202 protein-coding genes, 5 tRNA genes, 1 other RNA gene, 1 pseudogene and 1 riboswitch (2 of these 210 running past the window's edge) are annotated in these 228,843 nt (G+C 70.0%); of the genes and pseudogenes, 89 read left to right on the forward strand and 120 right to left on the reverse strand.

Annotated elements, in window-relative coordinates; translation table 11 throughout:
- From ACZ5K7_RS04825 to ACZ5K7_RS04835, 3 genes are all read right to left on the reverse strand, one after another.
- Positions 1–883 carry the 5' portion of an LLM class flavin-dependent oxidoreductase gene (locus ACZ5K7_RS04825; RefSeq protein ID WP_468910434.1) on the reverse strand. Its footprint begins 242 nt before the window's first position, so the window shows 883 of its 1,125 coding nt (coding positions 1–883); its start codon is at positions 881–883; the stop codon falls past the left edge of the window.
- A gap of 187 nt (positions 884–1,070) precedes the next feature.
- Positions 1,071–1,802, reverse strand: a complete 732-nt coding sequence (locus ACZ5K7_RS04830) for a maleate cis-trans isomerase family protein (RefSeq protein WP_468910437.1) — start codon at positions 1,800–1,802, stop codon at positions 1,071–1,073.
- The gene (locus ACZ5K7_RS04835; protein ID WP_351700917.1) at positions 1,799–2,596 is read right to left on the reverse strand and encodes a maleate cis-trans isomerase family protein; all 798 of its coding nucleotides are present in this window, start codon (positions 2,594–2,596) and stop codon (positions 1,799–1,801) included. Before ACZ5K7_RS04835 ends, ACZ5K7_RS04830 begins: the two co-directional genes overlap by 4 nt.
- Positions 2,597–2,756: 160 nt before the next feature.
- Here ACZ5K7_RS04835 and ACZ5K7_RS04840 point away from each other — a divergent pair, with 160 nt between their 5' ends.
- Both ACZ5K7_RS04840 and ACZ5K7_RS04845 read left to right on the forward strand, forming a co-directional pair.
- Positions 2,757–3,710: a D-2-hydroxyacid dehydrogenase gene (locus ACZ5K7_RS04840; RefSeq protein WP_351700920.1), complete on the forward strand. Its 954-nt coding sequence runs from the start codon at positions 2,757–2,759 to the stop codon at positions 3,708–3,710.
- Between the two features lie 20 nt (positions 3,711–3,730).
- Positions 3,731–5,146 carry an amidase gene (locus ACZ5K7_RS04845; RefSeq protein WP_468910441.1) on the forward strand — a complete coding sequence of 472 codons (1,416 nt, stop codon included), beginning with the start codon at positions 3,731–3,733 and terminating at the stop codon, positions 5,144–5,146.
- Positions 5,147–5,174: 28 nt separating this feature from the next.
- Here ACZ5K7_RS04845 and ACZ5K7_RS04850 read toward each other — a convergent pair whose 3' ends face one another.
- Complete coding sequence (locus tag ACZ5K7_RS04850; protein WP_468910444.1) at positions 5,175–7,133, reverse strand: carbohydrate-binding protein; 1,959 nt, start codon at positions 7,131–7,133, stop codon at positions 5,175–5,177.
- A 200-nt stretch (positions 7,134–7,333) separates the two neighbouring features.
- On the opposite strand from ACZ5K7_RS04850, the gene ACZ5K7_RS04855 reads away from it, so the two are divergent.
- Positions 7,334–8,344, forward strand: a complete 1,011-nt coding sequence (locus ACZ5K7_RS04855; RefSeq protein ID WP_468910447.1) for a LacI family DNA-binding transcriptional regulator — start codon at positions 7,334–7,336, stop codon at positions 8,342–8,344.
- A gap of 116 nt (positions 8,345–8,460) precedes the next feature.
- The gene (locus ACZ5K7_RS04860; protein WP_468910449.1) at positions 8,461–10,314 is read left to right on the forward strand and encodes a right-handed parallel beta-helix repeat-containing protein; all 1,854 of its coding nucleotides are present in this window, start codon (positions 8,461–8,463) and stop codon (positions 10,312–10,314) included.
- A gap of 19 nt (positions 10,315–10,333) precedes the next feature.
- On the opposite strand, the gene ACZ5K7_RS04865 is transcribed toward ACZ5K7_RS04860, so the two are convergent.
- Positions 10,334–10,828, reverse strand: coding sequence for a DUF3830 family protein (locus ACZ5K7_RS04865; RefSeq protein WP_351700935.1), 495 nt, complete (start codon positions 10,826–10,828; stop codon positions 10,334–10,336).
- 47 nt (positions 10,829–10,875) lie between these two features.
- On the opposite strand from ACZ5K7_RS04865, the gene ehuB reads away from it, so the two are divergent.
- From ehuB to ACZ5K7_RS04895, 6 genes are all read left to right on the forward strand, one after another.
- Complete coding sequence (ehuB, locus tag ACZ5K7_RS04870) at positions 10,876–11,805, forward strand: ectoine/hydroxyectoine ABC transporter substrate-binding protein EhuB (RefSeq protein WP_468910452.1); 930 nt, start codon at positions 10,876–10,878, stop codon at positions 11,803–11,805.
- Positions 11,802–12,518 carry an ectoine/hydroxyectoine ABC transporter permease subunit EhuC gene (gene ehuC / locus ACZ5K7_RS04875; RefSeq protein ID WP_450972510.1) on the forward strand — a complete coding sequence of 239 codons (717 nt, stop codon included), beginning with the start codon at positions 11,802–11,804 and terminating at the stop codon, positions 12,516–12,518. The genes ehuB and ehuC overlap by 4 nt, the downstream gene beginning before the upstream one ends.
- A complete protein-coding gene (gene ehuD / locus ACZ5K7_RS04880; protein ID WP_351700944.1) occupies positions 12,515–13,165 on the forward strand; it encodes an ectoine/hydroxyectoine ABC transporter permease subunit EhuD in 651 nt (216 codons plus the stop codon). The genes ehuC and ehuD overlap by 4 nt, the downstream gene beginning before the upstream one ends.
- Positions 13,155–13,937: an ectoine/hydroxyectoine ABC transporter ATP-binding protein EhuA gene (gene ehuA, locus ACZ5K7_RS04885; RefSeq protein ID WP_351700947.1), complete on the forward strand. Its 783-nt coding sequence runs from the start codon at positions 13,155–13,157 to the stop codon at positions 13,935–13,937. The genes ehuD and ehuA overlap by 11 nt, the downstream gene beginning before the upstream one ends.
- Positions 13,938–14,207: 270 nt before the next feature.
- Positions 14,208–14,966 carry an IclR family transcriptional regulator gene (locus tag ACZ5K7_RS04890; protein WP_351700950.1) on the forward strand — a complete coding sequence of 253 codons (759 nt, stop codon included), beginning with the start codon at positions 14,208–14,210 and terminating at the stop codon, positions 14,964–14,966.
- A 107-nt stretch (positions 14,967–15,073) separates the two neighbouring features.
- A tRNA-Lys gene (locus ACZ5K7_RS04895) sits at positions 15,074–15,147 on the forward strand.
- A gap of 59 nt (positions 15,148–15,206) precedes the next feature.
- Here ACZ5K7_RS04895 and ACZ5K7_RS04900 read toward each other — a convergent pair.
- From ACZ5K7_RS04900 to ACZ5K7_RS04920, 5 genes are all read right to left on the reverse strand, one after another.
- The gene (locus tag ACZ5K7_RS04900; protein WP_468910458.1) at positions 15,207–16,874 is read right to left on the reverse strand and encodes a long-chain-fatty-acid--CoA ligase; all 1,668 of its coding nucleotides are present in this window, start codon (positions 16,872–16,874) and stop codon (positions 15,207–15,209) included.
- Between the two features lie 42 nt (positions 16,875–16,916).
- Positions 16,917–17,420 (reverse strand): DUF3592 domain-containing protein, encoded by a 504-nt coding sequence (locus ACZ5K7_RS04905; RefSeq protein ID WP_468910461.1) that lies wholly within the window; start codon positions 17,418–17,420, stop codon positions 16,917–16,919.
- A gap of 129 nt (positions 17,421–17,549) precedes the next feature.
- Complete coding sequence (locus ACZ5K7_RS04910; RefSeq protein ID WP_351700959.1) at positions 17,550–18,155, reverse strand: lytic polysaccharide monooxygenase auxiliary activity family 9 protein; 606 nt, start codon at positions 18,153–18,155, stop codon at positions 17,550–17,552.
- Positions 18,156–18,269: 114 nt separating this feature from the next.
- Positions 18,270–19,400 carry an SPFH domain-containing protein gene (locus ACZ5K7_RS04915; protein ID WP_351700962.1) on the reverse strand — a complete coding sequence of 377 codons (1,131 nt, stop codon included), beginning with the start codon at positions 19,398–19,400 and terminating at the stop codon, positions 18,270–18,272.
- A gap of 48 nt (positions 19,401–19,448) precedes the next feature.
- Complete coding sequence (locus tag ACZ5K7_RS04920; RefSeq protein WP_468910465.1) at positions 19,449–20,750, reverse strand: peptidoglycan-binding protein; 1,302 nt, start codon at positions 20,748–20,750, stop codon at positions 19,449–19,451.
- Positions 20,751–20,936: 186 nt separating this feature from the next.
- Here ACZ5K7_RS04920 and ACZ5K7_RS04925 point away from each other — a divergent pair.
- From ACZ5K7_RS04925 to glxA, 3 genes are all read left to right on the forward strand, one after another.
- Positions 20,937–21,010: transfer RNA gene (locus ACZ5K7_RS04925), tRNA-Lys, on the forward strand.
- A gap of 461 nt (positions 21,011–21,471) precedes the next feature.
- The gene (locus ACZ5K7_RS04930) at positions 21,472–23,451 is read left to right on the forward strand and encodes a glycosyltransferase family 2 protein (protein ID WP_468910468.1); all 1,980 of its coding nucleotides are present in this window, start codon (positions 21,472–21,474) and stop codon (positions 23,449–23,451) included.
- On the forward strand, positions 23,448–25,385 hold the full coding sequence (gene glxA, locus ACZ5K7_RS04935; protein WP_468910471.1) for a radical copper oxidase GlxA: 1,938 nt from the start codon (positions 23,448–23,450) through the stop codon (positions 25,383–25,385). The genes ACZ5K7_RS04930 and glxA overlap by 4 nt, the downstream gene beginning before the upstream one ends.
- Before the next feature lie 146 nt (positions 25,386–25,531).
- Here the strand turns inward: glxA and ACZ5K7_RS04940 are convergent, their stop codons facing one another.
- The 13 genes from ACZ5K7_RS04940 to ACZ5K7_RS05000 form a co-directional block, all read right to left on the reverse strand.
- Positions 25,532–26,557, reverse strand: coding sequence for a glycoside hydrolase family 6 protein (locus ACZ5K7_RS04940; RefSeq protein ID WP_468910473.1), 1,026 nt, complete (start codon positions 26,555–26,557; stop codon positions 25,532–25,534).
- 327 nt (positions 26,558–26,884) lie between these two features.
- A complete protein-coding gene (locus ACZ5K7_RS04945) occupies positions 26,885–27,556 on the reverse strand; it encodes a class F sortase (protein ID WP_468910475.1) in 672 nt (223 codons plus the stop codon).
- Positions 27,557–27,571: 15 nt separating this feature from the next.
- Positions 27,572–28,138, reverse strand: a complete 567-nt coding sequence (locus tag ACZ5K7_RS04950) for a hypothetical protein (protein ID WP_468910478.1) — start codon at positions 28,136–28,138, stop codon at positions 27,572–27,574.
- Between the two features lie 128 nt (positions 28,139–28,266).
- Entirely contained in the window at positions 28,267–29,046 is a 780-nt protein-coding gene (locus tag ACZ5K7_RS04955; protein ID WP_351700981.1) for an HAD-IIA family hydrolase, read from the reverse strand.
- Between the two features lie 123 nt (positions 29,047–29,169).
- The gene (locus ACZ5K7_RS04960; RefSeq protein WP_468910482.1) at positions 29,170–30,225 is read right to left on the reverse strand and encodes a 2-aminoethylphosphonate ABC transporter substrate-binding protein; all 1,056 of its coding nucleotides are present in this window, start codon (positions 30,223–30,225) and stop codon (positions 29,170–29,172) included.
- A gap of 46 nt (positions 30,226–30,271) precedes the next feature.
- Positions 30,272–31,069 (reverse strand): ABC transporter permease, encoded by a 798-nt coding sequence (locus ACZ5K7_RS04965; protein ID WP_351700987.1) that lies wholly within the window; start codon positions 31,067–31,069, stop codon positions 30,272–30,274.
- Complete coding sequence (locus ACZ5K7_RS04970; protein ID WP_468910485.1) at positions 31,056–31,949, reverse strand: 2-aminoethylphosphonate ABC transporter permease subunit; 894 nt, start codon at positions 31,947–31,949, stop codon at positions 31,056–31,058. Before ACZ5K7_RS04970 ends, ACZ5K7_RS04965 begins: the two co-directional genes overlap by 14 nt.
- Positions 31,912–32,973 (reverse strand): ABC transporter ATP-binding protein, encoded by a 1,062-nt coding sequence (locus ACZ5K7_RS04975; protein WP_468910488.1) that lies wholly within the window; start codon positions 32,971–32,973, stop codon positions 31,912–31,914. Before ACZ5K7_RS04975 ends, ACZ5K7_RS04970 begins: the two co-directional genes overlap by 38 nt.
- Complete coding sequence (locus tag ACZ5K7_RS04980; RefSeq protein WP_468910491.1) at positions 32,970–33,653, reverse strand: phosphonatase-like hydrolase; 684 nt, start codon at positions 33,651–33,653, stop codon at positions 32,970–32,972. The genes ACZ5K7_RS04975 and ACZ5K7_RS04980 overlap by 4 nt, the downstream gene beginning before the upstream one ends.
- Positions 33,654–33,658: 5 nt before the next feature.
- Positions 33,659–34,783, reverse strand: coding sequence for a TIGR03364 family FAD-dependent oxidoreductase (locus ACZ5K7_RS04985; protein WP_468910494.1), 1,125 nt, complete (start codon positions 34,781–34,783; stop codon positions 33,659–33,661).
- Positions 34,784–34,914: 131 nt separating this feature from the next.
- Complete coding sequence (locus tag ACZ5K7_RS04990) at positions 34,915–35,670, reverse strand: GntR family transcriptional regulator (protein WP_468910497.1); 756 nt, start codon at positions 35,668–35,670, stop codon at positions 34,915–34,917.
- 95 nt (positions 35,671–35,765) lie between these two features.
- Complete coding sequence (locus ACZ5K7_RS04995) at positions 35,766–36,698, reverse strand: hypothetical protein (RefSeq protein ID WP_468910500.1); 933 nt, start codon at positions 36,696–36,698, stop codon at positions 35,766–35,768.
- A 106-nt stretch (positions 36,699–36,804) separates the two neighbouring features.
- A complete protein-coding gene (locus ACZ5K7_RS05000; RefSeq protein ID WP_468910503.1) occupies positions 36,805–37,923 on the reverse strand; it encodes an ROK family transcriptional regulator in 1,119 nt (372 codons plus the stop codon).
- A gap of 48 nt (positions 37,924–37,971) precedes the next feature.
- On the opposite strand from ACZ5K7_RS05000, the gene ACZ5K7_RS05005 reads away from it, so the two are divergent.
- Both ACZ5K7_RS05005 and ACZ5K7_RS05010 read left to right on the forward strand, forming a co-directional pair.
- Positions 37,972–39,042, forward strand: a complete 1,071-nt coding sequence (locus tag ACZ5K7_RS05005; RefSeq protein ID WP_468910506.1) for a Gfo/Idh/MocA family protein — start codon at positions 37,972–37,974, stop codon at positions 39,040–39,042.
- Positions 39,042–39,542, forward strand: coding sequence for a heme-degrading domain-containing protein (locus ACZ5K7_RS05010; RefSeq protein ID WP_468910510.1), 501 nt, complete (start codon positions 39,042–39,044; stop codon positions 39,540–39,542). Before ACZ5K7_RS05005 ends, ACZ5K7_RS05010 begins: the two co-directional genes overlap by 1 nt.
- 136 nt (positions 39,543–39,678) lie before the next feature.
- Here the strand turns inward: ACZ5K7_RS05010 and ACZ5K7_RS05015 are convergent, their stop codons facing one another.
- The 4 genes from ACZ5K7_RS05015 to ACZ5K7_RS05030 all read right to left on the reverse strand — a co-directional run bounded on the left by ACZ5K7_RS05015 (position 39,679) and on the right by ACZ5K7_RS05030 (position 42,353).
- Positions 39,679–40,536: a fumarylacetoacetate hydrolase family protein gene (locus ACZ5K7_RS05015; RefSeq protein WP_468910513.1), complete on the reverse strand. Its 858-nt coding sequence runs from the start codon at positions 40,534–40,536 to the stop codon at positions 39,679–39,681.
- A gap of 129 nt (positions 40,537–40,665) precedes the next feature.
- Entirely contained in the window at positions 40,666–41,370 is a 705-nt protein-coding gene (locus ACZ5K7_RS05020; protein ID WP_351701023.1) for a YidC/Oxa1 family membrane protein insertase, read from the reverse strand.
- A gap of 98 nt (positions 41,371–41,468) precedes the next feature.
- The gene (locus ACZ5K7_RS05025) at positions 41,469–41,783 is read right to left on the reverse strand and encodes a DUF6412 domain-containing protein (protein WP_351701026.1); all 315 of its coding nucleotides are present in this window, start codon (positions 41,781–41,783) and stop codon (positions 41,469–41,471) included.
- A gap of 42 nt (positions 41,784–41,825) precedes the next feature.
- Positions 41,826–42,353: a winged helix-turn-helix transcriptional regulator gene (locus ACZ5K7_RS05030; RefSeq protein WP_351701029.1), complete on the reverse strand. Its 528-nt coding sequence runs from the start codon at positions 42,351–42,353 to the stop codon at positions 41,826–41,828.
- A gap of 67 nt (positions 42,354–42,420) precedes the next feature.
- Here ACZ5K7_RS05030 and ACZ5K7_RS05035 point away from each other — a divergent pair, with 67 nt between their 5' ends.
- Positions 42,421–43,839 carry an MFS transporter gene (locus ACZ5K7_RS05035; RefSeq protein WP_468910518.1) on the forward strand — a complete coding sequence of 473 codons (1,419 nt, stop codon included), beginning with the start codon at positions 42,421–42,423 and terminating at the stop codon, positions 43,837–43,839.
- Here ACZ5K7_RS05035 and ACZ5K7_RS05040 read toward each other — a convergent pair.
- From ACZ5K7_RS05040 to ACZ5K7_RS05070, 7 genes are all read right to left on the reverse strand, one after another.
- Positions 43,836–44,036, reverse strand: a complete 201-nt coding sequence (locus tag ACZ5K7_RS05040; protein WP_468910520.1) for a hypothetical protein — start codon at positions 44,034–44,036, stop codon at positions 43,836–43,838. The two genes, ACZ5K7_RS05035 and ACZ5K7_RS05040, sit on opposite strands and share 4 nt — an antisense overlap.
- A 76-nt stretch (positions 44,037–44,112) precedes the next feature.
- On the reverse strand, positions 44,113–44,814 hold the full coding sequence (locus ACZ5K7_RS05045; protein WP_468910523.1) for a hypothetical protein: 702 nt from the start codon (positions 44,812–44,814) through the stop codon (positions 44,113–44,115).
- A 134-nt stretch (positions 44,815–44,948) separates the two neighbouring features.
- Complete coding sequence (locus ACZ5K7_RS05050; RefSeq protein WP_468910526.1) at positions 44,949–45,833, reverse strand: hypothetical protein; 885 nt, start codon at positions 45,831–45,833, stop codon at positions 44,949–44,951.
- 132 nt (positions 45,834–45,965) lie between these two features.
- On the reverse strand, positions 45,966–46,772 hold the full coding sequence (locus ACZ5K7_RS05055; RefSeq protein WP_468910943.1) for a colicin immunity domain-containing protein: 807 nt from the start codon (positions 46,770–46,772) through the stop codon (positions 45,966–45,968).
- Between the two features lie 17 nt (positions 46,773–46,789).
- Positions 46,790–46,972 carry a hypothetical protein gene (locus tag ACZ5K7_RS05060; RefSeq protein WP_468910528.1) on the reverse strand — a complete coding sequence of 61 codons (183 nt, stop codon included), beginning with the start codon at positions 46,970–46,972 and terminating at the stop codon, positions 46,790–46,792.
- Positions 46,973–46,998: 26 nt separating this feature from the next.
- On the reverse strand, positions 46,999–47,310 hold the full coding sequence (locus ACZ5K7_RS05065) for a hypothetical protein (protein WP_468910531.1): 312 nt from the start codon (positions 47,308–47,310) through the stop codon (positions 46,999–47,001).
- Positions 47,311–47,502: 192 nt separating this feature from the next.
- On the reverse strand, positions 47,503–48,273 hold the full coding sequence (locus ACZ5K7_RS05070; RefSeq protein ID WP_468910534.1) for a class E sortase: 771 nt from the start codon (positions 48,271–48,273) through the stop codon (positions 47,503–47,505).
- Positions 48,274–48,535: 262 nt separating this feature from the next.
- Between ACZ5K7_RS05070 and ACZ5K7_RS05075 the strand changes: the two genes are divergently transcribed.
- Together ACZ5K7_RS05075 and ACZ5K7_RS05080 are read left to right on the forward strand one after the other, a co-directional pair.
- Positions 48,536–49,102 (forward strand): dihydrofolate reductase family protein, encoded by a 567-nt coding sequence (locus ACZ5K7_RS05075; protein ID WP_468910537.1) that lies wholly within the window; start codon positions 48,536–48,538, stop codon positions 49,100–49,102.
- A 268-nt stretch (positions 49,103–49,370) separates the two neighbouring features.
- The gene (locus ACZ5K7_RS05080; protein WP_468910540.1) at positions 49,371–50,843 is read left to right on the forward strand and encodes a glycoside hydrolase; all 1,473 of its coding nucleotides are present in this window, start codon (positions 49,371–49,373) and stop codon (positions 50,841–50,843) included.
- A 50-nt stretch (positions 50,844–50,893) separates the two neighbouring features.
- On the opposite strand, the gene ACZ5K7_RS05085 is transcribed toward ACZ5K7_RS05080, so the two are convergent.
- On the reverse strand, positions 50,894–51,184 hold the full coding sequence (locus ACZ5K7_RS05085) for a DUF1905 domain-containing protein (protein WP_468910543.1): 291 nt from the start codon (positions 51,182–51,184) through the stop codon (positions 50,894–50,896).
- Positions 51,185–51,261: 77 nt separating this feature from the next.
- Between ACZ5K7_RS05085 and ACZ5K7_RS05090 the strand changes: the two genes are divergently transcribed.
- The gene (locus tag ACZ5K7_RS05090; protein WP_468910546.1) at positions 51,262–52,281 is read left to right on the forward strand and encodes a hypothetical protein; all 1,020 of its coding nucleotides are present in this window, start codon (positions 51,262–51,264) and stop codon (positions 52,279–52,281) included.
- A gap of 22 nt (positions 52,282–52,303) precedes the next feature.
- On the opposite strand, the gene ACZ5K7_RS05095 is transcribed toward ACZ5K7_RS05090, so the two are convergent.
- Entirely contained in the window at positions 52,304–52,786 is a 483-nt protein-coding gene (locus ACZ5K7_RS05095) for a hypothetical protein (RefSeq protein WP_468910548.1), read from the reverse strand.
- Positions 52,787–52,790: 4 nt separating this feature from the next.
- Complete coding sequence (locus ACZ5K7_RS05100; protein ID WP_468910551.1) at positions 52,791–53,438, reverse strand: hypothetical protein; 648 nt, start codon at positions 53,436–53,438, stop codon at positions 52,791–52,793.
- Between the two features lie 668 nt (positions 53,439–54,106).
- Here ACZ5K7_RS05100 and ACZ5K7_RS05105 point away from each other — a divergent pair.
- The 10 genes from ACZ5K7_RS05105 (at position 54,107) to drmB (ending at position 71,377) form a co-directional block, all read left to right on the forward strand.
- Positions 54,107–55,687 (forward strand): ATP-binding protein, encoded by a 1,581-nt coding sequence (locus ACZ5K7_RS05105; protein WP_468910553.1) that lies wholly within the window; start codon positions 54,107–54,109, stop codon positions 55,685–55,687.
- 77 nt (positions 55,688–55,764) lie between these two features.
- A complete protein-coding gene (locus ACZ5K7_RS05110) occupies positions 55,765–58,752 on the forward strand; it encodes a Z1 domain-containing protein (RefSeq protein WP_468910556.1) in 2,988 nt (995 codons plus the stop codon).
- A gap of 48 nt (positions 58,753–58,800) precedes the next feature.
- Positions 58,801–59,781, forward strand: coding sequence for a NaeI family type II restriction endonuclease (locus tag ACZ5K7_RS05115; protein ID WP_468910559.1), 981 nt, complete (start codon positions 58,801–58,803; stop codon positions 59,779–59,781).
- 2 nt (positions 59,782–59,783) lie between these two features.
- Positions 59,784–60,542, forward strand: a complete 759-nt coding sequence (locus tag ACZ5K7_RS05120) for an NgoMIV family type II restriction endonuclease (protein WP_468910562.1) — start codon at positions 59,784–59,786, stop codon at positions 60,540–60,542.
- 10 nt (positions 60,543–60,552) lie between these two features.
- Positions 60,553–61,071 carry a very short patch repair endonuclease gene (locus ACZ5K7_RS05125; RefSeq protein WP_468910565.1) on the forward strand — a complete coding sequence of 173 codons (519 nt, stop codon included), beginning with the start codon at positions 60,553–60,555 and terminating at the stop codon, positions 61,069–61,071.
- 752 nt (positions 61,072–61,823) lie between these two features.
- Positions 61,824–62,699, forward strand: a complete 876-nt coding sequence (locus tag ACZ5K7_RS05130) for a hypothetical protein (protein WP_468910568.1) — start codon at positions 61,824–61,826, stop codon at positions 62,697–62,699.
- Positions 62,672–64,270: a hypothetical protein gene (locus ACZ5K7_RS05135; RefSeq protein ID WP_468910571.1), complete on the forward strand. Its 1,599-nt coding sequence runs from the start codon at positions 62,672–62,674 to the stop codon at positions 64,268–64,270. The genes ACZ5K7_RS05130 and ACZ5K7_RS05135 overlap by 28 nt, the downstream gene beginning before the upstream one ends.
- A complete protein-coding gene (locus tag ACZ5K7_RS05140; protein ID WP_468910575.1) occupies positions 64,267–65,991 on the forward strand; it encodes a nuclease-related domain-containing DEAD/DEAH box helicase in 1,725 nt (574 codons plus the stop codon). Before ACZ5K7_RS05135 ends, ACZ5K7_RS05140 begins: the two co-directional genes overlap by 4 nt.
- Positions 65,992–65,993: 2 nt before the next feature.
- Positions 65,994–69,452 carry a helicase-related protein gene (locus ACZ5K7_RS05145; protein ID WP_468910578.1) on the forward strand — a complete coding sequence of 1,153 codons (3,459 nt, stop codon included), beginning with the start codon at positions 65,994–65,996 and terminating at the stop codon, positions 69,450–69,452.
- On the forward strand, positions 69,449–71,377 hold the full coding sequence (gene drmB / locus ACZ5K7_RS05150) for a DrmB family protein (protein WP_468910581.1): 1,929 nt from the start codon (positions 69,449–69,451) through the stop codon (positions 71,375–71,377). The genes ACZ5K7_RS05145 and drmB overlap by 4 nt, the downstream gene beginning before the upstream one ends.
- Before the next feature lie 57 nt (positions 71,378–71,434).
- Here the strand turns inward: drmB and ACZ5K7_RS05155 are convergent, their stop codons facing one another.
- Positions 71,435–72,565 (reverse strand): DNA cytosine methyltransferase, encoded by a 1,131-nt coding sequence (locus tag ACZ5K7_RS05155; RefSeq protein WP_468910584.1) that lies wholly within the window; start codon positions 72,563–72,565, stop codon positions 71,435–71,437.
- Positions 72,566–72,739: 174 nt separating this feature from the next.
- Here ACZ5K7_RS05155 and ACZ5K7_RS05160 point away from each other — a divergent pair, with 174 nt between their 5' ends.
- Complete coding sequence (locus tag ACZ5K7_RS05160; RefSeq protein ID WP_468910587.1) at positions 72,740–73,459, forward strand: HNH endonuclease; 720 nt, start codon at positions 72,740–72,742, stop codon at positions 73,457–73,459.
- Between the two features lie 10 nt (positions 73,460–73,469).
- On the opposite strand, the gene ACZ5K7_RS05165 is transcribed toward ACZ5K7_RS05160, so the two are convergent.
- Positions 73,470–74,102 carry an ATP-binding protein gene (locus tag ACZ5K7_RS05165; RefSeq protein ID WP_468910590.1) on the reverse strand — a complete coding sequence of 211 codons (633 nt, stop codon included), beginning with the start codon at positions 74,100–74,102 and terminating at the stop codon, positions 73,470–73,472.
- Positions 74,103–74,306: 204 nt separating this feature from the next.
- Here ACZ5K7_RS05165 and ACZ5K7_RS05170 point away from each other — a divergent pair, with 204 nt between their 5' ends.
- The 5 genes from ACZ5K7_RS05170 to ACZ5K7_RS05190 all read left to right on the forward strand — a co-directional run bounded on the left by ACZ5K7_RS05170 (position 74,307) and on the right by ACZ5K7_RS05190 (position 78,265).
- Complete coding sequence (locus ACZ5K7_RS05170; protein WP_468910593.1) at positions 74,307–75,152, forward strand: helix-turn-helix domain-containing protein; 846 nt, start codon at positions 74,307–74,309, stop codon at positions 75,150–75,152.
- Positions 75,153–75,350, forward strand: a complete 198-nt coding sequence (locus ACZ5K7_RS05175; RefSeq protein WP_468910596.1) for a DUF397 domain-containing protein — start codon at positions 75,153–75,155, stop codon at positions 75,348–75,350.
- 108 nt (positions 75,351–75,458) lie between these two features.
- Positions 75,459–77,171 carry a hypothetical protein gene (locus ACZ5K7_RS05180; protein ID WP_468910599.1) on the forward strand — a complete coding sequence of 571 codons (1,713 nt, stop codon included), beginning with the start codon at positions 75,459–75,461 and terminating at the stop codon, positions 77,169–77,171.
- Positions 77,168–77,713 carry a hypothetical protein gene (locus tag ACZ5K7_RS05185; protein ID WP_468910602.1) on the forward strand — a complete coding sequence of 182 codons (546 nt, stop codon included), beginning with the start codon at positions 77,168–77,170 and terminating at the stop codon, positions 77,711–77,713. Before ACZ5K7_RS05180 ends, ACZ5K7_RS05185 begins: the two co-directional genes overlap by 4 nt.
- 39 nt (positions 77,714–77,752) lie before the next feature.
- Entirely contained in the window at positions 77,753–78,265 is a 513-nt protein-coding gene (locus tag ACZ5K7_RS05190; protein ID WP_468910605.1) for a nucleoside deaminase, read from the forward strand.
- A gap of 131 nt (positions 78,266–78,396) precedes the next feature.
- Here ACZ5K7_RS05190 and ACZ5K7_RS05195 read toward each other — a convergent pair whose 3' ends face one another.
- A complete protein-coding gene (locus ACZ5K7_RS05195; RefSeq protein WP_468910608.1) occupies positions 78,397–81,156 on the reverse strand; it encodes a DUF8189 domain-containing protein in 2,760 nt (919 codons plus the stop codon).
- A gap of 417 nt (positions 81,157–81,573) precedes the next feature.
- Positions 81,574–82,068, reverse strand: a complete 495-nt coding sequence (locus ACZ5K7_RS05200) for a hypothetical protein (protein WP_468910611.1) — start codon at positions 82,066–82,068, stop codon at positions 81,574–81,576.
- A gap of 309 nt (positions 82,069–82,377) precedes the next feature.
- Between ACZ5K7_RS05200 and ACZ5K7_RS05205 the strand changes: the two genes are divergently transcribed.
- The 5 genes from ACZ5K7_RS05205 to ACZ5K7_RS05225 all read left to right on the forward strand — a co-directional run bounded on the left by ACZ5K7_RS05205 (position 82,378) and on the right by ACZ5K7_RS05225 (position 87,988).
- Complete coding sequence (locus ACZ5K7_RS05205) at positions 82,378–84,306, forward strand: N-acetylmuramoyl-L-alanine amidase (RefSeq protein ID WP_468910613.1); 1,929 nt, start codon at positions 82,378–82,380, stop codon at positions 84,304–84,306.
- A gap of 118 nt (positions 84,307–84,424) precedes the next feature.
- Complete coding sequence (locus ACZ5K7_RS05210; RefSeq protein WP_468910616.1) at positions 84,425–85,600, forward strand: serine hydrolase domain-containing protein; 1,176 nt, start codon at positions 84,425–84,427, stop codon at positions 85,598–85,600.
- A gap of 125 nt (positions 85,601–85,725) precedes the next feature.
- A complete protein-coding gene (locus tag ACZ5K7_RS05215) occupies positions 85,726–86,232 on the forward strand; it encodes a SigE family RNA polymerase sigma factor (RefSeq protein WP_450972482.1) in 507 nt (168 codons plus the stop codon).
- Between the two features lie 29 nt (positions 86,233–86,261).
- Positions 86,262–87,554: a hypothetical protein gene (locus tag ACZ5K7_RS05220; protein WP_468910620.1), complete on the forward strand. Its 1,293-nt coding sequence runs from the start codon at positions 86,262–86,264 to the stop codon at positions 87,552–87,554.
- Positions 87,555–87,685: 131 nt separating this feature from the next.
- Entirely contained in the window at positions 87,686–87,988 is a 303-nt protein-coding gene (locus ACZ5K7_RS05225; RefSeq protein ID WP_450972480.1) for a hypothetical protein, read from the forward strand.
- A gap of 278 nt (positions 87,989–88,266) precedes the next feature.
- Here ACZ5K7_RS05225 and ACZ5K7_RS05230 read toward each other — a convergent pair whose 3' ends face one another.
- The gene (locus ACZ5K7_RS05230; protein WP_468910623.1) at positions 88,267–89,226 is read right to left on the reverse strand and encodes a GlxA family transcriptional regulator; all 960 of its coding nucleotides are present in this window, start codon (positions 89,224–89,226) and stop codon (positions 88,267–88,269) included.
- A gap of 144 nt (positions 89,227–89,370) precedes the next feature.
- Between ACZ5K7_RS05230 and ACZ5K7_RS05235 the strand changes: the two genes are divergently transcribed.
- The 4 genes from ACZ5K7_RS05235 to ACZ5K7_RS05250 all read left to right on the forward strand — a co-directional run bounded on the left by ACZ5K7_RS05235 (position 89,371) and on the right by ACZ5K7_RS05250 (position 93,623).
- On the forward strand, positions 89,371–89,841 hold the full coding sequence (locus ACZ5K7_RS05235; RefSeq protein ID WP_351701151.1) for a DUF2269 family protein: 471 nt from the start codon (positions 89,371–89,373) through the stop codon (positions 89,839–89,841).
- 60 nt (positions 89,842–89,901) lie between these two features.
- On the forward strand, positions 89,902–91,389 hold the full coding sequence (locus tag ACZ5K7_RS05240) for an alginate lyase family protein (RefSeq protein WP_468910627.1): 1,488 nt from the start codon (positions 89,902–89,904) through the stop codon (positions 91,387–91,389).
- 174 nt (positions 91,390–91,563) lie between these two features.
- Positions 91,564–93,258: an aa3-type cytochrome oxidase subunit I gene (ctaD, locus tag ACZ5K7_RS05245; RefSeq protein ID WP_351701154.1), complete on the forward strand. Its 1,695-nt coding sequence runs from the start codon at positions 91,564–91,566 to the stop codon at positions 93,256–93,258.
- Positions 93,255–93,623 carry a cytochrome C oxidase subunit I gene (locus ACZ5K7_RS05250; RefSeq protein WP_468910630.1) on the forward strand — a complete coding sequence of 123 codons (369 nt, stop codon included), beginning with the start codon at positions 93,255–93,257 and terminating at the stop codon, positions 93,621–93,623. Before ctaD ends, ACZ5K7_RS05250 begins: the two co-directional genes overlap by 4 nt.
- 96 nt (positions 93,624–93,719) lie before the next feature.
- On the opposite strand, the gene ACZ5K7_RS05255 is transcribed toward ACZ5K7_RS05250, so the two are convergent.
- Both ACZ5K7_RS05255 and ACZ5K7_RS05260 read right to left on the reverse strand, forming a co-directional pair.
- On the reverse strand, positions 93,720–95,225 hold the full coding sequence (locus ACZ5K7_RS05255) for an MFS transporter (RefSeq protein WP_468910633.1): 1,506 nt from the start codon (positions 95,223–95,225) through the stop codon (positions 93,720–93,722).
- 81 nt (positions 95,226–95,306) lie between these two features.
- A complete protein-coding gene (locus ACZ5K7_RS05260; protein WP_468910636.1) occupies positions 95,307–96,662 on the reverse strand; it encodes a DUF445 domain-containing protein in 1,356 nt (451 codons plus the stop codon).
- A 171-nt stretch (positions 96,663–96,833) separates the two neighbouring features.
- Here ACZ5K7_RS05260 and ACZ5K7_RS05265 point away from each other — a divergent pair, with 171 nt between their 5' ends.
- Positions 96,834–98,174 (forward strand): SGNH/GDSL hydrolase family protein, encoded by a 1,341-nt coding sequence (locus ACZ5K7_RS05265; RefSeq protein WP_468910639.1) that lies wholly within the window; start codon positions 96,834–96,836, stop codon positions 98,172–98,174.
- A 308-nt stretch (positions 98,175–98,482) separates the two neighbouring features.
- On the opposite strand, the gene ACZ5K7_RS05270 is transcribed toward ACZ5K7_RS05265, so the two are convergent.
- Genes ACZ5K7_RS05270 through ACZ5K7_RS05285 form a run of 4 tightly spaced genes read right to left on the reverse strand, consistent with a single transcriptional unit; the run spans position 98,483 to position 101,990 of the window.
- A complete protein-coding gene (locus ACZ5K7_RS05270; RefSeq protein ID WP_468910642.1) occupies positions 98,483–99,262 on the reverse strand; it encodes a DUF1707 SHOCT-like domain-containing protein in 780 nt (259 codons plus the stop codon).
- A 32-nt stretch (positions 99,263–99,294) separates the two neighbouring features.
- The gene (locus ACZ5K7_RS05275) at positions 99,295–100,350 is read right to left on the reverse strand and encodes an ABC transporter ATP-binding protein (RefSeq protein ID WP_468910645.1); all 1,056 of its coding nucleotides are present in this window, start codon (positions 100,348–100,350) and stop codon (positions 99,295–99,297) included.
- 31 nt (positions 100,351–100,381) lie between these two features.
- On the reverse strand, positions 100,382–101,146 hold the full coding sequence (locus ACZ5K7_RS05280) for an ABC transporter permease (protein ID WP_468910946.1): 765 nt from the start codon (positions 101,144–101,146) through the stop codon (positions 100,382–100,384).
- A gap of 43 nt (positions 101,147–101,189) precedes the next feature.
- Positions 101,190–101,990, reverse strand: coding sequence for an ABC transporter permease (locus ACZ5K7_RS05285; protein WP_351701176.1), 801 nt, complete (start codon positions 101,988–101,990; stop codon positions 101,190–101,192).
- A gap of 701 nt (positions 101,991–102,691) precedes the next feature.
- Between ACZ5K7_RS05285 and ACZ5K7_RS05290 the strand changes: the two genes are divergently transcribed.
- A complete protein-coding gene (locus ACZ5K7_RS05290; RefSeq protein ID WP_351701563.1) occupies positions 102,692–105,019 on the forward strand; it encodes a transglycosylase domain-containing protein in 2,328 nt (775 codons plus the stop codon).
- 20 nt (positions 105,020–105,039) lie between these two features.
- Here ACZ5K7_RS05290 and sugE read toward each other — a convergent pair whose 3' ends face one another.
- From sugE to ACZ5K7_RS05305, 3 genes are all read right to left on the reverse strand, one after another.
- The gene (sugE, locus tag ACZ5K7_RS05295; RefSeq protein WP_468910649.1) at positions 105,040–105,360 is read right to left on the reverse strand and encodes a quaternary ammonium compound efflux SMR transporter SugE; all 321 of its coding nucleotides are present in this window, start codon (positions 105,358–105,360) and stop codon (positions 105,040–105,042) included.
- Positions 105,361–105,392: 32 nt separating this feature from the next.
- A riboswitch (guanidine-III (ykkC-III) riboswitch) is annotated at positions 105,393–105,466 on the reverse strand.
- Positions 105,467–105,519: 53 nt separating this feature from the next.
- Positions 105,520–105,822, reverse strand: a complete 303-nt coding sequence (locus ACZ5K7_RS05300; protein WP_076089203.1) for a GroES family chaperonin — start codon at positions 105,820–105,822, stop codon at positions 105,520–105,522.
- Between the two features lie 72 nt (positions 105,823–105,894).
- Positions 105,895–106,224 carry a DUF3618 domain-containing protein gene (locus ACZ5K7_RS05305; RefSeq protein WP_351701182.1) on the reverse strand — a complete coding sequence of 110 codons (330 nt, stop codon included), beginning with the start codon at positions 106,222–106,224 and terminating at the stop codon, positions 105,895–105,897.
- 96 nt (positions 106,225–106,320) lie between these two features.
- On the opposite strand from ACZ5K7_RS05305, the gene bcp reads away from it, so the two are divergent.
- The 4 genes from bcp to ACZ5K7_RS05325 all read left to right on the forward strand — a co-directional run bounded on the left by bcp (position 106,321) and on the right by ACZ5K7_RS05325 (position 108,324).
- Positions 106,321–106,788, forward strand: coding sequence for a thioredoxin-dependent thiol peroxidase (gene bcp, locus ACZ5K7_RS05310; protein ID WP_468910652.1), 468 nt, complete (start codon positions 106,321–106,323; stop codon positions 106,786–106,788).
- Between the two features lie 138 nt (positions 106,789–106,926).
- Positions 106,927–107,577, forward strand: a complete 651-nt coding sequence (locus tag ACZ5K7_RS05315; RefSeq protein ID WP_468910655.1) for an HNH endonuclease signature motif containing protein — start codon at positions 106,927–106,929, stop codon at positions 107,575–107,577.
- Positions 107,574–108,233 (forward strand): HNH endonuclease, encoded by a 660-nt coding sequence (locus ACZ5K7_RS05320; protein WP_468910658.1) that lies wholly within the window; start codon positions 107,574–107,576, stop codon positions 108,231–108,233. The genes ACZ5K7_RS05315 and ACZ5K7_RS05320 overlap by 4 nt, the downstream gene beginning before the upstream one ends.
- 16 nt (positions 108,234–108,249) lie before the next feature.
- Positions 108,250–108,324, forward strand: a tRNA-Leu gene (locus ACZ5K7_RS05325).
- A gap of 56 nt (positions 108,325–108,380) precedes the next feature.
- Here the strand turns inward: ACZ5K7_RS05325 and rdgB are convergent.
- The 4 genes from rdgB to ACZ5K7_RS05345 form a co-directional block, all read right to left on the reverse strand.
- Positions 108,381–108,986, reverse strand: coding sequence for an RdgB/HAM1 family non-canonical purine NTP pyrophosphatase (gene rdgB, locus ACZ5K7_RS05330; RefSeq protein ID WP_351701191.1), 606 nt, complete (start codon positions 108,984–108,986; stop codon positions 108,381–108,383).
- Positions 108,987–109,019: 33 nt separating this feature from the next.
- On the reverse strand, positions 109,020–109,421 hold the full coding sequence (locus tag ACZ5K7_RS05335) for a hypothetical protein (RefSeq protein WP_393838553.1): 402 nt from the start codon (positions 109,419–109,421) through the stop codon (positions 109,020–109,022).
- Positions 109,422–109,551: 130 nt separating this feature from the next.
- Positions 109,552–110,292, reverse strand: a complete 741-nt coding sequence (gene rph, locus ACZ5K7_RS05340; RefSeq protein WP_351701197.1) for a ribonuclease PH — start codon at positions 110,290–110,292, stop codon at positions 109,552–109,554.
- Between the two features lie 77 nt (positions 110,293–110,369).
- Entirely contained in the window at positions 110,370–110,603 is a 234-nt protein-coding gene (locus ACZ5K7_RS05345; protein ID WP_234544142.1) for a PTS sugar transporter subunit IIB, read from the reverse strand.
- 189 nt (positions 110,604–110,792) lie between these two features.
- Here ACZ5K7_RS05345 and ACZ5K7_RS05350 point away from each other — a divergent pair, with 189 nt between their 5' ends.
- Together ACZ5K7_RS05350 and ACZ5K7_RS05355 are read left to right on the forward strand one after the other, a co-directional pair.
- Positions 110,793–112,091, forward strand: coding sequence for a PTS transporter subunit EIIC (locus ACZ5K7_RS05350; protein WP_351701200.1), 1,299 nt, complete (start codon positions 110,793–110,795; stop codon positions 112,089–112,091).
- Positions 112,092–112,222: 131 nt separating this feature from the next.
- A complete protein-coding gene (locus ACZ5K7_RS05355) occupies positions 112,223–113,470 on the forward strand; it encodes a PTS transporter subunit EIIC (protein ID WP_450972473.1) in 1,248 nt (415 codons plus the stop codon).
- Between the two features lie 101 nt (positions 113,471–113,571).
- Here the strand turns inward: ACZ5K7_RS05355 and ACZ5K7_RS05360 are convergent, their stop codons facing one another.
- Positions 113,572–114,324 carry an MBL fold metallo-hydrolase gene (locus ACZ5K7_RS05360; protein ID WP_351701206.1) on the reverse strand — a complete coding sequence of 251 codons (753 nt, stop codon included), beginning with the start codon at positions 114,322–114,324 and terminating at the stop codon, positions 113,572–113,574.
- A gap of 240 nt (positions 114,325–114,564) precedes the next feature.
- Here ACZ5K7_RS05360 and ACZ5K7_RS05365 point away from each other — a divergent pair, with 240 nt between their 5' ends.
- Positions 114,565–115,023: a type II toxin-antitoxin system PemK/MazF family toxin gene (locus ACZ5K7_RS05365; protein ID WP_351701209.1), complete on the forward strand. Its 459-nt coding sequence runs from the start codon at positions 114,565–114,567 to the stop codon at positions 115,021–115,023.
- Positions 115,024–115,026: 3 nt separating this feature from the next.
- On the opposite strand, the gene ACZ5K7_RS05370 is transcribed toward ACZ5K7_RS05365, so the two are convergent.
- The 9 genes from ACZ5K7_RS05370 to clpS form a co-directional block, all read right to left on the reverse strand.
- Positions 115,027–115,530 carry a hypothetical protein gene (locus tag ACZ5K7_RS05370; RefSeq protein ID WP_468910665.1) on the reverse strand — a complete coding sequence of 168 codons (504 nt, stop codon included), beginning with the start codon at positions 115,528–115,530 and terminating at the stop codon, positions 115,027–115,029.
- A gap of 123 nt (positions 115,531–115,653) precedes the next feature.
- The gene (locus tag ACZ5K7_RS05375; protein ID WP_468910668.1) at positions 115,654–117,717 is read right to left on the reverse strand and encodes a putative Ig domain-containing protein; all 2,064 of its coding nucleotides are present in this window, start codon (positions 117,715–117,717) and stop codon (positions 115,654–115,656) included.
- 247 nt (positions 117,718–117,964) lie between these two features.
- Entirely contained in the window at positions 117,965–118,915 is a 951-nt protein-coding gene (locus ACZ5K7_RS05380; RefSeq protein WP_351701218.1) for a PLP-dependent cysteine synthase family protein, read from the reverse strand.
- A 7-nt stretch (positions 118,916–118,922) separates the two neighbouring features.
- Entirely contained in the window at positions 118,923–119,201 is a 279-nt protein-coding gene (locus ACZ5K7_RS05385; RefSeq protein WP_351701220.1) for a MoaD/ThiS family protein, read from the reverse strand.
- A gap of 87 nt (positions 119,202–119,288) precedes the next feature.
- A complete protein-coding gene (locus ACZ5K7_RS05390; protein WP_362576941.1) occupies positions 119,289–119,384 on the reverse strand; it encodes a putative leader peptide in 96 nt (31 codons plus the stop codon).
- A gap of 306 nt (positions 119,385–119,690) precedes the next feature.
- A complete protein-coding gene (locus tag ACZ5K7_RS05395; protein ID WP_450972472.1) occupies positions 119,691–120,113 on the reverse strand; it encodes a M67 family metallopeptidase in 423 nt (140 codons plus the stop codon).
- A gap of 132 nt (positions 120,114–120,245) precedes the next feature.
- A complete protein-coding gene (locus ACZ5K7_RS05400) occupies positions 120,246–121,685 on the reverse strand; it encodes an amino acid permease (RefSeq protein WP_468910674.1) in 1,440 nt (479 codons plus the stop codon).
- 331 nt (positions 121,686–122,016) lie between these two features.
- Positions 122,017–122,622, reverse strand: a complete 606-nt coding sequence (locus tag ACZ5K7_RS05405) for a DUF2017 domain-containing protein (protein WP_351701231.1) — start codon at positions 122,620–122,622, stop codon at positions 122,017–122,019.
- A gap of 67 nt (positions 122,623–122,689) precedes the next feature.
- Positions 122,690–123,007 (reverse strand): ATP-dependent Clp protease adapter ClpS, encoded by a 318-nt coding sequence (clpS, locus tag ACZ5K7_RS05410; RefSeq protein WP_089106662.1) that lies wholly within the window; start codon positions 123,005–123,007, stop codon positions 122,690–122,692.
- Between the two features lie 57 nt (positions 123,008–123,064).
- Between clpS and ACZ5K7_RS05415 the strand changes: the two genes are divergently transcribed.
- Positions 123,065–124,411 (forward strand): nicotinate phosphoribosyltransferase, encoded by a 1,347-nt coding sequence (locus ACZ5K7_RS05415; RefSeq protein WP_351701237.1) that lies wholly within the window; start codon positions 123,065–123,067, stop codon positions 124,409–124,411.
- A 148-nt stretch (positions 124,412–124,559) separates the two neighbouring features.
- Positions 124,560–125,144, forward strand: a complete 585-nt coding sequence (locus ACZ5K7_RS05420) for an isochorismatase family protein (RefSeq protein ID WP_351701240.1) — start codon at positions 124,560–124,562, stop codon at positions 125,142–125,144.
- A gap of 28 nt (positions 125,145–125,172) precedes the next feature.
- Here ACZ5K7_RS05420 and ACZ5K7_RS05425 read toward each other — a convergent pair whose 3' ends face one another.
- Both ACZ5K7_RS05425 and ACZ5K7_RS05430 read right to left on the reverse strand, forming a co-directional pair.
- A complete protein-coding gene (locus ACZ5K7_RS05425) occupies positions 125,173–125,505 on the reverse strand; it encodes a hypothetical protein (RefSeq protein WP_351701243.1) in 333 nt (110 codons plus the stop codon).
- Between the two features lie 121 nt (positions 125,506–125,626).
- Positions 125,627–127,975 carry an immune inhibitor A domain-containing protein gene (locus ACZ5K7_RS05430; protein WP_351701246.1) on the reverse strand — a complete coding sequence of 783 codons (2,349 nt, stop codon included), beginning with the start codon at positions 127,973–127,975 and terminating at the stop codon, positions 125,627–125,629.
- 422 nt (positions 127,976–128,397) lie between these two features.
- Between ACZ5K7_RS05430 and ACZ5K7_RS05435 the strand changes: the two genes are divergently transcribed.
- The gene (locus ACZ5K7_RS05435; RefSeq protein ID WP_351701249.1) at positions 128,398–128,691 is read left to right on the forward strand and encodes a hypothetical protein; all 294 of its coding nucleotides are present in this window, start codon (positions 128,398–128,400) and stop codon (positions 128,689–128,691) included.
- Positions 128,692–128,764: 73 nt separating this feature from the next.
- Here the strand turns inward: ACZ5K7_RS05435 and ACZ5K7_RS05440 are convergent, their stop codons facing one another.
- The gene (locus ACZ5K7_RS05440; protein WP_468910681.1) at positions 128,765–129,466 is read right to left on the reverse strand and encodes an RDD family protein; all 702 of its coding nucleotides are present in this window, start codon (positions 129,464–129,466) and stop codon (positions 128,765–128,767) included.
- Between the two features lie 68 nt (positions 129,467–129,534).
- Positions 129,535–131,031 carry an RDD family protein gene (locus ACZ5K7_RS05445; RefSeq protein WP_468910684.1) on the reverse strand — a complete coding sequence of 499 codons (1,497 nt, stop codon included), beginning with the start codon at positions 131,029–131,031 and terminating at the stop codon, positions 129,535–129,537.
- Between the two features lie 239 nt (positions 131,032–131,270).
- On the opposite strand from ACZ5K7_RS05445, the gene ACZ5K7_RS05450 reads away from it, so the two are divergent.
- Positions 131,271–131,684, forward strand: a complete 414-nt coding sequence (locus ACZ5K7_RS05450) for an SsgA family sporulation/cell division regulator (protein WP_351701257.1) — start codon at positions 131,271–131,273, stop codon at positions 131,682–131,684.
- A gap of 15 nt (positions 131,685–131,699) precedes the next feature.
- Here ACZ5K7_RS05450 and ACZ5K7_RS05455 read toward each other — a convergent pair whose 3' ends face one another.
- Positions 131,700–133,106 carry an FAD-binding oxidoreductase gene (locus ACZ5K7_RS05455; RefSeq protein WP_468910686.1) on the reverse strand — a complete coding sequence of 469 codons (1,407 nt, stop codon included), beginning with the start codon at positions 133,104–133,106 and terminating at the stop codon, positions 131,700–131,702.
- A 91-nt stretch (positions 133,107–133,197) separates the two neighbouring features.
- Here ACZ5K7_RS05455 and ACZ5K7_RS05460 point away from each other — a divergent pair, with 91 nt between their 5' ends.
- The gene (locus ACZ5K7_RS05460) at positions 133,198–134,709 is read left to right on the forward strand and encodes a tetratricopeptide repeat protein (protein ID WP_351701263.1); all 1,512 of its coding nucleotides are present in this window, start codon (positions 133,198–133,200) and stop codon (positions 134,707–134,709) included.
- A gap of 117 nt (positions 134,710–134,826) precedes the next feature.
- Here the strand turns inward: ACZ5K7_RS05460 and hppD are convergent, their stop codons facing one another.
- Positions 134,827–135,975, reverse strand: a complete 1,149-nt coding sequence (gene hppD, locus ACZ5K7_RS05465) for a 4-hydroxyphenylpyruvate dioxygenase (RefSeq protein ID WP_351701266.1) — start codon at positions 135,973–135,975, stop codon at positions 134,827–134,829.
- Positions 135,976–136,096: 121 nt separating this feature from the next.
- Between hppD and ACZ5K7_RS05470 the strand changes: the two genes are divergently transcribed.
- The 7 genes from ACZ5K7_RS05470 to ACZ5K7_RS05500 all read left to right on the forward strand — a co-directional run bounded on the left by ACZ5K7_RS05470 (position 136,097) and on the right by ACZ5K7_RS05500 (position 141,169).
- Positions 136,097–136,579: an Lrp/AsnC family transcriptional regulator gene (locus ACZ5K7_RS05470; protein WP_351701269.1), complete on the forward strand. Its 483-nt coding sequence runs from the start codon at positions 136,097–136,099 to the stop codon at positions 136,577–136,579.
- Between the two features lie 27 nt (positions 136,580–136,606).
- Positions 136,607–137,254, forward strand: a complete 648-nt coding sequence (locus tag ACZ5K7_RS05475; RefSeq protein ID WP_351701272.1) for an ABC transporter permease — start codon at positions 136,607–136,609, stop codon at positions 137,252–137,254.
- On the forward strand, positions 137,247–138,479 hold the full coding sequence (locus ACZ5K7_RS05480; RefSeq protein WP_351701274.1) for a betaine/proline/choline family ABC transporter ATP-binding protein: 1,233 nt from the start codon (positions 137,247–137,249) through the stop codon (positions 138,477–138,479). Before ACZ5K7_RS05475 ends, ACZ5K7_RS05480 begins: the two co-directional genes overlap by 8 nt.
- Positions 138,476–139,330, forward strand: a complete 855-nt coding sequence (locus tag ACZ5K7_RS05485; protein WP_468910693.1) for an ABC transporter permease — start codon at positions 138,476–138,478, stop codon at positions 139,328–139,330. The genes ACZ5K7_RS05480 and ACZ5K7_RS05485 overlap by 4 nt, the downstream gene beginning before the upstream one ends.
- A gap of 89 nt (positions 139,331–139,419) precedes the next feature.
- Complete coding sequence (locus ACZ5K7_RS05490) at positions 139,420–140,301, forward strand: glycine betaine ABC transporter substrate-binding protein (protein ID WP_468910971.1); 882 nt, start codon at positions 139,420–139,422, stop codon at positions 140,299–140,301.
- Positions 140,302–140,382: 81 nt separating this feature from the next.
- On the forward strand, positions 140,383–140,967 hold the full coding sequence (locus ACZ5K7_RS05495; protein ID WP_351701280.1) for an ArsR/SmtB family transcription factor: 585 nt from the start codon (positions 140,383–140,385) through the stop codon (positions 140,965–140,967).
- Positions 140,968–140,983: 16 nt separating this feature from the next.
- Positions 140,984–141,169, forward strand: a complete 186-nt coding sequence (locus ACZ5K7_RS05500; protein ID WP_351701568.1) for a hypothetical protein — start codon at positions 140,984–140,986, stop codon at positions 141,167–141,169.
- Between the two features lie 72 nt (positions 141,170–141,241).
- On the opposite strand, the gene ACZ5K7_RS05505 is transcribed toward ACZ5K7_RS05500, so the two are convergent.
- The 4 genes from ACZ5K7_RS05505 to ACZ5K7_RS05520 all read right to left on the reverse strand — a co-directional run bounded on the left by ACZ5K7_RS05505 (position 141,242) and on the right by ACZ5K7_RS05520 (position 146,481).
- Positions 141,242–142,030 carry a S16 family serine protease gene (locus ACZ5K7_RS05505; protein ID WP_468910697.1) on the reverse strand — a complete coding sequence of 263 codons (789 nt, stop codon included), beginning with the start codon at positions 142,028–142,030 and terminating at the stop codon, positions 141,242–141,244.
- A 78-nt stretch (positions 142,031–142,108) separates the two neighbouring features.
- Entirely contained in the window at positions 142,109–142,750 is a 642-nt protein-coding gene (locus tag ACZ5K7_RS05510; protein ID WP_351701286.1) for an IclR family transcriptional regulator, read from the reverse strand.
- A 365-nt stretch (positions 142,751–143,115) separates the two neighbouring features.
- On the reverse strand, positions 143,116–144,927 hold the full coding sequence (locus tag ACZ5K7_RS05515; protein ID WP_351701289.1) for a DEAD/DEAH box helicase: 1,812 nt from the start codon (positions 144,925–144,927) through the stop codon (positions 143,116–143,118).
- A 120-nt stretch (positions 144,928–145,047) separates the two neighbouring features.
- Entirely contained in the window at positions 145,048–146,481 is a 1,434-nt protein-coding gene (locus tag ACZ5K7_RS05520) for an MFS transporter (RefSeq protein WP_468910700.1), read from the reverse strand.
- 185 nt (positions 146,482–146,666) lie between these two features.
- Between ACZ5K7_RS05520 and ACZ5K7_RS05525 the strand changes: the two genes are divergently transcribed.
- Positions 146,667–146,763, forward strand: a tRNA-OTHER gene (locus ACZ5K7_RS05525).
- 20 nt (positions 146,764–146,783) lie between these two features.
- A tRNA-Cys gene (locus ACZ5K7_RS05530) sits at positions 146,784–146,858 on the forward strand.
- A 139-nt stretch (positions 146,859–146,997) separates the two neighbouring features.
- Here the strand turns inward: ACZ5K7_RS05530 and ACZ5K7_RS05535 are convergent.
- From ACZ5K7_RS05535 to ACZ5K7_RS05585, 11 genes are all read right to left on the reverse strand, one after another.
- On the reverse strand, positions 146,998–148,176 hold the full coding sequence (locus ACZ5K7_RS05535; protein ID WP_351701295.1) for an SUKH-4 family immunity protein: 1,179 nt from the start codon (positions 148,174–148,176) through the stop codon (positions 146,998–147,000).
- 171 nt (positions 148,177–148,347) lie between these two features.
- The gene (locus tag ACZ5K7_RS05540; RefSeq protein ID WP_351701571.1) at positions 148,348–148,878 is read right to left on the reverse strand and encodes an AAA family ATPase; all 531 of its coding nucleotides are present in this window, start codon (positions 148,876–148,878) and stop codon (positions 148,348–148,350) included.
- Between the two features lie 2 nt (positions 148,879–148,880).
- Positions 148,881–151,193, reverse strand: a complete 2,313-nt coding sequence (locus tag ACZ5K7_RS05545; RefSeq protein WP_351701298.1) for a xanthine dehydrogenase family protein molybdopterin-binding subunit — start codon at positions 151,191–151,193, stop codon at positions 148,881–148,883.
- Positions 151,190–153,025 (reverse strand): (2Fe-2S)-binding protein, encoded by a 1,836-nt coding sequence (locus ACZ5K7_RS05550; RefSeq protein WP_468910705.1) that lies wholly within the window; start codon positions 153,023–153,025, stop codon positions 151,190–151,192. Before ACZ5K7_RS05550 ends, ACZ5K7_RS05545 begins: the two co-directional genes overlap by 4 nt.
- Positions 153,022–153,915 carry an FAD binding domain-containing protein gene (locus ACZ5K7_RS05555; RefSeq protein ID WP_351701304.1) on the reverse strand — a complete coding sequence of 298 codons (894 nt, stop codon included), beginning with the start codon at positions 153,913–153,915 and terminating at the stop codon, positions 153,022–153,024. Before ACZ5K7_RS05555 ends, ACZ5K7_RS05550 begins: the two co-directional genes overlap by 4 nt.
- A gap of 309 nt (positions 153,916–154,224) precedes the next feature.
- The gene (locus ACZ5K7_RS05560; RefSeq protein WP_468910708.1) at positions 154,225–155,874 is read right to left on the reverse strand and encodes a beta-N-acetylhexosaminidase; all 1,650 of its coding nucleotides are present in this window, start codon (positions 155,872–155,874) and stop codon (positions 154,225–154,227) included.
- 1 nt (position 155,875) lies between these two features.
- Positions 155,876–156,721, reverse strand: coding sequence for a carbohydrate ABC transporter permease (locus ACZ5K7_RS05565; RefSeq protein ID WP_468910711.1), 846 nt, complete (start codon positions 156,719–156,721; stop codon positions 155,876–155,878).
- A 5-nt stretch (positions 156,722–156,726) separates the two neighbouring features.
- On the reverse strand, positions 156,727–157,644 hold the full coding sequence (locus ACZ5K7_RS05570; RefSeq protein WP_351701313.1) for a carbohydrate ABC transporter permease: 918 nt from the start codon (positions 157,642–157,644) through the stop codon (positions 156,727–156,729).
- 35 nt (positions 157,645–157,679) lie between these two features.
- Positions 157,680–158,969: an extracellular solute-binding protein gene (locus tag ACZ5K7_RS05575; protein ID WP_468910715.1), complete on the reverse strand. Its 1,290-nt coding sequence runs from the start codon at positions 158,967–158,969 to the stop codon at positions 157,680–157,682.
- A 247-nt stretch (positions 158,970–159,216) separates the two neighbouring features.
- The gene (locus ACZ5K7_RS05580) at positions 159,217–159,498 is read right to left on the reverse strand and encodes a DUF3039 domain-containing protein (RefSeq protein WP_351701319.1); all 282 of its coding nucleotides are present in this window, start codon (positions 159,496–159,498) and stop codon (positions 159,217–159,219) included.
- Between the two features lie 52 nt (positions 159,499–159,550).
- Positions 159,551–160,123 (reverse strand): YqgE/AlgH family protein, encoded by a 573-nt coding sequence (locus tag ACZ5K7_RS05585; protein ID WP_351701322.1) that lies wholly within the window; start codon positions 160,121–160,123, stop codon positions 159,551–159,553.
- A 251-nt stretch (positions 160,124–160,374) separates the two neighbouring features.
- On the opposite strand from ACZ5K7_RS05585, the gene murA reads away from it, so the two are divergent.
- Positions 160,375–161,715, forward strand: coding sequence for a UDP-N-acetylglucosamine 1-carboxyvinyltransferase (gene murA, locus ACZ5K7_RS05590; protein ID WP_351701325.1), 1,341 nt, complete (start codon positions 160,375–160,377; stop codon positions 161,713–161,715).
- 300 nt (positions 161,716–162,015) lie between these two features.
- On the opposite strand, the gene ACZ5K7_RS05595 is transcribed toward murA, so the two are convergent.
- The 6 genes from ACZ5K7_RS05595 to ACZ5K7_RS05620 form a co-directional block, all read right to left on the reverse strand.
- Positions 162,016–162,297 carry an HU family DNA-binding protein gene (locus ACZ5K7_RS05595; protein ID WP_189268239.1) on the reverse strand — a complete coding sequence of 94 codons (282 nt, stop codon included), beginning with the start codon at positions 162,295–162,297 and terminating at the stop codon, positions 162,016–162,018.
- A gap of 343 nt (positions 162,298–162,640) precedes the next feature.
- Complete coding sequence (locus tag ACZ5K7_RS05600) at positions 162,641–164,044, reverse strand: NAD-dependent malic enzyme (RefSeq protein ID WP_351701328.1); 1,404 nt, start codon at positions 164,042–164,044, stop codon at positions 162,641–162,643.
- A gap of 325 nt (positions 164,045–164,369) precedes the next feature.
- Positions 164,370–166,709 (reverse strand): HelD family protein, encoded by a 2,340-nt coding sequence (locus tag ACZ5K7_RS05605; RefSeq protein ID WP_468910721.1) that lies wholly within the window; start codon positions 166,707–166,709, stop codon positions 164,370–164,372.
- A gap of 60 nt (positions 166,710–166,769) precedes the next feature.
- Positions 166,770–167,534 (reverse strand): anti-sigma factor family protein, encoded by a 765-nt coding sequence (locus ACZ5K7_RS05610; protein WP_468910723.1) that lies wholly within the window; start codon positions 167,532–167,534, stop codon positions 166,770–166,772.
- 59 nt (positions 167,535–167,593) lie between these two features.
- The gene (locus ACZ5K7_RS05615; RefSeq protein WP_010039908.1) at positions 167,594–168,115 is read right to left on the reverse strand and encodes a sigma-70 family RNA polymerase sigma factor; all 522 of its coding nucleotides are present in this window, start codon (positions 168,113–168,115) and stop codon (positions 167,594–167,596) included.
- Positions 168,116–168,674: 559 nt separating this feature from the next.
- A complete protein-coding gene (locus tag ACZ5K7_RS05620; protein ID WP_351701337.1) occupies positions 168,675–169,307 on the reverse strand; it encodes a CGNR zinc finger domain-containing protein in 633 nt (210 codons plus the stop codon).
- Positions 169,308–169,583: 276 nt separating this feature from the next.
- On the opposite strand from ACZ5K7_RS05620, the gene ACZ5K7_RS05625 reads away from it, so the two are divergent.
- The gene (locus ACZ5K7_RS05625; RefSeq protein WP_468910727.1) at positions 169,584–170,120 is read left to right on the forward strand and encodes a peptidoglycan-binding domain-containing protein; all 537 of its coding nucleotides are present in this window, start codon (positions 169,584–169,586) and stop codon (positions 170,118–170,120) included.
- Here ACZ5K7_RS05625 and ACZ5K7_RS05630 read toward each other — a convergent pair.
- The 6 genes from ACZ5K7_RS05630 to ACZ5K7_RS05655 all read right to left on the reverse strand — a co-directional run bounded on the left by ACZ5K7_RS05630 (position 170,071) and on the right by ACZ5K7_RS05655 (position 175,309).
- Positions 170,071–170,580: a helix-turn-helix domain-containing protein gene (locus ACZ5K7_RS05630; RefSeq protein ID WP_468910730.1), complete on the reverse strand. Its 510-nt coding sequence runs from the start codon at positions 170,578–170,580 to the stop codon at positions 170,071–170,073. The genes ACZ5K7_RS05625 and ACZ5K7_RS05630 overlap by 50 nt on opposite strands.
- Before the next feature lie 234 nt (positions 170,581–170,814).
- A complete protein-coding gene (locus ACZ5K7_RS05635) occupies positions 170,815–171,066 on the reverse strand; it encodes a hypothetical protein (protein WP_351701346.1) in 252 nt (83 codons plus the stop codon).
- Positions 171,067–171,175: 109 nt separating this feature from the next.
- Positions 171,176–172,336 (reverse strand): uroporphyrinogen-III synthase, encoded by a 1,161-nt coding sequence (locus tag ACZ5K7_RS05640; RefSeq protein ID WP_351701349.1) that lies wholly within the window; start codon positions 172,334–172,336, stop codon positions 171,176–171,178.
- An 88-nt stretch (positions 172,337–172,424) separates the two neighbouring features.
- Positions 172,425–173,792, reverse strand: a complete 1,368-nt coding sequence (locus ACZ5K7_RS05645) for a nitrate/nitrite transporter (protein WP_468910734.1) — start codon at positions 173,790–173,792, stop codon at positions 172,425–172,427.
- Between the two features lie 176 nt (positions 173,793–173,968).
- Positions 173,969–174,895, reverse strand: a complete 927-nt coding sequence (locus tag ACZ5K7_RS05650; RefSeq protein ID WP_468910739.1) for a hypothetical protein — start codon at positions 174,893–174,895, stop codon at positions 173,969–173,971.
- A gap of 84 nt (positions 174,896–174,979) precedes the next feature.
- Positions 174,980–175,309: an ATP-binding protein gene (locus tag ACZ5K7_RS05655; protein ID WP_468910742.1), complete on the reverse strand. Its 330-nt coding sequence runs from the start codon at positions 175,307–175,309 to the stop codon at positions 174,980–174,982.
- A 16-nt stretch (positions 175,310–175,325) separates the two neighbouring features.
- On the opposite strand from ACZ5K7_RS05655, the gene ACZ5K7_RS05660 reads away from it, so the two are divergent.
- The 3 genes from ACZ5K7_RS05660 (at position 175,326) to ACZ5K7_RS05670 (ending at position 176,838) form a co-directional block, all read left to right on the forward strand.
- Positions 175,326–176,072 carry a helix-turn-helix domain-containing protein gene (locus ACZ5K7_RS05660; RefSeq protein WP_468910976.1) on the forward strand — a complete coding sequence of 249 codons (747 nt, stop codon included), beginning with the start codon at positions 175,326–175,328 and terminating at the stop codon, positions 176,070–176,072.
- A 7-nt stretch (positions 176,073–176,079) separates the two neighbouring features.
- On the forward strand, positions 176,080–176,277 hold the full coding sequence (locus ACZ5K7_RS05665) for a DUF397 domain-containing protein (protein WP_468910745.1): 198 nt from the start codon (positions 176,080–176,082) through the stop codon (positions 176,275–176,277).
- A gap of 222 nt (positions 176,278–176,499) precedes the next feature.
- Positions 176,500–176,838, forward strand: coding sequence for a hypothetical protein (locus ACZ5K7_RS05670; protein WP_468910747.1), 339 nt, complete (start codon positions 176,500–176,502; stop codon positions 176,836–176,838).
- Positions 176,839–177,010: 172 nt separating this feature from the next.
- On the opposite strand, the gene ACZ5K7_RS05675 is transcribed toward ACZ5K7_RS05670, so the two are convergent.
- The 7 genes from ACZ5K7_RS05675 to ACZ5K7_RS05705 all read right to left on the reverse strand — a co-directional run bounded on the left by ACZ5K7_RS05675 (position 177,011) and on the right by ACZ5K7_RS05705 (position 182,520).
- Positions 177,011–177,475, reverse strand: coding sequence for a hypothetical protein (locus ACZ5K7_RS05675; protein ID WP_468910750.1), 465 nt, complete (start codon positions 177,473–177,475; stop codon positions 177,011–177,013).
- A 336-nt stretch (positions 177,476–177,811) separates the two neighbouring features.
- Positions 177,812–178,405 (reverse strand): hypothetical protein, encoded by a 594-nt coding sequence (locus tag ACZ5K7_RS05680; RefSeq protein WP_450972459.1) that lies wholly within the window; start codon positions 178,403–178,405, stop codon positions 177,812–177,814.
- Between the two features lie 3 nt (positions 178,406–178,408).
- Positions 178,409–179,011, reverse strand: a complete 603-nt coding sequence (locus tag ACZ5K7_RS05685; RefSeq protein ID WP_450972458.1) for a hypothetical protein — start codon at positions 179,009–179,011, stop codon at positions 178,409–178,411.
- A gap of 19 nt (positions 179,012–179,030) precedes the next feature.
- A complete protein-coding gene (locus ACZ5K7_RS05690; RefSeq protein ID WP_450972457.1) occupies positions 179,031–180,464 on the reverse strand; it encodes a putative T7SS-secreted protein in 1,434 nt (477 codons plus the stop codon).
- A 14-nt stretch (positions 180,465–180,478) separates the two neighbouring features.
- Positions 180,479–180,787 carry a hypothetical protein gene (locus ACZ5K7_RS05695; protein WP_382541494.1) on the reverse strand — a complete coding sequence of 103 codons (309 nt, stop codon included), beginning with the start codon at positions 180,785–180,787 and terminating at the stop codon, positions 180,479–180,481.
- A gap of 39 nt (positions 180,788–180,826) precedes the next feature.
- On the reverse strand, positions 180,827–181,864 hold the full coding sequence (locus ACZ5K7_RS05700) for a hypothetical protein (RefSeq protein WP_468910756.1): 1,038 nt from the start codon (positions 181,862–181,864) through the stop codon (positions 180,827–180,829).
- A complete protein-coding gene (locus tag ACZ5K7_RS05705) occupies positions 181,852–182,520 on the reverse strand; it encodes a hypothetical protein (RefSeq protein WP_468910758.1) in 669 nt (222 codons plus the stop codon). Before ACZ5K7_RS05705 ends, ACZ5K7_RS05700 begins: the two co-directional genes overlap by 13 nt.
- A 351-nt stretch (positions 182,521–182,871) precedes the next feature.
- Here ACZ5K7_RS05705 and ACZ5K7_RS05710 point away from each other — a divergent pair, with 351 nt between their 5' ends.
- The 3 genes from ACZ5K7_RS05710 to ACZ5K7_RS05720 all read left to right on the forward strand — a co-directional run bounded on the left by ACZ5K7_RS05710 (position 182,872) and on the right by ACZ5K7_RS05720 (position 188,638).
- Positions 182,872–187,476 (forward strand): RHS repeat-associated core domain-containing protein, encoded by a 4,605-nt coding sequence (locus tag ACZ5K7_RS05710; RefSeq protein ID WP_468910761.1) that lies wholly within the window; start codon positions 182,872–182,874, stop codon positions 187,474–187,476.
- Positions 187,477–187,526: 50 nt separating this feature from the next.
- The gene (locus ACZ5K7_RS05715; RefSeq protein WP_468910765.1) at positions 187,527–188,090 is read left to right on the forward strand and encodes a hypothetical protein; all 564 of its coding nucleotides are present in this window, start codon (positions 187,527–187,529) and stop codon (positions 188,088–188,090) included.
- Positions 188,091–188,167: 77 nt separating this feature from the next.
- A complete protein-coding gene (locus ACZ5K7_RS05720; RefSeq protein ID WP_468910768.1) occupies positions 188,168–188,638 on the forward strand; it encodes a hypothetical protein in 471 nt (156 codons plus the stop codon).
- 337 nt (positions 188,639–188,975) lie between these two features.
- Here the strand turns inward: ACZ5K7_RS05720 and ACZ5K7_RS05725 are convergent, their stop codons facing one another.
- The 4 genes from ACZ5K7_RS05725 to ACZ5K7_RS05740 form a co-directional block, all read right to left on the reverse strand.
- Entirely contained in the window at positions 188,976–190,169 is a 1,194-nt protein-coding gene (locus ACZ5K7_RS05725; protein ID WP_468910770.1) for an acyltransferase family protein, read from the reverse strand.
- Entirely contained in the window at positions 190,166–192,280 is a 2,115-nt protein-coding gene (locus ACZ5K7_RS05730) for a polysaccharide deacetylase family protein (RefSeq protein ID WP_468910773.1), read from the reverse strand. The genes ACZ5K7_RS05725 and ACZ5K7_RS05730 overlap by 4 nt, the downstream gene beginning before the upstream one ends.
- Before the next feature lie 140 nt (positions 192,281–192,420).
- On the reverse strand, positions 192,421–193,341 hold the full coding sequence (locus ACZ5K7_RS05735; RefSeq protein WP_468910775.1) for a hypothetical protein: 921 nt from the start codon (positions 193,339–193,341) through the stop codon (positions 192,421–192,423).
- 201 nt (positions 193,342–193,542) lie between these two features.
- On the reverse strand, positions 193,543–194,514 hold the full coding sequence (locus ACZ5K7_RS05740; RefSeq protein WP_468910778.1) for a LysR family transcriptional regulator: 972 nt from the start codon (positions 194,512–194,514) through the stop codon (positions 193,543–193,545).
- Between the two features lie 84 nt (positions 194,515–194,598).
- Here ACZ5K7_RS05740 and ACZ5K7_RS05745 point away from each other — a divergent pair, with 84 nt between their 5' ends.
- The 7 genes and pseudogenes from ACZ5K7_RS05745 (at position 194,599) to ACZ5K7_RS05775 (ending at position 200,495) form a co-directional block, all read left to right on the forward strand.
- Complete coding sequence (locus ACZ5K7_RS05745) at positions 194,599–195,981, forward strand: MFS transporter (RefSeq protein WP_468910781.1); 1,383 nt, start codon at positions 194,599–194,601, stop codon at positions 195,979–195,981.
- Positions 195,982–196,092: 111 nt separating this feature from the next.
- The gene (locus ACZ5K7_RS05750; protein ID WP_468910783.1) at positions 196,093–197,379 is read left to right on the forward strand and encodes an ABC transporter substrate-binding protein; all 1,287 of its coding nucleotides are present in this window, start codon (positions 196,093–196,095) and stop codon (positions 197,377–197,379) included.
- A complete protein-coding gene (locus ACZ5K7_RS05755; RefSeq protein ID WP_468910786.1) occupies positions 197,376–198,308 on the forward strand; it encodes a carbohydrate ABC transporter permease in 933 nt (310 codons plus the stop codon). Before ACZ5K7_RS05750 ends, ACZ5K7_RS05755 begins: the two co-directional genes overlap by 4 nt.
- Positions 198,309–199,130, forward strand: a complete 822-nt coding sequence (locus tag ACZ5K7_RS05760; RefSeq protein WP_468910789.1) for a carbohydrate ABC transporter permease — start codon at positions 198,309–198,311, stop codon at positions 199,128–199,130.
- An 11-nt stretch (positions 199,131–199,141) separates the two neighbouring features.
- The gene (locus tag ACZ5K7_RS05765) at positions 199,142–199,264 is read left to right on the forward strand and encodes a hypothetical protein (protein ID WP_468910994.1); all 123 of its coding nucleotides are present in this window, start codon (positions 199,142–199,144) and stop codon (positions 199,262–199,264) included.
- Positions 199,258–199,815: pseudogene (locus tag ACZ5K7_RS05770) on the forward strand (TIM-barrel domain-containing protein); the annotation flags it as partial. The gene ACZ5K7_RS05765 and the pseudogene ACZ5K7_RS05770, both read left to right, overlap by 7 nt.
- Positions 199,725–200,495 (forward strand): substrate-binding domain-containing protein, encoded by a 771-nt coding sequence (locus ACZ5K7_RS05775; RefSeq protein ID WP_468910979.1) that lies wholly within the window; start codon positions 199,725–199,727, stop codon positions 200,493–200,495. The pseudogene ACZ5K7_RS05770 and the gene ACZ5K7_RS05775, both read left to right, overlap by 91 nt.
- A 78-nt stretch (positions 200,496–200,573) precedes the next feature.
- Here ACZ5K7_RS05775 and ACZ5K7_RS05780 read toward each other — a convergent pair whose 3' ends face one another.
- From ACZ5K7_RS05780 to ftsE, 7 genes are all read right to left on the reverse strand, one after another.
- Positions 200,574–201,182: a hypothetical protein gene (locus tag ACZ5K7_RS05780; protein WP_468910791.1), complete on the reverse strand. Its 609-nt coding sequence runs from the start codon at positions 201,180–201,182 to the stop codon at positions 200,574–200,576.
- A 14-nt stretch (positions 201,183–201,196) separates the two neighbouring features.
- Positions 201,197–206,080 (reverse strand): ricin-type beta-trefoil lectin domain protein, encoded by a 4,884-nt coding sequence (locus ACZ5K7_RS05785; protein ID WP_468910794.1) that lies wholly within the window; start codon positions 206,078–206,080, stop codon positions 201,197–201,199.
- Between the two features lie 378 nt (positions 206,081–206,458).
- Positions 206,459–206,846: a transfer-messenger RNA gene (ssrA, locus tag ACZ5K7_RS05790) on the reverse strand.
- A 101-nt stretch (positions 206,847–206,947) separates the two neighbouring features.
- Complete coding sequence (gene smpB / locus ACZ5K7_RS05795) at positions 206,948–207,490, reverse strand: SsrA-binding protein SmpB (RefSeq protein WP_351701596.1); 543 nt, start codon at positions 207,488–207,490, stop codon at positions 206,948–206,950.
- A gap of 93 nt (positions 207,491–207,583) precedes the next feature.
- Positions 207,584–208,753, reverse strand: coding sequence for a S41 family peptidase (locus ACZ5K7_RS05800; protein WP_351701416.1), 1,170 nt, complete (start codon positions 208,751–208,753; stop codon positions 207,584–207,586).
- Between the two features lie 68 nt (positions 208,754–208,821).
- Positions 208,822–209,739 (reverse strand): permease-like cell division protein FtsX, encoded by a 918-nt coding sequence (gene ftsX / locus ACZ5K7_RS05805; RefSeq protein WP_351701419.1) that lies wholly within the window; start codon positions 209,737–209,739, stop codon positions 208,822–208,824.
- A gap of 62 nt (positions 209,740–209,801) precedes the next feature.
- The gene (gene ftsE, locus ACZ5K7_RS05810) at positions 209,802–210,491 is read right to left on the reverse strand and encodes a cell division ATP-binding protein FtsE (RefSeq protein ID WP_059203505.1); all 690 of its coding nucleotides are present in this window, start codon (positions 210,489–210,491) and stop codon (positions 209,802–209,804) included.
- Positions 210,492–210,738: 247 nt separating this feature from the next.
- Here ftsE and ACZ5K7_RS05815 point away from each other — a divergent pair, with 247 nt between their 5' ends.
- Complete coding sequence (locus ACZ5K7_RS05815) at positions 210,739–210,930, forward strand: hypothetical protein (RefSeq protein WP_351701422.1); 192 nt, start codon at positions 210,739–210,741, stop codon at positions 210,928–210,930.
- Between the two features lie 99 nt (positions 210,931–211,029).
- On the opposite strand, the gene ACZ5K7_RS05820 is transcribed toward ACZ5K7_RS05815, so the two are convergent.
- The 4 genes from ACZ5K7_RS05820 to ACZ5K7_RS05835 all read right to left on the reverse strand — a co-directional run bounded on the left by ACZ5K7_RS05820 (position 211,030) and on the right by ACZ5K7_RS05835 (position 216,272).
- Entirely contained in the window at positions 211,030–211,665 is a 636-nt protein-coding gene (locus ACZ5K7_RS05820) for a hypothetical protein (RefSeq protein ID WP_450972445.1), read from the reverse strand.
- A gap of 323 nt (positions 211,666–211,988) precedes the next feature.
- Positions 211,989–213,095 carry a peptide chain release factor 2 gene (prfB, locus tag ACZ5K7_RS05825; protein ID WP_351701428.1) on the reverse strand — a complete coding sequence of 369 codons (1,107 nt, stop codon included), beginning with the start codon at positions 213,093–213,095 and terminating at the stop codon, positions 211,989–211,991.
- 123 nt (positions 213,096–213,218) lie between these two features.
- Complete coding sequence (locus ACZ5K7_RS05830) at positions 213,219–214,448, reverse strand: serine/threonine-protein kinase (RefSeq protein WP_468910802.1); 1,230 nt, start codon at positions 214,446–214,448, stop codon at positions 213,219–213,221.
- Between the two features lie 111 nt (positions 214,449–214,559).
- Complete coding sequence (locus ACZ5K7_RS05835; protein ID WP_468910805.1) at positions 214,560–216,272, reverse strand: serine/threonine-protein kinase; 1,713 nt, start codon at positions 216,270–216,272, stop codon at positions 214,560–214,562.
- Between the two features lie 417 nt (positions 216,273–216,689).
- Here ACZ5K7_RS05835 and ACZ5K7_RS05840 point away from each other — a divergent pair, with 417 nt between their 5' ends.
- The 6 genes from ACZ5K7_RS05840 to ACZ5K7_RS05865 form a co-directional block, all read left to right on the forward strand.
- Positions 216,690–220,670, forward strand: coding sequence for an FHA domain-containing protein (locus tag ACZ5K7_RS05840; protein ID WP_468910807.1), 3,981 nt, complete (start codon positions 216,690–216,692; stop codon positions 220,668–220,670).
- A gap of 151 nt (positions 220,671–220,821) precedes the next feature.
- Entirely contained in the window at positions 220,822–222,204 is a 1,383-nt protein-coding gene (locus tag ACZ5K7_RS05845) for an ABC transporter substrate-binding protein (RefSeq protein ID WP_468910811.1), read from the forward strand.
- A 7-nt stretch (positions 222,205–222,211) separates the two neighbouring features.
- Positions 222,212–223,543: a carbohydrate ABC transporter permease gene (locus ACZ5K7_RS05850; RefSeq protein WP_351701443.1), complete on the forward strand. Its 1,332-nt coding sequence runs from the start codon at positions 222,212–222,214 to the stop codon at positions 223,541–223,543.
- Positions 223,540–224,379, forward strand: a complete 840-nt coding sequence (locus ACZ5K7_RS05855) for a carbohydrate ABC transporter permease (RefSeq protein WP_351701445.1) — start codon at positions 223,540–223,542, stop codon at positions 224,377–224,379. The genes ACZ5K7_RS05850 and ACZ5K7_RS05855 overlap by 4 nt, the downstream gene beginning before the upstream one ends.
- 184 nt (positions 224,380–224,563) lie before the next feature.
- Complete coding sequence (locus ACZ5K7_RS05860) at positions 224,564–226,825, forward strand: bifunctional glycosyltransferase/CDP-glycerol:glycerophosphate glycerophosphotransferase (protein WP_468910816.1); 2,262 nt, start codon at positions 224,564–224,566, stop codon at positions 226,823–226,825.
- A gap of 124 nt (positions 226,826–226,949) precedes the next feature.
- Positions 226,950–228,843, forward strand: partial view of a bifunctional glycosyltransferase family 2 protein/CDP-glycerol:glycerophosphate glycerophosphotransferase gene (locus ACZ5K7_RS05865; protein ID WP_468910819.1) — the 5' portion only. 308 nt of this gene lie beyond the right edge of the window; 1,894 of the gene's 2,202 nt are visible here — the first part of the coding sequence; it begins with the start codon at positions 226,950–226,952; its stop codon lies beyond the right edge, outside the window.

Raw genomic sequence — 228,843 nt, forward strand, 5'->3', positions numbered from 1 at the left:
CCGGGAACAGACCGGGCCGTCCGGTGCGCAGCCGCAGCATGTTCACCGCGCCGGCCCGCACCTGGCGCCGGGCCTCGCGCTCCTCGTCCACGGCGAGCGCGGAGACGCCGATGAGGGCGTACGGCTCGTCGAGGACGGCGGACGGGGTGAAGGACTCGCGGTAGAGGTCGAGGGCCGGGACGGTGTTCTGCGCGGAGAAGTGGTGCGCGAAGGCGAACGGCAGCCCGAGCATGCCGGCGAGCCGGGCGCTGAAGCCGGAGGAGCCGAGCAGCCAGACGACCGGCCGGTGCGGGGACTGGACACCACCGGGGCTGGTGCTCTGGACGGGGCCCGGGATCGCGTGGATACGGCGGTAGGGGTGGCCGTCCGGGAAGTCGTCGTCCAGGAACCGGGTGAGCTCGGCGAGCTGCTGCGGGAAGTCGTCGGCGCCCTCGTTGAGGGTCTGGGTACGGCGCAGGGCGGCCGCGGTGGCCCCGTCCGTGCCCGGCGCCCTGCCGAGGCCCAGGTCGACCCGCCCCGGGGCCATGGCCTCCAGCGTGCCGAACTGCTCCGCGATGACGAGCGGCGCGTGGTTGGGCAGCATGACACCGCCCGAACCCAGCCGGATGCGCTCCGTGTGGGCGGCGAGGTGGGCGAGGATCACGGCCGGCGACGAGGAGGCCACACCCGGCATGGAGTGGTGCTCGGCGACCCAGAACCGCTGGAAACCACGGGCCTCGGTGAGCCGCGCGAGCTCCACGCTGGTGCGCAGGGCGTCGGAGGCGGTACTGCCGGTGCCGACGGTCACCAGGTCCAGTACGGAGAGGGGGACGGGGGCGGTCCCGTGTGCGATGCCCCGGATCTCGTCTGCCGACACGGTGAGAGCCTCCTGTTTTGCGACCATGAGCTGTACTGGAGGGCGATAACAGGAGGATGGCTCCGCTTATTCCTGACCCCAGCAAAAAGCCGTCGGGCCCCTTCGGCACCGACCGAGTCGGCCGTCCCCCGCCCAAGACGGCTTCTTCATGCCGACCGAGTCGGGTGGTGGGTGGGCGGGGGCCAGGGGGCGGAGCCCCCTGGTGCGGGGGGCGTCAGGCCTGGATGATTGGTTGGCGGGTGAACAGGGTGCCCAGTGCCGGCTCGTTCACCCGGCGGTCGGCCAGCCGCAGGCCCTCCCACACGGTCACCTGGTTCGCCGTGAGCACCGGCTTGGACAGCGCCTTCTCCAGGAGTGGAAGATGCGCCGCCGTGTGCAGCGCCGTGTCCGGGAGGAGTACCGCCTCCGCGCCGGAGGCGTCCGCGGTCCGCGCCAGGGTGAGTACCTCCTCCTCCCCCCACGTCCCCACCTCCGCCGCCGTGACGATCCCCGACGAGCGGACCCCGGTGACCTCCAGGCCCCCGACCCGCAGGAAGTCCGCGAAGAGCTGCGCCACGTCGTCCGGGTAGGTCGCGCCGACCGCCACCCGCCGTACCCCGAGCTCCCGCACCGCGTGCACGAACGCGAAGGACGTGGACGACGCCGGCAGCCCGGCCGCCTGCGCGAGGTCCCGGATCTGCTGGTGGGCGCCCTCCCAGCCGTACACGAAGCTGCCGCTGGTGCACGCCCACACCACCGCGTCCGCGCCCGCGAGCCGTAGTTCGTCCACCCCGGCCGCCAGCCGCGGGGCCGATCCCATCTCCCGCAGCGCGTCCACCCGGTGCGCGTCCTCGCCGATGTCGGTGTGGACGACGTCCACCCGGATGTCGCTGCCGAGGAGCTGTTCCATGCGCGGGTAGTCGTCCTCCGCGGAGTGCCCCGGATAGAGGATTCCGAGCGCTGTCATGTCCACCCTTCCTGCTGTTCTTCCGGCAGTACGGGCCACTCCCGCGGCGCCGATCCGTCCGGATGACCGATCAGCGTCTGATAGGGCCCAACGGCTCGGGTACCCAGCCTGCGCAGCGCCGCCCACATCGTGACCTGGTTGGCCGACAGGACGGGGACGCGCAGCTCGGCCTCCAGCTGGGGGATGACGTCGTAGGTGGGCAGGTTGGTGCAGGAGATGAACAGGGCGTCGGCGGCTCCGGGCCGTACCGCCTGCCGGGCCATGGCGACCACGTCCCGGTACGGCACCTGCCAGATGTGCCGGGTCAGTCCCATGAACGCGACCCCGGCGACCTGGACGCCCGCCTCCGCGACGTACTCCTCCAGGACCCGCGTCACCGAGACCGTGTACGGCGTGACCAGCGCGAGCCGCCGTACGCCCAGCTCGGTCAGCGCGTCGAGCAGCGCACCGGAGGTGGTGAGCGCGGGCAGCGCGCCGGACCGGGTCATCGCCTCGCACATCGCGCGCTCCCCGGCGATGCCGCCGACGAAGCTGCCGGAGGTGCAGGCGTAGGCGACCACCTCGGGTGCGACGGCGGTCAGCGCGCGCACCGCCTCGGCGAGCGTCTCGTGCTCGCTGACCAGCCGGGCCAGGTCGAGGCTGACCTCGACCGGCACGAACGGCGTCCTGGTCAGGTGCAGGGACACGTCGTCGGGCACCCAGCGCCACAGTTCGCGGTCCAAAGCGAAGTCGAAGGGCGCCACGACTCCGACACCGCGCTGGGGACGAGGTCCGCCCAGAAAGGAGACGTCCATGGGGAGTCACCGGCCTCACGCTGGAAGTCGAGGGGCAACGGTCGATGGTCACGCCCGTGTTGACGAAGGTAGGTTCGGGTGCGAGCGTGGTCAATCCGCGCATCTCAGACGCTCGATCCGCCCATGTCAGACGCTGCCGGACGCCGGGAGACCGCCCCGAATGACGCCGCCCGTCCCCACCCTGCTGGTCCTCGACGCCGACCCGCCCCCGCGGCTCGGCCGGCTCACCGGCCGCGCCCGGATCGTGCACACGGACGCGGCGGGTCTGGCGGCCCGGCTGCCTGCGGCCGATGCCCTCCTGGTGTGGGACTTCGCCTCGCACGCCGTCCGCGAGGCGTGGCCGGGCGAGGGGCCGCGGCCGCGCTGGGTGCACACGGCGAGCGCGGGCGTCGACCATCTGATGTGCCCCGAACTGGCCGCGTCCGACACGGTCGTCACCAACGCGCGCGGGGTCTTCGACCGGCCCATCGCCGAGTACGTGGCCGCGCTGGTCCTGGCGATCGCCAAGGACCTCCCCCAGACCCTCGGCCTCCAGCGGGAGCGGACCTGGCGGCACCGCGAGGCGCGCCGGGTCGGCGGCACCCGCGCGTGCGTGGTGGGCTCCGGCCCGATCGGCCGGGCCGTCGTCCGCACCCTCAAGGCGCTCGACATCACCACCGCGCTGGTCGGCCGTGTTCCGCGCACCGGCATCCACGGCCCCGACGACCTGGACCGGCTGATGTCCCGCGCGGACTGGGTGATCGCGGCCGCGCCGCTGACCGAGCAGACGCGGGGCATGTTCGACGCGCGGCGCTTCGGCGTGATGCAGCCGTCGGCCTGCTTCATCAACGTCGGCCGGGGCCAGCTGGTCGACGAGGACGCGCTCGTACGGGCGCTGACCCGGCGCTGGATCGCCGCCGCGGCCCTGGACGTCTTCACCACCGAGCCGTTGCCCGCCGACAGTCCGCTGTGGGACGTACCGGGCCTCATCGTGTCGCCGCACATGAGCGGGGACACGATCGGCTGGCGGGACGAACTGGGCACTCAGTTCGTGGAGTTGTACGAGCGGTGGGCGGCGGGCAGGTCACTGCTGAACGTGGTCGACAAGAAACGCGGTTACGTGCCCGGTCACTGACCCTCGGGAGGGTGCCCCTCATGCAGCTCACCGACCTCACCGGCCTCACCGCCCGACAGCTCCTCGACGGCTACCGCACGGGCGGGTTCGGCCCGGTGGAGGCCACCCGGGCGGTCCTGGAACGGGCGGCCCGGATCCAGCCGGAGGTCAACGCCTTCGTCCGCCTCACCGAGGAGGACGCCCTGGCCCAGGCACGGGAGTCGGCGGAACGGTGGCGGCGGGGCGAGCCGAAAGGCCTGGTCGACGGCGTCCCTGTGACGGTGAAGGACATCCTGCTGATGCGCGGTCATCCGACCCTGCGCGGCTCCAGGACCATTTCCGCCGACGGGAGTTGGGACGAGGACGCGCCCTCCGTCGCCCGGCTCCGCGAGCACGGCGCCGTGTTCATCGGCAAGACCACCACCCCCGAGTACGGCTGGAAGGGCGTGACCGACTCCCCGCTCTCCGGGATCACCCGCAACCCGTACGACCCGTCCCGCACCGCCGGCGGTTCGAGCGGCGGCAGCGCGGCGGCCGTCGCCCTGGGTGCCGGGCCCCTGTCCCTGGGCACGGACGGCGGTGGCAGCGTGCGCATCCCGGCGGCCTTCTGCGGCGTCTTCGCCCTGAAACCGACGTACGGCAGGGTGCCGTTGTACCCGGCGAGCGCGTTCGGCACGCTGTCGCACGTGGGCCCGATGACCCGGGACGCGGCCGACGCGGCACTGCTGCTGGACGTGATCGGCACCCCGGACGCCCGGGACTGGTCGGCGCTGGGTCCCGCCCCGGGGCCTTTCACGGCTGGCCTCTCCGGGGGCGTGCGCGGACTGCGGGTGGCGTTCTCACCGACGCTGGGCGGCCAGGTGGCGGTCCGTCCGGGGGTCGCGGCGGCGGTACGGCGGGCGGTGGCCGAGCTGGCCGGACTGGGCGCGTACGTCGAGGAGACCGACCCGGACTTCAGCGACCCGGTGGAGGCGTTCCACGCGCTGTGGTTCGCGGGGGCGGCCCGGGTGACCCAGCGTTTCTCCTCCGAGCAGCGGGAGTTGCTGGACCCCGGGCTGCGGGAGATCTGCGGGCAGGGGGCCGGGCTGAGCGCGCTGGAGTATCTGGCGGCGGTGGACGTCCGGATGGATCTGGGGCGTCGCATGGGCCTCTTCCACGAGCGGTACGACCTGCTGGTCACGCCGACGCTGCCGCTCACCGCGTTCGAGGCGGGGGCGGAGGTGCCGAGGAACTCGGGTCTCCGGCGCTGGACGGGATGGACGCCGTTCACGTACCCCTTCAACCTGACCCAGCAGCCGGCCGCGACCGTACCGGTGGGAGTGGACGGGGACGGGCTGCCGGTGGGGTTGCAGCTCGTGGCCGCCCGCCACCGGGACGATCTGGTGCTGCGGGCGGCCCATGCGCTGTACGAGGCCGGGGCGGCTTCGGTACCGCCGGTCGGCGCCGTCGTGGGCTGACGGAGCGCGCCGGGGAGCGGCCCGCGGGTCAGCCGGTCACCTGGACCACCGCCGTCCGTCCCGCCCGTACCGTCGGGGTCGCGTACGTGTACGTCACGCCGTCGACCTTCTTGGTGCGGACCCGCTGGGGGACGCCGTCGACCTCGATCCGCTTGTGTACGCCGGGGAAGCGGGCCTCCCAACGGTAGGAGTCCTTGCGGGAGTTGTTCGTCAGCGTGGTCCTCGTCGCGCCGTCGTGGCGGACGGTGACGGTGCCCGTGCCGATGGGGACGTCCGCCGCCTGGAGCCACTTCATGCCGGACGGCAGCCGAGACTGGGTGGTCACCTTGTGGTCCGGGGCGTCCGGCGTGATGCCCATCAGGCCCTGAACGGTCTGGCTGACCAGGGTGAACGACACCTCGGGGTAGTCGCCGTCGGGGCCCTGGCTGGAGTTGACGTGCTGGGTCTCCCGCTCGCCGTAGATCTTCCGCATCCACTGCCAGGCGGTGTCGTTGCGGTTGTTCTTGAAGAACATGTCGGGCAGGTAGGTCGTCGACTCGATGTTGGGCGACCCCTCCGGCCCCAGCTCCTGCTTCTCGATGTAGTCGAGGTAGGCGTCGTTGCGCGGGCCGGGGTCGATGATCTGCTTCATCGGCATGAAGACGCTGTTCTCCTTGCCCCAGCCGGTGACCGGGGTGCCGGAGAGGGTGTAGGCGCGGACCATGTCGGCGCCGCTGCCGGTGCCGCTCCAGTCGTCGTTGAAGTACGTCTTCAGGTCGGCGGCACGCTTGTCGTAGGTCCTGGCCAGCTTGGTGTCGCCCTTGCCGCGGGCGAGGACCGCCATCGCCAGATACGCCTGGTACTCGGAGGCGATGCCGTCCCCGGCCTCGGCGAGGCCGTCGCCGTCCTGCTCGTTGTAGCTGGCGGCGCCGGCGAAGATGCCGTTGCCGGTGCCCTCGGCGACCTTGACCTTCCCGTTGTCCTTGGCGGAGTTGTGCAGGTCGATGAACTGCTCGGTGGCGTGCCGGTAGAAGTCCCACAGCACCGGGTCGTCGACGTATCTGCGGTCGCCGGTCCAGAGGTAGGCCTGGGCCGCCTTCTCGACGAGTTCGAAGGTGGCCGGCACCTCGCGCACGAAGTTGTCCGGGCTCTTGTAGTCGATGCTCAGGTACGTCTTGGCGTCGAAGTTGAGGGACCACACCGGGAAGTACTTGTGCTCGGCGGTGGCCGACGCCGCGTAGGAGCGGAGCATGGTCTCGTTCTCGGCGTCGAGGCCGATGAGGTGGGCGCCGGCGAGCTGGTGGGTCATGTCGCGGGAGTAGTAGGCGCTGCGGTTGGCGTATCCGGCCCAGTAGGTGGGCTCGTACGACGCGGTGCCGGTGCCGCCGGTCTGGTACTCGTCGACGTTGACGGGGCCTGTCGTACCGGGCAGTTGGACCCAGCTGTTGGCCTTCTTCCGGGCCCAGGCGAACATCTCGGCGACCTCGGGGTCGGACGAGGTGACCTTCGGGTCGGCGGGTGCGGCGGGAGAGATCATCAGGTCGTCGGCGTTGACCCAGGCGGTGCCGGAGCCGAAGGCGATCCCCAGCCGGTCTCCGGTCCTCAACGTGACGTCGCTGATGGTGTACCGGGCGTATCCGGGGTGCTGCGGCAGAGTGATCGTTTCGACGGTCTCGCCGTTGCGCCGGACCGTGTACGTGCCGCCGGTGCCGGCGCTGCCGATCCACGCGGAGAAGTCGTAACTGCCGTTGCGGGGCGCGACGATGGTGAGCTCCGCGCTCTTGCCGGCTCCGGCGTCGAGGTAGAGGAAGCGCTCGCCGCCGTGCCTGTTGCCGGTGCCCACGCCGGCGCCCGAGGTGAAGGTCCAGCCCGTGCCGCCGTTCTCGAAGCCGGGGTCGGGGATGGCGAGTTGGGGGCGGGAGCCCGGTGCCGCCTCGGCCGACACGGCGGGGGCCATCGGTGCGAGCAGGGCAACGGCGGTGAGCAGCATGAGCCTTGAGGGCTTCATCGGGTCTCCGGTCTCGATCACTGCGGTCGGGCGGGTGGGGCGGCCGAGCGGTGGCCGCAAGCTAACAGGGCCCGGAGAGGCGCTTCAATGGTCATGCAGAAGAAACATGCAAGACACGCAGACCCACTGCCATTTTCCATGGCATGATGCGCTGAAAGTTTTCATCGTTTTCGTGCAAGCGAGGCAGGGCGGGAACCGTTATGAAGGTCGGCATCACCGAGGTCGCGGAGCGGGCGCAGGTGAGCGAGGCCACCGTCAGCCGGGTCATCAACCGGCGGCAGGGTGTGGCGCGCAAGACCCGCGAGGCGGTCGAGCAGGCGATGGCCGACCTCGGGTACGAGCGGCAGACCCGGGGGCAGCTGATCGCGGTCATCACCGAGTTCGTCTCCAACCCGTTCTTCGCCGACGTCTGCGAACGGATCGAGTCCACGCTCGCCCCGCACGGCCTGAAGACGGTCCTGTGCCCGTGCTTCCCCGGCGGGGTGCAGGAGCTGGACTTCGTGACCTCCCTCGCCGACCGGGGCGTCGCCGCCGTGGTCTTCCTGTCGGCCAGCAACACGATCGAGGGCGCGGACCCGGCGGCGTACGAACTGCTGCGCTCCCGCCGGATCCCGTTCGTCGGGGTCAACGGCGAGTTCGAGGGCGTGGGCGATGTGCCGGTCTTCTCCACCGACGACCTGCTGGCCGCCGAACTCGCCGTGGACCACCTGCACCGCCTCGGCCACCGCCGGATCGGGATGGCGTCGGGCCCGGTCGGCAACCGCCCGGCGGACCGCCGGGTCAGCGGCTTCGTCGCCTCGCTCGCCCGGCGCGGGGTCGAGGATCCGGAGCAGTGGGTGGTCCGGCAGTCCTACACCGTCGAGGGCGGCCAGTCCGCCGCGATCTCGTTGCTCGGCCGGGGCGCCACGGCCATCGTCGCCGCCAGCGACTACATGGCCCTGGGCGCGATCCGCGGCGCGCGCCGCCAGGGGTACGACGTCCCGGGCGACGTGTCGGTCGTCGGCTACGACGGCGCCATGATCATGGATTTCGTCGACCCGCCGCTCACCACGGTCCGCCAGCCGGCCGACCGCCTGGCCGCGGAGGTGGCCCGCAGCGTCCTCGCCCTGGTGGGCAACCGCGAGGTGCCCGTCGGTGAGCTCCTCTTCGACCCCGAGCTGGTGATCCGCGCCAGCACGGCCGCGGTGGCACCTGTTCGTCCGGACCATTGACCCAGACATCGGATCTATGCAGACTCTGCACGGAGATCCGGCCGGATCATCGGCGGTAACTCCCGCAATTCATCGGGTATTTCATCGCTCATGCATGCTCCGGAGGGACTATGCCCATGTCTCGGTTCGCGTTTCTCGGGGTGGCGCTCGCGCTGCTCGGCGGCGGGGCGGCCGCTCCTGTCGCCGCGGCGCCGAAGGCGGCACCGGTGGTGGTCGACGTGGACGACTACGGCGCCGACCCCACCGGCCGGACGGACTCGGCGCCCGCCGTCACCGCGGCGCTGCGGCACGCCAGGAGCCTCGACCGGCCGGTCAGGATCGTCTTCTCGAAGGGGACCTACCAGCTCTATCCCGAGCGGGCCGAGACACGTGAGCTGTATGTGTCCAACACCGTGGGCGCCGACCAGCGTTACCGGGACAAGAAGATCGGACTGCTCGTCGAGGACATGCACGACGTCACCGTCGACGGCGGCGGGGCCAAGCTCGAATACCACGGTCTCCAGACGGCGTTCGCGTCGATCCGCTCGACGAACGTGACCTTCACGAACTTCTCCTTCGACTACGCGGCCCCCGAGGTCATCGACGCGACCGTCGCCGAGACCGGTGTGCGCGACGGCCACGCCTACCGTGTCCTGTCGATCCCGGCCGGCAGCCCGTACGAGGTGAACGGCACGCACATCACCTGGCTCGGCGAGACCAGTCCGGCCACCGGGCAGCCGTACTGGTCGGGGGTCGACGGACTCCAGTACACCCAGATCCACGACCCCGAGGCGCAGAAGACCTGGCGCGCGGACAACCCGCTCTTCAACGACGTCGCCGCCGTCACCGACCTGGGCGGCCGCCGGATCCGGATCGACTACACCACCGCGTCGAGCCCGGCGGACGCCGGGCTCGTCTACCAGATGCGGCTCATCGAGCGGACGGAGCCGGGCGCCTTCATCTGGGAGTCCAAGAACGTCACGATGCGCTCGATGAACGCGTACTACCTGCAGTCCTTCGGTGTGGTGGGGCAGTTCAGCGAGAACATCTCCATCGACAAGGTGAACTTCGCGCCCGATCCGAAGTCCGGCCGCTCCACGGCCTCGTTCGCGGACTTCGTGCAGATGTCCGGCGTCAAGGGGAAGGTCTCGATCACCCGGAGCCTCTTCGACGGCCCGCACGACGACCCGATCAACATCCACGGCACCTATCTGGAAGTCGTCGGGCAACCCGGGCCTAACACCCTCACCCTCGCCTACGAGCACCCGCAGACCGCCGGATTCCCGCAGTTCGCCCCGGGCGACGAGGTCGAGTTCACCGCCAAGCGGACGATGGCCCAGCTCTCACCGGCGCACGCGAAGGTCACCGCGGTCGACGGGCCGAGCGGGATGGACCACGACAAGCCACTGACCACGATGACGGTCAGCTTCGACCGGCCGGTCCCGGCCGGGACCGAGATCGGCGGCACGGTGGTCGAGAACATCACGGCCACCCCGTCGGTCGTCATCTCCGGCAACGTGTTCCGCAACGTGCCGACCCGCGGCATCCTGGTCACCACCCGCAAGCCCGTCCTGATCACCGGCAACCGGTTCGACGCGATGTCCATGGCCAGCATCTACGTCTCCGCGGACGCCTACCAGTGGTACGAGTCCGGGCCGGTCTCCCACCTCACGATCCGCGACAACTCGTTCACGCGTCCCAGCGGCCCGGTCATCTTCGTGGAGCCGACCAACCAGGTCGTCGACCCGGCGAACCCGGTGCATCACCACATCTCGGTCGAGCACAACTCGTTCGACATCGGTGATGTGACCGTGGTCAACGCCAAGAGCGTCGGCGGGTTCGCCTTCACCGGCAACACCGTCCGCCGGCTGGCCGGGCCGGACCAACCGCCTTACACCTCACCGCTGTTCGTCTTCCACGGCAGTTCGGGTATCCGGATCGCGCACAACCACTACGCCAAGGGCCTCAACACGTCCGTGGTCGCCGACTGAGACGGGGCGGGCGGGGTGGCTAGGCCCTGCGGAAAGCCAGGGTCTCCCCGGCCGCTCCCGTCCGCCACAGGTCGTTGCAGGCCTCGGCCAGATCCGGCAGGCCCGCCACCACCTCGCCCCACACGATCCCCGGCACCCAGCCCACATCGCCGTTGAGCAGCAGGTTGTTGCGTTCGTAGAAGAGGGCCAGGTCGACGACCGTGGTGCCGGGGCGTACCTCGCGGTCGTAGCCGTAGGCCTTCGTGCCCAACTCGGCGCCGGCGAAGGAGAAGTAGCAGAGGTCGCCGGGGATGGGCGTGACGGTCGGGTTCTCCAGGGGCGGTTCCGTCGCCGCGAATGGCGGAAAAAGAGCGTAGATCTCGTTGCGGGCGTACTTCGCGTGGTAGACGTCGCCGGCGAGCGGCAGGGCGTCCCAGACGGCGGCACAGGTCACCGGGGCCCGGTCGTCCAACAGCCGGGCCGTGGCAGTGACCCCGCGGGTGACCAGCGAGACTTCGATGAATCGATCGGCCATGTCATCCATGATGCATAAGTCGATTGGCCCCGGGTAGCCGCGCCGCCATGGCTCCACCACTTGGGAACAGGACAGACACATCTGGGTATGAATCCAGACAAACTCGGCGCGCGGTGCTCGCGGGTGCCGCCGCCATCGGCGCACTCGCCGCCGCCGGCTGCACCCGCGTGGCCACCGCGGCCGGCACCGACGGCGGTGACCTGCTGCAACGGCTGCGCGCCCAGGGTGTCGTACGGCTCGGGATCGCCGGTGAGATCCCCTTCGGGTACATCGACAAGGACGGTCAGCTCACCGGTGAGGCACCGGAGCTGGCGAAGGCGATCTTCAAGCGGCTCGGGGTCGACAAGGTGCAGCCGGTGCCGACCGAGTTCGGTTCGCTGATCCCGGGGCTGAACTCGCAGCAGTTCGACGTCGTGGCCGCCGGGATGTACGTCAACCCCGAGCGCTGCGAGCAGGTGATCTTCGCCGATCCCGACTACCAGATGCTCGACTCGTTCGTCGTGCGCAAGGGGAACCCCAAGGGGCTGCACGACTACAAGGACGTCGTCGCCAAGAAGGCGAAGTTCGCCACCGGGACCGGGTACGCGGAGATCCAGTACGCGGTCGAGGCGGGATACAAGGAGAGCGACATCCTGATCGTGCCGGACCAGGTCGCCGGGCTGAACGCCGTGGAGGCCGGGCGCGTGGACGTCTTCGCCGGGACCGCGGTCACCGTCCGCGAGGTGGTCAAGAAGTCCGCCAAGGCCGAGGCGACCAAGCCGTTCGCGCCGCTCGTCGACGGCAAACCGCACGTGGACGGGGGCGCGTTCGCGTTCCGGTCGGCCGAGACGAAGCTGCGGGACGCCTTCAACGTGGAGCTGCACAAGCTCAGGAAGAGCGGCGAACTGCTCCGGATCCTGCGGCCGTTCGGCTTCACCCAGGCCGAGATGACCGACCTGACGGCCAAGGAGCTGTGCGGGGGAGGCAAGAGCGGATGACCTCGGGACTGTGGGACCTCGTACTCAAGGGCGTCTGGACCACCGTCCAGCTCCTCGTGCTGAGCGGGCTGCTGATGACCGCGGTGGCCTTCGTGGTGGGCGTGGCGCGGACGAGCCGGCACTGGTTCGTCCGGTTCCTCGCCGGCTTCTACACCGAGGTGTTCCGTGGCACCTCCGCACTGGTGATGATCTTCTGGGTGTTCTTCGTGCTGCCGGTCGCCTTCGGCTGGCAGCTGGTGCCGCTGTGGGCGGGCACCCTCGCACTCGGGCTGACCTACGGCGCGTACGGCACGGAGATCGTGCGCGGGGCGCTGAACGCGGTCGACCCGGCACAGAAGGAGGGCGGGATCGCGCTCAGCTTCACGCCCTGGCAGCGGCTGCGGCTGATCCTGCTGCCGCAGGCGGTGCCGGAGATGATCCCCTCCTACTGCAACCTGCTCGTCGAACTGCTCAAGGGCACCGCGCTGGTGTCGATCACCGGCATGGGCGACCTGGCGTTCAGCGGGAACCTGGTGCGCCTGGCGCTGCAGGAGAGCGCGCACATCTACACGTATCTGCTGCTGATCTACTTCGTGATCGCGTTCGTCATCACCCGGCTCATGCGCGGCCTGGAGAAGCGGCTGAAGGCCGGGATCGGCAAGGACCCGGGCAACGAACAGACGGCACGTGAGGCCAAGCGTGCGCAGACGACCGGGGTCGGTGGTGTCGCGTGAAGTGGGACTGGAGCGCCGTCAGCGAGTTCATGCCGCACTTCTGGGACGGCCTGCTGGTCACCCTCGAGGCGCTGGTCCTCGGCTCGCTGATCTCGTTCTCGCTGGGGCTGGTGTGGACGCTGCTGATGCGGACGCCGACCAGGTGGGTGCGCTGGCCGGTCGGCGTGGTGACCGAGTTCGTCCGCAACACCCCGCTGCTGGTGCAGCTGTTCTTCCTGTTCTACGTGCTGCCCGAGTGGGGGCTGACGTTCTCCGCGCTGACCACCGGTGTCCTCGCGATCGGCCTGCACTACTCGACATACACCATGCAGGTCTACCGGGCCGGTATCGAGGCCGTGCCGGTCGGCCAGTGGGAGGCGGCGACGGCGCTGAACCTGCCGGCGCGGCGGACCTGGACGGTGGTGATCCTGCCGCAGGCGCTGCGCCGGGTCGTGCCGCCGCTCGGCAACTACGTGATCTCGATGCTCAAGGACACGCCGATCCTGATGTCGATCACCGTGCTGGAGATGCTCGGGCAGGCGCGGCTCTTCTCCCAGCAGCACTTCCAGTTCACCGAGCCGGTGACGGTGATCGGCGTCGCCTTCATCGTCATCTCCTACCTCGCCTCCCTTCTTCTGCGCACCCTGGAGCGTCGCCTTGTCCGTTGAGACCAGCAAGCAGCCGAGTACCGCCGATACGACGTCCACCGAGCTGATCCGCATCGAGGGGGTGACCAAGCGGTTCGGGGAGAACACCGTCCTGGACGGGCTCGACCTCACCGTGCAGGCGGGCCGGCACGTCACCCTGATCGGGCCTTCCGGCTCCGGCAAGACCACGATCCTGCGGATGCTGATGACCCTGACCAAGCCGGACGCGGGCACCATCACCGTCGACGGGCAGCGGCTCTTCCCGGCGTCGGAGAAGGAGCTGCGGGAGGTCCGCAAGCAGATCGGGATGGTGTTCCAGCAGTTCAACCTCTTCCCGAACATGACCGTGCTGCGCAACCTCACCGAGGCCCCGGTGACCGTGCTCGGCCTCTCGAAGGACGAGGCGGAGGCGCGCGCCCGGGAGCTGCTCGACCTGGTGGGCCTCGCCGACAAGGCCGACGAGCGGCCGACCAGGCTCTCCGGCGGACAGCAGCAGCGGGTGGCGATCGCCCGGGCGCTGGCCATGCGGCCGAAGGTGCTGCTCCTCGACGAGGTGACCTCGGCGCTCGACCCCGAGCTGGTCGCGGGCGCCCTCGACCTGCTCAGGGACATCGCCCGCACCACCGACATCACCATGCTCTGTGTGACCCACGAGATGAACTTCGCCCGGGACATCTCCGACCAGGTCCTGATGTTCGACTCGGGCCGGATCATCGAGGCGGGCCCGCCGGAGCGGATCTTCAGCGAGCCCGAGCACGAGCGGACCCGGGAGTTCCTCAGCGCGGTGCTGTAAGCGTCTCCGCGCAAACCGTCGTAAAAGATTCCCCGCGCGATGTCATGATTACATGAAGTGAACGCTCGATCACCCGAGGTCCGGCGGCCAGCTCATTCCGCTGACATATGCCAACGGGTCTTCGTCGCAGCTGGGAGGGCCGGAATCTCGCCAACACCCCCTCCGTTTCCGGCTGCTGCCCGTTATCGTGGAGAGGATCCGTCGACCGGATCACGGCCCAAGCAGTGCTGCCGAAGGCAGCGTCGCCGAGCGAGCGCAGGGGGATTCACCGTGGCGCTGAAGCACGAGCCGACCGCCCCGTACCACTCCGCCCAGGACGCGCTGCGCGTCCTGGAGACGGTGGCGGGGCACGCCGACGGCGTCACCGACACCGAACTGGCCCGCCGGACCGGCCTCGAACCCGAGCGGCTGACCACGCTGCTGCGCATGCTGCGCCGCGAGGGCTATGTCGAGCAGGTCACCGACGGCGCCTACGTCACCGGCGAGACCCTGCGCCGCCTCGGCTCCGCGCACGACCGGGAGCGCGCCCTCGGCGAGCAGCTCCAGCTGGTCCTCGACCGGCTGCGCGACTCGGTCGGCGCGGCGGTCTACCTCAGCCGGTACGTCGACGGCGAGGTGCGGATCGGCCCGTACGCGGCCGGCCCGGGCACCCCCGCGGTCAACGAGTGGGTGGACTTCCGGTCCTCCGCGCACGCCACCGCGATCGGCAAGAGCCTGCTCACCCAGCTCGACCACAACGGCCGCCGCGACCATCTCTCCCGGCACAAGATGGCCCGCCTCACCTCGCGCACCATCACCAGCGACAAGCTGCTGCTCTCCCGCCTTGAGGCGCAGCCGCCGACGGTGCCGGTCCTGGACCTCCAGGAGTACGCGATCGGCACGGTGTGCGCGGCGGTGCCGATCACCGCCGGCTCGTCGGTGGGCTGCCTGGCCCTGTCCCTGCCGGTCGAGCACGCGCACCGGCTCCGCCAGGCCGCCGACGCCCTGAACCGCAGCGCGGCCCCACTGCTGCTCTCCCTCGCCATCTGAGCCGGCGGCTTCCCTCCGGGGCCGGTCGGAAGCACCCCCGCGGACCAGGTAGTATTTTCTTCGTCGCCAGCCGCGAGACAGAGATCGGACGGTTCGGCGGGAGTCATGCGCCGCTAGCTCAGTTGGTTAGAGCAGCTGACTCTTAATCAGCGGGTCCGGGGTTCGAGTCCCTGGCGGCGCACGATGACGAGGGCGAGCCTTGTCCGCGGAAAGCGCGGACGTTGCTCGCCCTCTCTGTCTTTATTGCGCGGCTGCGCCGCGCGCGGTGGGGGCTCCGCCACCCACACCCCCCGAAGGGCCCCTCGTGGACACGAGGGGCCCTTCGGCGTCCTCGGCGGTCAGTCTGCGGTAGGTCTGCTCGCCCGGCGGCCGCCACCACACCGGGTCGGCGCATCGCACCCCTTCCCTGCGCAGCGCGGCCCGCTGGATCTTGTTGGTCGCCGTCACCGGCATCCGCTCCACCACCCGCACGAACCGGGGCGCCATCTTCGTCCCCAGGTCGGGCTGGGCCAGCAGGAACTCGGCGAAGTCCAACGGCTCGAACCGCCCGGCGACGGTCGCCATCACCTGGTCCCCGGTCACCGGGTCCGGCACCCCGTACACGGCGACGGCGTCCGCGCCCTCGTACCGCGCCACGATGTTCTCGATCACCGCGGCGGCCAGGTTCTCCCCGTCCACCCGGATCCGGTCGTCGGTACGGCCCGCGAAGTACAGATAGCCGTCCCCGTCCCGGTAGAAGAGATCCCCGGTCCAGTACCAGCCCGCCCGGCGCCGCTCGGCCTCCGCCTCCGGGTTGCGCCAGTACCCCTCGAAGGGGTTCGGCGCCCGGTTCACCAGCTCCCCTATCGCCTGCTCACCGTTGAGCAGCCGGCCCCCCGAGTCGAAGACCGCGGCCGGGCACTCCGCCCCCGTCTCCTGGTCGAGTACGACGAGACCGGGCGCCGCCCGCCCCACCGCCCCGTCGGGCGTCCCCGGCGACCACTGGATCGCGGCCCCGCCCTCCGACGACCCGTACCCCTCGACCAGCCGCACCCCGAACCGCTCCTCGAAGGCGGCCGCGTCCACCGCGCCGGCCTCCGTGCCGAAGCCGAGGCGCAGTGGATGGTCACGGTCGTGGGCGCACGGCTCGGTGGCGAGGATGTACTGCACCGCACGGCCGACGTAGGTGAAGTAGGTCGCCCGGTAGCGCCGGACGTCCGCCAGGAACCCCGACGCCGAGAACCGCCGCCGCAGTGCCACCCCGGCCCCCGCCGTCAGCGCGGGTGCCCAGTCGGCGATCACCGCGTTGCCGTGGAACATCGGCATGCAGATGTAGTGCACGTCGTCGGGCCCGACCCCGAACTGTCCGGCGAGCGACCGGCCGGCCGCCGCGAGTCTGCCCTGGGAGCAGAGGGCGGCCTTGGGGGCGCCGGTGGAACCGGAGGTGAAGTAGAGCAGGATCCGGTCGCCGGGGACGGCGCGCGAGGCGTCCGGGAAGGCGCCGAGATAGGGCGCGAGCAGCGCGCCGTAGGCCGGATCGTCGGTGACGAGCAGCTGTACTCCGGGCAGGTCGAGCCCGGCGAGGAGAGGCAGGTGAGCCCGCTCGGTGACGAGGACCGGGCACTCGGTGTGCCGGATGTCCCGCGCGAGCTCGGCCCCACGCCGGGTCGGATTGACCCCGGCGACGGCCGCCCCGGCGAGCGCGGCGGCCCCCAGCCAGAGCGGGAACTCGGGGGTGTTGTCGAGCAGCACGCCCACGTGGGGCACGGCACCGGGCGGCAGCAGATCCCTCAGCAGCGCCGCACGGGCGGCGGCACCGCCGGCCACCTCGTGATGCGTCAGCACCTGCTCCTCGAACCACAGTCCCGGCCGGTGGTCACCCCATCGGGCGGCGACGGCTTCAGCGATCGTGCTCCTGCCGGAGTCCATGGAGATGCAGCGTAATTGACGCTCCGTCAGATATCGAGGTGTTCACGGAGTCCAGTCCACGCCCCCCGGCACCGGGTCCGGGTCCGTCCCGCCCACCGTGAAGGCGAAGTGCGCCCCGATCATGAAGGCCACCGCGAACCCGATGAACACCAGGAGGAACACCAGGAGACACCCGGTCTCCACGGTCAGCTTCCCCTGCGCGGGCGGCCGCGCCGTGGCCCCCTCCGGGTTCCCCGGCAGGTAGTACACCGTGACGAAGTCACCCTCGACGACGGTGGACCGCCCGCTGCTCTCGTTGATGCGGACGGTCCGCCCCTCGGGCGTCGTGAACTCGTACACATGGTGCAGCGTCGTCGTCACGGCCGTGTCCCCCATGCCGCCGCTGGTCGTCGTGTACGACCGCAGACAGCGCGCCTCGGCCGTACGGCCGTGCCGCCACGTCCGGCTGATCTGGCGTGACCGCCTCACCGTTCTGATCACCCCGTACACCCCGCCGACGACGAAGATGCCGGGAATGACATAGAAGAACGCTTGCAGCAGGTCCATGGCAGTCCCCCGGTTCCGAACACCGGTCCGACTGACCGATGTGGCGGGAACGTACCCCTGCGACCTGCCGCAGGTCCTCAAGCGAAGCTCAGATCAGCCGGATGTTACCCAGTCGTCGAACGACGCCGGTCAGAACGTGACGTCTGAGCAGGCGTAGAACGCGTTGGCCGTGTCGGCGATCGTCCAGACCGCCACGATCACGTGGTGACCGCTCAGCCCCGTCGGCAGGGTGCCGCTGTGACTGAGGGTGGCCGGCGGGCGCTGGCCGTTGTAGGGGACGGTGAGGAAGGGGGTGGTGTTGAGGTCCGAACGGGCGAGGGCGTGGTTCTGGTTCCAGCCCTGCTTGGTGACGTAGTACTTGAAGTCGGTCGTGGCGTGCATCGCCGTGAACTGCCAGCGGAAGGTGTACGACTGACCGCCGGTCACCTTGGTCGTCGGCCAGGCGCCGCCCGACGGTTTGGTCGGCGAACTGAGCTGGGCGAACCGGCTCACCCCGCCGTTGCAGATCTGGCCGTCGGCGGGACCGGCCGCCGGGAAGCCCTTGGGGCCCTCGACGCTCTGCGGCTCGTACTGGATGTCGCCGCAGTTGGTCACGGTGCCGTTGGCGCAGAGCTTCTGCCTGCTGATGGGGAGGTCGGTGTAGCCGTGCCCGCTGGCGCCGCCGGTGGAGAGCGCGAAGGCTCCGGCGGTCGCCACACCGAGCACGACGGCCGAGATCTTGGTCCGTTTACGCATGCTGCCGCTCCTGGAGAACGTGGGGGAGGTTCTGTGAGCCGTGCAGGTCTAGACCAAGTCCCAGATTATTGCCATCAGTTGACTGTGTCCATATCAACGACCCATCACCTCCCGTCAGGGTGCGGAGTCGGAGCGCCCCGAGCAGAACGCCACCGTCAGGTCCCGTACCAGTACCTTGCGCTCGTAGTCGTCGAGTTCGACCAGGCCGCGCACGGTCAGCCGGGTCACCGTGTCCTCGACGGAGTCCACGACGGAGGCGAGCATCCCGGCCCGCTGCTGGGCGTCGAGCGCGGCGATCCGGCGGCGGTGCATGGCCGCGGCGACCTCCGGGGCGTACTCCACCCGGACCGGTTGCACGGAGAACACCTCCAGGCCGATCCCGGCCGCGTCCGTCGCCACCAGCCGGGTCAGCGCGTCGGTGGCCATCTCCACCGAGCCCCGCATCCGGCCCGGCACCTCCACCGGCACCCGGGCCAGCGCGGCCTCCACGCACTCGCGCAGATACGTCTCGTGGTCGTCGACACCGAGCACCGCCCGCGCGGTGTCCCGCATCCGCCACACCACCAGGACGACGACCCGCAGCGCCACCCCGTTGCCGTCCGCCGCCGGCATCTCCTCGCTGCGCCAGTGCCGCAGCCGGACGTCGACGCGGCGGCGCAGCAGCAGCGGGTTGACCCAGAGCAGGCCGGTGCGCCGTACCGTCCCCCGGTAGCGCCCGAACAGGCCGAGCACCCAGGCCCGTCCGGTCGCCCCGCGCGCGAGCCCGGCGAAGCCGAACAGGCCGAGCGCGCCGGCTCCGGCGTACGCGGCCCACTGCGCCGGGCCGAGCCCCGCGCCCGCGTACGCCGGAAGGCGCAGCGCGTGCACCGCGAGCGGGGGCAGCACGCCGGCCCACCAGGAGGTGGCGAGCCCCCCGGCCATCCCGCCCAGCCCGGCGGCCACCCCGGCCGCGCCGGGCAGCACCCGGGCGGGGCGCTCCACCAGGTCGGGGTCGACGGCGGCGACGGGACGGGGCTTGGCCGGGACCGGGCGGCGCAGCCGGGGCTGTTCGCCGGTGCCCTGCCGGCGGCCGACCACCGCGGGCCGCAGCGGGACCGACACCGGGTCGGGGTCGTCGCGGAACAGCAGATGGACGGGGATCTCGGTGGTGGCCTCGTTCTGGATCAGCCGGGGGACCGGACGGGTGGGCGGCCCGCCGTCCAGGGGGTCGTCCGATTCAGGGGTGTGTGCGGTCGTCGTACTCATGCCTGCCTCCAGCCTCCGCGCCAGATGCGTCACGTGATCGTCGGGTCGTTACAGGAACAGGCGGCGCCAGGTCTCCGGCCCCGGGTAGCCGTCGGCCGCGCCGCCGCGCCAGCCCTGGGTGCGCTGGAACGCCTCGACGGCCCTGCGGTCGGCCTCGCCCCAGGCCGGGTCCGGGCCGTCGGTGTAGAAGCGGCCGAAGCCCCTCTTGACCAGTTGCCTGCCGAGCTGGGCGACGTAGTCGTTGGTGGCGCCCGGACGGAAGTAGTTCTTGCCGGGGTAGCCCGGGACCCCGTGCGAGGCGGGGACGGGCGTGGCCGTGGTGGCGGGCTTGATGTTCCTGCCCTTGCCGGTGGCGAGGAGTTCCCAGGTGCGCGGGCCGGGCAGGCCGTCGGCGGCGGCGCCGGTCCAGCCCTGGGCGAGCTGGAAGGCCCGGGTGGCCCGCTGGTCCGAGGCGCCCCAGACCGGGCCCGCGCCCTTCGGGTAGTGACCGGCGCCGCCCCGGGCGATCAGCAGCCGGCCTAGCAGGGTGACGTACTTGTTGTCGGCGCCGGGACCGAAGTAGGCCGCGCCGGGGAACGGCACCGCCGTCCTCCCGGCCTGGGCGCCGGCCGCGCCCGGGTCGGCGATCAGGCCCTTGTAGCGGTAAGGGACGTACTTGGCGGAGTTGCTCCAGTAGGCGTAGGGCGTGGACTGGCGGCGGGCGTGCGGGGGTGTCTGCTCGTACGCCGTGTACGCGGTCTGCGTGTAGTCCGTCCAGCCGCCGAAGATCACGACGTGCGAGCCCTTCTCGGGGTTGTCCGGGTTGTGGAAGAGCAGGATGTCGCCGGGCTGGAGCTCCGCCTTGGTGATCTTCGTGCCGAACTGGTCGAGGCTGCCCGTCCACTCGTTCCCGGTCAGGCCCCAGGCCATCGAGACATAGCCGGAGCAGTCCTGCCGGTATCCGTCGGTCCAGTAGAGGGACATGCTGTACGGCACCTTGGCGGCGACCCAGATCTTCGCCCGGTTGATGATCTCCGTACGGGTGATGGGGGGCGTGGTGACCGGGCCGTGGACGGGCTTGCCGCCGGGGCCGTGCAGGGGGGACTTGGCGCCCTGCGGGGTGTCGGGCTCGCCGTCCGCGGGGACTGCGGGCCGGTGAGGGGCGGGCGGGGTGCTGTGGGCGGCGGCCGTCGGGGCGCTCGCGGCGAGGGCGGCGGACGCGGCGGCGGCCACGACCAGGACGCCCCGGGCGGCCGGGTGCCCGCCGAAACGCCCGGGCAGCGGGTACGGGCCGACCCGCCGCCAATGGAGGCAGCCGGGGCATTCGCAGTCGTTCGCGGGGTCGAATTCCTCGAATACCGGGGCCGGCATGCGATTCCCCTCACACTTCGGGTGGATATGTCCGGGACTGTGCACATTGATCAGTTTCCCAACTGTCATCCCGGTGCGCATGCTGACGGTCCGAATGATGTACAGCAGGGGTTGGCCAGGGGTCCCCCTGATGGCCGCCGGTCGGGAGCACCGCCCTCCGTCGGGTAGAGTTCTCGCTGTCAGCACGCGCCGCTAGCTCAGTTGGTTAGAGCAGCTGACTCTTAATCAGCGGGTCCGGGGTTCGAGTCCCTGGCGGCGCACAGACACCCAGAAGGCCCCCCGCAGCAGCGGGGGGCCTTCTGGCGTACGCCCCACCGGCCGCATGAGGGCACTTCGACATCATGCGCCCCTTTATGTCAAATACCGACACGGTCGATCCACACAATCACCACAGGTTCCACAATGAACACCTATGACCGGTAAACACCGTGTTTCGCTCTTGCGATCATGCTCGGCACCGTAGAACCCTGGATGTCCAAAGTGCCGATGATTCGGGGCACTTGGGGGGTAGGTAACCGGTTGCCAGATCTGCGGGGTGAGGGGCCCCGGTCATGAATCGGTGCCGAGGGGGGCATCATGCAACCGGACGGTCACGGTCCGTGTCCATATCTGTGGAACGACCGTGCCCCGCCATTGACGCGCCCGGCCTGATCGAGGGGGATCCGACCGGGCGGTGGGACCGACAGACACGCGCCGATCTGCGCGTGTGGGGGGATGACTCATGACGTCGACGCCGACGGGCGCCCGGCAGGAGCAGGAACACGACCCGTCACAGACATACGACCCGTCACAGACCACACAGCTCCGCGTACCCGCACACCGAAGCACCACCGGCGCCCTGCGCCGGATCAAGAAGACACTGCCGAGATACGACTACGAGCACTACAGCAGGCTCGCGGGCCCCCTCACCCAGCCCGATCCGAGCACACCGTACAAGGTGCAGTACCGCTCACTGCTCTCCCAGGAACCGCACCGGCTGCGCGCCGCCCTGATGCTGGGCGCGGCCCCGCTGCTCTCGCTGGTGCTGCTGACCTGGCTGCTGCAGCCCGAGCACTGGACCCAACGCGACTACCCGGCCTACGACTTCCTGCCGGCCCTCGACATCGTGATGCTGGTGTCGATCGGCCTGATCGAGTTCTTCCGCTGCATGAACGTGCTGTCCAACGCGCACGCCACCCTGGTGGCCCGCGACCCGGTCCCGGTGGTCCCGGAGACCGGCACCCGGGTCGCGTTCATCACCACGTTCGTGCCCGGCAAGGAACCCCTCGACATGGTCACCCGGACCCTGGAGGCGGCGGTCCGGCTGCGCCATCGCGGCCTGCTGCACATCTGGCTGCTCGACGAGGGCGACGATCCCGAGGTGAAGCAGGTCTGCGCGCGCCTGGGCGTGCACCACTTCACCCGCAAGGGCGTCACGAAGTGGAACCAGCCCAAGGGCCCGCACCGCGCCAAGACCAAACACGGCAACTACAACGCCTGGCTGGAGGCGCACGGCGACGAGTACGACTTCTTCGCCTCCGTCGACACCGACCACGTCCCGCTGCCCAACTACCTGGAGCGGATGCTGGGTTACTTCCGTGACCCGGACGTCGGCTTCGTCATCGGCCCGCAGGTGTACGGCAACTACGACAACCCCATCACCAAGGCCGCCGAGTCCCAGCAGTTCCTCTTCCACGCCCTGATCCAGCGCGCCGGCAACCGCTACGGCGCCCCGATGTTCGTCGGCACCTCCAACGCCGTACGCATCAGGGCGATCCAGCAGATCGGCGGCCTGTACGACTCGATCACCGAGGACATGGCCACCGGCTTCGAGATCCACCGCACCAGGAACCCGGCGACGGGGAAGAAGTGGCGCTCGGTGTACACCCCGGACGTGCTCGCGGTCGGCGAGGGCCCGAACGCCTGGACCGACTTCTTCACCCAGCAGCTGCGCTGGTCCCGGGGGACCTACGAGACGATCCTCAAGCAGTACTGGCGGGGCCTGTTCACGCTGTCGCCGGGCAGGTTCTTCAACTACACGATGATGATCATCTTCTACCCGATGTCCGCCCTCAACTGGATCCTCGCGGCGCTGAGCTGCGCGCTGTTCCTGGGCCTGGGCGCCTCGGGTGTGAACATCGACCCCACCGTGTGGCTGATGCTCTACGGCAACGCCTCCGCGCTCCAGATCGGCCTGTACATCTGGAACCGGCGGCACAACGTCTCCCCGCACGAACCGGAGGGCTCCGGCGGGGTGGCCGGGATGGTGATGTCGGCGCTGTCCGCGCCGATCTACGCCCGCTCGCTGATGGACGCCGTGCTGCGCCGCAAGAGCAGGTTCGTGGTCACGCCCAAGGGCGAGTCGGCCAGCCCGGACACGCTGTTCGGCACCTTCCGGATCCACTGGTTCTTCATCCTGGTCTTCGGCGGCTCGCTCGCCGCCGGCTTCGTCGGCGGCCACTCGCACCCGGCGATGCTCACCTGGGCGACGCTGGCGCTGCTCATCACAGCGGCCCCGATCTTCGCCTGGCAGTACCAGCTGCGCAAGGAGAGCAGGACGCCCGCGGCCGCCGCCGAGCCGGAGGACGCGGTGCCGCCCGGATACACCCGCGCGGCGCACGCCCCGCAGCAGCGGCCCAGCTGGGCGCCCGCGGGCAGCGGCGGGAACCCGGAGGAGACCATGCGGATCGCGCTCGGCGGGCTGGGGGGACGTAAGGAATGAACGACAGTGCCGGCGGCCGCCGGGCTCGTCGTCTCGCGATCGGCACGGCGGTGGTTCTCGTCCTGGCCGGGATGAACGGGCCGTGGGTGTACCGCTTCGGGACCGAGGAATACCACCAGTACAAGATCAACAGACCCGAGTACAAGGCCGAGAACGGCCACTGGGACGTCATCGAGTTCCCGAAGGAGTACCGCCAGGACACCATCCACGCGGTACTCCTGCACACCGGAAAGGTGCTGCTGGTCGCGGGCTCGGGCAACAACCAGGACAACTTCGACGCCAAGATCTACGACAGCCGGATCTGGGACCCGGTCAAGGGCACCGTCAAGAAGGTGCCCACCCCGGCCGACCTGTTCTGCACCGGGCACACCCAGCTCGCCGACGGCAACATCCTGATCGCCGGCGGCACCAAGCAGTACGAGAAGCTCAAGGGTGACGTCAAGAAGGCCGGCGGCGTCATGATCCTCTACAACGAGAACCCCGACAAGCCGATGACCCTGCCCAAGGGCACCCGGTTCACCGGCAAGGGGAACGGCAGGACGTTCCTCTCCGACGACTCGGTGCTGATCCCGCGCGCGACCAAGGTCTTCGACAAGAAGACCGGCACGTTCCTGCGGAACAACCCCGGTTACGCGCGGGTCGTCGTCGAGGCCCCGAAGGAGGGCACCCGGTACGAGACCGGCACCCAGGACAACTACAGCATCGAGGGACTGACCGGCGCCGACGCCCGCAACACCTACGGCATCGCCAACAAACTCGGCATGGACAAGCGCGACTTCGAAGGCATCAAGAACGCCTACGAATTCGATCCGGTCGCCGAGAAGTACATCAAGGTCGACCCGATGAACGAGGCCCGCTGGTATCCGACGCTCACCACGCTGTCGGACGGCAAGGTCCTCAGCGTCTCCGGGCTCGACGACATCGGGCAGCTGGTGCCGGGCAAGAACGAGGTCTTCGACCCGGCGACGAAGAAATGGACGTACACCAAGTACAAGCGCCAGTTCCCGACCTATCCGGCGCTGTTCCTCCTGCAGAACGGCAAGCTCTTCTACTCGGGCTCCAACGCCGGGTACGGGCCGGACGACGTGGGCCGCGACCCCGGGATCTGGGACGTCGACACCAACCGGTTCACCAAGCTGCCCGGCCTCAGCGACCCGAACGTACTGGAGACGTCCGGGACCGTGCTGCTGCCTCCGGCGCAGGACGAGAAGTACATGGTGGTCGGGGGCGGCGGGGTCGGCGAGTCCAAGCTGTCGACGAACAAGACCCGGCTCATCGACCTGAAGGACACCGAGCCGAAGTTCGTGGACGGGCCCACGCTGGAGAAGGGGACGCGCTATCCGCAGATCTCGGTACTGCCGGACGACTCCGTACTGGTGTCGGGCGGCTCCGAGGACTACCGGGGGCGCGGCGACTCCGACATCCGGCAGGCGCGGATCTACGACACCGCCACGAACTCCTTCAAGAGGGTGGCCGATCCGCTGGTGGGGCGGAACTACCACTCCGGCTCCATCCTGTTGCCGGACGGCCGGGTCATGTTCTTCGGGTCCAACCCGCTGTACGCGGACAAGGCCAACACCAAGCCGGGGGTCTTCGAGCAGCGGATCGAGATCTACACACCGCCGTATCTCTACCGGGACTCACGGCCGTCCCTGAGCGGCGGGCCGGGGACCATCGCCCGGGGCGGGTCGGGGACGTTCACGTCCCAGCACGCCTCGACCATCAAGAAGGTGCGGTTGATCCGGCCGAGTGCGACCACGCATGTCACGGACGTGGACCAGCGTTCGGTCGCGCTGGACTTCAGGACGTCCGGGAACCGGATCACGGTGACGGTACCGAAGAACCGGAACCTGGTGCCGTCGGGGTGGTACATGGTGTTCGTGGACGACGATCAGGGGACGCCGAGTGAGGCTCGGTGGGTGAAAGTGCCGTGATCGGTCCGTCGTCAAGTGCGGGAGCGTGGGGGCTGGTCGCGCAGTTCCCCGCGCCCCTTGCTCTTTTGCCGCCTCCCCCTCTCTGACGGTGCCGGCCCCCGACGCTTGCGTCGGGGGCCGGCACCGTCATGGCGAAGACCGGCAGGTCATTTGGAGGCGGCAGCAAGACCGAGGGCGTAGGTCGGCCACCAATTCCCAGCCTGGGGGCCGCCCTTGCAGGTGCCGTCCGATTCGCCCGGGCGCTTGACCCACAGGTAGGCGTCCACCAGGGCGTCCGCCGTCTTCTTCGTCGGCGTCTCCCCCAGGGCCCGGCCCGGCGGGTTGCACCATCGCTCCTGCGGATCCCCGCCCTCGTACGGGCCGTTGCCGTTTCTGCTGGTGTCGATGACGAAGTGTTTGTCGCCCACCTTCTCCGAGAGCTGCTTGCCGTAGGTGATGGAGTCCTGGGTGGAGTAGAAGTTGGAGACGTTGACCGCGAAGCCGTCCGCCTCGGTGACGCCCGCCTCTCGGAGGGGCTGGTAGATCTGGTCGGGGTGGCCCCAGCCGGCGTTCCCGGCGTCCAGGTAGACCTTCGTGTTCTTCAGGGACCTGAGCTTGGTGATCGCGTCGCGCAGCAGGTCGTAGCGTTCCTCGGCGAACCGGGCCTGGGTGCAGCCGTCGACGAGGTGCAGTACGGCGTCCGGTTCCAGGATCACCGTGGCGGGGCGGTCCTGGATGCCCCGGGCGACCCCGTCGATCCATGCCCGGTACGCGTCGCCGTCGGCCGCGCCGCCCTGGCTGTACTGGCCGCAGTCGCGGTGCGGGATGTTGTAGAGGACCAGCAGGGCCGTACGGTCGGACTTCCGCGCGGCCTCGGTGAAACCGCGCGCCTCCTGCTCCGGGTTCTCCGGGCCGATCCACTCACCGGTCGGCTGCTGCGCTATCTTGCGGATCTGCTCGGCGTCGGTGTCCTTGCCGGCCTTCGCGTAGGCCTTCACCTGGCGGGCCGCGTTGGAGTCGGGGTTCACCCAGAACGGGTCCGTCCGTCCGGGCTGTTGGGTGATCGCGGCGCCCGGATCCGCGGTGTCCGGCCGGTCGTCGCCGCCCCCACCCGAGGAGCAGCCGGCGAGCAGCAGTGCCGCTCCCAGTGCCCACGTCCAGGCCGGCGGCCGGGCCCCCCTGCTGTCGTACATCCAATTCCCCCCTGGGTGCACTTGGCCAGGCCCCAATCGTGACATACCCACCGCACTCACCACGAGATCGCCCGGTCTTGTCGGTGAGCTGTTACAGCCCGGGGCGACGGCGCGGAGGAGGCCGGGCGAGCGCGAACCTAGGCCCGGGCGCGGGTTCCCCTCTAGAGTCGCTTGCGGGCGGTCCGGCCCCCGGCCGTGCCTTCCCAGCCTCCCGCGCCCGCCGCCGGGTTACTCCCGCAGCCCGAGCGCGCGCGGTCGAGGACCGGCCCGGCCGGCGGTCTCAGGGGAGCGGACCGTCGACCGGGCCAGGTGAGTCCGGTACGGCTTCTACACGGCAGTTCCGGTGAGGTACGCGGAGACGACCACGTTCGCCGTATAGCTGTGGGTGGTCCGGTCGAAGGTGCCGCCGCAGGTGATCAGCCGGAGTTCGGCGCGGCCCGACGCGCGGGGGCCGTAGGCCTGTTGGGCGTCGAAGTGGTCGCGGGGCAGGACCTGTACGTCGTCGATGGTGAACTCGGCGACCGTGCCGTCGGCGCGGACCACGCGGATCGTCTCGCCGGGGCGCAGGGCGCTGATCTTGTAGAAGACCGCGGGCCGGGTCTCGGTGTCGACGTGTCCGACCAGGATCGCGGTGCCGGCGGCTCCCGGTTCGGTCCCGGAGCCGTACCAGCCGACCACACCGGGCTGGTCGAAGGACGGTGGGTCGATCCCGCCCTTGTCGTCGAGGCCGCGGGCGACCACGGGGGCCTGCACGCCCAGGTCCGGGATGTCGATGCGCTCGGGCGGGGCCGAGCCCAACGGCTTGGCGGCGGGCGGGAGTTCGGCTCCGGCGGGGCGGCCGACGGCGGCCACGTCACCCGTGGTGGGGCCGGATATGCCGTCGGGCACCTCGGTCACCCCGCGGCCCCACAGCCACAGCCCGAGCAGCAGGATCGCCCAGGCCACGCCGGTCAGCAGCCGCCCGGTGCCGGCGGATCGTTCGGTTTCGTCGTCGGACATCGTCGTGCTGTCTCCTCAGCGTGAGCCGCGGCTTCGCCGGGCACCCAGCAGCCCGACGGCGGCCGCGGCGAGTCCGGCGAGGACGAGACCGGTGACCGCCTGCGCGGTGTCGGGACCGGTCGAGCGGGGCTCGACCGAGGCGAGCGGGGCGGTACCGCCACCGCCCGCGTGCACGGGCGCGACCGGCGTGGCGGCCAGGGCGCCGGGTCCGTCCGGCTGCCCGGCCCCCGACCGCGCGAGCGGCGACTGTCCTACGACGGTGACGCTGCCGCTGACGACGGCTCCGGCGCAGGTGACCTTCACGTCGTAGGTGCCGGCGCCGATCGTGGAGCGGACCTGGCTCTCGCCGGTCAGGGTGCCGTCGTAGCCGCTGACGCGGGCGTCCGAGACGAAGGCCGCCGAGGAGGCGGCGCCGGTCGTACCGGAGCAACCGCTCACCCGCAGCGCCACGACCGAGCCCGGGGCCGGGGAGGCCGGAGTCACGGTGACCCCCTGGCCGTCCGCCGCGTGGGCGGCCGTCGGGGAGAGGCCGGCGGCGCAGGCCAGCAGTCCGGTACAGAGAGTGAGGCGAAGTGAGCCCATCGTGAACCTCCAGATATCTGGAGGCTCCCCCGCACCCGGCGCCCCCGCATCCTCGGGGGGCGCCTTGTTGCTCCGTACGAGTGAGATCAGGTTTGGTGCCCGACCGCTCGGACGCGGAGGTCCGCGGTTCAGATCCGGTCGACGAGGTCCGCGATCGAGTCCACGACCTGGGAGGGGCGGAACGGGTAGCGGTCGACGTCGTCCGGCTGGGTGACGCCGGACAGCACCAGGAAGGTGCGCATCCCGGCCTCCAGGCCGGCGAGGACGTCGGTGTCCATCCGGTCGCCGATCATCGCGGAGGTCTCCGAGTGGCCGCCGATCGCGTTCAGCCCCGCCCGCATCATCAGCGGGTTGGGCTTGCCGACGAAGTACGGCTCCTTGCCGGTCGCGGCGGTGATCAGCGCGGCGACCGAGCCGGTCGCGGGCAGGTCGCCCTCGACGGACGGGCCGACGTTGTCGGGGTTGGTGGCGATGAACCGGGCGCCGCCGTTGATCAGGCGCACCGCCTTGGTGAGCGCCTCGAAGGAGTAGGTGCGGGTCTCGCCGAGGATCACGAAGTCGGGTTCGTGGTCGGTGAGGATGTACCCGATGTCGTGCAGCGCGGTGGTCAGGCCTGCCTCGCCGATGACGTAGGCGCTGCCGCCGGGCCGCTGGTCGTCCAGGAACTGGGCGGTGGCCAGGGCCGAGGTCCAGATGTTGTCCACCGGCACGTCCAGGCCCATCCGGCGCAGCCGTGCGTGCAGGTCACGGGCGGTGTAGATGGAGTTGTTGGTGAGGACCAGGAAGGGCTTCTCGGAGTCCCGCAACTTCTTCAGGAAGGCGTCCGCTCCGGGGATCGGGACGCCCTCGTGGATGAGAACCCCGTCCATGTCGGTGAGCCATGACTCGATGGGCTTGCGGTCTGCCATGTGGTGCGTCTCCTGGCGTGCGGATGGCGTACATGCGGTCATGCGTGAGCCGGGGGCGCCGGAACCACGGCGTACCGACGCCCCCAGCCTAGTCAGGACTGTGTGCACACGACCCCGTCCGGCTCAGCTGCCGGTGGCGGACTTCCAGGCGTCGACGTACGACGTGAGGTTCTTGTCGATGTCGTTCCAGTCCGGCGAGAAGACGTCGACGCCGTCCATCAGCTTGGTCAGCGCTACGGCGTTGGCGTCGACGGCCTTGACGTCGGTACGGGCGCTGAAGCCGCCGCCGACCGAGCTGACCTCCTGCTGCTGCCTGCGCGCGAGCATGAAGTCGAGGAGCTTCTTGCCGTTCTCGGTGTGCGGGGCGCCCGTGAGCAGCCCGGCCGCGTAGGGCAGCGCGAAGGTGGTGGGCTTGCCGCCCTGGGCGGCCGGGAACCAGATGCCGAGGTCGGGCATGGTCTTGGACTGGGCGTAGTTCATCTGCACGTCGCCGTTGGCGACCAGCAGTTCGCCCTTGTCCACCTTGGGGGCGAGCTTGCCGGTGGAGGCGGACGGGCCGACGTTGTTGGCCTGCAGCTTCTTCAGGTAGTCCAGCGCCTGCTGCTCGCCGCCGAAGTCGTGGATCGCCTTGATCAGTACGGCGGTTGCGTCACCGGCGACACCGGGCGTGGAGTACTGGAGCTTGTTCTTGTACGAGCTGTCCAGCAGCTCCTCCCAGGTGGTCGGGGCCTGCTTCAGCTCCTTCTTGTTGTAGACGAAGCCGAAGTAGTTGTCGACGACCGAGGTCCAGGTGCCGTCGGCGGCCTTGTCGGCGCCGCTGACCTGCTCGGAGTCCTTCGGCCGGTACTTCTGGAGCAGGCCCTTGCTGTCGGCCTGCTGGACGAAGGGCGGGAGGGTGACCAGGACGTCGGCCTGCGTGTTGCTCTTCTCCCGCAGGGCGCGCTGCACCACCTCGCCGGAGCCGCCCTCGACGTACTTGACCTTGATGCCGGTCTGCTTCTGGAAGTCGGCGAAGACCTTGTCGTACCAGCCGTCGTTGTTCTCGCCCTTGAGACCGTCGGCGCTATAGACGGTGACGGCCTTCTCGTCGGCGGCGGCCGAGGAGCCGCCGCAGGCGGAGAGCAGCGGGGTGGCGAGGAGGGAGACGACTACGGCGATCTTGAGCGTGTTTCTGGGCATGGCGAGGCCAACTCCTTGCGTCGGTGAGGGTTCTGGATCAGTGCGATCAGCGGTACGAAGCTCGGTTGCGCACGCGGGAGACGGCGAACAGGGCGATCAGGGTCGCCGCCATGAGGACCACCGCCAGGGCGGAGCCGGCGAACAGGGCGCCGCGGTCGGTGGCCGAGTAGATCAGGACGGGAAGCGGGGTCCAGTCGGGCGGATAGAGCATCATCGTGGCGCTCAGCTCGCCCATGGACAGGGCGAAGCAGAGGCCCGCGGCGGCGGTCAGGGAAGGCAGCAGCAGGGGCAGCCGTACCCGCCAGAGCACGTAGGCCGGCCGGGCGCCGAGGGAGGCGGCGGCCTGTTCGTACGCCGGGTCGAGACGGGTGACGGCGGCCGACACCGACTGGTAGGCGAAGGCGGTCACCAGCACGGTGTGGGCGAGGATCACGATCCACCGGGTGCCGTTGAGCAGCATCGGCGGCTTGGAGAAGGCCACCAGCAGCGCCAGCCCGACCACCACCGACGGCACGGCGACCGGCAGCACGAACAGGGCGTCGACCAGGGCCTTGCGGCGCCTGCCGAGGGCATGGGCGGCGAGCGCGGCCCAGGTGCCGACGGCGAGCGCGAGCAGACTCGCGGTGACGGCGGTGACGAGGCTGGTGGTGAGCGCCTGGAGGGCGTCACCGCGGGTGGCGGAACGGAAGTTGCCGGTGGTCAGCCCCGAGGGCAGGGCGCCGGACCAGTGGGTGGCGAAGGAGGCGCCGAGGACGACGAGCAGGGGGAGGGCGAAGAGCGGCAGGAAGAGGACGAGGAACACCGCCCACACCGCCCACCTGGCCTTGCGGCTATGCACCAGCACGACGGCTCACCACCCGGTAGAGGCCGTAGAGGCCCACGGAGATCAGGACGTTGACGACGGCGACGACACAGGCGCCCGGGTAGTCGGACTCCAGGATCGCCTTGCTGTAGACGAGCATCGGGAGGGTGGTGACCCCCTTGGCGCCGGTGAACAGCACGATCCCGAACTCGTTGAGACACAGCACCAGCACCAGGCTCCCGCCGGCCGCGAGCGCGGGCAGCGCCTCGGGAAGGATCACCTGCCGCACGATCCGCGGCGCCCGGGCCCCCAGGCTCGACGCCGCCTCCAGCTGCGCGGTGTCGAGCTGCGAGAACGCGGCGAGCAACGGCCGCATCACGAACGGCGTGAAGTAGGTGACCTCGACCAGCAGCACCCCCCAGGGGGTGGTCAGGAACTGGAAGGACCCGATGATCCCGGTCGTGCCGTAGATGAACAGCAGGGCGAGGGTGATGAGGAAGGAGGGAAAGGAGAGGTAGACGTCGATGAACCGGGCGACGGCTCTGGCCCCGGGAAAGGGGACGAAGGCGATCACGAGGGCGAGCACGAAGCCGAGGACCAGGCACCCGACGGTGGAGGAGACGGCGATCCAGACGGTGGTCCAGAGAGCGTTACGGAACGACTCGGAGGCGAACACATCGGCGTACGCCTGGAAGGAAGTACCGCCCGTGTCCGGGTGCACGGACTGCTGGACGACGAGGGCGAGCGGATAGAGGAAGAAGAGGGCGAGCAATGCAACCGGCGGCAGCACGGCCCACCCGAAGGGGCGCGGGGCTGTACTCGATTTGCGGCTACCGCCGCGTGGGCGCGACAAGCCCCCACCGGCCCGCACCCGAGGCACGACATCAGTCACGGCCAACCCCCGCCGGCAGCAACACCGCATCCTCCGGCGCGAAATGCAGACTCACGGAATCCCCGAACCCGGGCGGATCTTTCAACTCCCGCAGATCAGCCATCACCGCATGTCCACCCACCTCGACGTACAAGCGATGCGTGGCCCCCCGCCACTGGATCTCCTTCACGACACCGGTGAGCTGATTGGGCCCCTGCCCCAGCGCCACCAGATGCGGCCGCACGCACAGGGTGGCCCGAGCCCCGGAGACGGCCCCCGCCGTATCCACCTTCACCGCGACCCCCGCGAAGTCGGCACCTCCCGCCCCCACGGTCACCGGCAGCAGATTCGCCCCGCCCACGAAGGACGCCGTGAACTCGTCGGCGGGCGCCCGATAGAGCTCTGCCGGCGTCCCGCACGCCCGCAGCCGCGCCCTGTCCATCACCGCGATCCGGTCAGCCAGCGTCAACGCCTCGACCTGGTCATGAGTGACGTACAGGATGGACACGTCCGGCAACTCACGGTGCAGTCGGCCCAGCTCCGCGAGCATCCCGGAGCGGAGCTGCGCGTCGAGCGCCGACAGCGGCTCGTCGAGGAGCAGCACCTCCGGCCGGATGGCCAGCGCCCGCGCGATGGCGACCCGCTGCTGCTGGCCGCCGGACAGCTCCCGCGGATAGCGGCGCGCGTACGCCGCCATCCCGGTCATCTCCAGCGCCTCGGCGACCCGTTCGCGGACCTCGCCCTTGGGCGTCCTGCGGGCCTTGAGGCCGAAGGCCACGTTGTCGGCGACCCGCAGGTGCGGGAAGAGCGCGTACTGCTGCACGACCATCCCGATCCCCCGCCGGTACGGCGGCAGGTCGGTGACGTCCCGGTCGCCGAGGAACACCCGTCCGGAGACGGGCCGTACGAACCCGGCGACCGCCCGCAGCGCGGTGGTCTTGCCGGAGCCGGACGGCCCGAGCAGGGCCATCACCTCGCCGGGAGCGACGGTGAGGTCGAGCGATTCGAGGGCGAAACTGTCGACGTTCCCGTCGTAGGCGACGCTCACCGAGTCGAAGCGGATGCCGCTGGTCATCCGAGCACTCCCGGCAGGTCCGCGACCGAGTCCAGCACATGGGTCGCGCCGGCCGCCCGCAGCGCGTCCGCGTCGTGTGCGCCGGTCAGCACCCCGGCGACCAGGTCCGCGCCGGCGCGGACGCCGGTGAGCATGTCGTAGGAGGTGTCGCCGGCGACGGCGACCTGACGGACGTCGTCCGCGGCGGCCGTGCGCAGCAGCGCGGTGAGGACCATGTCGGGGTACGGCCGCCCCCGGCCCCCGGCGTCGGCGGGGCACAGGGTGAGCGGCACCAGGCCCTGCCAGCCGAGGGCGGCGAGGATCGCGTCCTGGGTGGCGCGGGCGAACCCGGTGGTGAGGACGACGGTACGGCCGTCCGCCTGGAGCTTCTCGATGGTCTCGCGGCCGCCGGGCAGGGCGTGCACCCTGCCGCCGTCGACGAGTTCGGCGTAGGCCGCCTCGAAGGCCCGGTTGGCCTCCTGGGCCTTGGCCTCCTCCCCGAACAGGTGCCGGAAGACGGAGATCTTGGACTCGCCCATGGTGGCGCGGACGTAGTCGATCATCCGGTCGGGGTCCGCGCCCAGATGGCGGGCGGCCGCCGTGAACGCCTGCTCGACGAGCCCGCCGTCCGCGACGGTCGTGCCGGCCATGTCCAGCACGACGAGTCGGATGTCGTGAGTCGTCTCAGCCCTGTCGGTCATCTCTCTCACCAGCCCAGTTCGTTCGCGGTTGTCTCGGCTATCGCGGGCGAGCAGGTCATGCCGCGCCCGCCGGGCCCGGTGACCAGCCACACCCCGTCGGCCAGCTCCTGCCGGTGCACGACCCGGGTGGTGTCGGTGCACTGCGCGTACACGCCGGCCCAGCGGTGCCGGATGCGCGGCAGCGGCCGGCCGAGGAGCGACTCGACGACGCCGGTGAGGTGCTCGTAGGGCTCCTCGACGGTGTCGAAGGCGAAGGGGTGCTCGTACTCGTGGGTGTCGCCGATGGTCAGCCCACCGTCGGCGCGCTGCACCATGAGCAGCTGCATACGGTGCACGGCCGCCGTCTCCGGCTGCGGCCGGTCGGCGTTGAAGGCGTCCAGGGCCGGGGAGGCGTAGGCCGGGTAGTAGCGGAAGCTGTCGGCGTCGGCGACCGAGGTGGGCAGGGGTTCGCCGAGCGGATCGGTCTGCATCATCTGGAGCCGGACCCGGCGCACCGGCAGATCGGGGCCGGCCAGCTCGCGGACCAGGCCGCCGAGCCAGGCGCCGGTGCACAGGACGACGGCGTCGGCGTGGTGGACGTCGCCGTGGTCGTCGCGGACCGTCCCGGGGCCGGTCACCTCGCGGACCTCGCGGCCCGGCAGGAAGGTGTAGTTCGGGGACTTGAGCAGCTCGGCGCGGAGGGCGAGCTGGGCGGTGCGGGGCTCGACGGCCGCGTCCCGTTCGCAGTAGAGGGCGGCGTCGAAGGCGCCGCGCAGCGCGGGGTTCAGGGCGCGGGCCTCGGCGGGCGTGAGCAGCTTGTGGCCACGGGCGGCCGCGTCCGCGCGGGCCACGGCGGCCTCGGCGACGGCGACTTCGTGCGCGCCGCGCACCGGGGTCAGCGACCCGTTGGCGCGGAAGCCGAGCGCGGGCACCCGGCCGCCGATCTCCTCCCACAGCTCCCGGGCCCGCAGGGCGGTTTCGAGCTCCTCCCCGCCCGCGCGCCCGCTCACCCAGATCTGCCCGAAGTTGCGCAGCGAGGCGCCGCGGGCCTCGGCCTCGCGCTCGATCTGCACGACCTCGTGGCCGCGTTCCACTGCTTGCCAGGCGTGCATGGTGCCCACCACGCCTGCTCCGACGACTGTCACTCTCACGACCGCCACGCTCCTCGCGACTGGGGAACCGGAATGGACCGGCTGACAACGAGAGCGTGAACTGGTCATCACGTTTGGGCTAGACCCGTTATCTTTTCGTGATACTCGAAAGTGGTCGGAATCGGTGTTTTTCAGCCGCGCAGATGGGCCGTGAACGAGAACCGGTCCCCCCGGTACAGCGACCGCACCCGCTCCAGCGGCCGCCCCTCCGTGTCCCGTGACACCCGGTGGATCAGCAGCATCGGCAGCGCCGGCGGGGTGCCGATGAGGAGGGCCTCGCGCGGGGTGGCCAGCACGGTCTCGATGCGCTCGTCGGCGTCCCCGAAGGCGATGCCCTTCTCGTGCAGATAGCCGTAGAAGGAGGAGTCGGGGTGGAAGTCGGTGTCGAGGCGCGGGACCCGGGCCACGGCGACATAGGTGCTCTCCAGGCCGACCCGCTCGTCGTCGGCGAGCAGCACGCGCTCCAGGTGCCAGACGGGCTCGCCGCGTTCGAGGCCGGTCTCGTCGGCGAGGGCGGCCGGGCACGGGAAGCGGTCGAGGGTGACCAGGCTACGGCCGGGGGTGCGCCCCTGGCGTCGTACGCCTTCGGTGTAGCTGGCGAGGGAGAGCGGCTGCGCCAGCTTGGGCCCGGCGACGACCGTGCCGCGGCCCTGCCGGCGCAGCTTGCCCTCCAGCACCAGTTCGCGCAGCGCCTGCCGGACGGTCTCGCGGGCGACGCCGTACTCCTCCGAGAGATCGCGCTCGGTGGGGATGACGTTGCCCTCCCCCAGATCGCCGACGAGATGGTCGATCCGCGCCTTCACCGCGTAGTACTTCGGGATGCGGCCGTGCTCCGGGATGCCGGAGCGGACGGGGGCGCCGGGGGCCTGGTCGTTCGGGTAGTCCACGCAGGGATGTTCGCAGACGGCGCCTTCGCCGTCGGGCAGGGGGCGTCGGGCGGGGGTCGGGGCAGGGGTCGTCGGGCAGGGTCGTGGGACACCGCTCACCGCCGTCTGCGGGCCAGCAGGAACACGCTGCCGCCTACGGCGAGCAGGGCGACGGCGGCCGCGAGCAGCCCGTGGGCCAGGCCGAGGCCGGTGCCGGCCAGTTCACGGGCGCGCTCGCCGGCCTCCTCGGCCGCCTCGGTGAACGGCAGGGCGCTGTCCGGGGAGGGGGCGGGGCCCTCAGGGGTGGTTTCGGGGGTCGCCCCCGGGCTGGCGCCGGGGCTGGTGCCGGGGCTGGGATCCGGGTCGGCCCCCGCGGAGGCCCCCGGCGAGGCCCCCGGCGAGATCCCCGGGCCGACCTCCGCGCCGATGGAGGGGACGGCGGGGGCGGCGCTCGCGGGGGGCGGTTCGCCGCCGATGCCGAAGCGGTAGTCGTCCGACTCCCCCACCCAGTCGCCGTCCGACCCCCGCCGCTGTACGACGGCCGCGTTGGCCGTGACCGCGTTCGGTACGGCGTCGGAGGCGACGGCGAGTCTGACCTTCACCGAGACGGTCGCCCCGGGCGCCACGGTGAGCCCCGGGAAGCCGTCCCCGTCGAACACGCCGACCAGCTCGGACTCGTCGGTCTCCGTGAGCGGGACCGGACGGGTGCGCGGGCCGTCGTAGAACTCCAGCTCGGCCTGGGACGGCTTGAGGGCCCGTTTGTCGTCGACGAGGACGACGACCGGGTGGACGTCGGTACAGGTGCGGTCGGTGGTGTTGGTGAGGTCCAGGTACCAGGTGCCGTAACCGCCGCCGGCCTCGTAGGACGAGGGGCCGTCGTGGATGCGGGTGGCGAGGGGGAAGCCCTGCTCGTCGGCGCCCGCGCAGGACGCGTCGGCGGGGGCGGTGGTCTCCGACGACAGGGGGGCGGCGGTCGCCGACGGCACGGGGGCGAGAACGGCGGCTGCGGCCACGCAGAGGGACAGGGACGCGCTCAGTCGCATGATCATGTGATCATGCCGGGCGTCGCGGGGACCGGACCGGTGCCACTCCGCGAGGGCACACCAACTCCGCCCGAACAGCCCCCTGCGCCTCTCCTCCCCCTGCCGTCAGCGGTCAGCCGTCCGCGCGGCCGAACACCGGGGCGAGCAGCAGCTGGGCCGCACCCTCCGCGACCCGCCGGTCGCTGCCGGGGGCGAGCCGGACGGGGACGGTCGTACCGAGGCTGCCCTCCCGGCGGGCGCGGGCGTCGAGGACGGCGGCGACGCCGTGGACGAAGGTCTCCGGGGCGGCCGCGATCGTACGGCCGCCGAGCAGCACGAGGTCGATGTCGAGCAGCGCGGCCAGGTTCGCGGCCCCGGCGCCCAGCACCCGCGCCGCCTCCTCCGGGTCCGCGCGGCCCACCGCCGCCAGGCACAGCGCCTCGATGCAGCCCCGGTTGCCGCAGTGACACAGGGGTCCGTCCAGCTGGATGACCTGGTGCCCGAACTCCCCCGCCCCGGTCCGCGCCCCCCGGTGCACGCTGTCGCCGATCACCAGTCCGGCGCCGAGCCCCGTACCGAGGTGCAGGTAGGCGAAGGAGCCGCCCTCGCCGCCGACGGCGAGTCCGAGGGCGGCCGCGTTGCTGTCCTTGTCGACGACGACCGGCACCCCGAGCCGCTCCGCGAGCGCGTCCCGCAGCGGGAAGCCGTCCCACTCGGGGAACCCGGTGACCCGGTGCAGCACACCGTGGATGTGGTCGAGCGGCCCGGGCGCCGCGACGCCGACCCCGAGGACCTCTCCGGGCGCCTCCTCCCGCACCTCCCCGACCAGCTCCGCGGCGGCCCCCAGTACTGCCGCCGCCCCGGCCCCCAGATCCAGCTCCCCCCGCCGTTCGCCGACGACCCTGCCGTCGAGGTCGACCAGCACCGCACGCAGTTCGTCCCGGTCGAGCTGCAACCCGACCGCGTGCCCGGCCTCCGGGACCAGCCGCAGTACGGTGGCCGGCTTGCCCCCCGTGGAGGCGCGCCGCCCGGCCTCCGCCGCGAAGCCCTCCTCGCGCAGCCGGGCGGTGATCTTACTGACCGCCTGCGGGGTGAGCCCGGTCCGCTCGGCCAGTTCGAGCCGGCTGATGCCCTCCTCCCCCGCCGTGCGCAGCAGATCCAGCACCAGCGCGGTGTTGTGACTGCGCACGGCCGGCAGGTTCGCTCCGGCCGCACCCGGTCGTCCGCTCCTCGTCCTGTTCACGCCACCCATTCTCCCCACCGCTTGCGCTTTAGCAACAGCGTTGCCAAAGTGGGAGGCATGACAGCTGCCACTCCCCTCCGCGTCGGCCTCATCGGCTACGGCCTCGCCGGATCCGTCTTCCACGCCCCCCTGATCGCCGCCACCGAGGGCCTCGCCCTGGACACGGTGGTCACCTCGAACCCCGAGCGGCAGGCGCAGGCGAAGGCCGAGTTCCCCGAGGTCCGGACGGTCGCCGGCCCCGACGAGCTGTTCGACCGGGCCGACGACCTCGACCTGGTCGTCATCGCCTCCCCGAACAAGACGCATGTCCCGCTGGCGACGACCGCGCTCAAGGCGGGCCTGCCGGTCGTGGTCGACAAGCCGGTGGCCGGCACCGCGGCCGAGGCGCGCGAGCTGGCCGCCCTGGCCGAGGAGCGCGGCCTGCTGCTCTCGGTCTTCCAGAACCGCCGCTGGGACAACGACTTCCTCACCCTGCGCAACCTCCTGGAACAGGGCGAGCTCGGCGACCCCTGGCGCTTCGAGTCCCGCTTCGAGCGCTGGCGCCCGCAGCCCAAGGGCGGCTGGCGCGAGTCCGGCGACCCGGCAGAGATCGGAGGTCTCCTCTACGACCTCGGCAGCCATCTCGTCGACCAGGCCCTGGTCCTCTTCGGCCCGGCCACCGAGGTGTACGCCGAGTCGGTCATCCGCCGGGACGGCGCCGAGACCGACGACGACACCTTCATCGCCGTCACCCACGCGGGCGGTGTCCGCTCCCACCTGTACGCCTCGGCGACGGCGGCCCAGCTCGGCCCGCGTTTCCGGGTGCTGGGCTCGAAGGCGGGTTACGTCAAGTACGGCCTGGACCCGCAGGAGGCGGCGCTGCGCGAGGGCGAGCGCCCGGGCCCCGGATGGGGCGTCGAGCCGGAGTCCCTGTACGGCAGGATCGGCGCCGGGGAGTCCCCGGTGACCGGCGCGGGCCGTGCCGTTCCCACTCTCCCCGGCGACTACCCCGCGTACTACGCGGCCGTGGCCGGGGCCCTGCGGGGCGAAGGCCCCAACCCGGTGACCGCGCTGGAGGCGGCCGCCGCCCTGGACGTACTGGAAGCAGCCCGCCGCTCGGCGCGAGACAAGGTGACGGTGACCCTCTGATGCCCCACCCGCAGATCACCCCCCGGTCCACCCCCGAACTCACCCCGTCGGTGGAGGAGCTGGAGAAGCAGGAACGCCTCCTGGTCTTCCGGCAGTTCACCAACGACGACGCGTGGGCCCTCGGCTCCCTGCTGGTGGAGATGGCACGGGAGCGGCAGGCCCCGGTGGCCATCGACATCCACCGCGCCGGCCAGCAGCTCTTCCACGCGGCCCTGCCCGGCTCGACGCCCGACAACGACGCGTGGATCGCCCGCAAGCGCCGGGTGGTGGAGCGGTACGGCTCCGCGTCCTACCTGGTCGGAGCCCGCTTCCGGGCGAAGGGCACGACGTTCGAGGAGTCCTCCCGCCTGGACCCGGACGAGTTCGCGGCCCACGGCGGCTCCTTCCCGGTCACCGTGGAGAACGTGGGAGTGATCGGGACGGTGACGGTCTCCGGCCTGCCCCAACTCCAGGACCACCGCTTCGTGGTGGAGGCCCTGGAGAAGTTCCTGGAGGTGTGACGCCCTCACTGGAGCGCCCCGTCAGGGGCGCTGGGGGTACCCCCAGCCGAAGGCTGGGGGAGGAACTGCGCGAGCAACCACATCCGGCCCGCAGCCGAGCGACCTGCGCAGTTCCCCGGCCCTCCCAGCGAAGCGCCTACGCGTTCTTGAACTCCTGCCGCTGACGACCGAGGCCCGCGATCTCCAGCTCCACCACATCGCCGCCCCTCAGGTACGGCTTCGGCTCGGGCGCCCCCAGCGCGACCCCCGCCGGGGTCCCGGTGTTGATGACGTCCCCGGGGTAGAGGACCATGAACTGGCTGACGTACCGCACGACTTCCGCGACCGAGAAGATCTGCTCGCCGGTGGTCCCGTCCTGCTTCAGCTCGCCGTTGACCCAGAGCTTCAGCGACAGTTCCTGCGGATCGCCGACCTCGTCCGCCGTGACCAGCCACGGCCCGAGCGGGTTGAACGTCTCGCAGTTCTTCCCCTTGTCCCAGGTCCCGCCCCGCTCGATCTGGAACTCCCGCTCGGACACGTCGTGCGCGACCGCGTACCCGGCGACGTACGCCAGCGGATCCTCGTCGTCGGCCAGATAACGCGCCGTACGCCCGATGACGACCGCCAGCTCCACCTCCCAGTCGGTCTTCACGGACCCGCGAGGGACCAGCACCGTGTCATGCGGCCCCACGACCGTGTCCGCGGCCTTGAAGAAGATGACCGGCTCGGCCGGCGGCTCGGCGCCCGTCTCGCGGGCGTGGTCGTGGTAGTTGAGCCCGATGCACACGATCTTGCCGATCCGCCCCAGCGGCGGCCCGACCCGCAGCCCGGTCGCGTCGAGCGCGGGCAGTTCCCCGGCCTCGGCGGCGGCGCGGACCCGGCCGAGCGCGCCCTCGTCGGCGAGCAGTGCCCCGTCGATGTCGTCGACGATCCCGGACAGGTCCCGCAGGACCCCCTCGGCGTCGAGCAGCGCGGGCCGCTCCGCCCCCGCCGTACCGACTCGCAGCAGCTTCATGGTCGTCACCATCTCCCTTGATAGCGGGCGCCCGGCCGATGGGTGCAGCCATCGGAGGACTGATCGATCCTCTGAGATGTGGGTGCAGCGGGCAATACCCTGTTCACGTACTGGACCGTACTCCCGCACTCATCGGTACAGCACGGCACGCTCGACGGCACTCCACGTCGTGCTCGTCACCACGTACAGCGCGGCGGCCAGCGGTACCACGGCCACGGTGAACAGAGTGAAGTACGACAGGTAGGGCGTGACCTTGGTGACCGCGCCCAGCCCCGGCACCTGCTCGCCTTCCCCGCCGCTCACGACCGCCCCGGCCGTCGTCCGCCTGGTGCGGAGGAAGGTGAAGGTGGCGACCGCGGCCACAAGGACGAACAGCCCCAGATAGACCAGGCCGGCGCCCCCGGCCCCGCTGCCGAGCACGTCGACCCCCCGCCCGCCGAGCGGGGCGCCCAGCAACGAGTGGCTCAGCAGGCCGTTGTCCTGGCCGCCGATCGTGGAGCTGGAGAAGAGGTGGTACAGGAGGAAGAACGCGGGCAGTTGCAGCAGCCCGGGCAGACAGCCGGACAGCGGTGACACCTTCTCCTCCGCGTGCAGTTCCAGCACGGCCTTCTGCAGCGCCCCCTGGTCCTTGCCGTGCTTCTTCCTCAGCTCGGCGATTCTCGGCTGGAGCGCGGCCCGGGCACGCTGGCCACGGGCGGCGGCACGGGACAGGGGATGCACGAGCAGTCGTACGAGCGCGGTGAACAGGACGATCGCGGCGGCGGCCGCGGAGGCGTGGAAGAACGGCTGGAGCAGGTCGGCGAGTTGCTCGACCAGGGCAGCGAAAACGGACATGGGTGGGAGCCCTCCGGGGGTCTCGTCGTGCCGTGGGTGAAGAGGTGGAACGGCATGACGACCCGCGCGGGGTCACCCGGAACGGGTTCTCGGGTGCCTTACGCGGTGGTCGCCGGGAGGGCGTGTCCGGGGGCTCGGGGGCGGCTGCGGCCCTTGGCGTCCGGGTCCCGCTGCGGCAGGAAGGCGGTACGCCGGGCCCGGTCGCGGATCGCCGTACGGACCCGGGTGGGCGGCACGGCGGGCGCGGAGCGGGCGGCGAGCACGGAGGAGACCACGAGGGCCGAGCCGACGGCGGCGGTCGCGGCGAGCGCGACGGTGGTGAAGAGGCTGCCGGAGTCGAGCAGCAGGAGATCGAGCAGCACGAGCAGCAGGAAGGCGACGGGGCGCGACGGCACGGCCGACCAGCGGTTCACGCGCGTCCCTCCCCGTTGTCACTGCCGTGTTGTCACTGCCGTTTATACATGATCGGTTTCCAGCGGCTCCAGGAGCCTCTTGGGCTTCAGGAGCGCCCGGCTGACCGGATCCGCCGGGTCGGGGTCGAGTCCCGGTCCCGGCGTAATAAGAACGTCGGCGACGGGCACGACGGTTCCGCAGGCGGGACATTCGCCGTACGGACCGAGTTCGGTGCCGCAGTCCACGTGCCGGAAGTAGCGCAGCCGGGAGTCCATGAGGTGCTCGCGCCCCCAGACGGCGAGGGCGCGCAGGGCGGGGAAGAGCGCGATCCCGCGGTCGGTGATGACGTACTCGTCCCGGGGCGGCGACTCCTGGTACCGGCGCTTCTCCAGGATCCCCTCCTCGGTGAGCGTCTTGAGGCGGGCCGACAGGACGGCGCGCGGGATGCCGAGGTGGACGAGGAAGTCGTTGTAGCGCCGGACGCCGTAGAGCGCGTCGCGGACGACGAGCAGCGTCCAGCGCTCGCCGACGACCTCCAGCGCGCGGGCGATCGAGCACTCCTGCGTCACATAGTCCTTGCCCAGTGCCATGGGACCACCTTAGTCAGTTTCCCAGTCGTGGGTTCAATGAACGAACTCACGATGCTACGGTACCGCCATGGCTGAGTTCAATGAACGAACCCTAACGAGGGTCGAAGCGCCGAGTGCCCGGCACAAGCCCGCGGCACCCCACCCCGACACGACGCCCCACGCCCGCGCCACCCTGGCCCTGACCAGCGCGGCCACCGCCGTGAGCCTGATGACGTACACCGCGCCCGTGGTCACCCTCCGCGACACCGCGGCCGACCTGCACACCCCGCTCTCCGCCCAGGCCTGGCTGATCAACGGCACCCCGCTCGGCCTGGCCGCCCTCCTCCTGGTGGCCGGCAGCCTCGCCGACGACTTCGGCCGCCGCCGGATCTTCCTGCTCGGCACGCTGACGCTGGGCATCACCACCGCCCTAGGCGCGTTGACCGACTCCACCTGGCTGTTCACGCTGGCCCGTATCGCCCAGGGCGCGGCCAGTGCGGCCATCCTGGCGAGCAGCCTCGGCCTGCTGGTGCACGCCTTCCCGAGCCCACGCGGCCGGCTGCACGCGACCGGCGTGTGGGGCGCCTTTGTGAGCGGCGGTATCGCGGTGGGCCCGCTCCTGGCGGCCGTGCTGCCCAACTGGCGGGTGGCCTACGCCGTCCTGGCCGCGGTGACGCTGCTGGTGGCGGCCCTGTCACCACGGGCGCTCACCGAATCCCGCTCCCCGAGGGGCGGCCGCCCCGACATCCTGGGCGCCCTCACCTTCGGCCTGGCACTGGTCTCCCTGGTGGCCGCGCTCACCCTGGGCCGTGACGGCTGGCTGCGGTCCGAGGTGGGCCTGCTGTTCCTGGCCGCGGTGGTCCTCATGGCCGTCTTCGTCCTGGTGGAGCGCCGCACCACGACCCCCATGATCGACCTGAGCCTGCTGCGCCGCCCGAGCTTCCTGGCCTCCTCCGCCGGCGGCCTGTTCACGGGCTTCGCGGTGATCGGCCTCTTCAGCTTCCTGCCGGTCCTGTTCCAGCAGGTGCTCGGCCTGACCCCGCTGGACACGGCGTGGCTGTTCCTGCTCTGGTCGGGCCTGTCCTTCACGGTGGCGCTCCAGGCCAAGCGCCTGTCCGGCCGCGTCCCGCCCCGCCAGCAGCTGGCGGTCGGCTTCACCCTCCACGCGGCCGGCGTCCTGACCATGCTCGGCGCCATCGACTCGGGCTCCTGGCAACGCCTGCTGCCGGGCCTGGCCCTGGGCGGCATCGGCAGCGGCCTCCTGAACGCCGCCCTGCCCCTGCTCTCGGTCGAATCGGTCCCGGTGGCCCGTGCCGCCATGGGCTCCGGCGCCCAGCAGACCTTCCGCTACATCGGCTCCTGTGCGGGCGTCGCCCTGACGATCGCCATCGTGACCTCGTCGAGCGACGGCCCGGGCCACGGCGCGAACACCGCCCTCGCGGTGTCGGCGGGGCTGGCGCTGCTGGCGGCGGTGGCGGTGCTGGGGCTGCGGGAACGGGAGCGCTAGAGGGGGCGGTACGACCGGCCCAGGGCCCGGGGCATCCTCGTCGGAAAGCCCGGCAGATCGATCCGCAACCGCACCGTCGGCCCGCGCCAGTCGAGGTTGACGGAGCGGATCCGTATGCCGACCAGCGCATCGGGGAGGATCTCCCCATAGAGGGACCGCAGTACCTGCGGATTCACGAGGTGGTCGTCCAGGGCCACGAGACCGCCCCCTCCTCGGAGATCCCGGACAGCGGTCTGTGCCGGAAGGATTCGACGCTGTCGACGTACGCGCGAATCAGACGGTTCTCTCCAGCAGGAGGCGGGCTGCCGGGCGGCATGGTCGGCCGATCTGGGTGCACCGGCTCTCGAAGTCCGGCGGAAGCCAGCCTCGCCCCAGCAACCGTGGGTGGGCGGGGAACGCCGTGATCGCGGCCAGGACGAACAGCAGGGACGCCCACGGTGTGCGGAGCTGGACCGTCGTGTACCGGCCGTTGTTGATGTTCCGGAAGCTGGTCTGGAAGACGTCCGGTGCGACGAGGTCGACGGTGTCGAGGCCGCTCCAGGCGAGGTCGAGCGGACACTGCGGGTGGCCGAAGTAGACCTTGCGGGCGGTGACGGTGATTTCGCCGGATCCGTCAGCCGTCCAGCGGAGTTGGGCGTCGTCGGCCGCGGCACGGCGCCGGGCGGAGTTGCCGATCGCCGAGCCGACCATGCTGCCGATCACGAACGCGGGACTGCCGAAGGCGACGACGTTCTGGTGCGCGTAGCGGCCGTCGCCGACAGCCCTCCAGGTCAGACGCTGTGCAGGCCCGACGGCCAGTGCGCGGTCACCGGGTTCGAGCCGGGCGACGGTGGCGACCAGCGGACGCCGATCGATCCGCCTCTCGATCAGGTCGGCGACGATGTCGCACGAGTGCCACAGATACTCGTCAAGCTCGGACCAGGCAGGTAAACGCCCGTTGCCGGAAGGAGGAGGCGGGGCGAAAGGGTTGTCCACTGTCTCTCCGATATCCCCGCGCGGACGCGTCGTCGGTGACCTTCGTCTGGCCACCTTACTGACGGGCGGCCACGCTCACGCATACGAGGATCCGGCACCCGGTCCGCCCACAGGGCCGCTCCTGCCGGCGCACCTCACTGAAGGCTGACGCGGTGTCCGTGTACGGGATCCGCCGAGCAGACGAAGACGAGGAGCGAGCCGCCTCGCCCGACCACCACCCGCGTGGGGGTCCTGGCGGCGGCCCCTTCGGTGCCGGCCGGCGTGGCCTCTTCGAGCGGCCTCCAGCTGCCCCGCACCCCTTCCCACTCCGCCGACCCGATGGCGAGGAGCAGGTCCATGGGACTGCCGCAGGAACAGACCAGCTCCTGGGGACCCGTCACACCCCAGCGCGCGAAGCCGCCCACCTTCCAGCCGGGAGCCACGGCGAAGTCACCGTCGTAGGACAGGGCGTCGTCCGCATCGTCACCGTTCTCTTCTGCTTCCTCCCACAGCGCCTCCTCCCATTCCTCGATGCGCAGCCGCAGGTCCTCGGGCAGCAGCTCGGCCCACTGGTGCTCCGTGACCTGCTCCGGGTCGAGCACACAGGGTTCCGGTACGTATCCCTCGTCCCCCACCACCGCCGGCCGCGGAGGATCGGGGAACGGCACGCACGCGGCGGCGCTTCGCCAGCGCAGATGGACTCCGGGAGCCGCCTGTTCGCCGTGGGCGCCGAACGGACACCACAGGACCTGAAGCAGGTCACGGCCGTCGGGAACGACGAGCCCGGGAACGTCCCGCGCGAAGAGCTGGGCGACGGGCAGGAGCGGCACCGGGTCGGTGTCCTGGAGGCGACGGTGCGGCTCCCGGCAGAGAGGCCACGCCTCGCCGGCGGGCCACAGAAACGGGCCGCCGACGGAACTCCGGTCGGGTCCGGGGGCGCCGGGACGGGGATGCAGCCGTGTGGCGGTCTTCCGGTGACCGGCCAGTTCAGGGAATTCCGCCTCGATGTCCAGGGGGCGGGGAGGGGTGGTTCGGGGCATGAGCATCCTTGGTGGCACAACGAGGCCTCAGCTGTACATCCTTTCGCGCCGTCCGAGAATCGAACAGCTCGCGAAACCCACGCTCTCAGCTCCCTTCGGGAAGCGAGGCAAGAAAATTCTTCACATCCGGTTTCACATAAATTTGAGAGCGCGAAGTCGCCTCAGAGCGTCTGCCACGTGTTGTCGCAGTTCTCCGTCGGTCAGGTCGTCATCGTCCCTGAGACTCGGGTCGATGGTGTAGTCCTCCAGCGTGTAGAAGACCTCGTCCAGCGCGTCGGCGATCGCGTCGCTCACACGCTCTCCTGCTTCCATGGCGTTGCGGCGTTCGGCAAGCCACTGGCGGGCATAGGCCGGTCCGTCGACGGCATCCTCCAGGAGTGCCCGCATCAGCGTCAGTTGCCGTCCCGTATGGCTGTTCACCGGGATGTCGGCGGGAGACTTCCATGCCCTGCTCAGTGGGGGGAAGTCGGCAGCCACTCCCAGGATGTGCGGTTGTTCGGACCGTGTCGCCCGGGCGTACCGCCGGAAATCGGCCTTGGCCTTGTCGGGGCCCTCGGACAGCGCGCCGCGCATAAACTGCGCCGTCCCTCCGAGGAGGGCGTACCCGACCTTGGGCAGCAATACACCGTGGAGATTGTCGGCCGCCAGGAGTAGTTCGGAACCCTCCTGTGTACGGAAAGCGAGAGCCAGAAGTTCGTCCGTGCTGAGAGGGGCTTTGGTCACCTGGATGTCGCGGCGCTCGGGGGCGAGCGAGGCGGCGAGGACGGCCGTGGCTCCTGCTTCCCGCGCTCCGGCCACGACGCGCAGGGCTGTAGGGCGGCTCAGACCGGCGTGCACGGGGAGGGGCACGACGACTTTGCCGCCTGCGGAAGCCAGCCAGTCGCTACTGAAGTCCCCGTCGGCGGACAGGACCGTCTGGATCAGGTCACGGTTCTTCATGTTCGTCACGTGGCGTTCTATGTCAGGAATCCCTTGTCAATGATGCTCTGGAACTGTTTGTCGCCCAGTTTCCATGCTGACCAGAATTTTCCATCGGTGTGCAGCATGACCATCTTCTTCGTTCCGGGATCTATGAACCCGACGGCCTGGCCCTGGTTCCGGTAGCTGAAGCGGTAGATCTTCGTGTCGCCGGCGAGCATAAGGGTTGAGCTCGATCACGCCCGGATCAGCCCTTCTTTTCCCGGGCCGCGGCCGCGATCAGCACGTCCAGCAGATCGAAGGCGTCGGAAACCTCACCGATCAGCTTCGCCTCCGCGTTCCACTCCTCGTCCAACTGCCTGGTGAGCTTGGCGAGCGTGGTCATGCCCTCGCGTATCTCGTCCGTGGCGCTGAGCAGCGAGCCCAGCGCTCCCAGCGCCCCCAGGTCATGGGACTGCGCCTCGAACTGCTGCAACGGCTTCGCCGTGTGATGCCCCACGCCACGCAGCCCCGAAGCCGCCTTGTGTATCGACGCGGCTTCCTTCTTCAGGTCCGACATGCCACCCCACCCCCGTACTTCACGCTGTGCACATGCCAACCCAAGAGACTATGGAGAGCGGTTATTGCGGGAGGTATGGGTGAGCCCAACGGCTGGCAAAGATCGGCATGCGCGCACCGCCAACGAGACGGCACCGGCGCCGAGATATCGGAGGAGACGGCGCCGGCACCGAGATATCGGACGACACGGCATCTACGCCCGCGGTCGCATCGACACCAGCTTCCCCCACACCACCATCCGGTACCGCGAGGTGAACTCGGGCGTGCAGGTGGTGAGGGTGATGTAGTAGCCGGGCTCCTGGTACCCGTACGACGGCTTCACGATCGAGCGCGGTACGGCCCGGATGACCCCGGAGTCACGGGACGAGGTCTGCGGCAGGATCTGGTCCACGGTGTACGTGTAGGTCGCCGCCCTGGTCTCGACCTCGATGGTGTCCTTGCGCCGGAGCCGGGGGAGATACCGGAACGGCTCCCCGTGGGTGTTCCGGTGCCCGGCGAGCGCGAAGTTCCCCGCCTGGCCCGGCTGTTGGGTGCCGGGATAGTGGCCGACGTACCCGTGGTTGAGCACGTTCGGCTTGCTGACGCCCTCCGCGACCGGGACACGGAGGCCGAGCCGGGGAACGACGAGGATCGCGTAGGCCTGGGAGGCGACGACACGGGTGGTGTACGACGTCTGCCGCCGGCCGGTGCCGGAACGGGCCGACGGCGCGGAGTCCGTCGTACCGGAATCGCTCTTCGCTTCGCTGCTCAAGCCTCCGGACCCGCCGGAGTCCCCCCACTCCCGCTCCAGCGCCTCCACCTTCCGCTCGGCCCCCTGCCTGGCCTCCCGGTTGGTCCACCACAGCTGGTGCACGACGAGGAGCATCAGCACCACGCCCACGGTGACGAGGAGTTCGCCCCCGCTCCACAGGACCCGCCGGCGCCGGGCCCGCCACCGCCGCTCGCCGTGCCCCACGACTCGCACCGCGCACGCACCTCCCGCCGACCCCAGTCGGTACCGACGCGCGGCCGGTACCGCCGCCCAGCCGGTACCGACACCCAGCCGGTGCCGCACGATAAGGCGAACGCCGCCAAGTCACCAGAGCCGTAAGGGTTCCCGCTCGCGGGGTCTCGCCTCCGATGACATGTCGATCTTCTGTGGCCTGCTGGTTCTCTGTTGTCTCCGATGAGATTCCCGCGCCGCGCCGGTCTGTACGCGTGAGACCGACTCACGGAAGGCTGGCGCCATGCGGAAACTGATCTACGGCATGAACCTGACCCTGGACGGCTACATCGCCGCGCCCGGCGACGACATCGGCTGGGGCGGACCGCCGAGCGACGAGCTGTTCCAGTTCTGGTCCGACCAGTTGCAGGCGACCGACCTGTCGCTGTACGGGCGCAAGCTGTGGCAGACGATGAGCTCCTACTGGCCGACCGGCGACCAGCAGCCGGGCGCCACCACGGCGGAGATCGAGTTCGCGCGCCGCTGGCGGGACATGTCGAAGGTGGTGTTCTCCTCGACGATCGACAAGGTCGACTGGAACACCCGCCTGGTCACCGGCGACGCGGTCGCCGAGATCACCCGGCTCAAGGCCGAGGACGGCGGCCCGATGGACATCGGCGGCGCGACGCTCGCCGGGGCGGCCATGCGGGCCGGGCTGATCGACGAGTACGTGCTGGCCACCGCGCCGGTCCTGGTGGGCGGCGGCACGCCGTTCTTCACCGCGCTGGACAACTGGGTGAACCTGAACCTGGTGGAGACGCGGACGTTTCCCGGCGGCGTGGTCCTGACCAGGTACGAGACGAGGCGCTGAGCAGCAGCACCCACACGCTGGTCTCACGGTGGTGTCGTATACGACATCGGTACGACACGGCCCGCGAGATGACGACATCAGCCGCGAGACCCCACACCGCTCCCCCCTCACCACGATCACTTCCTACACTGGTTTTAGAAACCGCTGTCGCAACCCTCGACAACCTCACACGCCACACCCGATGCTTCGTCATGGCATGCGGGGGGACGAGTCAACGCCGGTCCGGGAACCGGTGCTTGAGCCGCAACGGAGAGGTTGAGAAGCAGCCATGATCCGACGCAGAACACTCCTGGCCGCCGCGGGAGGCGGCCTCCTGGGCAGCGCCCTGGCCACCGGCACGGCCCGCGCCGACGCCACCATCGCCGTCAGCCCGTCGACGTCGTACGGCACCTGGGAGGGCTGGGGCACCTCGCTGGCCTGGTGGAGCAACGTCTTCGGCACCCGCGACGACTTCGCCGACATCTTCTTCACCACCAAGTCGACGACGTACAACAGCACTTCGCTCCCCGGCCTCGGCCTGAACATCGCCCGCTACAACCTGGGCGGGTGCAGCTGGAACACCGTGAACGGCGAGAGCATGGTGGCCTCCGCCAACATCCCCGCGTTCAAGCAGATCGAGGGCTACTGGCAGGACTGGAACAACGAGGACCCCACCTCCTCGGCCTGGGACTGGACCGCGGACGCCACCCAGCGCGCGATGCTCGTGAAGGCGGTGAACCGCGGCGCGACAGCCGAACTCTTCGCCAACTCCCCGATGTGGTGGATGTGCCTCAACCACAACCCGTCCGGCGCCTCCGACGGCGGCAACAACCTCCAGTCCTGGAACTACCGCCAGCACGCCTCCCACCTGGCCGCCGTCGCCCTCTACGCCAAGAACAACTGGGGCGTGAACTTCGCGACGGTCGAGGCCTTCAACGAGCCCTCGTCCTCCTGGTGGACGGCGACCGGCACCCAGGAGGGCTGCCACATCGACTCGACGGTCCAGGCAGCCGTACTCCCTTATTTGAGAAGCGAGTTGAACAGCCGGGGCCTGACCACCACCAAGATCTCCGCCTCGGACGAGACCAGCTACGACCTGGCCCGCACCACCTGGAACTCCTTCTCCTCCACCACGAAGGGCTACGTGGACCGCGTGAACGTCCACGGCTACCAGGGCTCGGGCGGCCGTAGGGACCTGCTCTACACGGACGTCGTGACCACGGCCGGCAAGGCCCTCTGGAACTCCGAGACCGGCGACAACGACGGCACCGGCTACACCCTCGCCTTCAACCTCCTCTACGACTTCCGCTGGCTGCACCCCACCGCCTGGGTCTACTGGCAGGTCATGGACCCGTCCTCGAACTGGGCGATGATCGCGTACGACGCGAACACGCTCGCGGCGGGCGCCGTCACCACCAAGTACTACGTGATGGCCCAGTTCAGCCGTCACATCCGCCCCGGGATGAAGATCCTGGACACGGGCGTGAGCAACGCGGTCGCCGCCTACGACTCGTCGGCGAAGCGCCTGGTGATAGTCGCCCTCAACACCGCCACCTCCGCCCAGACCTTCACCTTCAACCTCTCCGGCTTCACCACGGTGACCGGCGGCTCCGGCGGCCTGGTCCCGCGCTGGAACACGGTGACGACGGGCGGCGACCTGTACAAGTCGTACTCGGACACGTACGTCTCAGGAAAGACGGTGGCGGTGTCGGTCCCGGCGAAGGCGGTACAGACGCTGCAGATCGACGGCGTGACGATCTAGGACCCCCGGCGCCGGGGGCAGGCAGCCCACCGCCCCCTCCCCCGGCGCCACTACCGCAACCGAACCCGCATCTCCACACTCACCTCATCCCCCGCCCCCAGCCCCTGCGGCGTGCGCACGGCGTTCTTGAGCGGCAGCAGATACTCCCCGTCCCGGGGAAACAGAGAGGTCTCGAAGGCCACCCCGCCGACCGCCGCCCGGACGGGAATGACGCCCCAGCCGTACGAGGCCATGGCGGCCACCTCCCGAATCTCCTCGGACTCCGCCTCGGGTACGGGAACGAAGTAGTACGGCGCGGGCCCCCGCCACTCGACCACGCGCCCACCGAACGTGAACTCCACGGAACGACTCCCCTCGCAACCGACTGCCCCCCATCTCTATCTCTTCTTTGACACCGACGGGCAGTACGGTGTCGTTCATGCGCCCCGACACGCCTGCCGAGAACGTCGACCACTCCGCCGAAGCGGCACGCCTGGAGCGGACCGCCGGCCTCTATCCCGAGGACGCCGAGGCCCTGCTGCTCCAGGCCGCGGCCCACCTGGAACTGTCCGACGCCCGCCCCGCCGCGACCGCGCTCTACGACCGCCTGCTGTCCACGCCGGACAGCCTGGAGAACGCGCCGCTGGTCCGAGCCCTCAAAGCCTCGAACCTGTGGGAGTACGACCACGAGGCAGAGGCCCGCGCGATCATCGACGGCATCCGCGCAACGGCCCCCCGGGACCCGGCCCCCTGGGTGATCGTGGCCGAATCCCTCGAATCCCACGACGAGCTCGAGGCGGCGCACGACACGTTCACGGAGGCGGCGACCCTCCTCCTCACGGACGTGACGGAACCCCCCTACGCCACGCATCCGGTACTGATCGGCCGCCACCGGGTCCGCCGCATGCTGGGCCTCCCCCACGACGACTGGGACGCCCGCGCAGACACCCTCCACTCGTCCTCGATCTCCCTGGACGAACTCCACGACCCCAAGCGCGTGTGGTCCCTGGGCTCGGACAACCCGGCCGAACTGGAGGCAGAGATCTCCCGCCTGCGAGCGGAGCTCGGCACCTACCGAGAGGCCCTCTCCCGCCCCTTCCCGGTAGCGGTCCTGCACTGGCCGGCGGGCGAACTGACGGAACTCCTGTCGGCGTACCCCGACCTGGCCACGGAGTACCCGTCCCACCCCGAGCACCTCGCGACCATAGAGTCCTCACTCCGCGAGCTGTCGGCATCGGGCACCCCGAACCTGGGCATCGTGACGGGGACGGTCCCGTCGTACGAGGCCTTCGCGGCGTCGGAGGGCTCGTCCCCGGGCGACACGACGCTACTCCCTCAGTACGCGACGACTCTGGCGGCACGGGGGCGGGCTGTGGTTTGGCCGCCGCAGCGGACGTCGGAGTGCTGGTGCGGCGAGACCCAGCCGTACGACGCGTGTCACGGGGGTCCCACCTCCTGAGTCGACCTCTGTGCCGACGATGTCAGGGACGACTGCCTCCGTCATGGGCGTCGCCCGCGCGATCGGCCGGGTTCACCGTCGTACCGTCTACGGCGGTGAACCGGAGACTTCGCAGAATGCCGGCGACGACCGGGGCGTAGCACTTCTCCCAATGGGCGACCCGAGATGTCGATCCGTTAACAGCCTGCACGGCCCCTCTTGCCGCCGTGGTGGCGCTGTGGCCGTGCGGGTAGTCGACGATCGCGACAGCAAGCGACCCGAGTGAGAGTCGACCCTCGAAGAACCTCAAACAGTTGGCCGCGTACACCACGCCGACATCGCTCAGGAAGCACGAGACGTGCCGCATGTCCCCGGCCGCCTCGTCCGACGGCCACTCGTCGTCACTGACTGTGGCGACCGGCTTCCGCTCACCAGGGCGGACCGCCCCGGCCCACGCCATGCCGAATTCCCTGCCCAGAGGGATCTCCTGGAACTCCACCGGTAGGGAGAAGTCGACCCGTATCACTGCTCTACCCTCCCTGGCCGAAGCCGCCGGGAGGCGATCCGGGTACCGGTCCGGGAGGCGGTGGTGGAGGGCCCACGCGGCCGGCCCGCTGCTGGTCGTAGAGATCCACCAGCCGCCGGTTCTTCTCGTACCAGCGCCTCGTCAGCGAGGGGACGAGTACCGCCAGGACGGCCAAGGCCACGGCGAACAGCGCCGCCAGCACAACGGCTGCCACAGGCCCGTGGCGCAGCGCCCAGGCAACGACGAGGCACCCCACGCTGAGCACGGCGACGAAGACGACCAGGCCTCGGATGCCATTGGTCTCGTAGGCGGCCAGGCCTCGGCGTTTCGACGCCAACTCGACGGCGGTGAGGGCCTGGGGCGCTGCTTGTCCCGCGCCGGGGTCCTGAATCGCCCACGCCATGAGCAGCGGGCCTCCGGCGCGCAATCGGTCATGGGTCTGCGCGGCCCGTTGGCGAGCTGTCGGGGAATCGTTCCGCACGAAGACCAGGCGCATCGTGCTCCTGCTCCGTACTTCGGTCGCCGCGAGGTCGTAGCCGAACTCGAACGCGATCGCCGTGATCGTGTCGGACTGTCCCGCCTCCAGACCGCTCAGGCTGAACTCGACGCGGCCTCGCCCGTCGAAGTGGCCCGGAATCTCCGCTTCCTTCATCGCGATGCCGCTCCTTCTCCCGAGCCGCCCTGTCCTTCTCGCTTCCGGCGTGCCAGGCGTTCTCGAAGGCCACCAGCAGCGCCCCACGGGGAACGACCACGTCCTCCGCGACCTGTCGCCCGTCTTCCGGTGCCCAGTACCCGAGTGCGGTCGGATCCCCCATGAATGCCGCGACGGTGTCCACGAGGCCGGAGTCGGCGGCTCCGACGGCCAGACGGCTTTCGGCGGCCACGCGGGAGACGCCTTTGAGGGCGCCACCGAAGGGAAGCACGCCCAGACCGTCCTCGGCCAGCGTCCGGTCGGAGACCACGGCATCTCCGCCGACGGCCCGTGCCGTACCGTGCAGCACCAGCGCACCGAGCGAGAAGCCTCCCGAGGCGAGCCCGATCGTCTCCGCCCCGGCGAGGAGCAGAGGTGCCAGCGGGCCTGTCTCCGGAGCGGCGAAGGCAAGGCCGAGCGAGATCGCGCCGAGGGCCGCGCTGACGGTCGCGAGCACGTCACCGAGCGCGGCGACGGAGTTGGCATGCTCAGTGAGCCGCTCGACGGCATCGCCTGCCCCGATACCCTATTCCTTCACAACTAACTCACGATAACGTCATATACAACCAGCTGAACCGGCATGCCCGCAGGCGTCCCCTGGCATGTCCTAGCCCGCAAGGAACATCCGCATGCCGCCCTACCAGCCCTCTTCTGACTGGCAGTTCGACGTACCCACCAGTGGAAGCAAGCGGCTGCCTCCGGCGGCGCGGTCGTTCGAATCACTCGCGCACCAGGGCTACGGCTTCGAGGCGGCCATCGCCGACCTGATCGACAACTCGATCGATGCGGGAGCTCAGAACGTCGTCGTGAGCTTCCTGCGGGACACCGGTGAGCGAGGCGGCCGCGACCGTCTCGTCGGCCTGCTGGTCGTCGACGACGGCCGAGGCATGGACGATGCGGACCTGGACACGGCGATGACCGTCGGCGGGCGCCAGGACTACGCCGCCGGCGCCCTGGGACACTTCGGCGCCGGGCTGAAGGCCGCCTCCCTCTCGCACGCCGACGCGCTCACCGTGATCAGCCGGACCAAGCTCAGCCCGTCGGCCGGCCGCCGCTGGCTCACCGCCCGCGCGCAGGCCGACTTCACCTGCGACATCGTGGATGCGACGTACTGCCAGAGCCTGGTCGACCGTTACGACGGCGTCATCGGCTGGCACGGCACGATCGTGCGCTGGGACCAGGTCCGCGCGTTCGAGACCATCACGGACGGGCAGACCGACCGCTACCTCAACGACGCGATCGAACGGCTGGAGACCCACCTCGGTCTCCACCTCCACCGGTTCCTCGCCCGCGACGGCTTCCACATCGACATCGTGGTCGAGGATGTCCACACCCGGGAGGAGCTGGACCACCGGGGTGTCGAGCCCATCGACCCGTTCGGCTACCGCGTTCCGGGCCGCGCCGGTTATCCACGCACGTACATCGCGCCCGTGGAGGGCGTCGGCGACGTCACGCTCACCGCGCACATATGGCCGCCCAAATCGCCGCTCGTCGCCTACCGGGGCATCGGCCCGCTCGCCGAGCGCCAGGGCTTCTTCGTCTACCGCAACGACCGGCTCGTCCAGGCCGGAGGCTGGAACGACACCCGCAGCGCCGAAGGCCACCTGGCGCTCGCCCGTATCGCAGTGGACCTACCCCCCGAACCCAATGATGTGTTCGCCCTGACCGTCAAGAAGGACGGCGTCCAGGTCACCCCGGCGTTCGCCCGGGGACTGGAGAAGGCAGCGACCCCCACCACCGGACACACCTTCACCGAATACGTCCATGAGGCCGAGGCGACCTACCGCGAAGCCGCCAAGCGGCGTACCGAGGTCAAGCGCATGGCCGTCATCCCGCCCGGCAAGGGCATCGACCCGAAGCTGAAGCGGACACTGCGGGACGAACTGCCGCAGCTGGAAGGCGATGACCCCATCACCTTCACCTGGGCCAGGCTCGACGTGCCACCCGGCACCGACTCCGCCGACCTGCTCTTCACGATCGACCACAAGGAACGCCTGGTCCTCCTCAACAAGGACTACAGGCACGCTTTCAACGGCGGTCGACGTGGCGGCTCCAACGATGCGCCGGTCCTCAAGAGTCTTCTCTACCTGATGCTCAACGAGATCTTCCAGAAAGAGCGGGTCTGGGCCAATCAGACCGACAAGGTCGCCCTGTGGAACAGCGTGCTCGTCACCGCGGCAAGGGCGGAACTCGCCCGCGCCGAGGGATAGTCCCATCCCTCTCCCCCCCGCATCTTCCCGAACACCAGAGAGGCCACCCAGCCGCCGTGCCGACCGAGAACACACCCGTGCCTGACCACCTCACCGACCTCCACGGCGAGGTCCTCGACGCGATGAGCCGGCGCGGCCCCAAGCACTTCGCCAAGCTCGCCTTCGTGCTCGCCGACACGGACGAACCGTCGGACACGGACATGTCCCACTTCCGCGACCACGTCCTGGCCGCAGGCCCCGGCGACGAACTGCTCGCCCTCTGGCGCCGCAAGCTCACCGCATGGGACTTCGAACAGTCCCCCACGTGGTCCGCCACCGCACCTCGCACCCCGGGGCGCCGCGCCGAGATCTACGACAAGCTCGCGTTCGGCGCGGACCTGCGCAAGGCGCTCAACGCGGCCGTCCCCGTCCACGAAGAACCCGGTCCTGTCACCATCAGTCGCGAGTTCCAGCCCTGGTACACCCGAGAACAGGCGGCGAACCGCTCCTTCTACTGGACCTCGTACGAGCGGCTGCTGCGTCGCAAGGGCTGGAACGACGCGGCGGTCTCCAGCCTGGACGAAGCCGCCCATGCGGTCGTGGAGCGGCTTGCCGACCCCACCCGTGACGATCCTTACGGCGCGCGCGGGCTGGTCGTCGGCTACGTGCAGTCCGGCAAGACCGCCAACTTCACCGGCGTCACGGCCAAGGCCATCGACGCCGGCTACCGTCTGGTGATCGTCCTTGGCGGCACTCTGAATCTGCTGCGCGGCCAGACCCAGCGCCGCCTCGACATGGAGCTGATCGGCCAGGAGAACATCCTGGGCGCCGCCGATCCGAACGACCCGGACGCCCTGGTCGACATCGACTACCAGGACGACGAGGACTGGCCCGCGAAGTTCGTCTCGTTCGGTGCCCGCCCCTCCGTGCTCGGCGCTTTCGACATCGAACGTCTGACATCCCGCGACCGTGACTACATGACGCTGGAACGAGGCATCAGCGCCCTGGAGTTCGAGAAGTCGGACCGCACCCGTCCCCTGCACGACCCGGCGAACCTGCACACGGCCCGCGCCCGCGTCATGGTCGTGAAGAAGAACAAGTCGGTGCTGGAGAAGCTGGTCAAGGACCTCAAGAAAATAGGCCCGATCCTCGGCGAGATACCGACCCTGATCATCGACGACGAGTCCGACCAGGCCTCGGTGAACACGACCGACCCCAAGAAGTGGGAGGACGGCAAGGTCACCCGCACCGCGATCAACGGCCAGATCAGCAAGCTCCTCAAGCTCCTGCCGCGCGCCCAGTACGTGGGCTACACCGCGACTCCCTTCGCCAACGTGTTCATCGACCCGGGCGACGAGGAAGACCTGTTCCCGCGCGACTTCCTGATCTCCCTTCCCCGCCCCGCCGGCTACATGGGCGTTCAGGACTTCCATGACCTGGACTCCGTCGACGGCGAGGAGGGCGAGGCCGAGAGGAAGCATGTCCGGGGCATCTGCGACTACACGGGCGATCCCGTCATGGAGGCGGAGTCCACGGGCGACCGCCTCCAGGAGGCCTTGGACGCCTTCGTCCTCACGGGCGCTCTGAAGCTCTACCGCGGGGACCACGGCGTTCCCTCCGCCCCGTTCCGGCATCACACGATGCTCGTGCACGAATCGGTCCGCATGGCCGAGCACGCCGCGCTCGCCCTGCGCATCAACACCATGTGGCACAACGCCGCGTACACGGGTCCGGAGGGTCACACCCGCCTGGCGTCCCTCTTCGACAAGGACTTCCACACCCACGCGGACGGCTCCCTGCCCACTCCCACGACGTACGCGGAGCTCAAGCCGTACGTTTCTCAGGCCCGCCGCCTCATCAACCAGGGCGGCAGCCCCGTCATGGTCATCAACGGCGAGAGCGAGCGCGACTACGCCCAGCCCGACCTGGACTTCGACCGCACGCCGAACGTCTGGAAGATCCTCGTCGGCGGCACCAAGCTGTCCCGTGGCTTCACGGTCGAAGGCCTGACGATCACGTACTACCGCCGCACGACGCAGCAGGCGGACACCCTGATGCAGATGGGCCGCTGGTTCGGCTTCCGCCCCGGCTACCGGGACCTCGTGCGGCTGTACATCGGCCGCGAGGAACAACTCGGCAAGGGCCGCAACGCCAAGATCGTCGACCTGTACGAGGCCTTCGAGGCGATCTGCCGCGACGAGGAACTCTTCCGCGCCGAGCTGGCCCGCTACGCACCCCTGGTGGACGGCCGCCCGCAGGTCACTCCCGCCCAGATCCCGCCCCTGGTGGCCCAGCATCTGCCGTGGGTGAAGCCATCGGCCCGGAACAAGATGTTCAACGCGGAGCTGGTGGAGGTACGGTCGCCGGGTACGCCGATCGAACCGGCGGCGTACCCGCAGGACGCCATGATGACGGCGCGGAACGCCGAGCGCTGGAGGCCCGTTCTCGCATCACTCCAGGGGACTCCAACAACTTGCCTGCTGCTGCCAGATGACACTTCACCGCTGTCCCGTAGTTTCCAGGCAGCTACAACGGTGATCTCGCACGCCCAGCTCCTTTCCGTCCTCAGCTCGCTGGAGTGGGAGGACGGCAACGTGCTCGCCCCGCACCTGACCTACCTGTCCCAGCTCGACGGACGCCTGGCCAAGGTCGACGACTGGCTGGTCATCGCTCCGCAGCGCACGCAACGCAACCCGATCGAGGCGACCGTGCTGGGCCAAGGCCCCTTCTCACTGTTCCGCCGAAGCCGCCAGTCCGGAAAGCTGTCCTTCGGCCGTATCTCGGGCCTGGAACATCGTTTGTACGCCCAGCAGTTGATCGACCGGCCAGATTCAGCCTCCGCTGGCGACAGTTCCTCCGTACTCGGAGCGACTCAAGGTGTAGTCCTCCTGTATCCCGTCGTAGAGGCCGCTCAGGACGATGAGGTGAAGGCCGTTGCCGCGACGGGCACCGCGGCGGCTGACCGGGTCATCATGGCGTTCACCGTGATTCCGCCGAAGGCGGCTATCGACACGCAACGGCAGCTCGTGCGCTTCCAGGCGAGGGACTCCAGTCGTCCGGATGCGGTTATCGTCGATGCGTCCTGAGATACCACAGCTGCATGCCTGACGGATGACTCACCAACGGGGGACAGCATGCTTCCTTTCGAAGAAGCCGACATCAGAGCCGCTTCCTCGGTGGCCCTACGCCAGACGGCGTCCGGGCCGGATCCTGAACTGGACAAGGTCTACGAGCACATCAGGGCGCTCGACCCTACGGGCCGACGGTTCGCAACGGTTCTTCGCGACACGATCGACCAGTTGCTCAACGGCGAGGTCACCGGGCGCTACGACTGGAAAACGCTCTTCAAGACCGAGAAGACCCACGCAGGCACTCTGGTAGAGATCAATTTGCAGCGCGAGTTCAGGTTCGCGGACGGCGACGCTATGGACTACCAGATCGCCGGCGTCGACGTGGACTGCAAGTACTCCCAGCAGTTCGGCGGCTGGATGATTCCGCCAGAGGCGGTGGGTCACCTCTGCCTGCTGGCTTGGGCGGACGACTACAAGTCGCTCTGGAGCATCGGCCTCGTCCGGATACGCAACGAGTGGCTGAACACCGGCAACAACCGTGACCTCAAGCTCACGATCAAGGCTGGCCACCGGGACAAGATCAAGTGGATCTGGCATGACGAGGGTCTCCCCGAGAACGTGCTACTCCACATGGATGCCGCGGACCGGGACGCCGTGTTCTCAGCGAACTCGGGGCAGGGCCGCTTGAACGAACTCTTCAGGCGCGTCCAGAAGCGACGTATCGGCCGTAACGTGGTGCGCACGGTGGCCCAGCAGAAGGACTACATGAAGCGGGTCCGCGGCAACGGCGGCAGCCGGTCGGCACTGAGGGCGGAGGGCATCCTCATCATGGGGGACTACGCCAGTCACCGCGAGATCGCCGGCCAGCTCGGTCTCCCGCTCCCAGACGACGGCGAATTCGTCAGCGCCCGGGTGGTCGCCTCAAAGCCTCATCACGGAGACGCCCCACGGGTCTCCCTAGACGGGGAGCAATGGGTCCTCGCCCGGCCAGATGACCCCGTTGAGCCCGCCCCAAGCCTGCCTTCACACACCCGACAGGACTGACGATGCACGCGCCGTTCGCAACTGGCCTCCTCGGGTGGAAACGACTAGAGAAGACCGGCAAGCTCGTCCCAAACAACGCGGACTCCGACAGCAACACATCAAAGCTGCTTGCGCGGCATGTCCTTGAGGCGCTGGGGGTGGAATCCGATGTCGTGCTTCCTGACACCCCTGACAGCCTTGGCCCCGCACTGGAGCACGCGGTCTGCGATCATCTGCGAACCGCGCTCCCTCATCTGTCCCCGGAACGTGCGTGGCACGTTGATCACAAGAAGACCGTGGCCTACTTCGCACAGTATGAGCACTTGGACAAAGTGGCCGAAGCAGTACGCAAGAACGCCACCCTCCGTGTTGATCTCGGCCGCGATTACCTCATCAAGCCCGATGTCACCGTAGGCGTCACGCGTCCCGCGACAGAGGCTGCGGCCCGTCCACATCTGCATGCCGCGGTATCCTGCAAGTGGACAATTAGGTCAGATCGCGTACAAAATGTGCGCCATGAATTTCTCCAGATGATCAGACACCGGCGCGGTCGGCTACCCCATCTGGTGGTGGTGACCGCGGAGCCTATGCCCAGCCGGATAGCCTCAATCGCACGAGGGACAGGTGAAGCCGATGCCATCTACCACATCGCCTTCGGTGCCCTGAAGGCCGCGGTTGCCGCTGTCGGCAGCCGCCAGCAGAAGGACGATCTCAGCGAGATCATCGAACAGGGCCGCCTCCTCCCCTACGAAACGCTGCCGACAACTCTGTCCGGCTGGTAACTCACCTCAGATGACTACTCCCACCCCAGAACCAGATCCGTCACAGACCGCCTGGGTGCCACCCGAGGGCTCATGGGCGTCGTCCGCCGCACGCCGCCGCAACATGCAGGCGATCCGAAGCCGAGACACTACTCCGGAGCGTCTCATCCGCCGGCTGGTACACGCTCAAGGGCTGCGATACCGGGTAGCGGCCCGCCCGCTTTCAGACCTTCGCCGTACCGCCGACCTGGTCTTCCGGCCAGCGAAAGTCGCTGTCTTCATCGATGGGTGCTACTGGCACGGCTGCCCTGAGCACTACGTTCCCCCGAAGACCAATGCCGGCTACTGGTCCGACAAAGTAGCCCGGAACATGGCCCGGGACCGCGACACGGATGAACGCCTCCAGGAAGCCGGCTGGCTCGTCTTGCGCTTCTGGGAGCACGAGGCAGCGGAAGCATGCAGCGAGGCGATCTGCCGCACCGTGACATCCAGGCGCCAGACTTCACCCGGCGGTACGCCGAGCGCCGCTACCGGGCAAGAGACATCTTGAGCACACGCTGGGCCATGACGTTGTTTTCTGGTCGCATGAACTCATAGGCAATTTAGGAGAGTTCACGCATGTCGCGCGCAGACTGTGCATACCTGCGGACGGCTTCGGCTTCGGGGCGCAGGCCGCGAGTCGTAGACACGATCACCGCGTGAGCCACTTCCTCCGGGCTTGCCGTCACACCAAGGCGCCGCAGGACGCCGACGACATCCTCGGCTCTTCCACTCCGCTTCATGGCCAACAGGGTCAGCACGGTGGCAACTGCTCCGCAAGACGCTCCTAAAACTGCCCGATCCGGCACCACTCGCGCGGTCGGCCCCAAGCCACCGGATCATCCACCCCGCCTGAAACTCAAGCGGCTGACCGAGCACGGCAGCCTGGTCGAGACCAAGCAGGGATTGTTCGCCCAGCCGCGGTCGCAGCACCCCGGCAGTCCCCCGACCAACCAGCCCACCTCAGTCGACACGGCAATACGGGCATCCGCTCACACACTACCCTCCCTGGCCGCCTTACAGTTGGGGCACTACGAGGCTATCCCCCCTGGTAGTGCTGATGTAACATACTTAGCGAATGTGCCGATTTTGTGAATACGTCGCATGTTATAGATCTAAGTGCGGCCACAACGGGAGTCTAGGGTGGGAGCGCCGGGGGGCCGCACGCAGTTGAACGGGGTGCTGTTGTGCACAGATGAGGGACGCCTTCCGCTCCCCACTTGGGCAGTCTGGCTCGCTGAACTCGGTGCCTGGGCTGTGGAATTGGCAACGCAGGGCGTCAGGGGCACGGTCGCGATTTCCGTTCCCGCCCGCGAGTTCACCAGCGTCCTCGTTGGTTGCGGAGCGGTGTTTGCCGCGTTTGAGCCGCAACTAGACGCCTCTCCTCAGGGCTCACAGTTCAACAGCGCGGCCAGACTTAAACCGAGGAGCCATGTTGTTCGCCTCATCTCAACCCAGAACACCACTCGATTCGTGGGTATCCTCAACGAGGCGATAATCAAGAACAATCGCGAAGTTTACAACGTCGGCGGAGGCTGGATTCCGGCAGACAGATATCGAATCGACGTCCTCCGCTGGCCGGATAACCCCGTGGAGTTCATGGGACAGAGCCGCATCCTGGAGCACATTGACATTCCCGTTGATGCAGATGCCCTGTTCCCCGGCCCACCCGCCGACTTCTGCGGGTTCAGCGCCCTCCACTGCGCGATCGTCGGCAACAGCACAGCAATACAGGAGGAGTCCGAGACTCTCATCGCAACCTCGATGGTGAGCAAGCCGGTGCCACTCAGTGCTCTGCTCCGTCCCCGCACCGTCCGCGAAAGAGCGCGCCAGTTCCGCAGTGTGCTGCTGCCAGCGCGGGAGGACCCCGAGGACTACCGTGAACTCGTTGCCGGGCGGAAGCCCAAGGTTGTGATCCTGGACGGCGCGGCGACGGTCTGCCGGTGGCTCGGCGCGGGGATGGCACCGATCACGGTCGCGCTGGTCGAGCGCACCGCGCCTTCCGGCGAAGCGGCGGCCGAAATCCTCGACCGTTACCGCGCCAGGAGCCCACAGTATCTACCGCTTCCGGCGTACCTCGCCCGCGTTCCCGCTGGGATTGAAGTACTTGCATGGCAGAGCAGAGCGGGGAACCCATGACGATGCTAGAACAGATCGACCAGGTATACGCCTGCGCGGCAGAGTGCGAGATCTGGGACCAGCCCGTCGAGCATCCCACCGCGCGGGCTTTCGTCTTCGCGGCGACTGGCTTCTTGCGAGGGCTCGGCGAAGCCGCGGACTCCGAGCTCTGGCGATCCAGCGCTGCTCTACTGCGCCGGTGCCGGAGGTTTGTCTGCACGGTTCCGCTCCCGTTCGACCATCCACTGCTCCAGTTCGAGGCCGCTGTCGGCCAACTCAAGGCGACAATCGCTCGATTGGAGGGGGTCGCCGATCCCGGGCACGTGGAGCGGTTGCGGGCTGTGGTGCCAAGTCTTCGGGGCCTCGCCGCTGACAGCGGAGACCCGCTTGGTGACTGCACGCGGGAATTCCTGACGCTGGAGGATCCTCGTGACGGATTTGTTGTCCTGTCCGACCGCAGGTTCACCGACGCGGTCGCTGAGGCCATGGCGCTGAACGGCGTCGAGGTGAGGATCGGAACCCACGCCGACCTGCTCGGGCACGACATTTATGCCTCCGCTGTGGTCGTCGGATCGCCTACCTGGATCCACCCGGGTCTCCTGAACGCGCCCCGGACCGAAAACCTCGCACTCGTGCACTATGGCTTCTTCCGCGAGGACCCTGAAGTAGCACCGCTTCTGTTCGGGCCAGCAGCCAGTACGAACGTCACACGCCCCATCAAGAAGTCGAAGCCCTTCCGGTGCGGAGCCCCGGAAACTCCAGGACTGGGATGGCAGCCGGTGGAACCGGCGGACGAAGCCGGCCTGCTCACTGCCGAGGAGTGCTCTCCCAGCGAGGAAATCCGGGCTTCGTTCCCCCGGTATCTCTCGGCAGGAGGCCACGGTGGTGTTCCCGATCAGGTCGAGGCACATGCAGCCATCCTCGCGGACGGCTCGCATGTGCTCCTGCCAACGGACCTCGACGCCAGGGTCCTTTCGCTGCGGGCCGAAGACCTCCCTGACGTCCGGGTAGAGCAGGTCCCTGCGTCTTCGGTGAGCCGCGGCGACTATCTCGCGCTGCGGAATCGTCCCCACCACCAGGACCTCATGGACCGGGCAGACGCCATCCTCGGTCCGGACGCGGCCTCGCTGCGAGTCACACAATCCGAGTGGAAGAGGTGGCTGTGGGAGCGGACCGAGCAGCATCCGCGAGGCATCCGAGGCGTCGCTGATGAACTCCGCAGCCGGGGAGCTGTCACGGCCAACGTGGGCTACTGGGTCAGTGACTGGTGCATCCGGCCCAGAAGTAAGGAGGACTTCGCTGTCGTGCTGCGCTACCTGGCAGCCGACGCTGATGTCGACAGCGTCTGGGAACGGCTACGGCGGATCGACAGCGCCCACCGCAGTGCCGGGCAGCGGTACGCGGACAACCTCCAGCGGGCGCTGACCCCGGACAGAGTGGGGCGGCTCGTCGCGGCTGGTTGGTGCACCGTCAGGCTGACCGGGTCGGACAGCGAGACACTCGTCGCCCGCATTGATTACATACTGTCCGACATCCTGCAGGTCCCGCTGAACGCTCTCTGCCGTCTCCGCACAACGGAGGACTCCCGATGACACGAATGATCCCGCCGTCCTTCGACCCTGAGAGCACAAGCCCCGGGGAACGCGAGGTCTTCGAGCGGTTGCGCGACGATCCGGCCACGGAAGGATGGATTGCGCTCCACTCCCTGGGTATCGCGAGGCACCCCAGGCAGATCCAGGGTGAGGCCGACTTCGTGGTCATCGTCCCGGGCAGCGGCATCGTCTGTCTGGAAGTGAAGTCGCACCTGCACGTCGCTCGCCTCTCAGACGGACACTGGAAACTCGGCAGCCAGCACCCGGAGGCCCGCGGTCCCTTCAAGCAGGCTGACGAGGCGAAGCACGCGATCGCCGCGCAGCTCAGGAAGTCTCATCCCCAACTGCCCTCGCTCCCCATCACCTCCGCTGTCTGCTTCACCCACGCCCGATTCCAGGTACCCAACCCCACCGAGTGGCACAGCTGGCAGTCGATCGACACGGTCGCCTTCCGCCGCAACCCCATCTCGGCGCTGCTGCGAGGTGTCCTGAAAAGCCATCGTGAGCACCTAGCCGAAACCCCGAGTGCCCGTGCCTGGTTCTCGCCATCACACGTAGAACCGACTCCGGCGACCTGCACTCGGATCGTGGACGTGCTGCGACCGGCGTTCGAGTTCGTCGAGCCGCCCAAGATCCGGCGCTACCGTCGTCAGGAGGAGGTCGAGCGGTTCACGCGCCAGCAGTATCAGCTGCTCGACATGATTGCCGAAAACCCTCGCTGCATCGTGAAGGGGGCGGCCGGGACTGGTAAGACCTTCGTCGCCTTGGAGGCCGCCCGTCGGCTCGCCGCCGACGGCTCACGTGTGCTCCTCTGCTGCTACAACAACCTCCTGGGCCAGGAGCTCAAGGAGGAGACCGCCGATGACAGCCTGATCACTGCAGGCACACTCCACAGCTATATGGGAAAGCTCGCGCCGAAAGCGCGGGAGCAGCACCGCATGGGCGATGGCGACTTCTTCACTGAAGTGCTCCCAGAACGTGCCCTCGGCACCCTTCTTGAGGGGCTCCCGCTCTTTGACGCCCTAGTCGTCGACGAGGCACAGGACCTCATGCTGGACGCCTATTTGGACGTTCTCGACATGTCTGTCCGTGGGGGGCTCGGCAGCGGCGAGTGGCTGTTTTTCGGCGACTTTACCAACCAGGCGATCTATGACTCCGGGCATGCAGGAATCGGCCTGCTGAAGGACCGGACGGGTACCGGTTCCGCTTCCTTCACCCTGACGACGAACTGCCGCAACGTCCCCTCGATCTCCCAGTACGTGGAGGAGACCTCTCACCTGGACCCCGGCTACAGCGGCACCCTCCGCGCGGAGAACGACCGCGAGGCCGTACGCGAGTGGTGGTCCACGCCTGCCGAACAGGAGCAGCATCTGGTCAAGCACCTGGCCAGGCTTCACGCTGATGGCTTCGCCCCGGATGAGATCGTCGTGCTGTCGGTCCGCGGGAAGGGAAGTGCGGCAGAGCTGTGCACCGAACCCCGCTGGTCCCGACAGCTGACCCCGTTCGCCAAGCCGCAGAGCGGCTCCATCACCTACGGAACGGTCCATGCGTTTAAGGGACTGGATGCGTCGGCAGTGATCGTCACTGACATCGAAGAGATAAAGGACGCCAGAAGCGAGGCTCTCTTTTACGTCGCCTCGTCGCGGGCGCGCGACGACCTCACCATCATCGCCCGGGACACAGCGCGCTCTGATTTCCGACGACTGGTACTGGGAGAATGACCATGGCCGAGAACGACAAGACAGCAGGCCGAGACAAGATCATAAAGGCCCTGCGGGCCGAACTCCTTGGTCCAGCACCTGCCGGCAAGCCCCTGGACAGGTTCACCTTCGAGAAGAAGGAGGAGTCCTATGGGCCCTGGACGAATGCCGCGACCGGCGAGGAGATCCTGGAGCGCGACCCCCTGATCCGCTATGGCGTCGGCGTTCTGTACCCCGTCCTCGGCGCGACAAGCTCCAAGATCGCCGACCAGGCCATCGTGCCCGGCCTGACTGCCGAAGATACCGAGGGGCCACAGACCGGGGCGTGGGAAGGATCCTCGGGACGACTTGGGGCGACCTCTGACGACGCCGACTTCGATCTCTCCGGCGCCAACGAACGCCGGCCCACAACCATGGGCATCTCGTTCCTCCTGGCCCCAGAACCGCAGACCGGTCTAACGATCGAGGTGACCGGCGCCCGATACGAGCAGATCAGGATCGACCTCCCGGGCGGCGCCCGTCGCACATGGTGGACCCGTGTCCCGGTCAAGGCCGTGTGGCGGCTGACTTCTGAGCAGTTCCAGCAGTCCCCCTGCACCCACCCCGAGCTCACCCCCGCAGCTGACGAATCCACGGGGCTGGAGGGGCTTGCTCTGCGGCTGACAGTGAACCTGCGACGTCACGCTGCAGGCACCTTGACGACCGTCGCCCTCGTGAACCGGTCCACACCGGGCACCAAGGCGGTGGATGCCACATGCCTCTTCCAGACTGGGATGACAGCGACTCCTGAGAACAGCTGGCTCGTCCCCTACCCCGAGGGCACCGAAGCCGGAGCGCACCCTGACGACGCCTCCTTCCGCCTCCTCTACAGGCGCGAGCAGACGTACGCCGTTGGACATGGCTGTTCCGCCGACTGGAACGATCCTGATCTCGCGGGACGGTCGCGGTGGGCGAAGGCAGATCCGCTCCCGGAATACGAGACGCCCAGTATCACCCCCGACATCGTTCTCGAGGACGGGACGGCACTGACCGTCTCCATGAGGCAGCTCGCCGGGACCGAGCCGGGCGGCATGGCCCAGCTCGAACGGGTCCTGGCAGAGTATGCAGGCTGGATTGAGAGGCGCAGGGCACAAGCGGCGGAACTGGAAGGGGATTTCCGTACGACCGCTGAGCGGCACATGGTTGACTGCGCCAGGGCGTTGGAGCGCATGCGCGAAGGGCTGGAGCTAGTCCGCGACCCGGACAGCAAGATCGGCCAGGCCTTCCGGTTGGCCAACGCAGCCATGTATAAACAGCAGTTGCGCTCCGGCGCAGAGCTGCGCACCACCCAACTCGTCGACGGGCGGATTCACGTCAAGGGCGAACCGCCCAACGAAACGACCGCCGCACAGCAGGGACGTGGGGCATGGCGTGCTTTCCAAATTGCCTTCCTGCTCGCCGCGATCCCCTCCACCGCCGATCCAGAACACCCCGACCGCTCTGTCGTCGACTTGATCTTCTTCCCCACCGGAGGAGGGAAGACCGAGGCATACCTCGGCCTCTCCGCTTTCGCGATGCTGCTGAGGCGGTTGCGTGAACCCAGCGATGCCGGTGTCACCATCCTCATGCGCTACACCTTGCGCCTGCTGACGGCCCAGCAGTTCCTGCGCGCGGCTGGGCTGATCTGCGCGCTCGAGGACTTGCGTCAGCGGGAGGAAGAGCTACTGGGCAGCGAGCGGTTCTCCATCGGCATTTGGGTCGGCAGCGACTCGACGCCGAACAAGAACACCGACGCCGTCAAGGCATTGAGAACGCTGGAAGAAGGCCGAGACAACCCCTTTCTGCTCCTGCGCTGCCCATGGTGTGCCGCCCAGATGGGGCCAGTGAAGAGCGTTGACAGTCCCAACTCGGCTACCGGGGGGCGAGGCCGGACCCGGCGCGGAAAGCAGAAGGAGAACCCCGTCGCCGGTTACGAGGAGTACCGGGGCCGGGTCCTCTTCCAGTGTCCGGACACGGAGTGCCGGTTCTCCACCACCAAACGCCCGCTGCCGGTCTATGTCGTCGATGACGACGTCTACGAGTGCCGCCCGTCCCTTGTCATTGGGACGGTAGACAAGTTCGCGCAGCTCGCCTGGAACCCCCGCGCACGAGCCCTGTTCGGACTCGGGGAGTCTGGGCAGCGTGACTACTCGCCTCCAGAGCTGGTCATCCAGGACGAGCTGCACCTGATCGCAGGGCCTCTCGGCTCGATGACCGGCTTGTATGAAGGCCTCATCGAGGAACTGTGCACCGACCGGCGCGCAGCCGCCCCGGCTCCGCCGAAGCTCATCGCCTCGACTGCGACCATCCGCCGTCACGAGCAGCAGATCCGTGCCTTGTACGCCCGCGACAGGGTCCTTCTCTTCCCTCCGCACGGCATCGACGCGGCGGACTCGTTCTTCGCGGTATACGCATGTGACAAGGAAGGGAAGCGTCTCCCAGGGCGGAAGTACATCGGGGTCCACGCACCCGCTCTCGGCTCCATGCAGACCACCCAGGTGCGCTCCTTCGCCGCGCTTCTGCAAGCGGCGAAGGACGCTCCAGAGGACGAACAGCAGGACCCCTGGTGGACACTGATGGCGTTCTTCAACAGCCTTCGGGAGCTTGGCAATTCCCTGTCACTGATGCAGTCAGACATCCCCGACTACCTCAAGACCATCAACAACCGTTCCAGCGCCGACCGTACAGAGGTCCGATACCTCAACCGCGTCGAGGAGATGACGAGCCGGCTCCGTCAGGACCAGATTCCCGAAGCAATGGAAAAGCTTGCTCAGAAAGCTAAGGACGGCAAGGCCATTGATGTCTGCCTCGCATCCAGCTTGATCGAAGTCGGTATCGACATTGACCGGCTTTCCCTGATGGCAGTGGTGGGCCAGCCCAAGAGCACATCCCAGTACATCCAGGTCACAGGACGGGTCGGCCGCAAGTGGGACAAGCGCCCTGGCTTGGTTGTCACTCTCTACGGTGCCGCCAAACCACGCGACCGAAGCCACTTCGAGCGTTTCCGCAGCTACCACCAGCGGCTTTACGCTCAGGTCGAACCCACCAGCGCCACCCCCTTCGCGCCGCCGGCGCTGGACCGCGCTCTGCATGCCGTCGCCGTCGCGTATATCCGGCAGACAGCCGATCAGTCGCTTCCGCCGTTTCCCTTCCCTGCGGCCCTGTTCGACAAGGCTGAGGAGCTCCTGCGCGCCCGGGTAGCGTTCTGCGATCCAGGCGAGGAGGACCGCGTCGTCTCTGTCCTAGGCAAGCTCCGCAAAGAGTGGGCCAACTGGCAGCCGACCGACTGGGGAACGCCAGGAGGAACCGCCGTGCTCGGCAGCCTTATGCGGGCCACGGGCCACTACGCGGATGGCGACGTTGAGGCAAGTACTTGGCCCACGCCTACATCCATGCGCGGCGCCGACGCCGAGTGCCGCGCCGAGATCACGCAGCAGTACGCACTCGAAGGAGCCAGACAGTGATCCGCGGCAAGGTTCGGCGCTCTCAACTCGTCGCCCCCTTCGGGCCTGGGGCCATGCAGGTCCTCGCGGATGGCACCTCTGTCATCACTGCCGGCCTCGACCATTGGTTCGTCCCCGGGGAAAGGCTGGACCAGGAGGAGTTCCGCATCCGTGAGTGGCGACTGGAGAGTCACCTAGGGGTGGACGCCCTTTATACCCCGCCGGACTACCGGGACAACTTCAAGGCGAGCCCCGACCAGTACAACACCAAGCTCCAGGTCCCCGTCCTGCGCTTCCCTGCCTGGAGCTTCTGCCCTCGGTGCCGCGCCCTGACACCGCAGCCGCTACACAAGGCGGAACGGCCGCGCTGCACCAACCCGGACTGCTCCGGGCAGAAGGCGTCCTGGAAACCGTTTCTCGCGCAGGTGCCCTTCGTGGCCCTGTGCGAGCGCGGCCACCTTCAGGACTTCCCCTGGGTCGAGTGGGTCCACGAGTCCGCCAACCCGAGCTGCCGGTCACCGAAACTCAAGCTTCGGACCTCCGGCGGCGGCACTCTCGCCTCACAGCGTGTTGTGTGCGAGACCTGCCACAAGGACCGGGATCTGAAGGGCATCACATCAGTAGAGCACCCCAACCGGGAGCGCGAGCAGGAGACTACGTACCTGACCGCTCACCTTGAGGACGGGGCCGAGTTCTCCTGCCGTGGAGCGATGCCCTGGCTCGGTCTGGAAACGGGTAAGGAATCCTGCGGAGAACCGCTGCGCGGCAGTCTCCGAGGCGCGTCCAACGTCTACTACGCCTTGGTCAAGAGTTCCATCTTCATCCCTGAAGCATCCACTGCGGAAGTGGATCCCCGTGTGCTTGAGGCCCTCGAAGAACAGACCATTGCCAGGGCGCGGGCGAACGTCCGCGATGTCCTGGAAGACGGCGACATACTGACTGCAAGCCGCCTGCGGCGTGCCGCGAAGAAGAACGCCTTCCGTCTGGAGAACTTCACCGATGAGCAGATCGAGTCGGCCCTCGCGATTCTGGAAGGCCCGGCGGAGGCCTCCCACCAGCTGACGACCGAACCCGTCGACGACCCGGCGTTGTTCCGCCACCAGGAGTACACGAGCATTCGGGACACGATCGACTCGGCCGAACTCGTGGTCAGGGAGCCGGAGGGCGACCGCGCGAAGGATGTCGGAGAGCTGGTGTCACGAGTGCGCCTCGTCGAGAAGCTGCGGGAGACCCGCGTCCTCTGGGGGTTCAACCGGATCTTCGCCGAGTCATCCAGCCGGGACGCCGCCACCCGCACAGCCCTTCTGCGCCGCCAGACCCCTGAGGACGGCGAGTCATGGCTGCCCGCCTACACCGTGCTCGGGGAAGGTATTTACCTGGAACTCTCCCCGGAAGCCCTCGCGGAGTGGGAGGCCGACCTTTCGGTGCAGAAGCGGCTGGTTCCTATGGCCCAGCGGTTCCAGTCGGTGGCTGAGGACCGCCACCTCACTCAACGGCAGGTAACTCCTCGGCTGGTCCTGCTGCACACGCTCGCGCACCTGCTGATCAACCAGCTGACGTTCGAGTGCGGCTACAGCTCGGCGTCGCTGCGGGAACGCCTCTACGACTCACCTGGGCCTGATGGGATGAACGGGCTGCTCATCTACACCGCCGCTGGTGACTCAGAAGGCACCCTCGGCGGGCTCGTGCGAATGGGACAGCCCGAACGCTTCGAAGAGGTCCTGCGGAACGCCATCACCAACGCTCGCTGGTGCTCCTCTGACCCGGTTTGTATCGAGAGCCTCGGCCAAGGGCCGGATTCTTGTAATCTCGCAGCGTGCCACAGCTGTGCCTTGCTGCCCGAGACGGCATGCGAGGAGTTCAATCGCTTCCTGGACCGCGGGCTGGTCGCAGGAACTCTGGATGAACCCGAACTGGGATTCTTCAGCCGCCTCGGGCTTCCATGACAGACAACTGACGGGCAGGACCACGTCGGCATGGTCCTGCCCGTCAGCCTCTCTCCGTCAACGGCTGGCGTCCCGTGCCCGGTCGGCCTTGAGCACCTCGATGATCGATTCGCCGATGGCCTGCGCAACGGGCGGCGGAAACGCGTTCCCGACCTGCCGGTACTGGGCCGTCTTGCCACCCGTGAAGTCCCACTCGGTCGGAAACCCCTGAATGATCGCGGCCTGTCGAACCGTGAGCATTGGGCCTCCGGCACGGAACAGATCCCGGTCCTCAGTGCCGGTCGGCTCACCGTTTACTGGAGCGTTGGCCACGCCCATGCCCGAGACCCCTAGCGCTCGCCATGCCTTCTTAGCCCGGCTAGGGCCGAGGTCGGCGCCTCCGTGTTTCTTCGAGCCGCCGACAAGCGTGGGAGCCACGTCCTTACGAGCTTCCTTCTTCCAGTCGTCGAACACCTGCTGTGCCTGGGCGGCCCGAGGCCCGCCCTCAAACGGCTTGATGCGCTCCTCCATCGTTTTCTTAAGCGCATCGAAGACGGTGACCCTCTTGGCACTGGGCGCTGGAGCTTCGTACTTCAGATCCTTGAGTACGTCCTTCCGGAAGGCGACGAGGATGGAGCGAGGCCGAAGCTGCGGAACGCCGAACTTCTCCGCCTCGTATACCTCCCACCCCACAACCTCATAGCCGGGCAGTCCGTCGCCGTCAGGCTCCATCTCCTCAAGGCTGGCCTGGATTCGTGACCTGTAGTCGTCGAACTTGGCGTCCATGAGGCCACGGACGTTCTCGATCATCACGGCCCGGGGGCGGATGAGCTCGGCCAGCTCCAGGATGCGCGGGAAGAGATCACGTTCGTCGTCCTCACCGAGCTGCTTGCCAGCGTGGGAGAAAGGCGGGCACGGGACGCCGCCGGCGAGTAGGTCAACCTCACCCCGCCGATACAGACCGGCACTCTTCTCCAGGTCACGCTCGGGATCAAACTCAAGCACGTCTTTGCAGAGAACATCGCAGTTGTCGCGCTCCCAGTCCCACTTCGGGTGCACCTCGATGTTTTCACGCAGGGTCGCCGCCGCGTACTGGTCGATCTCGACCAGGGCAAGGTGTCTGAAACCGGCCAAGTGCAGTCCGATCGCCTGTCCGCCAGCGCCGGCACAGATCTCGATCGACGTGTAGCCCCGGTCAGTCCCGGTCATGGCCCCTCCTCTTGCACGAATTCCACTGACGCCTCATACGGCAGCCATCACAGAGGGTGACATGACCCACTGACATTGCGACTCGACACGGCAGCACACACTAGTGTGCGGCATCCCCTGCCCCACCTTGGTCACCAACAGCATGGCAATTTCGAATGCCCGTACGATACCGCTGTGGCGAAAATCAACTGGGCGCGTGACGAGCTGCTGCTGGCCTGCGCCCTCGTCGTCGAAAACGGCTGGCGTGAGCTGCGGCCAGCCGACAAGCGGGTGCAGGACCTGTCCAAGATCCTCAGGAAGCTTCCGTTGCACGATGGTGCGGCGGCAGATCCAAAGTTCCGCTCTCCCGGCAGCGTCAGCCACAAGACTGGCGACATCGTGACAGCCCGTGTCGGATATCACGGGATCGCCACGAAGGGCGGCCAGCTGACCCGCGAGGTGGTGGCCGACTTCACAGAGCGCACCGACGAGATGCTCTCCGCCGCCCGGGCTCTGTACGCGGGCGTGACATCCGCCGAGATCGTCCGCATCCCCGCCCAGGAAGGCGAGACGGCCTTGGCACGTGAGGGGCAGCTCCTCAGCCGTTGGGCGCTTTACCGTGAACGGAACAAGCCCCTGCGTGACCGGAAGATCCAGGCGGCCCTGGAAGAGGGCACCCCTCTGCGGTGCGAGGTGTGCTCGTTCGACTTCACCGCCGCCTACGGCGAGCTGGGAGACGGCTACATCGAGGTCCACCACAGGCTGCCTCTCCACATATCGGGGGTGACGGAGACCCGGGTGGCGGATCTTGCCCTCTTGTGCGCGAACTGCCACCGCATGTGCCACAGGAGCTTCCGTGGAGAATCCTGGCGCACACCTGACGCCCTCCGGGAGCAGTTGCGGAAGTCCGACTAGGCAGCGCCCGCTAAGCCGCATCCGCATCCGCATCCGCCTCATAGTGCATCTGAGCCCGGTCGAGAACATCGTCCGGGTCGTGACCGCAGGCTGCGGACCAGTGGAGCAGGTCGGCGATCAGTGCGATCGCCGACTCCTCCAAGCCGGTTTCTCGCACCCTCCCTCCACGGTCGGCACGACCGGCCTGATAGCCCTCCAGCGTCTCGACCACTCGCTCAATACGACGGCAGTTACTCCCCGCACCGAGCCGGATCTCGCACCACACCGTCTTGCCGACGGCGGTCAGGACGGTTCCCCAGTCCTCCGAGAACGTCGCAAGGAGGTGCAGGCCCCGGCCGCACTCCTCTTCGCACTTCGCCGACTTGAGGACCGGGATCGTACGACTCTTGTCGTGGACCTCCACCCGCAGCCGTTCGCCTCTCCATTCAAGGACCAAAGTCGCCGACGTGCCCTCGCCGACGTGCTTAAGAACGTTCGTCGCCAACTCCGCCACCAGCAGCCCGGCCTCGCCGGTAGCCGCAGGCAGACCCCATCGGCTCAGTTGCCGTACCGCAGCCTTCCGAAGCAAGCGCACCTCCGTCGGCACCGCTTCAAAGGGCAGGACACAGCGGAGTTGAGGCTCAGGGACCTCGCAACCAGACATGTCGGCTCCTCCCTTCCAGGCCACGCGCATGCTGCGCCTGCCGTATCCGCACGACTGCAGCGCGTAGCGATCCGTAAGCGAGGATGACATAGAGAAATCTCTCTGTGTAACTTCTCATGAGAATCCATCGAGTGAACCTGCTGGCCGGGCGGTTCCCCGCTGCCTAGCCTGAGGGCGATCACCGGGCGCGGACGAAGGAGTCGTATGTCCGAGCGGACCACCACCCGCCGCCGCCAACTGGGCGCGATGATGCGCAAGTTGCGTGCCCGTAAGGGCCTGACACTTGAGGAGGCGGGAGGGCTCGTAGGCGTCTCCAAGGCCACCGTCAGCCGGTACGAGACCCAGGCAGGGCCGGTCAAGTGGATCGTCATCGACGCCCTGTGCCGCGAGTACGGAGCAACCGAGGCTGAGCGCCGCGCCGTTGTGGGACTGGCGAAGAATGCCAAGCAGCAGGGCTGGTGGAGTTCCTTCGCCGACTCCATCCCCGAGAGCATGAATCTACTGCTCACGCTTGAGGACGAAGCGGTGAGCGAAAACCACTTCTCCTGTGTCTACGTCCCTGGCCTTCTGCAGACCCGCGCCTACAGCACGGCGTTGCAGAAAGCGAACGAAGTACCCCTGGAACCGGGGGAAATCGAGCGGCTGGTCGACATCCGCCTAAAGCGGCAGGACATCCTCAGCCGGGCCAGGCCACTACGGCTCTGGGCGATCCTCGACGAGTCCGTGATCCGCCGGGTCGTCGGATCACCGCAGATCATGAAGGAACAACTCGACCGGCTTCTGGAAGCGAACGAGTCGCCCCACATCACCCTCCAGGTGCTGCCCTTCTCCCAGGGCGCCCACGCCGCCGCCTTGGGCAGCTTCGTCATCATCGGCGGGACCGAGCCGGCCCTTGACGTGGTGTACGTCGACTTCCACACGGGCTCGCTCTTCCTGGAGAAGGATGAGGAACTAGACCGCTACAGACTTGCGTTTGAGTACCTTCGCGCCCAAGCGTTGGACATGGAAGCTTCCTCATCCGTGATCCAACGCATCCGCCAGGAGCTGTGAATGCCTGTCAACACCAGAGCGGCCGATGAACCCAGATGGTTCAAGTCGTCGTACAGCGGAGGCAATACGACCGAGTGCCTTGAGGCTGCCCTCGGCCGAGTAGATGTGCTCATACGCGACTCCAAGCGGCCTGATGGACCTCGCTTGAGGATCTCCGTCCAGACGTGGGGCAGATTCGTGGCCGACGTGGCGGAGTGAGCGATCACCTGTCCCCTAGTCGGCGGCCGTTGACGCGCTGTTGGCAACACCCCGACTCCCTGCGACAGTTGGACGCGTCGGCTGAGACGCGGGGGAATGAGCGGGGCTGTGGTGCAGAGGCGTCGGCAGATCGTGCTGTGCGTGTGTGCTGTCGTACTCGCGGTTCTCGCCGTCGGCTATCCGCGCAGCGCCGATGACGTGGTGGCCGCGACCCAGTTCAGCATCGCCTTCTTCGCCACGTTGCTGACAGGCGAGGCCGTGATCTTCGCGCTCACGTTCTCGGCAGCCAGTTCCTGGCCGTCCCTGCGGGCGATAGACAGCCACATCGCCTTCCGGGAGTGGGTGCTCATCGGCTGGGCCGCCGCCCTCTTCACCGCCTGCGGCCTGCTGGGTGACAACAGGATCAGCGCCACCTACGGCGCGTTGCTGTTCCTGCTGGCCAACATCTTCGGGATCTTCTCGTTCATCCGGCTCTTCGGTCTGGCCAGCGTCGGCGGTCGTAACCGGCTGCTGTGCCGCACCCTCGCCGAGGCGCTCGGCCGGCCGGACATGGGTTCGGCGGCCCACAACTTCGAGAACGGCCCGGTCGTCAACGCCTACCTCGGCGCCATCAGTCAGGCCGTGACCAGCAACGATCCGACCGCTGTCCGGAACCTCGTGGACCAACTGGTCGAGGCCGAGGTGGCGGTGGAGGCGGCCGAGAACGCGATCGCCCTCCATGTCGACGTCCTGCACCGGCTCGCCCGCGCCGCCCTGGTCAGCGGGGCCGATCCGATCCAGGCGACGTCTTGTGCTCACGCCCTGGTCGATTCCGTCGTACGGCTGTGCCGGACCCTGCCCGAGCCCGCCCCGCCACTCGGCGCCCTCAGCCGCTACCTTGCATGGCTGGCCGACGCCGCGCTGCTGATGTCCGTACGAGGCGTCGCGTCGAATCGGTCCGCCCGTGAGCTGGTCGCTCTGAGCACCGACGCCCGGCTGAAGATCCTGCGCTGTGTGGACCCGGACCCCAAGTCCGCCACTGACCACGAAGAACTCGGCACCCTTCTCAGCGAGCCGCTCCAAGTCCTGCTGTGGAGCTCCGACTTCGCCGAGTTCCACGGTGCGCACCAGGCCAGCGCCATGTACGGCGTGTACGAGATCCTCACCGGCACGAAGTTCATGGGGAACTACTGGGACGGCGCGTCCATCCTCACCCAGTTACGTCAGTCGCTGTTCGGTGGCGACGACGCCGTGACCACCCCGGCGGCGGACGCCACTCGTGCCGCGTTCGGCGGCGTCGCGGAGTACGACCATTTCTGGGCGCTGGCCTCGGTGACCGCGCTGGCCACCCTGCGGGACTGCCGCGTCGCTCACCCGCCCGAGCTGGTACGTCCCGAGTTCACCCCTGACCATCAACTGCTGGGCGCCTACCTGCGGACGTTCGCCACTCACCGCTACTTCGCCACGGCCGAGCACGCACGTACGGCCCTGCTCGGGCTCCTCTCCCGGACGGCCCCGGCAGGATCGGTGAGCGACCGGGTACACCACGGCAGGGTCAGTCGCACGTACCGCGTTCCCGCCCCGCACGTGGAGCCGCATCAGCGACCCGCCGCGGTGATCCTCGCCGTCGCGTGCCGGCTGGCTCCGCTCGCGCCCGGCGAGGAAGACACAGAACTGCGTGGCTTCCTCGCCATGCTTCCCTCCGCCGGGCTGAAGGCCACCGCCGGTCTGGCTGCCCGCGTCCTTCCTGGTGCGGCCGAGGAGAACGAGCCAATCGAGGCAATCGTCGTCGGTCTCAAGGTCCTGACCCTGGTCGGGGCGCACACCCGGGAGGGGGCATGACGGAACCGGTCATAGACATGGCCATCTGGCGCGAGCGCATCGCCGCGCTCCGGTCGAGCGACGTGACGGCGACCGTCCTCGTGCAGTGCGGTCTGCTGTGGCTCCAGCCGGGCCTCGTCGGCCTCCGCAACGAGATCGATCAGGCCGTCATGAACGCTCAGTTGCAGCGCGGGGCCGCCCTCACCGTCGACCGCGTGATCCTGCACAACCTGCCTGTCGTTTCCGGTACCGCTGCCCGTCCCGCCTCTGTCGACCGGGCGTTCGAGGAATGGCACCACCGGCTGTCGGCCACCAGTCTCCTGCTCTGTGCGTCCGACCGGCCGGCGCCCAGGATCCACCGTCTCATCCTCGACGGTGACCAGTCGTCCGCCCCTATCCCGGATATGGTCGAAGTGCTGGACAACGGCGACTGGACCGACCACCAGCGGGCCGGGCTGGCGCTGGACATCATCCATATGGTCGGCGCAACCACGCCCCTCACCGGCTATGACATGGACCTGGACGGCCCCTTCGGCGACGCCGATCCCTCCATCTACATGTGAGCGTGGCCGCGCGCGGCCCACCAGAAACTTGGAGACCAGGTGCCCTTCTCCCCCGAGACCCCCGAGGACCACGTCTTTCTCGCCCAGGCCATCGAGCTGTCCCGCCATGCCCTGGAGGACGAGGGCAAGACTCCGTTCGGCGCCCTGGTCGTCATCGACGGGGAGGTCGTGGCCACCGGCACCAGCTCGGTCGTCGAACTGCGGGACCCGACGGCACACGCCGAGGTCATGGCCCTCCGTGCCGCCGGCGGCAAACTCGGCCGCCACCTCATGGAGGACGCCGTGATGTACTCCAGCAGCGAGCCCTGCCCCATGTGCCTGGTGGCCTGCTACTGGGCCCGCGTCTCACGCCTCGTCTACGCCGCCACCAGCCATGATGTCGGGGTCAACGGATTCGAGGACCTCCAGTACTACCGCGAACTCGCCGTCCCCAACGCGGAGCGCACCCTTCTCGCGGAAACCCCCGTCGGAGGCGAGTCCCGGGAGATCGCGGCGGGGGCGCTGGCCAGTTGGGCCGACAAGTTGGCGTTCCCGGTGGAGCCCAAACTCTGAACCTGCGGACCGACGAGACTTGTTGATGAGTTGCCCGGGCTTTGCAGCTGCTTCCGGAGAGGTCGGCCTCGCGGGAACGGCAAGTCCCCCGCGGCAAATCACCGCGGGGGACACTCTCCATGCGGGGTCGGTCAGAGCGCGTTCTGCCCCACGTCGAGGCGGTCGATCCAGCCGCCGAGGGACTCCCAGCCGGACCAGCCGTTGCTGGGCGCCGTCTGCCACATGTGCCACACCGCCTGGTCCGCGCCCCGGGCGAAGACCTCAAGCCTGCCGTCGTTGTTCTGGCTGACGGACAGGTCGTCGATCCAGCCGCCCAGGGATTCCCAGCCCGACCAGCCGTTGTTCGGAGCCGTCTGCCACATGTGCCACAGGGCCTGGTCGGAGCCTCGCGCGAAGATCTCCAGTCGGCCGTCCGCGTTCGGCACAACCTGGATCATGTCGATCCAGCCGCCCAGGGACTCCCAACCGGACCAACCGTTACTGGGTGCCGTCTGCCACATGTGCCACACGGCACCGTCGGCACCGCGTGCAAAGATCTCCATGCGGCCGTCGGCGTTGCGGGCTGTGGTGAGCTTGTCGATCCAGCCCCCGAGGGATTCCCAGCCCGACCAGCCGCCGCCGGGTGCCATCTGCCACTTGTGCCATACGGCCTGGTCCGAACCGCGCGCGAACATCTCGAGGCGTCCGTCTGCGTTGTGGTCGACGCTGATCAGGTCGACCCAGCCGCCGAGGGACTCCCAGCCGGACCAGCCGTTGCTGGGGGCGGTCTGCCACTTGTGCCACACCGCCTGGTCCGCGCCTCGGGCGAAGATCTCCATGCGGCCGTCGTTGTTCTGGGCGACGGACAGCTTGTCGATCCAGCCGCCCAGGGACTCCCAGCCCGACCAGCCGTTGTTCGGAGCCGTCTGCCACATGTGCCACACCGCCTGGTCGGCACCCCGGGCGAAGATCTCCATGCGGCCGTCGGCGTTCCGGCCGTGGGTGATCATGTCGACCCAGCCGCCCAGGGACGCCCATTCCGACCAGCCGTTGTTGAGGGCGGTCTGCCACTTGTGCCACACCGCCTGGTCTCCGCCGCGGGCGAGGATCTCCATGCGGCCGACCGCGCTTTGCGAGGCCTCCCGTACGGCCGCGCCCACGTTGAGGAAGGTGCCGACCTGCTTGGCCGGGTCCGGGTCCGCGGAAACCGGCGTTCCCGTCGCCCGGAGGATGCGGCGCGCGTCGGCGTGGGTGAGACCGGGATTCGCGGCCAGCATCAGCGCCGCCGCACCGGCGACCTTCGGCGTCGCCCCCGACGTACCGCCGAAGCCGTTGCGGTACGCGGTGTCGGAGCCGCTGTCGCACGTCAGGTCGTGCGAGCTGTCACCGGGGGCGCAGACGACGATGCGGGAGCCGTAGTTGCTGAACCAGGCGCGCCGGTTGACCGAGGCGTCGTACGCGGTGGCGCCGACGAGGATCGAGCCCGTCTCCGGGATCGGCGAGCCGTCGTCGGCCAGTGAGGCGTCCCTGTCGCCGTTGCCCGCCGCCACGCACACGACCACGCCCTCTGCGATCGCCGTCCTGATGGCCGCGTTGACCGACGGCACCTGCTCGTAGTTGCCGAAGTCGCCCGTCTGGACCTCGAGGATCACGACCTTGCGCCGGCCGCCGCTGTCGGTGGTGCGCACCCAGTCGATGCCGCGCGCCCAGGAGTTGCCGCCGACGCCCGGGCCCGTGCCGGAGTCCGCCTGGACCGGCCACAGCGAGGAGTCGTACGCGATACCCGCCATGCCGACGCTGTTGGTCGAGGCACCGCTCAGCCCCAGGACCGCGGTGCCGTGGCTGACGGAGCCGCCGTGGGTCACGTCGGTGGTGCCGTCGAAGGAGTTGAATGTGCGGGCGATGTTGGGCGCGAGATCCTGGTGCGAGGTGCGGCAGCCCCAGTCGACGTCGGCGATCACCACGTTGCGGCCGGTGGAGCGGCGCCATGCCTGGTCGACCCCGCAGCGGAAGATGTACCACTGGTTCTCGAGTCCCGTGGCCGTGTCCACGACCACGGTGCCGCTCGTCCCCACCAGCGGCTCGGTCAGCGGACCCGCCGGGGCGAGCGGCCCCGCGGCGGTGACCGTCGGGGGCAGCGCGGTGGGGACGGCCATGGCCCGCTGGACCTCGGGCAGCGCGTCCAGGCGCTGTGCGATCGAAACGGTGTCGGCGTCGTCGGCGAAGTGCAGGGTGAGGAACCGTGCCAGATGCGGGATCTCGTGGCCCTGCGCGGCCGCGTTCGCCTGGACCGCGGTGGCTTCCTCCGGCGTGATCTGGAACGTCGGCTCCGCGCCGACGAGGTTGTTGGCCTCGAGGATTCTGTTGAACCCGGTGAGCGTCGGCCCTTCGGTGAGGCTGCGCACCTCGGCGGGCGCGCCCTCGCCGCGCTCTGCGAGTGCGGGGGTGACGCCTTCGCGGAACTCGACCTCCACGACACCGGGTTCGTAGGACGGCCCGTGGGGGGATATGCCCTCGGGGCCGCCGAAGCGTGGGAGCGGGGCAGAGCCGTCGTCCGGCGTCGCGGACGGGCCGCCCGCCGAGGGTGTGCCGTCCGGCCGCGCCCGTTCGACCGGCTCCTTCCGGCCGGTCATGGCGGTGGCCGGCGTCGGCATCGCCGCCCCCGAGGGTGCGGGCATGCCCGGTGTCGGCATCCCGTCCGGCCTTCCGGAGGCGGGCGTCGGATTCATGCCGGGCGCCTGCATGCCCCCGGCCTCGGGGCGTGCGGCGGCCGTCTTGCCGCCGGGGACCGGCATGTCACCGGGCCGCCCGGCGGCTGTGCCGGACGTCGAGGGGACGGGCATGCCGGACGCCTGGGCCGAGGGCTTGTAACGGCCGTTACCGGCGTCGGATCGGTTGCCGTGATGTGCCATGGTTCCTCCGAACGATGAGCGGAAGCCGCCCTGGGCAGGACGAACTCGCCGTGACGACATCAGGGCGAGTTCGGAAGGCGTGAACAGGAGTCGGGTCGGGTCCCGGAGTGGTCACGGGCGCCGTATGCCGATGCCGGGCACCACACAATGTGCGCATCGGCACATAAATCGACAGTACCTCTGTTCGAGTCACCCTGCCCGCGCAGCCATGCGAGCTCCGGCCGATGCGCTTTCGACCCGCACGGTCTCGGGCGGGTTCCGGTCATCCCCTGCGAGGCCGACTGCGGTGGCCCCGGACGGCCTGGCCGGCCGAGTGCTGGTCCAGTCGCCTTCTCAGGAGCCGGACGCGCCCAAGAGGCCGTTCGCCGCCCGGTCGATCTTCGTCAGTGCGCTCAGCAGATGCCGCCGCTCGGTGTCTCAGAACACGAAGGGGCCCGGGGACAACGGCGTGGCCGCCCGGCAGGAGAACGTGATGCCGAGCATCACGAAACGCAGGCCGTAGACGCCGCCGACGGTGTCCAGGCTCTGCCCGAGTTCGACCGTGCCCTCGAGCGGGCCGGAGTCGAGCGGGTCGCCTGCGAAGAGGGTCGGGTTGGAGAGGGTTCCGGTGAAGGTGGTCGGCTCACCGGTGATGGTGTCGTAGAGCACCAGGGTGGTGGTCATGGTGTACGCCGGGATCGTGACGGGGGCGGTTGTCCCGGGCAACTCGACTGTGATCGTCGCGTCGGTGCCGTTCTGGGTGGCCGTGAAATCGGCGGTGGTCCACCCCAGGGTTCCGCAGTCGTACTGGGCCGTGGCCCACATGGGTGTCACGGCACCCGCCCCGGGGGCCAGTGCCACCGTGCCGGCCAGCAGCGCGGCGGAGGCGGCAGTGATCACCGCGGCGCGTAACTTCCCCTTCGTGCGTCTCATGGCTCACTCCTCTTGCGGAGATCCTCGCGCCTGACGTCGTGTCAGACATCGGCCACATTGACGCGCAGGGAGCACGAGAAGGCAAGCGACACGAGCTCCGCCGCATGCTCAAGTTCCTCTTTCTGAACCGAGGTTGACGCGCGTTCGCCCAGAGAGGGATCATCCACTGCCAGGCGCCGACGGACGAAGCCCCGCGTAGGTCGCGGAGCCGCGCGCATACCGGCCCGGTCGGTGGACCGATGAACCGATGTCCCGTCGCGCGCATCCTCCATTCCGTCACTTGATCCTCCGAGGTCTGAGGACCCATTCATGAGCGCAAGCAATCCCAGACGCGGCGACGCGTCGAAGTCCCGCCGTCCGGCCCTGCTGACCGCCGTCGCCGCGCTCGCCGTCGCGGGTGGGACGGCCGTGCCGGTGCCGGCGCTGGCCGCCGGTGGAACCCCGGTGGCGGCGACCTCGCTGCAACAGGACTTCACGGCCGCCGCCGACGCGTACCACGTGCCGCGTCAGGTGCTGCTGGCGGTGGCGTACCAGGAGTCGGCCTGGGACACGCACGCCGGGCAGCACAGCACGGACGGCGGCTACGGTCCGATGCATCTGACGGACGTCACCCCGGCGATGATGGCCGGCGGCGACGCGGGCGCGGCGGGCCGTGGGGAGTTGGCGAGGCTTGCCGGTGCTCCGGCCCTGCACACCCTTCAGGCCGCCGCGAAGCTGACCGGTCTGTCGGCCCAGAAGTTGCGTACCGATCCGGCGGCCAATATCCGCGGTGGTGCGGCCCTGCTCGCCTCGTACCAGAAGGCCGTGACCGGGTCGGGCTCGAAGGACTCCACCGACCCCGGCAACTGGTACGCGGCCGTGGCCCGTTACAGCCAGTCCACCGCGCGGCAGGGCGCCACGGCCTTCGCCGACCGTGTCTTCGCCACCGTGAAGAAGGGCGTGCACCGCACCACGGCCGACGGCGAGCACGTGAAGCTGGCGGCTGACAGCGATGTCGCCCCGGCCACCCGCCAGTTGGCCTCCCTGGACCTGAAGTCCGCGGCGGACACCGCCACCGAGTGCCCGACCACCGTCGCCTGCACCTTCGTGCCGGCGGCGCCGTCCAACGGGCAGGTCTCCAACCGCCCCGCCAACGGTATCCGGATCGACAGCATCGTCATCCACGACACCGAGAGCTCGTACGACGCCGCCATCACCACCTTCGAGCAGGCGGGCGGCGCCGCCGCGCACTACGTCATGCGGTCCTCCGACGGCGCGGTGACGCAGATGGTGCCCACGAAGGACCTCGCCTTCCACGCGGGCAACTACTCGACCAACATGCACTCGATCGGCATCGAGCACGAGGGCTACGCCGCGCACGGTGCCACCTGGTACACCGAGGCGCAGTACGAGGCCACGGCCGAGTTGGTGAAGTACCTCGCCGCGCGTTTCGACATACCGCTGGACCGGCAGCACATCATCGGCCATGACAACGTCGCCGGGCCGAAGTCGTCCCTCGTCTCGGGCATGCACTGGGACCCGGGCCCGTCCTGGGACTGGAACCACCTCATGAGCCTGCTCGGAGTGCACACCGGGCGGCACGGCGTCGGTCCCGTCGGCTCGGTGGTCACGATCGCCCCCCGTTTCGCCGACAACCTGCAGACCGTCCAGATCTGCCCCTCCGACGACCCGACCGGCGCCACCACCGCGTGCACCGAGACGCAGCAGGCGTCGAACTTCGTCTACCTGCGCACCGGGCCCAGCGACACCGCTCCCCTCTTCGGGGACCAGGCGATTCACCCCGGCGCGGCCGGCACCGACCGGATCAACGACTGGGGCAGCACCGCGGCGGCGGGACAGCAGTTCGTGGTCGCCGATCAGGATGGCGACTGGACCGCCGTCTGGTACAGCGGCGCGAAGGTGTGGTTCCACAACCCGCACGGCTGCAACACCGCGCCGGCCCACGGCGTGAAGGTGATCACGGCGGCCGGCAGCTCCCCGGTGGCGGTGTACGGCTCCAGCTACCCGGACGCCGCCGAGTACCCCGCGGGACTGTCGCCCTCGACGCAGGCCGCGCTGAGCATGTACTCCGTACCGGCCGGCCAGGCCTACGTGGCCACCGTGGCGCCGTCCCTCACGGACGACTTCTTCCCGTCCAGCGGCACGGTCGTCACCGGCGCCAAGGCGATGTACACCATCCAGTACAACCACCGGGTCGCCCTCGTGTACGCCTCGGACGTCACGTCCACGGACTCATGACGGTCCTCTGACCGCACCCCGAAGGGGGTAGGGGGTGCCCAGGGAGGTTCCGGCCTCCTGGGCACCCCCTGGCTGTATAAGGCATGGACATGCACGGCCGCGGTGCCAGGATGAGGGCATGACGACAATCAACGGGGAAGTCGCGGTCGGGTTCGAGGGCGTGCGGGAGGCGTTCGCCGCCAACTTCGAGCAGCGTGGGGATGTCGGGGCCGCCGTATGTGTGTATCGGGACGGGCGGCCCGTGGTGGACCTGTGGGGTGGGGTCGCTGATCCCGATACCGGGCGGCTCTGGGAGCGGGACACCCTGCAGCTGGTGTACTCCGCGACCAAGGGGGTCACCGCCACCGTCGCGCATCTGCTCGCCCAGCGTGGGGAGTTGGATCTCGATGCGCCGGTGGCCGCCTACTGGCCGGAGTTCGCGGTGAACGGCAAGGCGGAGATCCCGGTGCGGTGGCTGTTGTCGCATCGGGCCGGGGTGGTGACCGTGGAACCGCCCGTGCCGTTGGAGGCCGCGTTGCGGTGGCAGCCGATGGTGGACGCGCTCGCCGCTCAGCGGCCCGCGTGGGAGCCAGGGACCGCGCACGGGTACCACGGGCGGACCTTCGGGTGGCTGGTCGGGGAGGTGATCCGGCGGGTGTCCGGGCGTACGCCGGGGCGGTACTTCGCCGAGGAGGTCGCGGGGCCGCTCGGGCTCGACTTCTTCATCGGGCTACCGGCGGCCGAGCGCGGTCGGGTGAGCCGGATGGTGTATCCGAAGCCGGAGGTCGACCTGAGCACCGTACCGCTGGATCTCGTGCCGCCGGAGGTGCGGGAGCTCGTCGCCGCGTTGCAGGATCCGGACTCGCTGAGCAACAGGGCGTTCGCCGTCACCGATCCCGTCGAGATCGACTTCAACTCGGCCGAGGTGCAGGCCGCGGAGCTGCCCGCGTCCAACGGGATCGGTACGGCGCGGGGGCTGGCGCGGATGTACGCCGCGCTGATCGGGGAGGTGGACGGGGTACGGCTGTTCACGCCGGAGACGCTCGCGTCCGCGGCCGCGGAGCAGGCCGCCGGGGTGGACAAGGTCATCATGCTGCCGATCCGGTACGGGTCCGGGTACATGTTGCCCGTCGAGACCAACCCGATGACCGGTCCCCGCGCGTTCGGGCATCCCGGGCGCGGCGGGTCGCTGGCCTTCGCCGACCCCGAGCACGGCATCGCCTTCGGTTACGTCATGAACAGCATCGTGGAAGGGGCGGAGGACCCGCGGGCGTCCGCCCTCGTCGACGCGGTGCGGGAGGCGCTGGCCCGCTGACCGGGAGACGAGAAGGAGAGAACGGAAGCAATGAGCCGCCCCTGAGAATTCTTTGAAACATTTGGCCCGGCCCACCGCATCAATGAGGTGGAACGGCAGGGCGATGGGGACGGGGGAGACTGCGGATGGGGCAGGGGCCTGGGGAGGACTTCGCCGAGTTCGCCGCGGCGCGGGCCGGACATATGTACCGGTCCGCCTGCCTGCTCACGGCCGGGGACACCCATCTCGCGGAGGACCTGGTGCAGGAGGCACTCGGGCGGATCTACCTCCGGTGGGGCCGGGTCTCCCGGGTCGGGAATCCCGCCGGGTACGCGCAGACCGTGCTCACCCGGACCTTCCTCGCGCACCGGCGCCGGTTCAGCAGCAGTGAGCGGGCCAGGGACTCGTTCCCCGACCTCGCCGACACCGGCGCCGATCCCTCGCTCCGGCTGACCCTCCTCGACGCGCTCGCACGGCTGCCCGCCAAGGACCGGGCCGTCGTCGTCCTGCGGTACTGGGAGGACCGGTCGATACACGAGACCGCGGACGCGCTCAACGTGAGTTCGGCCGCCGTCCGTACGCGGTGCGTGCGCGCCCTCGCGCGGTTGCGGGAGCTGCTGGGCGAGGACCTCGCCGAGTACGCCCGCTCCTGACCTCAAACTCGTGGAAACGGTGGTTCGTCATGCCCGTGGAGCAGCAGCACAGCGACGGCAACAGCGGTAGCGATCCCTTCGAACTCCGGCTCGCCGCCGCCCTGCACGACGCCGGCGACACCTTCGACACCGACCGGGGCGCGCTCGCCGCCGCCGGTACGGTGCGGGGTCGGCGGCTACGGCTGCGGCGGCGGACCACCGTGCTGGGCGGCGCCGCCGGTGTCGCGCTGGCCGGCGTGGGCGGTGCGCTGCTGGTGCCCTGGGGCGGGTCGTCGCCCGCACGGCCGCTCGCCGCCGTGAGCACCACCCCGCGCGTCACCCAGTCCCCGACCGCCTCCGCCACCCGGGCCGTCACCTCGGACGACATGATCCGCACGCTGGAGAGGCTGCTGCCGAAGGGCACGTTCAGCAAGGCGGAGGGTCGGGGCGTCGACAAGGGCGCGCCGCTCGTGGCGCCGTACGCGCAGCTCGTGTACGACGACGGGCACGGCGCCGCCGCCATCAGCGTCGCCGTGAACCGGGTGCTGCCCGGCGGGTCCGACGCCCGGCAGGCCGTCCAATGCCCGGACAAGGTCTTCATCCCGTACGACAGTTGCGCCACCAGCCATCTGCCCGACGCTTCCGTCGTCACCGTCGTGAAGGGGTACGAGTATCCCGACCGGCGCGTGGACACCAAGCTCTGGACCGCGAACCTCGTCACCCCGGACGGCCATCACGTCACCGTGAGCGAGTGGAACGCCGCCGCCGAGAAGGACGCGCCGATCAGCCGGGACCAGCCTCCGCTGTCCGCGGCACAGTTGAGGACCCTCGCGGCCGCGGCGGACTGGCGTGGGGTCGTCGACGCCATTCCGGAGGATCCCCGGCAGACCCAGGAGCCGCCCACGGGGCAGGACGACGGCGACGGGGGCAAGGCGATCCGGCAGACCCTCGCCTCGCTGATTCCCAAGGGGCTCAAGGTCGTGGCGCACGGGGCCGATGACGACGACCAGTTCACCTACGTCGTCGTCGACGACGGCAAGGGCAGGAGTCTCGTCCAGATCAATGTGCAGCCGGACATGTCCGATGTGGCCGATGACTTGTTCGGCAGCGGGTCCGAAACCCTGTCCGACGGGACGAAGGTCGCCGAGCGGCAGGGGCCCGGGGAGAAGGGGGGCGACGGGGTTGTCATGTGGACCGTCGACACCATGCGCACCGACGGCTTCCGTGTGGTGATCAGCGCCTTCAACTCCGGCTCCCAGCAGACCGCCGCGACCCGCTCCGCGCCGGCGCTGACCATGAAGCAACTGCGCGCCATCGCGCTCAGCCCGAAGTGGCGGTCATGACGGCCGCGGTCGTCTCCTGGGCGGAGCAGGGTTGACACGGGTCGACTCATGTTCGGTCCGTGCCGCCGCCCCCGGGTTAGCCTCGGGAAATCCAGCCAGAAGCTGGCAGAAGGTGGCAGAAGGAGACGGGCATGGCCAGGGTTCCCAGTTCGGTGATCGCCGCGAGCGGGCTTGTCGGAGGGTACGGCGTGGCCCGGTGGACGAAGAAGCGGCCGCTGGGCGGGGCCGTGCTGGCCGTCGCCGGGGCCGCGGCCGCGCAGCAGTGGCGGCGGCGGGCGGGCGGGAAGGCCGCCGGGGCGCTGTCCGTCGCGTACGTCGCCGCGTTCGCCGGGTCGCATCCGCTGGCCAAGAAGGTCGGCGCGTGGCCGTCCGTCGTCGGCGTGGCGGGCGCGGTGGCACTGGCGTCCTGGGCGGTCGCCGACCGGCGCGCCTGAGCGGCGTCCACGCCAGGCGCTCCGCTGGAAGTGCCGTGCTCGGCCGTCGCCGACCGCGGCACCGTCGTAGCCGGTCGCGCGGTTCCTCCCCCAGCCCTCGGCGGGGGTACGCCCAGCGTCCCTTCGGGGCACGGCCGCACCGCAGCGGACTTCACCGGCCCTGCTCGGCGCGGACTCCCGCCAGGAGGCGTCCGCGCTGCCGAACGCCCAGCGGTACCCGGCGAAACGCCTAAGACGCGTCCGCGCTGCGGAACGCCCAGCGGTACCCGGCGGAACGCCTAAGACGCGTCCGCGCTGCGGAACGCCCGGCGGTATGCCTGTGGGCTCGTGCCGACCACTCTGCGGAAGCGTTCCCGGAAGGCCGTCGGGGAGCCGAAGCCCGACTGGGTCGCGATGCGTTCGACGGGGTGCGCGGTGGTCTCCAGCAGGTGCTGCGCCCTGCGCACCCGCGCCCGGTGCAGCCACTGCAGCGGGGTCGTGCCGGTCTGGTCGCGGAAGCGGCGGTTAAGGGTACGGGTGCTCATGCCGGCCCGCGCCGCCACCTCCTCCAGGGTCAGGTCCCGGTCGCAGTTGTCCTCCAGCCAGCTCAGCAGGGGCTCCAGGGTGGCACCGGCCGGGGCCGGCGGCTGGTCGTGGGCGATGAACTGGGCCTGGCCGCCCTCCCGTTCCAGCGGCATGACCGACATCCGGGCCGCGTGGGCGGCGACCGCCGAGCCGTAGTCCCTGCGGATCAGGTGCAGGCACATGTCCATGGCCGCCGCCGCGCCCGCCGAGGTCAGGAACTGGCCGTTGTCGACGTACAGGACGTTCGGGTCGACGTCGATGTCCGGGTGCAGCGCGGCCAGGGTGTCGGCCGCGACCCAGTGCGTGGTGGCGCGCAGGCCGTCCAGCAGGCCGGTGGCCGCGAGGACGAACGCCCCGACGCAGACCGAGGCGATCCGCGTGCCGTCCGCCGCCGCCGCGCGCAGGGCCTCGGCGACCTCGGCCGGCAGGGCGCAGGCGGGATCCGCGACGCCCGGCACGATGATCGTGTCCGCTTCGGCCAGGGCGTCCAGCCCGTACGGCGCCCGGACGGTGAACGCGCCGCCCGCCGCCGTCACCTCGTCCGCCGGCCCGCACACCCGCACCCGGTAGGCGTCCCGGCCGTCGGGCAGCCGGGCCCAGCCGAAGGTGTCGATCGGCACGGTGAAGTCGGACGGGATGACCTGGTCCAGGACCAGTACGGCGACGGTGTGCATGGCAGGAACGTACCTCTTCGACGGGTTGCCGCCAATCCGGGGCGGCTGCCCGCAGCCCTTGGCGCGTACTCCTGGCGAGAATCCGTCGAGTGGTGGCAGTATTGCCGCTTCTGCGAGATCTTCCGGCCGCCTACGGTCGAGGCCGTGACCAAGTTCCTCCTCGCCGTCCATGTCCTCGCGGCGATCGTCGCGATCGGTCCCGTCACCGTCGCCGCCAGCATGTTCCCGCCGGCCGCCCGGCGCGCCATCGAGGCACCGGACGACGTCCGGGCCGCCGAGACCCTCCAGTTGCTGTACCGGATCTGCCGGGTGTACGCCGTCGTCGGTGTCGTCGTCCCCGTGTTCGGGTTCGCCACCGCGAGCAATATGCATGTGCTGGGCAGTGCCTGGCTGATCACGTCGATCGCGCTCACCGCCCTCGCGGCCGTCGTCCTCGCCGCGCTGGTGCTGCCCCGGCAGAGCGCGCTGGTGGAGGGCACCACGGAAGGCGGCGCGAAGGGTGCCACGCTGCAGGCTACGGCCCGACTCGCCATGTTCACCGGGGTGTTCAATCTGCTCTGGGCCGCCGTGACGGTTCTGATGATCGTGCGGCCGGGGTCGACGACCGGCGCCTGAGCGACCGGTTCCGGGTTTCTGTTATCGGGACCGTGCCGGTCCGTCTCCCAGGGCATGCACATGACTCGACAGATCAGCCGCCGGAGTCTGCTGAAGGCCTCGGGAGCGGCGGTGGGGGCCGCCGCGGGGATCGCCGCGGCGGACCGTCCCGCCGCGGCGGCCGACGGGGCCTTCGCCCATCCCGGCCTGCTGCACACCCGTACCGATCTCGACCGCATGGCCGCCCGGGTGAAGGCGGGCGCCGCGCCCTACGCGGCCGGGTTCGCCCGGCTCACCGCCAACCGGCACGCGCAGAGCGGCTGGCAGGCGCGGCCGCAGGCCGTCGTGTACCGGGGCTCGGGCACCCCGGAGAACTACGCGCTCCTCTACAACGACGTCCACGCCGCGTACCAGAACGCCCTGCGCTACCACGTGACCGGCGAGAGCCAGTACGCCGACACCGCCGTCGCCGTCCTCAACGCCTGGTCGTCCACCCTCACCGCGGTCAACGGGTCAGCCGACCGGTTCCTGGCCGCCGGACTGTACGGCTACCAGTTCGCGAACGCCGCCGAACTCGTCCGTGACCACGGGGACTTCGAACTCGCCCGCTTCCAGGAGATGCTGAGCAAGCGCTTCGGCGCGGTCAGCGACGACTTCCTCGTCCGGCACAACGGCGCCGTCGTCTCCAACTACTGGACCAACTGGGACCTCGCCGCCATGGCCTGCGTCCTGGCCACCGGCATCTTCTGCGACGACCGCGCCCAGGTCGCCCGCGCGGTCGACTACTTCAAGCACGGCGACGGGCTCGGGGCGATCAGGAACGCCATTCCCGTCGTGTACGACGAGGAGGCGGACGGCGGGCTGGGCGAGTGGCTGGAGGCGGGGCGCGACCAGGGGCACGCGCTGCTCGGGGTCGGGCTCATGGGCACGTTCTGCGAGATGGCCTGGAACCAGGGGATCGACCTGTACGGGTACGACGACAGCCGGTTCCTCAAGGGGGCGCAGTACGTCGCCAAGTGGAGCATGGGCGGACAGGTGCCGTTCACCGCGAGCACGCGACGCAAGGGAGCGATCGGGGGGTGGTCGGGGAGTGAGACGGTGACGGCCGCGGCGGGCGTCGATCCGTCGATGACGCGGCCCATCTGGGCGATGATCGCCAACCACTACACCAGGCGGCGGGGCCTGCCGGCGACGTACGTCACCCGGATCGCGGCGAAGGCCGCGCCGGAGGGCGGCGGCGGGGACTACGGGCCGAACAGCGGGGGGTACGACCAACTGGGCTTCGGGACTTTGACGTTCACGCGGGACCGGACGGAGGCGGCAGGGGGTGCGACGTCCTCCCCGAGTCCGACGGCACCGGCATCGGCACCGCCTTCCGCGTCCGCTCCGGCGTCCGCGTCCGCTTCGGCGTCCTCCTCCCCGTCGGTCATGGGCAAGGGCGGCGACCTCGCCGCCACCGGCTCCGGTGACGTCGTCGGATGGACCGCGGCCACGGGGATCACCGCGCTGGCGGGCGGGCTGCTGTTGCTGCGGAGGCGAGGGCGGGAGCGCGGGCGCCGGGCCGGCTAGGGGCCGTCCGCCGGGGCCGGAGGGGCCCCGGGCTTGCTCCACTCGTGGGTCCTGATCGCCCGTTCGGCCGTACGGCGGGCGGCTCAGGGCTTCTCTCCCCGCTTCGAGCGGCCAGGATGGCCGGAGAGTCAGCCATGGTGCGGGGGAACCGCGAGCGTCTGGAGACACACACAGGTGACCGTTCTCAACGACCCCGAGCACTCGGCCGTCCCGCATTACGACAGCGAGGTGCCGCTGCGAGGCCGGCAGCCCGGCAACGTGATGGTCAAGTGGTTCACCACCACCGACCACAAGACGATCGGCACGCTGTATCTGATCACGTCGTTCGCGTTCTTCCTGATCGGCGGTGTGATGGCGCTGCTCATGCGCGCCGAGCTCGCCCGTCCCGGCCTGCAGATCATCTCGAACGAGCAGTACAACCAGGCGTTCACGATGCACGGCACGGTGATGCTGCTGATGTTCGCGACGCCGCTGTTCGCCGGCTTCACCAACTGGATCATGCCGCTCCAGATCGGCGCGCCGGACGTCGCGTTCCCGCGGCTGAACATGTTCGCCTACTGGCTCTACCTGTTCGGCTCGTCCATCGCGGTCGGCGGCTTCCTCACCCCGCAGGGCGCGGCCGACTTCGGCTGGTTCGCCTACACCCCGCTGTCGGACGCGATCCGCTCACCGGGCCTCGGCTCCGACCTGTGGATCATGGGTCTGGCCTTCTCCGGCTTCGGCACCATCCTCGGCGCGGTCAACTTCATCACCACGATCATCTGCATGCGCGCCCCCGGCATGACCATGTTCCGCATGCCGATCTTCGTGTGGAACGTGCTGCTGACCGCCGTCCTGGTCCTCTTCGCCTTCCCGGTCCTCGCCGCCGCGCTGTTCGCGCTGGAGGCGGACCGCAAGTTCGGCGCCCACGTCTTCGACGCGGCGAACGGCGGCGCGCTCCTGTGGCAGAACCTCTTCTGGTTCTTCGGCCACCCGGAGGTGTACATCATCGCGCTGCCGTTCTTCGGCATCGTGACCGAGGTGCTCCCGGTCTTCTCCCGCAAGCCGGTCTTCGGCTACATGGGCCTGGTCGCGGCCACCATCTCGATCGCCGGCCTGTCCATCACCGTCTGGGCGCACCACATGTACGTCACCGGCGGCGTCCTGCTCCCCTTCTTCGCTTTCATGACCTTCCTGATCGCGGTACCGACCGGGGTGAAGTTCTTCAACTGGATCGGCACCATGTGGAAGGGCTCGGTGTCGTTCGAGACGCCGATGCTGTGGGCGACGGGCTTCCTGGTGACGTTCCTGTTCGGTGGTCTGACCGGGGTCATCCTGGCCTCGCCGCCGATGGACTTCCACGTCTCCGACTCGTACTTCGTGGTGGCCCACTTCCACTACGTGGTCTTCGGTACGGTCGTCTTCGCGATGTTCTCCGGCTTCCACTTCTGGTGGCCGAAGATGACGGGCAAGATGCTCGACGAGCGGCTCGGGAAGATCACCTTCTGGACGCTGTTCATCGGCTTCCACGCCACGTTCCTGGTCCAGCACTGGCTGGGCGCCGAGGGCATGCCGCGCCGGTACGCCGACTACCTGGCACAGGACGGTTTCACCGCGCTGAACACGGTCTCGTCGATCGGTTCGTTCCTGCTCGGCCTGTCGATGGTGCCGTTCCTCTACAACGTGTGGAAGACGGCCAGGTACGGCAAGCCGGTCGAGGTCGACGACCCGTGGGGCTACGGCCGTTCGCTGGAGTGGGCGACCTCCTGCCCGCCGCCGCGGCACAACTTCGTCACCCTGCCGCGGATCCGCAGCGAGTCCCCGGCGTTCGACCTGCACCACCCCGACATCGCCCTCGCCGAGGCCGAGGCCCACGGCGTCCACTCATGACCGACGCGGAACACCGGGTGGGCGGCAGGCCGCGGCAGGAGGCCGAGGGGGACCTCGCCAACCAGGTGGAGGGATACCTGCTGTGGCAGGCCAGGATCGCGGAGGCCGAACAGCGGGCCCGGGAGTTCACCGGGCGTCTGGACTGGCTGACCACGTCCCAGCGTGACGAGGTCGAACGCCACTACGTCGAGGACAGCCTCAAGCGCGCCCGGCAGGACCTCGAACGGATCGCCGCCCGGTGCGTCTCCCTGCGGGGCGAGTACGAGCGGCGGTACCGCGGGCTGCGGACACGCTGTGCGGGATGGGCCATGGCCGTGTGCACAGGCGCCGCCTGCCTGGCAGCAGCCGTGTCACTGGGCCGCTGAGCACCCTCTTCGGCCGCGCGGCCGGGTCGCCGGGGCGCCGAGCGGCCCGAAGGCCCCCTGTACCCCGCCCCACCACCCGTACCGCCTCCGCCGCCCCTACGCGGGGGCCTTCGCCGTCCCGCCCGGTGGCGTCGCCGCCAGTGGTGTCGCGATGTCCTCCAGGGACCGCCGCTCCGCGTTCACCGCGCACAGCGCCGCCACCAGCCCCGCCGCGCACATCAGCCCCGCCCCGATCTGGAAGGCCAGCACCGTGTCGCCCACCTTCCCCGTCCCCGTCAGGTCGGCGAACAGCAGGGGCCCGCTGATGCCGCCGGCCGCCGTGCCCAGCGCGTAGAAGAACGCGATCGACATGGCCCTCGTCTCCATCGGGAAGATCTCGGACACCGTCAGGTACGCACTGGACGCTCCCGCCGACGCGAGGAACAGGACCGCGCACCAGCACGCCGTCAGCGTGCTCGCCGTCAGCGCGCCCCGGCCGAACAGCCAGGCCGTGAGGAAGAGGAGCAGTCCCGACCCGAGGTACGTCGAGGAGATCATCACCTTCCTGCCCACCGTGTCGAAGAGCTTGCCCAGCAGCAGGGGGCCGAGGAAGTTGCCGACCGCGATGACCGCGAAGTAGTAGCCGGTGTCCCCCGTCGGCACGTCGAAGAACTTGGTGAGGATCACGCCGAAGCCGAAGGTGATCGCGTTGTAGAGGAACGCCTGGCCGATGAAGAGGGAGAAGCCGAGGACGGCCCGGCGGCGGTAGTCGTGGAAGACCGTGCGGGCGATCTCCCGGAAGCTGACACCGGACCGCTGGTGGATCACCAGCTCGCTCGCCGGTTCGGGGAGCGGCTCGCCCTTCTCGGCCTCCACCTGACGCTCGATGGAGGAGACGATCTCCTCCGCCTCCCGCTCCCTGCCGTGGATCAGCAGCCAGCGCGGGCTCTCCGGGACGTTCCGTCGTACCAGCAGGATGACCAGGCCCAGGACCACCCCCAGCGCGAAGGTCAGGCGCCAGCCCACGTCCTTCGCCAGGAAGTCCGTGTTCAGGGCGACGATCGAGAGCAGCGAGCCGCCGACCGCGCCCACCCAGAAGCTGCCGTTGATGATGAGGTCGACGCGGCCGCGGTAGTACGCCGGGATCAGTTCGTCGATCGCGGAGTTGATCGCCGCGTACTCGCCGCCGATGCCGAAGCCGGTCAGGAAGCGGAAGGTGAAGAACCACCAGGGAGCGAAGGAGATCGAGGTCAGAGCGGTGGCGGCCAGATAGACCACCAGGGTGATCATGAAGAGCTTCTTGCGGCCGTGGCGGTCGGTCAGACGGCCCCAGAAGAGGGCACCGAAGCAGGCGCCGGCCACGTACAGCGCGGCCGCCAGGCCGGTGACCTGGGAGGAGGAGATCGCGAGCCCGCTGCCCGGCTCCGACAGGCGGCTCGCGATGTTGCCTACGACCGTGACCTCCAGGCCGTCCAGGATCCAGACCGTGCCCAGGCCGATGACGATCGTCCAGTGCCAGCGGGACCAGGGCAGGCGGTCCAGGCGGGCCGGAATGCGGGTGGTGATCGTCCGACCGCTGCCGCCGTCCACCCCGTCCACGCCCACGTCCGCACCCGTAGCCATCCGCGCCTCCTCGGCCGGGAAGGAAACCGAAACCTCCGGCCGAGTGCCCAGCTGCGGGCCCCTGAAGCGCCCAAAAGCGCGCTACGCGCCCAGCGCCCGCGACACCGTGAAGATCAGCACTCCGGCCAGCGACCCCACCACCGTGCCATTGATCCGGATGAACTGCAGATCACGCCCGATGTGCGCCTCGATCTTCCGGGTGGTGTGCTCGGCGTCCCAGCCCGCCACGGTGTCGGTGATCAGGGAGGTGATCTCCTTGCGGTAGGTCGACACGACGTGCACGGCCGCGCCCTCGACCCAGCTGTCGACCTTGTTCTGGACCTTGGGTTCGTCGGCCATCCGGGCGCCCAGGGAGATCAGGGAGGCGCGGACGCGCAGCCGCAGCTCGCTGCGCTCGTCCTCGGCCGCCGAGACGATCATGGACCGTACGGCCGTCCAGGCGGACGCGATCAGGTCCTGCACCTCGCCCCGGCCCAGGACCTCGCCCTTGAGCCGCTCGACCCGGGCCCGGGTGTCGGTGTCGGACTGGAGGTCGTTCGCGAAGTCGGAGAGGAAACGGTCGAGGGCGCCGCGTGCCGGGTGCGACGGCATGTCACGCATCTCGGCGCAGAAGCGCAGCAGTTCCTTGTAGACGCGCTCGCCGACCCGCCGGTCCACGAACCGGGGCGTCCAGCCGGGCGCCCCGCCCTGGACGGCGTCCATGACGGAGTCCCCGTGCTGCACCAGCCAGTCGTACGCCCGGCTGACGACCAGGTCCACGACCCGCTTGTGACCGCCGTCGGCGACGACCCGGTCCAGCATCTTGCCGATGCCGGGGGCGATCTCCTGGGCGTCGGCCCGCCGGGTGATCGCCTCGCCGACCACGGCCTGCACGTCGGAGTCGCGCAGCACGGTCAGGGCGCCACGCAGCGCGGTCGCCAGCTCGGCCGTCACCCGGTCGGCGTTCTTCGGCTCTGCCAGCCACGCGCCGAGCCGGCCGGCGATGCCGACGGCGTGCAACCGCTGTCGTACGACGTCCTGGGAGAGGAAGTTCTCGCCGACGAACTCGCCCAGCGAGACCCCCAGCTGGTCCTTCTTCGTCGGGATGATCGCGGTGTGCGGGATGGGCAGGCCGAGCGGGTGGCGGAACAGGGCGGTCACCGCGAACCAGTCGGCGAGCGCGCCGACCATGCCCGCCTCGGCGGCCGCGGCCACGTAGTCCGCCCAGGAGCCCGCGCCCGCGCCGGACGCCCACTTGGCCAGCACGTACACCAGGGCGACGAGCAGCAGCAGGCCGGTCGCCGTGGTCTTCATACGCCGAACCCCGCGCTGGCGCTCCTCGTCGGCGGGCGTGAACGCGTTCATGGACTTGTAGGACGGGGCCGGCGGGGCCGGGGTGCCCCCCGTCCGGGCGCCCGCCCGACCGTCGCCAACCGGCGATTCCGTACGTTCCTCCATCTGCTCCACCCGTTCGCAGCCGGTCTCACCCTCATGGTGATCCCGCACATATTGTCCCTTCCTGACCTACTCCCGGAACGGAACAAGAGTTCCCGTCGTCTGTCTGTTCGGGAAATTCCGGCAGGCTGGCCCGTCAGAGGCCTGCCCTCGGTCGAGGAGAACTGAACACGCATGACCCGGCGTCACCACGGTTACGCCCTGCTCGGTGCGATCGTCGCGCTGATCGTGGCCCTGTCCACCGCCCTCTACGCCGGCGTCGCAGCCGACGACACGTCCCGGCCCACCGCCGACGCGGACGGAGCCGGCCGCCACCACGGCGTCTCGGCGGCACCCGTGTCGGCCGGTACCTGGGTCGGCGCCTGGTCGGCGTCCCCGGTGGGCGGCGAGCCGGGCACCGAGACGAACGGGCTGGCGGGCCGGTCGGTGCGCAACGTCGTGCACACGACCGCGTCCGGTACGAGTGCCCGGGTCACGCTCTCCAACCTGTACGGGCAGTCGGCGCTCACCCTCACCCACGCCTCGATCGCCCTCGCGGCCGGCCACGACACGGCCGCGGCCGACGCCGGGACGATGCGGCGGCTCACCTTCGGCGGCTCGGCGTCCGTCGTCGTACCGGCGGGCGGGCAGGTGGTCAGCGACGCGGTGGCGATCCGGGTGCCGCGCGGCGCGGACATGCTGGTCACCACGTACTCCCCGACGCCGTCCGGGCCGGTGACCTATCACCCGCGGGCCCGTCAGGTGTCGTACGTCGCGGACGGCGACCGTACGGAGGACGCGGGCGCGTCCGCGTACACCGGGCAGACGCCGTACTGGCGGTATCTCACCGCGCTGGACGTGCTGAGCGACGACTCCGACGGCACGGTGGTGGTGTTCGGGGACTCGCTGACCGACGGGATCACCTCGACGCAGGGGGCCAACCGGCGCTGGCCGGACGTGCTGGCGGGGCGGCTGCGAAGGGCTGTGGCGGGGGGTTCCGACGTGCCGCGCTACAGCGTGGTCAACGCGGGGATCAGCGGAAACCGGGTCCTCGCGGGCGGGCTCGGGCGGCCGGCGGAGAACGAGAGCGGTGTCGGCCGCTTCGCCCGTGACGTCCTGTCCCGTCCGGACGTCAAGGTCGTCGTCATCGATCTCGGGATCAACGACATCCTGCGCGACCGTCGGCTCGCCGACCCCGACGCGGTCGTCGCCGGGCTGCGCTCACTCGTCCGCGCGGCCCATGCGCGCGGGCTCGAGGTGGTGGGGGCGACGCTGATGCCCTTCCAGGGCCACCGGGGCTGGACACCTGCGAGGGAAACGGTTCGCCAGGAGATCAACGAGCGGATCCGGTCGGGGCGGGTGTACGACGCGGTGACCGACTTCGACAGGGCGCTGCGGGACCCTTACGCCCCGAACCGCCTCCGCCCCTACTACGACTCCGGCGACCACCTCCACCCCAACGACAGCGGCTTCGCGAAGATGGCCGAGGAGTTCGACCTGACCGACCTGAGGGGCGCCGGCACGACGGAACTGTAAGCAAGCCGCCCCCGCGGGCCGGTGGTCCCCCGCGGGCCGGTGGGGGCCGTTCGCGCAGTTCCCCGCGCCCCTGGGCCGGCTGGGCCGCCGTCGGTCGACAGTCCCGACACCCACTGCCTCGCCCCCCCAACTCCCGCCGCAACGGCGATCAGCCGCGACGGCGGTATCCGGCGGTCCCGGACCCGCCGGTGGTGCCCGCGAACCGGTGGGGGCCAGTGGTCCCCCGCGGGCCGGTGGGGGCCGTTCGCGCAGTTCCCCGCGCCCCTGGGCCGGCTGGGCCGCCGTCGGTCGACAGTCGCCGCGCCGAGCTAGTGGTGGCCGTGCCTTCGGCGGTCGCGTTCCTCGCGGCGGTCCTGCCGTTCGGCTCTGCGGTCCTCGCGCAACTCGTGGCGGGCCGCGTGCAGTTCGTGGCGGGAGGATCTGCGGTCCAGTTTCTCCTGGCGGCGTTCCTCCTTGAGGCGTTGGCGTTCTGCCCTGGTGACCTTGTGCTCCACCTGGACGCCGCCCCAGAAGGCGAAGCCCGTCACGATCACCCTCGGCGCGGCCGGGTCCGGCGGGGTGCCCTCCTCGCGGTGGTCGAAGCCGCCCATGATCCCGATGCCCCGCATCACGACCTCGACGCCCGGCGGCACGATCACGCTCATCCCGCCCATGATCGCGACACAGTTGATCTCGATCTCCCGGTCCGCGAAGTTCGCCTCGCGCAGGTCGATCTCGCCGCCGCCCCAGAACACGAGGCTGTTGAAGCGCTTGGGCGCCGTCCAGCGGCCCTTGCGCTGGAAGCCGGACATCACGGCAACCGCCCACGAGGACGAGCCCTCGCCGCCGACTATCCGGCTTCCCCAACTGCCGCTCTCCGCCGGGGGCTTGCTCAGCGACACCGGCACCGCCGGCGAACCGCCCGTCGCGGGGAGGTCCCTCGTGATCGGCGTCAACTCACCGTACGTGCGGGCCTTGTACGTCGCCTCCAGCCGCTCCTCGAACTCCTCCATGTCGAGGCGCCCCTCGGCGAGGGCGTCCCTGAGGATCTCGCTGACTCGTTCGCGATCGGCGTCGGAGGCGCGCAGCTCCGGGGCATCGTCGGTCATGGGTGCAGACTACGAGTTCCGGTCGCCGGGCACTATGCCGTCGTGCGCTCCGACGGGGGTCGAGGGGCATCCCCCGGTGCCCCTGATGCCCCCGGCGTCTCCAAGGAACGCAGCATCTTCGCGATGACCGTCTCGATGTCCGGTTCCCGGACGGAGAGGTCCGCCAAGGGGTACTCCGCCGCGATCCGCGCCACCAGCGGCGCCGCCGACTGGGACGCCGGGAACGCCAGCCACTGCCGCGGCCCCTCCACCTTCACCACCCGCGCCGACCCGCCCGCCTCGACCGGCGGCAGCTCCCGCTCCAGGTCCACCACCAGCATCCGTTCGCTCTCCCCCGCCTCGTGCAGGCCGGCGAGCGGACCGTCGTACATCAGCCGCCCGTGGTCGATGACCATCACGCGCGAGCACAACTGCTCGATGTCCTGGAGGTCGTGGGTGGTGAGCAGGACCGTGGTGCCGCGTTCGGTGTTCAGTTCGCGGAGGAAGTCGCGGACCTTGGCCTTGGAGATGACGTCCAGGCCGATCGTCGGCTCGTCCAGATACAGCACGTCCGGGTCGTGCAGCAGCGCCGCCACGATGTCGCCGCGCATCCGCTGGCCGAGCGAGAGCTGCCGTACCGGAACGTCCAGCAGGCTCTCCAGGGAGAGGAGTTCGACCAGACGGTCCAGGTTCTCCCGGTAACGCGCGTCGGGGATGCGGTACATGCGGTGCATCAGGCGGTACGAGTCGATCAGGGGGAGGTCCCACCACAGGGTCGTGCGCTGGCCGAAGACGACGCCGATGCGGTGGGCCAGTTTCGTACGCTCGCGGGACGGGTCGATGCCGGCCACCCGCAGCCGGCCGCCACTCGGCGTCAGGATGCCCGTCAGCATCTTGATCGTGGTCGACTTCCCGGCGCCGTTCGGGCCGATGTAGCCGACCATCTCACCGCGCGCCACCGTGAAGGAGAGCGAGTCGACCGCCCGTACCTGCCGGCGCTCCCGTTTCAGGAACCCGGCCTTCCTACGGACCTCGAAGACCTTCTCCACCTCGTCGACCTCGATGAACACCTCGCCGGCTGCACCGGCCCCGCCGGACACGTCCGACATAAGATCAGCTCTCCCCACTCCGGTCATCGGATCAGCTGCCCGTACTTCGATACGCCCTGAGGCCCGCCCGCCATGCCAGCCCCGCCAGCACGCAGCACACCACCGCCACCAGCGGCGACGACCACGCCGTCCACGCCGGCAGCCGCAGCGGATACGGCCGCCCCAGCACATACGCGGCCGGCACCCAGTTGACGAAGGCCAGCGGCAGCATGAACGTCACCCCGCGCACGAGGTCCTTCCCGAACACCGTCGGCGGGTACTGGAGCAGCGTCGTACCGCCGTACGTGAACGCGTTCTGCACCTCCGCCGCGTCCTGCGCCAGGAACTGGAAGGCCGCGCCCGCCACGAACAGAGCGCAGAAGATCGCCGCGCCGGAGGCCAGCATCAGCGGGATCAGCAGCACCTTCGCGGGCGTCCAGGCGATGCCGGCGGAGACCAGCGCCCAGCCCAGCGCCACCGCGCCCTGGGTGATCCGGCCGAGGCGGCGCAGCGCGAAGTGGTCCGCGCCTATCTGGGCCAGCACCGGGGCCGGCCGGACCAGCAGCATGTCGAAGGAGCCGTCGCGGATCCGGGTGCCCAGCACGTCCATCGAGCCCAGCACCAGGTCGGCGACGCCGAACGCGGTCGCCGACAGGCCGTACAGGAAGGCGACCTCGGGCAGCGACCAGCCGCCGAGCGAGTCGACCTGCGTGAACATCAGCAGGATCGTGGCGAGGTCCAGCCCCGTCATCAGCAGGTTCCCGGCCGTCGTGAGGGCGAAGGAGGTCCGGTAGATCATCGTGGAACGGATCCACATCGCGGCGATCAGCCGGTACGCCCGCAGCCCCGCCAGGGCACGCTCACCCACCCTGCACCACCACCCGTCGCGTCGCCGTCGACTGGAGCAGCCGCCCCGCCGCCAGCAGCGCCACCGCCCACGCGGCCTGGAAGGCCAACGCCCCCGCCACACCGGTCTCCCCCATCAGCACGTCCGCGGGCATCTGGATCTGCGCCGCCCAGGGCAGGGCGCGCGCCACCTCGCCGAGGGCGCCCGGGAAGACGTTCAGCGGCAGGGTGATGCCCGAGAAGAACACACCCGTGATCATCAGGGTCTGGGTGGCGCCCATCCCGTCCATCAGCCAGAACGCGCTCAGCGCGACCAGGTAGCGGATGCCGAAGCTGACGACCATCGCGAGAAGCAGCGCGACCAGGAAAGCGGCCCAGGTACCGGCGTCCGCGGGCAGCGCCATCGGGAAGAACACCGCGCCGACCAGGAAGGGGATCAACCCCCGTCCCAGCAACTGGAACAGCGAGCGACCCAAATCGGTCGCCAGCCACCACAGTTGAAGATCAGCCGGACGATACAGGTCGATCGCGATCGCGCCCGTACGGATACGCTCCATCAGGTCTTTTTCCATGCCCCCGCCCTGGATCGCGAGGGTCGCGTAAAGGCACTGTCCGAGCCACACATAGGTCACCGCCTGCGCCTGGTCATAGCCTCCGAGGTGCGGTTTCTCGTCCCACAGCGCCAAGTACGTGTAGACGAGGATGATCCCGAAGGCCGTATTGGTGAACACCCCGGCCGCGGTAGCCGCCCGATACGTCGCGTACCGTCTGAAACCCCCCGCCGCGACGGCCGTGTACAACCGTCCAGCGCCCACGCCAACCGACCTCCCGGACCGCCCGACACCGAAGCGCAGGAGCCTACTGCGCTGACGACATCGCAGGCCACGCAATTTCCGTGACCGAAGCGTGCCGGAATCCGGGAACGGAACGCACGGTGCGAGAGTCTTCAACAGGGGGCGCAGAAGCGTACGAGGTCGTACGGGAACGAACGTACGACGCGAAACAGGAGTCCGTGCACTACATGAGCGACGAGCCGCAGCCGCAACAGCCGAACCAGGGCGGCGGAGGCCCGACGGAACCGCCGGCCGCGGCCGAGGAGAAGCAGACCCCACCGCAGCCGGTGACCGAGGCGAAGCAGCCGGAGCCGCCCGCGGCGGCCGGGCAGGCGAGGACGGAGCAGCCACCGGCGGGCGACGGGACGACCACACCGCCGAAGGCGGCGGCCGAGGCCAGGCATAACCCGCAGGACACGCAGGACACGCAGACGCGTCAGCTCACGGCGGTCACGGTGCCGAGGGCGCGCCCGCCCGCGGCGGCCGAGAACAGACAGGACACACAGGACACGCAGGACCGGCAGGACAGCCAGGACACGCAGACACGACAGCTCGCGGCGGTCAGGACGCCGAAGGCGGAAACGCCCACGGCGGTCACCGCGGTCACCGCTCCCCTCGCGCCCACGGCGCCCGGGGCGGAGCCACCCGCGGCCGACGTGCCGACGAACGGGGGCAAGAAGAAGATGAAGCGACCCAAGCGGACCGGATGGCGGCGGATCCTCCCCACCTGGCGCATGCTGCTCGGCACCTTCGTGATCGGGGTACTCCTGCTCATCGGCCTGTTCTTCCTCGGCTACTCGATGGTGAAGATCCCGGCGGCCAACGCGTTCGCCACCAAGCAGTCCAACGTGTACCTGTACGCCGACGGCTCCCAGCTCGCCCGCGACGGCGAGGTCAACCGGGAGAACGTGGACCTCTCCCAGGTCTCCGCGGACGCCCAGCACGCCGTGCTCGCCGCCGAGGACCGCGACTTCTACACCGAGTCCGCCGTCGACCCCAAGGCGATGCTGCGCGCCGCCTGGAACACCGCGACCGGCAAGGGCACCCAGTCCGGCTCGACGATCACCCAGCAGTACGTGAAGAACTACTACCTCGCCCAGGAGCAGACCGTCACCCGCAAGGTGAAGGAGTTCTTCATCTCGATCAAGCTGGACCGCAGCGAGTCCAAGGACGAGATCCTGGAGGGCTACCTCAACACCAGCTACTTCGGCCGCAACGCCTACGGCATCCAGGCCGCCGCACAGGCCTACTACGGCAAGGACGCCACCGACCTCGACCCGGCCCGCGCCGCCTACCTCGCCGCCCTCGTCAACGCGCCCAGCGAGTACGACGTCGTCGCCCACCCCGAGAACAAGGCGGCGGCCGTCGCCCGCTGGAACTACGTCCTGGACGGCATGGTCAAGAAGGGCTGGCTCAGCGAGTCGAAGCGGGCCGGCATGAAGTTCCCGATGCCCAAGGAGCAGACCGCCTCCACCGGCATGTCCGGACAGCGCGGCTACCTCGTCGAGGCCGTCAAGAGCTACCTGATCAAGAACAAGATCGTCGACTCCGACTCCCTGGAGGCCGGCGGCTACCGCATCACCACCACCATCGAGAAGGACAAGCAGAACGCCTTCGTCAAGGCGGTCGACGACAAGCTGATCTCCCAGCTGGACAAGAAGAACAACAAGGCCGACAACTACGTGCGCGCCGGCGGCGCCTCCGTCGACCCGAAGACCGGCAAGGTCGTCGCCATGTACGGCGGCATCGACTACGTGAAGCAGTACACCAACGGCGCGACCCGCGGCGACTTCCAGGTCGGCTCCACCTTCAAGCCCTTCGTCTTCGCCTCCGCCGTCGACAACGACTCCACCACCCAGTCCGGCCAGACCATCACCCCGAACACCTACTACGACGGCACCGACAAACGCCCCGTCCAGGGCTGGAACGGCGGCACCTACGCGCCGGAGAACGAGGACGAGAAGTCGTACGGCCAGATCACCGTCCGCAAGGCCACCGACCTGTCGGTGAACGCGGTGTACGCGCAGATGGCCGTCGACGTCGGCCCGTCCAAGGTCAAGCAGACCGCCGTCGGCCTGGGCATCCCCGCCGACACCAAGGACCTCCAGCCGTACCCGTCCATCGCCCTGGGCACCGCCACCGCCAGCGTCCTGGACATGGCGGAGGCGTACGCCACACTCGCCAACCACGGCAGGCACGGCACGTACACGATGGTCGAGAAGGTCACCAAGGACGGCACGGAACAGATCAAGCTGCCCCGGTCGGTGACCAAGCAGGCCATCAGCCGCCAGGCCGCCGACACCACCACCTCGATCCTGCAGAGCGTCGTCGAGAACGGCACCGCCACCGCCGCCCAGGCCGCGGGCCGCCCCGCGGCCGGCAAGACCGGCACCGCCGAGGAGGACACCGCCGCCTGGTTCGCCGGCTACACCCCCGACCTCGCCACCGTCGTCTCCGTGATGGGCCAGGACCCGGTCACCGCCGCCCACAAGTCGCTCTACGGCGCGCTCGGCCTCGCCCGTATCAACGGCGGCGGCGCCCCCACCGAGATCTGGTCGCAGTACACCAAGGCCGCCCTGAAGGGCACCATGACCTCCGCCTTCGACCTCGACCTTCAGCCCGGCGCCGAGACCGTGGCCCCGTCCACCCAGAACCCGGCCACCCCGGGCACCGGCGGCCAGGACAACGGCGGCACCACCGGCGAGAACCAGGACAACGGCGGCACCACCGGCGACGGCCAGGACAACGGCGGCACGACGGACGGCTCCACCACCGCGGGCACCACCGACGGAGGCACCACGGACGGCTCCACCACCGACGGCTCCACCACGTCCGGCACGACGACCTCCGGCACCGACGCCGGCACGACGACCTCGGGCACCGACGCCGGCACCAACACCGGCACCACCACCGACGGCACCAGTACGGGTACGACGTCCGGGAACACCGACGCCGGCACCGACACCGGGACCACGGCGGGCGACGACGGCGGCGGCTTCGGCTTCCAGTAGCCGACCGGCATCATGCCCGGTCAGTGACTGCTGGTCGCCTTGAGTCCCACCACGGCGACCAGCAGCAGGCACACGAAGAAGATCCGCGCGGCGGTGGCCGGCTCCCCCAGCACCACCATCCCGAACACCGCCGCCCCCGCCGCCCCGATCCCCACCCAGACGCCGTACGCGGTACCGATGGGCAGGGTCCGGGCGGCGTACGAGAGCAGCAGCATGCTGGCGACGATCCCAGAGCCGGTGAACAGGCTGGGGACGAGCCGGGTGAACCCGTCGGTGTACTTCATCCCGACCGACCAGCCGACTTCGAGCAGACCGGCCACGACAAGCAGAACCCAGGCCATGAGAGACACCTCCGAGACGTTTCACTCCACGGGGTGCGTCGTCTTTGCCTTCACGGTCCCGGTACGGCGCGTCTCGTCGGGCTGGCTCCTTCGAAGATAGCAAAGGAACGACAAAGGGGCCTGGTGACCGCAGCCACCAGACCCCTTTCGGTCACTGAATCACAGATACAGGCCGGTCGAGTCCTCCGAGCCCTCGAACCGGTCGGCGGCCACCGCGTGCAGATCCCGCTCACGCATCAGGACATAGGCCACCCCGCGCACCTCGACCTCGGCACGGTCCTCCGGGTCGTACAGCACCCGGTCACCGGGCTCCACCGTCCGCACGTTCTGCCCGACCGCGACCACCTCGGCCCAGGCCAGCCGGCGCCCGACGGCCGCCGTGGCGGGAATGAGAATCCCTCCGCCCGACCGCCGCTCACCCTCACCGGTGTCCTGCTTGACCAGGACCCGGTCGTGCAGCATACGGATGGGCAGCTTGTCGTGATGGGTGTCGTTTCTGTTGGCGCTCACGCCTTTGAACCTACCTGTTTCCGCTCAGCTCTTACGCCGCCGGCTACCGAACACGAGCAGACCGACCACGCCCACGGCCACGAGCGCGACGGGCACGATACGCTCCAGGCGCGGCGCGCCCTCCTCGTCCACGAACTGGGCCCGCACATCGCTCACGACCCGGTTGACCTGGACGTAGGCCCGCCCGAGGGTGTGATCGACGTTGGCCGCGACCTTGGCCTTCGCATCGCCGACGATGGTCTTCGGATGCACCCGCACCCCGATCTCGTCCAGCGTCTCGGCCAGCACATCGCGGCGGAGCTTGATGTCCGCCTCGATCTGCGCCGGGGTTCTGGTGTCCGACGTGTCCGCCACCGTGGGCCCTCCGAAGTCTCCCGTGCTCCCTGTCCTGGACAGTCTGTCAGTTCTCGCCGCCCCCGCACTGTCAGGACCCCCCGTTACGCTGGACCGATGAGCGAGCGACTCCAGCCCGGGGACGTAGCCCCCGACTTCACCCTCCCCGACGCCGACGGCAACGAGGTGTCCCTCTCCGCCCACAAGGGCCGCAAGGTCATCGTCTACTTCTACCCGGCCGCGCTGACGCCCGGCTGCACGAAGCAGGCCTGCGACTTCACGGACAACCTCGACCTGCTGGCCGGCGCGGGCTACGACGTCATCGGCGTCTCCCCCGACCAGCCGGAGAAACTCGGCAAGTTCCGCGACAAGGAGAACCTCAAGGTCACCCTCGTCGCCGACCCCGACAAGAAGGTCCTGGACGCGTACGGCGCGTACGGCGAAAAAATGAACTACGGCAAGACCTACCTGGGCGTCATCCGCTCCACGATCGTCGTGGACGAGGAGGGCAAGGTGGAACGAGCCCTCTACAACGTCCGTGCCACCGGCCACGTAGCCAAGATCATCAAGGACCTGGGCATCTGACCCCGCACCCGCCGCCGACGGCCCGCACCAGGAACGACCTGGCGCGGGCCGTTCCCTCTTCTCCGGGCGCGACTGTCCGATAACCGGTTCGTTACTCCGTACGGGCTGCGAACGCGCGGCCGGGACGGAGGGGGCTCGATGGGGGCCAGTGCGTACACGAAGGAGCGGCTGGAGGCAGCGGCTCGGGGAGCGCGGACGCTGTCGGAGGCGCTGGGGAGGCTGGGGGTGGATCCGAAGAGCTGGAAGCGTAGATACGTCCACGAGCGGATGAAGAAGCTCGGAGTGGACGTCTCACACTTCGAGCGGGAGGGGGTCAGATGGACGAGGGAAATCCTTGAGCCAGTAGTCGCGGCGTCGACGAGCGTGAATGAGGTCCTACGGAAGCTCGGGCTCGATCCAGTCGGCGGACACCACACGAACATCTCCCGGCGTATCAGGTCCTACGGATTCGACACCTCGCACTTCACACAGGTGATCCGCACGGAACGGCAGCGGTACAACCGACGCCGCCGGACAGCCGAAGAGATCCTTGTCGAAGAGACGTCCGCACACACCACTCGCACACCTGGCACCCGCCTCAAGCGGGCGCTGCGCGAAGTGGGCATGGAGGAGCGGTGCGCCCTGTGTGGCATGGAAGGGGTTTGGCTCGGCGAACCACTCCCCCTTGAGGTCGATCACATCGACGGTAACTGGCGGAACAACCGGGTGCAGAACCTGCGTCTACTGTGTCCCAACTGTCACTCGACGACAGACAGTTATCGTGGCCGCAGCAAAGGTAGGGCTTCATGAGCGGGGGCAGGCGGTACACCCGGGAGCAGCTGACCGAGGCAGCCCGCCAGTGCACCAGTATCGACGAGGTCATCGTCCACTTCGGCACGCGGCCGTACGGCAACCTCCGCACCTACCTCCTAAGACGCTTCGCCCACTTCGGCATCGACGTCTCTCACTTCCGCCCCAGCGGCAGACTCCCTCGCCCCTCGGAATGCGACCTGCGAGCGGCGGTCTCCAACTCGACATCCCTGGCAGAAGTGCTGCGTCGCCTGGATCGCCCGGGCAACGGTTCACAGCGCGCCCAGTTACACAAGTGGATCGCCGAACACCACATCTCGACCTCGCACTTCTTGGGTCAGGCCCATCAGCGGGGCCGAACAGCCAAGAACGCCAAGCTCCCTGAGGACGTGCTGGTCCAGCACAACCGCGCACACCGAACAGCGGGCAAGCGCACACGACGTGCGCTTCTCGAAGTGGGCGTGGCCGACGAATGCGCCCGATGCGGTATCGGCCCCGAATGGCTCGGCAAGCCCATGACGCTGGAGGTCGATCACATCAACGGGGACTGGCGCGACAACCGACGGGAGAACCTGCGGTTGCTGTGCCCGAACTGTCACGCGATCACCAGCACGTGGTGTCGGGGAGGGCGGCGCGCCCCTCGTATCGCCCAGTAGAGTAGGCGGAGCTTGAGGGCCCGTATCCCAGCTGGCCAGAGGACGCCGGTTTAGGTCCGGTGTGTCGTGGGTTCGAGTCCCACCGGGCCCACAGGGAAGATTGGCCCCGCACCTTGGATTCTAAGGCGCGGGGCCTTTCTGTAAGGCTCAGCCCAACAGCTCCCGCACCACCGGCACCAGCCCCCGGAACGCCTTCCCCCGGTGGCTGATCGCGTTCTTCTCCTCCGGGCTCAGTTCCGCGCACGTCCTCGTCTCGCCCTCCGGCTGGAGGATCGGGTCGTAGCCGAAGCCGTTCGTGCCGGACGGGGTGTGGCGGAGGGCGCCTCGCAGTTGGCCCTCGACCACGCGTTCCGTGCCGTCGGGCAGCGCCAGTGCCGCCGCGCACGCGAAGTGTGCCCCCCTGTGCTCCTCGGCGATGTCCGAGAGCTGGGCCAGGAGGAGGTCCAGGTTGGCCTTGTCGTCGCCGTGGCGGCCGGCCCAGCGGGCGGAGAAGATGCCGGGCGCGCCGTTCAGGACGTCCACGCAGAGGCCGGAGTCGTCGGCCACCGCGGGGAGGCCGGTGGCCTGGGCGAGGGCGTGGGCCTTGAGGAGGGCGTTCTCGGCGAAGGTGACGCCCGTTTCCTTGACGTCGGGGATGTCGGGGTACGCGTCGGCGCCCACCAGCTCGTGGGGCAGCCCCGCCTCGGCGAGGATGGCACGGAGTTCGGTGATCTTTCCGGCGTTGCGGGTGGCGAGGATCAGGCGGGTCGTCATGACACGCAGTATCCCAAGGGCCAGGCCGGCGGGTTACGGCGTGCAGACCTTGGTCAGTTCGCCGGCCGCGTCGGTGACGGGGGTGACGTCGGGGGTCGAGTCGCCGTTCCTGATGGCCGTGCGGACGTTGTCCACGGCCTTGTCGAGGTCGTCGACGGCCTTGTTGACGTCGGCGTCGTCGGTCTTGTCGCCGATCTTCTTCAGGTTGCTCTGGATCGAGTCGAGGGAGGCGTCGGCCTGGGTGGGGTCGTTCGCGGCGTTCTCCACGGCCTGCTGGAGGTCGGTGACGCTGTCGGCGATGGAGTCGGCGGTCTGCACGCAGTCCAGGGCCTTGTTGACGGCGTCGCAGCCGGTGAGGCCGATGGTGAGTGCGGTGGTCGCGGCCACGGCGGCGATGGCGATGATGCGACGGCCTCGGCGTCGGCTGGCGGCCATGACGGTGTTCCCCTCCCGTTGTGTACGACTGGCCGGGCGCACGGCTGTTCAGGCCGTGCGCCCGTACCTATGGGGACGCGGTGTCGCCCGCTCTGGTTGCCCCGTCGTACCTCTGCTTTTTGGGTTCCCTTTACTTTGCCGGGAGGGTGGCTTCGAGGGCCGCGCGCTGGATGGCGGCGAGGTCGGTGCAGCCGGCGACGGCGAGGTCGAGGAGGGCGTTGAGTTCGTCGCGGGCGAAGGGTTCGGCCTCGGCGGTGCCCTGGACCTCGACGAAGCGGCCGTCGCCGGTGCAGACGACGTTCATGTCGGTCTCGGCCCTGACGTCCTCCTCGTAGCAGAGGTCGAGGAGGGGAACCTTGCCGACGATGCCGACGGAGACGGCGGAGACCGTGCCGGTCAGGGGCTGGCGGCCGGCCTTGATGAGCTTGCGCTCCTTGGCCCAGGTGACGGCGTCGGCGAGTGCCACGTATGCGCCGGTGATCGCCGCGGTGCGGGTGCCGCCGTCGGCCTGGAGGACGTCGCAGTCGAGAACGATGGTGTTCTCGCCGAGGGCCTTGTAGTCGATGACCGCGCGCAGGGAGCGGCCGATGAGGCGGGAGATCTCGTGGGTGCGGCCGCCGATCTTGCCCTTGACGGACTCGCGGTCGCCCCGGGTGTTGGTGGCGCGGGGGAGCATGGAGTACTCCGCGGTGACCCAGCCCTCGCCGCTGCCCTTGCGCCAGCGGGGGACACCTTCGGTGACGGAGGCGGTGCAGAAGACCTTGGTGTCGCCGAAGGAGACGAGGACGGAGCCCTCGGCGTGCTTGCTCCAGCCGCGTTCGATGGTGACCGGGCGGAGTTGTTCGGGGGTGCGGCCGTCGATTCGAGACATGGCCGTGAGCCTATCGGGAGCGGCAGAAGGGGCTCGTCCCGAGGCGGGAGGAGCCCCTTCGGGGTGAGCGGGGAGGCTCACATCATGTCCTCGATCTCCGCGGCGATCGGGTCGGCGTCGGTGCCGATGACGACCTGGATGGCGGTGCCCATCTTGACGACGCCGTGGGCTCCGGCGGCCTTCAGGGCGGCGTCGTCGACCTTCGAGGCGTCGTGGACCTCGGTGCGCAGCCGGGTGATGCAGCCCTCGATCTCATCGATGTTCTCGATTCCGCCGAGGCCGGCGACGATCTTCTCAGCCTTGCTGGCCATGTTCTTTCTCCCTGATCCGAACCGCTTTGTCGCAGTAACCCACAGTTGGCCCAACTTTTCGAGCGGCCGTGCCGCGCCTGCCGAATGATGGCGAGCACTGCGGCGGAACCGTCGTCAACTGGTCTACACCAGCGGGCGGGCGGTCGCCAAACCCCTGCGGTGGAGCCGAGCGGCCCGGAGGACGTGCCCATGAGTGCCGAGAGCGCCGACAGCACGGCGGGTCCCGCGCGGGAGCGGTGGAACGCCCTTTTCCAGGGGTTGCAGAAGATGGGCCGGAGTCTGCAGCTGCCGATCGCGGTGCTGCCGGCGGCGGGGATCCTCAACCGGCTGGGGCAGCCTGATGTGTTCGGCGACCAGGGTCTCGGCTGGACGGTTGTCTCCCAGGTGATGAAGGGCGCGGGCGGCGCGCTGCTGGACGGGTCGGTCGGGCTTCCGCTGTTGTTCTGTGTCGGGGTTGCGATCGGGATGGCGAAGAAGGCGGACGGTTCGACGGCGCTGGCGGCGGTGGCCGGGTTCCTCGTCTACTACGGGGTGCTGCACCAGTTCCCGGAGGACTGTCCGGGTGGGTCCAGGACCCTGCCGGGGATCGGCTGCCAGGTGCGCGACGGGTCGGTGTCGACGTTCACGTTCCAGAATCCGGGCGTGTTCGGCGGTATCGCCCTGGGGTTGCTGTCGGCCTTCTTCTGGGCTCGTTACCACCGCACGAGGCTGGTGGACTGGCTGGGGTTCTTCAACGGGCGGCGGCTGGTGCCGATCATCATGTCGTTCGTGGCGATCGTGTTCGCGGTGCTGTGTCTGTGGGTGTGGCCGCCGGTGGGGAGCGCGCTGGAGAGTTTCAGCCACTGGCTGCGGGACGCGGGTGCGTGGGGTGCGGGGGTGTTCGGGGTCGCGAACCGGGCGTTGCTGGTGATCGGTCTGCACCAGTTCCTGAACGTGCCCATCTGGTTCCAGTTCGGCAGTTACACCACGCCCGACGGCCGGACGGTGCACGGGGACATCAACATGTTCCTGGCGGGCGATCCGCATGCAGGCCAGTTCACCTCGGGGTTCTTCCCGATCATGATGTTCGCGCTGCCGGCGGCGGCGCTGGCCATGACGCACTGTGCGAAGCCGCATCGGCGCAAGGAGATCGGTGGTCTGATGCTGTCGGTGGCGCTGACGTCGTTCGTCACGGGGATCACCGAGCCGCTCGAGTACTCCTTCCTCTTCATCGCGCCCGTCCTGTACGCGGTGCACGCGGTGCTGACGGGGGTGTCGATGGCGGTGACCTGGGGGCTGGGGGTGCACGACGGGTTCAGTTTCTCGGCGGGGCTGATCGACTACGTCATCAACTGGAGCCTGGCGACCAGGCCTTGGGCCATCATCCCGATCGGGCTGTGCTTCGCGGCCGTCTACTACGTGATCTTCCGGTTCGCCATCACGAGGTTCGATCTGAAGACGCCGGGAAGGGAGCCGGAGGACGAAGTGGAGGATGTCACCAAGGTCTGAGGGACGGTCCACGCATGGCGTACAAAGCGTAGTTCTCCGGTTGCGGAATTGACGGGTTCCTTATAACGCCCCCATCGTGTACAACAGGTCTACACCACTGAGTGGTGTAGACCACCACCGATGGAGGAAGTATGACAACCGCCACCGCGACGGCGGCTCCCACAAAGAAGTGGGGATCCGGTCTGTTCCAGGGCCTGCAGAAGGTCGGCCGCAGCCTTCAGCTCCCGATCGCCGTGCTGCCGGCGGCGGGTCTGCTGCTCCGCTTCGGCCAGCAGGACATCCACGACAAGCTGCATCTGCCCGACAAGGTCACCGCGGTGTTCGCGACGGCCGGTGGCGCGATCTTCGACAACCTTCCGATGCTGTTCTGCATCGGTGTCGCGATCGGCTTCGCCAAGAAGTCGGACGGCTCCACCGCGCTGGCCGCCCTGGTCGGCTTCCTGGTCTACAGCAATGTTCTCAAGGCGTTCCCGGTCACCGAGGCGAAGGTCCAGGCCGGCGCGGACATAGCCGCGACCTACAACAACCCCGGTGTGCTGGGCGGCCTGGTGATGGGTCTGCTGAGCGCGGTGGTCTGGCAGCGCTTCCATCGGACCAGGCTGGTGGACTGGCTCGGCTTCTTCAACGGCCGCCGGCTCGTCCCGATCATCATGGCCTTCGTCGGCACGGTCATGGGTGTCTTCTTCGGTCTGATCTGGAAGCCCATCGGTGACGGCATCTCCAACTTCGGCGAGTGGATCACCGGTCTCGGCGCCTTCGGTGCCGGTCTGTTCGGTCTGATCAACCGCGCGCTGATCCCGGTCGGCATGCACCAGTTCGTGAACACCGTCTCCTGGTTCCAGATCGGTGACTTCAAGGACGCCTCCGGCCAGATCGTCCACGGTGACCTCACCCGCTTCTTCGCCGGTGACCCGACGGCCGGTCAGTTCATGTCCGGCTTCTTCCCCATCATGATGTTCGGCCTGCCGGCCGCCGCCCTCGCCATCGCGCACACCGCCCGCCCGGAGCGCCGCGCGGCCGTGATGGGCATGATGATGTCGATGGCGCTGACCTCGTTCGTGACCGGTGTGACCGAGCCGATCGAGTTCACCTTCATGTTCATCGCGCCGCTGCTGTACGTGATCCACGCGGTGCTCACCGCCCTGTCCATGGCGATCACCTGGGCGCTCGGGGTGCATGCGGGCTTCACCTTCTCCGCGGGCGTGATCGACTACGCGCTCAACTGGAACCTGGCGACCAAGCCCTGGCTGATCATCCCGATCGGCCTGGTGTTCGGAGCGATCTACTACTTCGTCTTCCGCTTCGCCATCGTCCGCTTCAACCTCCCCACCCCGGGCCGCGAGCCCGAGGAGGAGATCGAGGACCTCACGAAGGCGTGAGTCCGGCCACGGCATGACGAGGCCCCTGCAGCCCGGCGGCTGCGGGGGCCTTTGCCGTATCCGCACCTCTGTCGTACCTGCGCCTCGTCGTGGTGCGTCGGTCAGATCTCGTACGTCACCCTCGGCGCCGCCAGGTCCACCGGGCCGTCGAAGACCTCGCGGGCGTCGGCGAGGTTGACGGCGGGGTCGGTCCACGGGGGGATGTGGGTGAGGAGCAGCCGGCGGGCGCCGGCGCGGGCGGCGCTCTCGCCGGCCTCGCGGCCGTTGAGGTGCAGGTCCGGGATGTTCTCCTTGCCGTGCGTGAAGGCCGCCTCGCACAGGAACAGGTCGGTGTCCCGGGCCAGCGAGTCGAGCGCGTCCGTGACGCCCGTGTCGCCGGAGTACGTCAGGGACTTCCCGGCGTGTTCGACGCGGATGCCGTAGGCCTCCACGGGATGGCGGACCCGCTCGGTGTGGACCGTGAAGGGGCCGAGGTCGAACGTGGACGGCTTGACCGTGTGGAAGTCGAAGACCTCGCTCATCGAGGAGGCGGTGGGGGTGTCGGCGTAGGCCGTGGTGAGGCGGTGCTCGGTGCCCTCGGGGCCGAAGACCGGGATCGGGGGGCACGGTCCGCCGTCGTGGCGGTAGTAGCGCGCCACGAAGTAGGCGCACATGTCGATGCAGTGGTCGGCGTGCAGATGGCTCAGGAAGATCGCGTCGAGGTCGTAGAGACCGCAGTGGCGCTGCAGCTCGCCCAGGGCGCCGTTGCCCATGTCGAGAAGCAGCCGGAAGCCGTCGGCCTCGACGAGGTAGCTCGAACAGGCCGATTCCGCGGACGGGAACGACCCCGAGCAGCCGACGACGGTGAGCTTCATGAAGCAGAAACCTCCGTTGGCGGAACACCCGGAACGACCGGGAACTGGAGTCGGAGAACAGAGAGGTGAGCGGGGGTCTTGCGGTTTGTCGAGCGTAAGGCGCAAAAGGGCCGGTCGCTCCTCCGCCAGGGGCCGTTGTGGGCGAACTCACCTGTGCTGTCACCGGTTCGGCTGGACCAGGGGCGCGTAAGGATCGCGCAAGGGCGCGCGTCGATTATCTCGCGCCGGTAACGTCGTCGTATGGACACGTCATGGTGGCTCGCGCTCGCGGCAGTCGTCCTGCTGGCGCTGGTCGCCACGCTCGTGGACGGGTGGGGCCGTGGGCACCGTCCGCGTGGGCACCGCACCCGCCCGCCGGGGTATCCGCGCGGCCCGCGCGTGCAGACGGGCCGGCCCCATCCGGGGGACATCTGGTGGGCCAACGTGCCCTACGAGGACGGCCCGGGCACCAAGGACCGGCCCTGTCTGGTGCTGGCGGTGCGCGGCAACCACGCGACCGTCGCCAAGATCACCAGCAAGTACCACGACGAGCGGGCCGGGGTGATCCCGCTGCCGCCGGGCGCGGTCGGGGACGCCCAGGGCCGGCCGAGTTTCCTGGAGACGGACGAGCTGCGCGAGGTCTCGGTGTGGGAGTTCCGGCGCCGGGTGGGCGTGGTCGACCCGGTGCTGTGGGACCAGGTCCGGCACCTGGCCCCCTGAGGGTCACTTCACCCTTACGGTGACCTGCCATTCCTGGATGCCCTTGCAGGAGACCTCGCCGGGCGCGGTGGGCTCGGCGCACAGCGGGCGGGACGAGGTGAGGGTGACGGTGCCGGAGGCCACGGCGGTGTAGGCGGCGGAGGCGTCCCCGGGCTGGAGCACGATCCCGGCGTTGGTGGCCCGCAGCGCGGAGCCGCTCACCGTGACCGCCTTCCAGGGGCGTTGCCGGGTGCCGTCGAGGGTGAGCCGGAGCTGCCCGCCGACCGCCACGCAGACCGTGTCGCGGTTGTCGGCGGCGGTGAGTTCGGAGGTCAGGGGCGTGCAACCGCCGGAGGAGCCGCTCGCACCGGGGCTCGTGGCGGGGCTCGTACCGGGGCTGGAGGGGGACGGCGTGGGGGACACCGCGCCGCTGCCCTTGTCGGTGCTCCCGCTCTGCGAGCCGCAGCCCGCCAGCAGGAGGAGGGTCGCCGCGGCGAGCGACGCGCGGTGGACCGTCGTACGGCGCATGGGGTGTCCGCCTTTCCGTGGGGGATCGGAACCCTTGGTGCCGATGTGACGTATTCCCCGGACATACGGATCCCGCCCCCGGACGGCTTCCGGGGGCGGGATCAGGTCACTCGGCGGGCGGGGTCAGCTGGTCGTGACGGCGGTGTCGTCGACGACGAAGCTGGTCTGCAGGGAGGAGTCCTCGACACCGCTGAACTTCAGGGTGACGGTCGAGCCCGCGTACGACGACAGGTCGAAGGACTTCTGGGTGTAGCCGGTGGCGGCGTTGAGGTTCGAGTACGTCGCCAGGGTGGTCGAACCGGCGGTCACCGTCAGCTTGTCGTACTGGGTGCTGGTGGTGGTCTCGGCGGTGTCGACGTGCAGGTAGAAGGTGAAGGTCGCCTTGCAGCCGGACGGGACGGTCACCGACTGGGAGAGCGTGTCCGTGTGGGTGGAGCCGTAGCCGTCGAGCCAGGCCTTGTAGGAGCCGGCGTGCGCCGCCTCGCCGGTGTCGTTGGTGATGACCCCGCTGGAGGCGGTCCAGGTGGTGTTGCCCGACTCGAAGCCCGGGTTGCCGAGCAGCTGGGCGGAGGTGCAGGTGCCGCCGCCGCTGGTGCTGACGGTCCAGGTGAAGGAGGCGGAGCCGGAGGCGCCGGTGGAGTCCGTCGCGGTGACGGTGGCGCTGTAGGTGCCCGCGGTGGACGCGGTACCGGAGATCAGGCCGGTGGAGCTGGAGATGGACAGGCCGGTGGGCAGGCCGGAGGCGCTGTAGGTGAGGGTCGCGCCCGCGCTGTCGGAGGCCGAGATCTGCAGGCTGACCGAGCTGCCGGTGACGGTGGACTGGCTGCCGGGGTTGGTGACGGTCACCGTGTTGCCGGTGCTGGTGCCGGAGGTGAAGGCGGCGGTGCCGTTGGGGGTGCCCCAGCCGGTCGGGCCGTCGTAGCCGGTGCCGGCGGTGCAGAAGTACGACGTCGAGCAGGAGCCGTTGTTGCCGCTGGTCACGTCGTACAGGTTGCCGGTGTGGCTGTAGGGGTACTTCGCCGGGTAGTCGCTGGAGCCCGGGGTGCCCGCGAGGGCGTAGACGCCGGCGATGATCGGCGAGGAGGCGCTGGTGCCGCCGTAGACCGCCCAGCCGGAGCCGCCGTAGGTGTCGTAGACCGCCACGCCGGTGGCCGGGTCGGCGACCGCGGAGACGTCGGACTCCATGCGCTTGGTGCAGCCGGTGTCGGTCTGCCAGCTCGGCTTGGCGTCGTAGGCGGAGCAGCCGGAGCCGGTGCCCTCGGAGGAGCTGGTCTTCCACACGGACTCGGTCCAGCCGCGGGTGCTGGAGGAGGTGGAGAGCGCGGTGCCGCCGACGGCGGTCACGTACTGGGAGGTCGCCGGGTACTCGGCGCCGTAGTCCTCGTCACCGGAGGAGACGGTGATCGCCACGCCCGGGTGCTTGAAGTAGGAGGTGTCCTCGCTGGTCTGTGAGGAGGACTCGGAGCCGCCCCAGCTGTTGGAGACGAACTTGGCGCCGAGCGCGACGGCCTCGTTCTCGGCGGTGCCGAGGTCGGAGTCGGTGGCGGAGCTGGCCTCGACGAGGATGATGTTGCAGTTGGGGCAGACCGCGCTGACCATGTCGATGTCGAGCGCTTCCTCACCGGCCCAGCCGGAGTCGTTCGACGGCAGCGAGGTCGTCGAACCGGTCTGACTGACCTGCTTGAAGCAGCCGTTGGCGACGGTGCACGCGGACAGGCCGTACGTGGAGCGGTAAGTGGCCAGGTCGGAGGCCGCGTTGGGGTCGTTGTAGGCGTCGACCACGGCAACGGTCAGGCCGGAGCCGCCCGTTGAGGGCAGGTTGTAGGCGCTGTGCAGGTTCGAGGGGCTCAGGCCGGAGGGGGCGGCGGCGAGCGCGGACGCCAGCTGCTGCTTGATGTCGGTCCGGCGCTGCGCGAAGCAGGAGACCTGGCCGGCCTTGGTGGCGGTGGCGCACAGGTGCTTGGTGGGCACCTTCTGGCCGGCCTTGCCGGTGCTGTGCACGGCCTGGCGGGCGGGGTCGGTGAGGGCCTTGGCGTTCTGGGTGACCTTGGTGGTGGCGTGGGGTGCCACGGCCGCGGGCTGGACGGCCCCGGCGGTGGGTGCCGCGACGAATCCGGAGACCGCGAGGGCTAGGGCGGGGAAGGCGACGGCCAGGAGTCTTCGCAGGCTCCGTCGTGATTCACGCATGGGGGTACTGCCTCCATCGGTGGGGTTACAGGCAGGCCCGTGACGCGCGTAGCGGCGGCAGAGTGCGCGCAGTCATGAGCATGACATTCCGAACACCCTGCGATGCCGACATGCATGGCATGAACAGGACGGAGGAGAAGCTAGTCGGGTTCGGCCGAGCCCGGTCCCCCCGGAGGAAGATCTTTGCTCCGGCATGGACAGCGCTTAGCCCCCTCATAGGAGGGGGTTGGCGCGTCCATGATGAGCGCTATGCCCAGAGCTGACCCTGGAGGGTCTCGATGGCTTCCTCGGTCGTGGCGGCCGTGTAGACCCCGGTCGACAGGTACTTCCAGCCGCCGTCGGCGACGACGAACACGATGTCGGCGCTCTCGCCGGCCTGGACGGCCTTCCTGCCGACGCCGATCGCGGCGTGCAGCGCGGCGCCGGTGGAGACGCCCGCGAAGATGCCCTCCTGCTGGAGGAGTTCCCGGGTCCGGGTGACGGCGTCCGCCGAGCCCACCGAGTAGCGGGTGGTGAGCACGGAGGCGTCGTACAGCTCGGGTACGAAGCCCTCGTCGAGGTTCCTGAGTCCGTACACGAGGTCGTCGTACCGGGGTTCGGCGGCGACGATCTTCACGTCCGGCTTCTGCTCGCGCAGATACCGGCCGACGCCCATGAGGGTGCCGGTGGTGCCGAGCCCGGCGACGAAGTGCGTGACGGAGGGGAGGTCGGCGAGGATCTCCGGACCGGTCGTCGCGTAGTGCGCCCCCGCGTTGTCCGGGTTGCCGTACTGGTAGAGCATCACCCAGTCCGGGTGCTCGGCGGCGATCTCCTTGGCCACCCGCACGGCGGTGTTGGACCCGCCGGCGGCCGGGCTGGAGATGATCTCCGCGCCCCACATGCCCAGCAGGTCCCGGCGCTCCTGCGAGGTGTTCTCGGGCATCACGCACACCATGCGGTAGCCCTTGAGCTTCGCCGCCATGGCGAGGGAGATGCCGGTGTTGCCGGAGGTCGGCTCCAGGATGGTGCAGCCCGGGGTGAGCCGGCCGTCCTTCTCCGCCTGCTCGATCATGTGCAGGGCGGGACGGTCCTTGACCGAGCCGGTCGGGTTGCGGTCCTCCAGCTTGGCCCAGATCCGGACGTCGGCGGACGGCGAGAGCCGCGGCAGGCGCACCAGGGGGGTGTTGCCGACCGCGGCCAACGGGGAGTCGTAGCGCATGCCGATCTCAGGCCATGCCGCCGGCGACCGCCGGCAGGATCGTGACGGTGTCGCCGTCGGTCAGCTTGGTCTCGATGCCGTCGACGAAACGGACGTCCTCGTCGTTCAGGTACACGTTGACGAAGCGGCGCAGCTTGCCGTCGTCCACGATGCGGGCGTGGATGCCGGCGTGCCGGGTCTCGAGGTCGTTGAAGAGGTCGGCGATGGTCTCACCGCTGCCCTCCACCGCCTTCTGACCGTCGGTGTACTGGCGGAGGATGGTCGGGATGCGGACCTCGATGGCCATGGTTGCGGGCTCCTGTCGGAAAGTCTGGGTGGTTGGGCGCGCACGGCAGCACGCCGCGGCTCATGGCCGTACGGCGGCAGGGAAACGTCAACAGATGGCGCTGTTCAGCCTGCACAGGTCGACGTGCAGCCGCGCCACGAGCAGGGTGCCCGCCGCCTTCTCGCTCACGTCGTAGGAAACCATGGGGTCATCGTATCGATTCCCAGTGCTGGTTCCGGAGTGTGATTCCACATCCCGGACGGTTTCCGGCCGAGGGCTGAGACACCCCCTGGAGACGCGGGGCCGTATCGACATGCGGCTCCGCCGCGTGGGCCCGACCAGCCCGCAGCGAACGGCAGCCATTCGGCCCTGGCCCGGGCAGCCGACCCAGGGGCGCGGGGAACTGCGCGCTCAGCCCCCACCGGCCCGCAAGTGACCACCGGCCGGTCCGGCACCGCCTGAATCGCGGCAGGACAGGCGTCGCGGCAGCGGAGGGCGTCGCCGCGAGGGTCAGTACGCCTCGACGATGGTGATCTCCTCCTCCGTGACCTCGCCCTCCACGATGCGGAAGGAACGGAACTGGAAGTCGCCGCCGCCGTCCGTGTCGGCTGTCGAGACCAGGACGTAGTGGGCGCCGGGCTCGTTCGCGTAGCTGATGTCCGTCCGGGACGGGTATGCCTCCGTCGCCGTGTGGGAGTGGTAGACGATCACCGGCTCCTCGTCACGGTCGTCCATCTCGCGGTAGAGCCTGAGGAGGTCGCCGGAGTCGAACTCGTAGAACGTCGGGGACATCGCCGCGTTCAGCATCGGGATGAACCGCTCGGGCCGGTCCGAGCCCGCCGCCCCCGCGACGACGCCGCACGCCTCGTCGGGGTGGTCCTTGCGCGCGTGGGCGACGATCTGGTCGACGAGGGCCTGGGTGATGGTCAGCATGTCGGCCAGGATAAGCAGAGGGCCGCCCCGTACCGAAGGCTGGTACGGGGCGGCCCATATGCCGGACGCCCTGAGCGGCCGCCGCAGGGGGCGCCACGAGTGCTCCCTGCGACGGGACGTCCTGGGGGGTGGTCAGTTCACCTTCTCCAGCGGCGCCGACTCGCGCCGCTCGGCGATCTCCGGGTTGCGGGACTTGAGGACCAGCCAGCCGATGCCGAGCGCGGCGGCCCAGCCGGCCATCACGTACAGGCAGACCCGGGAGTCGCCGTCGTACGCGATCAGGCAGGTCACGAAGAGCAGGAAGGCGATGGCGATCCAGCTGCACACCGCCCCGCCCGGCGCCGGGAAGGAGGACGCGGGCAGCCGGCCGGCGTCGACCGCGCGGCGGTAGAGGACGTGGCTGATCAGGATCATCAGCCAGGTCCAGATGCCGGCCGCGGTGGCGACGGAGGTGACGTAGCCGAACGCCTTCTCCGGGACGACGTAGTTGAGGACCACGCCGATGCCCATGAAGAGCACCGAGACGGCGACGCCGAGCGCCGGGGTCTTCGACGCGGACAGCTTCCGGAACGCGGCCGGGGCCTCGCCGCTGTCGGCCAGGTTCCGCAGCATCCGGCCCGTGGAGTACATGCCGGAGTTGCAGGAGGACAGCGCGGCGGTCAGGACGACGAAGTTGACGATGCCGGCGCCGGCCGGGATGCCGATCTTCGCGAAGGCCGCGACGAACGGGGAGACGCCCGGGGCGAACTCGGTCCACTTGACGACACACAGGATGACGGTGAGCGCGCCGACGTAGAACAGCGCGATACGCCAGGGGAGCGTGTTGATCGCCTTGGGGAGGGTCTTCTCCGGGTTCTCGGACTCGCCGGCGGTGACACCGACCAGCTCGACCGCGAGGTAGGCGAACATGACGCCCTGGAGGGTCATCAGGGAGGAGCCGACGCCCTTGGGGAAGAAGCCGTCGAACTGGTAGAGGTTCGCGACCGAGGCCGTGTCACCGGCGCTGCTGAAGCCGAAGGTGAGCACGCCGAGACCGATCACGATCATGCCGATCAGGGCGGTGACCTTGACCATGGAGAACCAGAACTCCAGCTCTCCGAAGACCTTCACGGAGATCAGGTTGACCCCGAAGAGGATCACCAGGAAGACCAGCGCGGTCACCCACTGGGGGACAGACGGGAACCAGTAGTTGACGTAGATCGCGGCGGCCGTCAGTTCGGCCATGCCGGTGACGACCCACATCAGCCAGTACGTCCAGCCGGTGAAGTAGCCGAAGAACGGGCCGAGGAACTCCCGGGAGTACTCGGCGAAGGAGCCGGAGACCGGGCGGTAGAGCAGGAGCTCGCCGAGGGCCCGCATGATGAAGAAGATGATGCCGCCGGCGAGGGCGTACATCAGGATGAGGCTGGGGCCGGCCTTGGCGATGTTCGCCCCGGCACCCAGGAAGAGGCCGACGCCGATGGCGCCGCCGATGGCGATCATCTGGACCTGGCGGCTGCCGAGTCCGCGCTCGTACCCCTCTTCCGAGGCTTCGGAGCTCTGCTCCGACGTGTCGACCTGAGCGGAGGTCATGTGTGGTGTGCGCCTTTCTCCATGCCGACCCGGGCCTCTGGTCGGCCGCGGATCGGGTTTCGATCCCCCCGGATTGCTGGAGTGGTGCCTGGCCGACGATGGTCGGCTCGGTGGCGCACCCGGACGGACACGTGGGTGGTGTCGCCGGGCGGTCGTGAAGATTTATCACGGCCGCAATATTGATCACCGGGTTCCACCGAGAGGGATTGTGGCGCACACCACTGGAAGAACCGGACAAAGTGCGGCCGAAAAGGTCATAACAGGCCGCAACGGTGACTGGATCGTTATCCGGATTTGAGCGTCCTCTGAGCGAACGCGAAATCGGGACGGATTACGGCATAAGGGTGGTGACCAGGGTCTCCTGGAGGCCTCCGAGCCACAGGTAGGCCATCACCATCGGCTTGCGCGCGTCCTCGTCGGGGAGCCGGTAGAGCAGGTCGGTGTCGTCCTCGTCGGTGATGTCGAGGCGGGAGCCGATGGCCAGGCGCAGGTCGTTGAGGGCACCGAGCCACTGCCGGGACTCCCCGGGCGTCAGCTTGAGGACCGCGCCGCCCTCCCCCACCGGGGCCAGCGCGTCCAGGGAGCGGATCACCGCGAGGGCGCTCTCCCGCTTGCCGGCCCTGAGGTCGTTCTCGGTGTAGCGGCGGAACTCGGCCGAGTGGGCCTGCTGCTCCTCGGCCTCCTGCGAGGAGCCGGGCAGCCGCTCCGGGTCGCCGTAGGCGTCCGGGAAGAGCCGGCGCAGCACCGGGTCGGTGGGCGCCTCGCTCGGCCCCTCGGCGAACAGCTCGGCGAGCGGGTCGTCGGGGGCGTCCTCGGCGGGGCCGGGGCCGATGAGCTCCAGGAGCTGGACGGCCAGCGTCCGGATGATGGAGATCTCGACGTCGTCGAGCGCGACGGCCGCGCCGCCGCCGGGGAGCGGTTCGAAGATTCCTGGCATGGAGGGGGTTCGCTGCTTCCGGTGCTGGTCGAGGAGTCTGGCTACGTCCGGTCCGGCCGGCGAGGGGTCATTTCCGGTCCTGCTGGAGGGTGGCCCACAGGCCGTAGCCGTGCATCGCCTGTACGTCGCGCTCCATCTCCTCACGGCTGCCGCTGGAGACGACCGCCCGGCCCTTGTGATGGACGTCCAGCATGAGCTTGGTGGCCTTGTCCTTGGGATAGCCGAAGTACGTCTGGAAGACGTACGTCACATAGCTCATGAGGTTGACGGGGTCGTTGTGCACGATCGTCACCCAGGGGACGTCGGGCTCGGGTACGGCGAAGACCTCCTCCGCCGACTCGGTGCGTTCGATCTCTACGGGAGCGGGTGACGTCACAAGGCCCATGCTGCCACGCGTCCCACAAATCGTCACACTGACGAGATGGGGGTAGCATCTTCAGTCATGAACACAGCGGACCTTGGGCTGCCGGTGGACGTTCCCTCGACGGCGCTCTTCACGGACCAGTACGAACTGACGATGCTGCAGGCCGCGCTCAAGGCCGGTACGGCCGAGCGGCGCAGCGTCTTCGAGGTCTTCACCCGGCGGCTGCCGGAGGGGCGCCGCTACGGCGTCGTGGCGGGCACCGGGCGCGTCCTGGACGCCGTGGAGAACTTCCGGTTCGACCCGGACGTCCTCGGCTTCCTGGAGGAACAGGGCATCGTCGACGGCCCGACCCTGAAATGGCTCGCCGGCTACCGCTTCAGCGGTGACGTCTGGGGCTACCCCGAGGGCGAGGTCTACTTCCCCGGCTCGCCGATCATGCGGGTGGAGGGCTCCTTCGCCGAGTGCGTACTCCTCGAGACCGTGATCCTCTCCATCCTCAACCACGACTCGGCGATCGCTGCCGCCGCCTCCCGGATGGCCTCGGCCGCGGGCGACCGCCCGCTGATCGAGATGGGCGCCCGCCGCACCCACGAGCTGGCCGCCGTCGCCGCCTCCCGCGCCGCCTACGTCGGCGGTTTCGCGACCACCTCCGACCTGGCGGCCGGCTTCCGCTACGGCATCCCGACGGTGGGCACCTCCGCCCACGCCTTCACCCTGCTCCACGACCACGAGCGCGACGCCTTCCGGGCCCAGGTCGACTCGCTCGGCGGGGGGACCACCCTGCTGGTCGACACCTACGACGTGGCCGAGGCGGTCCGTACGGCCGTCGAGGTGGCCGGGCCCGAGCTGGGCGCGGTCCGCATCGACTCCGGCGACCTGCTGCTGGTCGCCCACCGGGTCCGGCAGCAGCTGGACGAGCTGGGCGCGCGGGACACCAGGATCATCGTCACCTCCGACCTCGACGAGTACGCCATCGCCTCGCTGGCCGCGGCGCCCGTGGACGCGTACGGCGTCGGCACCCAGCTGGTGACCGGTTCCGGGCATCCCACCTGCTCCATGGTCTACAAGCTGGTCGCCCGTGCCGGTTCCGCCGACCCGAAGGCCCCGCTGCTGCCGGTCGCCAAGAAGTCGTCCGGCGGCAAGACGTCCGTGGGCGGCCGCAAGTGGGCGGCGCGGCGGCTGGACGCCGACGGGGTGGCGGAGGCGGAGGTCGTCGGCACCGGGGAGGTGCCGGCCGGCCTGGTCGAGCAGCAGCTGCTGGTCGAACTGGTGAAGTCCGGCCAGGTGGTCGCCCGCGAGCCCCTGGACGCGCCCCGCGCACGCCATATGGCGGCCAAGGCCAATCTGCCCCTCTCCGCGACCCAGCTCTCCCGAGGTGAGGCGGTCATTCCGACGGAGTACGTCCACGGGCGCCCGGGTAGCTAGAGCGGGTGCCCGCGTACGCGCCCCGCGAAGCCCCCTCCCCTACGCCCCCGTAAGTCTCTACGCTCGGAGGTTCAGGCCGGGCCCGCACCCCGTTTTTCCGCGTCTCCCCCCTCGACAGGCCCGCTCCCGACTGCGAAGGACACCGACCATGCGCCGCGCCTTGATCGTCGTTGATGTGCAGAACGACTTCTGTGAGGGGGGCAGCCTCGCGGTGGCGGGCGGTGCCGACGTGGCCGCCGCGGTCACCGAGCTGATCGGGCAGGCGCCCGCCGGCTACCGCCATGTGGTGGCGACCCGCGACCACCACATCGCGCCGGGCGGTCACTTCGCGGACAACCCCGACTACGTGCACAGCTGGCCGGCGCACTGTGTGGCCGGCACGGAGGGCGTCGGCTTCCATCCGAACTTCGCCCCGGCGGTCGCCTCCGGTGCGGTGGACGCGGTGTTCAGCAAGGGCGCGTACTCGGCGGCCTACAGCGGCTTCGAGGGCACGGACGAGAACGGGGTCCCGCTGGCCGACTGGCTCCGCGCCCGGCAGATCACCGAGGTGGACGTCGTCGGGATCGCCACGGACCACTGCGTGCGGGCCACCGCGCTGGACGCCGCGAAGGAGGGCTTCCGTACGCAGGTCCTGCTCGACCTGACCGCCGGGGTCGCCGAGGAGACCACCACGGCGGCTCTCCAGGAACTGCGCGAGGCGGGCGTGGAGCTGACCGGGAAGCCCGTCGTCTGAACCGGCTTCGAACGGCCCGGCAGGGGCGTCAGGCCGACGCGGCCGGACGGCGCAGCAGGGCCCGGATCGGATGCCACAGCTCCGTCACCGTGACACCGTTGTCAGGGGCCGTTCGCCATATCAGGCCGTCGGGGTGGTGGAGGACGGCGGTGATCTCGTCCGGGGTCGGCGGGGCGGCGTTGCCCCGCAGGTAGATCGCTCGCATGCCCAGGTTGCGGAGCCTGGTCAGGGCGCGGGCGCGGTTCTGGGCGAGGACCAGGACGCGCACCCCGGCGGTGCCGCCGGCGGGGGCGGGGCTGGGCAGGTTCAGTGCCACCACCACGCTGCCGTTCGGCAGCTTGCAGAACCCTCCTGCGGCCATGCGGTCATACCCCCGTACGAGTCGGTGTCAATAAGAAAGCCACAGGACGCACCTAAACACGATCGGCGGCGACCCGCCAGGGGGTCGCCGCCGATACGTCTCTGACCTGCGAAGATGCGTGTTACTTCACCGCGGGGCCGACCTGGAGGGAGATCGTCGAGCCGTCTCGGGCCTCCGTCACGATGTTGATCTTCGTGTTGGTGTCAGTGATCTTGACACCGGCGGCCGGGTTCGAGGCGTCGTAGTAGGTGCTCTTGTGGTCGTTGAAGACCGACACCCCGGACGACTGCTTGATCTTGGTCGCCACGTCCGCCTTGTGGAGGGTGATGCCGTCCGAGGCGTAGAGGCTGAACGGCGAGTCGTAGGCCTGGATGCGGTTGCGCATCAGCGTGCCGTCGGACCACTTCAGCGCCGTCGGGTGCGAGTCGACCGGGAGGATCAGACCGGTGCCCGGGTGGACGCTGGTGTTGTCGTCGGCCTCGGAGAGGTCCCACTTCCAGATCAACAGGCCGTTCTGGTACGGGTAGTGCTCCACCCAGTCCGGACGGGTCGTCGAGAAGCCGAAGTTGTACGGGCCGACCTCGAGGGTCTTGTCGTACGACACGTACTGGCGGTTCTCCGCGATGTAGTACTGCGCGTAGTCCTTGGTGAAGGACGCGCCGATGCGGGAGAAGCCGGACGCGGTCCAAGCCGGGTCCGCCGACTCCGCGTTGTCGGAGAAGAGGGCCGAGCCGTCGGCCGTCACCGTGATCTCGTCGGCCGCGAAGCCCTTGAGGGCGACCCCGCCGTCGGTCTGGTAGCGGAAGCGCAGCTGGACCTTCTGGCCCGCGTAGGCGTCCAGCGGGTACGACAGCTTGGTGTACGCGTCGACCGAACCGGTGAGCGCCGGCTTGTCGCTGCCGTCGCGCGGGAGTGCCTCGCCGTTGACCGTGCCGTCCAGGGCGGTCCAGTTGGCGCCGCCGTCGGTGGAGACCTCGGCGTAGAGGTAGTCGTAGCCGGACTCGATGTCGTACCAGCCGTCCAGGCTCAGCGCCGCCGAGGACTTGCCGGTCAGGTCGACCTCACGGGTCAGCGTGTTCTTGAGGTTGTCGCCGCTGCCGCTCCACCACTGGGTCGAGCCCTCGGCCGGGGTGACGACGGTGGTCGTGACCTCCTTGTCGGGCAGCGAGACCACCAGGGCCTGCTTGTCCGCGGTGTTGTACTCGGCGACGCCCAGCTTGTGCGAGGACTTCGTGCCGGCCTTGGCCACGCCGTAGTTGAGCCAGCCGAGCTGGAGCTTGTCCCAGGCGTTCATGTCGCCGGGCAGGTCGCCGATGGCTTCCTTGCCGGTGCCCAGCCAGGAGCCGGAGGACATCAGGGTCCAGAAACCGGTGGAGTTCTCGCCGCCGTTGGTGTCGTACTCGTCCGGCAGGCCGAGGTCGTGGCCGTACTCGTGGGCGTAGACGCCGAGGCCGCCGTTCTCCGGCTGCATGGTGTAGTCGCCGACCCAGATGCCGGTGTCGCCGACCTGGGTACCGCCGAGCTTGTTGTTGTCCGGGCCGGTGGCGCCGGCGTCGGTGCCGAAGGCGTACCAGCGGTGCGCCCAGATGGCGTCGGTGCCCTGGGCGCCGCCGCCCGCGGACTCGTCCTCGCCGGCGTGCACGATCTGGAAGTGGTCGACGTAGCCGTCGGGCTCGTTGAAGTTGCCGTCGCCGTCGTAGTCGTAGCGGTCCCACTGGTCGTACTGGGCGAGGTCGGCCTTGATGGCGGCGTCGGACTCGCCGGCCGCCTTCTGGCCGGCGACCCAGGACGTCAGGCCGTCGCGGACCAGGTTCCAGACGCTGGAGCAGGTGGTGGAGCCGCAGGCGTTGTTGCCGTAACGGGCCTCGTTGTAGGGGACCTTGACCCAGTCGGTGACCTCGCCGTCGACCGAGTAGCGGCCCGAGGACTGCTTCTCGTAGTACTTCTTCAGCGACTCGGTGTCCTTGCCGGTGCCGAAGTAGAGGTCCTGGAAGTGGGCCTGGTTGTAGTCCGCCTGCCAGGCCGTGGAGTTGTCCTTGGCGCGGTCCGGCTCGGCTATCTGGTTGTGCAGCGGGCCGACCGTGCCGCCGTAGCGGGGGTCGCTCTGGTCGCCGAACTCCACCAGGATCGTGAAGATCTTGTCGGTCTTCTCCCGGCCGAGCTCGACGTACTTGCTGTCGCCCTTCGTGCCCTTGAGCTGGACGACCTTGGAGCCGTCCCGGTCCTTGACCTGGGCCTTGCCGGATATGACCTGGTCGAGGGCCTCCTGCCGCTGGGCGTCCTGGGTCTTGCTCAGCGGGCCGTCGAGGTCGTGCTCGTCCTGCTTCGTCGACGGGTCCTTCCGGTCGACGGTGGCGCTGGCCGACTTCGTCGCGGCCTGGGCGGCCGCGAAGGTGGTGAAGCCCGCCGATGCCGTTGCGAGTGTCACCCCTATGGCGAGCGCTCTCAACGTCCAAGATCTGTTGGTCACTTGAGGTCCTCCCCTGCGCCCGCGCGCACGGAAGGGGGGTCCGGATGCATGGAGGGATCCGTGCGCGCACGATCAACGCGTCGATTCAAGTGACGTCATTTGACTACTGGTTTACGAGAAAAGACAGACCTTGACTTGGACAGTTCAACTGCACTATGCGGAGAGGAAGTTCGCTTTACGGACACCGTGCTATGAGCGACCCCGACGGACCTCGCTCAACCGGCGCGCATATGCCTCCGGTTGCCGTATGCCATGCGACCGTGCGCCCCCTGTGCACCGGTACCGTGGGTTAGGTCACGCTTACCGGCCGTTCCGCTCGGGCATGCACGCGAATAGAGTCGAACGGTGGAACGCCCGGAAGCCGGTGGAAAGCAAGGCCGGCTCCCCGTCTCACCCCCACATCTTCCGAGGACACGATTGCCATGCCTCGTCCGACCCCGGCACAGCTCGTCTACGGTTCGTGCACCGTGATCTGCTCGACGCTCGCCATGCTGCTGCTGTCACAGACGAGTTCGGGCATCGGGGTCGCGGTCATCGCGCTCGCCGCGCTCGGTCTGGGACTGCTGGTCGCCATGACGGTCCCGCTCCCCGGGCCGCGCACGGTCGCACCGTCCGAGCCCACCCCGACCGCAATCCCCGAGGTGCGGATCCCCGCGCACCGGGAGACCGTGGCCGCCGCCACGGCCGAGCCCGTCCGGGAACGCACCGCGCCCTGACGCACGCACACACGAGAAGTCGGCGGGTCCGTGAGACTGACGGACCCGCCGACTGCTTGTGCGCCCCCCGGTGTCAGTTCCTCGTGCTGACCACGACCGTCTTCGCGGCCTTGTCGTGCAGCCCCTGTTTGTACGGCTTGTCGAAGTAGCTCCAGCCACCGCAGATGATCGTCCACACACAGGCGCAGCAGAACGCGAACGGCAGCCACAGCACCAGGGCGCGCACCAGCGAGGTCTGGGCGGAGGGCGTGGAGCCGTTGCTCAGGTCGGCGACCCGCATGCCGAGCCACTTCTTGCCGAGGGTCTGCCCGGCTTTGACGGTCATCAGGGTGTCGTACCCGACGAACAGGACGGCGGCCACCAGCGACTGCGCGAAGGACCTGCCGACCTCCATCTTGTCGCCGTTGACCTGGTACTCGCGCACCCCGAAGGCCCAGGTGAGCAGCCAGACCACGATGAGCACCAGGACCATGTCGATGATCCGGGCCAGGGTGCGTCTGCCGCTGTCGGCAAGCGGCGGCATCCCGGCGAGCGGATCGGCGGGATAGCCACCGGCTCCGCCGTAGGGGCCGCCGCCTCCGCCGTAGGGGCCGTCGCCGCCCGTTCCGTAGGGGCCGCCGCCGTAGGAGGGCGGCGGGGGCTGCGCGCCGCCGTACGGGGTGTCGTACGGCGAGCCCGGCCCCTGGCCCGCGCCCGGCTCACCGGACGGGGGCCGCTTCTTGAACGGGTCGTCCTCCGGCGGCTGTCCGGAGCCCGGGGGCGGTTCGGTGCTCATGGCCCGAGTGGACCGCGCAGCGTCCGGATCCGCATCCGGCGAGCGGCCGTACGGAGTACGACGTCCCGTCAGCCGGCGACGAAGGTGTGCGCCGCCTTGTCGTGCCAGCACTGGTGCCAGGGCCGGTCGAACAGGCACCAGGCGACGCCGACGATCCCGATGCCCAGCAGCCCGGGCACCGTGTACACCAGCCAGCGGCGCAGCGAGGCCCCGAAGGCCGGGGGTTCGTGGCCCTCGATGTCCCGTACCTCCAGGCCGAACAGCCTCTTGCCGAGCGTGCGACCCCACCTGGCGGTGGGCAGCACCTCGTAGAGGACGCCGACGAGGAGCAGGACGGCGAGCACGATCCCGAGGTAGAGGCCGGTCGTGCCGTCGAGCAGCCAGACGGTCTCGGTACGGCCGGAGAGCTTGGCCGCGTCGATCTTGTCCTGTACGTGGTCGGCCGCCCGGGTGCCGAACGGTACCGCGGCCGCGGCCGTCACCGCGCCGACGACCAGGCTGTCGACGAGCCGTGCGGCGAACCGCTTGCCGAGTCCGCCGGGGCGGGCCGACGCCTGCCGCCGGGCGGCCGCCTGGAAGGGGTCCTCCACCGGCGGCTTCCAGGGCGCGACCTGCTGGTCACCCGCGAGCTGATGCACCTGCTGCGCCCAGGAGGACTGCCCCCCGCCGACCCCGGCGGTCATCGGGGCGGCGGGCTGCGGGCCACCGGACTGCGGGGGTACGGCTGGGGCGACGGCCTGGGGTGCGGCGGGAGCCGGGGCTGCGGCGGCACGGTCGGCGGCGGCCTTTCCGGCGCCGAAGCCGGGGCGGCCACCGCCGGGGGCACCGACCGGCCCCTGCGCGCCGTAGCCACCCGCACCGGCCGCACCCGGACCACCGGCCTCCGGAGCCCCGAACCCGCCGGGACCCGAACCCGCCGCACCGGACGCACCGGCGGGGCCCTGAGCGCCGTAGTCACCCGGCCGGGACGCACCGGCCGCACCCGGACCACCGGACCCCGGCGCCCCGAACCCGCCGGGACCCGAACCCGCCGCACCGCCGCCCTGCCCACCGGCACCGGCACCCGTGTCAGGGGTGTTCTCGGCGCGGATCGGGCGGAAGGTCATCGTGCCGTCGTCCATGGGCGGTCGGTCGGCCGGCGGGGTGCCCGCGGGGCCCAGCGTCGGCCTGCGGAAGATGAACGTGCCGCCGGAGTCGACGTCGCCCTGGTCCGCCGGCGGGACCGTCGCCGAGCCGTCCGTGTGGGACGACCGGCCGTCCGGCCCGGACTGCGGACCCGCCGCCCGGGGGTCGGTGCCCCAGGCACTCCCCTCGGCCGCCCAGCCGGATCCACCCGGCCGCGGGTCCTCGTCGAAGAAGTGCGGGCCGGTCTCCTCGACCGCGGGGCTCGCGGGGCGGGAACCGGGCGGCGGGGCGAGCCGTTCGCCGTCGGACGGGGCCGGGCGGCTGGTGCCCGGCACCCACGCGGCGCCGTTCCAGTAACGGACGTAGCCGGGGATGGACGGGTCCGGGTAGTAGCCCTCGCGGGGCCGTTCGTCACCGGGTGCCGGGGTAGGGGCGGTCATGTCCGTCATCCCGTATCTGCTCGGGGGTCGTGTGGGAGGCTCCACATCTATCAGACGCGCGTGCCCACCACCGCCAGTCCCGCAGGACCCGCCCCTTTCCGGGCACCCCTGTGCGCCCCCTTCACCGCACCGGGAAAAATTTTCCCGGAACCCGCGTAATGCTCGCGGCTCCAGGCCCTCTCCCTCGTACGGGCCCGTCCACAGGCGCCCGTACGACCGACCGAGAGGAAACGAACGCCATGCATCACACCGTGGTGGAGCGCGAACTGGAGTTGCGGCTCATCCTGTCCCCCGAGCGGAGCATCCCGGTCCCGGCCCGGCTCGGCTACCGCTCCGACGACCCGTACGCCGTCCACGTCGGCTTCCACATCAACTCGCAGTCCCCGGTCCACTGGACCTTCGCCCGCGACCTGCTGGTGGAGGGGGTGTTCCGGCCGTGCGGGCACGGGGACGTGCGGGTGTGGCCGACGAAGGTGGAGGGCCGCAGCGTCGTGCTGATGGCGCTGAGTTCACCCGACGGAGACGCCCTCCTGGAGGCGCCGACGGTCCAGGTGTCCGCCTGGCTGGAGCGGACGCTGCGGGCGGTGCCCCCGGGGACCGAGGGCCGGCGGCTGGGGATCGACGACGCGCTCGACCAGCTGCTCGCCCAGTGAGCGCGGATGACCCGTCTAGAAGAGCTTGCCGGGGTTGAGGATGCCCAGCGGGTCGAAGGCGTCCTTCACGGCCCGCTGCATCTCCACCCCCACCGGTCCGATCTCCCGGGCCAGCCACTCCTTCTTCAGGACGCCGACGCCGTGTTCGCCGGTGATGGTGCCGCCGAGCTCCAGTCCGAGGGCCATGATCTCGTCGAAGGACTCGCGGGCGCGGCGGCACTCGTCGGGGTCCTGGGCGTCGAAGCAGACCGTGGGATGCGTGTTGCCGTCGCCCGCGTGGGCGACGACCCCGATGGTCAGCCCGTGCTTCTCCGCGATGCGCTCGACCCCTTCGATCAGGTCGCCGAGCCGGGAGCGGGGCACGCACACGTCGTCGATCATCGTGGTGCCCTTGACGGCCTCCAGGGCGACCAGCGAGGACCGCCGGGCCTGGAGGAGGAGTTCGGACTCGGCGGCGTCGTCGGCCGGGACCACCTGGGTGGCGCCCGCTTCCTCGCAGAGCGCGCCGAGCGCGGCGAGGTCGGCGGCCGGGTCCGGGGTGTCGAAGGCGGCCAGCAGCAGCGCCTCGGTCGACTCCGGCAGGCCCATGTGCGTGAGTTCGTTGACCGCCTTCACGGTCGTACGGTCCATCAGTTCGAGGAGGGACGGTACGTGCCCGCCCGCCATGATCCGGCACACCGCGTCGCAGGCGGCGGTCGCGGAGCCGAACTCGGCGGCCAGCACCAGCTGCCGCGGCGGCTTGGGCTTCAGGGCCAGGACGGCCCGTACGACGACACCGAGCGAGCCCTCGGAACCGACGAACAGCCGGGTCAGGTCGTACCCGGCGACGCCCTTCGCGGTGCGCCGGCCGGTGGACATCAGCCGCCCGTCGGCGAGGACGACGTCCAGGCCGAGGACGTACTCGGCGGTCACCCCGTACTTCACACAGCACAGCCCGCCCGAGGCCGTGCCGATGTTGCCCCCGATCGTGCACATCTCCCAGCTGGAGGGGTCCGGCGGGTAGGAGAGGCCGTGTTCCTCGACCGCGCGGGAGAGGGTGGCGTTGATGACGCCGGGTTCCACGACGGCGATGCGGTCGACCGGCGAGATCTCCAGGATGCGGTCCATCTTCGTCAGGGACAGCACGATGCAGCCGTCGACGGCGTTGGCGGCGCCGGACAGGCCGGTGCGGGCGCCCTGCGGGACGACCGGGACCCGCAGCTCGGTGGCGGTGCGCAGGACATGCTGGACCTGTTCGACCGTGCGCGGCAGGACGACGACGGCCGGGACGCCGGCCGGGCAGAAACTCGCCATGTCGTTGGCGTAGGAGGTGGTCACATCGGGGTCCACCAGCAGCGCGTCGGCCGGCAGGCCCGCCAGGAGCCGGTCGGTGAGGTTGCCGGTGGTCTCGTCCCTGGGGGCTTCGATACGGCTCATGATCACAGCGTCGCACCCGGGGCCATCGGTGTGAACCCCACAGGCGCCCTCCTTGGGCCGCCCGGGCACGGTCGTCGTATTGACGCACAGTACCGGCATGTGCGCGCTCGATAACCGACCGTCAGGGCCCACCACCTCGCTGCTCACCGAGCCGTCGCCACCGCGCCGTCGCCGCCGGGTGCTGCGGCGGCTGCTGGTCGTCGCGCTGGCGGGCGGGGCGGCGGCCGGCACGGCGCTGATGCTGTGGCCGCACGAGCCGCAGGCGCGGCGCGCCGCCGCGCCGCCCCCGGCGGCCGGGCCGCAGGCCCGGGCGAAGGCCCAGGCCGCGGCCAAGGCCGCGCAGGCGGCGGCGCAGACGGCCGTCCTCAACGGCCTGCCCGCCGCGCTGCCCGACCTCACCTCGCTCATCGGCGCACGGCAGAGCCAGGTGCGGGCGCACCCGAAGGACGCGCGGGCCTGGGCGGTGCTCGGGGCCGCGTACGTGGAGCGGGCCCGCGGGACCGCGGACAGCGCCGACTATCCGCGGGCCGAGCGGGCGCTGCAGACCTCCCTCCAGGTGGCCGGCAAGGGCAACACCGACGCGCTGGCCGGTCTCGCCGCGCTGGCGAACGCGCGCCGGGACTTCCCGACGGCCAAGCGGTTCGGCGAGGAGGCGCAGAAGGCGGCGCCGAAGCGGTGGTCCACGTATCCGGCGCTGATCGACGCCTACAACGGGCTCGGCGACTACAAGGCGGCGCGGTCCGCGCTCGACAAGCTGATGGCGCTGAAGGTCGGGGCGGCCGTGAAGCCGGCCGTGATGGCACGCGCCTCGGCCGTGTACCGGGACCGGGGCTGGCGCGAGGACGCGGTGGCGCAGGTGACGGACGCGGCGGCGGCCGCCGGGACCCCGGCCGAGCAGGCCGCGTATCTGACCCAGGCCGGGCAGCTGGCCTGGGAGCGCGGCGAACGGGACGACGCGCTACGGCACTTCACGGCGGCCGTGCGCCTGGACCCAGACCGGTGGGCGGCGCGGGCCGGGCAGGGGCGGGCGCTGGCCGCGCTGGGCCGCACACAGGAGGCGCTGACCGCGTACCAGGGGGCGCTCAGGCACCGGCCGGCTCCGCAGGTCTCCCTGGAGCTGGCCGAGTTGTACGAGTCGCTGGGGATGGGGCAGCAGGCGGAGACGCAGTACGCGCTGTTGCAGACGCAGGTGCGGCGGGAACTGGACGCCGGGGTCGACGACGAGTTGCTGATCGGGCAGTACGAGGCGGACCACGGGGATGTCGAGGAGGCGGTGGAGCGGCTGTCGGCCGAGTGGGACCGGCAGCCGGGCATCGAGGTCGCGGACGCGCTCGGGTGGGCGCTGCACCGGGCCGGCGACGACAAGGAGGCGCTGCGCTACGCCTCGATCGCGACGGACTCGACGAAGGGCGGCGGGGTCCGCAGCGCGTCGTACGCCTTCCACCGGGGCATGATCGAACGCGACCTGGACCTGGACTCCTCGTCCCGCCGCCACCTCCAGGACGCCCTGCGCATCAACCCGTACTTCTCCCCCCTGCAGGCCCCGGTGGCCCGGGCCACCCTGACCACCCTGGGCGACCAGCCACCGAACGAGGAGGCGCCCCAGTGACCCACCGGCACCCGGGCACCGCCGGGGACCACCGTCGTGGCCGGGCGCCGTCGCGGCGGAGAGAGGTCTGACCGACCTCGGTTTCGTTCCGCCGCGGCGGCCCGTCGAGCCCCCTGCCTACAGGTTGCCGCGGCGTTCCTGTTCGCGTTCGATCGCTTCGAAGAGGGCCTTGAAGTTGCCCTTGCCGAAGCCCATGGAGCCGTGGCGTTCGATGATCTCGAAGAAGACCGTCGGGCGGTCCTGGACCGGCTTGGTGAAGATCTGGAGCAGGTAGCCGTCCTCGTCGCGGTCGGCGAGGATCTTCAGTTCGCGCAGGGTGTCCAGCGGGACGCGGGTGTCGCCGACCCACTCGCCGAGGGTGTCGTAGTAGGAGTCGGGGGTGCCGAGGAACTCGACGCCGGCCGCGCGCATGGTCCGTACGGTCTCGACGATGTCGTTGGTGTTGAGCGCGATGTGCTGGACGCCCGCCCCGCCGTAGAACTCCAGGTACTCGTCGATCTGGGACTTCTTCTTGGCGACGGCGGGCTCGTTGATCGGGAACTTGACCTTGAGGGTGCCGTCGGCGACGACCTTGGACATCAGCGCGCTGTACTCGGTGGCGATGTCGTCGCCCACGAACTCCTTCATGTTCGTGAAGCCCATGACCTTGTTGTAGAAGCCGACCCATTCGTTCATGCGGCCGAGCTCGACGTTGCCGACGCAGTGGTCGACGGCCTGGAAGGTGCGGCGGGCGGGCGGCTCGACGATCGGGGACGCGGCGACGAACCCCGGGAGGTACGGGCCGTCGTAGCCGGTCCGCTCGACGAGGGTGTGGCGGGTCTCCCCGTACGTGGCGATCGCGGCGAGGACGACGGTCCCGTGCTCGTCCTTGAGCTCGTACGGCTCGGCCAGCGACCGCGCGCCGTGCTCGACGGCGTACGCGTACGCGGCCCGCGCGTCCGGGACCTCGATGGCCAGGTCGACGACCCCGTCGCCGTGCTCGGCCACGTGCCGGGACAGGAACGTGCCCCACTCGGTCTCCGGCCGGACGACGGAGGTCAGGACGAACCGCGCCGAGCCGTTCTCCAGGACGTAGCTCGCGGTCTCGCGGCTGCCGTTCTCCGGTCCGGAGTACGCGACCAGCCGCATGCCGAAGGCGCTGGAGTAGTAGTGCGCCGCCTGCTTGGCGTTGCCGACGGCGAAGACGACCGCGTCCATTCCCTTGACCGGGAAGGGATCGGCCTGCCGGGCGGTCACGTCGGGAGTGTGCTGTGTGGTCTGCGTCATGCTCGAAGGGTGACCCCGGCACACAAGGTGCGCAATAGTTCCCTTTTTCACTGGGCAATATGTTCAGCTGTACGGTCGCTTCGGCGGACTTTCTGTGCAGGATGACCATCCGGAGGCGGGCATGGCGATCGATCATCTGGACGGCCGGATCCTGGTGCTGCTGGCCCGGGAGCCGCGGATCGGCGTGCTGGAGATGTCCCGCCGGCTGGGGGTGGCGCGCGGGACCGTGCAGGCGCGGCTCGACCGGCTTCAGTCGAATGGAGTGATCCAGGGATTCGGCCCGCAGGTGGATCCGGCGGCCCTCGGCTATCCGGTCACCGCGTTCGCCACGCTGCAGATTAGGCAGGGCCAAGGCACGGACGTGCGGGCGCACTTGGCGACCGTGCCGGAGGTGCTGGAGCTGCTCACCACCACCGGCACCGGGGACATGCTGTGCCGGCTGGTGGCCCGCTCCAACGCCGATCTCCAGCGGGTGATCGACCGGGTCGTCGGTTTTGATGGCATTGTCCGGGCCTCCACGGCGATCGTCATGGAGAACCCCGTTCCGCTGCGGATCATCCCGCTGGTGGAACAGGCCGCGGCGGACAGCGAAGGGACGACCTGACCGGTTCGGAGTTCGGGGTGAGGGCGCGTGAGCTTCTGGGAGTACCTGGGCAACCGGCACCAGACCCTGCTCACGGACGCCTACCAACACGCCAGCGCGGTCTTCCAGTGCATGGTCGCGGCGACGCTCATCGGCGTGGTGATCGGTGTGGTCACCTACCGCAGCGAGTGGGCGGGCAACCTCGCCACCACCGCGACCGCCACCATCCTCACCGTCCCCTCCCTCGCCATGATCGGTCTGCTGATCCCGATCGTGGGCCTCGGCGTCCCGCCGACGGTGATCTCCCTGACGCTGTACGGACTGCTGCCGATCGTGCGGAACTCGATCGTGGGCCTGCGCGGGGTCGACCCGATGCTGGTGGACGCGGCCCGGGGCATCGGCATGTCCCGGCTGACGCGGCTGCTGCGGGTCGAACTGCCGCTGGCCTGGCCGCCGATCCTGACCGGCATCCGGGTCTCCACGCAGATGCTGATGGGCATCGCCGCGATCGCCGCGTACGCCTCCGGCCCCGGCCTCGGCAACGAGATCTTCCGCGGACTGGCCTCCCTGGGCAGCAAGAACGCGCTGAACCAGGTGCTCGCGGGCACCGTCGGGATCATCATCCTCGCGCTGCTGTTCGACGCCGCGTACGTCCTGATCGGACGGCTGACCATTCCGAGGGGGATCCGTGGCTGAATCCCATGGGGCCCCGATCGAGCTGGAGAACCTGACCAAGCGCTACCCGGGCAGCCCGCAGCCGGCCGTGGACAACGTGAACATGGAGATCGGGGCGGGCGAGACGGTGATCTTCGTCGGGCCGTCCGGCTGCGGTAAGTCGACCACCCTGAAGATGATCAACCGGCTGATCGAGCCGACCGGCGGCCGGATCCGGATCGGCGGCGAGGACGTCACCGACATCGACGCGGTGAAGCTGCGCCGCAAGGTCGGCTACGCCATCCAGTCCGCCGGGCTCTTCCCGCACATGACGGTCGCCCAGAACATCGCTCTGGTCCCGAAGATGCTCCGCTGGCCGAAGGCCCGGATCCGCGCCCGCGTCGAGGAACTGCTCGACCTGGTCGGCCTGGACCCCGGCGAGTTCCACGGCCGCTATCCGCGCCAGCTCTCCGGCGGCCAGCAGCAGCGGGTGGGCGTGGCCCGGGCGCTGGCCGCCGATCCGCCGGTGCTGCTGATGGACGAGCCGTTCGGCGCCGTGGACCCGATCACCCGTGACCATCTCCAGGACGAGCTGATCCGGCTCCAGCGCGAACTGCACAAGACGATCGTCTTCGTCACCCACGACTTCGACGAGGCGATCAAGCTCGGCGACCGGATCGCCGTACTCCGCGAACGCTCGCACATCGCCCAGTTCGACACCCCGGAGGCGATCCTCACCAACCCGGCGGACGACTTCGTCTCCGGTTTCGTCGGCGCCGGGGCGGCCCTGAAGCGGCTGAACCTCACCCGGGTCCGGGATGTCGAGATGGGGGACTATCCGACGGTCACCCTGGACACCCCGCTCCAGGCGATCTTCAACAAGCTGCGCGGCAGCGGTACGAACGAGATCCTGCTGCTCGACAAGCGAGGCCGCCCCTACAAGTGGCTGCGGCGCGGCGACCTGATGCGGGCCAGGGGCTCGCTGGCCCGCGCCGGCACGCTGGTCCACGACACGGTGACCCGGGACGCGACCCTGCGCGACGCGCTGGAGGCGGTGCTCACCGACAACGCGGGCCGGGTCGCGGTGACCGGGCGGCGCGGCGAGTTCATCGGGGTGGTCGACATGGAGACCCTGATGAACTCGGTGCACGAACTCCTGGAGGCCGACCGCCTCGAAGCGATGGAGCACCAGCACGAACTCGAGGAGGCCCGGGCCGCCCAGACCCATGCCGAACAGGAGGGCGAGGAAGGGGAGCAGAAGGCGTGAGCACGTCCCCCGACGCCCGCCCCGAAGGCGAGCACGAGGTCAAGGGCCTCGCCTTCCGTGACGAGGGCGAGGCGGAACAGGAGGCCCCGCCGCCGCGGCAGGGCCCGCCGGCCCGCCGTATCACCTGGCGGAAGCTGACGTTCCTGCCGGCGTTCCTGGTGGCGCTGCTGCTGGCCACCTGGCTGTGGTTCCAGCAGGCCCACCTGGACACGATCTCCGCGAACGCCCTCTCCCACGGCCAGGTGTCCAAGTGCCTGTGGCAGCAGGTGAAACTGACCGTGATCTCGACGTTCTTCGTCCTGATCATCGCGATCCCGCTGGGCATCCTGCTGACCCGCAAGGCCTTCCGGAAGGCCACCCCGGTGGCGATGGCCTTCGCCAACATGGGCCAGGCGACCCCGGCGATCGGCCTGCTGGCCCTGCTGGTCATCTGGCTGGGCGTCGGCGAGAAGCCGGCCCTGATCGGCATCATCATCTACGCGATCCTGCCGGTCCTCGCCAACACCATCGCGGGCCTGAAGGCGAACGACCCCACCCTCCTGGAGGCGGCGCGCGGCATCGGCATGTCCCCGCTGGGCGTGCTGCGGAAGGTGGAACTGCCGCTGGCCGTCCCGCTGATCCTCGCGGGCGTCCGTACGGCCCTGGTCCTCAACGTCGGTACGGCGACGCTGGCCACCTTCGGCGGAGGCGGCGGTCTGGGCGTCCTGATCACCACCGGCATCACGAACCAGCGCATGCCGGTCCTGGTCCTCGGCTCGGTCCTCACGGTGGCCCTGGCCCTGCTGGTGGACTGGCTGGCCTCGCTGGCGGAGATCCTGCTCCGGCCGCGTGGCCTGGAGGTGGGCCGGTGAGAAGGCTCTGCGTACCGCTGGCGCTGCCGCCGGCGCTTCTGCTGGCCCTGCTGCCTGCCGCCGGCTGCGGTCTGACGAGCGGCTCCCCCATGGTCGACGACGTGACACCGGGCTCGATCGGAGCCGGTGAGCCCCTCAAGGGCGCCCATCTCACGGTCACCTCCAAGGAGTTCACGGAGCAGCTGATCCTCGGCGCGATCATGGGCATCGCCTTCGAGGCGGCGGGCGCGGAGGTCCTCGACCGCACCGGCATCCAGGGCTCGATCGGCGCCCGCGAGGCGGTCAGGTCCGGGGAGGCCGACGGGATGTACGAGTACACGGGCACGGCGTGGATCACCTACCTGGGCAACAGCCACCCCATCCCCGACCCGCAGCGGCAGTGGCAGGCGGTCCACGACGCCGACCTCGGCAACGGCCTGACCTGGCTTCCGCCCTCCCGGCTCAACAACACCTACGCGCTGGCCATGAACCAGGCCAACTTCAAGAAGTACGGCACGAAGACCCTGTCGGAGGTGGCCGCGCTGGCCAAGTCGGACCCGGGGGCGGTGACCCTCTGCGTGGAGGGCGAGTTCGCCAACCGCGCCGACGGTCTGCCCGGCATGGAGAAGGCGTACGGCATGAACGTGCCGGCGAAGAACATCACACAGATGGACACCGGGATCATCTACACCCAGGTGCAGAAGGGCAGTTGCACCTACGGCGAGGTCTTCACGACCGACGGCCGCATCAGGTCCATGAACCTGGTGGTGATGCAGGACGACCGGAAGTTCTTCCCCAACTACAACGCGGCGCCCGTGATCAACACCAAGGCCCTGAAGAAGTGGCCGGCGATCGCGACGGTCCTGGACCCGGTGACGGCGAAGCTGGACAACACGGTGGCCCAGACGCTGAACGCGAAGGTGGACGTGGCCGGGGAGGACCCGCACCAGGTGGCGCTGGACTGGATGAAGGCGGAGGGGTTCGTGAAGTAGGCGGGCGCCGGGGGGAGTTACAAAGAAGTCGATGCAAAAGATGCGTTGCAAAGGAGCCTTTGCATAGCTATCTTTGTACGCATGGACGAGCCCCAGGACTCCCAGGTCCGCAATCTCGACGCCCGCTCCCTGCGCGGGCTCGCACACCCGCTGCGGATGCAGCTGCTGGACGCGCTGCGCTTCGGCGGTCCGGCCACCGCGTCCCAACTCGCCGAGAAACTGGGCGAGTCCAGCGGAGCCACCAGCTACCACCTGCGCCAACTGGCCGCGCACGGCTTCGTGGCGGACGCCCCCGAGCGGGGCAAGGGACGGGAGCGCTGGTGGAAGGCGGTCCACAAGGGACTGAGCTTCGACGACTCCCTGCTCACGGACACCGATCCGACCGTGCGTGGGGCGGCGGACGTGTACCTCCACGAAGTGGCCGGCAGCCAGATCCAGAACCTGTCCACCTGGCTCGGCAACCGCACGGCCTGGCCCGGGGAGTGGAACCGCGTCTGGGACATGAGCAGCGCGACGCTACGGCTCACCCCGGACCAGGCCCAGGAACTCATCTCCGAACTGCACGCCGTGGTCGACGGCTACCGGGACCGCGCCCCCGAGGCGGACACCCCCGACGCCGAGCAAGTACGCATCCACACGCACCTGTTCCCCATCGAGACGGACTGAGAGGCCCACGCCGATGCTGCACCCCGAGACCCACCTCGCCCTGCACCACACCCGCACCGCCGAACTCCGCGCCGAGGCCGACGCTCACCGTCTCGCCGTACAGGCCCAGCACCCCCGCGCCCTGCGTACCCGCGTCGGCTGGACGCTGGTGGAAGTCGGCCTGCGGCTGGCAGCTCCGGCCCCGGCATCAGCGTCCCTTTAGGGGCGCGGGGCTGTATCAATATGCGGCTCCGCCGCGCGGGCGCGACCAGCCCCCACGCGCCGCGCCCAAAGCTCAACAGCTAGGGACCTTCGTCCCCTTCTCCAACGCGACCAGGCCGGACACAGCCCCCTTGAGGCTGGTCACCGGCACCAGCCGCAACCCCTTCGGCAACTCCGCCTTCGCGTCGGCGCACTCGTCCTTCGGCACCAGGAAGACCGTCGCCCCGTCCCGCCGCGCGGCCTGCGTCTTCAGCGCGACCCCGCCCACGGCACCCACCGTGCCGTCGGCGCTGATGGTTCCCGTACCGGCGATGTTCTTCCCCCCGGTGAGGTCTCCCCCGCTGCCGTTCCCGTCCAGCTTGTCGACGATCCCGAGCGAGAACAGCAACCCCGCGCTCGGCCCGCCGACATCCGCCAGCTTCAAGGTCACCTTGACCTTGTCGGCGCCGAGATCCAGGTACTTCAGCGCGGCCTGCGTCGCCGCGTCCTGCGACTGCTCCATCTGCTCGGTGTTGTGCTGCTCGATCTCCTTGACGTTGTCGCCGCTCGGATACACCGAGTCGCGCGGCATCACCGCCCGGTCCGTACGGAACCAGTTGTCGATGACGTCGCCCAGCGACACCCGGGTGTCCGGCCCGGTCGCCTCGATCGTCGTCATCCGCAGCTGACCGCTGGTCGTCCGGGTGGGCGCCCCGGAGACGGTGATCACCGGGGTGCCCTGGTTGTCGCCGAGCACGTTCGCCGTCATCCCGGGCTGGGCCACCGAGAACGGCAACGGCGCGAAGACGGCCGTACCGATCAGGGCCACGACGGGAACCGCACAGACGGCGACGGCCTGGAGACGCGTGAGACGTGAGAGCACGGAGTCAATCTAACGCGGCAACGTGGCAACCACTTCAGGCCATCGCCCCCGGCCCCTCGCCGACCCCGCGCCGGCCCCTCAGCGCAACGCCTCCGCGACCTCCCGCGCCGCGTCCATGACCCGCGCCCCCACCCGCTCGGGCACGGCGTCGGCCAGCATCACGACCCCGACGCTCCCCTCGACCCCGGTGACCCCGAGCAGCGGGGCGGCCGCACCGCTCGCGCCGGCCTCCAGCTCGCCGTGGGTCAGCGTGTAGCCGGGGTCGTCCTTCGGCGAGTGCCGCGCGGACAGGATCGCCTTCCCGGCGGCCCCCCGCTCCAGCGGGTGCCGGAACCCGGCCCGGTACGCCACGTGATAGTCGGTCCAGGTCGGTTCGACGACCGCGACGGCGAGCGCCTCGGTCCCGTCGACCAGCGTCAGATGTGCCGTCGCCCCGATGTCCTCGGCGAGCGACCGCAGGGCCGGCAGAGCGGCCTCCCGTACGAGCGGATGCACCTGCCGTCCCAGACGCAGTACGCCGAGGCCGACCCGGGCTCGCCCGCCCAGGTCACGCCGTACCAGCGCGTGCTGCTCAAGCGTGGCGAGCAACCGGTACACCACGGTCCGGTTCACGCCCAGTCTGGTGGAAAGCTCGGTGACGGTCAGCCCGTGGTCCGTGTCGGCCAGCAGCTTGAGGACCCTGAGGCCCCGGTCGAGCGTCTGAGAGGTCTCCGCGGTCACGACGCCCACTCCTTAAGTGGTGAGGTCGGCAGCCTCCGACGCGGCGGATGCGTCGCCGAGTCCCGTCAGCGACGCGCTTCAGAGGCCGCCGATCGGCAGAACGGCCCGGCGGCTCCGGGCTCAGTCGCTTCACGGCTGCGCTCCGCGGCGGCGCTGCCACGGGGCGTGTGCGTAGCCGGACAGTAGCGAAGGGGGTTCGCTGAGCGGAAGCCTCCGTCCAGAATCCGGTCACGCTCCGGTACGGACTACTTCGGTATGTGACGGTATGCGCTTCAGGTATCGCGCCGAAAGGGACGCGAGGCCAGGTCGATGCGCGGCTCCGCCGCGTGGGTACGACCGGCCCCCGCTCACCCGCAGCCGGCCGACTACCTCATACGCGTGGCCCACTCCTGCACCTTGGCGATCCGCTGCCGGAGCTGTCCCGCCGTGGCCTCCGCGCTCGGCGGCCCCCCGCACACCCGGCGCAGCTCGGTGTGGATCACCCCGTGCGGCTTGCCGCTCTGGTGCACATACGCGCTGACCATCGTGTTCAGCTGCTTCCGCAGCTCCATCATCTCCTTGTGGGAGACGACGGGCCGCCGCTCCGCGGGCAGTTCCAGCAGGTCGGCCTCGTCGTCCGGCTTCTTGCGGCTGTGCGCGATCTGCCGGGCCTGCCGCTTCTGCAACAGCAGCTGCACCTGGTCGGGCTCCAGCAGTCCCGGGATGCCGAGGTAGTCCTGCTCCTCCTCGCTCCCGGGGTGCGCCTGCATACCGAACTCGGCGCCGTCGTACAGCACCCGGTCGAAGACGGCCTCGGACTCCAGCGCCTCGAAGGCGAACTGCTCCTGCTCGCCGGTGTCCTCGTCCTGCTCCTTGTTCGCCTCCTCCATCTCCTTCTCGGACTCGGCGTACGGGTCCTCCTCGCCGTCCTTCTTCGGCTTGTCGAGGGCGTGGTCGCGCTCGACCTCCATCTCGTTGGCGAAGGTCAGGAGATCCGGAACGGTCGGCAGGAACACGGACGCGGTCTCGCCGCGCCGCCGGGACCGCACGAAACGGCCGACGGCCTGGGCGAAGAAGAGGGGAGTCGAAATCGTCGTCGCGTAGACCCCCACCGCCAGCCGGGGGACGTCGACGCCCTCGGACACCATCCGCACCGCGACCATCCACCGGTCGTCGCTCGCGCTGAAGTCGTCGATGCGCTTGGACGCGCCGGTGTCGTCGGAGAGGACGAGGGTGGCCTTGTTCCCGGTGATCTCGCGGATGAGTTTGGCGTAGGCGCGGGCGGATTCCTGGTCCGAGGCGATGACCAGGGCCCCGGCGTCCGGAATCCCCTTGCGCACTTCCGTCAGCCGCTGGTCGGCGGCGCGCAGCACGGCCGGCATCCACTCACCGCGCGCGTCGAGCGCCGTACGCCAGGCCTGGCTGACGGCGTCCTTGGTCATCGGCTCGCCGAGCCGGGCGGCGATCTCGTCCCCGGCCTTGGTCCGCCAGCGCATGTTGCCGCTGTAGGAGAGGAAGATGACCGGCCGCACGACATGGTCGGCGAGCGCGTTGCCGTAGCCGTAGGTGTAGTCCGCGGCGGACCGCCGGATCCCGTCCTGCCCCTCCTCGTACGTCACGAAGGGGATGGGGTTGGTGTCGGACCGGAAGGGCGTACCGGTCAGCGCCAGCCGCCGGGTCGCCGGCTCGAACGCCTCCAGGCAGGCCTCGCCCCAGGACTTGGAGTCACCGGCGTGATGGATCTCGTCGAGGATGACGAGCGTCTTGCGCTGCTCGACGCGGTTGCGGTGCAGCATCGGCCGGACCCCGACACCCGCGTACGTGACGGCGACCCCGTCGTACTCCCGGCTGAGCGGTCCGGCGCTGTACTCGGGGTCGAGCTTGATCCCTATCCTCGCCGCGGCCTCCGCCCACTGCTTCTTCAGATGCTCGGTGGGGGCGACGACGGTGACCTGCTGCACGACGTGGTGGTGCAGCAGCCAGGACGCGAGGGTCAGCGCGAACGTCGTCTTGCCGGCGCCGGGCGTGGCGACGGCGAGAAAGTCACGCGGCTGCTCCTGGACGTACTTCTCCATGGCCCCCTGCTGCCAGGCACGCAGCTTGCTGGCGGTACCCCAGGGCGCCCGGCCGGGGAAGGCCGGCGAGAGGTGATGGGAGGACGAAGCGGAGGAAGCGGAGGAAGCGGCGGTGGTAGTCACGGTCTCCGTAGTAAGGGGGTCGGGCGGCTACGTATGCGTATGACAACCGGGCCACCCTACCGGCGCCCCATGGCGGTCAACGCGCGGACAAGGCCGCCTCACCCCCGGGTGGGACTCACGTCACAGATCACGAAGCCGGGTCGTCACCCAGACCCCGACGAGCGCCACGGCGGCCATCGGCAGGAACACGACGGCGAAGGCGACCGGATGGGAACCGGAACCGGCCGTCCCCGTCATGCTGCCGCCGCCGAGGGAGGCGAAGGCGGCGCCGGCCACGGCGAGCAGCACCACGTTCGACAGGGCGTCGGAGATCTGCAGGGCGGCCGAGTTGGCGCCGGCCTCCTGCGGGGCGGAGAGCCGGAGCATCAGCACGCTGGACGAGGCGATCACCAGACCCATCCCGAAGCAGCCGAAGGCCCAGGCGACGGCGACGATCCACACGGGCACGCCGGGCACGAGCACACTGGGCGCGGCGGCGATCGCCATGGCGACCAGCACCATCCCGAGAGTCATCAGCCGTTCCCGGTACGGCGCCACGCGCGGCCGCGCCTGCACCCACGAACCCAGCGCCCAGGTCACCCCGCCCGCGGCCAGCGAGAACCCCGCGAGGGTCGGCGACAGGCCCCGCTGGGTGACGAGCATCAGCGGCACGAAGGACTCGGCGGAGACGAACGCGCCGGCCGCGACCCCGCGCAACAGGACCACCGACGGCAGCCCGCGGGCCGCACGGTAGGTCCCGCGCGGCAGCAGCCCGAGCACGGCCGGGACCAGCAACGCACCCCCGACGGCCGCCGGCAGCAGGGACACCCACCGCAGGTCCTGAGCCGCGTACTGCAGCAGCCCCGCACCGAGAGAGATACCGAACGCGAGCCGGATCCGCCGCCGTGCGAAGGTCTCCCGCGCCCCTTCCGCGACCGGCCCGCCGGCCCGCCGACGTATCTGGGGAAGGGCCAGCGCCACCGGAAAGACCACGAGCGCCGGGATTCCGAGGAACACCCACCGCCACCCGAGGTGCTCGGTCACCGCCCCGGCGGCCAGCGGCCCGACGATGGACGGCACCACCCAGCCGGCGGCGAAGGCGGCCATGATCGCGGGCCGCAACCGCTCCGGATAGGCCCGCCCCACGACCACGTACAGCGCGACGATGACCAGCCCGCCCCCGAACCCCTGCACGGCCCGCCCCAGGATGAACACCCACATGACCTGCGCGGTCCCGGCGACGACCAGCCCCGCGGCGAAGGCCCCGATCCCGGTCGTCAGCGCCCCGAGCGGCCCCCTCCGGTCCGACCACTGCCCGGCCAGCACCATCCCGAACAGACTGGTCGTGAAGTACCCGGAGAAGGCGAACGCGTACAGCGGCACCCCGTGCAGGTCCCGGGCCGCCACGGGCATCGCCGTCCCGACGGCGGTCGCCTCGAAGGCGATCAGCAGCACCACGGACACGATCCCGACGCTCAGCGCCCGGTACGACCGCCCCAGCACACCCTCGCCACGGGCCGCGTCACGGGTCGTCTCATCTGCGACAACGGCGTCGCTGGGCTCAAGGGCGGTCATGCTCACCACGGTAAGGCCCAAGCCCCACTTTGACCCCTGTCACGAGCCCCACCTCACCTCGGACCTTGGTCGTAGACCCCCCGTTCGCCCCCCCATTCATGAACGCCACATGGCAGTCCCGTTGCAGCCCCACCGCCCCTCTTGAGCCCCTCCCCCACCCACCCGTACCTTCGAATCACCGACACGGCCGTGTGCCCGAGTGGTTCAGGGGCTCGCCTGCGCTGCATCCGTCAGCGAGCTCCGCTCGCGGGGAGTCACGCGGGTTCGACCCCACCACGGCCGTGAAGGAAGAAGCTGTTCCCGGCCGTGTGCCCGAGTGGTTTAGGGACTCGCCTGCAAAGCGAGTTACGCGGGTTCGATTCCCGCCATGGCCTCCACCTGCCTGACCAGGCGGAGCGAAGGGCGGCATCCCCGAAGGGGTGCCGCCCTTCGGCCTGCGCGACCGCGTCCGGGCGGTCGTCCACGCCTACCGCCGGGGCCTGGTGAGCTGACTCCTCGCCCCTTGCCCACGGCCGCTCAGAGCACCCCGCCCGCCTCGTCCTGGAAGAGTTCGGTCCAGTAGTGCCAGTCGGCGTCCATCGTCGTGGGGGTCGGGTCGATCGTCGCCAGGGTGTGGAGCATGGTCGCGGCGAGCTGGTCGTAGGCCTCCGTGGTGAGTTCGTGGCCCAGGTGTTCGTCGATGGTGCGCTCGTGGTGGAGGAGCCACAGGGTGAAGGCGAGCGTGGAGATGTCCGTGTTGAGGGGGTAGAGGGTCGCCTCGGGCTGGGAGAAGTTGAGGATCGCGCCCGTGGTGCCGTCCACGACCAGGCTGTTCTCCTCGACCAGGTAGCCGAGGCGTATGAGGTGGTCGGCGTGGGGCGGCAGGGCGTCCAGGGGGAAGCGGCCCGGCTGTATGTCGGTGAAGTACTCCTTGAGGGTGGGCAGCGGGGCGTCCGGGTCGAGGAGGAAGAGGACCGCGTCCTCCGGGAGACCGGTCTCGCGCAGGAAGCGGCGGGTCGGCTCGTGGGTGAGCGTCGGCGGGAAGTCGACCTCCTCGAAGCGGGCCACCCGGCCCTGCCCGAACTCCTGGTCCAGCAGCCGGGCCGGCAGGTCGACGGCGAGCCCGGAGTCCGTGCCGGGGCCCGCGACGAGGCTGAGCGGGCGGATCAGCGCCGTCGCCTTCCAGTACGGCGGGACCCGGCCGGCCGTGCCCTCCTCGAAGAGCTCCAGGAGCTTGCGGGAGGCCTCGGTGGCCGCCTTGGTGCCGTAGGTCCCGGCGAGGGAGGCGAAACGGCCGCGCAGGCCGGTCAGTTCCTCGGTGACCGCGGCGAAGCGCAGCAGCGTCTCCAGCGAGGGCGCCAGCGGGCGCGGCTCGGTCGGATCGACCAGGTAGGCCGTGGTGATCTCGCCGGTGCCGCCGTCGAGGAGGATCGACTCCGTGTCCAGGCCGGCCGGGGCCAACAGCTCGCCTATCACCAGGCGGTCCCGGAGTTCCTCCGCGAGCCGGGACGGGCCGGCCGTGATGTCCGCGACGTCGGCGAGCGTGCGCAGGCCGGTCGTGCGTAGCGGTTCGAACGTCAACAGGCCGCCGGTGTCGGGGAGTCCGGGGCCGGTGAGCCACATGCGGGTCGGTTCGTGCGTGATGTAACGGTCCAGTTCTGCCTCGGTCAGCGTGATCGCCGCCGCACCGCTGCCGGTCGTGCTGGTCGTGCTCATCGCTGCCCCCGCGATCAAAGAGTTCAGGAAACGCAAGTGGGTCGGAGTGGTGTGCCGTAGGTCGTCCTGAGCAGGGCATGGCCTGCCGTCCGGGCTTCCCCTCCGAAACGGCCGTCCCCACTGCCCAGAACACTACGCCGCGCCACTGACAACGCCCCGTTGAAAAGGACGTCAGGCGACCCTCGCCCGTTCCGTCCCGGTGAGAATCGCCGCCACCGTCTGTTCCACGGTCAACGCCGAGGTGTCCAGCCACAGCCCCAACGCCTCGGTGTTCAGCCGTAGTTCGGCGTCCAGGTCGGCGATCGTCCACGCGGGTCCGTAGCCGGTCTTCGGCCGCCCGGCCTCCCGCTGTGCCACCGCCTCGGGGCTGGGGGCGAGGACGACGACGTACAGCGGGCGGGTGCGGATCCGTTCGACGTACGAGGTCAGCTCGGGGCCCAGCAGCACGTCCTGGACGATCGCCGTGAAGCCGGCCGCCGCGTAGGCGTCCGCCGTCGCCGCCGACAGGTCGTAGCGGAGGCGGAGTTGGGCGGTCGCTTCCGCGGAGGCCCCGGGCGTGTACTCCGCCCGGCCGGAGACGATCATCCGGCGGAAGACGTCGCCGCGCACGTGTGCGGCGCGGGGCAGTCGCTCCGCCAGCGCCTGGGCGACCGTCGACTTGCCCGACGCCATGATCCCCGCGATCACGACGACCCCGGACAGGCTCACTGGCCCGTGACCACCGCCGCCTGCGGGCGGATCGGGAGGCGGTTGACCGGGCGGCCGGTCGCCGCGCGGACGGCGGAGGCGATGGCCGCGGGGGAGGTCACGACCGGTACCGCGCTGACCGACTTGGCTCCGAAGGGAGCGACCACGTCCCGTTCCTCGACGAGCCTGACGATCCGGATGTCCGGCGCGTCCAGGGCGGTCGGCAGGGCGTATCCGGTGAGGTCGGGGTGGCGGATCAGCCCGCGCGGGGTGCGCAGGTTCTCCGTGAGCGCGATGCCGACGCCCTGGGTGACACCGGCCTCGATCCGCGCGTTGAGCTGCGCCGGGTTGAGGATCCGGCCCACGTCCTGGGCGACGGCCAGCTCCACGACCCGCACCGAGCCGAGTTCGATGTCGACGTCGACGACCGCGCGGATCGCGCAGAAGGCGAGGCCGACGAAGGCGTCGCCCTGGCCCTCCGCGTTCAGCGGCTCGGTCGGGTGCGGGCGGCACTGTGCGGTGGCCCACAGTTCCTTGCCGTCCATCGCCTCGGTGACGGTGGTCGACAGGACGCCGTCGTACGACGTGATCTTGCCGTCGGTGATCTGGAGCAGTTCGGTGGACATGCCGAACTTGTGGGCGAGGGGCTGGAGGAGCTGGGTGCGGACCATCTTGGCCGCGCGTTCGACGGCTCCGCCGGAGACCCAGGTGTGGCGGCCGCGGCAGCCGGGGCCGGCCGGCGGCTGGTCGGTGTCGACGGGGGCCACGTGGACCTCGTCGATGCCGAGGGTGTCCTGGACGATCTGGCGGGCCAGGGTGGTGAAGCCCTGGCCGGTCTCCACGGCGGCGCAGAGCACGGTCGCGATGCCGTCGTGGACCTTGACGGTGGCCGTCGAGACCTCGTCGGCGCCCTCGGCGCCGAGCATGTGGACCATGCCGAGGCCGTAGCCGACGCCCCGGCGCACCGCGCCCGGCTCGCCCGCGCCCTCGGGGCCGCCGGGCAGCAGCCACTCGTCCTCGGGGGTGTCCTTGGGGAGCGCGGGCAGCGGGAAGTCCCGTACCGCCTGGAGCAGCTCGGCGACGGGGGCCGGGCAGGTCACCGTCTGGCCGATGGGCAGGACGTCGCCGGTCGCGAGGGCGTTGCGCAGGCGGATCTCGGCGGGGTCGATGCCGAGCTTCTTCGCCAGCTTGTCCATCTGCGCCTCGTAGGCGGCGCACACCTGCATGGCGCCCTCGCCGCGGACGTGGCCGGAGGGCGGGTTGTTGGTGCGCACGGCCCAGCCCTCGATGAAGGCGTTCGGGACGACGTACGGGCCGCAGGCGAAGGAGACCGCGGCGGCCAGGGACTCGGCGGAGGTGTCGGCGTAGGCGCCCGCGTCGAGCAGGACCTGGGCCTCGACCTTGACCAGCTTGCCGTCGGCGTCGGCGTGGTGCCGGTAGCGGAGCAGGGTGGGGTGGCGGTGGGCGTGGCCGAGGAAGGACTCCTCGCGCGTGGCGGTGAGTTTGACCGGGCAGCCGGTCTTCAGGGCGAGCAGGCCGAGCGGCAGCTGGAAGCCCTGGTCCTCGCGGTCGGCGGTGGCGCCCGGCACACCGGTGACGACGATCTTCACCTGTTCGAGCGACAGGCCGTAGCAGGCGGCGGCCGTGTTGCGGTCGGCGTGCGGGTCGGTGGAGGCCAGGTACAGCTCGACCCCGCCGTCGGGGCGGGGCACGGCGAGTCCGGCCTCGGCGCCGATGGGGGCCGGGTCGGCGCGGCCGATGCGGTACTGGCCCTCGACGACGATCTCGCCGGCCGCGTCCGGGTCGCCGTGGCGCAGCGGGATGTGCCGGATCAGGTTGCCGTCGGGGTGCAGCGGCTCGGCCTCGAAGGACTGCTCGGGGTCGATGACCGGGTCGAGTACCTCGTACTCGACGATGACGGCGGCGGCGGCCATGCGGGCGGTGTCGGGGTGGTCGGCGGCGACGGCGGCGATGGGCTCGCCGTGGTGCCGTACGACGTCGGCGGCGAACACCGGGCGGTCCGGGGTGCCCCGGCCGTGGCGGGGGGTGCCGGGCACGTCCTCGTGGGTGACGACGGCCCGTACCCCGGGCATCTCGCGCGCGTGGCTGGTGTCGATCGACACGATGCGCGCGTGCGGGTGCGGGGAGCGCAGCACGGCCGCCCACAGCAGGCCCTCGGCCCACAGGTCGGCGGCGTACGGGAAGGTGCCCTCGGTCTTCGCGCGCGCGTCGGCGGGCGGCAGCGACACGCCGAGGCCGTGCGGCGGCGGCTCGGGGACGGGGTCGGCGCTGTCCGCGGCGGTGGTCGTGGTGACGGTCTCGTTGGTCACGCCTGGCCTCCGTCCGAGCCGTAGGGCTGGTCGCCGTAGCTCTGACTCTGGTCGCCGAACGTCTGGTCACCGCCGTACGCCTGGTCGTACGACTGCTCGCGCCGGGCGTCGTACGACGACTGCTCGCGCTGGGCGGGAGACGCGAAGGTGCCCGGGGAGTCGAACGCCGACGCGTTGACGCCGCCGGCTCCCGGTCCCGCCTGATGCGGAATACGGGCCTCGTCGCCGTCCGTCTCAGCGTCGGCGGCGGCGTGTGCCTCGCGTTCGGCGACGACCTCCTGGACGGCGTCCAGGACGCCCCGGTAGCCCGAGCAGCGGCAGAGGTTGCCGCACAGGGCCTGGCGGGTCTCCATCTCGGTGGGGGCCGGGTTGCCTTCCAGCAGGTCGTGGACGGTCATGGCCATGCCCGGGACGCAGAAGCCGCACTGGACGGCTCCGCGGAGGGCGAGCGCGCGTTGGACGTCGGAGGGCCGGCCGTCCTGGGCGAGGCCCTCGACCGTGCGGACCTCGCTGCCGGCGGCGGTGACCGCGGGGACCAGGCAGGAGGCGACCAGGCGGCCGTCGACCTGGACGTTGCACGCGCCGCATTCGCCCTGGGAGCAGCCGTCCTTGGCGCCGGCCAGGCCGAGGCGTTCGCGGAGGACGTAGAGGAGCGACTCGCCGATCCAGGCGTCGGTGACGGGGCGGTCGGTGGCGTTGACGCGGAGGACGTAGGAGGCGAGGGGGTGGTCGTCGACCGCCTCGGCTTCGCCTTCGGCGTGTTCCTCGCCGTGCGCGGCACCCGTGCGGCCTTCGTCGTCGGGTGCGGGTGGCCCCTGCGGGGGCGCCTCGCCGTCGGCGGCCCGCGGGTCGGCGGTGGGGTGATGCGGGTCGAAGCGTCCGGCGGGGTGCTGGGCGGGCGCGCCGTGGGGTTCGCCGGCTTCGGCCGGGCGGGTGGCGGCCGCGTTGTCGTCGATCAGGGCCGCGTTGCCCGCGGGGGCCGGGTGGCCGGCCGCGGCCTCGTCTCCGGCCGAGGTCCGTTCACCGGTGTCGGCCGGACCGCCGGGCGCGGCCGGCCGGCCGGTGCCGTGCGACTGGCCGGCGCCGTGCGGGGCGCCGGTGCCGGGCGACTCGCCGACCGCGCGGCGTGCGGCGGCGTCAAGTGACGGGCCGACCGCCCGGAGTTCGCCCGTATCGACCTGTTCGCCCGGTTCGTTCGCCACGACCGCGCCGGGCGCAGGCGCCGCACCGGCGACCTCGAGAGGGAAACCCGGGGCCGGAGTGCCGTCATGGCCCACCGGGGCGCCTGAGGGCGCTCCAGGGGCCTCCGTGGAGTGCTCCCAGGCGTGCGCCTCGGTGGCCCAGGGTGCGGACGCGCCGCCCGGCAGGGTCGCCGGCGGCGTGCCGCCCCACTGCTCCATGAGGGCGGATGTAGTGAACTCGCCCGATTCGTCCGGAACATCACCGCTCGCGACCGGGATGGACCACTGCCCGGTCACATCGTGACCGGGCGCAGGCGGCGGCTCCTCGTACGTCCACTGCTGGGTCGCCGCCGGGTGGTACGTGAACCGGTCGTCGGCGGGCCGCTCCTGGGGGACCGCGTTCGGGTCGGGCCACTGGGCGCCGTCGGCGGGCGTGCCCCAGGTCTCGGTGCCGGGGGCGACCGCTATCTGCGGCGGCACGTAACCGTGCCCGGGCGCGGCCAGGGGGCTGTCACGGGCCAGCAGGGCCTCGATGCCGCCCTCGGGGAGTTTCACGAAGGCGGTCGCGCCGTCGTCGTAGTCGCCCTGGGGCAGCGGGTCCCAGCGGCCGCCACCCGAGGGCGCGCCCTCTCCGTGCTGTTCGTCGGTCATGACAGCGCCCTCCCCAGTGCTCGTCGGGCCAGCGCGGCGACGGTGCGCCGCAGGTGCAGTACGGCAGGCGGAAGCGGGGGCACCGAGCCGTCCGGCTCGGGTGCCGGGTCGGGGATGCAGGCGGCCGCGACGTACTCGCCGAAGGCGTGCAGCGCCTCCGGGACGAGTGCGCGGTCGTTGTCCCAGTCGATCAGCCGGGCCACCCACTGCTCGGCCTCCAGCGGCCGCAGCGGCATCGGCGCTATGGCTCCGACGGCGCATCTGACCCCGCGTCGGGCGGGGTCGAGGACGAGCGCCACGGAGGCCACCGAGCGGCCGGGTCCGGTGCGGCCCGTGGCCTTCAGGAAGACCTGCGGGGCGTGCAGCAGCGGCACGCGCACAAAGCCGATCAGCTCGCCGCCGCGGAGCATCTCCACCCCGGCCAGCAGGTGCGACACCGGGATCTCCCGACGGGATCCGCCCGGTCCGGCGATGATCAGCGTCGCCTCCAGGGCGGCGAGCACCGGCAGCGCGTCGCCGGTGGGCGCGGCCGTGGCGATGTTGCCGCCCAGGGTGCCCGCGTTGCGGATGTGCGGCGGACCCGCGGCCCGCGCGGCGGCGGCGAGCGCCGGGATCAGGGCCGCGAAGTCGGGGCGGCCCATGCGCGCGTGCGTGAGTCCGGCGCCGAGCAGCGCGTTGCCGTCCTGGTACTGCCAGCCGCGGATCTCGCTGATCCGGCCGAGGCCGACCAGGGCGGCGGGCCGGAGCTGCCCGGAGTTGACGGCGGCCATCAGGTCGGTGCCGCCCGCCACGGGGACCGCGGCGGGCATGGCGGTGAGGGCCGCCACGGCTTCGTTCAGCGTCGTGGGCAGCGTGACGGCCTGCGCCGCCTGCGGTGCGTGCGTGGTCAAAACCGGCTGCCCCTTCCCGCTGCCCCCACCTGGTCCCACCTGTGTGGCCGTACGGTACGTGCTCACAGGGCGGACGTGGCAACTCTGGCACATCTTCGCAAGCCTCGAACGCACGGGTCCGCTAGGAGGCATTCGCCCACCTCACCGGCAACTTGGTCCGTTTTCGTACACCATCACCAGTGCGTACCGATTGACACTCTTCGGTGATCCTTGGGGTCTTTTTCCCTTCCGTGTTCGGAGCGGGGAGAGGGGCGGACAGGGGCCGGGAGGAACCGCGGGAGGGGGAGCCGGAGCGAGGCCGGGCAGGGGCTAGCGGTTCGGGGGCGGACCGTCGATCGGGCGGCCCGGCACCCCGGGGCGCCGCTGCCACGGCAGCGGTCCGGCCGGCCGGCGGTAGGCGACCCCCAGGGCGTCCAGCCTCCGGTAATGGGCGGCCATACGGTGCTCGAAGCCGGCGAAGTCCCGCTGCTCCGGGGCCGGGAGGGCGCTCCAGGCGACCTCGGCGAAGGCGGCCAGCCGGGGGAAGGCCTGGTAGTCCACGCGCGCGTGGTCCTCCATCACCTCGGTCCAGACGTTGGCCTGGGCGCCCAGCACCTGACCCGCCTCGGACGCGTCGAGGCCCGGCGGAACGGGCTCGAACCGGTACACGTCCTCCAGGGTGCGGACGTATCCGATCGGCACGGGCTCGTCGGCGCCGTCGGCCTGCCGGTGGTCCAGGTACACGTGCTGCTCGGGGCACATGACGACGTCGTGTCCGGCCCGCGCGGCCGCGATCCCGCCGCCGTAACCGCGCCACGACGACACGGCCACGCCCTCGGCGAGCCCGCCCTCCAGGATCTCGTCCCAGCCGATCAGTCTGCGCCCGCGCGCGGAAAGCCACTTGGCGAAGTGACGGATGAACCACGACTGCAACTCGTCCTCGTCGGCGAGCCCGAGTTCCTTCCTCCGCGCCTGCGCGGCCGGCGAGGCCCGCCACTGGTCCTTGGGGCATTCGTCACCGCCGACGTGAATGAACGCCGAGAACTCGGCGGCGTCGGCCGGGAACAGCTCCAGCACTTCCTCGAACACCCCCTCGTAGAAGCGCAGGGTGTTGTCAGTGGGGGCGAGTACGTTCGGACAGATCCCCCAGGAGTCCCAGACGGTCAGGGAGGCGGTGTCGATGACGTCGGTGTTGCCGAGTTCCGGATACGCGGCGATGGCGGCCTGCGAGTGGCCGGGCACGTCGATTTCGGGGACGACCGTGATATGCCGTGCGGCCGCGTAGGCGACGATCTCCCGGATGTCGTCCTGGGTGTAGTAGCCGCCGTGCGGCTTCTCCTCCCACAGCGGTGAGGCCCGGTGGCCGAATTTCGTGCGGGCCCGCCAGGAGCCGACCTCGGTGAGCCGGGGGTGGCGCTCGATCTGGATGCGCCAGCCCTGGTCGTCCGTCAGATGGAAGTGGAAGACGTTGAGTTTGTGCGCCGCCATGAGATCCAGGTAGCGCAGGACGCCTTCCTTCGGCATGAAGTGCCGGGCGACGTCGAGCATGAGGCCGCGCCAGCGGAATCGGGGGGCGTCCTCGATGATCTGGTGCGGGATTCCGAACCGGATCCCGGGACGCACGGGCGCACGACGGAAGGCCTCCGGCCCCAGCAACTGGCGCAGGGTCTGGGCGCCCCAGAAGACCCCGGCCGGACCGCCGCCGCGGATCTCGACCCCCCAGTTCGCGATCACGCTCAACCGGTACGCCTCGGGCTCCAGCGAGTCGTCCAGGCACAGCCGTACGGAGTCGCGGGCGTCCTCGGTGCCGGGCCGCAGCGGCAGCCCGAGGGCCGCGCCGAGAGTCGAGCGCAGCCAGCGTTCGGTCCCCTCGGTACCCGGGGCGGCCCACAGGGCGGTGTCCTCGTCGAACAGGACACCGCATCGCATCGGCCCCTCGATCGCGCGCGGCGCCGGAATCAGATCCACTTCGGAAGTCATGTCAGTCCTTGACCGCTCCGGCCAGTCCGGAGACCAGCCGTCGCTGTACGAGTACGAAGAACACCAGCACCGGAACCGTCATCACCGTGGACGCCGCCATGACCCCGCCCCAGTCCGGGTCGTCCGGTTTGAAGAACACCAGCAGCGCCATCGGCAGCGTGGACTGCGAAGTGTCGCTGATGATGAAGGACTTGGCGAAGAGGAAGTCGTTCCAGGCGGAGATGAAGGAAAACACGCTCGTGGCCACCAGACCCGGCAGCACGAGCGGGAAAAGGATCTGCCAGAGAAAGCGCGACCGGCTCGCCCCGTCGATGTACGCGGCCTCCTCCAGCGCCTGCGGCACCCCTTTCACGAACCCCCGCAGCATCCAGATCGCGAAGGGCAGCGAGAAGGCGATGTGGGGCAGGATCAGCGAGCCCAGCGTGTTCAGCAGACCGAAGTCCCGCATCTGGAAGAACAAGGGGATGGTGAGGGCCTCCACGGGCACCATCTGGGCCACCAGAAACATGATCAGCAGGGTGGTCCGGAAGCGGAACCGGAATCGTGTGACGGCGGTCGCGGCGAGAAAGGCGATCAACGCCGAGACGATGACCACACTGCCCGCGACGACAAGGCTGTTGACGAAGTAGCGGCCGAATTCCTGCTGCCCGAAGACCCGCCGGAAGGAGTCCAGAGAGGGCGCGAGAGTCCATGGCCGGGGCCGGTCGGACTCGATCTCACCGGCCGGTCTGAAGGCGCCCAGCACCATCCAGTACAGCGGAAAGGCGACCACGGCGGCGATCGCCAGCGCCGCCGCCTCGGCGGCCAGCCGCCCCGGCCGCCGGACCAGATCGCGCACAAGATTCACGACGGTCACAGCTCCTCCCCCTGCCGGCGCAGCAGCCGCAGATAGCCGAGGGTCACGGCGAGCAGGATCAGCAGCGTCACGACACCGATGGCGGCGCCGAGCCCGTACTGCGAGGACGCGAAGGCCTGCTGATAGGCGTACACGTTGAGCACCAGGTTCTGCCCGGCGATCCCGCCCCCGCCGGTCATCACATAGATCTGCGTGAAGATCTTGAAGTCCCAGATCACCGACTGGATGGTGACGACCGTCAGGATCGGCCGGAGCATCGGCGCCAGCACCGACCGCCAGATCCGCCACTGCGAGGCACCGTCCAGCGCGGCGGCCTCCAGCACCTCGGACGGTACGGCACGGATCCCGGCGTACACGGTGACCATCACGAACGGGAAGGAGCACCAGACCACTTCGAGCAGGACGAGGAGGAAGGCGCTGTACCGCCCGTACGTCCAGGAGTGGTCACCGAGCCCGAGGACACGGTCGACGGGCCCGAAGTCCGGGTCGAAGAGGAACAGCCACACGGTCGACCCGGTGACCGCCGGGGTCGCCCAGGCCCCGAGCGCGGCGAGCATCAACGCCAGCCGGGGCACCGCCCGCACCCGCGTGAGCAACAGGGCGAGCGCACACCCGACGGCGAGCGTCGACACGACACAGGCGGCGGCGAAGAGGACGGTGGCGAGCAGGACCGACCAGAACTGGTCGTCGCCGAAGACCTCCGAGTAGTTGTCGAGCCCGACAAAGGCGGTCGGCTCACCACCACTGACCTGGGCCTGGGTGTACCGGAAGACGGAGATCAGCCCGAGCTGGTAGACGGGGTAGAGCAGCAGCCCCCCGAGGACCACGAGAGCGGGCGCGAGATAAAGCCAGGGCACACCCCGACTTGCCAGGGGGCGCGGGGAACTGCGCGACCGGCCACGACGGTCCCGCACCCGCCCACGCGCCGCAGCCCCCACCCCCGTGGACGTCACCCGGCCGCCCCGAACGCCGCATCCATCTTCTCCGCCGCCTCCCCCGAGGCCGCCGCCACACTCTTCTTGCCGCTGATGACCTCCTGGAACATCGTCGGCAGCACCAGCGAGGAGTCGACCCCCGACCACCCGGCAGAGGCCGGCACGAACTTCGTCCCGGCCGCCAGCGTCGCCACGAACGGCTTCACGAACGGCTCCTTGGCCGCCGCCTGGTCACGGACGTCCTTGAACGTCGGCAGAAAACCCATCGCGTCGAACATCGCCGCCTGCGTCTTCTTGGCGGTCAGCTCCTCCATCAGCTGGACGGCCAGCGTCCGGTGCGTCGTGCTCTTCAGCACCCCGATGTTGTTGCCGCCCGCGAAGGCCGGCGCGACGGATCCGGCCGTGGCCCCCGGCAGCGGCACCACCGCGTACTTGCCCTTGACGGTCCCCGCCTCCACGGCCGCATGGCTGAAGTCGCCGCCGATGGCCATGCCCGCCTTGCCGGCCGCGAACGCGGTGACCGTGTCGTTGCCGCCGAAGCCCGCGCACTTGGCGGCCGGGCAGTTGTCGTCGCCGAAGAGTGCCGTGTACTCCTTGATGCCCTTCTGGGCGGCCGCGCTGTCGATCGCCGAGGTGTACGAGGTGCCCTTGGCCGTGGCGAGTTCGCCGCCGGCGGCCCAGATGAAGGGCATCGCGCCGTAGGTGTAGGCGCCGCCGACGACCAGGCCGTACAGGTCGGGTTTGGCCTTGCGGACGGCACGGGCCGTGGACGCCAGCTCGGCCAGGGTCGCCGGCGGCTTCAGGCCGAGTTCCCTGAAGACGTCCGTGCGGTAGTAGAGGGCGCGGACGCCGACGTAGAAGGGGGCGCCGTAGACCTTGCCGGCGACGGTGACCGACTGGCGTGCGGTCGGGTCGGTGTCCTTGGCCTGGGACCACGCCCCGAAGTCCTTGGTGACGTCGAGCAGCCCGCCGTCCCGTACGTAGCCGGCGGTGTCGGTGTTGCCGTACTCCATCACGTCCGGAGCCGACTCCGGGTCGTTGAACGCGGCCTTGACCCGCTGCGCGCGGGTGTCGACCGGGATGTACTCCACGTCGACCTTGGTGCCGGAGTGCGCCTTCTCGAAGTCGGCGACGACCGAGTCGACGACCTTCTGCTTGGGGTCGTTGCCGACCTCCTGGAAGAGCCACACCCGCAGGGTGCCGCTCTTGTCGTCCTTGTCGGAGGCGGAGTTGGAGGAGGTCTGCGGGGCGCAGGCCGCCAGGAACAGGGCGGCGACGAGGAATGCGGGGACGGGGAGCTTCATGGAGTGACCCTCCGGGGCGCGCTGAAGCGTAAGCGTTCAAGGCACTGCACACACTGCATTCGTTGCAACATATGCAACGACGGTTTCGCTCTGCACAACACCACGGAGGGTAGGGACAACATGAACATGCCGACAAGAGGTCTCGACCACTCTGTGACCGGCGGACGCACCCTGTGCAACGCACGGGTACGACAAAGGCCCCGGAGCACGCCAAAGCGCGCCCGGGGCCTCAGAAGATCCGGGGGTGTTACTTGTCCTTGCCGCCCTCGCCGTCGCCGCCGCTGCCCATGGAGTCGTAGATCTCCTTGCACATGGGGCACACGGGGTACTTCTTCGGGTCGCGGCCCGGCACCCACACCTTGCCGCACAGCGCAACGACGGGAGTGCCGTCGAGGGCGCTCGCCATGATCTTGTCCTTCTGGACGTAGTGGGCGAAGCGCTCGTGGTCGCCGTCGCCGTGGGACACCTGTGGCGTCGGCTCTACGAGGGTCCCCGTACCAGTCCCGCGCTCGGGCTCAAGAGTGCTCATAAGTGCCAAGGGTACTGAAGCGTCCGGGCAACGGTTGAGAGAAGGCCCGCCGTCAGTTGAGCGAGGCGTCGTCCGGGTAGGTGGCGACCATCGCCAGCTCGTTGCGCTGGCGGCGGAGCACCTCGCGCCAGAGTCTCTCGGGGGACGGCGAGGAGACGTCGCCGGGCTCCGACTCGACGACGTACCAGGCGCCCTCGACCAGTTCGTCCTCCAGCTGGCCGGGGCCCCAGCCGGCGTAACCGGCGAAGATCCGCAGGGAGCCGAGGGCCGAGGCGAGCAGCTCCGGCGGGGCCTCCAGGTCGACCAGGCCGATCGCGCCGTGCACCCGGCGCCAGCCGAGCGGGGCCCGGTCGCCGTTGCCGCCGCCCGGGATGACCGCGACGCCGAGCGCGGAGTCCAACGACACCGGGCCGCCCTGGAAGACGACCCCGGGCTCACCGGCGAGAGCGGCCCAGCCCTCCAGGATGTCCCGGACGTCCACCGGGGTGGGACGGTTGAGGACGACACCGAGGGAGCCCTCCTCGTCGTGGTCGAGAAGGAGCACCACCGCGCGGTCGAAGTTCGGGTCCGCCAGGGCGGGCGTGGCCACGAGCAGCCGCCCTGTGAGCGAGGACACCTCGGTCATGCCTGACATGATCCCGCATCTTTCCCTCGCGTGGGGAGCCAACGGGGGTGTGGGAGTGAACGCAGCTCAGGGAGGAAGGAAGCACTCCCGGCGCACGGCGGCGGGCGGTGACCCCATGTGCCCGATTAGGAACCGTTCGTGTTGTGACACAGCTATGACGTAGCTGGGCGGTCCTTGGGCATACGGCAGGGGACCGATGGGCGATTACTCTGTCTCTCCGGCCCTGCCCCACTCCACGGAACGCGAGATTCATGACCGTCAACGACGATGTCCTGCTTGTCCACGGCGGCACCCCGCTGGAGGGCGAGATCCGTGTCCGCGGTGCGAAGAACCTCGTACCGAAGGCCATGGTCGCCGCCCTGCTGGGCAGTGCGCCGAGTCGGCTGCGCAACGTTCCGGACATCCGTGACGTGCGTGTCGTACGCGGCCTGCTCCAGTTGCACGGGGTGACGGTCCGTCCGGGTGAGGAGCCCGGTGAGCTGGTGCTGGATCCGACGTACGTGGAGAGCGCGAACGTCGCTGACATCGATGCCCACGCGGGTTCGAGCCGGATCCCGATCCTGTTCTGCGGCCCGCTGCTGCACCGGCTCGGGCACGCCTTCATCCCGGGTCTGGGCGGCTGCGACATCGGCGGCCGGCCCATCGACTTCCACTTCGACGTGCTGCGGCAGTTCGGCGCGACCATCGAGAAGCGGGCCGACGGGCAGTACCTGGAGGCGCCGACCCGCCTGCGCGGTACGAAGATCCGGCTGCCGTACCCGTCCGTCGGCGCGACCGAGCAGGTGCTGCTGACGGCCGTACTCGCCGAGGGCGTCACGGAGTTGTCCAACGCGGCCGTCGAGCCGGAGATCGAGGACCTCATCTGCGTGCTGCAGAAGATGGGCGCGATCATCGCGATGGACACCGACCGGACCATCCGCATCACCGGTGTGGACGAGCTCGGCGGCTACAACCACGGCGCCCTCCCGGACCGTCTGGAGGCCGCGTCCTGGGCATCGGCGGCGCTGGCGACCGAGGGCAACATCTACGTCCGGGGCGCCCAGCAGCGCTCGATGATGACGTTCCTGAACACCTACCGCAAGGTGGGCGGCGCCTTCGAGATCGACGACGAGGGCATCCGCTTCTGGCACCCGGGCGGCCAGTTGAAGTCGATCGCCCTGGAGACGGACGTGCACCCCGGCTTCCAGACCGACTGGCAGCAGCCGCTGGTGGTCGCCCTGACCCAGGCGACGGGCCTCTCGATCGTCCACGAGACGGTCTACGAGTCCCGCCTCGGCTTCACCTCCGCGCTGAACCAGATGGGTGCGCACATCCAGCTCTACCGCGAGTGCCTGGGCGGCGCGGCCTGCCGCTTCGGGCAGCGCAACTTCCTGCACTCCGCGGTCGTCTCCGGGCCGACCAAGCTCCAGGGCGCCGACCTGGTCATCCCCGACCTGCGCGGCGGCTTCTCGTACCTGATCGCGGCCCTGGCGGCCCAGGGCACGTCCCGGGTCCACGGCATCGACCTCATCAACCGCGGCTACGAGAACTTCATGGAGAAGCTCGTGGAACTGGGCGCAAAGGTCGAACTGCCGGGCAAGGCACTCGGCTGACCGCCACCTCATGACCCCGGCCCGGGCCAGCGCCCCCCGACCGGGGGTCCGGGGGTTGCCCCCGGGCAGACACAGCATGGAGAAGCTCGTGGAACTGGGCGCAAAGGTCGAACTGCCGGGCAAGGCACTCGGCTGACCGCACCGACCACGGCTCCCTGAACCCCGGCCCGGCGCAGCGCACCCGGCTGGGGCAGTTTCCGGAGAGTCTCGCGTACGACGATGGGGCGGCCCCTGGTGGAGGGGCCGCCCCATCGTCGTGTTACACGCCGTACGCCGTCCCGTGGCCTACGGAAGGCAAGGTCACTTGCCCTTCGCGGATTCCTTCAGCTTCGAGCCCGCGGAGACCTTCACGCTGAAGCCGGCGGGGATGTTGATCGGCTCGCCGGTCTGCGGGTTGCGCGCGGTGCGAGCGGCACGGTGGGTCCGCTCGAAGGTCAGGAAGCCGGGGATGGTGACCTTCTCGTCGCCCTTGGAGACGATGTCACCGACGACGTCGGCGAACGCGGCCAGCACGGCGTCGGCGTCCTTGCGAGTCACCTCGGCACGGTCGGCCAGCGCGGCCACCAGCTCACTGCGGTTCATGTTGTTACTCCCGTGTTCTTCTTGCCATTGAGGCGTGCCACGCGGCGGAGCCGCATGTTGGGCCGGGACGCATCCTGCCCCCACCTGCGGCGGGAACGCCAATCCGTTGCCGCCCATACCCTACGGGGGGGCCGAAGGGGGGGTTTCACGACGCGCCGATTGGATGGCGTGGCAAGTTTCACAGACGTTTACTGGGGGCTGCTGCCCCCAGACCCCCGCATCATGCGGGCGCGTCGCGTCGTTTCGGGTGCCGGCCCGGTGGGGGTTGCTCGCGCCCACGTGGCGGTAGCCGCACGTCGGCACAGCCCCGCGCCCCTTACGGGGCGCTCCCGGCGAGGGCGTTTCAGGCGCCCTTCGCGGCCTCCCGTACCGCGCCCGCCACCGCTCCCGCGACCTTCTCGTTGAAGACGCTCGGAATGATGTAGTTCGGGTTCAGCTCGTCCTGGGTGACCACGTCGGCGAGGGCCTTCGCGGCCGCGAGCATCATGTCCGTGTTCACCGTGCGGGACTGCGCGTCCAGCAGGCCACGGAAGACACCCGGGAAGACCAGCACGTTGTTGATCTGGTTGGGGAAGTCGGAGCGGCCGGTGGCCACCACGGCGGCCGTCTGGCGGGCGATCGCCGGGTCCACCTCGGGGTCCGGGTTCGCGAGTGCGAACACGATCGCGTCGTCGGCCATGGCGGCCACGTCGTCGCCGTCGAGGACGTTCGGGGCCGAGACGCCGATGAAGACGTCCGCGCCCCGCACGGCCTCCTTCAGCGTGCCGGTGAGGCCCTCGTGGTTGGTGTTGTCGGCGATCCAGCGCAGCGGCGAGTCGGCCTGGGCGTCGACCAGGTCCTCGCGGGCGGCATGCACGACACCGCGGATGTCGGCGACGACGGCGTTCTTCAGGCCGGCCGCGAGCAGCAGCTTGAGGATGGCCGTACCGGCCGCGCCGGCGCCGGACATGACGACCCGGATGTTCTCAATTGCCTTGCCCGTGCAGCGAAGTGCGTTCGTGAGGGCGGCGAGGACGACGATCGCGGTGCCGTGCTGGTCGTCGTGGAAGACGGGGATGTCGAGGGCCTCACGCAGGCGCGCCTCGATCTCGAAGCAGCGCGGGGCGGAGATGTCCTCCAGGTTGATGCCGGCGAACCCGGGGGCGATCGCCTTGACGATCTCGACGATCGCGTCGGTGTCCTGGGTGTCCAGGCAGAGCGGCCAGGCGTCGATGCCGGCGAACCGCTTGAAGAGGGCCGCCTTGCCCTCCATGACGGGCAGCGCGGCCTTCGGGCCGATGTTGCCGAGGCCCAGGACCGCGGAGCCGTCCGTCACGACCGCAACGGAGTTGCGCTTGATGGTGAGGCGGCGCGCGTCCTCGGGGTTCTCCGCGATCGCCATGCACACGCGGGCCACGCCCGGGGTGTAGATCATGGAGAGGTCGTCACGGTTGCGGATGGGGTGCTTGGACTGCATCTCGATCTTGCCACCGAGGTGCATGAGGAACGTACGGTCCGAGACCTTGCCGAGGGTGACGCCCTCGATCTCGCGGAGCTGCCCGACGATCTGGTCGGCATGGGCGGTGGAGCTGGCCGCGATGGTGACGTCGATGCGGAGCTTCTCGTGGCCCGACGCGGTGACGTCGAGGCCGGTCACCGAGCCTCCGGAGGACTCCACGGCGGTGGTGAGCTGCGAGACGGCGGTTCCGCTCGCGGGCACCTCCAGCCGGATGGTCATCGAGTAGGAGACGCTGGGCGCCGTTGCCATGGCCGACTTCCTTCGTTTCACCGTGTAGCGAGTTGTGCCGTCCGATCGTCGCACCTACCGCCGGGTAGGCGTTAGCGGGGCCTGGTTTCGTGCCTATTGTTCGCGCGAAAAAGAGGCCCACATCACAACGTGATGTGGGCCTCTTCGACGTTCATGACACCGGCCCGCCATGCTCGCCTCGCGGCAAGTGGTCGCTCGTAGCGACGAAGGTTGGGCCCGGGGGCTTGGATCGAGCCGGTGTCACGACAAGGCTAACAAACAGATCCCGCAGGGCCATTCCCGTCCGGGGACTTCACAGGAAACCTCCAGCCGAACGGCCCCGCGCTCACTCCCTGAGAAGGTCCGGCACCCCCGCCGCGTCCGGCTCGTCCCGCTCCGCGGAGACCACCGTCAGCTGCTGGGTCGCCCGGGTGAGGGCCACGTACAGCACGCGCAGCCCGGCCGGGGACTCGTCGGCGATCTCCGCGGGCGACACGACGACCGTGGCGTCGTACTCCAGGCCCTTGGCCTCCAGGCTGCCCAGGGCCACCACCCGGTCGCCGAGCCCGGCGAGCCAGCGGGCGGCCTCGGCGCGCCGGTCCATGGCGACGACCACGCCGACCGTGCCGTCGACCAGGTCGAGAAGCCGCTCGGCCTCCGCCCGCACGGTCTTCTCCAGCGAGTCGCGGACGACCGTGCTGTGTCCATGGTTCGTTGCCACGAAACGCGGCTCGACGCCGGTGGAGCGGACCGCCGACGGGGACTTGGAGCCGGGCATGGCGAGGGCCAGCACCCTGGCCGCGAGCTCGGCGATCTCCGCCGGGTTGCGGTAGTTCACGGTGAGTTCGAAGCGGCGGCGCGGGCGGCTGCCGAGGGCCTCGTCCCGCGCCTCGGCCGCCTCGTCCGGGTCGGACCAGGAGGACTGGGCGGGGTCGCCGACCACCGTCCAGGTCGCGTGCCGGCCGCGGCGGCCGACCATCCGCCACTGCATGGGGGTGAGGTCCTGCGCCTCGTCGACGATGACGTGGGCGTACTCGACGCGCTCCTGGGCGAGCCGTTCGGCGCGCTCGCGCTGGGACTCCTCGCGCGTCGGCATCAGCTCCTCCAGGCCGGTGAGCTGGTCCAGCGGGTCCAGTTCGCGCTTCTTCCGGGGGCGGACCGGGGCGCCGAGGATGGCCTCGAGCTCGTCGAGCATGGCGATGTCGTGCACGGTGTGGCCGTCCCGGCGCAGCGAGCGGGCGACCCTTCGGATCTCGCCGGGGTTGAGGATGCGGCGGGCCCAGCGGCCGAGGCGACGCTCGTCGGCCATCGCGGTGAGGACCGCCTGCGGGGTCAGCTCGGGCCACCAGGCGTCGAGGAACCCGATGAAGGAGTCCTCCGTGACGATGTCCTCGTCGAAGGAGGAGCGCAGTTCGGCGGCCAGCTCCGGGTCGCTGTGCCGGCCGGCCGCGCCGGAGCGGGCCCACAGGGCGTCCAGCAGGAGCCTGCGGGCGCGGGGCCGCAGCAGGTTGACGGGGGCCGTGCCGCCGAGCGCGTTGTGTCTGATGCGGTCGAGTTCCTCTGCCTCCAGCTCCAGGCGGCGGCCGAAGGCGACGACTCTGAGCCGGGTCGGTGAATCGTTCAGTTCCAGGGCTCCGCGGGCGGCCTTGCGCAGTACCCGGAGCATCCGAGAGGAGCCCTTGGCGCGGGCGGTGGCCGGCGTGTCGTACAGGGTCGCCTCGGCGCCGTCGACGAGGGAGCCGATGGCGCGGATGGCGACCTGGCCCTCCTCGCCGAGGGACGGGAGGACCCCTTCGGTGTAGGCGACCAGCAGCGGGGTCGGGGAGACGATCAGGATGCCGCCCGCGTACCGGCGCCGGTCCTGGTAGAGCAGGTAGGCGGCGCGGTGCAGCGCCACGGCCGTCTTGCCCGTCCCCGGGCCGCCCTCGACGTAGGTGACGGAGGCGGCGGGGGCGCGGATGACCAGGTCCTGCTCGGCCTGGATGGAGGCGACGATGTCCCGCATGGAGTGGGTGCGGGCCTGCCCGAGGGCGGCCATCAGGGCGCCGTCGCCGATGACGGGCAGGGTGCCGCCGTCGAGGAAGGCGGTCAGCTCCGGGCGCATCAGGTCGTCCTCGACCCCGAGGACCCGGCGGCCCTTGGAGCGGATCACCCGGCGTCGTACGACACGCCCGGGATCCACCGGAGTGGACCTGTAGAACGGCGCGGCGGCCGGGGCCCGCCAGTCGATGACCAGCGGAGCGTAGTCCTGGTCGAGAACGCCGATCCGGCCGATGTGCAGGGTCTCGGCGATGTCGGCGGTGTTGTCCGCACGGACCGCGCCCTCGGCGGGCTCCACGGCGGTGTAGGCGCCGTCCGGGCCCTTCTTGCCGTCCTTGCCGAGGAGCAGGTCGATCCGGCCGAAGAGGAAGTCCTCGAACTCGTTGTTGAGCCGGTTGAGGTGGACCCCCGCCCGGAACACCTGCGCGTCCCGCTCGGCGAGGGCACCGGGAGTGCCCACCTGGCCGCGCTGGGCCGCGTCGTTCATGAGGAATTCCGCCTCGTGGATCTTCTCCTCGAGGCGCTGGTACACCCGGTCGAGGTGTTCCTGTTCGACGCTGATCTCACGGTCCCGAACGGAGTCCTGACTGGAGTCCTGTTCCGAGCCGTGAGGGCCGACCGCGGATTGTTGAGCCTGAGCGGCCACCGGGCCCCCTTCTGACGTGCTGGGCAGCCGTCAACCGTACGCGAAGGGGGCCCGCTGAAGCTACGCGCTGACCGAGACCAGCTTCTTGCCGTCGAACGTCATGACTTCGAAGTGGTCGATCTGGTTGGGGGTGAAGGCCGCGCCGCCGTGCACGTAGAGAGGCTCCTTGGCCTTCTCCGACTTGGCGTCCGTGATGCCGTATCCCCAGGTCGGGACGGACCAGGAGGTCACCGTCTCGCGCTCGCCGTTCTTGCCGACGGCGATCAGTGAGCACTTCTTCGGGCCGGTGACGTTCTTGAGCTGGAGGACCGCGTGGGTGCCCCAGTCCTTCTTCTCGACGGCGACGGTCGCGGTGACGTGGGTCGTCGGGTCCGTCGCCGACTTCTTGTCGGACATCGTCTGGAAGGCCGTCTGGGCGGGGCCCATGGCCATGTCCGTGCCGCCGCCGCCGCTGTCCGAGCCGCTCAGCGCCACGCCGGCCGCGGTGCCGCCGGCGATCAGCACGACCGAGGCCGCCAGTCCGAAGAGGCTGCGCCGGGTGCGGACCTTCCGCTTGTCGGCGACCTCCACGACCAGCTTCTCGACCATCCGGGGGCTGGGCCTGGCGGACAGCGACTCGCCGATGGACGGCGTCGATCCGGAACCCGGCAGATCGGCCAGGGCCGCTAGCATGGGCTCCATTCCGGCCAGCTCGTCGAGCTGCTGGGCGCACCATTCGCACCCGGCCAGATGGGCCTCGAAAGCGGTTGCCTCGGCGTCGTCGAGAATCCCCAGCGCGTACGCGCCGACGGTCTCGTGCTCATTGGGAACCGGAGATTCCTGCATAGCACCAGACATACCCGAACCACCTGTGCCGAACCCGCCGTGTCCCCCGTACACACTCATCACGCCGTCACCCCCCGCTCCTCCAGTGCCAGCTTCATCGACCGCAGGGCATAGAACACCCGTGAGCGCACGGTGCCGCTGGGTATACCCAGCGTTTCGGCCGCCTCGTTGACGGTACGCCCCTTGAAGTACGTCTCGACGAGCACCTCCCGGTGGGCCGGGGTCAGGTCGTCGAGCGCGTCAGACAGCGTCATCAGCCACAGCGCCTTGTCGATCTCGTCCTCCGCGGGGATGACCTCCAGCGGCGACGGATCGACCTCCTGCGGCCGGGCCTGCCGGCTGCGGTGACCGTCGATGACGATGCGGCGAGCGACCGTCACCAGCCAGGGGCGTACCGATCCGGTCGCTCGATTGAGCTGGCCGGCGTTCTTCCAGGCACGGATGAGTGTCTCTTGCACGACGTCCTCGGCGCGTTGCCGATCACCGGCGACCAGCCGAAGGACATACGCAAGGAGAGGTCCGGCGTGCTCTCGGTAGAGAGCACGCATCAGCTCCTCATCGGGCTCCGAGGGCTGGGACATGCGATGTCGGGCCCTCGATCCACGTTCATTGGCCACGGCCGCATCCTTGCGCACGCCCACCTCCGGTGTCCGGGGGTTCCCCCAGTCGGTCGCTCCCCCACCGGTACGGAAGTGACCCGCGGTGTGTTCAACAAGACCTCACATTTTTCTGCGAGGTGACATGACGAGCGGGACATGACCGCACATTCCCACCGCGTGATCTTTACATTTCCGACACATCGCCGAACGCCCGAGCGATGCCCGGGGGTTGCCGCCGACAAACTGAATGTTGTCGAAATCACTTCCGGGGAGCTTCGATGAAGATCCGGCAGATACCGTAAATGGGGCGGGGGTTGGGGGGCAGGTCGAGCGATTGCGACCCTCCGGGGCGGCGGGAGGGCCACTTCGCTCGGGCGAGAGCCTCCGCCGGGGGGCGGGCGTCGCGGTCGAGCGGAAACCGTACGGACGGGACCCGCTCGGGCGAGGGACGCTCGGCGGTCACGCACGGGCGAGGGACGCTCGGGGTCACGCACGGGCGAGGGACGCTCGGCGGTCACGCACGGGCGAGGGACGCTCGGGGTCACGCTCGGGCGAGGGACGCTCGGCGGCGGTGGCGGGCCACTCGTTCGCGGTTGCCGCAGATCTCGCTGGAGCACCAGCGGCGTCTGCGCCCGCGGGAGGTGTCCAGGTAGACGATGGGGCAGTTGTCGCCCTCGCACTCCCGGACGGCCGCCCGCGCCACGGGGTCGGTGAGCAGCTCCACGGCGTCCCGGGCGACGGCCGCGAGCAGCGCGGCGCACTCCGGAGGACCGGCCAGCTCCCGGACCAGGAACCCGTCCGCGCCGGGTACGGCACGCGGGGCCGGGGGCGCGGCGGCACGCGCGAGGTCGTTGACGCCGGCGAGCGCGAGGTCGTACGACCGGGGGCGGGGGCTGTCACAGATGCCGTTCTGGACGCTTTTGCGAATTTCATTACGCTCGCGCACCAATTGCTCCACATATCCCCTCAGTTCGCGGAATGCGACGAGCCAGCCGGTGTCGGCGTGCGTCAGCGGGGTGTCCGGCGGGACGAGTCCGGAACCGGTGATCCACGCCCGCAACGGTTCGAGCGCGTCGAGCCGTTCGCCGGGATGCGTGGTCGCCAGCAGATCCAGACAGATCCGCCCCGCGTCGAAGCGCAGCTCGTACGGGACCGTCGCCGTACCCAGTGCCATGTGCCTGTCACCGCCTAGGACAGGGAACCGTGTCCACTCACAGTGCCCGGCCCGGCGGGCGGCCGGAACCCCTCGCACCCGTGTTCCGCGAGGTTCCCGTCCGACCCGCACCCGGCGGGGACGCCGGTGCGTGCGGCGCGGGCCGTCCCCGTTCGGTCCGGATACCCCGGCAGGCCTCGCCGCGGCGCCCCGCGGCCGTAACCCTTTGTCCTGCGAACGCACGGCGAGCCGCCCCAGGGGGACCACGGGGGACGGCGGTTCAGAGAGGACACGTTCATGAGCATGCGCATCAGGGTCGTCGCGATAGGGACGGCCGTACTGCTGGGCGGCGGCGGCCTGGCCCTGGCACCCGCGGCGAGTGCCGCCGCGCCCTACCACGGCATCGACGGCGGCGGAGCCGTCACCGACGACTGGCAGGACGAGGAGAACCTCGGCGTCGACGACTACGCCACGAGCAACGCCACCGCCCTGTGGGAGACCGTCCTGTGGGCGGACGGCGCCCAGTGGCAGGACGACGACGGCGACTGGCACCCCTTCACCAAGAGCCAGATCGACGGCTCGTTCGGCCCCGAGACCGAGTCGGCCACCCAGTGGTGGCAGGAGCACTTCGGCCTGTCGGACAACGACGGCGTCGTCACCGACCAGACGTGGACGTTCGCCCAGCAGCGGCTCACCGGCCCGACCTCGCTGCAGACCGTCACGTTCCACGGCACCGCGCACAACGCCCCGCTCAAGCGGATCAGCAGCAAGTACCGGGTGCGGATCAAGGGCACCGGCTCCTACCGGATCGCGTACTACGACAAGCTCGGCTGAGCACCCCGCGGGGCAGCGCCCACAGCAGCCCCGCGGCCAGCAGCACGATGACACCGAACGCGGCGAGGGCGGCCGTCCGCCACCGCCGCGTCTCCGGTTCCGGTACCGGAAGCGGCTCCGCTACAGGCGGCGGCTCCGGTATCGGCAGCGGTATCGGTAGCGGTAGCGGTTCCTCCGGTGGCTCCGACGCGCCCTGCGGCCACGCCTGTTCGGCCAGCTCCCACAGTGCCAGCAGCCGCGTCTGGTCCCCGCCGCCCAGCCGGCACAGCACCTGGGCCGCACTCCTCGGCGGCAGTCTGTCCCCGCTGAGATAGCGCTGCCACGACGACTTGCTGTACGCGGTACGCCGGGCCAGATCGGCCAGGCTGAGCCCGGTACGGCCCTTCAGGACCCGCATTTGCTCGACCAGCTGCCGGGCCTCTCCCGGCAGTGCGGCCGGCAACGGCTGCCAGCGTGTCATGTCCCGTTCCCCCCATGTGCCTCGCTCCGGCGTCAGCGTGCCGCCCGCCCGGCGGGATCCGGCAGAGCGCACGCCCGCGGACCGGGGCACACGAGGTCCCGCGTGCGCGTCCGCGCGGGACGCCCCGGCGCGGACGGGGAGGAACGGACCCGAGTGACGGCCCGAGTGGCGGCCCGGGATGCCGCCGATTACGGCCGGTTGCCGGGAGACGGTCCCCAGAACGTCGTACGGCGGTCAGCCGGACCGCTCATCCCCCGTGGCGAAGAACCGCCGTACGTACTCCCCCGAAGGCAGCGCGCTCTCCCGCATGAGGGAGAAGACCTCGACCCCTTCGCCCGGCACGTCGTCCATCCGGAACGCCTCGGCGAAGTCGACGTAGTCGACGTCGTCCAGCACCTCGCAGTACTCCCGCGCCTCGGTCTCGGCACGGTCGATCGCCTCGTCCGGCGACCGAGCGGTCCACAGCGTGACCCGCTCCTCGTACACCCGAGCAGACGATCACCCGAGCAGACGATGCCGGAAGACGCACCGAACGCCGTACCACTCGATGGCCTCGATGGCCTCGATGGCCTCGATGGCCTCGATGGCCGGAGTCTCACACGTCCGCGTACTTGGCGTCCGCAGCCGGGTCCAGGGCCAGCCGGTAACCCCGCTTGACCACCGTCTGGATCAGCTTCGGCGCGCCCAGGGCGGTCCGCAGCCGGGCCATCGCCGTCTCCACCGCGTGCTCGTCGCGGCCCGCGCCCGGCAGGGCCCGCAGGAGTTCGGCGCGGGCCACCACCCACCCCGGCCGCCGCGACAGCGCCCGCAGCAGGGACATCCCGGCCGGCGGCACGGGCTTCAGCGCACCGTCGACGAGCACGGCATGCCCCCGGATCTCCACCCGGTGCCCGGCGACGGGCAACGCCCGTGCGCGCGAGGGGAGTTCCTGGCAGAGCAGCTGTACGAGGGGCCCGAGCCGGAAGCGTTCGGGCTGGATGGTGTCGACGCCGAGGGCCTGGAGCGGGAGCGCGGTGACCGGGCCGACGCAGGCCGGGACGACGTCGTGGTGGAGGGCGGCGAGCAGGTCGTCCTGGAGCCCCCGTTTCCCGGCGCGGGAGAGGAGGGAGGCCGCGGCGGGGGCGCTGGTGAAGGTGACCGCGTCGACGGAGCGGGAGACGACGGCGTCCAGGAGCCGGTCCACCGGCCCGAGGTCCTCCGGCGGCATCCACCGGTACACCGGCACCGGCAGCACCTCCGCTCCCGCGGCCCGCAGCGACTCCACGAACCCCGGCAGCGGCTCGCCGTGCAGTTGTACGGCGATCCGGCGGCCGTCGACGCCCTCCTCCAGGAGCCGGTCGAGCACCTCAGCCATGGACTCGGAGGACGGCGACCACTGCTCGGTGAGCCCGGCGGCCCGGACCGCCCCCTTGACCTTGGGACCGCGGGCAAGCAGTTCGACATGGCGCAGCCGGTCCAGCAGCTGCTCACCGAAGCCCCAGCCGTCCGCGGCCTCGATCCACCCCCGGAACCCGATCGCGGTGGTCGCCACGGCCACGTCCGGCGCCTGGTCGATGATCTGCTTCGTGGCGGCGAGAAGTTCCCCGTCGTCGGCGAGCGGAACGATGCGCAGGGCGGGCGCGTGCAGCACGGCGGCACCGCGCCGCTGGAGCAGCGCCCCGAGCTCGTCGGCCCGGCGCGCGGCCGTGACCCCCACGGTGAACCCCGCGAGAGGGCCGGGCCGGGCGGGGTCCGGCCGCTGCTGTTCCTCGTCCATGGCTGCTCTCCTAGCTGACCTGCATGCCGGCCGAGCCTGTCAACGGTGCGTGACAGGCTCGGTTCGGCCCCATGTCACCCGTGTTACGTCACACCTCGGCGTAGCTGAGCTGAGCCTTTTTCTCGTCGGCGGCTTCGGGACGCCCCTGCTCGGCGGGCCGCCGAAGGTATACGGCCCAGGTGACGGCGAAGCACAGGCTGTAGAAGACCAGGAAGGCGACGAAGGCGCCGGTGCCGGAGCCGGAGGAGAGGTAGGACTGCCGGAAGGCGAGGTTGATACCGACGCCGCCGAGCGCGCCGACCGCTCCGATGAGTCCCATGGAGGCCCCGGACAGCCGCCGCCCGTAGGCCACGGCCTCCTCACCGGTGAGCCCCTTGGCGAGGGCCTTGGCCTGGAAGATGCCGGGGATCATCTTGTACGTCGACCCGTTGCCGAGGCCGCTGAGCACGAACAGCACGACGAAGAACGTGACGAACAGCGGCAGTGACTTCTGCAGGCCGGCGACGACGAGGAGGGCGGTGGCGGCGGCCATGCCGACGTAGTTCCAGAGCGTGATCCGCGCCCCGCCGTACTTGTCGGCGAGCCAACCGCCGACGGGCCGGATGAGGGAGCCGAGCAGCGGACCGATGAAGGTGAGGTACGCGGCCTGGAGCGGCGTACGGCCGAACTGGACCTGGAGCACCTGGCCGAAGGCGAACGCGTACCCGATGAACGACCCGAACGTCCCGACGTAGAGGAAGGCCATGATCCAGGTGTGGGCGTCCTTCGCGGCGTCGATCGCGGCGCCGGTGTCGTTCTTCACGGTGGCGAGGTTGTCCATGAAGACCGCGGCGAGGACGGCGGCCAGGAGGATCAGCGGGATGTAGATGCCGAGCAGCACGCGTGGGCCGCCGCCGGCCCCGATGACCGCGAGCGCGACCAGCTGGATGACGGGCACACCGATGTTGCCGCCGCCCGCGTTGAGTCCGAGCGCCCACCCCTTCTTCTTGAGCGGGAAGAAGGCGTTGATGTTGGTCATGGAGGAGGCGAAGTTGCCGCCGCCGATACCGGCCAGCAGGCCGACGAGGAGGAAGGTGTCGAAGGACGTCCCCGGCTTCATCACCACGAAGGCGGCGACGGTCGGGACGAGCAGCAGCGCGGCGGAGATGACCGTCCAGTTCCGGCCGCCGAAGAGCGCGACGGCGAAGGTGTACGGCACCCGGGCGACGGCGCCGACCAGGGTGACCACGGAGGTCAGCAGGAACTTGTCGGCCGGGGTCAGGCCGTACTCGGGGCCCATGAACAGCACCAGCACGGACCACATGGTCCAGATCGAGAACCCGATGTGCTCGGACAGGACCGAGAAGATCAGGTTCCGCCGTGCGACCTTCTCGCCGGTCGCGTTCCAGAACGCCTCGTCCTCCGGATCCCACTCCTGGATCCAGCGACTGCGTGAGGTAGGGGCTGGGGCTGTCATGACGCCTCCACGGTGCTCCGCGTGCTCGGTCTTCCGACTCCGGATGAGTGACTGAGCCCGAAGGTAGGGAGACGGAGTTTCCGCACTGTGGCTGTGGGTGACCGGAAGGGAACGTTGCTCTCACCCTGGGGGGAGGGCGGGTGAGAGGTCGGGGCGGAGGCGGCGGGAAGAGGGACTCAGCGGGAGGAGGGAGGGGAGGGAGGGGAGGGATAGGGAGGCTGCGGGGGTGGGGTGTAGGGCCCGTAGGGGCCGGGAGGCTGCTGCGGGGGCGGGCCGTAGGGGCCGGGGGCGGGCGGCTGCTGGCCGTAGCCGGTGGGGGCGGGCGGCTGCTGGCCGAAACCGGTGGGGGCGGGCTGGGCGCCGTACGGGGGCTGAGCGCCGTACGGGGGCTGGGCGCCGTACGGGCCGTAGGGGCCGGGCTGCTGCGGCCATGGCTGCTGGTACTGGGGCTGCTGGTACTGGGGCTGGACCGCGGTCGGCTGCATCGGCACCGGCCCGGGCATTGGCATCGGCGTGCCCGGTGGCAGATACCGCACCCGGCCGCTCTCCTCCGTCACCGGTATGAACCCGGCGGCCTGGAGGCGCTGGGCGAACTTGGCGTTGCGGCCGCGGGTGACGAAGACCCCGAGCCCCATGACGGCCATGAGGATGACCCATACGACACCGGATACGAAGAAAGCCCCCGCACCCCCGCCGGCCCGCGCCGCGGCCAGCACCAGCCCGAGGGTGATGCCGCCAGCCGCGAACAGCATCCGCTTCTCGGCGTTCTTGCCGGTGAGGTCGAACTGGATGCGGGCCTTGAGGAGTTCGACGGCGTCCGGAATGACGGGCGGCAGCGAGACACCGTCGGCGGCGTTCGGATACTGCGCCCAGTTCTGCGCGGCGCGGGCCCGGCCCTGCGGGCTGTGGTCGGGCACGATCAGCATCTTGAGGACGTTGTTGCGGGAGCCGGTGTAGCGGGCGTCGGCGTACTCGTACCCGAACTGCTGGGCGATGAAGGCCAGCCGGGCGAGCTTCTTCACGGAGGACCAGGCGTTGGTGAGCTCCACGGGCTCGCCGCCGGCCATCAACCGGAACATCTTCCGCACCTGCCGCGCGCTCACAGCATCCACTCCCCGTCGGCCGAGCCACTCTTTTCACTTCCGCAACCGGGAAAGTTTTCCATGCGGCAGGCCACGAGGGGACGGCTACCGAGCGGATTGACCGGAGCTTGACCTGTCCACCTCGAACCACAACAGCTTCCCGGCGCCACGGTCCAGCGGGCCGCCGTCCCCGATGGGCCAGCCACCCCAGGAGTCGGCGTACTCCTGCAGGAGATACAGCCCGCGCCCCTTTTCGGCATCCGCCGGGGCGAGCGGGACACGGTCCCACGGCGGTGCACCGAAGGGGGCCGGGACGCGCGGATGACTGTCCCACACACCGACCCGCAACCGGCCGTCGGGCAGGGCGGTCAGCCGGAGGGAGGCGGGGCCGTTCGTGTGCCGGTAGGGGCGGGAGCGGGCCGGACTCACGGCCACCAGCGCAGGCAGCCTCCTGGGCGTCAACCAGGCGCGCGTCAGCATGATCGAGACTGGCCGTACCCCCATCAGTGCCGACCGGTTGCGGTCCATGACACGCGCCTACGCCTGCCCGGACGAACAACTCGTGGACGCACTGGCCGCGATGACAGGTCGGCGCACTCGCGGCTGGTGGGACAGCTACCGCGACCACCTGCCAGTCGGCCTCGTCGACCTTGCCGAATTGGAGTACCACGCGGCGGCACTGCGCGTTGCCCTGGTGATCCACATCCCCGCGCTGCTCCAGACGACCGACCACGCGCGGGCCCTCTTCAAGGAGGCTGTGCCGGCACTGCGGCAGTACGAGATCGAGCATCGGGTCAGCCACCGGATCAAGCGACAGGAAATCCTGCACCGGGAAAACCCTCCGCCCTACACGGCGGTGATCCACGAGTGCGCACTGCACATGGGGTACGGCGGGCCCGCCGTCGTGCGCGCTCAACTCAATCACCTGCTGGAAATGAGCGAGCTGGAGCACGTGACCGTGCGGGTCATCCCGTTCGGTAAGGGCTCGTTCCCCGGCACAGGACAGTCCGTCGACTATCTGATGGGGCCGGTGCCTCAGCTCGACACCGTTCAGTTGGACACCCACCACGGGTGTGACTTCCTGGATGCCGAGGCCCAGCTGGAAAAGTACCGACTCGTTCTCGACCGCATGCAGGAGAACGCTCTCGAACCCGCAGAATCCCGCGACCTGATCCGCCGCATCGCCAAGACCATCTGAGGGAACCGTGTCCGAACTCCATTGGCAGAAGTCCACTTACAGTCCCGACGCCTCGAACTGCGTCGAAATAGCCACCACCCCCTCGGCCGTCCACATCCGCGACTCGAAGACCACCCCCGCCCCCCACTTCACCGTCACCAACGGCGCATGGGCCAGCTTCCTCCCATACGCGACGCAAGCCGCACGCCGGCCCGCTGCGCGTTGACGATACGAGGGCAGTGATTGGCGGACCTGTGCCGCGCCGGGAACCCGACATCCGATCTGACCTGCCGAAATAGGCAGTCGCCTGCCCATCCAGATGGCACAGATCCACCAATCACCTCACCCCGCCAGGACCGTGCGGCGACGCGCCTCGCTTCGGCAACAGCTTCGGGGCAAGGTCACGCCCTCCGCCTGAGCCCACTTCATCCCCGGGCACAATCAGCGCATGGGAACGGACATCCACGGCTGGGTCGAGTGCCGCACCTGGCGGGAGGGCCTGAACCACGACGGGACCGCATGGTCTGCAGCGATCAGCTTGTCGATGCTGGGGATGCCGAGGGACTACGACGCCTTCGCCTGCCTCTTCGGCGTACGCGACTTCCACGGCACGTGGCGCCCGGTGGCGGCGAACCGGAATCTCCCGGCGGACCTGTCTCCCGAGGTCCGGGAGGATCACGCCACCTGGTCCGGTACGACCTTCGCGGAGACCTGGCTGTCCTGGCCGGAGGTGAGGTCGATCGACTGGACGGAACCGGCACTCGCCCGCGTCACGGTGGGCTCCTGATGTGGCGGGCGATGGGGCGCAGAGGGGCCAACCAATGGACCCTGATAGGGCAATTGACGCCTTGCTGTGACATTGCGACAGCGGTTCGTGACGACCGGGTTGACCCCTGCAAACGGGTTCTGGGCGAGATCAGACCCCTCGGCCGGGACCCCCGTCCGCCCCAACCGCCTGGTTACGGCTGGCACTTGTCGGACCCACGAGTAGACGCGATCTTCATGAGTTCCCAGACTCCGGTCCTGTTCTTCTCGACCTGGACGCCGTACGCGACATAACTGTCCTTGTTGGGCTTCGTCTTCTGGACCTCACCGGTCTCGACGACCTTGTCGAAGCCCTTGCTCTCGTCGCCGCAATAGGTCAGCGACGCCTTGGCCTTGGACTCGACGGTGACCTGTCGGTCGTAGTAGCGGACGGTTCCGGTGATCGTCAGTCCCCCGTCCACGAAGGACTGCACCCACTGCTGAGCCGCCGCGGCGCCCTCTCCCTCCGTGTAGTACTCCAGAGCGGGGAGGCGGGGATTCCGGGCAACGATGGCCATGTCGAGGGCCCGGACGAACTCCGCGTTGTCCTTGAGGATCGCGTCCTTGACCGGGTCGGAGTCTCGTTCGGGAGCGAAGGTGAGCGTGTCGTCGGCGGGCAACTCGATCTTCGGCTTTCCCGACTCGGCCGGTGAAACCGAAGCCGACGCCGAAGCCGAAATCGACGCCGAAGCCGAAGCGCCGGCAGAGACCGACGCCGACGTCCCCGTACTCGCCCCCTTGTCGTTCGACCCCGTGCCGTCCCCTCCCCCGCACCCAGCCAGCAGCAGCGCGGCCGTCATACCAGCCGTGGCAGTCGTCAGCGGGCGGAGGCGGTAGATCACAGTGGGCTCCTGGTGTGGCGGGCGATGCCGAAGAAAGCAACGGAAACGGTAGGCGGGAGCGTCCCAGGAGCACCAACGCAATTGGTCGTTCGGCGGCAGCCGGGTCGGCGGGGGTCACTTCCAGTGCAGCGACTTGGCGACCGCCTCGAACAGATCGACCATGGCATCGGCGAACATGTCCAAAGAGGTCGAGAACGTGAGCAGCAGGACGGCCTGGGTGTTCGGCACCCTGACCGCGTAGTCGACGACGGTCACCGGCAGTTGGTTTCCGGTCGAGTCGTCGGCGTCGGGAACGGCGCGGGTGCGCCGCATCGTCGCCGGGCCGGCGAAAGGGAGAACGACGTCGGCGATCTGCTGTGAGCGGCCGCTCGCCACGAGGCGGAGGTCCTCCCCCATCGGGGCCACAGTGACGAGGAGAGAGGAGGAAAGGGGCACCGGACCGATGGAGGTCGTCGAGATGTAGAGTTCGACGCCGCCGTTCTCGTAACCTTCTTCCGCGCGGGCACCTACGGTCTTGGTGAACTCCCGCTTGAGCAGCACCGCGTCGTCCTGACCATCGAATACCCGCTCGGCCAGGGCGCGAATGGGCGCTTTCCAGCCGTCGGGTTCGAGTGGAATCCTGAACCAGCCGTCCGGAACGAGCAGGCCGTAGTCACCCGGAGGGTGAATCTCACCGTCGGTGCGGCCGTCGGCGACGGTGTCCGGCATTCCTCAGCCTTCCTTGATCTCGGCGAGCTCCAGCGACTCAGCCAGCGTCTGTGCCAATTCCAGGAGCGCTTCGCTGAAGACGAGATTCGTCCATGCCATCCGGAGGACAAGGATGTTGTCGACCTGCGGCGGAATCGCCGCATAGGTGACCGTCTCCATCATCGTCTTCTTCTTGAAGAGCGAACCGGTCTCGACCGAGAGGAGTTCCTGGACGCGTACACCGGGGCCTGCCGGCAGGTTCACCTCGGTCACGCTGCGACGTTCGGGGGAGGTGGGCAGCACGGCTTCCAGGAGATCCGGAAGACGGTCCGTGGACCGGTATCCGTCCCCGTCGAAGTCGTGCACCTCGTAAACGGCGGTCAACGCCTTGGCCGCGTCGATCACATAGGCATAGGCGAAGGTGGGGTCGCCCAGATCGGCCGTGGCCGCCACCCGAGCCAGTACCGAGGTCAGTTCGCGGATCTCGCCCCGGGGAGCATCTGTGCCCAGGTATCCCCGGGCAGCCTGCTTGGCCCACTTCTCGAACTCGGCGTTCTCTCCCACGGGGAGTCTGATACTGCCCTCGGGCTCGGAGATCAGGCACTGCCACATCACGTCGTCGCTCACGTGGTATTCCTTCTGGCCGTCACGAGCCCGTGGTCCAAGCGGTCTTCCACCTGTTGTACGGATTGTCCCACTCCGTGAGGCCGTGGAGTTTGTCATTCCCATCGATGGCCGTCGCCGCGGCAGTGTAACCGAGCCACCTCTGCCCGGCGGATCGTACATAGTCGGTGAACTTCACGCCGCCCATGCTTTCGAACTTACCGAGAATTGGCACCTCTTTGAGTGCATTGCTGGACTCGACCCACTCCGGATTACCGAACGGCCGGGCCCCCCGCCAAGCATCCCTTCCGAAGAGCTTCCCGACGTCCTTGAAGTCCTTGAGGCCCTTCACGGCGTCGGCCGTGTCCTGATAGATCACCTTGGGATTCAGGACGTGCTTGAACTCTCCGAGCCTCCCGAAGGTTCCCGGCAAGTCGCCCGCGAGTCTCCGTGACGCATCTTCGGCGGCCTGGTTGGCGAGCTTGGTGGCCTTGCCCTTCAGTGTGTTGGCGGCCTTCGCCGATCTGCCGCTCAGCGAGTTGGCGGCGAGGAAGTCCGCGCGGGCGGAGCGGCTCGCAGTCTGCACACCCCGCACGCCCGCCGCAGCCGCCTTGCCCGCGCTCAGCGCTGCACGGCCCAGTCCGAGCGTGAGCAGGGCCACGCCGTCCAGGACCAGGTCGGCGATGCTCGCGTCTCCCGAGAAGACGAGTACCAAGTGACAAGCGAGGGACACCACAGTCGCGAGCAGAGCGATCGCGTCCAGTACACCTGCCAGCGCCCAGCCGATCACCGGGATCCAGCCGACCAACAGTGAGGCGAGGGCGCAGGCCGTCGCCACCCAGCCGGCGATGTCCGCGATGCTCTTGAGCGCCCCCTTGAAGTTCTCCCAGGTGGAGTCCTTCAGTTTGTCGTGGTCGATGAGCGCCTCAAGGGCCCGGGCAGCCTTCTCCCCGGCCCGATTACGGGCGTTCTTGGCGGCGTGCACCCGCTTGACGGCATCGTTGATACGACCGTCGACCTCGTCCCGCTTCGTGGTCAGGTCGTGTTTCTGCTGCTCGTAGTCGCCCGCGGACTTGTCCAGGGCGTCGAGCGACCTGTCGAGACGGTCCCGTTCCGCGCGGTCGTGCTCGGCGTCGTTGCGGGCCTTGTCCGCCGCCTGCTGGGAGGAGGCCAGGACGGAGGCGTACTTCTCGTCCGGCCGGTCCGTCTGCTCACCCAGGAGATCGGCGGCCGTCTCGAAACGGTCCAGGACCTTCTTCAGCCGTCCGACAGTCCCCTCGGCCGTCTTGCGGAACTCGTTCGCGGCATCGCTCTGCCAGCCGTCCACACCGCAGAGGGCCTCGATGTTGCCCGTCTGCCTTCTGATGGCATCGGCCACGGAGCGGAATCGCCGGCCCAGCTTCGCCACGGCATCGGGGTCGCCGGACACCGGGTCGGAGTCCAGCTCGACCGGTGTCCAGTCCTTCGGTCGGGACATCATCCCCCTTGCCGCTAGGGCTGCTTCTCCTGCTTGCGGACCGCGTTGGCGAGGTCGGTGTCTATCTGCTCGTAGGCCTGGGCCGCGGCCTTCGTGATTCCCGCGAGCTTGGACAACTCCCCTTCGAGTTTCCCCCGCTTGTAGTCCCAGTTGTCGGCGAAGTCGTCGAGCCGGTCCGTGAGTTCCTCATGACCGACGACTTCTCGGCTCCAGCCGTACTTGTCCTTGTCGTCGAGCCCCTGCAGCTCCTCGACGATCTTCTCGATGCCCGTGGCAACGCTCTTGAGCACGTCGAGATCGTCGATCCTGGTCCTGTCACCCACGGCGCCCCCTACGGCCGGAGGGCTCCGGCCGGCCATCGCTCACCTGTTGACGGACTGGATCTCCTGCACGATGACATCCTGAGCCCGGCCGAAGGTGCCGTCGGGCAGGTTGTGGGGGCCGCCGCCGTCGCTGCCGGTCCAGCTGATCTGCCAGGTGACCGTGGCCTTCAGCTGGTACGAGCCGTCGCCGGACGAGTGGAGGTACTTCACTCCGCAGGGTGGCGTCCTGTCGGCGTCACCCGCGCTGTACTTCTCCCCCACCGTGCCGTTGTTGATCTCGCAGACACCCGACGCCGGGTAGGTGACCGCGTCGGACGTACCCGGGTCGATCTTGAGGGCGACGGGTTTGGCGGTCGTCGTCGCCCACATACCCAGGGCGTCGATGCGCGCGGTGACCGATACCGGCTTGAACGTCGCCCCGTCCAGCCACGCCCACGTCGGGAGGTTGACCTTTGTCGTGTTCGCGGGCGCCAGACTCACGTCCTTGGAGGGCACGCGGATTTCGTTGTACGCCAGTTTGGCAAGAATCTCAGGCGTGACGGTGTTCGCGATGTTGGCCGGCGGGTCGTCGCCGGTAGCCACCCAGAAGTAGGGCTCATTGCATTTGTCCCAGCCGGGCGGGAAGGACTTGTTGACGTACGAGTCCCACCAGTAGCCCTTGCCGGTCTCGTCCTTGTTGAAGTCCTTGTAGGGGTGCCCGTTGACGTACCGGTCGCGCTGAGTCGCGTCCCACGCGTCACCGGTCGAACCGGCCTCCCAGATCGGTTCCAGGTACGCCTGCAAATCCGCCGGGGAGTACTTCGGGGCGTACCAGCACGCCGGCGGGGTCCAGGACGTGATGGGAGTGACGGAGCCGACGGAACTACCCGAGCCGTTCTTGGAAAGGTCGTAGTGGATCACGCCGACGGTCGAGGAAAGCTTGCCGTCATCAGAGGAGTCTCCATGCTCCTGCGTCTCGGAGGTCGCCGTCCCGTCATCCCCTCGCCCACCCGCATAAGCGGTCTGCGAGATGAAAACCGACACCCATGCGAGCGAAAAGATCGCTGCGCCTCTCGCCAACTTGCTTACGGCTGACACGCCTTGTCCCCCCGATTCGACACAATGTCAGTAGTCTGCCAAACACCCTTGGCGTTCTTCGTGAGCTTGGTGTGGTACAGCACGTAACTGTCCGCAGTCGTTGGCGTGTTCTTGACCTTGCCGGTCTTCCTGTTCTTCAGAAACGACTTACTCTCGTCAGAACAGTAGGTGACGTATGCATTCTTGGCCCCGGACAGCGTCACGCTGCGGTCGAAGTACCGGGTCTTGCCGATCCACGTGTCACCCTTGTCGATGTACCCCTGTACGTACGTGATCGCCGCACCCAGGGCCTTGTCCGCGTTGTAGAAGCCGAGGGCCTTCGTGCTCGCGCTTCCCTGGAAGATCGCCTCATCCATGGAGTTCACGCTCAGGGCACTGTCCGCGAGGATCGCGTCCTTGGTGGCATCGCCGGACTTCTGGTCTTCGAAAACATTCGAGGCGTAAGACGGGAACGTGATCTTCGGACGCCCCGCAGGCTCGGATGACGAGGCCGAAGCACTCGGAGATGTCGAAGCCGAAGCCCCCGTGTCCGCACCCGCGATCTTGCCGTTCGAGTCGGACTTGTCGCCGTCGCCTCCGCCGCAGCCGGCGAGCAGGAGCGCGGCCGTCACACCGGCGGTGGCTGTCGTGAGCAGGCGGCGGGAACGGCGGGTCACGGTGGGCTCCTGGTGGGGCGGTTGGGGTCTGCGAAGCAGCGAATACGGTATCGGGGTCCATCCGGAACGCACCAGAGCGATTTGCTGCGCCCCGGTCGAACGAAATCCGCATAGCAAAACATAGTCGGGCAACTCAACGTCCTCACCACAGCTTTGGTGCCGTCCCGTGACATCGCGACGCCCCTCGGTTGATCCACCCGAAGGACTGTTGACCGGGTCAGGCAGCCCGGGGACGGTGTCGGCTCCCGCATGTCGATCACGGACCACCCTTCGCCTCAAACCGGCCAGACCTGTAACTTCACGTGTGCACAGATTTGTTGATGAGGCGTACGCGACGGGGGTTGCGGGGTTATGGCGGGGTATCGACCGGCGGACTGGCATCCACTCGACCTCGACAGGGACCCGACCCCGGGCGACCCGCAGCGCGTCCGCACTCTCGCCACGCAGCTGCACGACTTCGCCGACGACGTCTCCGACGCGCTGCGTCTGGTCAAGGGCATGGCCGGCGAGGACACCCTCCTGCAGTGGGCCGGCAAATCCGCCGAGGTGTTCAAGGAGCAGTTCAAGGACGTTCCGAAGAACCTGAAGAAGCTGAAGAAGTCGTACGAGATGTGCGGCGACGCGCTCGCGGACTACTGGCCGAAGCTGGAGCGGGCGCAGGCCCTGGCCGACAAGGCCCTCGCCAAGGCCAAGGAAGCCCAGTCCGACCTCTCCTCCGCCAAGTCCCGCCTCTCCTCGGCCGATTCATGGGTCACCCGGGCCGGCAAGGAGGCGGACAAGTACAAGGACGACCCCACCGGCAGCAAGTCCACCGCCGACAAGCCGGACGAGGCGAAGGTGCGGGCCGCCACCCGGGACGTGCAGAGCGCCAAGTCGGCCCACACCAAGGCGCAGTCGGACGTCACCACCGCGCAGAACGCCCTCGACGCCGCGAAGAAGATGGCCGAGGACGCCCGGAAGATGCGGGACGACGCGGCGGGTGAGGCGAAGCGGAAGATCGACGAGGCCTCCGACGCGGGGATCCCCAACCGGCACTGGTGGCAGGACGTCGGGCACTGGTTCGAGGACAACTGGGACACCATCGTCACCGTCTGCAAGGTCGTCGTCGCGGTCGTCGGGATCATCGCGTTGATCATCGGCGGGCCCATCCTCGGCGCGATCGTGCTGGTGGCCGCCCTCGTCGTGCTCGCGGACACGCTCTACAAATACTCCAAAGGCCAAGCCTCCTTGTGGGACGTGGCGTTCGCCGCCCTGGACTGCATACCCGGCGGCAAGGGCATCACCAGCCTCGGCAAGCTCGCCAAGGGGCTCAAGGAGATGAAGAACCTCCGCGGCGGCATGAAGGCCATGAGCCTCGCCCTCCGCGGGCTGGGCAAGAACGCCCGCGGCATGCTCGCCGACGGAGCCGAGGGTGCGTTCAACCGGCTCAAGAGCGTCGTACGGTCCAAGGGCAGCGACCCCGTCGACATGGCCACCGGCGCCATGTATCTCCCGCAGAGCGACATCGAGCTGCCCGGCCTGCTCCCGCTGTCCTTCACCCGCCGCGTCGCCTCCGACTACCGCTGCGGCTGGTGGTTCGGCCCGAGTTGGGCGTCGACGCTTGACGAACGCCTGGAGGTGGACGAGCAGGGCGTCATCCACGTCACCGAGGACGGCCTGCTGCTCGCATACCCCCATCCCACCGCATCCCAGACCCCGGCCATGCCGGAGGCCGGCCCCCGCCGCCCCCTGACCCGCCAGGACGACGGCGGCTACCGCATCGAAGACCCCCTCACCGGCCACACCCGGCACTTCGCCCGCCCCACCCCCGATGGCACCGCCCTGCTCACCCGGATATCCGACCGGAACCAGCACGCCATCACCTTCGATCACGACGAGCACGGCACCCCGCTCGCCATCCGCCACTCCGGCGGCTACCACCTGCGCATCACCATCGACGAGGGCCGGGTCACCGCCCTTTCCCTGGCCGGCGCCGCCGACGACGGCACCGACGTCGTCGTCAAGCGCTACGGCTACACCGACGGCAACCTCACCGAGACGGTCAACTCCTCCGGTCTGCCCCTGCGCTTCACCTACGACGACCGGCTGCGCGTCACCTCCTGGACCGACACCAACAACAGCCGCTACGCCTACACCTACGACGACCACGACCGCTGCATCGCCGAGGGCGGCGAAGCCGGCCACATCGCCATCGCCCTCGACTACGACGGCACCGACCCCGCCTGGCCCGGCACCCGCGTCACCACCCTCACCACCGCCCAGGGCGCCGTCACCCGCTTCGTCGTCAACGACAACAGCCAGGTCATCGCCGAGATCGACCCCCTCGGCACTACCACCCGCACCGAGTACGACGAGCGCCACCACGAGATCGCCGTCACCGACCCACTCGGCCACTCCACCCGCTACGTCCGCGACGGGTTCGGCAGGCCGCTGGTCATCACGTATCCGGACGGCGCGACCGCCCGTTTCGCCTACGACCGCCTGGGTCGGCAGACCGAGGCGGTCCAGGCCGACGGCAGCACCTGGCGGCGGACCTACGACGAACGAGGCAACTGCACCACGGTCACCGGTCCCACGGGCGTCACCGTGGGGTACTCCTACGACGACTCCGGCCGGCTCACGTCGGTCATCGACGCCCTCGGCAACGTGACCCGGCTGGAAACCAACGCGGCCGGGCTCACCACCGCTCTCGTCGACCCCCGTGGAAACCACGAACGGCGTCGGTACGACGCGTTCGGCCGCGTCCGCGCGGTCGGCGACTCGGCGGGCGGCGAGGCGCGGCTGTCGTGGACCGTGGAGGGTCGTATCGCCCACTGGACGGGCCCGGACGGAACGGCGGAGAGCTGGGAGTACGACGGGGAGGGCAACTGCGTCCGGCACACCGACCCTTGCGGTGGGGTCACGTCGTACGAGTACACGCACTTCGACCTCCTCGCGGCCACGACAGGTCCGGACGGAGCGCGTTACACCTATGATCACGACGCGTCGCTGCGCCTGACCCGGGTCACGAACCCACGGGGGCTGACCTGGACGTACACATACGATCCGGCGGGTCGCGTCGTGTCCGAGCGCGACTTCGACGGCCGTGTGCTGCGCTACGAGTACGACGCCTCGGGCCGGGTCACCGCCCGCGCGAACGCGCTCGGGGAGCGGATCGCCTATGAGCGCGACATGCTCGGCCAGGTCGCCGTCAAGACGGCCGGGGGTGTCGTCACGCGCTACGAGCACGACGCCATGGGCCGCCTGCTGAGCGCGGGTACCGACGAGTCCTCCGTACGCCTCGAGAGGGACGACTGGGGAAGAATCGTCGCCGAGTCCGTCGATGGCCGTGCGATCACCTTCGCTTACGACCCGCTCGGCCGACGGACCCGGCGGACCACGCCGTCCGGGCTGGTGACGGAGTACGTCTACGACGCCCACGGCCGTCGCTCCTCGCTGAGCACGGCGGATCACACCCTCCGGTTCGGTTACGACGTCGCCGGACGTGAGATCACCCGCGAGGTGAACACCGCACTGACCGTGCGCAGCGGCTGGGACCTGTCCGGACTGCTGGCCGAGCAGGTCGCGGACACGGCACGCGGTACGGTGCAGCACCGTGGCTACAGCCGCCGTCCCGACGGCCAGGTGGTCGGGGTGGAGGAGCTGACGGGGGGTCGGCGCCGTATCGAGCTGGATGCGGTGGGCCGGGCCACCTCGGTCAGCGCGCAGGACTGGGCCGAGTCGTATACCTACGACACCGCCGGCGACCAGACCGAAGCCGACTGGCCCGACACGCATCCCGGCGAGGAGGCGCGCGGGCCTCGCGGCTACGAGGGCACTCGCGTCACCAGGGCCGGACGTGTCCGCTACGAGTACGACGCGGCCGGCCGGCTGGTGACCCGGCGCCGGGCCCGGCTCTCCGGACAGACGGAGACCTGGCGCTACACCTGGGACGTCGAGGACCGTCTCACCTCCGTGGTCACTCCCGACGGGACACTCTGGCGCTACCGGTACGACGTCTTCGGGCGCCGTATAGCGAAGCAGCGGACGGCGGCCGACGGCAACGGCGCCCGGGTCGTCGAGGAGACCCGCTTCACCTGGGACGGGGACACCCTTGTGGAGCAGACGACCACGGGAGAGGCGCTCGCGCACGCCGCCACCGTGACCTGGGACCACGACGGTCTCCACCCGGTCGCCCAGACCGAGCGTCTGACGGACACCGTGACCCAGCGGGAGATCGACTCCCGATTCTTCGCCATCATCACCGACCTGGTGGGCACCCCGACCGAGTTGGTGGACGAGCGGGGCGACATCGCGTGGCGCGCCCGCTCGACACTGTTCGGCGCGACGGCGTGGCCGAAGCCGAGCACCGCGTACACACCGCTCCGCTTCCCCGGGCAGTATCACGACAGCGAAACCGGACTCCACTACAACCGGCACCGCTACTACGCCCCGGAGACGGGGCACTACATCAGCCCCGACCCGCTGGGGCTGACCGCCGCACCGCACCCCACGGCGTATGTGCCCAACCCCTGGACGGGCACGGACCCACTGGGGCTGTCGCCCTATGAGCCCTTCTACCGCGTGATGTCGGAGAAGGAGTTCTCGCGGCTCGGCCCGAAGGGCGAGATCACGCCGCGTGGCGAGAACTTCGTGACGCAGGAGGAGGACTACGTCCGGGGCATCGCGGAACGCTTCGGCCGACGCGGCGGCAGGAACGCCCAGAAGTACACGCACCTCGTCCGCTACGAGATGGAGCCGGGCACCAGAGAGGCTCTCATCGCCGCGGGGCGCGGCTCGGGCGACAATATCGCGGCGATCAAGGAAGCGTTCGGTCTGCATCTGGACGAGATCGGGGAGAGCACCCAGTTCGTGCACGTGAAGATGGAACGGGGAGGGCTGAACTTCGGGCTCCGCGAGGGCTCGGCGGGTGTGTTCAACTCGAACATCCTGAGAATGACGTACGAACGGATCTGACCCGGTGCGTGCGTCAGCAGCACCAGGGCCTGGAAGGTGGAACGACACACATGTCAGCTGGATCAGCGGCCGACCGCGCTCTCCTGGAGCAGGTGGACTCCCTCATCATCGGCGGGTACGTCAGCGCCGAGCGGGCCGAGGAGACCGCAGCCGCGGTGCCTGCGGCACGGCAGCGCGTCCTGGACTGGCTGCGGATCACGTCCGCCGAGGGCGACTGGCGGCGCTTCGAACGGCTCGCGGCGCTGGCGCTGCACCTCCATCCCGAAGGGCTCGGGCCGCTCCTGGCGACGGTGCTGGCCACGCGGCCTGCCGGCGTGAACACGGAGGACCTGGTCGACCTGCTCGGAGAGCTGCGGGCCCCGGAGGGAGTCGAGCCGGTCGCCGCCCTGGTGGGGGAACGGAAGTCGACCGACGGCCCTTACTTCACGTTCTGCGTCAAGGCCCTCCAGACGCTGGGTGAGATCGGCACCCCCGAAGCCGTCGACTTCCTGCGCGGCATCGCCACCGGAGATCCCGCGGCCTGGCCCGACCCACTGCGCTGGCACGCCGCGGAGGAACTGGGTGTCGAGGACGAACTCGGTTTCGACGAGGACCGGATGCTGGGCGGATCGTGACCGAAGAGCATCGGCCGGGTGGCGAGGACGAGGACCCGAGACGGCTGAAAGCTCCCTCGCGTCCACGCATTCACGGGATGATCCGGTTCGAGTTCTCCGCGGACGAGAACGAGGCACCCCCGCCGTCGGGATTCGACCTGGGGCACATGGACGTCCGGGGCGATCGGGGAGAGGCGAGTTCACGGGACCGCACCCCGGACCAGGCGATGATGATCTATCTCTCGCTGCCCCTCCTCATGGACGGTCTGCGCCGTTTCCTGCCGGGCCGGGACCGGTCCTTGACGACGTCCGCCGTCGACTCGTCCTTCTCGCTGACGTTCCGGCGCGGAAGGGACGGTTCGATCGAGACCCTCCACGACGGTACGGTGTTCGACCGCTCGTCCGCGGCGGACCTGGCGAGCGCCGTGCACACAGGAGCCGAGCGCTTCGCGCGACCCCGGCTCCCGCTGCTGCCCGAGGACGACGCGGGGCGAGAGGACCTGGAGAATTCCCTCGCCGCATTCGGCACCTTCGTACGCAACTGGCCTCGACCGAGCGCCGGTGAGTGACGTGTTCCGGCCCGCTCCGCAGAGCAGTGGCCCTTGTCGGGCCGCAGGTGCCTGCGGCCCCTGGGTGGTCCTTGTCCCGGAGAAGTCCGCCGGGATCCGACGGCACCTGTCGGAACTGACCGCGAACGGCGGCCTCGTGCACCACTTCGACGCCCGCGATCTGATGACCGAACAGAAGGTCTACCGCTTTCTTCGCGCAAGCCCCCCGTTTCCCCGGCTACATCGGACGGAACTGGGACACCCTGGTGGACTGCCTGGGCGATCTGTGCGGCGAGGTCACGGGAGGCATAGGGATCGCGGGCGTCGTGCACGGTGCGGACACTGAGGCAACGGCCGCTCAGGAGGTCCGTCGGCGAGCCCGCCCCCCTCGCCTCCCGTCCGGCCACACCCGTGCCCGCCTCCCCGCCGCCACGTCCTCCACCCACCCGAAGGCCACCACCGCCACCGCGAGCAGGGGCCAGACCACCACGAACATCCAGAAGCCGTAGGTGGAGTCCAGCAGCCCCGCCGCCCGGTCCGACGCCATGAACGGCAGGTTGTACGCCTGGTCGATGACCGGGACCGTTGCCATGATCAGCATGTTGTGCCAGAGGTAGATGGTCACCGCGCGGTTGTTGGCGAGGGTGATCGGTCTGTCCCAGCGGCGCAGGCGGCCCGGCAGTTCCCGCCAGGACGGGGCGTACTGCAACAACAGCACCACCGCCCCGAACGACCAGCAGGCCTGCGCCAACGGGATGTCGTTCAGGTCCCAGCCGTCGGGGCCCTGGTGGCCGGACGCCCACCACAGGCCCACCGCCATCACCAGGCAGGACAGCGAGACCGCCGCATAGCGCGGGACCCGCGCCAGGGCGCCCTCGTGGTGGGCGAAGCCCAGGATCCAGCAGCCGCCGTACACCGCGAAGTCGGTCACCGCGTTGCCCGTCTCGCCGGGGATCCGCACCCATCCCGTGCCCACCACCGCCGTCAGCGCCAGCGGCGCCAGCACCGTCGGCAGCGGCGCCCTGCGGAACGCCCACAGCAGGAGCGGGGACAGGAGCACGAACCAGAGGTAGGCGCGCAGGTACCACAGCGGGCCCGCCGCCTGTTCCGCCCAGGTGTCGTCCAGCAACCCCGAGGCCGAGCCGAGGTGTTCGGGGTACGGCGGGGCGCCGATCGGGAGGAAGTAGTCGATCAGCCTGCCCCAGCCGGCCCAACCGCTCCCCACGTCCGGGTCCTTCAGCGGGTGCCAGCCGGCCGTCAGCATCATGGTCAGCAGGACCGCGCTGAACAGCCAGAGCGGGGGCAGGAGTCGGCGCAGCCTGCCCCGGATCACGTGCGCCGCCGGGCGGTCCAGGCTGCGGGCCATCAGCGAACCCGCCAGCGCGAACATCACGCCCATGGAGGGGAAGAGGACGGTCAGCCAGGGCCAGCCGAACAGGTGGTAGACCACCACGCGGAGCAGGGCCAGGGAGCGGAGCAGGTCCAGGTAGCGGTCCCGGCCGGGTCCGCCCTTCCGCGTTCCGACCGCCGGGGCCGTCTCTGCCTGTGTCATGCCGCCTGCCTCCCCTTCGCCTTCGCCTGGTCGGCGCCGCCGCCCGGCGCCTCCACCACCCCCGTGCGCCGCAGCTTCTGCCAGCGCAGCCGGCCACCGGTGAGGGCCGTGATCCAGGACTGGAGGAGTACGACGTACATCAGCTGGCGGTAGAGGATCTGTTGCAGGGGGAGCGAGACGAGGTGGGTCATGCGTTCGCGGTCCAGGCGGAAGGCGTAGGCCGCGCAGACCGCCTGCACGGCCAGTACGCCCAGCCAGGCACCGATCGTCTTCTGCGTCGGGCCGAAGACGATGCCGTAGAGGAGGAACGCGTCGATCAGGGGGGCGAGCAAGGGGGCCACGACCATGAAGAGGGACACCAGGGGGAGGCCGACGCGGCCGAAGCGGCCCGACGGGCCCCGGTCGAGGAGCGCCCCGCGGTGTTTCCAGATCGCCTGCATCGTGCCGTAGGACCAGCGGTAGCGCTGGGACCAGAGCTGGGAGACGGACTCCGGTGCCTCCGTCCAGGCCCGTGCCCGCTCCGCGTACACCACCCGCCAGCCGTCCCGGTGGATCGCCATCGTGATGTCGGTGTCCTCGGCGAGGGTGTCGTCGCTCATGCCGCCGACCCGTTCCAGGGCGGTACGGCGGAAGGCGCCCACCGCGCCCGGGATCGTCGGCATGCAGCGCAGCACGTCGTACATCCGGCGGTCCAGGTTGAAGCCCATCACGTACTCGATGTGCTGCCAGGCGCCGATCAGCGAGTCCCGGTTGCCGACCTTCGCGTTGCCGGCGACGGCGCCGACCCGTGGATCGCCGAAGGGCTGGACCAGCTCCCGTACCGTGGCCGGTTCGAAGACCGTGTCGCCGTCCATCATCACGACGATGTCGTGACGGGCGTGGGCCAGACCGCGGTTGAGGGCGGCGGGCTTGCCCGCGTTCGCCTGGCGGATCACCCGGACGTCCGGCAGGTCCAGGTCCGCCACGATCCCCGCCGTGCCGTCCGTCGAACCGTCGTCGACGACGAGGATCTCGATCGGGTGCTCGCTCGCGGTCAGTGAACGGACCGTGTTCTCGATGCACTTGGCCTCGTTGTAGGCGGGGACCAGGACGGAGACCGGCTCCGTCACCGGCCGGCCCCAGCGGAAGTTCCTGCGGCGAACCTTGCGGGCGTGCACGAAGGAGAGCCAGAGCATCAGGGCGAACCGGGCCAGCACCGCCGCGCCGACCACCGCCAGGCCGGCCACCAGCACGTTCGTGATGCCATCCGCCGCCTGGACCACGGAGATCCAGGCCCTGCCCTGCCAGAGGTCGGGGCCGGTGACCGGGGTGTGGGCGCTCGGTGCGTTCAGGGCCTCGGTGAGGTTGCCGAAGGTGTAACCGCGGTGCCGGAGTTGCGGAATGAGGCGGTCCAGGGCCTGGACCGTCTGGTGGCGGTCGCCGCCCGAGTCGTGCATCAGGACGATCGCGCCCTTGCTGGCGCCCGGGGTCGCGTTTCGGACGATGGCGTCGACACCCGGCTTGCGCCAGTCCTCGCTGTCCGTGTTGTTGACGACGGTGATGTAGCCGCGGCTGCCGATGTACCGGGTCACCGGCCAGGAGCTGTTGTCCATCGCGTCGGCGAAGGAGGAGTAGGGCGGCCGGAACAGGGACGTCCGGATGCCGGCCGCCCCGGTGATCGCCAGCTGGGTCTGGGACAGCTCCCAGTCGATGCGCTTCTTCGACTGGTACGACAGGTCGGGGTGGCTGAAGGTGTGCACGCCGACCTCGTGGCCCTCGGCCACCATGCGCCGGACCAGCTGTGGATAGCGGGAGGTCATGGTGCCGGTGACGAAGAAGACGGCGTGCGCGTGGTGCTTCTTCAGGACGTCCAGGACCTTCGGGGTCCAGGCCGGGTCGGGACCGTCGTCGAAGGTGAGGACCAGGTGGTGGTCGGGGATGCGCAGTGACGTCGTACGGCCGCCCCGGGTGTCGATGACCGGGCCGCCGTCCAGGATCTTCTCGGGGACCTTGTCGGTGGCGGCCTCGGGGCGGACGCGGTGGTCGGCGAGGATCTCGCTGTGGACGTAGCCGCGCAGCATCAGCATCGCCATCACGGCGCCGAGCACCAGCACGGGCAGCGTCAGACGCATGGACAGGCGACGGCGCCGGGGACTGGCGGCGGGCGGTGCGGGGGCGGTCCCATGACGGCGGGCACGGGTGCCGGTACGCGTGCCGGTACGGGTGCCAGTACGCGTGCCGGTACGGGTACGGCCGTGGGTGCGGGGCGCCATCACAGGACAGGGGTGGGAGAGGTGCCGGTCCCGGTGCGGGGGGCCGCGCCCTCCGCGACCGGGCCGCCGGTCGGGGCGGCCGAGTCGCTGGGCGAGGGCGGCGGCGGCGACGCGGGCGGGGTCGGGGTGTCCGACGTGGGCGCCGGCGAGGACGGCGAGGGTGCCACGGACGACGACCCTGGCTTCGGCGAGGAACCCGCCGTCCCGGCGGACGACGTCGGCCGCGCGGACGCCGACGCGCTCGGCCGGCCTGCCCCCTTCTTCCCCGCCCCGGGCGCCCGGGAAGAGGCGCGGGCCGACGGGGTCGTACCGTCGCTCACGGCCGGAGCGGCCACCGAGTCACCGTCCCCCGAGGACCGGGCGGACCGCGCGGGCTGCGGCGAGTCGTCGACCTTGCCGGCCGGCCGGTCGTGGTTCTGCCCGGGTACCGGCAGCCAGGGCGCGTCGGAACTGCCGGACAGCAGCGTGACGACGATGACCACCGCGTAGACCGCGCAGGCGAGGCCGACGGCCATCCCGATCCTGCGGAAGCGGCGGCTGCGGCGCCCCGACGCGTCGACGAAGACCGGTGCGTCGGAGACCTCCGCCGCACCGGTCGGCCGTATCCGCACCGCACCGACGTCGTCCGGGGCGGGCACCAGGTCCGGGTCCCGGACGGAGGACGGGTCCTCCGCGTCGGCCGGGACCGCGCGCGCCGCATCGCCGGGGAGCACGCCCCACGGATCCCGCAGCGCACCGAACCGCAGCACCTCGGTCGCCCCGGTCGTGCCCGTCGTCCCGGTCACGCCCGTCGTCCCGGTCGTGCCGGTCCTCCCGGTCGTGCCGGTCCTCCCGGTCGCCGCCGAGTCGTCGGCGGCCTGGGCGGCCTCCCCCGGCTCGTCTCCTCCCGCCAGTGGCACATCCCGGGCATCCAGGGCCACCTGGGGCAATTCCGGTTGGGTTTCTTCTCGCCAATTTTTCACGCGCACGCATCCCCCCACGGGACTGTTCCGGGCGCGCTGACGAACCCGAGCTCACGTCACCGGATCCGGGCCCCCACCCGGTTCCGAACGCCCCCTTCTAGCTCTCCGCGCTCGGGGCCCTGAAGCTAGCGCACGAGGGGACGCCACGTTCCCGATGTGTCATTTGTGGTCGTCCATCACCTCTTGATCACTGGCTGGAATCCATCCATCGGCCGGCCGCTGAAGCCAACCTTCCGCCCGCCCGATCTCGACGGCCGCCCGCCGCAGCGCGTCCACTCCCGGATGGACCAGCCCCTTTCGCCACACGAGCGACACGGGCGACACGGGGACGGGATCAACCAGGGGCCGCGAGACCGTCCCAGGTATGGCCGGAAATCCCACTACCCCGAGGATCGGATTCCGGTTCTTGGCCATGATGCGCTCGAACTCCTCCTCCCCGACGGCCAGCGGCAGGGGCGGCGCGACCGCGATGTTCCGCCCCTCGAAGAGACAGAAGGCCAGGTCAGTCCATTCCAGCGTGCGCTCGTTCCCCGCGCCGGCGTACACCGTCTCGCCCGCCAGCGCGGCCAGCGGCACCTCCTCCAGGCCCGCAAGCCGGTGATCGGAGGGAATGATTACGGCCATGCGTTCGAACCGTACGGGCTGTTGTTCGAGCCCGGAGCGCAGTGCCGGATCCAGTCCCGCGAACCGTCCGAAGGACGCGTCGAGCCGCCCGGCGAGGAGTTCGGCCGCCGCTCCGGTGAGCCCGCTCTCGTAGCGGGCCATCAGCTCGCAGTCGGGGGCGAGTTCGCGGGCGCGGTACAGCACCCGACGGCCGGTCTCCAGGCCTGGGGAGTTGAGGTCCACCAGCAGCGGCCGGGCCTGCCCGAACGCGGCGAGCAGCGCTTCCTGGGCGGCCAGCGCCCGGCGGGCGTACGGCAGCAGCCGGGCGCCGTCGGCGGTCAGGGCGACCTGCCGGGTGGTCCGGAGGAACAACTCGGCGCCCAGCTCCCGCTCCAGCCGCCGTACATCACGGCTCAGGGCCTGCTGGGCGACGTACAGCCGGGCGGCGGCTCGGGTGAAGTGCAGTTCCTCGGCGACGGCGACGAAGACACGCAGGAGCCGGGGGTCGATGTGGGCGGGCGCTGACATCACGCGAACTTACAACACAGGTGCGTGAATCGGCACCGAGCAGGTGTTGGACCCCTCGATCGGCCCTGCGCGACGGTGAGGGACATGCCGCATCCGACCGAGCCGACTCCCCCGGGGCCCCGCCCGCAGGCCCACCCGCGCCCTCTTTACACCGTCACCACCGACACCCTCGTGGCCGTCGACTTCAGCCCCCGCACCCGCGACCGCGCCGACGACCGCACCGGCGGTCGCTCCGGCTCCAGCGCCGCCACCCGCTCCCACCGCCCGCGCCGCCCGCCCGGCCCCTACCGCCGTCTCTTCGCCCTCCCCGGCACCCGTGCCTTCAGCGCCGGGAATCTGCTGGCCCGGCTGCCCATGGGCATGTTCAGCGTCAGCGCGGTCGTGATGATCGCCGGTGCCCGTGGCTCGTACGCCCTCGCCGGTGCCGTCACCGCGACCGGCCTCGCGGCGACCGGGGTGGCCGGGCCCTGGGTGGCACGGCTCGTCGACCGGTACGGCCAGGCGCGGGTCGCCGTACCCGCCACCGTCACCGCCGTGCTCGGCAGCCTCGCCCTGCTGCTCTGTGTCCGCTTCGGCGCCCCGGACTGGACCCTGTTCGCCGCCTACGCGGCCACCGCCACCACCCCCAACCTCGGCGGCATGTCCCGCGCGCGCTGGGCCCACCTGTTGCGCGACGACCCGGACGCCCTGCACACCGCGAACTCCTACGAACAGGCCGCGGACGAACTGTGCTTCATGCTCGGCCCGGTACTGGCGTCCTTCCTGACCGGCACGTTCTTCCCGGAGGCCGGCACACTCGTCGGCGCGGTCCTGCTGCTGACCGGCATGCTGCTGTTCACCGCCCAGCGGGCCACCGAGCCACCGCCCCGGGCCGGAGGCGGCACCGCGAGAACTCCGCTGCGCATCCCCTCTCTCCTGGCCTGCTTCGTCGCGACCGGCGCGGTGTTCGGCTCGATGGAGGTCGTCACCATCGCCTACGCCGACGCCCAGGGCCACCGTTCGGCGGCCGGTGCCGTGCTCGCCCTCCAGGCGGCCGGCTCCTGCGCGGCGGGCCTGGTGTACGGAGCGCTCAAGCCGCGGGGACCGGCCGAACGACGGTTCCCCGTCTGCCTGTCGGCGATGGCGGTCCTGATGTCCCTCCCCCTCCTCGCGGCCCGCACGGCCGACAGCCTCTGGGCCCTGGCGCCCGCCCTGCTCGCGGCGGGCATGGCGACCGCGCCGACGATGGTGACCGCGATGACCCTGGTCCAGGACCGCACCCCCGCGGACCGCCTCAACGAGGGGATGAGTCTGGTCGTGACCGCCCTCCTGACCGGCGTCGCGGCGGGCTCCGCGCTGGGCGGCTGGGCGGCGGACCACCTCTCGCCGACGGCCGGTTTCGCCGCGCCCGTCGCCGCGGCCGTCACAGCCCTGTTGCTCAACACCGTCAGTCGAATCGCTTCCCACAATTCCCGCCGCACCCATTGACGGCCACACAGCCCGCACCTACCTTCCTCCGTCGAAGCGCTTCGACGTCCCGCATCGAACCGATGCGACGTGGGACGAGCACCATCCATCCGACTCCCCTGGAGGCACTGGATGTCGACGGCACGAAGGCGGACGGCGGCCGCGGCGGTGATCCTCTCCGGATCGCTGCTGCTGGCCTCCTGCGGCGGCTCGGGCGGCAGCACGTCCGACGGGAAGACGCTGCGGCTGTGGCACTACGAGGGTCCGACCAGCGCGATGGGCGTCGCCTGGAACGAGGCCATCAAGGAGTTCGAGGCGTCCCACCCGGGCGTGCGCGTGAAGTACGAGGAGAAGAGCTTCGAGCAGATCCAGAAGACCGCCCAGATGGTCCTGAACTCCTCCGACGCCCCCGACATCATGGAGTACAACAAGGGCAACGCGACGGCGGGCCTCCTCTCCAAGCAGGGACTCCTCACCGACCTGACCGCCGAGGCGACGAAGCGCGGCTGGGACAGGAAGCTCAGCGCGGGCGTGCGCACCACCAGCCGGTACGACGCCGACGGCGTGATGGGCTCCGGCAAGTGGTACGGAGTGCCCGACTACGCCGAGTACACGATGGTCTACTACGACAAGGACCTGTTCAGGAAGTACGGGATCGCCGAGCCGAAGACGTTCGACGACCTGACGGCGGCGATGGACAAGTTCGTCGAGAACAAGGTCACCCCGCTGGCGAACGCGGGCTCCGAGTACATGGCCCAGCAGTACCTGTACCAGCTGGCGCTGTCGAAGGCCGACCGCTCCTGGGTGGACCGCTATGAGCTGTACAAAGGCAAGGTCGACTTCCACGACACCGCCTGGACGTACGCGGCCACCACCTTCGCCGACTGGGTGAAGAAGGGCTACATCGCGAAGACGTCCAGCGGTACGACCGCCGAGCAGGCCGGGGTCTCCTTCATCCAGGGCAAGGCGCCGATCCTGTTCTCCGGCAGCTGGTGGTACGGCCGCTTCCAGTCGGAGGCCACGTTCGACTGGGGCAGCTTGCTGTGGCCCGGCTCGGACCTCACCCTCGGCTCCGGCGGCAACCTCTGGGTCGTACCGAAGAACTCCGAGAACAAGGATCTCGCCTACGACTTCATCGACATCACCCTGTCGAAGAAGATCCAGAACCTGCTCGGCAACAAGGGCGGAGTCCCGGTCGCGGCCGACGCGAGCGCCGTCACCGATCCCAAGGCCAGGGAGCTCATCGGCAACTTCAACACCCTCAGCAAGCGCGACGGCCTGGCCTTCTACCCGGACTGGCCGATCGCCGGCTTCTACGACACCCTCGTCTCCGAGACCCAGAAACTGATCACCGGGAGCGAGAAACCGGACGCCTACCTGAGCAATCTCCAGACGGCGTACGACAAGGGCTCGAAGTGACGGTGACCTTCGAAGGGCGGCGCACCACAGGTGACGGGCGCCGCCCCCGGGACTCCTACGCCCTCTTCCTCCTCCCCGGCGTCCTCGCCTTCCTCGCGGTCGTCGTCATCCCGTTCCTGATGAACACGGGCGTGAGCTTCACCGACTGGCAGGGCGTGGGCGGTCCGAAGTGGTCCGGGCTCGCCAACTACCGTGAGCTGCTGCACGATGCCGAGTTCTGGGCGTCCTTCCGGCACAGCCTCTTCATGGTCGTCGCGATGGCCGTGCTCCCGACGGCACTCGGACTGGTCCTGGCCGCCGCCCTGTTCGACTACGTCGGCAAGCACTTCGGCACCCGGATCGCCGCCGTCCTGCGCGCCTGCTTCTATCTCCCCCAGGTGCTGCCGGTGGCGGTGGCCGGCATCGTCTGGAGCTGGATCCTGGCCCCGGACGACGGCACCCTCAACGCCCTGCTGAAGGCGGTCGGGCTCGGCTCCTGGCAGCAGGACTGGCTCGGCGACCCTGACCTCGCCCTCTACACCGTGATGGGCGTGCTGGTCTGGGTGCAGATCGGCTTCCCGCTCGTCGTCTTCATGGCCGGGCTCGGGCGCGTCGACCCGCAGCTGTACGAGGCGGCCGAGCTGGACGGCGCCGGCTGGTGGCGCCGCTTCCGGCACATCACGCTGCCGCAGCTCCGCCCGGAGGTGTACGTCGTCCTGACCTGGTGCACGATCGCCGCACTCAAGGTCTTCGGCGCGGTGTACGTCCTGACCAAGGGCGGCCCGGGCGGCGCCACCGACGTCCCCTCGTACTTCTCCTTCACCACGTTCTTCGAGAAGACCCAGGTCGGCTACGGCTCGGCGATCTCCACGGTCCTCACGGTGATCATCCTGGCCCTGTCCCTGACCGGCCTGAAGCTGCAGAACCGCGCGGAGGACGGAGACCTCTGAATGACCGCACTACGCCGTTACCCCGTCCTCCTCGCCCTCTGTCTCGCCGCGCTCTTCATGGTCGTCCCGTTCCTGATCGTGGCCGTCAACGCGGTGAAGTCCCCCGCGGAGTACTCCCACAACGGCCCGCTGAGCCTCCCCCACGGGCTCTACCTGGACGGCCTCGAGAACTTCTGGCAGCGCGTCGACTACACCCGGAAGCTGATCAACTCGGTCCTCGTCAGCGGCTCGGTCGCCCTCCTCGCCACCGCCCTCTCCGTCCTCAACGCGTACGCGATCGGCATCGGCCGGATCAGGGGCCGCACCTGGGTGCTGGCCTTCTTCGTCCTCGCCACCATGCTGCCGCAGGAGGCGCTGGTCTATCCGCTCTACTACCTGAGCAAGCAGGCGGGTCTCTACGACACCAGGCTCAGCGTGATCATCGTGTTCACGGTGATCCAGTCGGCGTTCGGGACGTATCTCCTCTCCGCCGTCCTCGGCCGGTTCCCGCGCGAGATCGTCGAGGCGGCCCGGATCGACGGCGCGAACAAGTGGCAGATCCTGGTCCGGATCGTCGTACCCGTCAGCCGCCCGACCCTGGGCGTGCTCCTGGTCTTCTTCTTCGTCTGGACCTGGAACGAGTTCCTGCTCCCCCTGGTCATGCTGATCTCCAACGACAACCAGACGGTGTCCGTCGCCCTCGGCGTCCTCCAGGGCCAGCGCCTGATGGACGCCACGATGACCAACGCGGCCGCCCTGCTAGGCGTGCTCCCGGCCATCGTCTTCTTCCTCGTCTTCCAGCGCACGCTCACCCAGGGCATCGCCGTGGGCGCCGTCAAGTAGGAGGTACGTGAGTGAAGTTCACCGACGGCTACTGGCTGCTGCGCGAGGGCGTCGGCGCGGCCCATCCGGTCGAGGTCCTCAACGTCACCGCCGCGGACTCCGGTCTGGAGATCCACACGCCGACGCAGCCCTGACCAGCCGCCCGGCGCTCCCGCCCGCCCGGCCCTTCGGCCTGTGGCTCTCCACCTCCTTCCCGACGTCGTACGACGAGAAGACGGTCACGTCCTTCATCGAGGGCATGCGGGAGCGCGAACTCCCGCTCTCCGTCTTCCACTTCGACTGCTTCTGGATGCGGGAGTTCAACTGGTGCGACTTCCGGTGGGATCCCCGGGTGTTTCCGGATCCGGAGGGGATGCTGGGGCGGCTGCACGAGCGCGGACTGCGGGTGTGCGTGTGGATCAACCCGTACATCGCGCAGCGGTCGCCGCTGATCGCCGAGGGGAAGGAGCTGGGCCACCTGCTGCGGCGACCGGACGGGAGCGTGTGGCAGTGGGATCTGTGGCAGCCGGGGATGGCGTTGGTGGACTTCACGTCGGCGGCGGCCCCCGACTGGTACGCGGGCAAGCTGGAGGCTCTGCTGGCGCAGGGTGTCGACTGCTTCAAGACCGACTTCGGGGAACGGGTACCGGTGAACGTGGCCTGGCCCGACGGCTCGGACCCCGAGCGGATGCCCAACTACTACACAGCAGCCGCGCCAACGTCCTCGCCCTGGTGATCCCGCTGCGCACCGGCATCCACGTCCCGGTGGTCATGCATTTCGCGGTGTCGGTGGTGACGACGGCCCGCCGCCACGACCACGACGTGCTCCTCCTCACCCAGGAGGAGGGCGAGGAGGGCCTGCACCGGGTCACCGACACGGCGCTGGCCGACGCGCTGATCGTGATGGACGTCCAGCGGCACGACCCCCGGCTGCCGCTGGTGCGCGCACTGGAACGGCCGTCGGTACTGATCGGTTTCCCGGCCGCCACCAAGGGCCTGACCTGCGTCGACCTGGACTTCCGGGCGGCCGGTGAGCTGTGCGTGGAGCGGCTGGCGGGGCTGGGGCACCGGGTGGTCGCGCTGGTCGGCTCGCCGCCTGAGGTGTACGTGCGGGAGACGGCGTTCGCCCAGCGCGTCGTCCAGGGCTTCACGGCCGCCGCCGACCGCAACGGGATGGCGTCCTCCGTCCACCCGTGCGAGGCGACACCGGCGGCGGGGCTCCGCGTCCCGGTGTCCTCGGTCGCGCTGCCGGCCGCGGAACTCGGGGAGCGGGCGGCGGAGTTGCTGATGCGCAAGCTGGGCGGGGACAGGGAGGTGCCGGAGGCGACGCTGCTGGCGCCCCGGCTGACGGAGCGGGCGAGCACGGCGCCGCGGGAGGCATTCTGACGGCACATGCGAAACGGCGTTCCGCTCCGGGAGTCACCCCGGAGCGGAACGCCGTCCGTGCGGAAACCGGATCGCCGACTAGCCCTCGTCGACCATGAACTTGACGGCGTCCACCACGTACTCGCCGTAGTGGAGGGCTGATCCGATGGCCTCCAGCCGTGCGTACTGATCCGGAGACAGCGAGTTGTACGGCGTTTTCACGATGGCCCTCAGCAGGATCCGCAACGCCAGGTCCGGAGTGCAGCGGCGCGCGCAGTCGACGAGTGCCTCGCGGACCTCGGCGGGCAGGAACTCCACCCGCTCGACCTCGGCGACGATGGCGTCCCTGTGGGCGAGACCGTCCTCCGTGTCGGCCCCGGTGAGGGGGCGTACGTCCGCCTCGGCGGACAGCCGGGCTTCACACAGGCCGACGACCGTCCGTGTCCACTCCGATCCCGTGGTCCCAGTCCCCTCGAAACTCGGCATGTACTGTGCGCCGGCCGTCCACAACACCTCGATGGTCTCCGACGGAAGGTGCTCGGCAAGCACCTGGGCGTCACGGCGAACCGCCAGAACCACGTCGTCGACGTCCACAACGAGGTGTTTCGCGACGACGTCGGCGGCCGTGGGTCCGTCGTAGGTCCAGTCCTGGTGGAAGAAGCTCATCACCCACGAGACACCGAAATCGAAGTCACTGAAACGCTGCACTCTGTGTCACCTCCTCAGATCGGGTAGCAGGTCTGCACGTAGTAGCCGAAACGGTGCTTCCCCGCCGTCTCGGGAACCCTCACGAGTTTGATGAAGAAGCGGTTGCCCGCGGCCTGGCTGGCCCGGTTCTCCCAGTAGACCGTACCGAGGGAGGAATCCTTCGGTCCGAAGGTCCCCGTCCAGGTGAGCTCGTTCCGCGACTTGTCCTTCATCCAGTTCTTGATCATGTTGGCCTTCTGGCTCAGTGCGTAGTCGACGACCTTCTGGGCCGTCTCCTGGTCGACCCATACACTGTTCGGCGTTTCCACGCCTTTGTTCTTGCGCGTCTTGTCGGCGGACAGCCTCTTCGCTTCCTGCTCGGTCGGGATCACGTGTTCGTCGATGGTGTGGGCCTGACCGGGGAACTTCTGGCCGTCGAGCACGATGTCGTTGCAGTTGTGGACGAGGACCGGGGTCTCGCCCGCCACCGCGTAGAAGGTGTGCAGGCCGGACACGGTCAGGTCGTACACGGTCCGGGGCTTCGCCTCACGGCGGTCTAGCACCGCGGCCACGGTGCGCAGGGTACCGTCCGGGCCGCGCAGGCTCTCGCCGGGCCGCAGGTCGGACGCGAGTGTCCAGCCCCGGCCGACGACGAACATCCGGTGTCCGGGTGTGCTGGTGAGGCGCCCGCCGTCCGCCAGAGTGACGTCGACCAGGTCGACGGCGGTGTGGTGGAAGGTACGGGTCACCGGCTCGCCCTGAGCGCGTCCGGTCGCCGGGTCGGTGGCCAGCAGGAGGTCGCCGGTCCGTACGTCACGGAGCTGCTTGCGGCCGCCGTCGGCCAGGACGACCTCGGTGGTGCCGGGGAAGCTGTTCCTCGGGCACGCCGTCCGCGCCTCCTCGTACACCTTCGCGGACCGCTCGATCGCGGAGAGGGTACGGGCGTCCACATCCAGTGCCCGCAGCGCCTTCAGCGCGTCGGCGACGCCGACACCGGTGCGCATGGCCGCGTCCACGGCACGGATCGCCTCGGTGATCTTCGCGATCGGACCGCCGACCGGAAGCCAGGTGGCGGCCCAGGCACAGTCGCCGAAGCTGCCGCTGCCATCACCGTTGAGCTTGTGGTAGCAGCCGGTGAAGTCACCGATGATCGACTCGTAGATGCCCTTCCAGACGTCCTTGGTCACGTCCCACGCGGAGAGCTTGACCGTCTTGGTCAGGTCCTTGAACGTCTGCGTCTTGAGGAAGACCGTGTCCTCGGCGGGGCAACCGGCCTCCGTGGCGGGCACGTCCGAGTTGTCGCACAGGTAGTAGCTGACCACCGCGTCGAAGTGCACCTTGTACACCAACGTGTTGCAGTCCAGGCCGTGGCACTCGTTGGGGAGTCGTTCCGGCTCCCCGTTCTGCTTGATGTCGTCGATGACCGAGAACACGCCGCCGATCCCGGTCCCGGCTCCGGTCTGCACCTGCTTGTTCGCGTCGGCGGCTGCGGCCTGGTCGGCCGCCTGCTGTGCCGAGTCGGCGTATTTCTGGGCGTCCTTGGCCGCCTCCTCGGCCGCGGTGGCCTCGGCGTCGGCGCGGTCGGCCGCGGCGCGGGCGTCCTTCGCCGACTGCTCTGCCTCGGCGGCCGCCGTACGGGCCGCGTCCGCGTCCAGGGCCGCCTGGTCGGCGGAGTCCCGGGCGTCCTTGGCGTAACCCTCGGCGTTGCCGGCCGCCCGGTCGGCTGCTGCCGCGTCGGCGGCGGCCTGCTGGTCGTACTCGATGGTGCGCGCCAGTGACTTCTGCGCGTCCGCCGCGTACTGCGACGCCTCGGCGGCGTACCCCAGCGCCTCCTTCGAGGACCTGCGGGCGTCCGCCGCGTGACCGGCCGCCTCGGCGGCGATGGTGTACGCGGCCTTCGCGTCGCCGGTCGCGGCGTTGGCGAGGCTCTGCGCCTGCTCGGCGTTCTTCTGCGCGTTGGCGGCGTGCGCCTCGGCGACGGCCCGCTGCTGCTCGGCGATCGTCTTCGACGACTGGCCCGTCAGGACGACGAGCCCCGCAGCGGAGTCGGTGCCCACGTAGGGCGAACCGAGCTGGATCGCGTCGTTGGCCGGCGCGGCGACCTGCTGCGCGGACGCTCCGGCGTCCTCGGCCGCCTGCGCGGTCGTGTACGCGTGACCGGCCGCGTCGGCCGCGCCCGCGACCGCCTTGGCGGCCTCGGCCTTGGCCGCGTCGGCCTGCTTCTTGGAGTCGGCCGCGTGCTGCTCCGCCTCGTCGGCCAGCTTGACCGCGGTACGGGCCGCGGCGGCCGAGGCCTGAGAGGCCTTGATGGCGTCCGCCGCCGCGCTGGTCGCGGTGCGCACCGCCGCGTCCGCCTTCAGCTTGGCCGCCTGGGCGTCGTCCGCGTCGGAACGGGCCCGCTTCGCCGCCGCCTCGGCACGCGTCGCCGCGGCGTCGGCGTCCGCCGCGGCCTGGCTCGCCGCGTCGGCCTCGGTACGGGCCGAACCCGCCGCCGCCTCCGCGTCGTCGGCCGCCTGGTCCGCCTCGTCGGCCGCCGCCCGTGAGTCCTTCGCGTCGGCGTCCGAGTCGTGCGCGTCGGCGTAGGCGTCCTTGGCGTCGGACTTCGCACGCGCCGCGTTCGCCTTGTTCTTCGCGTCCCACGCGTCGTCCGACTTGCCCTTGGCCAGATCCCGCGCGGCCTCCGCGTCCTGGCGCTTGCTGCGGGCGGTGGATTCGGCGGTCTCCGCCCGGCCCTTGGCCTCGGCGGCGGTCTTCGCGTACCCCTCGGCGTTCGTCCTGTGCTGCGCGGCCTCGGCCTGCTTCTGCGCGGCGGTCGCCTTCTCCGCCTTGGCCGTCGCCTCTTCCGCCTCCGCGTCGAGCCGCTTGGCGTGCGCTGTGGCGGCGGCCGCCTTCGCGTCCGCCTCCGCCTGCTGGGTCTCGCCGAGCTTCGCCTTCGCCGTGTCCCGCGCGGCCTTGGCGGTCTGCGCCTGTACGGCGGCCGCGTCGGCGGCGGCCTTCGCCTGCGCGTTGGCCTCCTGCGCGGCGGCCGTACGGAACGCGGCCTTCGACTGTGCCGCCTGCGTCACCGCGCGGGCGGCGATGGTCGCGCTGTCACCGGCGGACGCCTTGGTCGCCGCGTAGGCGGTGTCGCCGGCCTTGGACAGGGCGTCGAGCGCGGCCGCCGACGCCTTGGTGACCTGGGCCTTCTGCTGCCCGACGAGCAGGCCTCGGCCGCGCGGGGCGCCCGCCCGGTCGGCGATGGCGTAGGCGGCCTGGGTGGCGGTGTCCGTGTCGGTGGCGGACTTCTTCACCGCGGTGGCCTGGGCCTTGAGCAGGTCGAGCTGGGTCTTCGCCGCGGCCTGGGCGTCGGTGACGCCCTTCTTCGCCTTGTCGAACTGGGCCTTGGTCGGATAGTCCAGCTTGTCGGTGCCGTTGTGGCCGGACGGGGCGATGTCGAACTTCTGCGGGTCGGTGCCCTTGCAGTCCCACATCCGGGCGTCACGGCCGTTGTCGTAGGTCGCGAGGTCCAGGCAGTTGCCGGTGCCCGGGTTGTACAGGCGGCTGGTCGCGTGGGTGTCGTACTCCCACTTCTGGGCCGTGCTCTTGGCGTTGCAGGTCGAGATCTGGACCACGGTCCCGTTCGCGGTACCGCCGCCCTTCACCTCCAGGCACTTGCCGGAGTTGACGTTGACCAGGGCGTCGCCGCTGATCGCCCACTTCTGCCCGACCGAGCCGTTGCAGGTGTAGATCTGCACCGGCGTGCCGTTGTCCTTCTTGCCGCCGCCCACTTCGAGGCACTTGTCGGCGGCGCCGTGCGCGTGCACGATCATCGGGCTGTCGCCGATCCAGCCGGGGCCGCCGGCGGACCAGTAGTCCTGCCAGCGGGCGAGGCGGTCGGCGATCCACGACTGGCCCAGCAGCTCGCCCAGCGCCTTGGAACCGGTGGCGAGGGCCTTGGTGGCGTCGCGGTTCGCGTTGAGGATCTGGTCGCGCTGGGTGGCCTGGGCGGCGATCTCCCGCTGCCACTCGGCGGACGCGTCCGCGACCTCCTTGCCGAGGACCCGGTCCGGGTCGACGGGGCCGCGCCAGTCGCAGGCGGCGAACCGGGTCTTCAGGTCCTCCACGGCGATCCGGTACTCGACGCTGCCCGGGTCGGGCGCGGTGCGCGGGAAACCGCCGGAGGAGAGGAAGACACGGGCGTTGTCCGCGCCCGTCGGCTGCGTGGACCAGTTCACCAGGCTGTCCCACGCCTGGTGTTCGGCGTACGCCTGCTGCCACTGCGGGGTGGGGAGCGAGGGGTCCGGATCACTGCCGTAGAGCGGGGTGCCGAGGTCCTTGACCGCCTTCAGCGTGGCGTCGTCGGCCTTCGGGGTGGGGTCGTCGTAGAAGGGGCCCTCGTCCATCCACATCTGGCTGCCGACCCACTGGGACAGGCCGGTCTGCTCGAAGAAGTCCTGGGTGTCGTCCCCGGGCAGGCCCGGCGGATCCTCGAAGTCGGCGACCGTCTTGAAGCTGCCCGGGGTGGAGAGGCCTGAGACGGGCTTCTTCCAGTCGCTGATGTGGTCGTAGAGCGCCGCGCCCTCCTTACTCGCGGCGGCCTTGTCCTGGTCGAACGCCTTGGACAGCGGAGTGTCGTTCCAGTACTCCCGGTTCGCCGCCGTGTGCAGCTTGTCCGGAGTCTGGTCGAGCGCGTCCTGGGCGGTGCTGAACATGCCGGGGCCACCCAGGCGCAACACGTCGGCCATCAGGCACTGGTCCTGGCGGAGCTGCTCGGCGGCGGCCACGTCGAAGCCGTCGTAACTGTCCGCCACCGGGCTGAAGTCGGCGGCCCGGTCGTGGGGCAGGTCCGGCCGGCCGGCGACCGTGGCGAGCACGGCGAGCGCGAGTACGGAGGGGACAAGTCGGCTGAGAGTGCGGGATTTTCGCGCAAGGGGAGTCACGGTCCCCGGTCTGGCACGCAAAAGAGCATCCGTTCTTCATGAAGAGGGCAGACGGGGGCCCGGATCGAAGAGGTGAGGTGCCGCGGCGGCGGTCAGGCTCGCGTACGGCGCGGATGCGTTCGTCTCTGCGGATACGTCAGTGATGACGGCATGACGATGTATCCCTCCCCCGTGGCGACAGTGTTCCCCCGGTCGCCGATGGACGTGCGCGGCAGCCGAATGGTCAGTTCAGCGCTGCGCGCACCGCACTTTAGTCAACTTGTGGGCTACCTGTGAAGAGTTTTTGACCGAACGAGATCAACCTTCACATCAGCCGTGCCCCGCGAACGCGACGAGGGCCCGGTGGTCTTAGACCACCGGGCCCTCGCAACATGGAGACTGTGGAGATGGCGGGAATCGAACCCGCGTCCAACGGTGCAAAAGCAGGGCTTCTCCGTGTGCAGTTCGCTGTGATTTTCTCGGCCCCGGCGATCACGCGAACAAGTCGCCGACGGGCCCAGTCACTGTTTGATTTCCCATCGCACCCCGTGACCGGGCGCAATGGTTTAGTCCCCTAGATTATGCCAGGGTCCGGGTCGGGAACATCCCCGGGCTGACACCCGTTAAGGGCCTTCACTCACTGCTTATTAGGCAGCGAGGGCGAAGGCGCGGGAATCGCTCTTGGAATTGGCGATTATTGGTTGCGACATATGGTTTACGAGATCATTGCCGCTTCCTCGACACGCTTCCCCTGTTTCAACATCCGCTGTCGAAACCGATCATCCCCATGTTGATTTTTCAATGCGCACACCCGGGCTTCCCCTGGTGTTGGTGCCATCGTACGTGACCAACGCACGCCGATGCCACCGTATTCCCGGCGGCTTCGCCCTACTGGCCCCGCTGCTTCCGCTTCGCCGCCGCGATCGCCCGGTCCGACTCCCGGCGGTCCTGCTGCTCGCGCAGGGTCTGCCGCTTGTCGTACTCCTTCTTGCCTCGCGCCAGGGCGATCTCCGCCTTCGCGCGGCCGTCCTTGAAGTAGATGGCGAGGGGCACGATCGTGTGGCCCGTCTCCTGGGACTTGGCCTCCAGCTTGTCGATCTCCTCCCGGTGCAGCAGCAGCTTGCGCTTACGGCGCACCGAGTGGTTGGTCCAGGTGCCCTGGCTGTACTCGGGGATGTGGGCGTTGTGCAGCCACGCCTCGTTCCCGTCGATCTGCACGAAGCCGTCGGTCAGCGAGGTACGGCCCTGGCGGAGCGACTTCACCTCGGTGCCGGACAGGACGATGCCGGCCTCGTAGGTGTCGATGATCGCGTAGTCGTGCCGCGCCTTCTTGTTCTGCGCGACGATCTTGCGCTTGCCGCCCTTCTCGCCGTCCCTGGCTTTGGCGGCCGTCCCCTGCTGCTTCTGCTGGGACTCTTTCGGTACGTACATTCCCTTGGCCATAGTGCCCTCCATTTTCGCACTACGGAGGGGGTGCGAGGGAAGCGGATTAGCGGCGGGTCCCGCAGGGGCTCCTGCGCCGGGCTACGACGGGTCGCCCAGGCCGCTGAGGACCGTCTCGGCCCGCTCCAGCGCCCCGGAGCCCACCTCCAGGTCGGGGGTGATGCCCCGGCCGTCGACGGTGTGGCCCGAGGGGGTGCGGTAGTGGCCGACGGTGAGTTCGGCGACCGAGCCGTCGGGGAGCCGGGTGGGCATCTGGATGGAGCCCTTGCCGAAGGTGCGGGAGCCGAGGACGACCGCGCGGCCGCGGTCCTGGAGGGCGCCGGTGAGCATCTCGGCCGCGCTCATGGTGCCGCCGTCGACGAGCGCGACCAGGGGCCTCGCGGTGTCGCCGCCGGCGTCGGCGTGCAGGGCGCGCTGGGCGCCGTCGACGTCGTAGGTGGCGACCAGGCCGCCGTCGAGGAAGGCGGAGGCGGCGGTGACGGCCTCGCTGACCAGGCCGCCGGAGTTGCCGCGCAGGTCGAGCACGATCCCGCCGTCGGCGGGGGCCTGCCGTACGGCGTCGCGGACGAGCTCCCCCGAGCCCTTGGTGAAGGCGGAGATCTTGATGACGGTGATACCGGCGGACAGCTTGCGGACGGTCACCGAGTCGGTGGACAGCAGCGCCCGGCGCAGGGTCTCGCGCCACGCGTGCGTGCCGCGTTCGAGGCCGAGAGTGACGGTCGTGCCGGCGCGGGCGTCGGTGGCGTCACCGCGCAGTAACGAGACGACGTCGGTGACGGGCCGCCCGTCGACGTCCGCCCCGTCGACGCTGCGCAGCCGGTCGCCCTTCCTGATGCCGGCGGTGGCCGCGGGCGACCCGGCCTGCACCTTGGTCACCTCGATCCGGCCGTCCCGCTCCCGCCGGGCCCACAGGCCGACACCGGTGTACTGGCCGTCGAGCGCTTCCTCGAACTCCTGGTACTCGCCCTCGGAGTAGACCGCGGCCCACCGGTCCCCGCTGCGGCTCACGGCCCGTTCGGCGGCCTCCATGGGGGACTTGCCGTCGGCCATCGCGTCGGCGGCGGCCTTGGCGACGTCCTCGTGCCGGTCGGCCGCACGGGCGGCTCCGGTGGGTGTCTTCCGGTCGGACTGCCCCGGGTCGGGAAACGCCCCGGTGGCCGCCCCGGTCACCAACAGCCCTGCGAACACCAACGTCAGAGCCGCCCCCCGGCGAACCCGGCGGGGCTGACAGAACAGCTCTCGGCCTGACATGCCGGTGAGTCTAGGACAAGGCAAGAGGGCCGCACGGGCGGTTGCCCGTACGGCCCTCTTGGCATGCGTCACACCTTCAGGTACTTGCGCAGCGCGAAGAACGCCGCAAGCGCGGGCATCAGGAGGCTCGTTGCGAGGATGAGCGGGAGCTTGGTCAACACCGCGTCCCAGCCGATGAAGTTGATCAGGTTCAGCTTCTGGGAGAGGGCCAGGCCGTGGTCGATGATGAAGTAGCGGGCGATCACCAGGAATCCGCAGGCGACCGTGCCGCCGATCAGGCCGGCCACGGCGGCCTCCGCGATGAACGGGGCCTGGATGTAGAAGCCGGAGGCGCCGACCAGGCGCATGATGCCGGTCTCGCGCCTACGGCTGAACGCGGAGACGCGCACCGTGTTGACGATCAGCATCAGGGCGACGATCAGCATCATCGCCATGACCGCGCGTGCCGCCCAGTTCATACCGTTCAGCAGTCCGAAGAGGTTGTCCAGAATGCCCTTTTGATCCTGAACGGACTGGACACCGTCACGGCCGTCGAACGCCGTCGCGACCACCTGGTACTTCTGCGGGTCCTTCAGCTTGATCCGGTACGACTCCTGCATCTGGTCCGGCGTGAGGGAGTCGGCCAGCGGGGAGTCGCCGAACTGCTCCTTGTAGTGCTTGTACGCGTCGTCCTGCGACTCGTAGGTGACCTTCTCGACCACCGACATCTTGCTGAGGTCGGCCTGGATCTGCTTCTTCTGGTCGTCGGTGACCGCGCCCTTGGCACAGTTGGGGTCGGACTCGGCATCGCTCTTGTTGCAGAGGAAGATCGAGACGTTGACCTTGTCGTACCAGTAGCCCTTCATGGTGGTGACCTGGTCGCTCATGAGGAGCGAGCCACCGAAGAGCGCCAGGGACAGGGCGACCGAGACGACGACCGCGAAGGTCATCGTCAGATTGCGGCGGAGACCGACTCCGATCTCCGACAGTACGAACTGGGCGCGCATGGCGTCGGGTTATGCCTTTCCGTCGTGGAGCGCGTGAAGCGTCGGGAACGTGTGCATCGGTTTCAGTGCTGGTAGCCGTAGACGCCGCGGGCCTGGTCGCGGACGAGTCGGCCCTTCTCCAGCTCGATGACGCGCTTGCGCATCTGGTCCACGATGTTCTGGTCGTGCGTCGCCATCACCACAGTGGTGCCCGTCCGGTTGATCCGGTCGAGCAGCTTCATGATGCCGACGGAGGTCTGCGGGTCGAGGTTGCCGGTCGGCTCGTCGGCGATCAGCAGCTTGGGCCGGTTGACGAAGGCCCGCGCGATGGCCACGCGCTGCTGCTCACCACCGGAGAGTTCGCCCGGTCTGCGGTCCTCCTTGCCGCCGAGCCCGACGAGGTCGAGCACCTGCGGCACCGACTTGCGGATCTCGCCCTTGGACTTGCCGATGACCTCCTGGGCGAAGGCCACGTTCTCGGCGACCGTCTTGTTGGGCAGCAGACGGAAGTCCTGGAAGACCGTCCCGAGCTGGCGGCGCATCTGCGGCACCTTCCAGTTGGAGAGACGGGCGAGGTCCTTGCCCAGGACGTGCACCTGGCCGTGACTGCACCGCTCCTCGCGGAGGATCAGCCGCAGGAAGGTGGACTTTCCGGAGCCGGAGGATCCCACGAGGAAGACGAACTCACCCTTCTCCACTTCCAGGGAGACATCCCTGAGTGCGGGGTGGGTCTGCTTGGGGTAGACCTTGGAGACATTGTCGAATCGGATCACGGATGCACCACGGGTCGCCGGGGGTAGATGAGCGTGACCATACGCGAGTCGGGTGAGTAAGCGCAGGCGCCGGTCACGGTTGGGTGAGGCTTGTGCGGTTTTGTTCCGGGGCAGTCTTTCCGGAACGCCGGGGCGAGGTCTGCGGACGGCCGCGCCCTTTCCGGGGGAACCTGGCACAGTGGAGGGGGAACGTTCTCGTTCCGCTGAGCGTTGTGTAGGTAATGGCCGGTGCAAGGAGGGCGAGCGCATGACGTACGACCGGTTGGTGTGCGCGAACTGCGCGGCGCCCGTGAGCGAAGGCCGGTGCCCCGTGTGCCGTGCCAACCGCGAGCGTCTTCAGCAGGAGAACTTCCTCGGCGGGCTGAACCCGATGGCGCTGATCGGGCTGCTGGCGGTGCTGATCGCCGCGGTGGCGCTGCTGGCGCATCAGACCGCGTAGCACGGCGAAGCCTGCGACAAGCGACCGAAGGGCCCGGAGCCATCGCTCCGGGCCCTTCGCCGTATGTGACGCATTCGCTCTGTGAGCGGATGACTACCGTCAGGCGGTGGCGCCGCCGCGGCCGCTCATGAGGCGCGGCAGGATGCGGAAACCGATACCGCCGGCGATCATCGTGGCGGCACCGACGACGAGGAAGGTCGTCTGCGCGGCACCGGTCTCGGCGAGCTGGTCGCCGCCACCCTGGGCCTGGGTGTTCGAGGTGTCCGAACCGGTGTCGGTGAGGGCCGAGGAGCCCTCCTCCTGCGCGGAGGTGCCCGAGTTGCCGTCGGTGCCGGTGTTGTTGCCGCCGCTGCTGCCCGTGCCGCTGCCGTCGGTCGGGTTGTCGCTGGTCGGCTCGTCCGTGGGCTCGGTGGGCTCGTCCGTGGGTTCGGTGGGCTCATCGGTCGGCTCGGTGGGCTCGTCCGTGGGCTCGGTGGGCACATCGGTCGGCTCGGTGGGCACGTCCGTCGGCTCACTGCTCGGCGGCTCGCTGGTGGCCGGGTCGGTCGGGATCCCGGTGGGGTCCTCGGTCGGATCGTCGGCAGCGGTGTTGACGGTGGCGGTCAGGCCGTCCTCGTTGGCCTCGACGCCGATGGAGAGGGCGGAGGCCGCGCCGGCGGCGGTCAGCGACGCACCGGCGGCGATCACGGCGCAGGCGGCTATCCGCGCGACCCGGATCCGTGTCTTCTTGGTCATCTGGTTGCTACCCCCAGTAGCTGAATGTCAGGTTGGCGGCGCTGGGGCTGTGCTCTACGGAGATAGCTACGGATGCGCAAGCCCCCCGGTTCTCATGCGCCCCAAAGATACGCACGCCACGCTTCACCCTTCCCATTTTTCAAAGCAACGTCAAGGCCGTTGCGGGCGCGATGTCCAGTTGCGCGCCGAATGCGGGGAGTTGAAGCCTGTGAGTGTGACGTAAAACCCAGACATAACCCCGGCGTAGCCCGGATATACGAGAACTGCCGCCCCAGGGGCGGCAGTTCCGGATCGACCGACTCACCGTGGGCGAGTCGACAAAGTTACTTCTCCTGCTGCTTGCGCCAGCGAATTCCGGCCTCCAGGAAGCCGTCGATCTCGCCGTTGAAGACGGCCTCGGGGTTGCCGACCTCGTAGTCCGTGCGCAGGTCCTTGACCATCTGGTACGGGTGCAGGACGTACGAACGCATCTGGTTGCCCCAGGAGTTGCCGCCGTCGCCCTTGAGGGCGTCCATCCTGGCCTGCTCCTCCTGCCGGCGCCGCTCCAGAAGCTTGGCCTGGAGGACGTTCATCGCGGTCGCCTTGTTCTGGATCTGCGACCGCTCGTTCTGGCAGGAGACGACGATGCCGGTGGGGATGTGGGTGAGGCGCACCGCGGAGTCGGTGGTGTTGACGCCCTGGCCGCCGGGCCCGGAGGACCGGTACACGTCCACCCTCAGCTCGGACTCGTCGATCTCGATGTGGTCGGTCGTCTCGACGACGGGGAGGACTTCCACACCGGCGAAGGAGGTCTGGCGGCGCCCCTGGTTGTCGTAGGGCGAGATCCGCACCAGCCGGTGGGTGCCCTGCTCGACCGAGAGCGTCCCGTAGGCGTACGGCACCTGCACGGCGAAGGTGGTCGACTTGATGCCGGCCTCTTCCGCGTACGACGTCTCGTAGACCTCGGTCTTGTAACCCTTCTGCTCCGCCCAGCGCAGGTACATCCGCTGCAGCTTCTCGGCGAAGTCGGCGGCGTCGACGCCACCGGCCTCGGCGCGGATGTTCACGAGCGCCTCGCGGGAGTCGTACTCCCCGCTGAGCAGCGTCCGCACTTCCATCTCGTCCAGCGCCTTCTTGACGGCGGCGAGCTCGGAGTCGGCCTCGGCGCGGGTGTCCGGGTCGTCCTCCTCCTCGGCCATCTCGAACAGCACCGCGAGATCGTCGATCCGCCCGCGCAGCGTCTCCGCCTTCCTGACCTCGGCCTGGAGGTGGGAGAGCTTGCTGGTGATCTTCTGCGCCTCGTCCGGGTTGTCCCACAGGGACGGCGCGGCCGCCTGCTCCTCGAGCACGGCGATGTCTGCCCTCAGCTTGTCGAGGTCCAGAACGGCCTCGATCGACTCCATGGTCGAGGAGAGGGACTTGAGCTCTTCGGATACATCGACGACTGCCACGCCTCCCAGCGTAACGGCTCCGCCAAGCGCACAGCGCCCGGCCACCGGTGCCCGGCCCACCGGCCTGGTGGGGCGGGGTGTCCGGGGCCCCGGGGTCGCCGGGTCAGGCGGGCGGGCGGAGGGTCACGGGGTCGACGTGCTGTGGGTGTCCTGGGGCGGGGAGTCGTCGCCGGAGGTGGCCAGCCACGCGCCGACGCCCACCGCGGCCGCCAGCACGACCCCGGCCACGCCCAGTGTCACCCTGCGCCGCCGCGCCGCCGCCTTGTGCCGGGCCGAGCCCGGTCGCGGCGCCCCGGACGCCCTCGGCACCCTGGCCGTGCCCCGCGCACCGCCCGCCAGCTCGTCGGGACCCGGCACCCTCATCGACGTGTGCGTGTCCCGGTTGGAGTCCGGCTTCGCGCCCGGCACCAGGGAGACCGCCCCCCGTCGCCGTACCCGCTGCTCCTCGGCGGCCGGAGCGGCGGCCGTCTCCTCGGCGGCGTCCTCCGACGCCTCCGTGTCCGGCTCGTCGACGTCCAGCGGCGGCATCCCCGCCAGCGTCGGCAGCTGCTCCCGCAGCCGCGCCGCCAGCTCGGACGCGCGCAGCCGGGAGGCCGGTGCCTTCGCCAGGCACTGCACGAGCAGCTGCCAGAGCTCCTCGGGGATGCCGGGCAGGGGGACGACGGTCTCCGTGACGTGACGGCGCAGGACCGCCCCGGGGTGGCCGCCGCCGAACGGGGTGAAGCCCGCGAGGAGCTCGTACAGAACGGTCGCCAGGGCGTAGATGTCCACCGACGCCCGGGGCGGCAGGCCCTCCACGATCTCCGGCGCCAGGTAGTCCGGCGTACCGATGATCTTCGTGGCGCGGGTCCGCTTCGGGGAGTCGATCAGCTTCGCCACGCCGAAGTCGGTCAGCAGGGCGGGGTGGGCTCCGCCGGGGCCGAGCGGGCCCTGCATGTCGAGCAGGACGTTCTCCGGCTTCACGTCCCGGTGGACCACGCCCGCCGCGTGCGCCGCCGCCAGCCCGTCCGCGACGTCCGCGACGATCGCGACGGCCGCCTCGGGCGCGAGGCGCCGCTCCCGCTCCAGGCGGGTGCGCAGATCGGTACCGCGGACCAGGTCCATGACGAGGGCGAGGTCGTTGCCGTCGACGACGAGGTCGCGGACGGACACCACGTTCGGGTGCTCAAGGCCCAGCAGGGCCGTGCGCTCCTGCACGAAGCGGCCCACCAGCTCCTCGTCGGACGCGAGATCCTCGCGCAGCAGCTTGATGGCGACGGGCCCTTCCGGCCCCTCGCCCAGCCACACCGTGCCGGCGCTGCCCCGCCCCAGGATCTGGTTGGCGGTGTACCGGCTGCCGATCTTCCGTGCCAAGGCTGCTCCTACAGACGCGTGTTGCCGACAAAAGTACGCGTCCGATGAGCCAACCTTCACCACGGAGGCGGAAATCACCCGCCAGGTGTCGACAAATCCCCAGACTCGCGGTCAGTTGTTGCCGCCCACGCTGTCGAAGAAGTCACCGACCGCCTTCGCCCAGTCCTTCAGCTGGTGCCAGTAGCCCTTGCCCTCCCCGACCCACGTGTGCAGCGGGGTCAGGTCCCAGATCAGCCAGCCCGCGACGAACAGGATGACGACCATGAAGAGGCAGCCCTTGAGGCAGCCGAGCCCGGGGATCTTCATCGGGTTGGCGCTGCGCTGCCGCGGCTCGCGCGGGGCACGCTGCGGCTCGGCGGGGGCGGCCGGGGGCGCATAGCGCTGCTGCGGCCGCTGGGGCTGCTGCGGCGGCGGGGCGTACTGCTGCGGCTGCTGGCCGTACCCGGCGGGCTGCTGCTGGCCGTACCCACCCTGCTGCCCGTATCCCCCGCCCTGCGGTCCGCCCTGCTGTCCACGCGGCTGCGGCCGGCGTACCGGCTGCTGCTGCGGGGCCTGGCGCGGCGGCGCCTGCTGCGGCCGGGCCACCTGGCGCTGGGGGCGGCGGCGCAGCGGGTCCTCGTTCGGGTCGAGGTACTGGACCTGCGTCTGCTCGTTGCGGTCGCGGGCCGCGCGGAGCTGGGTCTGCCAGGGATGCGGCTGCTCCGGCTGCTGCTGGCCCGGCTGCCCCTGGGGCATCGGCGGCATGACGGCCGTCGGGTCGGCGGCGCCGGTGTTCGGCAGCACGGCGGTCGGATCGGCGGCGCCGGCGGGGCCGCCGGTGTGCGGGAGCACGCTGGTCGCCGCGTTCGGGTCGTACGAGCCGGTGTTCGGCAGTACCTGCGTGGGATCGGCCGACCCCGGTACGGCCGCCGGCGCCGGGTCGGGGGCCAGCAGCGCGCCCACCCCCTCGGCGGCGGCGATCTGCGCGGAGTTCGCGTGCACGCCGACGCCCTCGGCGACGACGCGCAGGCCGCGGGCGAGGTTCTCGGCGCTGGGCCGGTCGTCGGGGTTCTTGCGCAGGCAGCGCTCTATGACCGTCCACAGCGGGTCGGGGACGGTGGACGGGCGGCGCGGCTCGGCGCTGAGGTGCTGGTGGAGGACTTCGAGGGCGCTGCCGCCGGAGAACGGCGGGCGCCCGGTGACCAGCTCGTACAGCAGGATGCCGGCGCCGTAGATGTCGACGGCGGAGGTCTGCGGGCGGCCCTCGGCGGACTCCGGCGCGATGTACGCGGGCGTACCGACGAACTCGTGGGTGCGGGTCAGGCCCGGGGAGTCGGCGAGGCGGGCGATGCCGAAGTCGGTCAGCAGCGGGTGCATCTGGCCGTTGTACTGCTGGAGCAGCACGTTGGCGGGCTTCAGGTCGCGGTGCACGACGCCGTCGGCGTGGCTGGCGGCGAGCGCGTCGGCGATCTGGGCGGTCAGCAGCGCGGCGGCGACCGGCGAGAAGGGGCCGTTCTCCCGCAGGTAGCGGTGCAGGTCGGGGCCCTCGACGAGGTCCATGACCAGGGCAAGCAGATCGCCCTCGACGACCAGGTCGCGGACCCGGACGATGTTCGGGTGGGTCAGCCGGAGCAGCACGGAGCGCTCCCGCAGGAACCGCATCACGATGTCAGGGTCGTTCGCGAGCTCTTCCTTGAGAACCTTGATCGCGACGGTCTCCCCGGGCTGGCCGGGCACGGCCGCCTCGGCGCCCGCGGTCTCCCGCTGGCGGGCACGCCAGACGGTACCGGTGGCGCCGCGTCCGAGCGGCTCCTCCAGGAGGTACTTGCTGCCTACCGGCCGCACGTCATCCGCTCCCTGTCGCTTGCTGGTGTGTCCGGTTCTTGTGTCCGACCCACTGTAGTGCCGTGGTCCCTGGCACCGGGCTGTCGTCCAGCTGTGCTTTCCCCCGCACCGTAGGCGGCCGATAAGTGTTCCGGACGTATCCCCATACGTAGGCGTTCCCGTAGTTGTTCGATGGAAAGACGCTCGCTTCGGTCCGGCGGTTGCCGGGTCCGGACGTGACCGATCTCAAGTGATCGCCCGCGCGGTATTGGTCAGGCACTTTTGGGGGCAGAGCTGACCAATCAAGATCACTTACCATCGGGTCGTGGGCGCGTTGTCAGTGGCAGGTGCGAGGATGCGTGCGACAGCAGAACTGGCCGACGTGCTCGTGGCGGTGGGGGGAATTCCGCGCCCGCGCAGAAGGGACCGCTGACGGCGATGCAGATCCGGCTGACCGTCGTAGACCCGCTGGGCCCTGCCGCGCAGCGGGGCCGGACCGTGAGCCGGGACGTGCTGGTGACGGCGCCCGCGGGCACGGATCTGGCCGCGGTGGCCTCCGCGCTGGCCTCGGCGGTCACCGGTGACGGCGGGCCGGGCGGCCGGGAGACGAGTGGCGCCCCCGTCGTCCTGTACGCCGGGGCGGAGCGGCTGGACGCCCGCCGCCGCATCCTGGGCGAGCCCCCGCTGGTCGACGGCGCCGTGCTGTCCCTGGGCGCGCCCGCCGCCCCCGAGCCGCATCCCGAGCTGGACGACGCCCCGGCCCAGCTGCACGTGATCGCCGGCCCGGACGCGGGCGGGGTCCACCTCCTGCACGGCGGCCAGATCACCATCGGCCGCTCCGCCGACGCCGACGTCCCGCTCGACGACCCGGACGTCTCCCGGCTGCACTGCGCGGTCACGGTCGCCGCCGACGGCCGCGTCTCGGTGGCCGACCTGCACTCCACGAACGGCACGGACCTGGACGGCACCCGCGTCACCGACCGCCCGGTCCGCCTCGCCCCGGGAGCGCTGCTGCGCATCGGGGAATCGGCCCTGCGGCTTACGCCGTCCGGAGGACCGGGAGCCAGGGTGGGCACGGCACCGGACGGGGACGGATGCGTGCGGGTGCTGCTCGGCGGTGAGGGCGCGGAGGGGGGCGACCCGGCCGACGGGAGCGGCGGCCTGGACGCCGGCGGTTTCGCGAGCCCCGCGCGCGTCACGGCTGCCGACCGCTCGACCGGCCCCGCGGGCCCCACCCATCACGCCTACGGCACGGCGGGCTGGGGAGCCTCGGGCGGAGCGGCGGGGGGCCAGGAGCACGGGCCGGCGGAGTCACCGGTCGTACCCGCGCAGGGGGAAGCGCCGAGGATCGAGAGCCGGGGTGGAGCGCCGACGGCCGGCCAGGGCGGCGGCTCGCCGCAGGCCGGGTGGGGAAGCGGGGCCCCGGCCGGAGCCGGGCAGGGCAGCGGGCTCCCCGCGGCCGCCGGGCACGGGGAGGCACCGCAGACGGCCGGCCGCGGAGACGGATCACCGGCGGCCGGGCCCAGGCACGAGCCCCCCTCGTCGGCCGGACGCGGAGACGGACCGCGGCCGGCCGGATCCGGGCACGAACCGTCCCCGTCCGGACGCCGGGACGGCGCCCCGGCGACCGCACCCGGGCACGAACCGCCCTTTTCCGCCGGGCGCGGGTACGAGTCGTCGCCGAGCGGACGCGGATACGACCCTTCGTCGGCCGGAAGCCGCGGCGGACTGCCCGGCCCACGCGCTGGTTCCGCCACCACGCAACGCACCGGTGACCCACAACGCCCCGCCGCCGCGGACCGCGCCACCACGGACCGCGCCACCGCCACGGGCCGGTCCGCCCCCACGCAACGCTCCGGCGACACCCACGCCGGCCGCTCCGGAGTTCTCGGCGGCCCCGGCCCCCGAAGCGGCCCGACCGGGCCCGCGTCCGGCCCTGGCTCCCGAAGCGGCGCCATCGGACCCGCGACCTCCGACCCGGCGGCGCACCACCGGACCTCCCCGGACAGCGCCCCGTCGGCCGACGACGTCTCCGACGGCCCCGCCCCCTCCGCGAAGCGCAAAGGCACCCCCCTCCGCGGCACCGACGCCCCCGCCCTGCCCGGCGCCCGCAGGCGTGGCGGGCTCGGGGCCTGGGCGCGGCGGCTGGCCGGCGGGCGTGGCGAGGTGCTGTCGGCCGCCGACGGCGAACCCGCGGCCGAGGACGGCGGCACCGCGTCGGCCGGCGCCCCCGCCCAGCCCGAGACCTGGCCGGATCCCGCCGCCCTGCTGCTGACCGCGCTCGGCCCCGGCCCCCGCCTCTGGGAGCGCGGCCCCGGCCACCCGGAGACGCTCACGGTCCGGCTCGGCACCGCGGACCGCCCGGCACCCGACGGACCGGGGCTGCTCCCCGCCGTGCCGGTCACCGCCGACCTGCGCGAGGCCGGCGCCCTCGGTCTCGCGGGCCCGCGCACCCGCCTCGCCGGTCTCGCCCGCGCCGTACTGGCGCAGCTCGCCACGCTGCACTCCCCCGACCTGCTGGAGATCGTGCTGATCAGCGCGGACCGGGCCCGCTCCCTGGAGGAGCGCACGGCCGAGTGGTCCTGGCTCGGCTGGCTTCCACACGTCCGCCCCGGACACGGCCAGGACTGCCGCCTTCTGCTCGCCTACGACCGCGAACAGGCCGCCGCCCGCGTGGAGGAACTGCTGCGCAGAGTGGAGGACCTGTGCGCACCCCGACGGCCGGCCACCGCCGCCGACCGCCCGAACCTGGCCGGTACGACCACGGACGCCCCGCCCGCCGAGGCCGCCCACCGCCCCTCCTGGGCCCGCGACGACCTCGGCGCCGACGACGGCGACGGCAGGGGCGGCTTCCCGGGGCCGTACACGGTCGTCGTCGTGGACGGCGATCCCGGCGGCTCGGCGCTGCGGGACGCGGTGGCGCGGCTGACCGTCGCCGGGCCGCGTGCCGGAGTGCATGTGATCTGCCTGGCGGAGACGGCGCCCACCTCGCCCACCTCGCCGGTCACCCAGACCTACGAGGCGGCGTGCGCGGTGACGCCGACGTTCCGGGAGTGCGGGGCCGTGGCCCTGCTCAGCGGGGACGTGGCCACGGCGCTGCATCTGCTGCGGGTGGCCCGCACCGACGCGGCGGGCCCCCTCGGCCCCGGCACCCTGGCCGCGGTGGACGCGGTCTCCCCCGCCTGGGCCGAGCGGTTCGCGAGAGCGCTGGCCCCGCTGCGCCCCGACGGCCCGGCCGGCGACCGGCACACGCGCGTGACCACCCCGCTCCCCCAGTCCGCACGCCTGCTCGACGAGTTGGGGCTGGCGCGGGCCACCCCGGCGTCGCTGATGGCCCGTTGGGCGGACGCGGCCGACGACACCGAGTCGCTGGGCGGCCGGGCCCGGGCGGTGCTCGGCGCCGGACCGCGCGGCCCGCTCGGCGCCGACCTGGTGACCGAGGGACCGCATCTGCTGGTCGAGGGCCCGCCCGGCAGCGGCCGTACGGAGCTGCTGCGGGCGATGGTCGCCTCGCTGGCCGCCTCCGACCGCCCCGACCGGCTCGGGATCGTCCTGATCGACGGCCGCGACGGCGTCGGCACCGGTGCCGGCGCGGGACTCGGCGAAGGCCTGCGGGTATGCACCGACATACCGCATGTGACCACCCATCTCTCCGTCAACGACCCGGTCCGGATGCGGGAGTTGGCACAGTCACTGAGCGCCGAGCTGAAACGGCGGGCCGAACTGCTGGGCCGCTCCGACTTCACCGACTGGCACGCCCAGCGGGAGATCTCGGGCCGTATCGTCGCCCAGCGCGGCCGCCCCGCCGCGTCGGGCGCCGCCGACATAGAGGCACCGCCGAGCTCCACGATCCGGCTGCGCCCGTCGGCCGGGGCCGCCGCCCGTCAACGCACCGAGGCACCACCGCCGTTGCCCCGCCTGGTCGTCGTGGTCGACGATCTGGACGCCCTGGTCTCGCCCGCCCTCGGTTCGCCGGGCCGGCCGGCCGCCGGCTCCGTGATGCGGGCGCTGGAGGCGGTGGCCAAGGAGGGCGACCGGCTCGGGGTCCACCTGATCGCGGCCACCGGGGCGGGCGGCCGTACGGCGGAGACGGAACCGGCCCGGCGGGCCACCCTGCGCGTCACCCTGGACCCACCTGCCGCGGGCCCCGACGAACCGGCCCCGGGCCGCGGCCGCCTGACCACACCGGACGGCCACATCACGGCGTTCCAGGCGGGCCGCGTCACCGGCCGCATTCCCCGCACGGCGACCCAGCGCCCCACGGTCGTCCCCCTCGACTGGCCCCGCATGGGCGACCCCCCGACCCGCCGCCCGGTGCGGGAGCTGGGCAACGGCCCGACGGACCTGGCGCTGCTGGCGAGCGCGGTGGAGAGAGCGGCGCGCGAGGTCTCGGCGGCGGAGGTTCCTTCGCTTTTGTGAGCCACGGCGACCCCCGGCCACTGATCACGAGGCGATCACGATCCCCCGCCCTCACCTGTACGCACCCTTGCCGCACAGGCGCCCCCCGCGTACACCGGAGCGCACGGGACAGAGTTCTGACGTTCAACGAGGAACGACGAACGGGGAAGTGATGCGCGCCATGAGCAACACCATCCGGACAGGCAGGGCCGTCACCACGCTTGCCGCACTCCTCGCGGGAGCCCTCGCGCTCACCGCGTGCGGAGGCAGCGACGACAAGAAGAACGACAACGGCTCGGAGAGCAGCGCCAGTCCGTCCGGTTCCACCCTCACCCTCCCGAAGCTGGACGGCACCACGCTGGAGGTGGCCGCCGTCTGGACCGGGCAGGAGCAGAAGAACTTCAAGCAGGTGCTCGCGGAGTTCGAGAAGCGCACCGGGGCGAAGGTCACCTTCGTGCCCGCCCAGGACCCGATCATCAACTTCCTCGGGTCGAAGATCGCGGGCGGTCAGCCGCCGGACATCGCGCTGCTGCCGCAGCCCGGCGCGATCAAGCAGGCCGTGCAGAAGGGCTGGGCGAAGCCGCTCGGCGCGGACGCGGTCAAGGAAGTGCAGAAGAACTACTCGCAGGGCTGGCAGGACATCGGCAAGGTCGGCGGCAAGCAGTACGGCGTCTACTACAAGGCCGCCAACAAGTCGCTGATCTGGTACAACGCCAAGGTCTTCGAGAACGCGGGCGCCACCGAGCCGAAGACCTGGAAGGACCTGCTGACGACCTCGCAGGCGGTGTACGACTCCGGTGTCACCCCGTTCTCGGTGGCCGGCGCGGACGGCTGGCCGCTGACCGACTGGTTCGAGAACGTGTACCTCTCCCAGGCGGGCCCGGAGAAGTACGACCAGCTGGCCCAGCACAAGATCAAGTGGACCGACCCGTCGGTGAAGCAGGCGCTGACCACGCTCGCCCAGATCTGGGGCAACAAGAACTATCTGGCGGGCGGCCAGAACGGCGCGCTGCAGACGGAGTTCACCACCTCGGTCACCCAGACCTTCACGGGCGGCGACCAGCCGAAGTCGGCGATGGTCTACGAGGGCGACTTCGTGCAGGTCAACATCGGTCAGACCAAGGCGAAGGTGGGCACGGACGCCAAGGTGTTCCCGTTCCCGGCGGTCGGCTCCGCCGCGCCCGTGGTCTCCGGCGGTGACGCGGCCGTCATCTTCAAGGACTCCAAGGGGGCCCAGGCCCTCGCGACCTTCCTGGCCTCCCCGGACGCGGCGACGATCCAGGCGAAGCTCGGCGGCTACCTCTCCCCGAACAAGAGCGTGCCGAACTCGGCGTACCCGAACGAGGTGCAGCGCACCATCGCCAAGGCCCTGATCTCCTCCGGTGACGACTTCCGCTTCGACATGTCCGACCAGGCCCCGCAGGCGTTCGGCGGTACCCCGGGCAAGGGCGAGTGGAAGGACCTCCAGGACTTCCTGAAGAACCCGAAGGACGTCGCGGGCGCGCAGGCGAAGCTGGAGAAGGACGCGGCGGCCGCCTACGGCAGCGGAAGCTGACCCGGCGATGGCCGCACCCGCGACGACGGCCCCCGCTCCACCGGGCCGCCGCAAGAGCGTGACCGGCACCCGCAGGACCGTGGCGTTCCTCTTTCTCCTCCCCGCCCTGGTGCTGCTCGGCGCGCTCGTGGTCTACCCGATCGGGTACTCGCTAATCCGCAGCTTCTACAACGCGAACGGCGACGGTTTCGCCGGCTTCGACAACTACAAGGCGATCTTCACGGACGACGGCATCCGCACCGCCCTGAAGAACAACATCATCTGGGTGGTGTTCGCGCCGACGATCTCCACCGCCCTCGGTCTGGTCTTCGCGGTGCTGACCGAACGGATCCGCTGGGGAACGGCGTTCAAGCTGGTCGTCTTCATGCCGATGGCGATCTCGATGCTGGCCGCCGGGATCATCTTCCGTCTCGTCTACGACCAGGACCCGGACAAGGGTGTCGCCAACGCGGTCTGGGTGGGCATCCACGACACCTTCGCCCAGTCCTCCGCGTTCCCGAACGCCCACCCGGGCCGGGAGTCGCCCCTGAAACCGGACCAGGGCGGCTTCGTCACCACGGCCACCGTCCACACCGGGCAGACCGTCGCCCTCCCCCTGGTCGGCGTCGCCCCGGACCAGATGCCCGACGGCGCGAAGAAGGCCGTGGCGGCGAGGCCCGACCCCGGGAAGATCACCGGGACCACCTGGCAGGACTTCACCCGCGGCAAGGGCGTCGGCAGGCTCGGCGCCCCCGACCCGTCCGAGGTCGGCTACGACGGGATGCGCGTCGAGGCGGTGAAGGACGGCAAGGTGGTGGCCTCGGCCAAGGCCGCCGCCGACGGCACCTTCACCCTGCCCGCCGCTGCCGACGGAGCGCAGCTCAGGCTCCCGGCGAGCAACTTCAAGCAGCCCTACAACGGCGTCGACTGGCTCGGCCCGTCCCTGGCCACGCCGGCCATCATCGGGTCGTACATCTGGATGTGGGCGGGCTTCGCGATGGTGCTGATCGCGGCCGGACTGGCAGGTGTCCCCCGGGAACTCCTCGAGGCGGCCCGGGTCGACGGGGCGACCGAGTGGCAGGTGTTCCGCAAGGTCACCGTGCCGCTGCTCGCGCCGGTCCTCGCGGTGGTCACCGTCACCCTGATGATCAACGTGCTGAAGGTCTTCGACCTCGTGTACATCATCGCGCCGGGCTCCTCGCAGGACGACGCGAACGTGCTCGCCCTGGAGCTGTACCGCAAGGGCTTCGCGGAGGACCAGCCGGGCATCGCGAGCGCGATCGCGGTGTTCCTGCTGCTCCTCGTCATCCCGGTGATGTGGTTCAACGTGCGTCGGCTGCGACGGGAGGAGCGGCGATGAGCTGGCTGCTGGAGAAGATCAACGGCGGTCTGGTCCGCGTCTTCCTGATCGTCGTCGGCCTGTTCTGGCTGGTGCCGACGATCGGGCTGCTCGCCTCCTCCCTGCGTTCCCCGGAGGACATGAGCGCGAGCGGCTGGTGGAACGTGTTCGCCAAGCCGTCCCAGCTCACCTTCGACAGCTACCAGAACCTTCTGGAGAACAGCGACATCACCAACTCGCTGTGGAACACCGTCCTGATCACCGTCCCGGCGACGGTCCTGGTCGTGATCATCGGGGCGCTGGCCGGGTACGCGTTCGCGTGGTTGGAGTTCCCCGGCCGGGACTGGTGGTTCCTGACCGTGGTCAGTCTGCTGGTGGTCCCCGTGCAGGTCGCGCTGATCCCGATCGCCGAACTCTTCGGCAAGATCGGCCTGTTCGGGACGATCCTCGGGGTGGTCCTCTTCCATGTCGGCTTCGGCCTGCCGTTCGCGGTGTTCCTGCTGCGGAACTTCTTCGCGGAGATCCCGCGGGAGCTGCTGGAGGCGGCCCGCCTCGACGGCGCCGGTGAACTGCGCCTGTTCACGCGGGTGGTGATGCCGCTGGGTGGGCCGGCGATCGCGAGTCTGGGCATCTTCCAGTTCCTGTGGGTGTGGAACGACATGCTGGTCGCGCTGGTGTTCACCAAGTCGGGCACCCAGCCGATCACGGTGGCGCTCCAGACCCAGGTCCGCCAGTTCGGCAACAACGTCGACGTCCTGGCCCCCGGCGCCTTCATCTCGATGGTGGTCCCGCTGGCGGTGTTCTTCGCGTTCCAGCGGCAGTTCGTGTCCGGGGTGATGGCCGGCGCGGTCAAATAACCACACAGGGCAGTTCAAAGAAGGGCGAGTCGGTCATCGGCTCGCCCTTCGCCGCGGGTCTGGGGGTGTCCCCCGGAAAGCACAGTACTGAACGTAACCCACATGAAGTAACGAACCGTAACCTAATCACTCCATTGGCCGTTCCCGGGCAGAACGCCCGCGCCGACCGACCCATGGATGTCCCTTGCCCAGGTTCAGTGTCATTGTCCCCGCGTACAAGGTCCAGGCGTATCTGCCCGAGTGCCTGGACTCGGTGCTCTCGCAGTCGTATCCCGATCTCGAACTGATCGCCGTCGACGACCGCTCGCCGGACGCCTGCGGCACGATCATCGACGAGTACGCGGCCCGCGACGCGCGCGTACGGGCCGTCCACCTGCCGGAGAACCAGGGCCTGGGCGGTGCCCGCAACGCCGGGATGGAGCAGGCGCGCGGCGACTACCTGCTCTTCCTGGACAGCGACGACACCCTCACCCCCGACGCGCTGCGGGCGATCGCCGACCGGATCAAGGAGACCGGCGAGCCGGACGTGCTGGTCTACGACTACGCGCGGACCTTCTGGACGGGCCGGGCGGAGCGCAACAAGGTCGCGTTCCAGCTGGCCGAACAGGGCCCGGCACCCTTCCGGCTGGAGGACCGGCCGGGCCTCCTGCGCGTTCTCATGGTGGCCTGGAACAAGGCGTACCGGCGGGAGTTCGTGGCGGAGCACGACTTCGCCTTCCCGCCCGGCTACTACGAGGACACCCCCTGGACCTACCCGGTCCTGATGACCGCCGGGACGATCGCGACCCTGGACCGGGTCTGCGTGCACTACCGGCAGCGGCGGCAGGGCAGCATTCTCGGCACCGCGAGCCGCAGCCACTTCGACATCTTCGACCAGTACGACCGGGTCTTCGCGTTCGTCGAGGAGCGGCCCGAACTGGCCCGCTGGCGGCCGGTGCTGTTCCGGCGGATGATCGACCACTTCTCGACGGTGTTCACCAGGCGGGAGCGGCTGCCCCGCGGCACCCGCGCCGAGTTCCTGCGCAGGGCCCGTGCCCACTACCGCCGCCACCGGGCCGCGGGCACCCCGGTCCCGTGGCCCACCCGGATCCGCCACGGCCTCGTCCACTACGGCCTGCACCGCACCTACCGCGCCCTCCAGCTGGCGCGGTCCGGGGGCCGCCGCACGGTCAAGGCCGCCGTCAAGTCCGTCCGGGGCCTGCGCTCGGCCCTCCTCCAGCTGCACTACCGCGTCCAGCTGCGCCTGCCGCTGCGCGCCGACCGCGCGGTCTTCGCCGCCTACTGGAACCGCGGCCACAGCTGCAACCCGGGCGCGCTGGAGGCGGCGTTCCGCAGTCACGTCCCGCACATCCGCACCTCCTGGATCGCCCGCCCCGAGCACCAGCACACCGTCCCGCCGGGCCCGCGCCGGCTGCGTCCGGGCACCTTCGGCTACTGGACCGCGCTGGCCCGCTCCAAGTACCTGGTCAACAACGTCAACTTCGACCGGCGGCTGAAGAAGCGCCCCGGCCAGGTGTTCGTGCAGACCCAGCACGGCACCCCGCTCAAGCACATGGGCCTCGACCTCCAGGAACACCCGGCGGCCGCCGCCGGCATGGACTTCGAGGAGCTCCTGCGAGGCGTCGACAAGTGGGACTACCTCCTGTCCGCGAACCGCCACACCACCCTGACCTGGGAGCGCGTCTACCCGGGCGGCTACACCACCCTCGAATACGGCTACCCGCGCAACGACGTCTTCCAGCAGGCCACCTCCGCCGACGTGACCCGGATCCGCGAGTCCCTCGGCGTCCCCGAGGGCACGGTCGCGCTGCTGTACGCGCCCACCCACCGCGACTACCGGCGCACCCAGCGCCCCGCACTCGACCTGGACCGGATCGTGCGCCGGCTCGGCCCGCGCTTCGTGATCCTGGCCCGCGCCCACTACTGGCACGGCGGCCCGCTCGCGGCCGGCGGACGGGTGATCGACGTCAGTGACCACCCGAGCGTGGAGTCCCTCTGTCTCGCCTCGGACGCGCTGGTCACCGACTACTCGTCGATCATGTTCGACTACGCCAACCTGGACCGCCCGATCGTCGTGCACACCGAGGACTGGGACGCCTACCACGCGGCCCGCGGCACCTACTTCGACCTGCGCTCCAGCCCGCCCGGCGCGGTCGCCCGCACCGAGGACGAGCTGATCGACATCTTCGCCAGCGGCCATTGGCGCGGCTCCCGCTCCGCGCAGCTGCGCGCCGCGTTCCGCGAGCGGTTCTGCCGGTACGACGACGGACGCGCCGCCGAGCGGGTCGTACGGCATGTGGTGCTCGGTGAGCCGGCCGGGCTGCCGGAGGTCATCCCCCTTGACGAGCGGCACCCTGTTCCGTCGGCGGCCTCGGGGCTCGCCCACTCCCCGCTGGCCACCGTTCCGCAACCTTCTGGTCACCTGCCCGTCACCGAGAGCCGTTGACCGCCGTTTGCCTTCCAGGGAGTTCCTTCATGCCCCCGAACACCTCGCGGCCCACTCCGTCGCGGCCGTCCACCTGGCGACCCACGGGGAGGCCGGGCCGCATGGACACCTGAGAAAGAGCAGCATGCCCCGCTTCAGCATCATCGTCCCGTCCCACGGGGTCGCCGGCCGGCTGTCCCAGGCGCTGGACTCGGTCCTCGCCCAGTCCTTCGGCGACCTGGAGCTGATCCCGGTCTGCGACGCGCCGGACGCCCCGGCCGCCGCGGTCGCCACCGGATACGCCGAGCGGGACTCCCGGGTGGCCCCGGTGCACTCACCGCCGTCGGCGGGGCTGAGCGGGGCCCGCAACACCGGGATGCGGGCGGCGCGGGGCACGTATCTGCTGTTCCTCGACGGCGACGACGTCCTGGTCCCGGGCGCGCTGGCGCGGCTGGCGGCACGGCTGACCGAGACCGGTGACGTGGACGTGCTGCACTTCGAGCACGAGCGGGCGCCCTGGTGGGAGGGCGAGCCTGCCAACCCGGCGGCGCCGCTGCTGGCGGGCACCCCGCAGGGCGCCTTCGCCCCGGCCGAGGCACCCGCGCTGACCGGCGTGACGCTGCCGGCATGGAGCGCGGCCTACCACCGCGCCTTCCTCACGGACCGTCGGCTGCGGTTCCCCGACGGCCACTTCACGGACGTCGGCTGGGGCGGCCTGACCGGTATCGCCGCCGAACATGTCGCGGTGCTGCGCTCGGTGGTCGTACGGCACCGGCTGCGCCGGCAGGGCAGCCGGCTGAACCTGCCGGGTGCGCATCAGCACGAACTCCTCGACCAGGTCGAACTCGTACTGGCACGGGCGCTCGCGGCGGGACTCCCGGGCGAACGGGCGCGGCCGCTGTTCGAGCAGCTCTTCGAGGCCGTGCTGAGGACGGCCGCCCGCCCGCGGCGGCTGCCGTCCGGGCACCGGGCGTTCTTCCGGCGGGCGGGGTGGCTGCACCGTACGTACCGCCCGGCCGGGTTCCGGATGCCGGGCGGGAGTCTCGGCATGCAGCACCGGCTCCTCGCGACGGGCGCGTACACCGCGTTCCGGGCGCTGCGCGGGGCCAACCGGGCGGCGGTCCGGGCGGCCGGGCGGCTGCCCCGCCCGCGGCTGCCGCTCACCCGGCTGCGCTACGCCCTCGACCTGCGCCGCCCTCTCGACGAGAGTCTCGCCGTGTACTGCGCCTACTGGGGGCGCGGTTACACCTGCAACCCGGCCGCGATCCACGCCACGGCCCGTCAACTCGCCCCGCGGCTGCGCTCGGTGTTCCTGGTCGAGGCCGGCCAGGAACACACGGTGCCCGAGGACGTCGAGTACGCGGTGATCGGCAGCCGCCGCTACTGGCAGGTGCTGGCCCGCGCCAAGTACCTGGTCAACAACGCCAACTTCGCCGAGGGCGTGGTCAAGCGGACCGGCAGCGTGCATCTGCAGACGCAGCACGGCACCCCGCTGAAGAAGATGGGCGTCGACCAGTCGACGTACCCGGTGGTCGCCGCGCAGACCGGCAGCTTCACCAAACTGCTCGGCCGCGTCGACCGCTGGGACTTCAACCTCTCCGCGAACCGGCACTCCACCCAGACCTGGGAGCGCGCCTTCCCCGGCTCGTACGAGGCGCTGGAGTACGGCTATCCGCGCAACGACGTCTACTACACGGCGTCGGCCCATGACGTGGTCCGGGCCCGTCGCGGCCTGGGCGTGCCGGACGGCAGGACGGCCGTGCTGTACGCCCCCACCCACCGCGACCACCACACCGGCTTCGAGCCCGGCCTCGACCTGGAGGCGTTCTGCGAGGCGGCCGGCGAGAACGTCGTCGTCCTCCTGCGCGCCCACTACTTCTACGACCGCGGAGCCCTCGCGGGCACCGGCCGGGTCATCGACGTCACCGCGCACCGCTCCGCCGAGGACGTGTGTCTCGCGGCGGACGCGCTGATCACCGACTACTCCTCCATCATGTTCGACTACGCCAACCTGGACCGGCCGATCGTCGTCTACGCCG

The organism is Streptomyces sp. NPDC031497 (genome assembly GCF_055580905.1).

Coding starts and splice junctions, on each gene's coding strand:
- ACZ5K7_RS05490 (WP_468910971.1), top strand. CDS start 139,420: ATGGTCGACGACGTGACACCGGGCTCGATCGGAGCCGGTGAGCCCCTC.
- ACZ5K7_RS05670 (WP_468910747.1), top strand. CDS start 176,500: ATGGGAACGGACATCCACGGCTGGGTCGAGTGCCGCACCTGGCGGGAG.
- ACZ5K7_RS05715 (WP_468910765.1), top strand. CDS start 187,527: ATGTCAGCTGGATCAGCGGCCGACCGCGCTCTCCTGGAGCAGGTGGAC.
- ACZ5K7_RS04915 (WP_351700962.1), bottom strand. CDS start 19,400: ATGAGTACGACGACCGCACACACCCCTGAATCGGACGACCCCCTGGAC.
- ACZ5K7_RS05200 (WP_468910611.1), bottom strand. CDS start 82,068: ATGAGACGCACGAAGGGGAAGTTACGCGCCGCGGTGATCACTGCCGCC.
- ACZ5K7_RS04980 (WP_468910491.1), bottom strand. CDS start 33,653: ATGACCGACAGGGCTGAGACGACTCACGACATCCGACTCGTCGTGCTG.
- ACZ5K7_RS05415 (WP_351701237.1), top strand. CDS start 123,065: ATGAACACAGCGGACCTTGGGCTGCCGGTGGACGTTCCCTCGACGGCG.
- ACZ5K7_RS05435 (WP_351701249.1), top strand. CDS start 128,398: ATGCCTCGTCCGACCCCGGCACAGCTCGTCTACGGTTCGTGCACCGTG.
- ACZ5K7_RS04865 (WP_351700935.1), bottom strand. CDS start 10,828: ATGGCCGATCGATTCATCGAAGTCTCGCTGGTCACCCGCGGGGTCACT.
- ACZ5K7_RS05255 (WP_468910633.1), bottom strand. CDS start 95,225: ATGGCTACGGGTGCGGACGTGGGCGTGGACGGGGTGGACGGCGGCAGC.
- ACZ5K7_RS04855 (WP_468910447.1), top strand. CDS start 7,334: ATGAAGGTCGGCATCACCGAGGTCGCGGAGCGGGCGCAGGTGAGCGAG.
- ehuB (WP_468910452.1), top strand. CDS start 10,876: ATGGCTCCACCACTTGGGAACAGGACAGACACATCTGGGTATGAATCC.
- ACZ5K7_RS05820 (WP_450972445.1), bottom strand. CDS start 211,665: ATGACCAAGAAGACACGGATCCGGGTCGCGCGGATAGCCGCCTGCGCC.
- ACZ5K7_RS04930 (WP_468910468.1), top strand. CDS start 21,472: ATGACGTCGACGCCGACGGGCGCCCGGCAGGAGCAGGAACACGACCCG.
- glxA (WP_468910471.1), top strand. CDS start 23,448: ATGAACGACAGTGCCGGCGGCCGCCGGGCTCGTCGTCTCGCGATCGGC.
- ACZ5K7_RS05345 (WP_234544142.1), bottom strand. CDS start 110,603: ATGGCCAGCAAGGCTGAGAAGATCGTCGCCGGCCTCGGCGGAATCGAG.
- ACZ5K7_RS05535 (WP_351701295.1), bottom strand. CDS start 148,176: ATGAGCACGACCAGCACGACCGGCAGCGGTGCGGCGGCGATCACGCTG.
- ACZ5K7_RS05120 (WP_468910562.1), top strand. CDS start 59,784: ATGCACGCGCCGTTCGCAACTGGCCTCCTCGGGTGGAAACGACTAGAG.
- ACZ5K7_RS05125 (WP_468910565.1), top strand. CDS start 60,553: ATGACTACTCCCACCCCAGAACCAGATCCGTCACAGACCGCCTGGGTG.
- ACZ5K7_RS05370 (WP_468910665.1), bottom strand. CDS start 115,530: ATGCGCCGTACGACGGTCCACCGCGCGTCGCTCGCCGCGGCGACCCTC.
- ACZ5K7_RS05065 (WP_468910531.1), bottom strand. CDS start 47,310: ATGTCGGACCTGAAGAAGGAAGCCGCGTCGATACACAAGGCGGCTTCG.
- ACZ5K7_RS05730 (WP_468910773.1), bottom strand. CDS start 192,280: ATGCGTCTGACGCTGCCCGTGCTGGTGCTCGGCGCCGTGATGGCGATG.
- ACZ5K7_RS05425 (WP_351701243.1), bottom strand. CDS start 125,505: ATGGCCGCAGGAGGGTTCTGCAAGCTGCCGAACGGCAGCGTGGTGGTG.
- ACZ5K7_RS05185 (WP_468910602.1), top strand. CDS start 77,168: ATGACGGAACCGGTCATAGACATGGCCATCTGGCGCGAGCGCATCGCC.
- ACZ5K7_RS05135 (WP_468910571.1), top strand. CDS start 62,672: ATGGCAGAGCAGAGCGGGGAACCCATGACGATGCTAGAACAGATCGAC.
- ACZ5K7_RS05800 (WP_351701416.1), bottom strand. CDS start 208,753: ATGTCAGGCCGAGAGCTGTTCTGTCAGCCCCGCCGGGTTCGCCGGGGG.
- ACZ5K7_RS04860 (WP_468910449.1), top strand. CDS start 8,461: ATGTCTCGGTTCGCGTTTCTCGGGGTGGCGCTCGCGCTGCTCGGCGGC.
- ACZ5K7_RS04840 (WP_351700920.1), top strand. CDS start 2,757: ATGACGCCGCCCGTCCCCACCCTGCTGGTCCTCGACGCCGACCCGCCC.
- ACZ5K7_RS04830 (WP_468910437.1), bottom strand. CDS start 1,802: ATGACAGCGCTCGGAATCCTCTATCCGGGGCACTCCGCGGAGGACGAC.
- hppD (WP_351701266.1), bottom strand. CDS start 135,975: ATGACGCAGACCACACAGCACACTCCCGACGTGACCGCCCGGCAGGCC.
- ACZ5K7_RS05155 (WP_468910584.1), bottom strand. CDS start 72,565: ATGACCGGGACTGACCGGGGCTACACGTCGATCGAGATCTGTGCCGGC.
- ACZ5K7_RS05520 (WP_468910700.1), bottom strand. CDS start 146,481: ATGACCGCCCTTGAGCCCAGCGACGCCGTTGTCGCAGATGAGACGACC.
- ACZ5K7_RS05170 (WP_468910593.1), top strand. CDS start 74,307: ATGTCCGAGCGGACCACCACCCGCCGCCGCCAACTGGGCGCGATGATG.
- ACZ5K7_RS05320 (WP_468910658.1), top strand. CDS start 107,574: ATGAGCGGGGGCAGGCGGTACACCCGGGAGCAGCTGACCGAGGCAGCC.
- ACZ5K7_RS05335 (WP_393838553.1), bottom strand. CDS start 109,421: ATGGCCGCCAGCCGACGCCGAGGCCGTCGCATCATCGCCATCGCCGCC.
- ACZ5K7_RS05585 (WP_351701322.1), bottom strand. CDS start 160,123: ATGACCGAGGTGTCCTCGCTCACAGGGCGGCTGCTCGTGGCCACGCCC.
- ACZ5K7_RS05030 (WP_351701029.1), bottom strand. CDS start 42,353: ATGGCACTGGGCAAGGACTATGTGACGCAGGAGTGCTCGATCGCCCGC.
- ACZ5K7_RS05400 (WP_468910674.1), bottom strand. CDS start 121,685: ATGACCTCCGCTCAGGTCGACACGTCGGAGCAGAGCTCCGAAGCCTCG.
- ACZ5K7_RS05645 (WP_468910734.1), bottom strand. CDS start 173,792: ATGACAGCCCCAGCCCCTACCTCACGCAGTCGCTGGATCCAGGAGTGG.
- ACZ5K7_RS04920 (WP_468910465.1), bottom strand. CDS start 20,750: ATGCCGGCCCCGGTATTCGAGGAATTCGACCCCGCGAACGACTGCGAA.
- ACZ5K7_RS05550 (WP_468910705.1), bottom strand. CDS start 153,025: ATGACCGACGAACAGCACGGAGAGGGCGCGCCCTCGGGTGGCGGCCGC.
- ACZ5K7_RS05405 (WP_351701231.1), bottom strand. CDS start 122,622: ATGCCAGGAATCTTCGAACCGCTCCCCGGCGGCGGCGCGGCCGTCGCG.
- ACZ5K7_RS04955 (WP_351700981.1), bottom strand. CDS start 29,046: ATGGCAGACCGCAAGCCCATCGAGTCATGGCTCACCGACATGGACGGG.
- ACZ5K7_RS05280 (WP_468910946.1), bottom strand. CDS start 101,146: ATGTGGATCCGTTCCACGATGATCTACCGGACCTCCTTCGCCCTCACG.
- ACZ5K7_RS05615 (WP_010039908.1), bottom strand. CDS start 168,115: ATGTCCCAGCCCTCGGAGCCCGATGAGGAGCTGATGCGTGCTCTCTAC.
- ACZ5K7_RS05105 (WP_468910553.1), top strand. CDS start 54,107: ATGCCGCCCTACCAGCCCTCTTCTGACTGGCAGTTCGACGTACCCACC.
- ACZ5K7_RS05020 (WP_351701023.1), bottom strand. CDS start 41,370: ATGTCCGTTTTCGCTGCCCTGGTCGAGCAACTCGCCGACCTGCTCCAG.
- ACZ5K7_RS05350 (WP_351701200.1), top strand. CDS start 110,793: ATGAGTGCCGAGAGCGCCGACAGCACGGCGGGTCCCGCGCGGGAGCGG.
- ACZ5K7_RS05315 (WP_468910655.1), top strand. CDS start 106,927: ATGGGGGCCAGTGCGTACACGAAGGAGCGGCTGGAGGCAGCGGCTCGG.
- ACZ5K7_RS05725 (WP_468910770.1), bottom strand. CDS start 190,169: ATGACACAGGCAGAGACGGCCCCGGCGGTCGGAACGCGGAAGGGCGGA.
- ACZ5K7_RS04945 (WP_468910475.1), bottom strand. CDS start 27,556: ATGTCCGACGACGAAACCGAACGATCCGCCGGCACCGGGCGGCTGCTG.
- ACZ5K7_RS05230 (WP_468910623.1), bottom strand. CDS start 89,226: ATGCACACCGTCGCCGTACTGGTCCTGGACCAGGTCATCCCGTCCGAC.
- ACZ5K7_RS05720 (WP_468910768.1), top strand. CDS start 188,168: ATGATCCGGTTCGAGTTCTCCGCGGACGAGAACGAGGCACCCCCGCCG.
- ACZ5K7_RS05610 (WP_468910723.1), bottom strand. CDS start 167,534: ATGCAGGAATCTCCGGTTCCCAATGAGCACGAGACCGTCGGCGCGTAC.
- ACZ5K7_RS05815 (WP_351701422.1), top strand. CDS start 210,739: ATGACGTACGACCGGTTGGTGTGCGCGAACTGCGCGGCGCCCGTGAGC.
- ACZ5K7_RS05470 (WP_351701269.1), top strand. CDS start 136,097: ATGGCGATCGATCATCTGGACGGCCGGATCCTGGTGCTGCTGGCCCGG.
- ftsX (WP_351701419.1), bottom strand. CDS start 209,739: ATGCGCGCCCAGTTCGTACTGTCGGAGATCGGAGTCGGTCTCCGCCGC.
- ACZ5K7_RS05115 (WP_468910559.1), top strand. CDS start 58,801: ATGCTTCCTTTCGAAGAAGCCGACATCAGAGCCGCTTCCTCGGTGGCC.
- ACZ5K7_RS05640 (WP_351701349.1), bottom strand. CDS start 172,336: ATGGACGAGGAACAGCAGCGGCCGGACCCCGCCCGGCCCGGCCCTCTC.
- ACZ5K7_RS04950 (WP_468910478.1), bottom strand. CDS start 28,138: ATGGGCTCACTTCGCCTCACTCTCTGTACCGGACTGCTGGCCTGCGCC.
- ACZ5K7_RS05010 (WP_468910510.1), top strand. CDS start 39,042: ATGCCCCACCCGCAGATCACCCCCCGGTCCACCCCCGAACTCACCCCG.
- ACZ5K7_RS05055 (WP_468910943.1), bottom strand. CDS start 46,772: ATGAAGAACCGTGACCTGATCCAGACGGTCCTGTCCGCCGACGGGGAC.
- ACZ5K7_RS05390 (WP_362576941.1), bottom strand. CDS start 119,384: ATGGTTTCCTACGACGTGAGCGAGAAGGCGGCGGGCACCCTGCTCGTG.
- ACZ5K7_RS04850 (WP_468910444.1), bottom strand. CDS start 7,133: ATGAAGCCCTCAAGGCTCATGCTGCTCACCGCCGTTGCCCTGCTCGCA.
- ACZ5K7_RS04845 (WP_468910441.1), top strand. CDS start 3,731: ATGCAGCTCACCGACCTCACCGGCCTCACCGCCCGACAGCTCCTCGAC.
- ACZ5K7_RS05760 (WP_468910789.1), top strand. CDS start 198,309: ATGACCGCACTACGCCGTTACCCCGTCCTCCTCGCCCTCTGTCTCGCC.
- ACZ5K7_RS05575 (WP_468910715.1), bottom strand. CDS start 158,969: ATGAAGCTCCCCGTCCCCGCATTCCTCGTCGCCGCCCTGTTCCTGGCG.
- ACZ5K7_RS05260 (WP_468910636.1), bottom strand. CDS start 96,662: ATGGAGGAACGTACGGAATCGCCGGTTGGCGACGGTCGGGCGGGCGCC.
- smpB (WP_351701596.1), bottom strand. CDS start 207,490: ATGTACGTACCGAAAGAGTCCCAGCAGAAGCAGCAGGGGACGGCCGCC.
- ACZ5K7_RS05460 (WP_351701263.1), top strand. CDS start 133,198: ATGTGCGCGCTCGATAACCGACCGTCAGGGCCCACCACCTCGCTGCTC.
- ACZ5K7_RS05210 (WP_468910616.1), top strand. CDS start 84,425: ATGACGACAATCAACGGGGAAGTCGCGGTCGGGTTCGAGGGCGTGCGG.
- ACZ5K7_RS04910 (WP_351700959.1), bottom strand. CDS start 18,155: ATGCGTAAACGGACCAAGATCTCGGCCGTCGTGCTCGGTGTGGCGACC.
- ACZ5K7_RS05445 (WP_468910684.1), bottom strand. CDS start 131,031: ATGACCGCCCCTACCCCGGCACCCGGTGACGAACGGCCCCGCGAGGGC.
- ACZ5K7_RS05215 (WP_450972482.1), top strand. CDS start 85,726: ATGGGGCAGGGGCCTGGGGAGGACTTCGCCGAGTTCGCCGCGGCGCGG.
- ACZ5K7_RS04835 (WP_351700917.1), bottom strand. CDS start 2,596: ATGGACGTCTCCTTTCTGGGCGGACCTCGTCCCCAGCGCGGTGTCGGA.
- ACZ5K7_RS05265 (WP_468910639.1), top strand. CDS start 96,834: ATGACCCGGCGTCACCACGGTTACGCCCTGCTCGGTGCGATCGTCGCG.
- ACZ5K7_RS05450 (WP_351701257.1), top strand. CDS start 131,271: ATGCATCACACCGTGGTGGAGCGCGAACTGGAGTTGCGGCTCATCCTG.
- ACZ5K7_RS05600 (WP_351701328.1), bottom strand. CDS start 164,044: ATGGCAACGGCGCCCAGCGTCTCCTACTCGATGACCATCCGGCTGGAG.
- ACZ5K7_RS05620 (WP_351701337.1), bottom strand. CDS start 169,307: ATGGCACTGGGTACGGCGACGGTCCCGTACGAGCTGCGCTTCGACGCG.
- ACZ5K7_RS05290 (WP_351701563.1), top strand. CDS start 102,692: ATGAAGCGACCCAAGCGGACCGGATGGCGGCGGATCCTCCCCACCTGG.
- rdgB (WP_351701191.1), bottom strand. CDS start 108,986: ATGACGACCCGCCTGATCCTCGCCACCCGCAACGCCGGAAAGATCACC.
- ACZ5K7_RS05060 (WP_468910528.1), bottom strand. CDS start 46,972: ATGCTCGCCGGCGACACGAAGATCTACCGCTTCAGCTACCGGAACCAG.
- ACZ5K7_RS05015 (WP_468910513.1), bottom strand. CDS start 40,536: ATGAAGCTGCTGCGAGTCGGTACGGCGGGGGCGGAGCGGCCCGCGCTG.
- ACZ5K7_RS05740 (WP_468910778.1), bottom strand. CDS start 194,514: ATGTCAGCGCCCGCCCACATCGACCCCCGGCTCCTGCGTGTCTTCGTC.
- ACZ5K7_RS05035 (WP_468910518.1), top strand. CDS start 42,421: ATGGCTGAGTTCAATGAACGAACCCTAACGAGGGTCGAAGCGCCGAGT.
- ehuC (WP_450972510.1), top strand. CDS start 11,802: ATGACCTCGGGACTGTGGGACCTCGTACTCAAGGGCGTCTGGACCACC.
- ACZ5K7_RS05275 (WP_468910645.1), bottom strand. CDS start 100,350: ATGTCGGACGTGTCCGGCGGGGCCGGTGCAGCCGGCGAGGTGTTCATC.
- ACZ5K7_RS04995 (WP_468910500.1), bottom strand. CDS start 36,698: ATGATCATGCGACTGAGCGCGTCCCTGTCCCTCTGCGTGGCCGCAGCC.
- ACZ5K7_RS05050 (WP_468910526.1), bottom strand. CDS start 45,833: ATGCCCCGAACCACCCCTCCCCGCCCCCTGGACATCGAGGCGGAATTC.
- ACZ5K7_RS05395 (WP_450972472.1), bottom strand. CDS start 120,113: ATGCTGACCATCACCCAGGCCCTCGTCGACCAGATCGTCGCCCACGCG.
- ACZ5K7_RS04975 (WP_468910488.1), bottom strand. CDS start 32,973: ATGACCAGCGGCATCCGCTTCGACTCGGTGAGCGTCGCCTACGACGGG.
- ACZ5K7_RS05250 (WP_468910630.1), top strand. CDS start 93,255: ATGACCGACGCGGAACACCGGGTGGGCGGCAGGCCGCGGCAGGAGGCC.
- ACZ5K7_RS05080 (WP_468910540.1), top strand. CDS start 49,371: ATGATCCGACGCAGAACACTCCTGGCCGCCGCGGGAGGCGGCCTCCTG.
- ACZ5K7_RS05090 (WP_468910546.1), top strand. CDS start 51,262: ATGCGCCCCGACACGCCTGCCGAGAACGTCGACCACTCCGCCGAAGCG.
- ACZ5K7_RS05355 (WP_450972473.1), top strand. CDS start 112,223: ATGACAACCGCCACCGCGACGGCGGCTCCCACAAAGAAGTGGGGATCC.
- ACZ5K7_RS05005 (WP_468910506.1), top strand. CDS start 37,972: ATGACAGCTGCCACTCCCCTCCGCGTCGGCCTCATCGGCTACGGCCTC.
- ACZ5K7_RS05750 (WP_468910783.1), top strand. CDS start 196,093: ATGTCGACGGCACGAAGGCGGACGGCGGCCGCGGCGGTGATCCTCTCC.
- ACZ5K7_RS05240 (WP_468910627.1), top strand. CDS start 89,902: ATGACTCGACAGATCAGCCGCCGGAGTCTGCTGAAGGCCTCGGGAGCG.
- ACZ5K7_RS05300 (WP_076089203.1), bottom strand. CDS start 105,822: ATGCTGCACGACCGGGTCCTGGTCAAGCAGGACACCGGTGAGGGTGAG.
- ACZ5K7_RS05100 (WP_468910551.1), bottom strand. CDS start 53,438: ATGAAGGAAGCGGAGATTCCGGGCCACTTCGACGGGCGAGGCCGCGTC.
- ACZ5K7_RS05380 (WP_351701218.1), bottom strand. CDS start 118,915: ATGCGCTACGACTCCCCGTTGGCCGCGGTCGGCAACACCCCCCTGGTG.
- ACZ5K7_RS05710 (WP_468910761.1), top strand. CDS start 182,872: ATGGCGGGGTATCGACCGGCGGACTGGCATCCACTCGACCTCGACAGG.
- ACZ5K7_RS05690 (WP_450972457.1), bottom strand. CDS start 180,464: ATGTCCCGACCGAAGGACTGGACACCGGTCGAGCTGGACTCCGACCCG.
- ACZ5K7_RS05075 (WP_468910537.1), top strand. CDS start 48,536: ATGCGGAAACTGATCTACGGCATGAACCTGACCCTGGACGGCTACATC.
- ACZ5K7_RS05385 (WP_351701220.1), bottom strand. CDS start 119,201: ATGGCCATCGAGGTCCGCATCCCGACCATCCTCCGCCAGTACACCGAC.
- ACZ5K7_RS05840 (WP_468910807.1), top strand. CDS start 216,690: ATGCAGATCCGGCTGACCGTCGTAGACCCGCTGGGCCCTGCCGCGCAG.
- sugE (WP_468910649.1), bottom strand. CDS start 105,360: ATGGCCTGGGTTCTGCTTGTCGTGGCCGGTCTGCTCGAAGTCGGCTGG.
- clpS (WP_089106662.1), bottom strand. CDS start 123,007: ATGGGCCTTGTGACGTCACCCGCTCCCGTAGAGATCGAACGCACCGAG.
- ACZ5K7_RS05440 (WP_468910681.1), bottom strand. CDS start 129,466: ATGAGCACCGAACCGCCCCCGGGCTCCGGACAGCCGCCGGAGGACGAC.
- ACZ5K7_RS05220 (WP_468910620.1), top strand. CDS start 86,262: ATGCCCGTGGAGCAGCAGCACAGCGACGGCAACAGCGGTAGCGATCCC.
- ACZ5K7_RS05365 (WP_351701209.1), top strand. CDS start 114,565: ATGGACACGTCATGGTGGCTCGCGCTCGCGGCAGTCGTCCTGCTGGCG.
- ACZ5K7_RS05595 (WP_189268239.1), bottom strand. CDS start 162,297: ATGAACCGCAGTGAGCTGGTGGCCGCGCTGGCCGACCGTGCCGAGGTG.
- ACZ5K7_RS04905 (WP_468910461.1), bottom strand. CDS start 17,420: ATGGACCTGCTGCAAGCGTTCTTCTATGTCATTCCCGGCATCTTCGTC.
- ACZ5K7_RS05850 (WP_351701443.1), top strand. CDS start 222,212: ATGGCCGCACCCGCGACGACGGCCCCCGCTCCACCGGGCCGCCGCAAG.
- ACZ5K7_RS05680 (WP_450972459.1), bottom strand. CDS start 178,405: ATGCCGGACACCGTCGCCGACGGCCGCACCGACGGTGAGATTCACCCT.
- ACZ5K7_RS05375 (WP_468910668.1), bottom strand. CDS start 117,717: ATGCGTGAATCACGACGGAGCCTGCGAAGACTCCTGGCCGTCGCCTTC.
- murA (WP_351701325.1), top strand. CDS start 160,375: ATGACCGTCAACGACGATGTCCTGCTTGTCCACGGCGGCACCCCGCTG.
- ACZ5K7_RS05560 (WP_468910708.1), bottom strand. CDS start 155,874: ATGACTTCCGAAGTGGATCTGATTCCGGCGCCGCGCGCGATCGAGGGG.
- ACZ5K7_RS05270 (WP_468910642.1), bottom strand. CDS start 99,262: ATGACCGACGATGCCCCGGAGCTGCGCGCCTCCGACGCCGATCGCGAA.
- ACZ5K7_RS04900 (WP_468910458.1), bottom strand. CDS start 16,874: ATGGACTCCGGCAGGAGCACGATCGCTGAAGCCGTCGCCGCCCGATGG.
- ACZ5K7_RS05175 (WP_468910596.1), top strand. CDS start 75,153: ATGCCTGTCAACACCAGAGCGGCCGATGAACCCAGATGGTTCAAGTCG.
- ACZ5K7_RS05165 (WP_468910590.1), bottom strand. CDS start 74,102: ATGTCTGGTTGCGAGGTCCCTGAGCCTCAACTCCGCTGTGTCCTGCCC.
- ACZ5K7_RS04970 (WP_468910485.1), bottom strand. CDS start 31,949: ATGCGGTGTTGCTGCCGGCGGGGGTTGGCCGTGACTGATGTCGTGCCT.
- ACZ5K7_RS05225 (WP_450972480.1), top strand. CDS start 87,686: ATGGCCAGGGTTCCCAGTTCGGTGATCGCCGCGAGCGGGCTTGTCGGA.
- ACZ5K7_RS05580 (WP_351701319.1), bottom strand. CDS start 159,498: ATGAGCACTCTTGAGCCCGAGCGCGGGACTGGTACGGGGACCCTCGTA.
- ACZ5K7_RS05420 (WP_351701240.1), top strand. CDS start 124,560: ATGCGCCGCGCCTTGATCGTCGTTGATGTGCAGAACGACTTCTGTGAG.
- ACZ5K7_RS05205 (WP_468910613.1), top strand. CDS start 82,378: ATGAGCGCAAGCAATCCCAGACGCGGCGACGCGTCGAAGTCCCGCCGT.
- ACZ5K7_RS05630 (WP_468910730.1), bottom strand. CDS start 170,580: ATGACACGCTGGCAGCCGTTGCCGGCCGCACTGCCGGGAGAGGCCCGG.
- ACZ5K7_RS04940 (WP_468910473.1), bottom strand. CDS start 26,557: ATGTACGACAGCAGGGGGGCCCGGCCGCCGGCCTGGACGTGGGCACTG.
- ACZ5K7_RS05140 (WP_468910575.1), top strand. CDS start 64,267: ATGACACGAATGATCCCGCCGTCCTTCGACCCTGAGAGCACAAGCCCC.
- ACZ5K7_RS04960 (WP_468910482.1), bottom strand. CDS start 30,225: ATGCCCAGAAACACGCTCAAGATCGCCGTAGTCGTCTCCCTCCTCGCC.
- rph (WP_351701197.1), bottom strand. CDS start 110,292: ATGTCTCGAATCGACGGCCGCACCCCCGAACAACTCCGCCCGGTCACC.
- ACZ5K7_RS05855 (WP_351701445.1), top strand. CDS start 223,540: ATGAGCTGGCTGCTGGAGAAGATCAACGGCGGTCTGGTCCGCGTCTTC.
- ACZ5K7_RS05145 (WP_468910578.1), top strand. CDS start 65,994: ATGGCCGAGAACGACAAGACAGCAGGCCGAGACAAGATCATAAAGGCC.
- ACZ5K7_RS05000 (WP_468910503.1), bottom strand. CDS start 37,923: ATGGGTGGCGTGAACAGGACGAGGAGCGGACGACCGGGTGCGGCCGGA.
- ACZ5K7_RS05495 (WP_351701280.1), top strand. CDS start 140,383: ATGGACGAGCCCCAGGACTCCCAGGTCCGCAATCTCGACGCCCGCTCC.
- bcp (WP_468910652.1), top strand. CDS start 106,321: ATGAGCGAGCGACTCCAGCCCGGGGACGTAGCCCCCGACTTCACCCTC.
- ACZ5K7_RS05845 (WP_468910811.1), top strand. CDS start 220,822: ATGCGCGCCATGAGCAACACCATCCGGACAGGCAGGGCCGTCACCACG.
- ACZ5K7_RS05625 (WP_468910727.1), top strand. CDS start 169,584: ATGAGCATGCGCATCAGGGTCGTCGCGATAGGGACGGCCGTACTGCTG.
- ACZ5K7_RS05745 (WP_468910781.1), top strand. CDS start 194,599: ATGCCGCATCCGACCGAGCCGACTCCCCCGGGGCCCCGCCCGCAGGCC.
- ACZ5K7_RS05360 (WP_351701206.1), bottom strand. CDS start 114,324: ATGAAGCTCACCGTCGTCGGCTGCTCGGGGTCGTTCCCGTCCGCGGAA.
- ACZ5K7_RS05195 (WP_468910608.1), bottom strand. CDS start 81,156: ATGGCACATCACGGCAACCGATCCGACGCCGGTAACGGCCGTTACAAG.